The sequence below is a fragment of the Sulfitobacter sp. D7 genome (assembly GCF_003611275.1).
GTDB classification, from domain to species: Bacteria; Pseudomonadota; Alphaproteobacteria; order Rhodobacterales; family Rhodobacteraceae; genus Sulfitobacter; species Sulfitobacter profundi.
Genome location: NZ_CP020694.1, coordinates 3,070,001 through 3,289,360, shown reverse-complemented (window position 1 = coordinate 3,289,360; position 219,360 = coordinate 3,070,001). Strand labels below are relative to the sequence as shown.

At 63.0% G+C, this 219,360-nt stretch carries 230 protein-coding genes, 2 tRNA genes and 1 other RNA gene (2 of these 233 only partly in view); 123 read left to right on the top strand and 110 right to left on the bottom strand.

Annotated features, from left to right (window positions below):
* The 5 genes in view from cobN to cobJ are tightly spaced (at most 2 nt apart) and all read left to right on the top strand, a layout consistent with a single transcriptional unit that may run on beyond the window.
* On the top strand, nucleotides 1-2,766 hold the 3' portion of the coding sequence (gene cobN / locus B5M07_RS16150) for a cobaltochelatase subunit CobN (protein ID WP_120352041.1). It extends 477 nt beyond the left edge of the window; only the last 2,766 of its 3,243 coding nucleotides appear in the window; the start codon falls outside the window, past its left edge; it ends in the stop codon at nucleotides 2,764-2,766.
* Nucleotides 2,763-3,911, top strand: a complete 1,149-nt coding sequence (gene cobG / locus B5M07_RS16145) for a precorrin-3B synthase (protein WP_254693938.1) — start codon at nucleotides 2,763-2,765, stop codon at nucleotides 3,909-3,911. Before cobN ends, cobG begins: the two co-directional genes overlap by 4 nt.
* A complete protein-coding gene (locus B5M07_RS16140; protein WP_120352039.1) occupies nucleotides 3,901-4,530 on the top strand; it encodes a precorrin-8X methylmutase in 630 nt (209 codons plus the stop codon). The genes cobG and B5M07_RS16140 overlap by 11 nt, the downstream gene beginning before the upstream one ends.
* 2 nt (nucleotides 4,531-4,532) lie before the next feature.
* Nucleotides 4,533-5,264 carry a precorrin-2 C(20)-methyltransferase gene (locus tag B5M07_RS16135; RefSeq protein ID WP_120352303.1) on the top strand — a complete coding sequence of 244 codons (732 nt, stop codon included), beginning with the start codon at nucleotides 4,533-4,535 and terminating at the stop codon, nucleotides 5,262-5,264.
* Complete coding sequence (gene cobJ / locus B5M07_RS16130; protein WP_120352038.1) at nucleotides 5,261-5,995, top strand: precorrin-3B C(17)-methyltransferase; 735 nt, start codon at nucleotides 5,261-5,263, stop codon at nucleotides 5,993-5,995. Before B5M07_RS16135 ends, cobJ begins: the two co-directional genes overlap by 4 nt.
* Here the strand turns inward: cobJ and B5M07_RS16125 are convergent.
* Nucleotides 5,971-6,720 (bottom strand): cobalt-precorrin-6A reductase, encoded by a 750-nt coding sequence (locus B5M07_RS16125; RefSeq protein WP_120352302.1) that lies wholly within the window; start codon nucleotides 6,718-6,720, stop codon nucleotides 5,971-5,973. The two genes, cobJ and B5M07_RS16125, sit on opposite strands and share 25 nt — an antisense overlap.
* Here B5M07_RS16125 and cbiT point away from each other — a divergent pair.
* Genes cbiT through cobF form a run of 7 tightly spaced genes read left to right on the top strand, consistent with a single transcriptional unit; the run spans nucleotide 6,719 to nucleotide 12,145 of the window.
* Entirely contained in the window at nucleotides 6,719-7,900 is a 1,182-nt protein-coding gene (gene cbiT, locus B5M07_RS16120) for a precorrin-6Y C5,15-methyltransferase (decarboxylating) subunit CbiT (RefSeq protein ID WP_120352037.1), read from the top strand. The genes B5M07_RS16125 and cbiT overlap by 2 nt on opposite strands.
* Complete coding sequence (locus B5M07_RS16115; protein ID WP_067940166.1) at nucleotides 7,897-8,274, top strand: cobalamin biosynthesis protein; 378 nt, start codon at nucleotides 7,897-7,899, stop codon at nucleotides 8,272-8,274. Before cbiT ends, B5M07_RS16115 begins: the two co-directional genes overlap by 4 nt.
* Nucleotides 8,271-9,056 (top strand): precorrin-4 C(11)-methyltransferase, encoded by a 786-nt coding sequence (gene cobM, locus B5M07_RS16110; RefSeq protein ID WP_120352036.1) that lies wholly within the window; start codon nucleotides 8,271-8,273, stop codon nucleotides 9,054-9,056. The genes B5M07_RS16115 and cobM overlap by 4 nt, the downstream gene beginning before the upstream one ends.
* The gene (locus tag B5M07_RS16105) at nucleotides 9,053-10,375 is read left to right on the top strand and encodes a cobyrinate a,c-diamide synthase (RefSeq protein WP_120352035.1); all 1,323 of its coding nucleotides are present in this window, start codon (nucleotides 9,053-9,055) and stop codon (nucleotides 10,373-10,375) included. Before cobM ends, B5M07_RS16105 begins: the two co-directional genes overlap by 4 nt.
* On the top strand, nucleotides 10,375-11,100 hold the full coding sequence (gene cobA / locus B5M07_RS16100) for a uroporphyrinogen-III C-methyltransferase (RefSeq protein WP_120352034.1): 726 nt from the start codon (nucleotides 10,375-10,377) through the stop codon (nucleotides 11,098-11,100). The genes B5M07_RS16105 and cobA overlap by 1 nt, the downstream gene beginning before the upstream one ends.
* The gene (locus B5M07_RS16095) at nucleotides 11,097-11,399 is read left to right on the top strand and encodes a DUF1636 domain-containing protein (RefSeq protein ID WP_120352033.1); all 303 of its coding nucleotides are present in this window, start codon (nucleotides 11,097-11,099) and stop codon (nucleotides 11,397-11,399) included. Before cobA ends, B5M07_RS16095 begins: the two co-directional genes overlap by 4 nt.
* On the top strand, nucleotides 11,396-12,145 hold the full coding sequence (cobF, locus tag B5M07_RS16090; protein WP_120352032.1) for a precorrin-6A synthase (deacetylating): 750 nt from the start codon (nucleotides 11,396-11,398) through the stop codon (nucleotides 12,143-12,145). Before B5M07_RS16095 ends, cobF begins: the two co-directional genes overlap by 4 nt.
* 3 nt (nucleotides 12,146-12,148) lie before the next feature.
* Here the strand turns inward: cobF and arfB are convergent, their stop codons facing one another.
* The 6 genes from arfB to B5M07_RS16060 all read right to left on the bottom strand — a co-directional run bounded on the left by arfB (nucleotide 12,149) and on the right by B5M07_RS16060 (nucleotide 17,474).
* Nucleotides 12,149-12,571, bottom strand: coding sequence for an alternative ribosome rescue aminoacyl-tRNA hydrolase ArfB (gene arfB, locus B5M07_RS16085; RefSeq protein WP_120352031.1), 423 nt, complete (start codon nucleotides 12,569-12,571; stop codon nucleotides 12,149-12,151).
* Between the two features lie 333 nt (nucleotides 12,572-12,904).
* Complete coding sequence (locus B5M07_RS16080) at nucleotides 12,905-13,525, bottom strand: queuosine precursor transporter (RefSeq protein ID WP_120352030.1); 621 nt, start codon at nucleotides 13,523-13,525, stop codon at nucleotides 12,905-12,907.
* A 64-nt stretch (nucleotides 13,526-13,589) separates the two neighbouring features.
* The gene (locus tag B5M07_RS16075; protein WP_120352029.1) at nucleotides 13,590-14,504 is read right to left on the bottom strand and encodes an esterase-like activity of phytase family protein; all 915 of its coding nucleotides are present in this window, start codon (nucleotides 14,502-14,504) and stop codon (nucleotides 13,590-13,592) included.
* Nucleotides 14,477-15,421 (bottom strand): penicillin-insensitive murein endopeptidase, encoded by a 945-nt coding sequence (mepA, locus tag B5M07_RS16070; RefSeq protein ID WP_120352028.1) that lies wholly within the window; start codon nucleotides 15,419-15,421, stop codon nucleotides 14,477-14,479. Before mepA ends, B5M07_RS16075 begins: the two co-directional genes overlap by 28 nt.
* Nucleotides 15,418-16,791, bottom strand: coding sequence for an MFS transporter (locus tag B5M07_RS16065; RefSeq protein ID WP_120352027.1), 1,374 nt, complete (start codon nucleotides 16,789-16,791; stop codon nucleotides 15,418-15,420). The genes mepA and B5M07_RS16065 overlap by 4 nt, the downstream gene beginning before the upstream one ends.
* Nucleotides 16,792-16,895: 104 nt before the next feature.
* Nucleotides 16,896-17,474 carry an acyl-CoA thioesterase gene (locus B5M07_RS16060; protein ID WP_120352301.1) on the bottom strand — a complete coding sequence of 193 codons (579 nt, stop codon included), beginning with the start codon at nucleotides 17,472-17,474 and terminating at the stop codon, nucleotides 16,896-16,898.
* Between the two features lie 132 nt (nucleotides 17,475-17,606).
* On the opposite strand from B5M07_RS16060, the gene B5M07_RS16055 reads away from it, so the two are divergent.
* The 5 genes from B5M07_RS16055 (at nucleotide 17,607) to B5M07_RS16035 (ending at nucleotide 22,466) form a co-directional block, all read left to right on the top strand.
* Entirely contained in the window at nucleotides 17,607-17,894 is a 288-nt protein-coding gene (locus B5M07_RS16055) for a YggT family protein (RefSeq protein ID WP_067622549.1), read from the top strand.
* A gap of 109 nt (nucleotides 17,895-18,003) precedes the next feature.
* Nucleotides 18,004-20,049 (top strand): DNA helicase RecQ, encoded by a 2,046-nt coding sequence (gene recQ / locus B5M07_RS16050; protein WP_120352026.1) that lies wholly within the window; start codon nucleotides 18,004-18,006, stop codon nucleotides 20,047-20,049.
* 30 nt (nucleotides 20,050-20,079) lie between these two features.
* The gene (yaaA, locus tag B5M07_RS16045) at nucleotides 20,080-20,859 is read left to right on the top strand and encodes a peroxide stress protein YaaA (RefSeq protein ID WP_120352025.1); all 780 of its coding nucleotides are present in this window, start codon (nucleotides 20,080-20,082) and stop codon (nucleotides 20,857-20,859) included.
* A 90-nt stretch (nucleotides 20,860-20,949) separates the two neighbouring features.
* Nucleotides 20,950-21,600 carry a DUF1007 family protein gene (locus B5M07_RS16040; RefSeq protein WP_120352024.1) on the top strand — a complete coding sequence of 217 codons (651 nt, stop codon included), beginning with the start codon at nucleotides 20,950-20,952 and terminating at the stop codon, nucleotides 21,598-21,600.
* Complete coding sequence (locus B5M07_RS16035; protein WP_120352023.1) at nucleotides 21,585-22,466, top strand: nickel/cobalt transporter; 882 nt, start codon at nucleotides 21,585-21,587, stop codon at nucleotides 22,464-22,466. The genes B5M07_RS16040 and B5M07_RS16035 overlap by 16 nt, the downstream gene beginning before the upstream one ends.
* Here the strand turns inward: B5M07_RS16035 and B5M07_RS16030 are convergent.
* Genes B5M07_RS16030 through B5M07_RS16015 form a run of 4 tightly spaced genes read right to left on the bottom strand, consistent with a single transcriptional unit; the run spans nucleotide 22,463 to nucleotide 29,155 of the window.
* Complete coding sequence (locus B5M07_RS16030; protein ID WP_120352022.1) at nucleotides 22,463-24,505, bottom strand: hypothetical protein; 2,043 nt, start codon at nucleotides 24,503-24,505, stop codon at nucleotides 22,463-22,465. The genes B5M07_RS16035 and B5M07_RS16030 overlap by 4 nt on opposite strands.
* A complete protein-coding gene (locus tag B5M07_RS16025) occupies nucleotides 24,502-27,267 on the bottom strand; it encodes a DUF4159 domain-containing protein (RefSeq protein WP_120352021.1) in 2,766 nt (921 codons plus the stop codon). The genes B5M07_RS16030 and B5M07_RS16025 overlap by 4 nt, the downstream gene beginning before the upstream one ends.
* A complete protein-coding gene (locus B5M07_RS16020; protein ID WP_120352020.1) occupies nucleotides 27,264-28,151 on the bottom strand; it encodes a DUF58 domain-containing protein in 888 nt (295 codons plus the stop codon). Before B5M07_RS16020 ends, B5M07_RS16025 begins: the two co-directional genes overlap by 4 nt.
* The gene (locus tag B5M07_RS16015) at nucleotides 28,148-29,155 is read right to left on the bottom strand and encodes an AAA family ATPase (protein WP_120352019.1); all 1,008 of its coding nucleotides are present in this window, start codon (nucleotides 29,153-29,155) and stop codon (nucleotides 28,148-28,150) included. Before B5M07_RS16015 ends, B5M07_RS16020 begins: the two co-directional genes overlap by 4 nt.
* A 70-nt stretch (nucleotides 29,156-29,225) precedes the next feature.
* Here B5M07_RS16015 and B5M07_RS16010 point away from each other — a divergent pair, with 70 nt between their 5' ends.
* Together B5M07_RS16010 and B5M07_RS16005 are read left to right on the top strand one after the other, a co-directional pair.
* A complete protein-coding gene (locus tag B5M07_RS16010) occupies nucleotides 29,226-29,801 on the top strand; it encodes a DUF1285 domain-containing protein (protein ID WP_120352018.1) in 576 nt (191 codons plus the stop codon).
* Nucleotides 29,802-29,819: 18 nt separating this feature from the next.
* Complete coding sequence (locus tag B5M07_RS16005; protein ID WP_205570878.1) at nucleotides 29,820-30,584, top strand: hydroxypyruvate isomerase family protein; 765 nt, start codon at nucleotides 29,820-29,822, stop codon at nucleotides 30,582-30,584.
* On the opposite strand, the gene B5M07_RS16000 is transcribed toward B5M07_RS16005, so the two are convergent.
* From B5M07_RS16000 to B5M07_RS15985, 4 genes are all read right to left on the bottom strand, one after another.
* A complete protein-coding gene (locus B5M07_RS16000) occupies nucleotides 30,573-31,190 on the bottom strand; it encodes a glutathione S-transferase (protein ID WP_120352017.1) in 618 nt (205 codons plus the stop codon). The genes B5M07_RS16005 and B5M07_RS16000 overlap by 12 nt on opposite strands.
* Nucleotides 31,191-31,402: 212 nt before the next feature.
* The gene (locus B5M07_RS15995; protein WP_120352016.1) at nucleotides 31,403-31,609 is read right to left on the bottom strand and encodes a YdeI/OmpD-associated family protein; all 207 of its coding nucleotides are present in this window, start codon (nucleotides 31,607-31,609) and stop codon (nucleotides 31,403-31,405) included.
* Nucleotides 31,609-34,407 (bottom strand): DNA polymerase I, encoded by a 2,799-nt coding sequence (polA, locus tag B5M07_RS15990; protein WP_205570877.1) that lies wholly within the window; start codon nucleotides 34,405-34,407, stop codon nucleotides 31,609-31,611. The genes B5M07_RS15995 and polA overlap by 1 nt, the downstream gene beginning before the upstream one ends.
* Nucleotides 34,408-34,529: 122 nt before the next feature.
* The gene (locus B5M07_RS15985) at nucleotides 34,530-34,709 is read right to left on the bottom strand and encodes a zinc-finger domain-containing protein (protein ID WP_120352015.1); all 180 of its coding nucleotides are present in this window, start codon (nucleotides 34,707-34,709) and stop codon (nucleotides 34,530-34,532) included.
* A gap of 168 nt (nucleotides 34,710-34,877) precedes the next feature.
* Here B5M07_RS15985 and gpmI point away from each other — a divergent pair, with 168 nt between their 5' ends.
* The 3 genes from gpmI to B5M07_RS15970 are packed head-to-tail and all read left to right on the top strand — an operon-like array spanning nucleotide 34,878 to nucleotide 38,869.
* Nucleotides 34,878-36,395, top strand: coding sequence for a 2,3-bisphosphoglycerate-independent phosphoglycerate mutase (gene gpmI / locus B5M07_RS15980; protein WP_120352014.1), 1,518 nt, complete (start codon nucleotides 34,878-34,880; stop codon nucleotides 36,393-36,395).
* A complete protein-coding gene (locus B5M07_RS15975) occupies nucleotides 36,392-37,528 on the top strand; it encodes a murein hydrolase activator EnvC family protein (protein ID WP_120352013.1) in 1,137 nt (378 codons plus the stop codon). The genes gpmI and B5M07_RS15975 overlap by 4 nt, the downstream gene beginning before the upstream one ends.
* Nucleotides 37,529-37,531: 3 nt before the next feature.
* Nucleotides 37,532-38,869 (top strand): S41 family peptidase, encoded by a 1,338-nt coding sequence (locus tag B5M07_RS15970; protein ID WP_067629308.1) that lies wholly within the window; start codon nucleotides 37,532-37,534, stop codon nucleotides 38,867-38,869.
* 140 nt (nucleotides 38,870-39,009) lie between these two features.
* Here B5M07_RS15970 and B5M07_RS15965 read toward each other — a convergent pair whose 3' ends face one another.
* The 4 genes from B5M07_RS15965 to ilvD all read right to left on the bottom strand — a co-directional run bounded on the left by B5M07_RS15965 (nucleotide 39,010) and on the right by ilvD (nucleotide 42,632).
* Nucleotides 39,010-39,384, bottom strand: coding sequence for a hypothetical protein (locus B5M07_RS15965; RefSeq protein WP_120352012.1), 375 nt, complete (start codon nucleotides 39,382-39,384; stop codon nucleotides 39,010-39,012).
* Between the two features lie 9 nt (nucleotides 39,385-39,393).
* Nucleotides 39,394-40,167 carry a DUF6478 family protein gene (locus tag B5M07_RS15960; RefSeq protein ID WP_120352011.1) on the bottom strand — a complete coding sequence of 258 codons (774 nt, stop codon included), beginning with the start codon at nucleotides 40,165-40,167 and terminating at the stop codon, nucleotides 39,394-39,396.
* A gap of 118 nt (nucleotides 40,168-40,285) precedes the next feature.
* Nucleotides 40,286-40,843: a hypothetical protein gene (locus B5M07_RS15955; RefSeq protein WP_120352010.1), complete on the bottom strand. Its 558-nt coding sequence runs from the start codon at nucleotides 40,841-40,843 to the stop codon at nucleotides 40,286-40,288.
* Nucleotides 40,844-40,865: 22 nt separating this feature from the next.
* Complete coding sequence (ilvD, locus tag B5M07_RS15950; protein WP_120352009.1) at nucleotides 40,866-42,632, bottom strand: dihydroxy-acid dehydratase; 1,767 nt, start codon at nucleotides 42,630-42,632, stop codon at nucleotides 40,866-40,868.
* Between the two features lie 210 nt (nucleotides 42,633-42,842).
* On the opposite strand from ilvD, the gene B5M07_RS15945 reads away from it, so the two are divergent.
* The 4 genes from B5M07_RS15945 to B5M07_RS15930 all read left to right on the top strand — a co-directional run bounded on the left by B5M07_RS15945 (nucleotide 42,843) and on the right by B5M07_RS15930 (nucleotide 46,308).
* Entirely contained in the window at nucleotides 42,843-43,742 is a 900-nt protein-coding gene (locus B5M07_RS15945; protein WP_120352008.1) for a CPBP family intramembrane glutamic endopeptidase, read from the top strand.
* A gap of 56 nt (nucleotides 43,743-43,798) precedes the next feature.
* Nucleotides 43,799-44,758, top strand: a complete 960-nt coding sequence (gene accD, locus B5M07_RS15940) for an acetyl-CoA carboxylase, carboxyltransferase subunit beta (RefSeq protein WP_067941664.1) — start codon at nucleotides 43,799-43,801, stop codon at nucleotides 44,756-44,758.
* Nucleotides 44,755-46,026, top strand: a complete 1,272-nt coding sequence (locus tag B5M07_RS15935) for a bifunctional folylpolyglutamate synthase/dihydrofolate synthase (RefSeq protein WP_120352007.1) — start codon at nucleotides 44,755-44,757, stop codon at nucleotides 46,024-46,026. The genes accD and B5M07_RS15935 overlap by 4 nt, the downstream gene beginning before the upstream one ends.
* 96 nt (nucleotides 46,027-46,122) lie before the next feature.
* Nucleotides 46,123-46,308, top strand: coding sequence for a hypothetical protein (locus B5M07_RS15930; protein ID WP_067629297.1), 186 nt, complete (start codon nucleotides 46,123-46,125; stop codon nucleotides 46,306-46,308).
* An 18-nt stretch (nucleotides 46,309-46,326) separates the two neighbouring features.
* On the opposite strand, the gene zapE is transcribed toward B5M07_RS15930, so the two are convergent.
* From zapE to B5M07_RS15910, 4 genes are all read right to left on the bottom strand, one after another.
* On the bottom strand, nucleotides 46,327-47,385 hold the full coding sequence (gene zapE / locus B5M07_RS15925; RefSeq protein WP_067629296.1) for a cell division protein ZapE: 1,059 nt from the start codon (nucleotides 47,383-47,385) through the stop codon (nucleotides 46,327-46,329).
* 239 nt (nucleotides 47,386-47,624) lie between these two features.
* Nucleotides 47,625-48,530, bottom strand: coding sequence for a LysR family transcriptional regulator (locus B5M07_RS15920; RefSeq protein ID WP_067629295.1), 906 nt, complete (start codon nucleotides 48,528-48,530; stop codon nucleotides 47,625-47,627).
* A 144-nt stretch (nucleotides 48,531-48,674) separates the two neighbouring features.
* Entirely contained in the window at nucleotides 48,675-49,616 is a 942-nt protein-coding gene (locus tag B5M07_RS15915; RefSeq protein WP_120352006.1) for a zinc transporter ZntB, read from the bottom strand.
* A gap of 82 nt (nucleotides 49,617-49,698) precedes the next feature.
* Entirely contained in the window at nucleotides 49,699-51,726 is a 2,028-nt protein-coding gene (locus tag B5M07_RS15910) for an NADPH-dependent 2,4-dienoyl-CoA reductase (protein WP_120352005.1), read from the bottom strand.
* Nucleotides 51,727-51,897: 171 nt separating this feature from the next.
* Here B5M07_RS15910 and B5M07_RS15905 point away from each other — a divergent pair, with 171 nt between their 5' ends.
* The 3 genes from B5M07_RS15905 to B5M07_RS15895 are packed head-to-tail and all read left to right on the top strand — an operon-like array spanning nucleotide 51,898 to nucleotide 53,011.
* Complete coding sequence (locus B5M07_RS15905; RefSeq protein ID WP_162931885.1) at nucleotides 51,898-52,053, top strand: hypothetical protein; 156 nt, start codon at nucleotides 51,898-51,900, stop codon at nucleotides 52,051-52,053.
* A complete protein-coding gene (locus B5M07_RS15900) occupies nucleotides 52,050-52,532 on the top strand; it encodes an RNA pyrophosphohydrolase (protein WP_120352003.1) in 483 nt (160 codons plus the stop codon). The genes B5M07_RS15905 and B5M07_RS15900 overlap by 4 nt, the downstream gene beginning before the upstream one ends.
* On the top strand, nucleotides 52,529-53,011 hold the full coding sequence (locus tag B5M07_RS15895; protein ID WP_067629283.1) for a hypothetical protein: 483 nt from the start codon (nucleotides 52,529-52,531) through the stop codon (nucleotides 53,009-53,011). Before B5M07_RS15900 ends, B5M07_RS15895 begins: the two co-directional genes overlap by 4 nt.
* A 36-nt stretch (nucleotides 53,012-53,047) precedes the next feature.
* On the opposite strand, the gene B5M07_RS15890 is transcribed toward B5M07_RS15895, so the two are convergent.
* The 3 genes from B5M07_RS15890 to nth are packed head-to-tail and all read right to left on the bottom strand — an operon-like array spanning nucleotide 53,048 to nucleotide 55,271.
* Nucleotides 53,048-53,641: a GNAT family N-acetyltransferase gene (locus B5M07_RS15890; RefSeq protein WP_120352002.1), complete on the bottom strand. Its 594-nt coding sequence runs from the start codon at nucleotides 53,639-53,641 to the stop codon at nucleotides 53,048-53,050.
* Nucleotides 53,641-54,630, bottom strand: a complete 990-nt coding sequence (locus B5M07_RS15885; protein WP_120352001.1) for an adenosine kinase — start codon at nucleotides 54,628-54,630, stop codon at nucleotides 53,641-53,643. Before B5M07_RS15885 ends, B5M07_RS15890 begins: the two co-directional genes overlap by 1 nt.
* Complete coding sequence (gene nth / locus B5M07_RS15880; RefSeq protein WP_120352000.1) at nucleotides 54,627-55,271, bottom strand: endonuclease III; 645 nt, start codon at nucleotides 55,269-55,271, stop codon at nucleotides 54,627-54,629. Before nth ends, B5M07_RS15885 begins: the two co-directional genes overlap by 4 nt.
* A gap of 109 nt (nucleotides 55,272-55,380) precedes the next feature.
* Here nth and B5M07_RS15875 point away from each other — a divergent pair, with 109 nt between their 5' ends.
* Together B5M07_RS15875 and B5M07_RS15870 are read left to right on the top strand one after the other, a co-directional pair.
* The gene (locus B5M07_RS15875; protein WP_067629274.1) at nucleotides 55,381-56,283 is read left to right on the top strand and encodes a methylated-DNA--[protein]-cysteine S-methyltransferase; all 903 of its coding nucleotides are present in this window, start codon (nucleotides 55,381-55,383) and stop codon (nucleotides 56,281-56,283) included.
* Nucleotides 56,284-56,382: 99 nt separating this feature from the next.
* Entirely contained in the window at nucleotides 56,383-57,039 is a 657-nt protein-coding gene (locus B5M07_RS15870) for an OmpA family protein (protein ID WP_067629273.1), read from the top strand.
* Nucleotides 57,040-57,098: 59 nt separating this feature from the next.
* On the opposite strand, the gene B5M07_RS15865 is transcribed toward B5M07_RS15870, so the two are convergent.
* Complete coding sequence (locus B5M07_RS15865; RefSeq protein WP_120352298.1) at nucleotides 57,099-58,130, bottom strand: NAD(P)/FAD-dependent oxidoreductase; 1,032 nt, start codon at nucleotides 58,128-58,130, stop codon at nucleotides 57,099-57,101.
* A gap of 64 nt (nucleotides 58,131-58,194) precedes the next feature.
* On the opposite strand from B5M07_RS15865, the gene mnmD reads away from it, so the two are divergent.
* Both mnmD and B5M07_RS15855 read left to right on the top strand, forming a co-directional pair.
* Entirely contained in the window at nucleotides 58,195-58,869 is a 675-nt protein-coding gene (gene mnmD / locus B5M07_RS15860; RefSeq protein WP_120351999.1) for a tRNA (5-methylaminomethyl-2-thiouridine)(34)-methyltransferase MnmD, read from the top strand.
* A complete protein-coding gene (locus B5M07_RS15855; protein WP_120351998.1) occupies nucleotides 58,866-59,759 on the top strand; it encodes a DMT family transporter in 894 nt (297 codons plus the stop codon). Before mnmD ends, B5M07_RS15855 begins: the two co-directional genes overlap by 4 nt.
* On the opposite strand, the gene B5M07_RS15850 is transcribed toward B5M07_RS15855, so the two are convergent.
* Complete coding sequence (locus B5M07_RS15850; protein WP_205570876.1) at nucleotides 59,724-61,688, bottom strand: transglycosylase SLT domain-containing protein; 1,965 nt, start codon at nucleotides 61,686-61,688, stop codon at nucleotides 59,724-59,726. The genes B5M07_RS15855 and B5M07_RS15850 overlap by 36 nt on opposite strands.
* A gap of 124 nt (nucleotides 61,689-61,812) precedes the next feature.
* Here B5M07_RS15850 and dapA point away from each other — a divergent pair, with 124 nt between their 5' ends.
* Entirely contained in the window at nucleotides 61,813-62,688 is an 876-nt protein-coding gene (dapA, locus tag B5M07_RS15845; protein ID WP_067941085.1) for a 4-hydroxy-tetrahydrodipicolinate synthase, read from the top strand.
* A gap of 62 nt (nucleotides 62,689-62,750) precedes the next feature.
* On the opposite strand, the gene B5M07_RS15840 is transcribed toward dapA, so the two are convergent.
* The 6 genes from B5M07_RS15840 to pdxR form a co-directional block, all read right to left on the bottom strand.
* Nucleotides 62,751-63,626 carry a dimethyl sulfoxide reductase anchor subunit family protein gene (locus tag B5M07_RS15840; protein ID WP_120351997.1) on the bottom strand — a complete coding sequence of 292 codons (876 nt, stop codon included), beginning with the start codon at nucleotides 63,624-63,626 and terminating at the stop codon, nucleotides 62,751-62,753.
* Complete coding sequence (locus tag B5M07_RS15835; protein WP_120351996.1) at nucleotides 63,626-64,390, bottom strand: 4Fe-4S dicluster domain-containing protein; 765 nt, start codon at nucleotides 64,388-64,390, stop codon at nucleotides 63,626-63,628. Before B5M07_RS15835 ends, B5M07_RS15840 begins: the two co-directional genes overlap by 1 nt.
* 49 nt (nucleotides 64,391-64,439) lie before the next feature.
* Nucleotides 64,440-67,256: a molybdopterin oxidoreductase family protein gene (locus tag B5M07_RS15830; protein ID WP_120351995.1), complete on the bottom strand. Its 2,817-nt coding sequence runs from the start codon at nucleotides 67,254-67,256 to the stop codon at nucleotides 64,440-64,442.
* Nucleotides 67,253-68,353, bottom strand: coding sequence for an acetate/propionate family kinase (locus B5M07_RS15825; RefSeq protein ID WP_120351994.1), 1,101 nt, complete (start codon nucleotides 68,351-68,353; stop codon nucleotides 67,253-67,255). Before B5M07_RS15825 ends, B5M07_RS15830 begins: the two co-directional genes overlap by 4 nt.
* Nucleotides 68,354-68,356: 3 nt before the next feature.
* Nucleotides 68,357-70,132, bottom strand: a complete 1,776-nt coding sequence (xsc, locus tag B5M07_RS15820; RefSeq protein WP_120351993.1) for a sulfoacetaldehyde acetyltransferase — start codon at nucleotides 70,130-70,132, stop codon at nucleotides 68,357-68,359.
* A gap of 96 nt (nucleotides 70,133-70,228) precedes the next feature.
* The gene (pdxR, locus tag B5M07_RS15815) at nucleotides 70,229-71,692 is read right to left on the bottom strand and encodes a MocR-like pyridoxine biosynthesis transcription factor PdxR (protein WP_120351992.1); all 1,464 of its coding nucleotides are present in this window, start codon (nucleotides 71,690-71,692) and stop codon (nucleotides 70,229-70,231) included.
* Nucleotides 71,693-71,809: 117 nt separating this feature from the next.
* Here pdxR and B5M07_RS15810 point away from each other — a divergent pair, with 117 nt between their 5' ends.
* Together B5M07_RS15810 and nagA are read left to right on the top strand one after the other, a co-directional pair.
* Nucleotides 71,810-72,700: a BadF/BadG/BcrA/BcrD ATPase family protein gene (locus B5M07_RS15810; RefSeq protein ID WP_120351991.1), complete on the top strand. Its 891-nt coding sequence runs from the start codon at nucleotides 71,810-71,812 to the stop codon at nucleotides 72,698-72,700.
* Nucleotides 72,697-73,827 (top strand): N-acetylglucosamine-6-phosphate deacetylase, encoded by a 1,131-nt coding sequence (gene nagA, locus B5M07_RS15805; protein WP_120351990.1) that lies wholly within the window; start codon nucleotides 72,697-72,699, stop codon nucleotides 73,825-73,827. Before B5M07_RS15810 ends, nagA begins: the two co-directional genes overlap by 4 nt.
* Here nagA and B5M07_RS15800 read toward each other — a convergent pair.
* The 4 genes from B5M07_RS15800 to B5M07_RS15785 form a co-directional block, all read right to left on the bottom strand.
* Nucleotides 73,824-74,585: a sulfite exporter TauE/SafE family protein gene (locus B5M07_RS15800; protein ID WP_120351989.1), complete on the bottom strand. Its 762-nt coding sequence runs from the start codon at nucleotides 74,583-74,585 to the stop codon at nucleotides 73,824-73,826. The genes nagA and B5M07_RS15800 overlap by 4 nt on opposite strands.
* A 140-nt stretch (nucleotides 74,586-74,725) precedes the next feature.
* Entirely contained in the window at nucleotides 74,726-74,989 is a 264-nt protein-coding gene (locus B5M07_RS15795) for a glycine zipper 2TM domain-containing protein (RefSeq protein ID WP_067631066.1), read from the bottom strand.
* A gap of 206 nt (nucleotides 74,990-75,195) precedes the next feature.
* Complete coding sequence (locus B5M07_RS15790; RefSeq protein ID WP_120351988.1) at nucleotides 75,196-76,593, bottom strand: aminotransferase family protein; 1,398 nt, start codon at nucleotides 76,591-76,593, stop codon at nucleotides 75,196-75,198.
* A 230-nt stretch (nucleotides 76,594-76,823) separates the two neighbouring features.
* Nucleotides 76,824-78,917: a DEAD/DEAH box helicase gene (locus B5M07_RS15785; protein ID WP_120351987.1), complete on the bottom strand. Its 2,094-nt coding sequence runs from the start codon at nucleotides 78,915-78,917 to the stop codon at nucleotides 76,824-76,826.
* Nucleotides 78,918-79,207: 290 nt separating this feature from the next.
* Here B5M07_RS15785 and selD point away from each other — a divergent pair, with 290 nt between their 5' ends.
* Nucleotides 79,208-81,379, top strand: a complete 2,172-nt coding sequence (gene selD, locus B5M07_RS15780) for a selenide, water dikinase SelD (RefSeq protein ID WP_441351396.1) — start codon at nucleotides 79,208-79,210, stop codon at nucleotides 81,377-81,379.
* Here the strand turns inward: selD and mnmH are convergent.
* From mnmH to B5M07_RS15745, 7 genes are all read right to left on the bottom strand, one after another.
* Nucleotides 81,363-82,418, bottom strand: a complete 1,056-nt coding sequence (mnmH, locus tag B5M07_RS15775) for a tRNA 2-selenouridine(34) synthase MnmH (RefSeq protein ID WP_120351985.1) — start codon at nucleotides 82,416-82,418, stop codon at nucleotides 81,363-81,365. The two genes, selD and mnmH, sit on opposite strands and share 17 nt — an antisense overlap.
* A 53-nt stretch (nucleotides 82,419-82,471) precedes the next feature.
* Entirely contained in the window at nucleotides 82,472-82,822 is a 351-nt protein-coding gene (locus tag B5M07_RS15770; protein ID WP_067627636.1) for a RidA family protein, read from the bottom strand.
* Between the two features lie 71 nt (nucleotides 82,823-82,893).
* On the bottom strand, nucleotides 82,894-83,310 hold the full coding sequence (locus B5M07_RS15765) for a rhodanese-like domain-containing protein (protein WP_120351984.1): 417 nt from the start codon (nucleotides 83,308-83,310) through the stop codon (nucleotides 82,894-82,896).
* Between the two features lie 13 nt (nucleotides 83,311-83,323).
* Nucleotides 83,324-84,502 carry a lytic murein transglycosylase gene (locus B5M07_RS15760; protein WP_120351983.1) on the bottom strand — a complete coding sequence of 393 codons (1,179 nt, stop codon included), beginning with the start codon at nucleotides 84,500-84,502 and terminating at the stop codon, nucleotides 83,324-83,326.
* A gap of 14 nt (nucleotides 84,503-84,516) precedes the next feature.
* Complete coding sequence (gene cbiB, locus B5M07_RS15755; protein ID WP_120351982.1) at nucleotides 84,517-85,425, bottom strand: adenosylcobinamide-phosphate synthase CbiB; 909 nt, start codon at nucleotides 85,423-85,425, stop codon at nucleotides 84,517-84,519.
* Nucleotides 85,422-86,372: a threonine-phosphate decarboxylase CobD gene (cobD, locus tag B5M07_RS15750; RefSeq protein ID WP_441351395.1), complete on the bottom strand. Its 951-nt coding sequence runs from the start codon at nucleotides 86,370-86,372 to the stop codon at nucleotides 85,422-85,424. The genes cbiB and cobD overlap by 4 nt, the downstream gene beginning before the upstream one ends.
* Before the next feature lie 87 nt (nucleotides 86,373-86,459).
* On the bottom strand, nucleotides 86,460-87,434 hold the full coding sequence (locus B5M07_RS15745; protein ID WP_120351981.1) for a glutathione S-transferase family protein: 975 nt from the start codon (nucleotides 87,432-87,434) through the stop codon (nucleotides 86,460-86,462).
* 173 nt (nucleotides 87,435-87,607) lie between these two features.
* On the opposite strand from B5M07_RS15745, the gene B5M07_RS15740 reads away from it, so the two are divergent.
* On the top strand, nucleotides 87,608-87,964 hold the full coding sequence (locus tag B5M07_RS15740) for a hypothetical protein (protein WP_120352295.1): 357 nt from the start codon (nucleotides 87,608-87,610) through the stop codon (nucleotides 87,962-87,964).
* A 42-nt stretch (nucleotides 87,965-88,006) separates the two neighbouring features.
* Here the strand turns inward: B5M07_RS15740 and B5M07_RS15735 are convergent, their stop codons facing one another.
* Nucleotides 88,007-89,176: a MalY/PatB family protein gene (locus B5M07_RS15735; protein WP_120351980.1), complete on the bottom strand. Its 1,170-nt coding sequence runs from the start codon at nucleotides 89,174-89,176 to the stop codon at nucleotides 88,007-88,009.
* 96 nt (nucleotides 89,177-89,272) lie between these two features.
* On the opposite strand from B5M07_RS15735, the gene def (B5M07_RS15730) reads away from it, so the two are divergent.
* Genes def (B5M07_RS15730) through fmt form a run of 4 tightly spaced genes read left to right on the top strand, consistent with a single transcriptional unit; the run spans nucleotide 89,273 to nucleotide 91,730 of the window.
* Nucleotides 89,273-89,791, top strand: a complete 519-nt coding sequence (def, locus tag B5M07_RS15730) for a peptide deformylase (RefSeq protein ID WP_205570875.1) — start codon at nucleotides 89,273-89,275, stop codon at nucleotides 89,789-89,791.
* Complete coding sequence (def, locus tag B5M07_RS15725; protein ID WP_120351978.1) at nucleotides 89,788-90,285, top strand: peptide deformylase; 498 nt, start codon at nucleotides 89,788-89,790, stop codon at nucleotides 90,283-90,285. Before def (B5M07_RS15730) ends, def (B5M07_RS15725) begins: the two co-directional genes overlap by 4 nt.
* Nucleotides 90,282-90,779, top strand: a complete 498-nt coding sequence (def, locus tag B5M07_RS15720) for a peptide deformylase (protein WP_120351977.1) — start codon at nucleotides 90,282-90,284, stop codon at nucleotides 90,777-90,779. Before def (B5M07_RS15725) ends, def (B5M07_RS15720) begins: the two co-directional genes overlap by 4 nt.
* Nucleotides 90,780-90,815: 36 nt before the next feature.
* On the top strand, nucleotides 90,816-91,730 hold the full coding sequence (gene fmt, locus B5M07_RS15715; protein ID WP_120351976.1) for a methionyl-tRNA formyltransferase: 915 nt from the start codon (nucleotides 90,816-90,818) through the stop codon (nucleotides 91,728-91,730).
* Between the two features lie 4 nt (nucleotides 91,731-91,734).
* Here fmt and B5M07_RS15710 read toward each other — a convergent pair whose 3' ends face one another.
* The 5 genes from B5M07_RS15710 to B5M07_RS15690 form a co-directional block, all read right to left on the bottom strand.
* The gene (locus B5M07_RS15710; protein WP_120351975.1) at nucleotides 91,735-92,358 is read right to left on the bottom strand and encodes a trimeric intracellular cation channel family protein; all 624 of its coding nucleotides are present in this window, start codon (nucleotides 92,356-92,358) and stop codon (nucleotides 91,735-91,737) included.
* Nucleotides 92,355-92,819, bottom strand: coding sequence for a ribonuclease HI (rnhA, locus tag B5M07_RS15705; protein ID WP_120351974.1), 465 nt, complete (start codon nucleotides 92,817-92,819; stop codon nucleotides 92,355-92,357). Before rnhA ends, B5M07_RS15710 begins: the two co-directional genes overlap by 4 nt.
* Before the next feature lie 55 nt (nucleotides 92,820-92,874).
* Nucleotides 92,875-93,825, bottom strand: a complete 951-nt coding sequence (ispH, locus tag B5M07_RS15700) for a 4-hydroxy-3-methylbut-2-enyl diphosphate reductase (protein ID WP_120351973.1) — start codon at nucleotides 93,823-93,825, stop codon at nucleotides 92,875-92,877.
* 60 nt (nucleotides 93,826-93,885) lie between these two features.
* Complete coding sequence (locus tag B5M07_RS15695; RefSeq protein ID WP_120351972.1) at nucleotides 93,886-94,623, bottom strand: helix-turn-helix transcriptional regulator; 738 nt, start codon at nucleotides 94,621-94,623, stop codon at nucleotides 93,886-93,888.
* A gap of 253 nt (nucleotides 94,624-94,876) precedes the next feature.
* Nucleotides 94,877-95,431, bottom strand: a complete 555-nt coding sequence (locus B5M07_RS15690; protein ID WP_067627693.1) for a LabA-like NYN domain-containing protein — start codon at nucleotides 95,429-95,431, stop codon at nucleotides 94,877-94,879.
* Between the two features lie 123 nt (nucleotides 95,432-95,554).
* Here B5M07_RS15690 and folK point away from each other — a divergent pair, with 123 nt between their 5' ends.
* From folK to recO, 12 genes are all read left to right on the top strand, one after another.
* Nucleotides 95,555-96,163 (top strand): 2-amino-4-hydroxy-6-hydroxymethyldihydropteridine diphosphokinase, encoded by a 609-nt coding sequence (gene folK, locus B5M07_RS15685; protein ID WP_254693937.1) that lies wholly within the window; start codon nucleotides 95,555-95,557, stop codon nucleotides 96,161-96,163.
* Nucleotides 96,164-96,236: 73 nt separating this feature from the next.
* Complete coding sequence (gene rpoZ / locus B5M07_RS15680; RefSeq protein WP_120351971.1) at nucleotides 96,237-96,590, top strand: DNA-directed RNA polymerase subunit omega; 354 nt, start codon at nucleotides 96,237-96,239, stop codon at nucleotides 96,588-96,590.
* 36 nt (nucleotides 96,591-96,626) lie between these two features.
* Nucleotides 96,627-98,777, top strand: coding sequence for a RelA/SpoT family protein (locus B5M07_RS15675; protein WP_067627699.1), 2,151 nt, complete (start codon nucleotides 96,627-96,629; stop codon nucleotides 98,775-98,777).
* 37 nt (nucleotides 98,778-98,814) lie between these two features.
* Nucleotides 98,815-99,471 (top strand): DUF2062 domain-containing protein, encoded by a 657-nt coding sequence (locus B5M07_RS15670; protein WP_067627702.1) that lies wholly within the window; start codon nucleotides 98,815-98,817, stop codon nucleotides 99,469-99,471.
* A 99-nt stretch (nucleotides 99,472-99,570) separates the two neighbouring features.
* Nucleotides 99,571-100,323: a pyridoxine 5'-phosphate synthase gene (locus tag B5M07_RS15665; RefSeq protein WP_120351970.1), complete on the top strand. Its 753-nt coding sequence runs from the start codon at nucleotides 99,571-99,573 to the stop codon at nucleotides 100,321-100,323.
* Between the two features lie 113 nt (nucleotides 100,324-100,436).
* Nucleotides 100,437-100,880 (top strand): PA2169 family four-helix-bundle protein, encoded by a 444-nt coding sequence (locus tag B5M07_RS15660; protein WP_120351969.1) that lies wholly within the window; start codon nucleotides 100,437-100,439, stop codon nucleotides 100,878-100,880.
* 145 nt (nucleotides 100,881-101,025) lie between these two features.
* Nucleotides 101,026-101,430, top strand: coding sequence for a holo-ACP synthase (gene acpS, locus B5M07_RS15655; RefSeq protein WP_120351968.1), 405 nt, complete (start codon nucleotides 101,026-101,028; stop codon nucleotides 101,428-101,430).
* A 132-nt stretch (nucleotides 101,431-101,562) separates the two neighbouring features.
* Nucleotides 101,563-102,399, top strand: a complete 837-nt coding sequence (gene lepB / locus B5M07_RS15650; protein ID WP_120351967.1) for a signal peptidase I — start codon at nucleotides 101,563-101,565, stop codon at nucleotides 102,397-102,399.
* Nucleotides 102,396-103,082: a ribonuclease III gene (rnc, locus tag B5M07_RS15645; RefSeq protein ID WP_120351966.1), complete on the top strand. Its 687-nt coding sequence runs from the start codon at nucleotides 102,396-102,398 to the stop codon at nucleotides 103,080-103,082. The genes lepB and rnc overlap by 4 nt, the downstream gene beginning before the upstream one ends.
* Nucleotides 103,079-103,987 (top strand): GTPase Era, encoded by a 909-nt coding sequence (era, locus tag B5M07_RS15640; protein ID WP_120351965.1) that lies wholly within the window; start codon nucleotides 103,079-103,081, stop codon nucleotides 103,985-103,987. The genes rnc and era overlap by 4 nt, the downstream gene beginning before the upstream one ends.
* 15 nt (nucleotides 103,988-104,002) lie before the next feature.
* A complete protein-coding gene (locus tag B5M07_RS15635; protein ID WP_120351964.1) occupies nucleotides 104,003-104,332 on the top strand; it encodes a DUF1491 family protein in 330 nt (109 codons plus the stop codon).
* Nucleotides 104,332-105,054, top strand: a complete 723-nt coding sequence (gene recO, locus B5M07_RS15630; protein ID WP_120351963.1) for a DNA repair protein RecO — start codon at nucleotides 104,332-104,334, stop codon at nucleotides 105,052-105,054. The genes B5M07_RS15635 and recO overlap by 1 nt, the downstream gene beginning before the upstream one ends.
* Here the strand turns inward: recO and B5M07_RS15625 are convergent.
* Together B5M07_RS15625 and B5M07_RS15620 are read right to left on the bottom strand one after the other, a co-directional pair.
* Complete coding sequence (locus tag B5M07_RS15625) at nucleotides 105,038-105,430, bottom strand: META domain-containing protein (protein ID WP_120351962.1); 393 nt, start codon at nucleotides 105,428-105,430, stop codon at nucleotides 105,038-105,040. The genes recO and B5M07_RS15625 overlap by 17 nt on opposite strands.
* 67 nt (nucleotides 105,431-105,497) lie before the next feature.
* A complete protein-coding gene (locus B5M07_RS15620) occupies nucleotides 105,498-107,180 on the bottom strand; it encodes an acyl-CoA dehydrogenase family protein (RefSeq protein ID WP_067935577.1) in 1,683 nt (560 codons plus the stop codon).
* 142 nt (nucleotides 107,181-107,322) lie between these two features.
* Here B5M07_RS15620 and B5M07_RS15615 point away from each other — a divergent pair, with 142 nt between their 5' ends.
* Nucleotides 107,323-108,087, top strand: a complete 765-nt coding sequence (locus tag B5M07_RS15615) for a sulfite exporter TauE/SafE family protein (protein ID WP_120351961.1) — start codon at nucleotides 107,323-107,325, stop codon at nucleotides 108,085-108,087.
* Nucleotides 108,088-108,381: 294 nt separating this feature from the next.
* Here B5M07_RS15615 and B5M07_RS15610 read toward each other — a convergent pair.
* Nucleotides 108,382-108,457, bottom strand: a tRNA-Ala gene (locus tag B5M07_RS15610).
* A 93-nt stretch (nucleotides 108,458-108,550) separates the two neighbouring features.
* Entirely contained in the window at nucleotides 108,551-108,880 is a 330-nt protein-coding gene (locus B5M07_RS15605; protein ID WP_120351960.1) for a TIGR02300 family protein, read from the bottom strand.
* A gap of 111 nt (nucleotides 108,881-108,991) precedes the next feature.
* On the opposite strand from B5M07_RS15605, the gene B5M07_RS15600 reads away from it, so the two are divergent.
* Entirely contained in the window at nucleotides 108,992-109,693 is a 702-nt protein-coding gene (locus B5M07_RS15600; RefSeq protein WP_120351959.1) for a M48 family metallopeptidase, read from the top strand.
* On the opposite strand, the gene B5M07_RS15595 is transcribed toward B5M07_RS15600, so the two are convergent.
* Nucleotides 109,690-110,811: an aminodeoxychorismate synthase component I gene (locus B5M07_RS15595; protein ID WP_120351958.1), complete on the bottom strand. Its 1,122-nt coding sequence runs from the start codon at nucleotides 110,809-110,811 to the stop codon at nucleotides 109,690-109,692. The genes B5M07_RS15600 and B5M07_RS15595 overlap by 4 nt on opposite strands.
* 8 nt (nucleotides 110,812-110,819) lie before the next feature.
* Nucleotides 110,820-111,113: a Dabb family protein gene (locus B5M07_RS15590; RefSeq protein WP_120351957.1), complete on the bottom strand. Its 294-nt coding sequence runs from the start codon at nucleotides 111,111-111,113 to the stop codon at nucleotides 110,820-110,822.
* 126 nt (nucleotides 111,114-111,239) lie between these two features.
* Here B5M07_RS15590 and B5M07_RS15585 point away from each other — a divergent pair, with 126 nt between their 5' ends.
* Nucleotides 111,240-111,890: a GntR family transcriptional regulator gene (locus B5M07_RS15585; protein WP_067624773.1), complete on the top strand. Its 651-nt coding sequence runs from the start codon at nucleotides 111,240-111,242 to the stop codon at nucleotides 111,888-111,890.
* 14 nt (nucleotides 111,891-111,904) lie between these two features.
* On the opposite strand, the gene B5M07_RS15580 is transcribed toward B5M07_RS15585, so the two are convergent.
* Complete coding sequence (locus B5M07_RS15580) at nucleotides 111,905-112,216, bottom strand: hypothetical protein (protein WP_120351956.1); 312 nt, start codon at nucleotides 112,214-112,216, stop codon at nucleotides 111,905-111,907.
* 293 nt (nucleotides 112,217-112,509) lie between these two features.
* Between B5M07_RS15580 and B5M07_RS15575 the strand changes: the two genes are divergently transcribed.
* Complete coding sequence (locus tag B5M07_RS15575) at nucleotides 112,510-112,956, top strand: GNAT family N-acetyltransferase (protein ID WP_162931884.1); 447 nt, start codon at nucleotides 112,510-112,512, stop codon at nucleotides 112,954-112,956.
* On the opposite strand, the gene B5M07_RS15570 is transcribed toward B5M07_RS15575, so the two are convergent.
* Complete coding sequence (locus B5M07_RS15570; RefSeq protein ID WP_120351954.1) at nucleotides 112,953-113,915, bottom strand: acetyl-CoA carboxylase carboxyltransferase subunit alpha; 963 nt, start codon at nucleotides 113,913-113,915, stop codon at nucleotides 112,953-112,955. The genes B5M07_RS15575 and B5M07_RS15570 overlap by 4 nt on opposite strands.
* Before the next feature lie 158 nt (nucleotides 113,916-114,073).
* Nucleotides 114,074-115,033 (bottom strand): L-malyl-CoA/beta-methylmalyl-CoA lyase, encoded by a 960-nt coding sequence (locus B5M07_RS15565; protein WP_120351953.1) that lies wholly within the window; start codon nucleotides 115,031-115,033, stop codon nucleotides 114,074-114,076.
* A 256-nt stretch (nucleotides 115,034-115,289) separates the two neighbouring features.
* On the opposite strand from B5M07_RS15565, the gene dgcN reads away from it, so the two are divergent.
* The 3 genes from dgcN to B5M07_RS15550 are packed head-to-tail and all read left to right on the top strand — an operon-like array spanning nucleotide 115,290 to nucleotide 118,122.
* Nucleotides 115,290-116,291 carry an N-acetyltransferase DgcN gene (dgcN, locus tag B5M07_RS15560; RefSeq protein ID WP_120351952.1) on the top strand — a complete coding sequence of 334 codons (1,002 nt, stop codon included), beginning with the start codon at nucleotides 115,290-115,292 and terminating at the stop codon, nucleotides 116,289-116,291.
* Between the two features lie 2 nt (nucleotides 116,292-116,293).
* The gene (gene dgcA, locus B5M07_RS15555; protein ID WP_120352293.1) at nucleotides 116,294-117,259 is read left to right on the top strand and encodes an N-acetyl-D-Glu racemase DgcA; all 966 of its coding nucleotides are present in this window, start codon (nucleotides 116,294-116,296) and stop codon (nucleotides 117,257-117,259) included.
* Between the two features lie 2 nt (nucleotides 117,260-117,261).
* Nucleotides 117,262-118,122, top strand: a complete 861-nt coding sequence (locus B5M07_RS15550; RefSeq protein WP_120351951.1) for a D-amino-acid transaminase — start codon at nucleotides 117,262-117,264, stop codon at nucleotides 118,120-118,122.
* Between the two features lie 3 nt (nucleotides 118,123-118,125).
* Here the strand turns inward: B5M07_RS15550 and B5M07_RS15545 are convergent, their stop codons facing one another.
* Nucleotides 118,126-118,569 (bottom strand): DMT family transporter, encoded by a 444-nt coding sequence (locus B5M07_RS15545; protein WP_120352292.1) that lies wholly within the window; start codon nucleotides 118,567-118,569, stop codon nucleotides 118,126-118,128.
* Between B5M07_RS15545 and B5M07_RS15540 the strand changes: the two genes are divergently transcribed.
* Nucleotides 118,568-119,137: a MaoC family dehydratase gene (locus tag B5M07_RS15540; RefSeq protein ID WP_368073831.1), complete on the top strand. Its 570-nt coding sequence runs from the start codon at nucleotides 118,568-118,570 to the stop codon at nucleotides 119,135-119,137. The two genes, B5M07_RS15545 and B5M07_RS15540, sit on opposite strands and share 2 nt — an antisense overlap.
* A gap of 194 nt (nucleotides 119,138-119,331) precedes the next feature.
* On the opposite strand, the gene B5M07_RS15535 is transcribed toward B5M07_RS15540, so the two are convergent.
* The gene (locus B5M07_RS15535) at nucleotides 119,332-119,643 is read right to left on the bottom strand and encodes a DUF1244 domain-containing protein (protein ID WP_120351950.1); all 312 of its coding nucleotides are present in this window, start codon (nucleotides 119,641-119,643) and stop codon (nucleotides 119,332-119,334) included.
* 152 nt (nucleotides 119,644-119,795) lie between these two features.
* Between B5M07_RS15535 and pyk the strand changes: the two genes are divergently transcribed.
* The 6 genes from pyk to B5M07_RS15505 all read left to right on the top strand — a co-directional run bounded on the left by pyk (nucleotide 119,796) and on the right by B5M07_RS15505 (nucleotide 124,838).
* The gene (pyk, locus tag B5M07_RS15530) at nucleotides 119,796-121,241 is read left to right on the top strand and encodes a pyruvate kinase (protein ID WP_067624802.1); all 1,446 of its coding nucleotides are present in this window, start codon (nucleotides 119,796-119,798) and stop codon (nucleotides 121,239-121,241) included.
* A 27-nt stretch (nucleotides 121,242-121,268) separates the two neighbouring features.
* Nucleotides 121,269-121,493, top strand: coding sequence for a hypothetical protein (locus B5M07_RS15525; RefSeq protein WP_067624919.1), 225 nt, complete (start codon nucleotides 121,269-121,271; stop codon nucleotides 121,491-121,493).
* A gap of 136 nt (nucleotides 121,494-121,629) precedes the next feature.
* A complete protein-coding gene (rpmI, locus tag B5M07_RS15520) occupies nucleotides 121,630-121,830 on the top strand; it encodes a 50S ribosomal protein L35 (protein WP_007118125.1) in 201 nt (66 codons plus the stop codon).
* 15 nt (nucleotides 121,831-121,845) lie between these two features.
* Nucleotides 121,846-122,211 carry a 50S ribosomal protein L20 gene (rplT, locus tag B5M07_RS15515; protein WP_007118124.1) on the top strand — a complete coding sequence of 122 codons (366 nt, stop codon included), beginning with the start codon at nucleotides 121,846-121,848 and terminating at the stop codon, nucleotides 122,209-122,211.
* A gap of 163 nt (nucleotides 122,212-122,374) precedes the next feature.
* Complete coding sequence (locus B5M07_RS15510; protein WP_120351949.1) at nucleotides 122,375-123,418, top strand: alpha/beta hydrolase; 1,044 nt, start codon at nucleotides 122,375-122,377, stop codon at nucleotides 123,416-123,418.
* Between the two features lie 223 nt (nucleotides 123,419-123,641).
* A complete protein-coding gene (locus B5M07_RS15505; RefSeq protein WP_162931883.1) occupies nucleotides 123,642-124,838 on the top strand; it encodes a Hint domain-containing protein in 1,197 nt (398 codons plus the stop codon).
* On the opposite strand, the gene B5M07_RS15500 is transcribed toward B5M07_RS15505, so the two are convergent.
* Together B5M07_RS15500 and B5M07_RS15495 are read right to left on the bottom strand one after the other, a co-directional pair.
* Nucleotides 124,827-125,039 carry a hypothetical protein gene (locus tag B5M07_RS15500; RefSeq protein WP_120351947.1) on the bottom strand — a complete coding sequence of 71 codons (213 nt, stop codon included), beginning with the start codon at nucleotides 125,037-125,039 and terminating at the stop codon, nucleotides 124,827-124,829. The genes B5M07_RS15505 and B5M07_RS15500 overlap by 12 nt on opposite strands.
* A 91-nt stretch (nucleotides 125,040-125,130) precedes the next feature.
* The gene (locus B5M07_RS15495; protein ID WP_120351946.1) at nucleotides 125,131-125,805 is read right to left on the bottom strand and encodes a type 1 glutamine amidotransferase domain-containing protein; all 675 of its coding nucleotides are present in this window, start codon (nucleotides 125,803-125,805) and stop codon (nucleotides 125,131-125,133) included.
* A gap of 173 nt (nucleotides 125,806-125,978) precedes the next feature.
* On the opposite strand from B5M07_RS15495, the gene pheS reads away from it, so the two are divergent.
* The 6 genes from pheS to mscL all read left to right on the top strand — a co-directional run bounded on the left by pheS (nucleotide 125,979) and on the right by mscL (nucleotide 132,364).
* On the top strand, nucleotides 125,979-127,052 hold the full coding sequence (pheS, locus tag B5M07_RS15490; RefSeq protein WP_120351945.1) for a phenylalanine--tRNA ligase subunit alpha: 1,074 nt from the start codon (nucleotides 125,979-125,981) through the stop codon (nucleotides 127,050-127,052).
* The gene (locus tag B5M07_RS15485; protein WP_162931882.1) at nucleotides 127,049-127,648 is read left to right on the top strand and encodes a hypothetical protein; all 600 of its coding nucleotides are present in this window, start codon (nucleotides 127,049-127,051) and stop codon (nucleotides 127,646-127,648) included. The genes pheS and B5M07_RS15485 overlap by 4 nt, the downstream gene beginning before the upstream one ends.
* Nucleotides 127,645-130,041 (top strand): phenylalanine--tRNA ligase subunit beta, encoded by a 2,397-nt coding sequence (pheT, locus tag B5M07_RS15480; RefSeq protein WP_120351943.1) that lies wholly within the window; start codon nucleotides 127,645-127,647, stop codon nucleotides 130,039-130,041. The genes B5M07_RS15485 and pheT overlap by 4 nt, the downstream gene beginning before the upstream one ends.
* 15 nt (nucleotides 130,042-130,056) lie before the next feature.
* Complete coding sequence (locus B5M07_RS15475) at nucleotides 130,057-130,500, top strand: YtoQ family protein (RefSeq protein ID WP_120351942.1); 444 nt, start codon at nucleotides 130,057-130,059, stop codon at nucleotides 130,498-130,500.
* Nucleotides 130,501-130,621: 121 nt separating this feature from the next.
* On the top strand, nucleotides 130,622-131,809 hold the full coding sequence (locus B5M07_RS15470; protein ID WP_317391035.1) for a histidine kinase dimerization/phosphoacceptor domain -containing protein: 1,188 nt from the start codon (nucleotides 130,622-130,624) through the stop codon (nucleotides 131,807-131,809).
* A gap of 123 nt (nucleotides 131,810-131,932) precedes the next feature.
* Nucleotides 131,933-132,364 (top strand): large conductance mechanosensitive channel protein MscL, encoded by a 432-nt coding sequence (mscL, locus tag B5M07_RS15465; RefSeq protein WP_067937956.1) that lies wholly within the window; start codon nucleotides 131,933-131,935, stop codon nucleotides 132,362-132,364.
* Between the two features lie 64 nt (nucleotides 132,365-132,428).
* On the opposite strand, the gene ald is transcribed toward mscL, so the two are convergent.
* Complete coding sequence (ald, locus tag B5M07_RS15460; RefSeq protein ID WP_067937958.1) at nucleotides 132,429-133,547, bottom strand: alanine dehydrogenase; 1,119 nt, start codon at nucleotides 133,545-133,547, stop codon at nucleotides 132,429-132,431.
* 138 nt (nucleotides 133,548-133,685) lie between these two features.
* On the opposite strand from ald, the gene B5M07_RS15455 reads away from it, so the two are divergent.
* Nucleotides 133,686-134,144: an Lrp/AsnC family transcriptional regulator gene (locus B5M07_RS15455; RefSeq protein WP_120351940.1), complete on the top strand. Its 459-nt coding sequence runs from the start codon at nucleotides 133,686-133,688 to the stop codon at nucleotides 134,142-134,144.
* Between the two features lie 283 nt (nucleotides 134,145-134,427).
* Here B5M07_RS15455 and rpsU read toward each other — a convergent pair whose 3' ends face one another.
* Nucleotides 134,428-134,634 (bottom strand): 30S ribosomal protein S21, encoded by a 207-nt coding sequence (gene rpsU, locus B5M07_RS15450; protein ID WP_007118112.1) that lies wholly within the window; start codon nucleotides 134,632-134,634, stop codon nucleotides 134,428-134,430.
* A 110-nt stretch (nucleotides 134,635-134,744) separates the two neighbouring features.
* Here rpsU and B5M07_RS15445 point away from each other — a divergent pair, with 110 nt between their 5' ends.
* From B5M07_RS15445 to B5M07_RS15430, 4 genes are all read left to right on the top strand, one after another.
* Nucleotides 134,745-135,437, top strand: a complete 693-nt coding sequence (locus B5M07_RS15445) for a COQ9 family protein (protein WP_120351939.1) — start codon at nucleotides 134,745-134,747, stop codon at nucleotides 135,435-135,437.
* An 82-nt stretch (nucleotides 135,438-135,519) separates the two neighbouring features.
* Complete coding sequence (locus tag B5M07_RS15440; protein ID WP_120351938.1) at nucleotides 135,520-136,254, top strand: energy-coupling factor ABC transporter ATP-binding protein; 735 nt, start codon at nucleotides 135,520-135,522, stop codon at nucleotides 136,252-136,254.
* Nucleotides 136,229-136,825 carry an energy-coupling factor transporter transmembrane component T gene (locus B5M07_RS15435; protein ID WP_120351937.1) on the top strand — a complete coding sequence of 199 codons (597 nt, stop codon included), beginning with the start codon at nucleotides 136,229-136,231 and terminating at the stop codon, nucleotides 136,823-136,825. Before B5M07_RS15440 ends, B5M07_RS15435 begins: the two co-directional genes overlap by 26 nt.
* A 62-nt stretch (nucleotides 136,826-136,887) precedes the next feature.
* A complete protein-coding gene (locus B5M07_RS15430; RefSeq protein ID WP_120351936.1) occupies nucleotides 136,888-137,433 on the top strand; it encodes a biotin transporter BioY in 546 nt (181 codons plus the stop codon).
* Nucleotides 137,434-137,469: 36 nt separating this feature from the next.
* On the opposite strand, the gene B5M07_RS15425 is transcribed toward B5M07_RS15430, so the two are convergent.
* Nucleotides 137,470-138,576 carry a thiolase family protein gene (locus B5M07_RS15425; protein ID WP_120351935.1) on the bottom strand — a complete coding sequence of 369 codons (1,107 nt, stop codon included), beginning with the start codon at nucleotides 138,574-138,576 and terminating at the stop codon, nucleotides 137,470-137,472.
* On the bottom strand, nucleotides 138,573-139,802 hold the full coding sequence (locus B5M07_RS15420; protein ID WP_120351934.1) for an AMP-binding protein: 1,230 nt from the start codon (nucleotides 139,800-139,802) through the stop codon (nucleotides 138,573-138,575). Before B5M07_RS15420 ends, B5M07_RS15425 begins: the two co-directional genes overlap by 4 nt.
* A 98-nt stretch (nucleotides 139,803-139,900) precedes the next feature.
* On the opposite strand from B5M07_RS15420, the gene B5M07_RS15415 reads away from it, so the two are divergent.
* Nucleotides 139,901-140,911, top strand: coding sequence for an NAD(P)H-quinone oxidoreductase (locus B5M07_RS15415; protein WP_067624857.1), 1,011 nt, complete (start codon nucleotides 139,901-139,903; stop codon nucleotides 140,909-140,911).
* A 162-nt stretch (nucleotides 140,912-141,073) separates the two neighbouring features.
* Here B5M07_RS15415 and B5M07_RS15410 read toward each other — a convergent pair whose 3' ends face one another.
* A complete protein-coding gene (locus tag B5M07_RS15410; RefSeq protein WP_120351933.1) occupies nucleotides 141,074-141,718 on the bottom strand; it encodes a ribonuclease T2 family protein in 645 nt (214 codons plus the stop codon).
* Between the two features lie 123 nt (nucleotides 141,719-141,841).
* On the opposite strand from B5M07_RS15410, the gene B5M07_RS15405 reads away from it, so the two are divergent.
* From B5M07_RS15405 to B5M07_RS15395, 3 genes are all read left to right on the top strand, one after another.
* On the top strand, nucleotides 141,842-142,621 hold the full coding sequence (locus tag B5M07_RS15405; protein WP_120351932.1) for a DUF1013 domain-containing protein: 780 nt from the start codon (nucleotides 141,842-141,844) through the stop codon (nucleotides 142,619-142,621).
* A gap of 121 nt (nucleotides 142,622-142,742) precedes the next feature.
* Nucleotides 142,743-143,864 carry an endonuclease/exonuclease/phosphatase family protein gene (locus tag B5M07_RS15400; protein ID WP_120351931.1) on the top strand — a complete coding sequence of 374 codons (1,122 nt, stop codon included), beginning with the start codon at nucleotides 142,743-142,745 and terminating at the stop codon, nucleotides 143,862-143,864.
* Between the two features lie 186 nt (nucleotides 143,865-144,050).
* Entirely contained in the window at nucleotides 144,051-145,229 is a 1,179-nt protein-coding gene (locus B5M07_RS15395; protein WP_120351930.1) for a type III PLP-dependent enzyme, read from the top strand.
* A 115-nt stretch (nucleotides 145,230-145,344) separates the two neighbouring features.
* Here the strand turns inward: B5M07_RS15395 and recR are convergent, their stop codons facing one another.
* From recR to B5M07_RS15375, 4 genes are all read right to left on the bottom strand, one after another.
* Nucleotides 145,345-145,938, bottom strand: a complete 594-nt coding sequence (recR, locus tag B5M07_RS15390; RefSeq protein WP_120351929.1) for a recombination mediator RecR — start codon at nucleotides 145,936-145,938, stop codon at nucleotides 145,345-145,347.
* 53 nt (nucleotides 145,939-145,991) lie between these two features.
* Nucleotides 145,992-146,336, bottom strand: a complete 345-nt coding sequence (locus B5M07_RS15385) for a YbaB/EbfC family nucleoid-associated protein (RefSeq protein WP_007118099.1) — start codon at nucleotides 146,334-146,336, stop codon at nucleotides 145,992-145,994.
* A 52-nt stretch (nucleotides 146,337-146,388) separates the two neighbouring features.
* Entirely contained in the window at nucleotides 146,389-148,152 is a 1,764-nt protein-coding gene (locus tag B5M07_RS15380) for a DNA polymerase III subunit gamma/tau (RefSeq protein ID WP_120351928.1), read from the bottom strand.
* A gap of 76 nt (nucleotides 148,153-148,228) precedes the next feature.
* On the bottom strand, nucleotides 148,229-148,591 hold the full coding sequence (locus B5M07_RS15375; protein WP_120351927.1) for a YidH family protein: 363 nt from the start codon (nucleotides 148,589-148,591) through the stop codon (nucleotides 148,229-148,231).
* Nucleotides 148,592-148,655: 64 nt separating this feature from the next.
* On the opposite strand from B5M07_RS15375, the gene ypfJ reads away from it, so the two are divergent.
* Complete coding sequence (gene ypfJ / locus B5M07_RS15370) at nucleotides 148,656-149,489, top strand: KPN_02809 family neutral zinc metallopeptidase (protein WP_067624885.1); 834 nt, start codon at nucleotides 148,656-148,658, stop codon at nucleotides 149,487-149,489.
* A gap of 171 nt (nucleotides 149,490-149,660) precedes the next feature.
* On the opposite strand, the gene ffs is transcribed toward ypfJ, so the two are convergent.
* An RNA gene (ffs, locus tag B5M07_RS15365) (signal recognition particle sRNA small type) lies at nucleotides 149,661-149,758 on the bottom strand.
* A gap of 37 nt (nucleotides 149,759-149,795) precedes the next feature.
* On the bottom strand, nucleotides 149,796-151,640 hold the full coding sequence (locus B5M07_RS15360; protein WP_302649193.1) for a 5'-nucleotidase C-terminal domain-containing protein: 1,845 nt from the start codon (nucleotides 151,638-151,640) through the stop codon (nucleotides 149,796-149,798).
* Nucleotides 151,641-151,806: 166 nt separating this feature from the next.
* Here B5M07_RS15360 and nudC point away from each other — a divergent pair, with 166 nt between their 5' ends.
* Entirely contained in the window at nucleotides 151,807-152,775 is a 969-nt protein-coding gene (nudC, locus tag B5M07_RS15355; RefSeq protein ID WP_120351925.1) for an NAD(+) diphosphatase, read from the top strand.
* A 72-nt stretch (nucleotides 152,776-152,847) separates the two neighbouring features.
* Nucleotides 152,848-153,321, top strand: a complete 474-nt coding sequence (locus B5M07_RS15350; RefSeq protein WP_067624890.1) for an SRPBCC family protein — start codon at nucleotides 152,848-152,850, stop codon at nucleotides 153,319-153,321.
* A gap of 15 nt (nucleotides 153,322-153,336) precedes the next feature.
* Here B5M07_RS15350 and B5M07_RS15345 read toward each other — a convergent pair whose 3' ends face one another.
* Complete coding sequence (locus B5M07_RS15345) at nucleotides 153,337-154,194, bottom strand: prephenate dehydratase (RefSeq protein ID WP_120351924.1); 858 nt, start codon at nucleotides 154,192-154,194, stop codon at nucleotides 153,337-153,339.
* A gap of 154 nt (nucleotides 154,195-154,348) precedes the next feature.
* On the opposite strand from B5M07_RS15345, the gene B5M07_RS15340 reads away from it, so the two are divergent.
* The gene (locus B5M07_RS15340) at nucleotides 154,349-154,849 is read left to right on the top strand and encodes a c-type cytochrome (protein ID WP_067624897.1); all 501 of its coding nucleotides are present in this window, start codon (nucleotides 154,349-154,351) and stop codon (nucleotides 154,847-154,849) included.
* 124 nt (nucleotides 154,850-154,973) lie between these two features.
* Nucleotides 154,974-155,795: an alpha/beta fold hydrolase gene (locus tag B5M07_RS15335; RefSeq protein ID WP_120351923.1), complete on the top strand. Its 822-nt coding sequence runs from the start codon at nucleotides 154,974-154,976 to the stop codon at nucleotides 155,793-155,795.
* 44 nt (nucleotides 155,796-155,839) lie between these two features.
* Here the strand turns inward: B5M07_RS15335 and B5M07_RS15330 are convergent, their stop codons facing one another.
* Nucleotides 155,840-157,093 (bottom strand): GAF domain-containing sensor histidine kinase, encoded by a 1,254-nt coding sequence (locus tag B5M07_RS15330; RefSeq protein ID WP_120351922.1) that lies wholly within the window; start codon nucleotides 157,091-157,093, stop codon nucleotides 155,840-155,842.
* Nucleotides 157,094-157,358: 265 nt separating this feature from the next.
* On the opposite strand from B5M07_RS15330, the gene B5M07_RS15325 reads away from it, so the two are divergent.
* The 4 genes from B5M07_RS15325 to B5M07_RS15310 are packed head-to-tail and all read left to right on the top strand — an operon-like array spanning nucleotide 157,359 to nucleotide 163,071.
* Nucleotides 157,359-159,287, top strand: a complete 1,929-nt coding sequence (locus B5M07_RS15325; protein ID WP_120351921.1) for an extracellular solute-binding protein — start codon at nucleotides 157,359-157,361, stop codon at nucleotides 159,285-159,287.
* Nucleotides 159,288-159,296: 9 nt separating this feature from the next.
* A complete protein-coding gene (locus tag B5M07_RS15320; RefSeq protein ID WP_067624906.1) occupies nucleotides 159,297-160,388 on the top strand; it encodes a microcin C ABC transporter permease YejB in 1,092 nt (363 codons plus the stop codon).
* A complete protein-coding gene (locus B5M07_RS15315; protein ID WP_067624908.1) occupies nucleotides 160,388-161,494 on the top strand; it encodes an ABC transporter permease in 1,107 nt (368 codons plus the stop codon). Before B5M07_RS15320 ends, B5M07_RS15315 begins: the two co-directional genes overlap by 1 nt.
* Nucleotides 161,491-163,071, top strand: a complete 1,581-nt coding sequence (locus tag B5M07_RS15310; RefSeq protein WP_120351920.1) for an ABC transporter ATP-binding protein — start codon at nucleotides 161,491-161,493, stop codon at nucleotides 163,069-163,071. Before B5M07_RS15315 ends, B5M07_RS15310 begins: the two co-directional genes overlap by 4 nt.
* Before the next feature lie 134 nt (nucleotides 163,072-163,205).
* Here the strand turns inward: B5M07_RS15310 and B5M07_RS15305 are convergent, their stop codons facing one another.
* Both B5M07_RS15305 and B5M07_RS15300 read right to left on the bottom strand, forming a co-directional pair.
* The gene (locus tag B5M07_RS15305; RefSeq protein WP_120351919.1) at nucleotides 163,206-164,678 is read right to left on the bottom strand and encodes a D-alanyl-D-alanine carboxypeptidase family protein; all 1,473 of its coding nucleotides are present in this window, start codon (nucleotides 164,676-164,678) and stop codon (nucleotides 163,206-163,208) included.
* Nucleotides 164,679-164,942: 264 nt separating this feature from the next.
* Nucleotides 164,943-165,650, bottom strand: coding sequence for an HAD family hydrolase (locus B5M07_RS15300; protein WP_120351918.1), 708 nt, complete (start codon nucleotides 165,648-165,650; stop codon nucleotides 164,943-164,945).
* Nucleotides 165,651-165,806: 156 nt separating this feature from the next.
* Here B5M07_RS15300 and clpS point away from each other — a divergent pair, with 156 nt between their 5' ends.
* The 7 genes from clpS to B5M07_RS15265 all read left to right on the top strand — a co-directional run bounded on the left by clpS (nucleotide 165,807) and on the right by B5M07_RS15265 (nucleotide 170,682).
* Nucleotides 165,807-166,130, top strand: coding sequence for an ATP-dependent Clp protease adapter ClpS (gene clpS, locus B5M07_RS15295; RefSeq protein WP_120352290.1), 324 nt, complete (start codon nucleotides 165,807-165,809; stop codon nucleotides 166,128-166,130).
* Between the two features lie 3 nt (nucleotides 166,131-166,133).
* Complete coding sequence (locus tag B5M07_RS15290) at nucleotides 166,134-167,126, top strand: class I SAM-dependent methyltransferase (RefSeq protein ID WP_120351917.1); 993 nt, start codon at nucleotides 166,134-166,136, stop codon at nucleotides 167,124-167,126.
* 19 nt (nucleotides 167,127-167,145) lie between these two features.
* Nucleotides 167,146-167,946, top strand: coding sequence for an SDR family NAD(P)-dependent oxidoreductase (locus B5M07_RS15285; RefSeq protein ID WP_067939675.1), 801 nt, complete (start codon nucleotides 167,146-167,148; stop codon nucleotides 167,944-167,946).
* Nucleotides 167,947-168,063: 117 nt separating this feature from the next.
* Nucleotides 168,064-168,140, top strand: a tRNA-Met gene (locus B5M07_RS15280).
* A gap of 134 nt (nucleotides 168,141-168,274) precedes the next feature.
* Nucleotides 168,275-168,706, top strand: coding sequence for an acyl-CoA thioesterase (locus tag B5M07_RS15275; RefSeq protein ID WP_120351916.1), 432 nt, complete (start codon nucleotides 168,275-168,277; stop codon nucleotides 168,704-168,706).
* A 75-nt stretch (nucleotides 168,707-168,781) separates the two neighbouring features.
* Entirely contained in the window at nucleotides 168,782-169,750 is a 969-nt protein-coding gene (locus B5M07_RS15270; protein WP_120351915.1) for a Gfo/Idh/MocA family protein, read from the top strand.
* On the top strand, nucleotides 169,747-170,682 hold the full coding sequence (locus B5M07_RS15265; RefSeq protein ID WP_120351914.1) for an acetamidase/formamidase family protein: 936 nt from the start codon (nucleotides 169,747-169,749) through the stop codon (nucleotides 170,680-170,682). The genes B5M07_RS15270 and B5M07_RS15265 overlap by 4 nt, the downstream gene beginning before the upstream one ends.
* 68 nt (nucleotides 170,683-170,750) lie before the next feature.
* Here B5M07_RS15265 and B5M07_RS15260 read toward each other — a convergent pair whose 3' ends face one another.
* The 7 genes from B5M07_RS15260 to hmgA all read right to left on the bottom strand — a co-directional run bounded on the left by B5M07_RS15260 (nucleotide 170,751) and on the right by hmgA (nucleotide 178,392).
* Nucleotides 170,751-172,430, bottom strand: a complete 1,680-nt coding sequence (locus B5M07_RS15260; RefSeq protein ID WP_120351913.1) for an ABC transporter substrate-binding protein — start codon at nucleotides 172,428-172,430, stop codon at nucleotides 170,751-170,753.
* A 236-nt stretch (nucleotides 172,431-172,666) separates the two neighbouring features.
* Complete coding sequence (locus B5M07_RS15255) at nucleotides 172,667-172,855, bottom strand: DUF2783 domain-containing protein (RefSeq protein ID WP_067623468.1); 189 nt, start codon at nucleotides 172,853-172,855, stop codon at nucleotides 172,667-172,669.
* Nucleotides 172,852-174,483 carry an FAD-dependent oxidoreductase gene (locus tag B5M07_RS15250; RefSeq protein ID WP_120351912.1) on the bottom strand — a complete coding sequence of 544 codons (1,632 nt, stop codon included), beginning with the start codon at nucleotides 174,481-174,483 and terminating at the stop codon, nucleotides 172,852-172,854. Before B5M07_RS15250 ends, B5M07_RS15255 begins: the two co-directional genes overlap by 4 nt.
* Nucleotides 174,484-174,493: 10 nt before the next feature.
* A complete protein-coding gene (locus B5M07_RS15245) occupies nucleotides 174,494-174,748 on the bottom strand; it encodes a hypothetical protein (protein ID WP_067627169.1) in 255 nt (84 codons plus the stop codon).
* On the bottom strand, nucleotides 174,748-175,698 hold the full coding sequence (locus B5M07_RS15240; RefSeq protein WP_120351911.1) for an MBL fold metallo-hydrolase: 951 nt from the start codon (nucleotides 175,696-175,698) through the stop codon (nucleotides 174,748-174,750). The genes B5M07_RS15245 and B5M07_RS15240 overlap by 1 nt, the downstream gene beginning before the upstream one ends.
* 51 nt (nucleotides 175,699-175,749) lie before the next feature.
* Complete coding sequence (gene fahA, locus B5M07_RS15235; protein WP_120351910.1) at nucleotides 175,750-177,003, bottom strand: fumarylacetoacetase; 1,254 nt, start codon at nucleotides 177,001-177,003, stop codon at nucleotides 175,750-175,752.
* A 27-nt stretch (nucleotides 177,004-177,030) separates the two neighbouring features.
* Complete coding sequence (gene hmgA / locus B5M07_RS15230; protein ID WP_120351909.1) at nucleotides 177,031-178,392, bottom strand: homogentisate 1,2-dioxygenase; 1,362 nt, start codon at nucleotides 178,390-178,392, stop codon at nucleotides 177,031-177,033.
* A 66-nt stretch (nucleotides 178,393-178,458) separates the two neighbouring features.
* Here hmgA and B5M07_RS15225 point away from each other — a divergent pair, with 66 nt between their 5' ends.
* Both B5M07_RS15225 and B5M07_RS15220 read left to right on the top strand, forming a co-directional pair.
* A complete protein-coding gene (locus tag B5M07_RS15225) occupies nucleotides 178,459-178,908 on the top strand; it encodes a MarR family winged helix-turn-helix transcriptional regulator (RefSeq protein ID WP_120351908.1) in 450 nt (149 codons plus the stop codon).
* Between the two features lie 26 nt (nucleotides 178,909-178,934).
* Nucleotides 178,935-179,819: a DMT family transporter gene (locus tag B5M07_RS15220; protein WP_120351907.1), complete on the top strand. Its 885-nt coding sequence runs from the start codon at nucleotides 178,935-178,937 to the stop codon at nucleotides 179,817-179,819.
* Between the two features lie 2 nt (nucleotides 179,820-179,821).
* Here the strand turns inward: B5M07_RS15220 and B5M07_RS15215 are convergent, their stop codons facing one another.
* A complete protein-coding gene (locus B5M07_RS15215) occupies nucleotides 179,822-180,631 on the bottom strand; it encodes a division plane positioning ATPase MipZ (RefSeq protein ID WP_067627180.1) in 810 nt (269 codons plus the stop codon).
* A gap of 234 nt (nucleotides 180,632-180,865) precedes the next feature.
* On the opposite strand from B5M07_RS15215, the gene B5M07_RS15210 reads away from it, so the two are divergent.
* The gene (locus B5M07_RS15210) at nucleotides 180,866-181,549 is read left to right on the top strand and encodes a hypothetical protein (protein WP_120351906.1); all 684 of its coding nucleotides are present in this window, start codon (nucleotides 180,866-180,868) and stop codon (nucleotides 181,547-181,549) included.
* A gap of 177 nt (nucleotides 181,550-181,726) precedes the next feature.
* On the opposite strand, the gene rpmE is transcribed toward B5M07_RS15210, so the two are convergent.
* The 12 genes from rpmE to B5M07_RS15155 form a co-directional block, all read right to left on the bottom strand.
* A complete protein-coding gene (rpmE, locus tag B5M07_RS15205; RefSeq protein WP_067262252.1) occupies nucleotides 181,727-181,948 on the bottom strand; it encodes a 50S ribosomal protein L31 in 222 nt (73 codons plus the stop codon).
* Between the two features lie 11 nt (nucleotides 181,949-181,959).
* Entirely contained in the window at nucleotides 181,960-182,337 is a 378-nt protein-coding gene (gene rplS, locus B5M07_RS15200) for a 50S ribosomal protein L19 (protein ID WP_067627182.1), read from the bottom strand.
* A gap of 266 nt (nucleotides 182,338-182,603) precedes the next feature.
* Nucleotides 182,604-182,765, bottom strand: a complete 162-nt coding sequence (locus tag B5M07_RS15195) for a DUF1328 family protein (RefSeq protein WP_082849512.1) — start codon at nucleotides 182,763-182,765, stop codon at nucleotides 182,604-182,606.
* A 68-nt stretch (nucleotides 182,766-182,833) separates the two neighbouring features.
* Entirely contained in the window at nucleotides 182,834-183,622 is a 789-nt protein-coding gene (trmD, locus tag B5M07_RS15190; RefSeq protein ID WP_120351905.1) for a tRNA (guanosine(37)-N1)-methyltransferase TrmD, read from the bottom strand.
* Entirely contained in the window at nucleotides 183,619-184,410 is a 792-nt protein-coding gene (locus B5M07_RS15185) for a hypothetical protein (RefSeq protein WP_120352289.1), read from the bottom strand. Before B5M07_RS15185 ends, trmD begins: the two co-directional genes overlap by 4 nt.
* 15 nt (nucleotides 184,411-184,425) lie before the next feature.
* Nucleotides 184,426-184,953: a ribosome maturation factor RimM gene (gene rimM / locus B5M07_RS15180; RefSeq protein WP_120351904.1), complete on the bottom strand. Its 528-nt coding sequence runs from the start codon at nucleotides 184,951-184,953 to the stop codon at nucleotides 184,426-184,428.
* Nucleotides 184,950-185,099, bottom strand: coding sequence for a hypothetical protein (locus tag B5M07_RS19510; protein ID WP_162931880.1), 150 nt, complete (start codon nucleotides 185,097-185,099; stop codon nucleotides 184,950-184,952). The genes rimM and B5M07_RS19510 overlap by 4 nt, the downstream gene beginning before the upstream one ends.
* A complete protein-coding gene (bluB, locus tag B5M07_RS15175; protein ID WP_120351903.1) occupies nucleotides 185,099-185,728 on the bottom strand; it encodes a 5,6-dimethylbenzimidazole synthase in 630 nt (209 codons plus the stop codon). The genes B5M07_RS19510 and bluB overlap by 1 nt, the downstream gene beginning before the upstream one ends.
* Before the next feature lie 16 nt (nucleotides 185,729-185,744).
* A complete protein-coding gene (rpsP, locus tag B5M07_RS15170) occupies nucleotides 185,745-186,131 on the bottom strand; it encodes a 30S ribosomal protein S16 (protein WP_007118056.1) in 387 nt (128 codons plus the stop codon).
* A gap of 48 nt (nucleotides 186,132-186,179) precedes the next feature.
* A complete protein-coding gene (locus B5M07_RS15165) occupies nucleotides 186,180-186,488 on the bottom strand; it encodes a chorismate mutase (protein WP_120351902.1) in 309 nt (102 codons plus the stop codon).
* Nucleotides 186,485-187,996, bottom strand: a complete 1,512-nt coding sequence (gene ffh, locus B5M07_RS15160; protein WP_120351901.1) for a signal recognition particle protein — start codon at nucleotides 187,994-187,996, stop codon at nucleotides 186,485-186,487. The genes B5M07_RS15165 and ffh overlap by 4 nt, the downstream gene beginning before the upstream one ends.
* Before the next feature lie 265 nt (nucleotides 187,997-188,261).
* Complete coding sequence (locus B5M07_RS15155; RefSeq protein WP_120351900.1) at nucleotides 188,262-188,846, bottom strand: FMN-dependent NADH-azoreductase; 585 nt, start codon at nucleotides 188,844-188,846, stop codon at nucleotides 188,262-188,264.
* 126 nt (nucleotides 188,847-188,972) lie between these two features.
* Here B5M07_RS15155 and B5M07_RS15150 point away from each other — a divergent pair, with 126 nt between their 5' ends.
* Complete coding sequence (locus tag B5M07_RS15150) at nucleotides 188,973-189,860, top strand: LysR family transcriptional regulator (protein WP_067627196.1); 888 nt, start codon at nucleotides 188,973-188,975, stop codon at nucleotides 189,858-189,860.
* Entirely contained in the window at nucleotides 189,848-190,774 is a 927-nt protein-coding gene (locus B5M07_RS15145) for a DMT family transporter (RefSeq protein WP_205570874.1), read from the top strand. The genes B5M07_RS15150 and B5M07_RS15145 overlap by 13 nt, the downstream gene beginning before the upstream one ends.
* Before the next feature lie 196 nt (nucleotides 190,775-190,970).
* On the opposite strand, the gene B5M07_RS15140 is transcribed toward B5M07_RS15145, so the two are convergent.
* A complete protein-coding gene (locus B5M07_RS15140; RefSeq protein WP_067627198.1) occupies nucleotides 190,971-191,327 on the bottom strand; it encodes an ArsR/SmtB family transcription factor in 357 nt (118 codons plus the stop codon).
* A 240-nt stretch (nucleotides 191,328-191,567) separates the two neighbouring features.
* Here B5M07_RS15140 and B5M07_RS15135 point away from each other — a divergent pair, with 240 nt between their 5' ends.
* From B5M07_RS15135 to smc, 7 genes are all read left to right on the top strand, one after another.
* Nucleotides 191,568-191,918, top strand: coding sequence for an AtpZ/AtpI family protein (locus B5M07_RS15135; protein WP_120351899.1), 351 nt, complete (start codon nucleotides 191,568-191,570; stop codon nucleotides 191,916-191,918).
* A gap of 1 nt (nucleotide 191,919) precedes the next feature.
* Nucleotides 191,920-192,681, top strand: a complete 762-nt coding sequence (locus B5M07_RS15130) for a F0F1 ATP synthase subunit A (RefSeq protein ID WP_067937983.1) — start codon at nucleotides 191,920-191,922, stop codon at nucleotides 192,679-192,681.
* A 64-nt stretch (nucleotides 192,682-192,745) separates the two neighbouring features.
* Nucleotides 192,746-192,970: a F0F1 ATP synthase subunit C gene (locus B5M07_RS15125; RefSeq protein ID WP_007118046.1), complete on the top strand. Its 225-nt coding sequence runs from the start codon at nucleotides 192,746-192,748 to the stop codon at nucleotides 192,968-192,970.
* Between the two features lie 90 nt (nucleotides 192,971-193,060).
* Nucleotides 193,061-193,618 (top strand): F0F1 ATP synthase subunit B', encoded by a 558-nt coding sequence (locus B5M07_RS15120; RefSeq protein ID WP_120351898.1) that lies wholly within the window; start codon nucleotides 193,061-193,063, stop codon nucleotides 193,616-193,618.
* 15 nt (nucleotides 193,619-193,633) lie between these two features.
* Nucleotides 193,634-194,194: a F0F1 ATP synthase subunit B gene (locus B5M07_RS15115; RefSeq protein ID WP_120352287.1), complete on the top strand. Its 561-nt coding sequence runs from the start codon at nucleotides 193,634-193,636 to the stop codon at nucleotides 194,192-194,194.
* Nucleotides 194,195-194,289: 95 nt separating this feature from the next.
* Nucleotides 194,290-194,580, top strand: coding sequence for a hypothetical protein (locus tag B5M07_RS15110; protein WP_120351897.1), 291 nt, complete (start codon nucleotides 194,290-194,292; stop codon nucleotides 194,578-194,580).
* Between the two features lie 238 nt (nucleotides 194,581-194,818).
* Nucleotides 194,819-198,274 carry a chromosome segregation protein SMC gene (smc, locus tag B5M07_RS15105; RefSeq protein WP_120351896.1) on the top strand — a complete coding sequence of 1,152 codons (3,456 nt, stop codon included), beginning with the start codon at nucleotides 194,819-194,821 and terminating at the stop codon, nucleotides 198,272-198,274.
* Nucleotides 198,275-198,409: 135 nt separating this feature from the next.
* Here smc and B5M07_RS15100 read toward each other — a convergent pair whose 3' ends face one another.
* Nucleotides 198,410-198,766 carry a helix-turn-helix domain-containing protein gene (locus B5M07_RS15100; protein ID WP_120351895.1) on the bottom strand — a complete coding sequence of 119 codons (357 nt, stop codon included), beginning with the start codon at nucleotides 198,764-198,766 and terminating at the stop codon, nucleotides 198,410-198,412.
* Nucleotides 198,767-198,930: 164 nt separating this feature from the next.
* On the opposite strand from B5M07_RS15100, the gene B5M07_RS15095 reads away from it, so the two are divergent.
* Entirely contained in the window at nucleotides 198,931-199,839 is a 909-nt protein-coding gene (locus B5M07_RS15095) for a LysR family transcriptional regulator (protein ID WP_240791549.1), read from the top strand.
* A 76-nt stretch (nucleotides 199,840-199,915) separates the two neighbouring features.
* Here B5M07_RS15095 and B5M07_RS15090 read toward each other — a convergent pair whose 3' ends face one another.
* Entirely contained in the window at nucleotides 199,916-201,514 is a 1,599-nt protein-coding gene (locus tag B5M07_RS15090) for a phosphoenolpyruvate carboxykinase (RefSeq protein WP_120351893.1), read from the bottom strand.
* A gap of 379 nt (nucleotides 201,515-201,893) precedes the next feature.
* On the opposite strand from B5M07_RS15090, the gene B5M07_RS15085 reads away from it, so the two are divergent.
* From B5M07_RS15085 to B5M07_RS15055, 7 genes are read left to right on the top strand one after another with little or no spacing between them, the layout of a single operon-like run.
* Entirely contained in the window at nucleotides 201,894-202,595 is a 702-nt protein-coding gene (locus tag B5M07_RS15085) for a response regulator transcription factor (RefSeq protein ID WP_067260621.1), read from the top strand.
* Nucleotides 202,596-202,637: 42 nt separating this feature from the next.
* Nucleotides 202,638-204,326, top strand: a complete 1,689-nt coding sequence (locus B5M07_RS15080; RefSeq protein WP_120351892.1) for a sensor histidine kinase — start codon at nucleotides 202,638-202,640, stop codon at nucleotides 204,324-204,326.
* A 21-nt stretch (nucleotides 204,327-204,347) separates the two neighbouring features.
* Nucleotides 204,348-204,776, top strand: a complete 429-nt coding sequence (locus B5M07_RS15075; protein WP_120351891.1) for an HPr kinase/phosphorylase — start codon at nucleotides 204,348-204,350, stop codon at nucleotides 204,774-204,776.
* Nucleotides 204,773-205,678 (top strand): RNase adapter RapZ, encoded by a 906-nt coding sequence (rapZ, locus tag B5M07_RS15070; protein WP_120351890.1) that lies wholly within the window; start codon nucleotides 204,773-204,775, stop codon nucleotides 205,676-205,678. The genes B5M07_RS15075 and rapZ overlap by 4 nt, the downstream gene beginning before the upstream one ends.
* Nucleotides 205,675-206,067, top strand: coding sequence for a PTS sugar transporter subunit IIA (locus B5M07_RS15065; protein ID WP_120351889.1), 393 nt, complete (start codon nucleotides 205,675-205,677; stop codon nucleotides 206,065-206,067). Before rapZ ends, B5M07_RS15065 begins: the two co-directional genes overlap by 4 nt.
* A 16-nt stretch (nucleotides 206,068-206,083) precedes the next feature.
* Nucleotides 206,084-206,353: an HPr family phosphocarrier protein gene (locus B5M07_RS15060; RefSeq protein WP_067623964.1), complete on the top strand. Its 270-nt coding sequence runs from the start codon at nucleotides 206,084-206,086 to the stop codon at nucleotides 206,351-206,353.
* A 34-nt stretch (nucleotides 206,354-206,387) separates the two neighbouring features.
* Entirely contained in the window at nucleotides 206,388-207,272 is an 885-nt protein-coding gene (locus B5M07_RS15055) for a lysophospholipid acyltransferase family protein (RefSeq protein WP_120351888.1), read from the top strand.
* Nucleotides 207,273-207,351: 79 nt separating this feature from the next.
* On the opposite strand, the gene B5M07_RS15050 is transcribed toward B5M07_RS15055, so the two are convergent.
* Nucleotides 207,352-208,227: a 3-hydroxybutyryl-CoA dehydrogenase gene (locus B5M07_RS15050; RefSeq protein ID WP_120351887.1), complete on the bottom strand. Its 876-nt coding sequence runs from the start codon at nucleotides 208,225-208,227 to the stop codon at nucleotides 207,352-207,354.
* A gap of 157 nt (nucleotides 208,228-208,384) precedes the next feature.
* Between B5M07_RS15050 and B5M07_RS15045 the strand changes: the two genes are divergently transcribed.
* Nucleotides 208,385-209,218, top strand: coding sequence for a DUF6473 family protein (locus B5M07_RS15045; RefSeq protein ID WP_120351886.1), 834 nt, complete (start codon nucleotides 208,385-208,387; stop codon nucleotides 209,216-209,218).
* Between the two features lie 76 nt (nucleotides 209,219-209,294).
* Here B5M07_RS15045 and B5M07_RS15040 read toward each other — a convergent pair whose 3' ends face one another.
* The 6 genes from B5M07_RS15040 to B5M07_RS15015 form a co-directional block, all read right to left on the bottom strand.
* The gene (locus B5M07_RS15040) at nucleotides 209,295-210,221 is read right to left on the bottom strand and encodes an electron transfer flavoprotein subunit alpha/FixB family protein (RefSeq protein ID WP_120351885.1); all 927 of its coding nucleotides are present in this window, start codon (nucleotides 210,219-210,221) and stop codon (nucleotides 209,295-209,297) included.
* The gene (locus tag B5M07_RS15035; RefSeq protein WP_067623952.1) at nucleotides 210,221-210,979 is read right to left on the bottom strand and encodes an electron transfer flavoprotein subunit beta/FixA family protein; all 759 of its coding nucleotides are present in this window, start codon (nucleotides 210,977-210,979) and stop codon (nucleotides 210,221-210,223) included. The genes B5M07_RS15040 and B5M07_RS15035 overlap by 1 nt, the downstream gene beginning before the upstream one ends.
* A gap of 161 nt (nucleotides 210,980-211,140) precedes the next feature.
* Nucleotides 211,141-211,716 (bottom strand): cob(I)yrinic acid a,c-diamide adenosyltransferase, encoded by a 576-nt coding sequence (locus tag B5M07_RS15030; RefSeq protein WP_120351884.1) that lies wholly within the window; start codon nucleotides 211,714-211,716, stop codon nucleotides 211,141-211,143.
* Nucleotides 211,716-211,922, bottom strand: coding sequence for a twin transmembrane helix small protein (locus tag B5M07_RS15025; RefSeq protein ID WP_067623948.1), 207 nt, complete (start codon nucleotides 211,920-211,922; stop codon nucleotides 211,716-211,718). Before B5M07_RS15025 ends, B5M07_RS15030 begins: the two co-directional genes overlap by 1 nt.
* Before the next feature lie 57 nt (nucleotides 211,923-211,979).
* Nucleotides 211,980-212,813 carry an SDR family NAD(P)-dependent oxidoreductase gene (locus B5M07_RS15020; protein WP_120351883.1) on the bottom strand — a complete coding sequence of 278 codons (834 nt, stop codon included), beginning with the start codon at nucleotides 212,811-212,813 and terminating at the stop codon, nucleotides 211,980-211,982.
* 57 nt (nucleotides 212,814-212,870) lie between these two features.
* The gene (locus tag B5M07_RS15015) at nucleotides 212,871-213,566 is read right to left on the bottom strand and encodes an SH3 domain-containing protein (RefSeq protein WP_120351882.1); all 696 of its coding nucleotides are present in this window, start codon (nucleotides 213,564-213,566) and stop codon (nucleotides 212,871-212,873) included.
* 224 nt (nucleotides 213,567-213,790) lie between these two features.
* Here B5M07_RS15015 and B5M07_RS15010 point away from each other — a divergent pair, with 224 nt between their 5' ends.
* The gene (locus B5M07_RS15010) at nucleotides 213,791-216,232 is read left to right on the top strand and encodes a DNA topoisomerase IV subunit A (RefSeq protein ID WP_120351881.1); all 2,442 of its coding nucleotides are present in this window, start codon (nucleotides 213,791-213,793) and stop codon (nucleotides 216,230-216,232) included.
* Nucleotides 216,233-216,257: 25 nt separating this feature from the next.
* On the opposite strand, the gene B5M07_RS15005 is transcribed toward B5M07_RS15010, so the two are convergent.
* Entirely contained in the window at nucleotides 216,258-217,616 is a 1,359-nt protein-coding gene (locus B5M07_RS15005; protein ID WP_205570873.1) for a cytochrome P450, read from the bottom strand.
* A gap of 126 nt (nucleotides 217,617-217,742) precedes the next feature.
* On the opposite strand from B5M07_RS15005, the gene B5M07_RS15000 reads away from it, so the two are divergent.
* The gene (locus tag B5M07_RS15000; protein ID WP_120351879.1) at nucleotides 217,743-218,321 is read left to right on the top strand and encodes a hypothetical protein; all 579 of its coding nucleotides are present in this window, start codon (nucleotides 217,743-217,745) and stop codon (nucleotides 218,319-218,321) included.
* A gap of 161 nt (nucleotides 218,322-218,482) precedes the next feature.
* Nucleotides 218,483-219,360: the 5' portion of an elongation factor Tu gene (tuf, locus tag B5M07_RS14995; RefSeq protein ID WP_067622157.1), read on the top strand. Its footprint extends 298 nt past the window's final position; the window shows 878 of its 1,176 coding nt (coding positions 1-878); the start codon lies at nucleotides 218,483-218,485; its stop codon lies beyond the right edge, outside the window.

Below are 219,360 nucleotides of genomic sequence, written 5' to 3'. Positions count from 1 at the left end.
ATGGCACTGGCGGCGGGCTTCTATGCCGGGCCGGTCATGGGCACGAAAACGGTGCCTGACTGCGGTTATTACGACCCTGATCAAGGCGTCGTGCCTTTTGCCGATGCGGCGGGCGATACTGTCGCTGTCACATTTTACCGCAGCTACCTTCTGGCCGCCGATACCGCGCCCGTCGATGCACTGATCCGCGCCTTGCGGGCGGCGGAGCTGAATGCCATCGGGCTGTTTGTCCCCTCGCTGAAATCCGATCCCGCGCGGAGCTTTTTGGACGATGCATTGGCCGCGATGGAGCCGGTTTCAATCATCAACGCCACCGCTTTTTCGGGCCGTGGGGATGACGGCAGCTCCCCGCTCGACGTGCCGGGCTGCCCGGTGTTCCAAGTGGCACTTTCAACCGCGCGGCGGCGTGATTGGGACGAGAGCGAGCGCGGCCTTTCGCCCGCCGATCTGGCCATGCATGTGGTCCTGCCCGAGGTGGATGGCCGTATTTTCACCGGCGTCGTCAGTTTCAAAAGCCCCGAAAAACGCGACCCCGATCTGCAATATTCCCGCTTTGCCCACCGGGCCGAGGATGCCCGCATCGCCGCCGTCGTGGCGCGTGTGCTGGGCTGGCATCGTCTGGCGCAGACCCCTGCGGACGCGCGCAAACTGGCACTGGTGCTCTCGACCTATCCGGGGCGGGACGATCAACTTGCCCACGCGGTCGGGCTTGATGCGCTGGCCAGTGTCGAAGATATGCTGATGCGGCTGGCGGGCGAGGGCTATAGCGTCACGCCGCAGATCGGTTTTGGCCGCAGCCTCACCGAACAGCGCATCTCTTGGCCGCTTGCCGACTACCACGCCGCCTTGGCCAGCCTGCCACAGACGCTGCGCGATGACCTTCGCGACGCATGGGGCGCGGTTGAGGATGATCCGCTGGTTCAAGATGGCGCGTTCCACTTCGCCGCGCAAACCTGCGGCAACGCGCTGGTCGCGCTGCAACCGGAACGCGGCGATCTGCAAGACCGCGAAGACAGCTATCACGACCTCGCCCGCACCCCGCGCCATTCCTATGTGGCCTTCTACCTCTGGCTGCGCGCGCAGGGGCATCACGCGCTGGTGCATATCGGCGCGCATGGCACGCTGGAGTGGCTGCCGGGCAAGGCTGTGGCTCTGTCGGACGACTGCTGGCCCGAGGCGCTGACCGGCGATCTGCCGGTGATCTATCCGTTCATCGTCAATGATCCGGGCGAAGCGGCACAGGCCAAGCGGCGCATCGGGGCGGTGACGCTGGGCCATCTGCCCCCGCCGCTGAAAGACAGCGAAACGCCCGAGGGGCTGTTGCGGCTGGAACGGCTGCTGGATGAATATTCTACCGCCGATGGGCTCGACCCCGCGCGCCGCGACCGTCTGGTCGACACGATCCGCGCCGAGGCGCAGGCGGCGGGGGTCGAAGATGACCTTGGCCTTGATGCTGCCAGTTCCGCCGCCGAGGCGTTGACCCGGATCGACCGTTTCGTCTGTGACATAAAGGAGAGCCAATACGGCGATGGCCTCCATATTTTTGGCGCGGGAGAGGGCGAATGGGATGGGCTGCTGACCGCGCTTGCGGGGCGGCGCGTCACTGCTGGTCCTTCCGGCTCCCCCTATCGCGGGCGCTCGGATGTGTTGCCTACGGGGCGCAACCTCTATGCCGTCGATCCGCGCGGCGTACCCAGCCGGGCCGCCCATGCGCAGGGGGTGAAACTCGCCGAAGAATTGCTCAGGCGGCATCTGCAAGACAACGGCGACTGGCCGCGCGGGTTGGTGATTGACCTTTGGGGCTCCGCCACCATGCGCACGGCGGGCGAAGAAGTCGCTATGGCCATGCATCTCGCGGGGCTTGCGCCAAAATGGGATGACGGCAGTGAGCGGGTGTCGGGCTTTGAGGTACTGCCGCTGACCTTGCTGGACCGTCCGCGCATTGACGTGACGCTGCGCATCTCAGGCCTGTTCCGCGATGTGTTTCCGGGGCTGGGGCAGATTTTTGAAGCAGGTTCAGCCGCGCTGGCCGAGCGTGAAGAAGCGCCCGATATGAACCCCTACCTCACCCGCACGCCGCGCGTCTTTGGCCCCAAGCCCGGCCTTTACGGCGTGAACATGGAAGCGGCTCTGCAAGACTACTCGGACGCAGGTCGCGCCGCGGCGGGGGAGGCGTGGCTGAGCGGATCAGAGTGGGCGATCAACGCCCAAGGCGAGGCGCATAAGGACCGCGCCGCGCTGGAGGCGCAGTTGCACCGCGCCGATGGTTTTGCCCATGTGCAGGACTTGGCCGAAAGCGATATCCTGCTCGCGTCGGACTATGCCAGCCACGAAGGCGGTTTTGCCGCCGCGATGGCGCATCTGGGTGCGCAGAAGCCCGCGATGTACCACCTTGACCACACCCGCGCAGGCAGCCCCCGCGCGCGGTCGATGCCCGAAGAAATCGCCCGCGTCGTGCGCGCCCGTGCCGCCAACCCCGGCTGGGCCAGCGGCATGATGCGCCACGGTTTTCGCGGCGCGGCAGAGGTGGCGGCGACGCTCGACAACCTCGCCGCCTTTGCGCATTTGACGCGCGAAGTGCCTGCGCATCTCTTTGATCTCTATTTCGACGCCACGCTGGGCCGCGACGATCTGGTGGCCTTTATGGAGGCCGAGAACCCCGCCGCTTTGCAGGCCATGCGCGACCGTTTCGCAGCCCTTCGAGACGCAGGGCTTTGGATGACGCGCCGCAATTCGATTTCGGCCACCTTGGACGGGGTGGAGTGAGCGTTGCACCCGTCATCAAGGGCTGGTGCCCCGGCGCGCTGCGGCCAATGCTGTCGGGTGATGGGCTGGTGGTCCGCCTCCGGGTGCCGCAGGGGCGGTTGACCCCAGCCCAAGCACGTGGCGTCGCAGAGCTGGCGCTGCGTTATGGCAACGGGATGCTCGACCTGTCGAACCGGGGCAATCTGCAACTGCGCGGGATTGATCCCGAGCGGCGTGAGGGGCTGATCGACGCGCTTCGTGCGCTAGCATTGATTGATGTGAATGAGGGGGCTGAACGGCGGCGCAACCTCATGGTGATGCCCTTCTGGCAAGCGGGCGATGATACGGATCATCTGACCCAGCAGTTGACCGCCGCTGCGCAGAGCCACGCGCTGCCCGCTGTCTCCAGCAAATTCGGCTATGCGGTCGATGCCGGGGCGCAGCCGGTGTTGCAGGCAGACCCCGCCGACATTCGATTTGAGCGGGCGGCGGACGGGCGGCTTTTGCTCTGCGCTGAGGGGGCGGAGATGGGAAAGCCCATCTCCCGCGATACCGCCGTGACCGAGGCCATCGCTTTGGCCGCATGGGTTCGCGCGCAGGGTGCCACCCGTGCCGCCCGCGCATTAGAGGCGGGGGCGACCTTACCAACGGGTTTCGACCATCCCCGGCAAAGCGGCCCCGCCACTCCGACGCTCGGTCTCTATCCAGCGGGAGCGCTCGTCGCCAGCGCTTTCGGTCAGATGGACGCGGAAACGCTCACTGTCCTTGCTGACCTTGGCCCGCTGCGCCTGACCCCGTGGCGGATGGTGCTGATTGAAGGTGCCACGGCCCTGCCTGACCTGCCGGGCCTCATCACCGATGCCGCCGACCCGCTCCTGCGCGTCGTCGCCTGTATCGGCGCACCCGGTTGTGCTCAGGCACGCGGCGAGACGCGCGGACTGGCACGAGACCTTGCCGTTTCGGTGCCGCCGGGCCAACGCCTGCATATCTCAGGCTGCGCCAAGGGCTGTGCTGCACCGCGTGCCACAGACCTCACCCTGACCGCCACCGCGCCGGGCCAATATGACCTTATCCGCAATGCCCGCGCCGATGCGGCTCCTGATCTGCGCGGGCTAACCCCCGCCGCCATCGCCTCTCACTTTAGAAAGTCCGCCGATGCCCCATAGCTATATCACCGACGGTGCCGAGATTTACCGCCAGTCCTTTGCCACCATCCGTGCCGAGGCGGCGCTAGCGCGTTTCACCCCCGAAGAAGAGATCGTCGCCGTGCGCATGGTCCACGCCGCGGGCATGGTCGGGCTGGAGGAACACATCCGCTTTTCCGAAGGCATGGCCGTGGCCGCGCGGGCGGCGCTGGAGGACGGCGCGCCGATCCTCTGCGACGCCTACATGGTCAGCGAAGGCATCACCCGCAAACGTCTGCCGCGCGAGAATGAGGTGATCTGCACCCTGCGCGACCCCTCAGTGCCGGATTTGGCCGCCGAGATGAGCAACACCCGCTCCGCCGCCGCGCTGGAACTGTGGCGGCCGCATCTGAAAGGCGCGGTGGTGGCCATCGGCAATGCGCCGACGGCGCTGTTTCACCTGCTCAACATGCTCGAAGACCCCGACTGCCCGCGCCCGGCGGCGATCATCGGCTGCCCGGTGGGCTTCATCGGCGCGGCGGAATCGAAAGATGCGTTGATGCAAGATTTGCCAGTGCCTTCGATGATTGTGCAGGGGCGTTTGGGCGGCTCGGCGATCACCGTGGCGGCGGTGAACGCGCTGGCAAGCAGGGTGGAATGAAGATGGGCAAGGTTATCTGCGCGGGCCTCGGCCCCGGCGACCCGGAACTGATGAGCGTGAAATCCGACCGCGCCATTCGCGGCGCGCGGCATTTGGCGTATTTCCGCAAGAAAGGCCGCGCGGGCCAGGCGCGTCGGATCGTCGAAGGGATGCTCCGCGACGATGTGGTGGAATATGCGATGGAATATCCCGTGACCACGGAGCTGCGGTTTGATTCGCCCGAGTACCGCGCCCAGATGGTCGCCTTTTACGAGGAATGGGCCGACCGGCTGGCGGAATTGTCCAAAGATCACGAGGTGGTCGTGCTGTGTGAAGGCGACCCCTTTTTCTACGGCTCCTTCATGCATCTGCACACCCGGCTTCAAGGCCGCGCCGAAGTTGAGGTGCTGCCCGCGATCCCCGGCATGGTGGGCTGCTGGAACGCGCTGGATACGCCCTTCACTTGGGGCGATGATGTGATGACCGTGCTGATGGGCACACTGCCCGAGGCCGAATTGACTGAGCATATGAAACGCGGCGATGCGCTGGTGGTGATGAAGACGGGCCGCAACCTGCCAACTGTGCGCCGAGCACTCGCGGCGGCGGGCAAGCTGGACGACGCATGGCTGGTGGAGCGTGGCACCATGCCCGATCAGCGGGTGGCGAAACTCTCCGAAGTGGCCGACGACGATTGCCCCTATTTCGCGATCGTCTTGGTCCATGGCCAAGGCCGCAGGCCGGAGGCGGAGGCATGAGCGGCATTCTTCATATCGCGGGGCTTGGCCCCGGTGACGACGCGCTTGTGACCCCCGAGGTGACCGAGGCGCTAGCGCAGGCCACCGATGTCATCGGCTATATCCCTTACGTCGCCCGCGTCGCCCCGCGCGACGGGCTGACGTTGCACCCCACTGACAACCGGGTGGAGCTGGACCGCGCGACCCATGCGCTGCAATTGGCGCAAGCAGGCGCGCGGGTGGTGGTGGTGTCTTCGGGTGATCCGGGCGTCTTTGCCATGGCCTCGGCGGTGTTCGAGGCGGTGGAGCGTGACCCGGCGTTCGAGAGCGTCGACATTCGCGTGCTGCCCGGTATCACGGCGATGCTGGCGGCGGCAGCGCGGCTCGGTGCGCCCTTGGGTCATGATTTCTGTGCGATCAACCTCAGCGACAATCTTAAGCCTTGGACGATGGTCGAGCACCGTCTGCGCATGGCCGCGCGGGCGGATTTCGCCATGGCCTTCTACAACCCACGCAGCAAGTCGCGGCCCCATCAGTTTGCCGAAGCGCTGGACATTCTGCGCGCCGAATGCGGGCCGGATCGGCTGATCACCTTTGCTCGCGCCGTTACCACACCCGACGAGGCGTTCAACACCGTCACATTGGGCGAGGCCACACCGGAAATGGCTGATATGCGCACCGTGGTAATCGTCGGCAATTCCGCGACGCGCCGGGTCGGACGCTATGTCTATACGCCGCGCAGCGCGGTATGATGTAGCCAATGCATCACCTCGGTCACATCATTGGCGGCCACCTCGCCCGGCAGGTCGGGCCGGTCGGCCAAGATCACCGGCAGGCCAAGCGCGCGGGCGGCATCCAGCTTGGCCCGCGCGCCGGAGCCACCGGCGTTCTTGGCGACCACATGGGTGATCGCATGGGTCTGCATCAATGCGGTATCCCCCGCCACGTCGAACGGCCCGCGGGCCAGCACGACCGTCGCCCGGGGCAGCGGCAGCGGATCTTGCGGCGGATCGACGAGGCGCAGCAGGTAGCGGTGCTGCGGTTTCGCGGCAAAAAGCGCCAGTTGCTGCTTGCCGATGGCCAGAAACACCCGCGCTGGGCTGTCGGGCAGGGCGGCGGGCAGATCGGTGATATCGGGTACAAAGGTCCAATCGTCGCCCTCCTGCGGCTCCCACGGGGGGCGCTCGAACCGCACCAGCGGCAGGTCTTGTCGGGCGCAGGCGACAAAGGCATTGTTGCTCATCCCTGCAGCAAAGGGATGGGTGGCGTCGACAACATGGGTGATCGCCTCGGCATTAAGGTACGCCACCAGCCCGGCCACGCCGCCAAACCCGCCGACGCGGGTGGGCAGGGGCTGGGCCACCGGACTGTCGGTGCGTCCGGCATAGGAAAACACCGCGTCGATCTCGGCTTTGACCAAGGCGCGAGCAAGGGCGCTGGCTTCGGTGGTGCCACCCAAAAGAAGGACGCGCATAATGGGTGATCCTTGGCTCAGCATCATCGGAATGCCCGACGATAGCGCGGATGCCTTGCCCCCGGCAAGCCGCGCGGCGCTGGCTGGGGCCGAGGTGATCTTTGGCGGGCCGCGTCACTTAGAACGGGCAGCGGCGGGCATGCGCGGGCGCGCTTGGCCGGTGCCTTTCTCAGTCGAGCCGGTGCTGGCCGAGCGGGGCCGGCGTGTTGCGATGCTGGTCTCGGGCGATCCCTTTTGGTTCGGCGCGGGCGGCAGCATCGTCGGTGCGCTGGACCCGAGCGAATGGCGCAGCCTGCCCGCGCCCTCGACATTCTCGCTGGTGGCCAATGCGCTTGGCTGGCGGCTTGAGGAGGTCACTTGCCACGGGCTACACGCGGCACCGCTGGCGCAATTGCGCGGTGTGTTGCGTCCCAAGGGGCGGATGATCTGCCTGCTGCGTGATGGAGATGCGCCTGCAGCGCTGGCGCAGTTTCTCTGCGAACAGGGCGCGGGTACGGCGAGGTTGCATGTGGCCGAACGGCTTGGCGGTCCTGACGCGCGGCTGCGCGCGGTACAGGCTGATGAGTTTGATTTGACGGATGTGCAAGCCCCCGTGGCAGTTGGCGTGGACCTGCCCGACGGCATCGGCCTGCCGCGCGCCCCCGGTCTGCCGGATGATTGCTTTGCGAGCGATGGTCAAATCACCAAAGCGCCAGTGCGGGCGCTGACGCTGTCGGCCCTCGCCCCCCGGCCCGGAGACCTGCTGTGGGACATCGGCGCGGGCAGCGGCTCGGTCTCGGTCGAGTTCTGTCTTGCGGGCGGTCACGCCATCGCCTTTGAACAGCACGCAGCTCGGGTGGAGAATATCAGCCGCAACATCGCGGACTTTGGTCTAAGTGCGCGTATGCAGGCCATCCATGGCCGCGCGCCAGAGGTCTGGGCGGGGCACCCTCTGCCTGACGTTGTTTTCGTCGGCGGCGGTGGCAACGCGGCGCTTTACGATGCCCTGCTGCCTGCGTTACCAGCGGGCACGCGGCTGGTCGCCAATGGGGTGACGCTGGAAACCGAAGCGCTTTTGGCGCAGCTTCACGCGGCGCATGGGGGCAGTCTTTTGCGGATCGAACTGGCGCAGGCCGCACCCTTGGGCCGGATGCGCGGCTGGCAGCCGCTGCGGCCCGTCGTACAATGGAGCGTGATACTATGAGGATGGCCGGGATTGGATTTCGGGGCGCGGCAAGCGTGGCGTCTTTGCGCGATGCGCTGGCACGGGCAAACCCCGAGGGCCTCAAGATCGACGCGCTGGTGACCGAGGCGGCCAAGGCCCGTGCGACCGTGTTCCGCGACTTTGCCCAAGAGTTGGGCGTGCCGGGGCTGGGCATCACCACCGAGGATTTGGGCCGCATGATCACACCCACCCAATCAGCGCGGATCGAAGACCGCTTTGGCACAGGATCGCTTTCCGAAGCCGCCGCACTGGCCGCTGCCGGGCCGGGGGCCGTATTGGTTGCCGAGCGCGTCGTTTCAGGCGATGCCATGGCAACTGCGGCGATTGCCGAGACGAAAGGAAAAACACCGTGACTGTACATTTTATCGGAGCGGGCCCGGGGGCGGCGGATCTCATTACCCTGCGCGGGCGTGACCTGATCGCGGCCAGCCCCGTCTGCCTCTATGCCGGATCGCTGGTGCCCGAAGCACTGCTGAGCCACTGCCCCGAGGGCGCGCGCATCGTCAACACCGCGCGTCTGTCGCTGGATGACATCATGGAAGAGATCGCCGCCGCCGATGCCGCAGGGCATGATGTGGCGCGGCTGCATTCGGGTGATCTGTCGGTCTGGTCGGCGATGGGCGAACAGCTGCGCCGGTTGCGCGAGATGGGCATCGCCTATGATGTCACGCCGGGGGTGCCGTCCTTTGCCGCTGCGGCGGCTGAGTTGGGGGCCGAATTGACCCTGCCGGGCGTGGCGCAATCGGTCATCCTCACCCGCACCTCGGGCCGCGCCACCGCGATGCCGGAAGGGGAGACACTCGCCAATTTCGCCCGCACCGGGGCGACGCTGGCCATCCATCTGTCGGTCCATGTGCTGGATAAAGTCGTCGAAGACCTGACCCCGCATTACGGCGCCGACTGCCCTGTTGCCGTGGTCTGGCGCGCAAGCTGGCCCGATCAACGCATCGTCAAGGCGACGCTTTCAACCCTGCGCACCGAAGTGGGCGAGGAGATGGCCCGCACGGCGCTGATCCTCGTGGGCCATGCCCTTGGCGCTGAGGATTTCGGCGAAAGCCGTCTTTACGCCGCCGACTATGACCGTCGCTTCCGCCCCGTCGGGGCCGAGCCGCGCTTTCCGGAGACCTCTTCATGATCCCCCCCGGCCTGCTGATCTCTGCCCCCGCTTCCGGCACCGGCAAGACGACCTTGATGCTCGGCCTGCTGGCCGCGCTGCGTGCCGAAGGTGTCGCGGTGCAGCCGTTCAAGAGCGGACCGGACTACATCGATCCGGCCTTTCACACGGCGGCCTCGGGTCGGGCGTCTTTCAACCTCGACAGTTGGTCGATGGACCGCGCCCGGATCGAAGGGCTGGTCGGCAATGCTGATGGGGCTGAATTGATCCTTGGCGAAGGGTCGATGGGGCTGTTTGACGGTGTGGCCAAACCAGGTGCCTGTGGCAATGGCGCCAGCGCCGATGTCGCGGCGCTAATGGGCTGGCCGGTGGTGCTGGTGCTCGACGTGTCGGGCGCGGCGCAATCGGTGGCGGCCACGGCGCTCGGCTTTCGCGAAATGCGGCCCGATGTGAAACTGGCAGGCGTGGTGCTGAACCGCGTCGCCTCCCCCCGGCATGAAACCTTGGTCCGCGCGGGGATGGAGGCTGTGGGCATTGAGGTTTTCGGCGCGCTCCCACGCCGGGTCGAGATCGAAATGCCAGAGCGTCACCTCGGGCTGGTGCAGGCCGGAGAGCAGGAGAACCTGCCCGATCTGTTGGGGCAGGCAGCGGCTTTCGTCGCTGCGCATGTCGATATCCCCGCGCTTCGGGCCGCCGCGCGGGGCACCTTGCAGAACCCGCCTGCGCCCACAAAGATCACCCCGCCCGGACAGCGCATTGCGCTGGCGCAGGACAACGCTTTTGCCTTTGTCTATCCGCATTTGCTGGCGGGATGGCGCGCAGCGGGGGCGGAGGTTTTGCCCTTCTCCCCACTTGCTGATGAAGCCCCGGACGACAGTGCCGATTGTTGCTGGCTCCCCGGCGGCTACCCTGAACTCCACGCGGGCAAGCTTGCCGCTGCCGCGCATTTCCGCAAAGGGCTGCGTGATTTTGCCGAAACCCGCCCCGTGCATGGCGAATGCGGGGGCTATATGGCGATGGGCGCAGGCATCATCGACAAAGAAGGGGCGCGGCACGAGATGGCAGGGCTTCTGGGGTTGGAGACCTCTTTCGCCAAGCGCAAGATGCATCTGGGTTACCGTCAGGCCGATCTTAACGCGCCGATCCCCGGCCATTCCGCGCGGGCCGAATTGCGCGGTCATGAGTTTCACTATGCCACCATCCTTGCCGAGCCCGACGCGCCGTTGGCCCGCATCACCGACGCCAACGACCTTGAGGTGCCCGAAACCGGCTCGGTACGCGAGTTCGCGGGCGGCGGGCGTGCCACGGGCACCTTCTTTCACATGATTGCGGCGCTGTGATGGGGGGCTTCGTTTCCTTCGTTTCCTCCGGTCCGGGCGATCCGGACCTGCTGACCGTCAAGGCCGTGGCGCGGTTGCAGGCGGCTGATGTGGTGCTGTTTGATGATTTGAGCGCAGGCCCGATCTTGGAGCACGCGCGGCCCGATGCGGACTTGATCGGCGTCGGCAAACGGGCCGGACGTGCTTCGCCCAAGCAAGACCATGTGAGCCGGGTCTTGGTCGATCATGCTCAGGCCGGGTTGAACGTTGTACGGTTGAAGTCCGGCGACAGCGGCATGTTTGGGCGGCTGGAAGAAGAAATTATCGCGCTGCGGGCAGCGGATATTCCTTTCGAGATCGTACCGGGTGTCACCGCTGCCTCTGCCGCCGCCGCGACGGCAGGTATCCCGCTGACCCGACGTATGACCGCGCGGCGGGTCCAGTTCATCACCGGCGCAGATGTGACGGGTGAGCTGCCGAGCGACGTAAACATGGCCGCTCTGGCCGATCCGATGGCGACCACGGTTGTCTATATGGGCAAACGTACCTTTGCGGGCCTCGCTGCGCGATTGATTGAGCACGGGCTGCCCGGCACCACGCCCGCGCTTTTGGCGGAGGCTGTTTCGACCCCGGCGGAAAAGGTGCAGCGGTTCACCATTGAGACCTTGGCGCGCCATCTGGAGAGTGCCAGCAGCACCACGCCCGCGCTGATCTTTTACGGGCCATTGGCCGAGTTCGAGGCGTGAAGGCTTTCGTCTGCACCTCCTGCACCGCCGATGGCGGCTTTCTGGACGTTGTCCGCGCCGGATTGTCTGACGTGGCGGTCGAGGGCATCGACTGTATGTCAGGCTGCACACGAGCGCAGACGGTTGCGTTCCGCGCGCCGGGCAAGGTGGCCTATCTGTTCGGAGAGATCACCGAAGGGGACATGGATGATCTGCGCCGTTTCGTAACGCTCTATGCCGCCTCTTCTGATGGGAAATTCCCCGATGCGCGGGTGCTTGGCGGGCTGCGTTTAAAGGCAATCGCGAGGATACCGGGATGACTGATCTGGAACTGACATTGATCGGCATCGGCACCGGCAACCCTGAGCATCTGACGCTACAGGCGATCCGGGCGATGAACGCGCAAGACCTGATCTTGATCCCGCAAAAGGGCGCGGGCAAGGATGATCTGGCGGGTCTGCGGCGCAGCATCTGCGACGAGCTGCTGACCAATGAAGCAGTGCAGATCGTCGGCTTCGATCTGCCCGTGCGCGACCCCGCGATCGAAGATTACCGCGCCCGCGTCGACCATTGGCATGATGCGATTGCAGATGCATGGCGCGCGGCAATGGCACAGCACCCAACGGCGCGGCGGGTGGCGCTGCTGGTTTGGGGGGATCCGTCGCTCTATGACAGCACCCTGCGGATTGCCGCGCGGCTAGAGCCTGCACCCCGTATGACGGTGATCCCCGGCATCACCTCGCTGCAAGGGCTGACAGCGTCGCATGCGATCCCGCTGAATGAAATCGGTGCGCCCTTCTTGGTGACCACCGGGCGGCAGCTGCGCGACCACGGCTGGCCCGAGGGGGTCGATACGTTGGTGATCATGCTTGATGGGGATTGCGCTTTTCAGACGCTGGACCCTGCGGGCGTGTCGATCTGGTGGGGCGCCTATGTCGGCATGGCCGAAGAGATCATCCGTCATGGCCCGCTGGCTGACGTCACCGAAGACATTATCGCCACACGCGCAGCGGCGCGGGCGGCGCATGGCTGGATCATGGACATCTATCTGCTGCGCCGGAATTAAGGCTCAGGTATTCGGATCAACCTTGCCGCGCATCGCCTTGACCTCGCCGCGTACCTTCTTGGCCTTAAGACGGCGTTTCTTCGATCCCAGCGTCGGGCGGGTCGCGATGCGGCGTTTTGGCGGGGTCAGGGCGGTGCGGATCAGCTCGGCCAGCCGCTCGCGCACCAACTCGCGGTTGCGCGCCTGACTGCGGGTTTCATCACATTGCAATACCAGCGCGCCTTCGGTGGTCCAGCGCCGCCCGGCCAGACGGCGCAGGCGGTTCTTGACCGGCTGCGGCAGCGATGGCGAGGTGGCGGCCTCGAACCGCAATTCCACCGCCGAGGAGACCTTGTTCACATTCTGCCCACCGGGGCCGGAGGCGCGCATGAAGCTCTCGGTCAACTCCCAGTCTTGGATAGCGATGTTATCGTTAATGTGCAGCATAGGCTCTCCTTAACCCGCAACATGCCAGTCTGCGCCTTGGGGGTGAAGGGGGAATGCGAAATGGGCCGCCCCTTGCGGAACGGCCCAATCGAATGGTTTCAGGAGGGGGATCTCGGTTAGACCGATGTCCACCAGGTGGTTGCAGTGCTAGGGGCTGCCCTAGCAAGAAACCCCGCTGGCTGTTCCGACACCTCGCTCCAATACCTTTCTTGACACTGGATCACCTCCTTTACATTTGTTGAACTCACCCTGAGCGTTGCACAGGTTTTGAAATTCGCAAAGCGTTTTTTTGGACGGTGCGGCGGCAAGGGGGCGGGCCCCCCTGCGCCGGTATCAAGCGCGGGCGTTCAGCCGTGCGGTCAGCAGCCGGAAGGGGATCAGCGCAACCAGTGCGATGGCCAGTTTCACCGACCAATCCGCCACGGCGAGCGAGACCCAAAGCGGCGCAACGGGGCCTGCGCCCAACAGCGGCAAAGCCTCGGTCGCCCAAGCGACATCGGTCGCGGGGTGGATGAACGACAGGCTGGCCGAGAACGCGATGGAGAAAAACAGCGCCGTGTCGATCGCGCTGCTGATCAGCGTGCTGATCAAAGGCGCGCGCCACCATGCGCCATCGCGAAAACGGTTAAAGATCGTCACGTCCAACAGCTGCGCCACGAGGAAGGCCGAGCCCGAGGCGATCGCGATGCGGACCGTCACTAGCGGGCCGAATTCGCCCATGATCTGTGTCCCAATGAGCGAGCAGATCAACCCGACGACAAACCCCACCAACACGACCCGGCGCGCGGCAGAGGCACCGTAAAGGCGGTTCATCACATCGGTAACGAGGAACGCCAGCGGATAGGTGAAAGCGCCCCAAGTCAGCCATTGGCCGAATAGAAACTGAACAAGGATATTCGAGGCCACGACGATGGCGGCCATGGCAAGAATGCCGGGGAGATAGGTGCGTGTCATATGTGGACCGTTTTGTGCAAGGGTGCGGCGACTTGGCCTGCGGGGATCGCAGACGGAACGGTCTTTAGCCCTCAACACCCGGTTTGGCAAGGATCAGCTCGACGACCTCGTTGCGCTGCATGACGAAGAAGTTGTCGTCCGACAGCAGAGTCAGCCGGGTTTGCCCCGCCGCGTCCTGCCATGTGCTGAGCGCTTCGAGGTTGTCATATTGACCGGGGCCGGAGGTCAGCAATGTTACCTCCCCAAGTCCCGGCGCGGTCAGGTCAAAACTGCGGATGCGGCTGCGAAAGCCCAATGGCGTGATCGTCCGCTCTAGCAGATAGAGCGTGCCATCCTCGGCAAAGTCCGCGTCTACCGGCAAGAACGGCCCTTGGCGCGGGATCTTCGCGGCGATTGTCCATGCGGTGCCATCAAAGGCATAAAGCGGGATGGGGCCCGATGTGGGGCCGCCGCCTTCGGGGGCGGCAAAGAGCCGTCCATCGGGATGAGCGGCCAATGTCTCCATCCCCGCGTTCGGCGCGAAGCCAGCGAAGTCGTCATGTCTGGGCAGAGGGGTGGTGACACCGCTTTCAGGCGCAAGCCGAGCGACGTGGTGATCGTGTTCGAACGAGATGTAGAGTTGCCCAGTGTCGTCAAGCGCCAGCGCTTCGGCATCGCGCATCTGGCCGCGCAGGGCTTTGCCATCGGCTCCTTTGAGCGGGGCGTTTTCCTCAAGCTCAAGCGCCACCAGACGGCCCGCTTCGCGGACCATGCGCGCCTGCACGACGCGGCCCCGGTCCGAGACCGCCGTCAGGCGGGTGCCATCGGCGTTGACCTCGACCCCCGAAAAGCCGCCGAACCACGGGGCCGGGTGGCGCCATGTCAGCACGCTGTCCACCTGCACCACCGGCTCTGTCTGCGCGGCGGGGGCCACGCAGGCAATGAGCAGGAAGAACGGGAGGCAGGCGCGGATCAGTTTGCGTTCAAAACGGCGTTGCATTGGGCAGGCAGGTCCGCAAGCAGGATGTCGCGCTTGGGCTTGGGTTTCGTTTTGGGGGCTGTCGGATCGGGCTTTGGTGGGTTCAGGATATTGGCCTGCCACTGCCGCGCATCGGCGCAGCCGTCACCCGGCGGGGGCGGGGCCTGATCCACACAGCCGCGCGCGCCTGTTGGGCAGGCGATGCGGACGTGGAAATGATAGTGATGCCCGTACCAAGGCCGGATTTTGCGCAGATAGCTGCGGTCGCCCTTTTCATCGGCACACATCTGTACCTTCGCGCCGGGGAAGACGAAGATGCGGGCGGTGCGGGGGTCTTGGGCAGCGGCCTTGACCACCTCGTGATGCGCGGGCGTCCAAGAGGAATTGACATAGGCCCCACTCGCCCGGCGCATGGAGATCGACGAGATGTTCTCGCGCTGCGCCCGGCTGAGGTTGAGGGATTTGGGCGGCAGCATCCAGATATCGGCATCCAGCCCGATCTGGTGGCTGGCGTGACCGGTCAGCATCGGCCCCCCGCGCGGCTGGCTCATATCGCCCACATAGATGCCTTCCCAGCCCGGCTGCTGCGCGGCCTTGCGGCTGAGTTTTTTGACCATGTCGACCATCTCAGGATGGGCCCAGTTGCGGTTGCGCGACAGGCGCATTGCCTGCCAAGTCGGACCCGTCTCGGGCAATTGCTCGGCCCCGGAGAGGCACCCTTTGGAGTAGCTGCCGAAAGCCGCCGAGGATTGCGTGGAGGCAAAGCTTTTGGCGCCAAAGAGCCGCTTGGCGGCGACCGTGCTTAAGGCGCCGCCCGAAGAACCGATGGTCGGCAGGGCGACTTTCTCACCGCTGATGTCGGTTTCGGTCCGGTCGCCCCCGCAAGACGCCAGCGCAAAGGCCAGTGCCACGGAGGTCAGGGTGCGAAGCAGCGTCATGTGGCGAAATCTCCCTTGGGTTTGACCCACGCTAACAGGATCAAACCGACGATGAAAAGCCCCACGACGGGCGTGATGCCCAGCCGCTGGCTGCCGGTGAGGTCACTGGCCAAGGCAATCAGCGCCGGGGCGAGGAACGAGGTCGCCTTGCCCGACAGCGCGTAAAGGCCAAAAGCCTCGGTCATACGCTCGGGGTTTCCTTGTCGTGTCAGCATGTTACGCGAGGATGCCTGTAGCGCACCGCCCGCCGCCCCGATAGAGGCACCAGCGACGTAGAAGAGGATATCCGGCAGGGCAGACCCCTCAGGCAAAGAAACGCCCATGACAGAATTCGGCCCCAACGAGATGATCAAACAGGCAGTCGCCACAAGGATGATGCAGCAGGCCACGATCACCGGCATCGGCCCGATGCGCCGGTCGATCCGCCCGCCCAGCACGCAGAACACCGCGCCCGAGATAGCGGCAAGGATGCCAAAGATGCCGATCTCTTGGATCGACCAATCCAGCACGCCAAGCGCATAGACCCCGCCGAAGGTATACATGCCATTCAGCGCGTCACGGTAGAACATCGAAGAGCCGAGATAGGCCAGCAGCGAGGGATGCTTTGGCAGGCCCCGTAGGGTGCGCGCCAGATCCGACAGACCCGCACCCACGCGGTAGCGTTGCGCTCCGGGTTTCGGCGTGTCGCGCACATAGAGGAAGAAGGGGATCATGAAAACGGCGTACCAGATCGCCGCAAGCGGCCCGACAATGCGGGTGTCGGCCTTGGTCGCCGGGTCCAGCCCGAACAGCGGCGTCAGCCCCGCCATGGTGCGCCCGTTCGCGCCACTTTGAAACAGGGCGATCATCGCGATCAGCGCCAGCACCCCGCCCGCATAGCCAAAGGCCCAGCCATCGCCAGAGATGCGCCCGCGTTCACCCGGGTCGGGGTGCAACTCGGGCAGATAGGCATTGGTAAAGATCGTGGCGAATTCCATCCCGACCAAGCCGATGCCGAAAAAGAACAATGCCCAAAGCAGAGAGAAATCCGCCGGGGCTGTCCACCACAGGGCGGCTGCGCCGATCACATACATCGCCGAAAACAGCCAGATCCATGGCATCCGACGGCCCGAGGAATCTGCCACCGCGCCCAAGATCGGCGCCAGTATGGCAATCGCGATCCCGGCCAGCGCCAGACCATAGCCCCAATAGGCCTGCGCTTGGGCTTTCGCGGCGGAAAGCTCCATCCCGCCGTCGACCAGCGCGTTGGTCGCGGTTTGGGCGAAATAGGGGCCAAAGATAAAGGTCAGCAGCAGGGTGTTGTAAGGCTGGCTGGCCCAGTCGAAAAAGTACCATCCCCAGATGCGCTTGCGCCCGCCTGTCTGTGCCATGTTGCGCCCCTTCGCGGCCTGCTCTTTTCCAAGTTAGAGCAGGGCGCGGCGCAAGGCGCAAGCGCCAGTCGTGGCGGGGTTGAAACGTTGGGCTGCCGGTCGGGTCAGGCGGAAAGGTGCGGTGCAGCTTCGGGCACGGGCGCGCCGTCTTGCATCGGCGGCCACGGGCGGTGGCTGTCGGCACGGATCCATTCGGCCACCCAGCCGGGCACCTCGGGCGAAGGTTGCTGCCGCCCCATGGCGCGCAGCACCTTTTCCGGCGGGATCAACCCGTTACGATCGGTCACGGCAGAGCGGTAGAGCACATGGCTCGCGCATTCGCCGTTCTTCTTCCACATGGATTGTTCCAGATAGATGAACTTGTCATCCCAGCACAGAGTTCGGCTGCGCATCTCGAACTTCTCAAACATGCGGATGCGGCGGCGGAACCGGGTGCTGGAGCCTGCGATTGTGATTGCCCATTTGTTTTGGCGAAGCAGCGCAATCAACCCGGCACGCTGCGCCATGGCGGTGCGGCCCAGATCATACAGCGACAGCGCCCGCCCGTTGTTCAGCTCCATCCAGATATCGAGGTCATGCGGCCAGCAGATGTGGTGGCTGACATGGGTGTCGGTCAGGTTTTCCAGCGGCGCCTGCCGCGCGGCGACGATGACGTCTTTGGCCATGCGGATGATCGGGAACATGGGGCTTTCCTTTGTCGTGACGGTGCCGATCTGCGGCGGAAGCGCTGCGCGGTCAAGCATATACGTCGCGGCACTCTTGCCCTTTGTGGACGGGGCGCTTAACTGTCCTTCGTCAAACCAAGGGGATATTCCATGACGTCACTGTTCCAAATCCTGATGCTGCTTTTGAACATCGTTTGGTTCATCGTCATCGCCCATGTCATCATGTCTTGGTTGATCAATTTTCAGGTGCTGAACCTGCGCCAGCCCTTGGTTGCGCAAATCTGGGACGGGCTGAACCGGATTCTAGAGCCGGTGTATAGCCGCGTGCGCAATGTGATCCCGCCGATGGGTGGTTTGGATCTGGCACCATTGATCGTGCTGATCGTCGTGGCCATCGCGCGGATCGTGCTGACAAACAACGCCGCGGCCTTCTACTGAACCGTGCCAAGCCCGGTCCGCGCGCCCATGTCGCGTGCATCTGGCCTTGTTCACGGTTTGTTAGTGTGGGAGTCTGCATAAAAAGAGCAGACAATCTTACAGGTTCTCCATGACAGGCGCTGCCACGCTTCTTCGTGATGTATTCGGTTTCGACGGGTTCCGCCCCGGCCAGCAAGAGATTGTGGAGGCCGTGACCGAGGGCGAGAACGTGCTTGCCATCATGCCCACGGGCGGCGGCAAGTCCTTATGTTTCCAACTCCCTGCGCTGATGCGCGAGGGGGTGACGGTGGTCATCAGCCCGCTCATCGCCCTGATGCGCGATCAGGTGCGCAGCCTGCAAGAAGCGGGCGTCGCGGCGGGCGCGCTGACCTCGGGCAACACGTCTGAGGAGACCGACGCGGTTTGGGAGGCGTTGGAGGCAGGCACCCTCAAACTGCTCTATATGGCGCCGGAGCGGCTGGCCGCAGGCTCGGCCATGGGCATGTTGCGGCGCGTTGGCGTCAATCTCATCGCCGTAGACGAGGCGCATTGCGTCAGCCAGTGGGGTCATGATTTCCGCCCCGATTACCTGCGCATCGGTGAATTGCGCCGCACGTTGAATGTGCCCTTGGCCGCCTTCACCGCCACGGCGGACGCCGAAACGCAGGTTGAGATCGTCGAGAAACTTTTCGACGGCACGCCCCCGCGTGCCTTTCTGCGCGGCTTTGACCGGCCCAACATCCACCTCGCCTTTGCCGCCAAGAATAAACCACGCGATCAAATCTTGAACTTCGCCGCCGCGCGCAAGGGCCAGTCCGGCATCGTCTATTGCGGCACGCGGGCCAAGACCGAAGGGCTGGCCAAGGCGCTGCGCGATCAGGGGCAAATGGCGCTCCATTACCATGGCGGGATGGAGGCCGAAGACCGCCGCATCGCCGAGCGTCGGTTCCAACAAGAGGACGGGTTGATCGTCTGCGCCACGGTGGCTTTTGGCATGGGGGTCGACAAACCGGACATCCGTTGGGTCGCCCATGCGGACCTGCCGAAATCGATCGAGGCCTATTATCAGGAGATTGGCCGCGCCGGGCGTGACGGGGCCCCGGCTGAAACCCTGACCCTCTTTGGCCCCGATGACATCCGCCTGCGCCGCAGTCAGATCGACGAGGGGCTGGCCCCGCCCGAACGCCGCGCCGCCGATCACGGGCGGCTCAACGCTCTGCTCGGTTTGGCCGAGGCGCTGGAGTGTCGTCGCCAGACCTTGCTGGGCTATTTTGACGAGACCGAAATCACCTGCGGACGCTGCGACCTCTGTGATACGCCCGCGGATGTGTTCGATGGCACCACGGCAGTGCGCAAGGCGCTCTCGGCCATGTTGCGCACTGATGAATGGTTCGGCGCGGGGCATCTGATCGACATCCTTTTGGGCAACGAGACCGACAAGGTCCGCCAGCGCGGCCATCAGTCCCTGCCCACTTACGGCGTCGGCGGCGAATACAGCCGCAATGAATGGCAGGCGGTGTTCCGTCAGATGATGGGCCATGACCTTGTGCGCCCTGATGCCGAACGCCACGGCGCGCTGCGCATGACTGATGCCGCCCTGCCGATCCTGCGCGGTGAGGCGTCGATCAACCTGCGGCGGGATACGATCAAGGCTGCAGGGGCCAATCGCCGACCCGCGGTCAAGGCGATGGTCAGCGATGAAGACGCGCCGCTGCTATCGGCGCTCAAGGCCAAGCGCCGCGCATTGGCCGAGGCGGCGCGCGTGCCTGCCTATATCATCTTCACCGACCGCACCCTGATCGAGATGGCCGAGGCGCGCCCGCAAAACCTAGATGCCATGGCCCGGATCGGCGGCGTGGGCGCGAAAAAGCTGGAAAACTACGGCGCCGCTTTCCTTGAGGTCATCAACGGCGAAGCGCAGCCGATGCATAAGGCCCGGCGCAAACTGGCGGGCCGCGAGGCGGGCAATGTCTATGACCAGTTGTTGCAGGTGCAGGCCGATCTGGCGCGCGGCGAGCAGGGCACCGACAAGCCGCTGAGCTGCTCTGCTGCAATGCTGGCCAAGGTGGCGCAGCTGCGCAGCGCCGACAGCTCCGCGATTGAACGCTTGCTCGGCGACAAACGCGCCGAACGCTTTGGCCCCGCTTTTCTGGACGTTCTTCGCGACGCGGGCTAAATCACCCCGACACGCCCCAAGGAGACTGCCATGCTCGTCGTTATTTCCCCCGCCAAACGCCTCGATTGGGCCGAACGCGATGTCGCGGTTACCCAGCCTGATTTTCAGGAAGACGCTGTGCGGCTCGCGACCACGGCGCGTAATCTCACCTTGGGCAACCTCAAAGACCTGATGGGGCTGAGCGACGACCTGGCGCGGCTCAACCGCGACCGGTTTCAGGCGTTCGAAGCCGAGCCCAGTGCCGACACCACCCGCCCCGCCGCGCTGGCATTTGCCGGTGACACCTATCAGGGGTTGGAGGCCACGAGCCTTGATGCCGATGAGATGACCTATGCCCAAGAGCACCTGCGCATCTTGTCGGGGCTTTACGGCGTGCTGCGCCCGCTCGACGCGATCCAAGCCTACCGGTTGGAGATGGGCAGCAAGCTGAAAACCCGGCGCGGTGGTAACCTCTATGACTATTGGCGCGACAGCCTGTCAAAGGCGCTGAACGCGCAGGCCGAGGCCACCGGCAGCGATGTTCTGGTGAACTGCGCCAGCCAAGAATACTTTGGCGCAGTCGACCTCAAAGCGCTGAAATTGCGCGTGATCACCCCGCAGTTCATGGAAGACAAGGGCGACGGTAAAGGGCCAAAAATCGTTAGCTTTTTTGCCAAGAAAGCGCGCGGCGCCATGGCGCGGTATATCGTGCAGCACCGGGTGAATGATCCCGAAGGGCTGCGGGATTTCGACAGCGGCGGCTATGCCTACCAGCCCGATGCCTCGACGCCCGAGCGTCCGGTCTTTGTCCGGCCCTATCCGTCGAGCTGATCTGGGGGCGGGGGGCAATGCGCGCGATCCCGCCATATGCCACCCGCCGGGCAATTGCCGCGCATGGCGAAGGGGGGTAGACCTAGCGCCATGAAATACCCGCTTGTTACCGCCGCCCTACTTGCCTGCGCCACACCGCTTGGCGCGCATCCGCATATCTTTGTCGATACCGGTTTTGAGGTGATCCTCGATGCCGAGGGGCGCTTGACCCATCTGCGGATCACATGGGCCTATGACGAATTCTATTCTCTGTTGGTGACCGAGGATCGCGGCCTCGACCCCGATTACGATAGCGTGCTGACCGAGGCGGAAGTCGCCTCTCTCAACGGGTTCGACATGCGTTGGGTTGAAGGGTTCAACGGCGATACGGTCTTGCTGAACGGCGGTGAAGAGATCGCGCTCTCCAGTCCGCAAGAGGTGGCGACGACCTTTTCCGAGGGCCGGATCATCACCAGCCATCTGCGGGCGGTCGAGGGCGATGCGCCTGACGCGAATGGGCTAGTCATTAAACCCTATGACCCGACCTATTACACTGCCTATGAGGTGACTCAGAAGGTGACCGTGCAAGGCGATGACGCCTGTCGCGCGCGGGTCAAGATGCCAGAGATGAACGCCGATCTGCGCGAACTTCAGCAGGATCTGAGCGCCTTGGACGCGAATACCGATCCGAACGATGTCGGCCTGCCTGAAATTGGCGAAGCCTTGGCCAATGAGGTGGTGATCACATGCGACGCATCATAGCGCTGGCCGCATTGGCGACCCTGCTGGCGCTGGCGGCGCTGTGGTGGACGGGGGGCTTTAACGCCCTTGCCCATTGGGCGGCAGGGCAGCAACGCGGGTTTCAAAACAGCATCGCCAGCGGGCTGCGCGCCACGCGGGGGGGCGATACCGCGGCGTTCTGGACGGTGCTGCTGGCGTCTTTTGCCTACGGCGTGGTGCATGCTGCAGGGCCGGGGCATGGCAAGATCGTGATTGGCGGCTATGGGCTGGCGCGCTCTGTGCCGATGCTGCGGCTGTCGCTAATCGCTCTGGCCGCCTCGCTTGGCCAAGCGGTGACGGCGGTGGTCTTGGTCTATGCGGGGATCCTGCTTTTGGGCCTTGGCCGTGAGGCTCTGGTGGGCGTGACCGAAGACATCATGGCCCCGGCAAGCTACGGCGCAATTGCCCTTATCGGGCTTTGGCTGATCTGGCGCGGGCTGCGTCATGCGCGGCAAAAGGAGGCGGCGCATAGCGAAGAAGTTTGCGGCCATTGCGGTCATGCCCATGGGCCAAGCTTGGCGCAGGTCCAGCAGGCGGGCAGCCTGCGCGATGCGCTGCTTTTGATTGCTGGGATCGCCATCCGTCCCTGCACCGGGGCGCTTTTTGTGCTGGTGATCACTTGGCATATGGGCATTGGCGGTGTCGGTGTTTTGGGCGCTTTTGCCATGGCCCTTGGCACCGGGTTGATCACCATCGCCACCGGGCTTGCCGCCACGGGGTTGCGGGCGGGGGTGCTTGGTGGGCTCGCCGGATCGCCGCGCTTGGCACAGGCCGCGGCGGTGGCAGAGCTGACGGCAGGGCTTATCGTCGTCACGCTTGCGGGCGGGCTGCTGCTTCGCGCGCTTTAACGGCGGCCTTCGCGCAGCCAAGCGGCAATGATGAACAGGGCCGAAAGCAACAGCACCAGCCAGCCCGGCAGCAGCGGTGTTTGCCGCACATCGCGGGTCTCATAAGCGCCACGTGGGGTCAGCCCCAGCCAGCCGCGTCCGGCAGCCGGACGGCCAAGGCGCACGTCGCGCAGGCGCGGCAGCCCGTCTTCCACCCGTGCCACGCCACCGCGCAGGGTGTCGATGGCTGGGCGCAGTGCTGCGTCACTGGCAATCGTCTCAATAAACTCGCGCGGGGCAGCAGGGCCTAGGCCGATGACAGTCACCTCCTCCCCGTTTTCCAATCGGTAGAGGCCCATCTCTTCGCCCGTGAATTCAGCCTCAAAACGGCCCGGACCAGCGGGGGCGAGGGGCATTTCGGTGGTGCTGCCATCAGGGGCGGTGATGGTGACGGGGGGCACGGTTTCATCCAAGGTGCGCCGGGTGATGCGCATGGTGCGGCCTTGGGCGGTGGCGGTCAGCGCCTCTTCCTCAAGCTCGGGTTCTTTCATCATCCAATGCGCCAAACGGCGCAACAGTTCCAACTGCGGGCCACCGCCCTCATAGCCCCGGTTCCACAGCCACGCATGGTCTGAGGCCAGCAGCGCCACGCGGCCTTCGTCGACGCGGTCAAGCACCAGCAGTGGGCGGTCGTCTGCGCCGCTCATCACCACATCGCCACGCTCAGCTGTCACGTCGATCTGGCGCAGCCAGCGGCCCCAGTCGCCTTTGCCCGGCAGTTCGGCGGTCACGGGATGGCGCTGACCGATGTCGGTCACGACGGGGGGGAAGGCTTCGTCCAAAACCCGCGCGGTGGGGGTGGCAGGCAGCACCGTGCCAAGCGGCGACCGGTAGAGGCTGTCGGCACTGGCGAAATCCGGCCCCGCCGCGACCAGCACCGCGCCGCCCTTGCGCACATATTGCGCCACATTATCGAGGTAGAGCGCAGGTAGGATGCCACGCCGCTGGTAGCGGTCAAAGATGATCAGGTCAAAGTCGTCAATCTTGTCCATGAACAATTCGCGCGTCGGAAAGGCGATCAGCGACAACTCGTTCACCGGCACGCCGTCCTGCTTGTCGGGCGGGCGCAGAATCGTGAAATGCACCAGATCGACCGCGCTGTCGGACTTCAGCAGGTTGCGCCACGTGCGCCCCCCGGGATGCGGCTCGCCCGAGACGAGCAGCACGCTCAGCCGGTCGCGCACCCCGTTCATCTGGATCAGCGCGGCATTGTTGCGGTCGGTCAATTCCCCCGGCGCTTCGGGCAGGGAGAAACGGATCACATTGCGCCCCCCGTGGGGCAGGGCGACGGGCAGTTCGAGGTCTTGGCCAATGGGAACGTCAAAGCTTTGCGGGTCTTCACCATCGACAGAGATATCAAGCCGGGTCAGCCCCCCGTCCTCGGGCGCGGCGCCCAGATCGTCGATGCGCAGGGTCAGGGTCACCGGCTCCCCGATGATGGCAAAAGCAGGGGCATTGCGCACGGTCAGGCGGCGGTCCCAATCTGCGGCCCGACCGGTTTGCAGCAGGTGCAGCGGCGCGGGCAGGTCAAGCGGCAGGTCCGCGTCATGCACCCGGCCATCGCTAACCGCCAGAATGCCCGCAATCCGCGCGCGCGGCTCTTCGGCCAGCGCGTCGGCCAGCGTGGTCATCAACCGTGTGCCCGCGTCCTCGGCCCCGTCGGGCACGGTGATGCGGCGCAGTTCCGTATTCGGGCGCGCGGTGATCCGGTCGGCCATCGCCTCGGCGGCGGTATCGGACTGGTCGGCGCGGTCCGCCAGCCGCTGGCTGGCGCTTTCGTCTTCCAACAGCAGCACGATGTCACTCAGCGGGGCACGGTCCTCGGTTTGATAGGATGGGCCAGCCAATGCGCCGAGCACCACCACGGCGGCCAGCCCCCGCAGTGCCCAGCCCGACAGGCCACGCCACACCGCCAGCAGAACGCCAATCGCGGCAAGCACCGCCAGCCCAATCAACAGCGGCAGCGGGATCAGCGGGTCGAAAAGCACGGTTCCGGTCATTGGCCCAACCTATCCAGCAGCGCAGGCACATGGACCTGATCAGATTTGTAGTTGCCCGTCAGCACATGCATCACAAGGTTCACACCAAAGCGGTAGGCCAATTCGCGCTGCCGTTCTCCGGCATAGCCGCGCCCGATGGGCAGCAAGGGCGCGCCATCGCGGCGCACGGCCCAAGCGGCGGCCCAATCGTTGCCGCCGATCACCACCGGGGTGACACCGTCATTGAGGTTGCGGAAAGGCATGCCTTCGATCCGCTCGGCGTCGGGCGGCGCGGCCTCAACCCAGACATCGCGGCTGGTGTAGCGGCCCGGGTAGTCCTGCAGCAGATAGAAGGTGCGGGTCAGCACATGGTCGCCGGGCAGCGGCTCAAGCGGTGGGATGTCGAGCGGGGCGGCCAATTCCTGCAGCTTGCGCCCGTTCGGGCTGGCGGCGCCATAGCTTGCGATATCCGCGTCGCGTGTATCAAACAGGATCAACCCGCCCGACCGGAGATAGTCGTTCAGCTTGCCATAAGCCTCGGTTGAAGGCTGTGGTTGATCGGGGGTGACGGGCCAATAGAGGATCGGGAAAAAGGCGAGTTCGTCCTGCTCCAAATCGACACCTGTGGGCAGGGCAGGCTCTACCGTGGTGCGAAAATAAAGCGTGTCCGACAGGCCGGTCAGCCCGGCGCGGGCGACCTCGTCAACGTCGCTATTGCCGGTCAGCACATGAGCCAGCGTGACCTCGGAGGCGGAGCGCACGGCAAAGCTTTCGGGGTCAGTCTCTTGCGCGTCCCCCATTTGTGGCAAGCCCAGCCCCAAGATCAGCGCCAGAGTACCAGCCGAGCGGCGCAGCAGCAGCCCCGAAAGGGCAAGAGAGGCCAGCACATCGGCAACCAGCAACAGGATCGCGAGGCTCAGAAGTGCTCCGGCCAGCGGCTGTTCCGGCGGCAGCGCAAGACCACGCAGCGGCACATCCGAGGGCCATGTGGCGGGGGTGAGCGTGGTCTCAGCAGTCAGCACATTGCGCGCCAGCCGTCGGTCTTCTGAGCCGTAGATGCCGGGGGGTAGCGCAGGGCCAGCGGGGGCCGAAATCAAGTCAGGCCCCGCGACACCGGGCAGGTTGCCCGCGTCCGACAGGGTGCCGAAACCATCCATCACCCGCAGCGGGGTCCATGTGGTGCCCTCAAGGCTACCGGCCTCGGGCGTGCTGGCGCCAGAGGACACAGCCAGCCGCTCCATCATCTGCACGAAAAGGCCTGACAGCGGCAGGGTCGACCATTCCGCCGTGGCGGTGACGTGGAAAAGCACGATCTGCCCCTGACCGACGGCCTTGCGCGTGACCAGCGGCGTGCCGTCACTCAGCGACGCAATCACCCGGTCGGCCAGTGTCGGGTCCGGTTGCGCCACGACCTGCGCGGAAACGGTCACGTCCTCCGGCACCGGCAGGCCAAAGAAGGGCGAACCGTTGCGGAAAGGGGCCAGCGCCTTCGGCTCACCCCAAGACATTGCCCCGCCCACGCTGCGCCCCCCGGCGCGCAGGCGCACGGGCATCAGCGGGTCTTCGTCGATGCGGCTGACATCACTGGCGGCAATGCGTGGCCCGGCGAAGCGGATCAGCATGCCACCCGCATCAATCCACTCTTGCAGAGGCTCTGCTTCGGCGGGGCTGAGGGTGGCCACATCGGCCAGCACGATCACATCGGGGTTGGCGGGCAGCACGTCGGACAGGGTGCCGTCGATCAGGTCAGCACTCGGGGCCAACGCCTGTTCGATATAGTGCAGCGGCGAGAGCAGTTGCAGCCCCTCCTGCGCCCCGCGCCCGCTGATCAGCGCGACCTCACGGCGGCGCAGCCCGTCGTCGACCAATGTGCGCGCCCCGGCAGAGCGTTGGCCCGCGATATCGAAATAGGTCAGCCGCGCGCGCATCTCGGCAGGCAGCGAGAGGGAAGTGCTGGCCTCGGTCGCACCCGCCTCGAAACCTGCGTTGGCGGTGGCCAGCACGCGGGCGTTGCCTGCCGGGTCGCGGCCATGCGCCTGCACTACGGCGTCGCGTTCCGGGCCGGGGGCGGCGCGGCGCAGGGTCAGGTCGATTGCACCGTCTTGATAGACCGCGGGCGCGATGCCGATGACGTTGTTGGCCGACTGATGCACCTCAACCGCGCCTTTGGTCTGCAACGCGGCGAGAAGATCATCCCGGCCCGGATAGTCCAAGCCATCGCTGAACCACATCGTGTCAAAGGCGGGCAGGTCTGCCATGATCTCAGTCGCGCGGGTGATCTGTTCCGGGGCAGGTTGCCACGGCGCGGGTGTGAGCCCGGCAAGGCGACTGCGCCATGCGTTGGCGGATTGGAAGGTTGGCACCTGCGGGTCGGTAAGGGTCAGGATGCCCACCGTCCGCTCGGCCCGCCCGGCGCGGGTCAGTTGCGTGTCGACGGCGGCCAACTGTTGGTCCCAGCGGCTGGCCCCGGCCCATGATGTATCCAGCACCATCAACAGCGGGCCGCTGCCCTGTTCCGCCTCGGCCTGCGGGTTCAGGACCGGCCCGGCAAGGCCAACAATGATCGCAGCCACGGCCAGCATCCGCAGTAGCAGCAGCCACCACGGGGTGCGGTCCGTCGTGCTTTCGTCGTCCGCCAGACCCAAGAGCAGCGCCACACCGGGAAAGCGACGGCGGATCGGGGCGGGAGGCACGGCACGCAGGATCAGCCAGAGGATCGGCAGCGCCATCAGGGCCAGCAGTAGCCAAGGCGCGGTGAAACCGATGCCGCCGAAAACGCTCATGCAGCACTCCCTTGCCGCGCGTCCAACGCGCCATAGAGCCACAGCAGCGCCGATTGCGCCGAGGCATCCGTGTGGTGCAGCCCATAGCGCCAGCCGGTGCGGACGCAGAGTTGTTGCAATTCATCTTTGCGCGCCGCGAGCCGGTCGAGATAGCGGTCGCGCAGGTCGTTCGCCTTCAGCGTCTCATGGCGCAGCGTGCCGCCGACGCTTTCGAAAATGGTACGGCCCGCAAAAGGGAAGGCTTCCTCTGCCGGGTCGAGCAGGTGATACAGCACGCCGCGCACGCCGCGATCGGCGGCTTTGGTCAGCGCGGTGCGGACGGGCTCGAGGTCGCCCATGAAATCCGAGATAAAGATCGCCCGAGCATGGGGGATCATGCCGCGGTGTTCGGGCGGGGCATATTCGCGGGTGTCTTCTTGGCAGAGCAATTCGGCAAGACGCAGCACCTGCGGGTTGCCGCGCCGGGGCGGCAGGGCGGTGCCGGTAAGGCCCACCCGTTCACCGCCGCGCAGCAGCAGGATCGACATCGCGAGGCCCAACAGCCGCGCGCGATCAGCTTTATCGGGCAGCCCTTTGTCAGAGGCAAAGCGCATCGACGCGCCCTGATCGACCCAAAGCATGACCGACTGGGCAATCTGCCATTCCCGCTCTCGCACGAACTCCTGATCGCCCCGCGCCGAGCGGCGGTGATCGACCATGCGTCGGCTGTCGCCCATTTGCGCCGGGCGGTATTGCCAAAAATCATCCCCAGACCCGGATCGGCGGCGGCCATGGGCACCGGGCAACACGGCGCCTGCCAGTTGCTCGGCCCGCGCCAGAAGGGCGGGAAGCCGGGCCGCCTCGCCCTCGGCGTCGGCCCTGAGGGTTAGGGGGGAATGGGTCACGCGGCGGCCTTTTTCCCGATCAGTTGACCGGCGGTGGCGTCGATCAGCCCTTGCAGGCTTTCGCCGCGTGCGCGGGCGGCAAAGTTCAGCGCCATCCGGTGGCTCAGCACCGGGCGGGCCATCGCCAGCACGTCTTCGGCAGAGGGGGCCAACCGCCCCTCCAGCAGCGCACGGGCGCGGACCGTCAGCATCAGCGCCTGCGCGGCACGGGGGCCGGGGCCCCAAGCAACACTCTCGCGCACGGGCTGGGTGGCTTCGGGTTCATCGGGGCGGAAGGCGCGGACAAGGTCAAGGATCAGCTCCACCACGCTGTCGCCCACGGGCATCCGGCGCAGCAGGTTTTGCGCGGCCAGCAGGTCTTCGGTAGAGAAGACAGGGCGCACCGCGCCATCCTCGACGCCGGTGGTGGCGATCAGGATGTCCCGCTCGGTCGCGCGGTCGGGGTAGGCCACGTCGATCTGCACGAGGAAACGGTCAAGCTGTGCTTCGGGCAGCGGGTAGGTGCCTTCTTGCTCGATCGGGTTTTGCGTGGCGAGCACGTGGAAGGGCTGGCCCAATGCGCGGTCTTGGCCAGCCACCGTGACGGTTTTTTCCTGCATCGCCTGCAAAAGCGCAGACTGCGTGCGCGGGCTGGCGCGGTTGATCTCATCCGCCATCAGAAGCTGGCAAAAGATCGGCCCTTCGATAAAGCGAAAGGCCCGGCTGCCGTCGGGCGCGGTATCAAGCACTTCGGAGCCCAGAATATCGGCGGGCATCAGATCGGGGGTGAATTGCACGCGGTTGCCGTGCAGGCCCATGACGGTGCTCAAGGTCTCGACCAGTCGTGTCTTGCCCAAGCCTGGCAGACCAATCAGCAGCCCGTGCCCGCCGCAAAGCAGCGCGGTGAGCGCGAGGTCGACAACCTGTTCTTGCCCGACGAACCGCCCGGTGATCGACTGCTTGGCCTTGCCTAGCTTTTCGGTCAGCGCTTCGATTCGCGCGATCAGATCATCCGCTTCGGCCATGACATTTCTTTCCCCGGAGTTATATCTTTCAGGTGTAAGTGTATCGCGACCAAAGGGAATGGCAAAACCAATGAGCGGACAAAATACCGTGACACCCAGTGCAGACAGCCTGATCGAAGCCGCCAAGGCCGCAAAAACGCGCGGAACCCCGCCGCTTGAGAAGTGGAACCCGGAATTCTGCGGCGATCTGGACATGCAAATCAAACGCGACGGGACGTGGTTTTACCAAGGCACGCCGATCGGGCGGATTGAATTGGTCAAATTGTTCGCTTCGATTCTCTGGCGCGAGGGGGATGACTATTTCCTCAAGTCCCCGGTCGAGAAGGTGGGCATCACGGTCGAAGATGCGCCCTTTGTCGCCGTGGATTTCGAGGCCGAAGGCGAGGGCGAGGCGCAGCAGTTGCGGTTTCTCACCAACCTAGGCGATGTGGCCGAGGCGGGGCCGGAGCATCCGATCCGCGTGGTCCGTGATGAGGAGACGGGCGAGCCTTCGCCCTATGTGCTGCTGCGCCGGAACCTTGAGGCGCTGATCGACCGCAAGAGCTTTTACCGCTTGGTCGATCTGGGCGAGCACCGCGATGGCTGGTTTGGTGTCTGGTCGGGTGGGGAATTCTTTGGCATCATCCCGTCGGAAGACCTGCCGTAAAGCCATCGAAAGCCCGAAATGCCGCTGATACCTGCCGCCAACCTGTCGCTGCTCTGGTCGGGACTGCCCTATCTGGATCGGTTCGACGCGGCGGCAGAAGCGGGGTTTGGCGCGGTCGAAGTGTTGTTTCCCTATGACATCCCCGCGAAAGAGACGCAGCGCGCCTTGCTGCGCAACGGGTTAACCCTTGCCCTGATCAATGCCCCACCGCCGAATTATACCGGCGGCCAGGCAGGTTTCGCGGCCATTCCGGGCGGGGAGGCACGCTTTGCCCATGATATGTGTCGTGTCTGGCGCTATGTCGACGCGCTGCGGCCCAGAATGGTCCATGTCATGGCCGGGGAGGCCGAAGGGCCAGCGGCGGCAGAGGCATTCGTGGCGAACCTCCGTCATGCCGCCGCCGAGGCGCCGCCGGAGGTCACTTTGATGATCGAGCCGCTCTGCCCTGAGGCCAGACCGGGGTATTTCTTGAACGATTACGCTCAGGCGGCGGATCTTCTCGCGGCAGTGAATGCGCCGAATGTGGGGCTGCAGTTCGACAGTTTTCACGCGCAGATGATCCATGGCGATGCCGTGGCGGTATTCGAGGAATATCGCCCCCTAATCCGCCATGTGCAGCTTGGTGACGCGCCGGGGCGTGGGGCGCCGGGCAGCGGTGATGTCGATTTCGACGGGCTCTTTGCCGCGCTGCGGGCGGGTTATGACGGTTTTGTCAGCGGGGAGTATGCGGCGGGCGTGGCGACGGAGCAGACACTCGGATGGGTGGCCGCCTTAGGGGAATGACACCGGCGTATCGCCGGGCTGCCACTGGGGGTATTTGTCCATCACACTTTCGAACCGGGGCGAGGCGAGGAAGCGGTCGAGCCAGCCGCGCAGGGCGGGCCAATCCTGCGCGTCGAACCAAGCGCGGTCGATGAAGGCGAACTGCCGCACGAAGGGCAGGATCGCGTAATCTGCCAGCGTGGGACGGTCGAAAATCCAATCGTCCAGTTGCGCGTCGAGGTCTTGGAGAAAGGCGGCGGCCTTGGCGCGTTGTTCTTGGGGGTCCACATCGGGATAGCGGGTGGCGTATTTGGTGCGGTCGAGCGCGTCTTTGAACGGGCCATCGGCGCGGGTGATCCAATCGTGCCCCTCGGGCGGCATGTCGAGCCAGCCTTCGGGATCGCTTTGGGCCAGCGCCCATTTCATGATGTCGAGGCTTTCGTCGATGGGGCCGGTTTCGGTGACGAGGCAAGGGACGGTGGCGGTGGGGGATGCGTCGAGGAAGGCTTGCGGTTTGTCCCGCAGGACGACTTCGCGCAGGTGGACGGGCGTTTGCGCGGCGGCGATGGCAAGCCGCGCGCGCATGGCGTAGGGGCAGCGGCGGAAGGAGTAGAGGATTGAGGTCATGGGGAGTATTTAGGTGACATGGGCAAGATGTACAAAGGGCCATGGCCTGACCGCGGGTCGGCGACCGGGCAGAGGTTTCTGCCACTTTATGGCTCATCCGTGATGTGTGCTCGAAAGGGTATGCCCAGCCTCACCAAATCGCCTACCCGAGGGGCGGGCAGGCGATGGCCCGGCGCCTGCGGCTTGATTCCGGGCCGGTGCTTCATTTCACCCTACTGAAACGGTGTCGGCGGAAGTCCCTTACCGGCAAAGCGCGCCACATCATCCACCCGCTTCGACCGTGCCGTCGTGGTCCGCGCCGCGTCGATCCATGCCAGCGCATCGGCGCGCAACTCATCGCTGTATCCGTCCCAGCCCGCCTGTGCGCCGGTCTCTTCCAGCGCTTGGGCGAGGTCTTCGGGGAGGTCTATATGCTCCATCAATGCGCCTCCGCCCAGTTGGCACCGACGCCGGCATCGACGATCAGCTTTACATCAAGCTTCACCACCGGATCATTGGCGTTCTCCATCACCTCGCGCGCGGCGGCGATCAGCGCGTCTTCGGCCCCTTTTTCAACTTCGAACAGCAGTTCATCGTGCACCTGCAACAGCATCGTCGCGGGCAGATCGGCGATGGCCTCGGGCATCCGCACCATGGCGCGGCGGATCACGTCGGCGGCGGTGCCTTGGATCGGCGCGTTGATCGCGGCGCGGGCGGCGAAACCGGCTTGCGGCCCCTTGGCGCCGATGTTGGGCGTGTTGATCTTACGCCCGAACAGCGTCTGCACAAACCCGTGCTCTTTGGCGAAGGCCTTGGTGTCGTCCATATAGGTGCGGATGCCGGGGAAGCGTTCGAAGTAACGGTCGATAAAGCCCTGCGCCTCGGCCCGTGGAATGCGCAGGTTGCGCGCGAGGCCGAAGCCGGAGATGCCGTAGATCACACCGAAGTTGATCGCCTTGGCGTTGCGGCGAATTTCCGGGGTCATCTGATCCATCGGCACGTCAAACATCTCGGACGCTGTCATGGCGTGGATGTCGTCGCCGCGTTGGAAAGCTTCCTTCAAGGCATCAATCTGAGCGATATGCGCCAAGATGCGCAGCTCAATCTGGCTGTAGTCCAGCGCCACCAGCACCTTGCCCTCGGGCGCGACAAAAGCCTCACGAATGCGGCGGCCCTCTTCGGAGCGGATCGGGATGTTTTGTAGGTTCGGATCGGTGGAGGCCAGACGCCCCGTCGCCGCGCCCGCGATGGAATAGCAGGTGTGCACCCGGCCCGTGTCGGCGTTCACATGGTCTTGCAGCGCGTCGGTATAGGTCGACTTCAGTTTGGACAGTTGCCGCCAGTCCAGCACCCGACGGGCGAGGTCATGTTCGGTGGCCAGATCCTCCAGCACATCCGCGCCGGTGGAATATTTGCCGGTCTTGCCCTTTTTGCCGCCCTCAAGCCCCATCTTGCCAAACAGGATTTCACCCAGCTGCGCGGGGGAGCCGACGTTGAACGTCTCTCCGGCCAGCTCGTGAATATCAGCCTCTAGCCCCGCCATTTTCTGGGCGAAAGCATTGGACATCCGGCTGAGCGTGTCGCGGTCGACGAGTATCCCCGAACGTTCCATCTGGGCCAACACGGGCACCAACGGGCGCTCAAGCGTTTCGTAGACTTTGGTCACTTCGGCGCGGTGCAGCTGCGGCTTGAAGAGTTTCCACAGGCGCAGGGTGACATCGGCGTCTTCGGCGGCATAGGGCACCGCGTCTTCCATCGGCACCTTGTCAAAAGTCACGGCAGATTTGCCGCTGCCCAATAGCGGTTTAATCGGCAGGGGCGTGTGGCCGAGGTAACGTTCCGAGAGCGTGTCCATCCCATGCCCGTGCAGGCCTGCGTGCATCGCGTAGGACATCAGCATAGTGTCGTCGGTGGGTGCTACGGTGATGCCGAGTTGGGCAAAGATTTTGCCGTCGTATTTCATATTCTGCCCGATTTTCAGGATCGCAGGATCCTCCAGCATCGGGGTCAGCAGTTGCAGCGCTTCCTCAATCGGCATCTGGCCGGGCGCGAGGTCATCGGAGCCGAACAGATCATCACTGCGGCTGGCCTTGTGGGTCAGCGGGATATAGCAGGCCTGCCCGGCCTCAACCGACAGCGACACGCCGACCAGTTCGGCGGTCATCTCGTTCAGGCCGGTGGTTTCGGTATCGACCGCGACATAGCCGACCTCATAAATCCGGTCGAGCCAAACGCGCAGCGCCTCGGCGTCGCTGACCTGCTCATATTTGCTGTGGTCGAAGGGCACATCCGCGACCTGCGGTGCGTCGGCCACGGCAGGCGCTGGCGCGTCGGGGATGGCGGGGGCTTCGCGGCCCAGCACTTCGGCCACGCGTTTTGACAGGGTGCGGAATTCCATCTCAGACAGGAAGCCGAGCAGGCGGTCGGCATCGGGGTCGCGCACTTCGAGGTCGTCGATGGTGAAGTCGATGGGCGTGTTTTCATCGAGCAGCACGAGGCTGCGGCTCAGGCGGATTTGCTCGGCATGGTCGATCAGGGTCTGGCGGCGTTTGGGCTGTTTGATCTCGCTCGCGCGTTCCAGCAGCGCATCCAGATCGCCGTATTCGTTGATCAGCAGCGCCGCTGTCTTGATGCCGATGCCGGGCGCGCCGGGCACGTTGTCGACCGAATCGCCCGCCAGCGCCTGCACATCCACCACGCGGTCAGGGTAGACACCGAACTTCTCGAAGACGCCATCGCGGTCGATGGTCTTGTTCTTCATCGCGTCCAGCATTTCCACGCCGTCGCCGACAAGCTGCATCAGGTCTTTGTCAGAGCTGATGATCGTGCAACGCCCCCCGGCGGCGCGGGCCTGTACGGCGAGGGTGGCGATGATGTCATCCGCCTCATAGCCCTCAAGCTCTTTGCAAGCGATGTTGAACGCCTCGGTCGCGGTACGGGTCAGCGGGATCTGCGGGCGCAGGTCTTCGGGCATGGCCTCGCGGTTGGCCTTGTACTGGTCGTACATGTCATTGCGGAAAGTGTGGCTGCCCTTGTCGAAGATCACGGCAACATGCGTGGGCGCATTGGGGCCGGTGTTGCCTTCAACATAGCGGTGCAGCATGTTGCAGAAGCCCGCTACGGCGCCGATGGGCATGCCGTCGGATTTGCGCGTCAGCGGTGGCAGGGCGTGATAGGCGCGAAAGATGAAGGCCGAGCCGTCGATCAGATGCAGGTGGTGGCCTTTGCCGAATGTCATAGGAATGCTCCGCTGGGTTGGCGACCCTTTTGCCACGAAGCATGGCCCACGGCCAGACGCCAATGCGCCGCGCGGGCAGGTTCGTGCCGTCGGTTCAGATGTTCAGAGGGGGCCGGAAAGGCTCAGACTTTGCCTTCGAAATCCGCACGGACGAATTTGCAATCGCAGTAGCCGCATTCGACCCAGCCGCGGTCTTGGGGGATTTGCAGCCAGACGCGCGGATGGCCAAGCGCGCCTTCGCTGCCGTCGCAGGCCACGCGCCAAGTGTTCACGATGCGGGTTTCGGGCGCTTGCAGGGTCATGGAGTTGGTCCTCGGCTCAGGCGAAAGTTGCCACTCGTTATGACCAAAGCAGGCGCGCGGGGCAAGGGCTCTGCGCGGGAATGGGAGGCTTGTGCACAAAGTGGTTCAAGTGCCAGCCCACAAGGGGTAAAAGGCGCTGAACAGCCACCAAGCCGGAGCAACAGTCTGATGAGCGCCCCCAAACCTGTCGTATTGTGCATCCTTGACGGTTGGGGCCTCAGCGAGGTGCCGGAGGGCAACGCCCCCCTGCTGGCCAAGACGCCGAATTTTGACCGGATCATGCAAGCGGGACCAAAGGCGCAGCTGATCACCCATGGCCCCGACGTGGGCCTGCCGCGCGGGCAGATGGGCAATTCCGAGGTTGGCCACACCAATATCGGCGCGGGCCGGGTGGTGGCGATGGATCTGGGGCAGATTGATCTGGCGATCGAAGAAGGCAGCTTTGCCGAGAATGCGCGGCTGCGGGGTTTTATCGCCAAGCTCAAGGAAACCGGCGGCACGGCGCATCTGATGGGCGTCGTCTCGGACGGGGGGGTGCATGGGCATCTGAGCCATATGATCGCCGCCGCCCGCGCACTGGTTGCGGCGGGACTGCCGGTGGTGATCCATGCGGTGACCGATGGGCGCGACGTGGCACCGTCTTCAGCGCTTGGCTATTTCGAGACGCTGGAGGCGGCGCTGCCCGAAGGCGTCAGGATCGTCACCGTGACAGGGCGCTATTTCGCGATGGACCGCGACAACCGTTGGGACCGGGTGGGCAAGGCTTCGGCGGCAATTCTGCGCGGCGAAGGGCAGGCATTTCCCGATGCCCGCGCAGCGGTGCAGGCGGCCTACGGGCGGGGCGAGACGGATGAGTTCTTTGCCGCCAGTGTGATCGACGGCTATGCGGGGGCGGCGACGGGCGACGGGCTCTTCTGCCTTAACTTCCGCGCCGACCGCGCGCGCGAGATCATGGCGGCCTTGGGCGATCCGGGGTTCGACGCCTATGACATCGGTCCGCGCCCCGATTGGGCGGCGCTGATGGGCATGGCGGAATATTCCAAAGACCACGCCGCCTATATGACCACGATGTATCCCAAGCCGGACATCAAAAACACGCTGGGGGATTGGGTGGCGCAACAGGGGCTGCGGCAGTTCCGTTTGGCCGAGACCGAGAAATATCCCCATGTGACCTTTTTCCTCAACGGGGGTGTCGAAACCCCGGCGGCGGGCGAAGACCGCAACATGCCCAAGTCGCCCGATGTCGCGACCTATGACATGCAGCCCGAGATGTCCTGCGCCGAGGTGACGGATCAGTTCGTGCAGGCGATCGAGGCGGGCTATGACCTGATCGTGGTGAATTACGCCAACCCCGATATGGTCGGCCATACCGGTGATCTTGAGGCAGCGATTGCGGCTTGCGAGGCGGTGGACGCGGGGCTGGGCCGGGTGCTCAAGGCGCTGGAAAAGGCGGGCGGCGCGATGATCGTTACGGCGGATCACGGCAATTGCGAGATGATGATCGACCCTGAGACCGGTGGCGCGCATACGGCGCATACGCTTAACCCTGTGCCGGTGGTGGCGGTGGGCGCGCCCGAAGGGACCGCCCTGCGCGACGGGCGTCTGGCCGATCTGGCACCGACGGTGCTGGAGTTGATGGGCCTGCCGCAGCCCGAAGAAATGACCGGGAAAAGCCTGCTGACATGAAGCATTTCGCCGCGGCTGTTGTTTTTGCCTGCCTGCCCCTGATGGCACAGGCGCAGGCCGATGAGGCCGCCGCGGAGGCACGCGCGGCCGCGACCGCGTTGGAGGCGGCAGGGGCGCGGCTCGATCAAGCCGATGGCGCGCGCGACCGGGTGCAGGCGCTGACCGAAACGATTCAGGCGTTTGAGGCGGGGCTTGCCGCGATGCGGGCAGGGCTGCGTCAGGCGGCGATCAACGAGGCACAGCTTAGCCGCAAGCTACAGGCGCGCGAGGGCGAGGTGGCGCAGTTCTTGGGCGTTTTGCAAAGCATCGGTGGTGATCCCTCGCCCGTGGTGCTGTTGCACCCCGATGGCCCGATGGGCACTGCGCGTGCCGGGATGTTGCTGGCGGAATTGACGCCCGCGCTCAACGCCCGCGCCGATGCACTGCGCCAAGACTACGAAGACATCAAAACCCTGCGTGCCTTGCAGACCGATGCGGCACAGCGGTTGCAAGAGGGGCTGACCGAAGTGCAGCGCGCCCGCACCGCGCTCAATCAGGCGATGGCCAACCGTACCGATCTGCCCACGCGCTTTACCGAAGACCCGGTGCGCACCGCGATCCTGATTGCCTCGACCGAGACATTGGATGGCTTTGCCAGTGGCCTGTCCGAGATCACCACCGGCGCGGAAGAACCCGCCCCGGTGAACCTTGACGGTCAGGTGGGCGAGCTGCCCTTGCCCGCCCAAGGCTTGGTGCTGCGCAAGGCGGGAGAGACGGATTCGGCTGGGGTCACACGGCCCGGCATGATCCTTGCCACCCGGCCCCGCGCCATCGTCACCAGCCCGGCGGCATCAACGATCCGATACGTCGGTCCGTTGCTGGATCTGGGCAATGTCGTGATCCTTGAGCCGCAGGTCGATACGCTTTTTGTGCTGGCGGGGCTGGATATCGTTTACGGCCAAGCCGGGCAGGTGATTGCCGGTGGCACGCCCATCGGGTTGATGGGCGGGCCGGAAAGCGGCACAAGTTCCCAGATGTCACCAAATGGTGAAGGCACTGGCACTGACCGGACGGAAACGCTCTATATAGAAGTCAGGCAAGACAACACACCTCAGGACCCGGCAGACTGGTTCCGCACCGACAAGGATGGATAGCAGATGAAGAAATTCGTGATGGCAGCCGTTGCAGGCACGGTCGCGGGGGTGGTCGCAACCACTCAGATCGCCGGACCGCTGCTGGCGCAAGAGGCCGAGAAGACGACAAATGTTTACGAACAGCTTGATCTTTTCGGAGATATTTTCGAACGCATCCGCGCGCAATATGTCGAAGATGTCGACCCCGGTGACCTGATCGAAGCCGCCATCAACGGTATGCTGACCTCGCTTGATCCGCATTCGTCCTACCTGTCGCCCAAGGACGCCGAAAAGATGCGCGAACAAACGCGCGGCGAATTCGGGGGTTTGGGCATCGAGGTCACCCAAGAAGAGGGTTTCGTCAAAGTCGTCTCGCCCATCGATGGCACCCCTGCTGCTGAGGCCGGGATTGAGGCGGGGGATTTCATCACCCATGTCGATGGCGAAAGCCTGTTGGGTCTTGGCCTCGACGACGCGGTCGAGATGATGCGCGGGCCGGTGGGGTCAGAGATCCTCATCACCGTAGTGCGCGAAGGGGAGCCAGAGCCCTTCGACGTTTCCATCGTGCGCGACACAATCCAGCTGACCGCCGTGCGCGCCCGGACCGTGGGCAACACCGCCGTGCTGCGTCTGACAACGTTCAACGAACAGACCTATCCCAAGATGAAAGAGGGTCTGGAGCAGCAGATCGAAGACGCGGGTGGCATGGAGAATATCAACGGCATCGTCATTGATATGCGCAACAACCCCGGCGGTTTGCTCAATCAGGCGATTGCCGTGTCGGATGCCTTCCTCGAAGAAGGGGAAATCGTCAGCACCCGTGGCCGCGACATCGAAGATGGTGACCGGGTGAATGCCACGCCGGGTGATCTGGCGATGGGCAAACCGATTGTGGTGCTGATCAACGGCGGCTCTGCCTCGGCCTCGGAAATCGTCGCGGGGGCCTTGCAGGACCACCGCCGCGCCATCGTCATCGGCACCAAGAGCTTTGGCAAAGGGTCGGTTCAGACCGTCATGCCACTGCGCGGCGACGGGGCCATGCGCCTGACCACGGCGCGCTACTACACGCCTTCGGGCCGGTCGATCCAAGCGCTTGGCGTATCGCCTGACATCGTTGTAGCCCAGCCCCCAGCCGCACCGGAGACCGAGGAAGACGAAGCATTGTCGGCACGCCCCCTCCGCTCCGAAGCCGATCTGCGCGGACGGTTGAACAATGACAGCCTGACCGACGATCAGATCAAACAGATCGAGGACGACCGCGAAAAGGCCCGCAAGGCGGCTGAGCTGCGTGAAGAGGATTACCAACTGGCCTATGCCATCGACATCCTCAAGGGTCTGTCTGCTTTGGGCCCGAACGAGTAAAATATCGCAGATAAGATGCACAAAGCCCCGCTGGAGACAGCGGGGCTTTTTGTTTGGGGCCGGTCCGTTGGCGGTGGGGCGGGGCGCGACCTAGAGCGCGCGGCGCCGCGTTCCGAATGCAGTGCGGGGCGGTGCCCGCCTTACCCCGTTTCGCGGCAATGCCGCCGAAAGGCGCGTTTGAGCATGTCGAGTTCGGCGCGCAGCAGGTCCATCTGGGCCCGAATGTCATCTCCAAGCGCTTCATCCGCGATCAGGGTCACATAACCCAAGAGCGCCCCGCTGGTCTTTTCGGTGATAACGAGGGTCTGCACCCCATCGGCAATCGCCTCGGGTGGGAGGGCGAAGGAGAGGTGCCAGTGGCCCTCGGTCCCTTCGGCTTCCAGTGTCACCTCTGCCACCTCTTTGCCTTCATGCGTTACGCTGATCTGCGGGGCGTCGGTGACGTCCTGGGCGGTCAGCACGCCGTGCCAGATGCCTTGGCGCAATACAGTCTTGGTCAGGTCAAAGTGGCTCATGACGGGGTCCTAGATCTGGGCGCGGGGGCGGCGCGAGAAAGTGAGGTCGCGCAGCACGACTTGGTTCATGTCCGGCCCCTCAAAGATTAGGTCGATCCATGCCGCCTCGATCCGCTTTTCGTTGAGATTGCTATAGGCCAGATCAAATTCGACGCTGATGTTTTCCTGTCCGACGGGCAATTCGCGGACGATCTGTTCGGTGTTCGGACCATGGCGGATGTTGAGCCGGGCAAAGATCTCAAGCGGGTGTTCCAGTTGCACGATCGTATCCATGCGGATCAGGTGGCGGCGTTTCAATCCGGTGATGGCGCCGGTGGGCAGGTTAATCACCAGCGACAGGAAAGACCCATCAAATTTGAAGACATCGAGTTGCAGCCCATAGGGGGCCAAATCGGCCTCGCGCAGGTTGCGCAACTGGCGCAGGGTCAGTTCCGATTGCGCGCAATCGTGGAATAGGGTCACTTCCTCGCCCAGTGTCGATTTGGTTTCGACCGACGACATCCCCGGCGTGGCAAGCGGGCCGCGCCAAAGCTCGGGCCGCCATGCCCAATCGGCGTTATGCGGTTTCGGAAAGCCGCTGGCGCCAATCGCGGGCAGGGCGAGGCGGTCTTCTGCGCGGTGAATCAGACGATCCAGTTGGGCGCGCAGCAGCCGGGCGCGGCTGCGTTGGCGGCGCAGGGTGGCAAGATCGACCGTGGCGGCCTTGCGAGCCGCATCGGCCCAACGTTGCAGCGCGCGGGCATAGAGCTTGCTCTCCAGATAGCCGCTGGGGAAGTTGACCATGAACCTGCGCCTCTCGTTTTGTCGCAGTCTATGCAAGGCGGGCATTTCGTTCAAATGAATAGCCCTGCGATTGTTTTCGGGGGCGGGCAGTGTTGCCAATTTGGAAACAACGGGCGGGTCAGCTGCCCGCGGCGGCAGCCTTCGCGCTTTTGCTGCGGCTTTGTCGGATCAGGTCTGCGACCAGTGCGCGGCCCTCTTCGGAAATGGCGCGGCTTTGCGGTGCGCCGTACAGGGTGACGCTGGCGACATGGCCGCCGATCCGTGCCATGCCGCGCCAGTGGCGGGGCGACATGCCCTCGGCGGGCACCGGCCCTTGGGCCACAAAAATCGTTGCGCCTTCAATGTTGCCGGCTTCTTGCAGCTGGCTCAGGCCAGTGGCCTCGGCGACCTGTTGCGGGGTGGGCAGAGGGGCTTCTGCCTCGGCCTTGATCAGCGCCAGCGTTAGGATGCCACGCGGCGCGGCAGTGACCACATCCGGCAGGCCAAGCGCATCGCAGCGCGCCATCAGGGCAAAGCGGCGTTTGAGGCTTTTGGGGTCGATGCAATAGCCCTGTGGGGGCACCACCTGCACCGCGCCCCCGGCAAGCGCCGTTTGCCGCAGGGGTTTGTCGGGCACGCCGGTGCCGCCGCCAAAGGAAAAACCCTGACCGCCTTCGCAGGCGGACAGGGTGAGCATAGCAAGTGCCGCAAGAGGGCGTTTAGAGGTCCATGTAATCATGGGTCTCGGCCTGAGCGCCCGGATGTGTCACGGCTCCAAGGTAGGTGGGGCCGACAAGCTTGGCATATTTCCACAGCGCGCCGCTTTGGTAGTTCGTCGCACGGGGGCCAGCCCAGCCCTTGCGGCGCTCGGCTAGTTCATCCTCGCTCAGATCGACGCTGATGCTGCCGGTGATGGCATCAAGGGTGATCATGTCGCCGTTTTTCAGCAGCGCAATCGGCCCGCCGTGCGCGGCTTCTGGCCCAACGTGACCCACGCAGAAACCACGTGTCGCGCCCGAGAAGCGGCCATCGGTGATCAGCGCCACTTTCTTGCCCATGCCCTGACCGGACAGCGCCGCCGTGGTCGCCAGCATCTCGCGCATGCCGGGGCCGCCTGCGGGGCCTTCGTTGCGGATGACGAAAACGTCGCCTTCGGAATAGGCGCGGTTCTGCACGGCTTCAAAGGCGTCCTGCTCGCATTCAAACACCAGCGCGGGGCCGGTGAAAACGATGTCTTCTTCCGACATGCCCGCGATTTTCACGATGGCGCCTTCGGGGGCGAGGTTGCCTTTGAGGCCCACGACACCGCCGGTCTTGCTGATCGGATTGGCGACCGAGTGGATTACCTTGCCGTCAGCTTCGCGGGTAACCTGATCGAGCACTTCGCCCATGGAGTATCCGGTGGCGGTCATGCAGTCTTCGTGAATAAGGCCCGCTTTGCGCAACTCATTCATCACCACCGGCACGCCGCCCGCATCGTAAAGATCTTTGGCCACATAAGCGCCGCCCGGTTTCATATCGACGAAATAGGGTGTGTCGCGGAAGATTTCGCAAACGTCTTCGAGGTAGAACTCGATCCCGGCTTCATGCGCCATGGCGGGCAAGTGCAGGCCCGCGTTAGTCGAGCCGCCGGTGCAGGCCACGATGCGCGCTGCGTTTTCAAAGGCTTCGCGGGTGCAGATGTCACGCGCGCGGATGTTCTTTTCGATCAAGTTCATGACCGCCGCCCCCGAGGCTTCGGCATAGGCGTCGCGGCTCTCATAGGGCGCGGGCATGCCCGAAGAGTTCGGCAGCGCGAGGCCGATGGCCTCCGACACGCAGGCCATGGTGTTTGCGGTGAACTGGCCGCCGCAAGCACCCGCCGATGGGCAAGCGACGCGTTCGAGCACGTCCAGGGCTGCTTGCGACATGGTGCCGTTCTGGAACCGGCCCACAGCTTCGAACATGTCCTGTACAGTCAGATCGCGGCTGGCGAAATCTTCTGGCACATCGGCCCCGGCAGGCGCTTTTCCCGGCAGGATCGACCCGCCATAGAGGAAGACCGACGGCACGTTCAGCCGCAGCATTGCCATCATCATTCCCGGCAGCGATTTGTCACAGCCCGCCAGACCCACGATGGCGTCATAGCAGTGGCCGCGCATGGTCAGCTCTACCGTGTCGGCAATTGCTTCGCGCGACGCGAGCGAAGAGCGCATGCCCTCATGGCCCATCGCGATGCCATCGGTGACGGTGATCGTGGTGAATTCGCGCGGGGTGCCCTGTTCGGAATGCACGCCCACTTTTACAGCCTGCGCCTGACGGTTCAGGGCGATGTTACAGGGGGCTGCTTCGTTCCAGCAGGTGGCGACGCCCACCAGCGGCTGGTGAATCTCTTCTTCGGTCATGCCCATGGCATAGTAGTAAGACCGGTGCGGCGCGCGGGCCGGGCCTTCGGTCACGTGGCGGCTGGGCAGCCGGGATTTGTCGAAGCGGGGCGTGGTGGACATCGGTGGGCTCCTTGAAACGTCTTGAATGGAATAGAGGGGCGGCGGCTATGCTGCAAGGCTTTGGCGCGTATGAGGCGGGGGAACTGTTGTATCGCAGCGTGTTAGGGCATAGGTTCTGACCTTCTGGCGCGGTCGGTTGGAGCCGCCCGCAAGCGTGAAGGTCCGGCATATGCTCTGCAACAACCACCCCCGATCTGCCCCGCGCCTCTCATGAATTGGCGGCCCGATTACAGCGCCCATGCGGCCTTCGTCGCGCCCGCGCGCGCCTCATCGGCGCTTTGGCGGTTTTTCTTGGGGTTGTTCGTGGCGGTGGTGGCCTATGTCGCGCTGAACGAGCTTTATTTTCAGACGGTCTATGCGCTGGCAGGCACGGCGGCGGCATCGCTGCATGGCAACCTGCTTGAAGGGGCCACGCCGCAGGCCATGTATCTGCTGCTGTTCAGTTTTGGGACCATGGCGATGGCGGTCGGTGTGACTGTGCGGGTCGTACACCGGCGCAGCGCGGGCAGCTTGCTGGGCGTGCCGGGGCGGCTTTGGCCGAGTTTTCGCGCGGTGTCCCTTGCTATGCTGGCCCTTGGGGCGGTGCTGCTGGTCCTGCCGCCGTGGGACATGGGCGGCGAACTGACGCCGAACCTGCCGCTTGGCCGCTGGCTGCTGCTTTTGCCACTGTCGCTGCTGGCGGTGTTGGTGCAGGTCAGCGCCGAAGAGATCGTCTTTCGCGGCTATGTACAGCAGCAACTGGCGGCACGGTTTCGCTCGCCGCTGATCTGGATGGTCCTGCCCTCGGCGCTTTTCGCGCTTGGTCACTACCTGCCTGCCGAGGCGGGGGAGAATGCGCTGATGGTGGCGCTCTGGGCTGGGGTCTTCGGCATCCTGATGGCTGACCTTACTGCGCGCTCCGGCTCGCTTGGGCCCGCCATCGCGGTGCATCTGTGGAACAATGTCTCGGCCATTCTCATTATCTCTCTGCCGGATGATCTTTCGGGGCTGGCGCTTTATCTGACGCCGTTTTCGATGGATGACGCAGCGGCGTTGCGGACTTGGTTGCCGGTGGATTTCGCGTTGATGTTGGTGTCGTGGCTCGCGGCAAGGCTGGCGATACGCCGCTGATTGCAATTTCCCCATGCGGGGATTATCTGGAACGGAACCACAGCAGAGGCCTGCCAATGAACTGGATCACAAACTACGTCCGTCCGCGTATCAACTCGATCTTCTCGCGCCGCGAGACGCCGGACAACCTGTGGACCAAGTGTAACGAATGCGGCACCATGCTGTTTCACCGCGAGTTGGCGGACAATCTAAACGTCTGCACCAACTGCGGCCATCACATGCACATCAGCCCGCGCGAGCGGTTCAAGGCGCTGTTCGACGGTGGCATCTTTACCGAGGTGAAGGTTCCTGCGCCCACGCCAGACCCGCTGCATTTCAAGGATCAGAAGCGCTATCCCGACCGGATGAAGGCCGCGCAAAAGCAGACGGGCGAGCATGAAGCCATGCTCGTGGTCACGGGTGAGATTGGCCGCACGCCGATTGTATCTTGCGCGCAGGACTTCTCGTTCATGGGCGGCTCCATGGGCATGTATGTGGGCAATGCGATCATTGCCGCCGCCGAGGAAGCGGTGAAGCTGAAGCGCCCTCTGGTGCTGTTCTCCGCCGCCGGTGGCGCGCGGATGCAAGAAGGTATCCTCAGCCTGATGCAGATGCCGCGCACCACGGTCGCCGTGCAGATGCTGAAAGAGGCGGGCCTGCCCTATATCGTTGTGCTGACCCACCCCACCACCGGCGGCGTCACCGCGTCCTATGCGATGTTGGGCGACGTGCAGATTGCCGAGCCGAACGCGCTGATCTGCTTTGCCGGGCCGCGTGTGATCGAACAGACCATCCGTGAAAAACTGCCCGAGGGCTTTCAGCGGGCGGAATATCTGCTCGACCATGGCATGCTCGACCGGGTGACCAAGCGGACTGAGATGCGTGATGAATTGATCACCATTACCCGCATGCTGATGGGCCTGCCGCCCGCCGTGCGCGGTGACCTGCCCGCGCCCGAAGAAGTGGAGGTGGCCGAGGCCGCCGCCGCCGTTCAGGCCGCAGCGGAGTTGCCCGCCGATACGCCTAAGAAGAAATGAGCACGCCTTCATCGGACGTCATCCTTGAACGGATGATGGCGCTGCACCCCAAGATCATCGATCTGACACTCGACCGGATGTGGCGGCTGCTGGAGGCTTTGGGCAATCCGCAGAACGACCTGCCGCCGGTGATCCACATCGCGGGCACCAATGGCAAAGGGTCGACCCAAGCGATGATTCGCGCGGGGCTAGAGGCGGCGGGCAAGACCGTGCACGCCTATACCTCACCCCATCTGGCGCGGTTTCATGAGCGTATTCGCGTTGCAGGGCAGTTGATCTCAGAGCCCGATCTGGCGGCCGTGTTGGATGAATGCCACGCCGCCAACGGTGGCGAAGAGATCACCTATTTCGAGATCACCACCTGCGCCGCCATCCTCGCTTTTTCGCGCAGCAGAGCCGATTACACGCTGCTGGAGGTGGGGCTAGGCGGGCGCTTGGATGCGACAAATGTGATCGACCCGGCGCTGACCGTGATCACCCCGGTGTCGGTCGATCATCAGCAGTATTTGGGCGAAACGCTGGCCGAAATCGCGGGCGAGAAGGCTGGCATTATCAAGCGTCTTGTGCCCTGTGTGGTCGGCCCGCAGCAAGACCCCGCGCTTGAGGTGATCGAAGACCGCGCCGCGAAACTGGGCGCGCCGCTTTTGGCCTATGGCCAGCAATGGCATGTCGCGCCCGAAGCAGGGCGCATGGTCTATCAAGATGAGCGCGGCTTGCTTGATCTGCCGCGCCCCAATCTGCCCGGCGACCATCAGATCATGAACGCGGGGGCCGCGCTGGCGGCGCTGCGCCAGCTTGGGATCGATGCAGAGGCTTGCGAGGCTGCAGTGACGCAGGCGCAGTGGCCCGCGCGGATGCAGCGGCTGTCAGAGGGGCCGCTGGCCCGCATGGCACCCGAGGGTGAGCTTTGGCTGGACGGCGGGCACAACCCCGCCGCAGGCGTGGCGCTGGCCGCGACGCTGGCCGCTTTGCCGAAACGCCCGACGCATCTAATCTGCGGCATGTTGAACACCAAGGATATCGCCGGATACTTGCGCCCCTTGGCGGCAGAGGCGGCAAGTCTGACCGCCGTGTCGATCCCCGGCGAGGCGGCGACCCTACCTGCCGAGGCGACGGCCAAAGTGGCGCGTGATGTCGGGTTCGAGACCGCCGAGGCCGAGAATGTCACCGCGGCGCTCAAGGCGATCATCGCCCGCGAACCCCATGCGCGTGTGCTGATCTGCGGCTCACTCTACCTTGCCGGTAGCGTGTTGCGTGAAAACGTCTAGTTAACCATATTTGGGTGTACCGCTGCTGCGAAGTGCAGATGTGGTGTATCTTGGTCTTAGGAAGTCTCCCCTTTCGAATTTGACCGAGGTGTCCCCATGCGCAATTTCAGCCAGTCCGCGCGTCACGATCAGGACGATGCACGGAAATATCAATTTATCTTCATGGCCATAGGTGTCGCCATCATCGCAGGCGGCCTGTGGTGGCTTTATGAAGTCGAGCGGCCTTATCACCCGATTTTGCAGGGCAATGACCTGCATATGCAGCCGGTAAGTGATTCCTGATTTGGCGGCAGGGGGCGGTCAGCGCCCCCAGTCTTCCCCCTGCATTTCGCGCAGTCTGGAGGCTGTGCGCTCGAACTCAAAGGTGCCTTCGCCTTCGAGATAGAGCATTTCCGGCGCGGCGGCGGCAGAGCAGATCAGCCGCACCTTCGCCTCATAAAGCGCGTCGATGAGCGTGACAAAGCGCTTGGCCTCGTTAAAGTTCGAGCGGCCGAGGGTGGGGATGTTGTCCAGCAGTAGCACCCGCACGGCCTGCGCCAGCGCGAGGTAATCCGCGGCCCCCAAGGGCTGCCCGCAAAGCGCGTGGAAACCGGCGCGGGCCATGCCGTTGTGAAAGGCCGGGATCACCACTTCGCGGCCCTTGACGTGGAGGGTCAGCGGCTCGCCCTTTGTGCCTGCCAGATCGTCCCAAACCGCATCCATCGCGGCGCGGCTCTCGGCGTTGACGGGGGTGAAATAGACCTGCGACCCGGCCAGCCGATCTTGGCGGTAGTCGGTCGGGCTGGCAAGTTCATGCACCACCATGCGCTCTTTGATGAGGTCGATGAAAGGGACAAACACCTCGCGGTTGATGCCGTTTTTATACAGGTCATCGGGCAGGCGGTTGGAGGTGGTGACGACCACGACCCCGGCGGCAAAAAGCGCCTCGAACAGGCGGCCCACGATCATCGCGTCGGTGATGTCGGTGATCTGCATCTCGTCGAAAGCGAGCAGGCGCACGCTGTCGGCCACATCGCGGGCAACGGGCGCGATGGCGTCATCCACGCCGGTCTTGCGGACCTCATGCATGGCGTTGTGGATTTCCTGCATGAAGGCGTGGAAATGCACCCGGCGCGCGGGCACGTCGGGCAGATGCGCCACGAACATGTCCATCAGCATCGACTTGCCGCGCCCCACGCCACCCCAGAGGTACAGCCCCTTGGGCGGTTCGGGCGCCTTGCGAAAGAAGCTTTTCTTCGGCGGGTTGGCCAGCGCATCGCGGATGCGGTCAAACTCCGCCATGACGGTTTCTTGGGCCGGGTCGGCCTGTAGCTTGCCCTCGGCGACAAGCCGGGCATAGGTTTCGCGCATATTGCTCATGGCGGGAGAGATAGCGTGCTGGTGGGGGAGAGGAAAGGTGGTCTTGTGTGGCAGAGTGCGAAGCAACTGAGGGACATCGGCTGCCCGCGGGTCGGCGATCCGCGGCAGGTCGCTGCCACTTTATGGCTCAGCCATGATGTGCGTTTGCCAAGTCCCACCCAGCCGTACTAAATCGCCTACCCGTCCGGGCGGGCAGGCGATGGCCCGGCGCCTGCGGCTTGATTCCGGGCCGAGTGTGTTTACCAGTCCGTCGGCCCCTTCTCGGCAAATTCATGCACGAGGAAGTCGATGAACGCCCGCACCTTGGGCTGGGTGAACCGGCCCGGAGGATAGACGGCGTAGATGCCCTGCGTCTCCAGCGGCAGTTCGGGGATGGCATCCTCGACCAACCCTTTCTCCATCGCATCGGCGTAAAGAAAGCTCGGCAGATAGGCGATCCCCAGTCCCGAAATCGCGGCGTTCAAAAGGCTCTGCCCGTCATTGACCGACAGCCAGCCCGCCGTGCGGACCTGCCGCTTTTCACCCGAAGGTGCGGTCAGTTTCCACACATTGCCAGACGACTGGTTCGAGTAATGCAGCAGCTTGTGATTGTTCAGATCATCGATCTTTTCCGGCCGCCCGTACTGCTCGAAATACTTCGGGCTGGCGATCATGCGTTTGGTCGTCTCGGTCAGCTTGCGCGCGCGCAGGGTGCTGTCCTCCAACTCTCCGATGCGCACGGCCATGTCGAACCCTTCCGAGATCAGCTCAACGTAACGGTTGTTCAGCACCATGTTCACCGTGATGTCGGGAAAGTCCTGCAAGAACTCCGACAAAGCGGGCGACAGGTGATTGACGCCGAAATCCGTCGCCACCGAAATCCGCAACAGCCCCGAGGGCGCGGATTGCATCGAGGTGACCAGCGCATCGGCCTCGCCTGCGTCGTTCAGCACGCGGCGGGCGCGGTCGTAATAGGCCAGCCCGATCTCCGTGGGCGACACGCGGCGGGTGGTACGGTTAAGCAACCGCGCCCCCAAGCGGGCCTCAAGTGAGGATACATGCTTTGAGACGGCGGATTTCGAGATCCCCATCTTCTTGGCAGCATCTGTAAAGCCGCCTTGATCCACCACTGTGGCAAACGCTTCCATTTCCGTAAGGCGGTCCATTGCCTGTCCCTTCGCATTGATCTTGTTGTCCTCAGGTATGGGCGGCAATTCAGGCAGGATCGGGGCAGAGGCAAGACAGTCCCGTGGTCTTTGCAGGGATCGTTCATGGCATGGAAACGGCAGAACAATCCGTTTCCGAGGGGCTTACAGCCAGCGCAGCCATTTCAGAACCGCCAGCATGAGCGCGGCGAGGCCCACCATGGCAAGGCAAAGGACGGCAAAGGCGCGCGGATCGTCCACGCCGGGCATCCCGCCGACGTTCACGCCGAAAAGCCCGGTCAGAAACCCCAGCGGCAGGAACACGGCGGCGGCGATCGACAGCACATAGCCATGGCGCGCTTGGCGTTGGGCGACTTGGTTGTCGTGTTCGTCCTGTACCGTGACAATGCGCTCTTGCAGGGCGTCCAGTTCCTCCACCACGATGGCGGTGCGGTTGGCCAACTCGCGCAGCTTCATCGAATCGACATTCGGGATCAGCGGCAGGTCTAGGTCCGCCAACCGTTCCAACGCGCTGCGCTGCGGGGCGAGGTAGCGTTCGAGTTTGATCGTGCTGCGGCGGGTGACGGGCAGGTCTTTGGGCGGCGGGGTGCTGAGGTCTTCGAGGTCGGTTTCGTAGAAAGCCGTGCGGTCCGCCAGCCGGGCAACCTCGGTCTGGACCCGTGCGGTCAACCTTGAGACCAGCGCTTCGAGGAAGGCCGAAGGCCGGGGCGGGGCGTTGCTCTGGGCGGCCAGCGCGCGCAATTCGTCGATGGCAAAGACCCGGCGCATCCGCACAGTAATCACCACCGCATCCGTCACCCACATCCGGACCGAGACCATCTGGTCGGCCTGCTGCCCTTCGTTCAGGTTGATGCCGCGCAGATTGAGGATCAGACCGTCCTCATATTCATCGCAGCGCGGGCGCGTTTCGGGTTGCAGCAATGCACCCGCCGGGATCTCGGGCAGGTGTTCGGCCAGCCATGGTGCCAGCGCGGGATCGGCCATGTCGAAATGCCACCAACGGTAGCGCGCAGGCCCGGTCAGTTGGGTGTCTTCGGGCACCGTGGTGGTGCCGTCATCAGATATGTCAAAGACGCAGAGGGGCATGGTCACCTATTGGCTGGCAAAAGCGGTCAGGCGATTTAGCGGGTTGCGCGCGCCGGGTGCAAGGGCGCGCGCAGTGCGGGTGCTAAAGGGCAGCAGCCAGACGTGTGCCCTGATTGATCGCGCGTTTCGCGTCGAGCTCTGCGGCCACGTCGGCACCGCCGATCACATGACAGGGGGTGCCGCTGGCCTCTAGGGTGTCGGCAAGACTGCGGTCAGAAAGTTGTCCGGCGCAGAGCACGATGGTGTCGGCCTCGATCAGCGTGGGGTTCTCGCGCGCCTCGCCGAAGGTAATGTGCAGGCCGGACCCGTCGATACTTTCGTAGTTCACGCCCGCGATCATCTTCACGTCGCGCATGGTGAGAGAGGCGCGGTGAATCCAGCCCGTGGTCTTGCCCAAACCTTTGCCGGGTTTGCTGGTCTTGCGTTGCAGCATGGTGATCTGCCGCGCAGGTGCCGGGGGTTGCGGGCCTTCGGGGGCCAGCCCGCTGCGGTGCGTGCCCGGATCGCTGACGCCCCATTCGCGCATCCATTCGGGGAGGTTCAGCGTGCTGCTCTCGCCGTCGTGCACCAGATGTTCCGACACGTCGAAGCCAATCCCGCCCGCGCCAATCACGGCGACACGCTGGCCGACCTTTGCCGTGCCGTTCAGCACGTCGATGTAGCTGACCACGTTGTCGCCGTCTTGGCCGGGGATTTGTGGGTCACGCGGCACAACGCCGGTGGCGATGATGACCTCGTCGAAGCCGCGAAGCGCGTCCGCCGTGGCCTCGGTCTCAAGCTGCACGGTCACGTCGTGGACCTTGAGCATGGTGCGGTACCAATCGACCAAGCCCCAGAATTCCTCTTTTCCCGCCACTTGCTTGGCGAGGTTGAGTTGCCCGCCGATCTCGCTCGCGCGGTCTATCAAGGTGACCTTATGGCCGCGCTCGGCAGCAGTAATCGCGGCGGACAAGCCCGCAGGGCCAGCACCGACCACGGCCACGGATTTCGCCACCGCTACCGGTTCGATTCGCAATTCCGTCTCATAGCAGGCGCGCGGGTTTACAAGGCAGGTGGAGATCTTGCCGCCGAAAGTATGGTCGAGGCAGGCTTGGTTGCAGGCGATACAGGGGGCGATCCGCTCAGCCTGACCGGCCTTGGCCTTGGCAAGGAAATCGGCATCGGCCAGCATCGGCCGCGCGAGGCTGACCATATCGGCGCAGCCCTCCGCCAGCACCTCTTCGGCGACCTCGGGCGTGTTGATCCGGTTCGAGGTGATCAGCGGGATGCCCACCTTGCCCATCAGCTTTTTCGTGACCCAAGCAAAGGCCGCGCGCGGCACCGAAGTGGCGATGGTGGGGATGCGCGCCTCGTGCCAGCCGATGCCGGTGTTGATGATATTGGCGCCCGCCTTCTCGACCTCTTGGGCCAGTTGCACGACCTCCTCAAAGGTCGATCCGTTGGGGATGAGGTCGATCATCGACAGCCGGTAGATCAGGATGAAATCTTCGCCCACCGTTTCGCGCACCCGGCGCACCACCTCCAGCGGCAGGCGCATGCGGTTCTCATAAGACCCGCCCCAGCGGTCCTCGCGCTTGTTGGTATGGTTGACGAGGAACTGGTTCAGAAAGTAGCCCTCCGAGCCCATGATCTCTACCCCATCATAGCCCGCCTCTCGCGCGCGCAGGGCGCAGGCGGCGATGTCGGCGATCTGTTTCTCGATGCCTTCCTCGTCGAGCTCCTTGGGCGCGAACATGGAGATGGGGGATTTGATCGCGCTTGGGGCCACGCATTCGGGGGTAAAGGCATAGCGGCCCGCGTGGAGAATCTGCATGGCGATCTTGCCGCCCGCTTCATGCACCCGCTGGGTGATGATGCTGTGGTTGTCCACGTCCTTCTGGCTGACCATCATTGCCGCCCCATGAGCCACGGCACCTTCGCGGTTCGGCCCGATGCCGCCGGTGACCATCAGCCCCACATCGCCCCGCGCCCGCGCGGCATAGAACTCGGCCACGCGGTTCCAGTCGCCGGTTTCCTCCAGCCCGGTATGCATCGAGCCCATCAGCAACCGGTTCTTCAGCGTGGTAAAACCAAGGTCGAGCGGGGCAAGCAGGTGGGGGTAATCGGACATGGCTTTACCTTTCTGGGTGGGCTGGGTCACTGTGACACCATCGGAAACGGCAGGGCAAGTCACGCGAAACGCCGCGTCATCCGCGCGGCTCACGGCGGGTCAAGACAGAGGTGTTGGATGGGGCTGGGAGGGGTAGCGCTGCGCTCTATGACTGGGTCGAGCAGGCAGCGATTGCCGAAGGGCGAGGCCCGGCTGTCGACCCATGCCAGCCTCCTGATGGCGCGCCCTGCCTTTGAGGCTATGGGCTTTCGTGTTATCGCAGCAGAGCGCATCGCACGGTCAGGTGAATATCTGGACCGCTTTGAAATGGAGAAGATACTGACATGACCCCCGAAGAGATTGCCAAACTGCCCTACCGTGCTTGCGTCGGCGTGATGCTGGTGAATGCTGAGGGCGAGGTCTTTGTCGGCCAGCGGCGCGACCGGGATCAGGACGCTTGGCAGATGCCCCAAGGCGGGGTGGACAAGGGCGAGGCCGCGCCCGACGCAGCCCTGCGCGAGTTGGAGGAAGAGACCGGCATCCCCCGCGATCTGGTGCGGATCGAGGCCGAGACTTCCCGTTGGCTGCCCTATGATCTGCCGCATGAACTGGTGCCCAACATCTGGAAAGGGCGCTACCGGGGGCAGGAACAAAAATGGTTCCTCATGCGTTTTCTGGGGCAGGACGATCAGGTCAATATCCAGACGGCCGAACCTGAATTCTCGGAATGGCGTTGGATGCCCGCAGATCAACTGGTCGCGAAAATCGTGCCGTTCAAACGCGCGGTATACACGGCAGTTCTTGAAGAGTTTGAGGAGAAGTTATGACACGGATCATCGCCTGCGCCCTCGCCACCTTGGCCCCGCTGCCCGCGCTTGCGCTCAGTTGTCTGCCCCATTCGGTTGAGGCGACCTATCAGCGCGCGGCCAAGGCCGAAGAGAGCTATGTCGTGGTGCAGGGGCGTCTGACCTTTGACGCCGCCGCATTGCCAAAGACCGGCAAAGTCGGGAGCAACCCGCCCGAAGAGACGCCGCTCCGGGCGCAAATCAGCGGCAAGGCGTTGTCGGAAGGGGGCTTTGACGTGCCCTTTGACCAGCCGTTGATGCTCAACGTCCTGTGTTTCGGCCCGTGGTGCGGCTCTGCCGAGGAAGGGGACGTTCTGGCCTTTCTCGAACGCAAACCGGATGGGGCCTATGCACTGGAAAGCAACCCCTGCGGCGGCGACCTCTTTGGTTCGCCGAAGCCTGCAATGGTCGACAAGGTGATCGCTTGTTTCCAAGGGGCAGAGTGCACGCCGGTTCGGTGATCCGGCGGCAGTTTTACCCTTCGCCCTTCGCCGTTCCTACCCTTCGATAAGCGGCACTTGCGGCGCCGCATCGCGCGGCAGCAGGCCGGTTAGGCGCGGATCATCGTCGATCTCGACCTGACGGCGAACGGGGGTGAAGCCTGAGCGCACATAGAACCCAAGCGCCTGCGGGCTGTCGTTAGTGCAGGTGTGCAGGTGCAGCCGGGTGATCGGCTGTTCCCAGGCCAGGGCGATTGCTTGGTTCATCAGATACCGCCCCGATCCGCTGCCAATCAGCGCCGAGGTCAGCCCGAAATAGGCCAGTTCGCAGGTGCCATCTTCGGGAAAGTTCAGTTCTAGCAGCGCCTCGTCCTTGCCATTGCGTGTCAGTGTATAGAAGGCCCGTGCCGGGTCTTGCAGCACCGCGGAGAGGCCCGCGTCATCCAGCTTGAGCCGCCCGTACCACAGCCAATCCATCCCAACCCGGCGGAAAATGTCGCGAAACCAGTCGAGTGTCGGTGTGACCTTTTGAAAGGTCACACCTTCGGGCGGCAGCACGTCCCGCAAGCTGGGTTTGGCGTCCATCTCCAGATGGGTCACCACCACCGCAAGTTTGCCGGGCGGGACATCGTGAAAGCCGCTTTCCATCATCAGACCAGCCCTTCGGCCTTGAACAGGGCCATGATGTCGGTCTGGGGGCGGGGGCCGATGTGGCGGATCACCTCGCCTGCGCAGATGTTGCCCATGCGGCCGCAGGTCTCAAGATCGCGACCAGTGGCAAGACCATAGAGGAAGCCCGCCGCGAATTGGTCGCCCGCGCCCGTGGCATCCACCGGCACGACCTTTTCGACCGGCACGTCGACACGTTCCTCGCCCCGCACCAAGGTGACCCCGTCGCCTGACCGGGTGCAGACCACCAGCGGGCAAATCTCGGCGGTTTTGGCCAGCGCGGCTTCAGTGTCGTCGGTCTCCCAAAGGGCGCGAATCTCGGCTTCGTTCCCGATGACATAGCCCAGATCGTTTTCGATCAGCGCGAGGAAATCATCGCGGTGACGCTCCACACAGAAGGGGTCGGAGATGGCGATGCCTGCCATGCCGCCCCCCGCCGTCGCCGCGCGCGCGGCCTCACGAAAGGCGGTTTTGCCCGCGTCATGGTCGAAGAGGTAGCCCTCAAGGAACATCAGCTTGGCCTTCTCCGTCACCGCCTGCGGCACGTCAGCCGAGGTCAGCCCGGTCGAGATGCCCAAGTATGTGTTCAGCGACCGCTCCCCATCTGGCGTAACGAAGATCATGCAGCGCGAGGTTGGGTTCTCCCCCTCGGTCACCGGGGCGTTGACGAAATCGATGCCGATGTCGGTCATCGCCTTGGCATAAAACTGGCCCAACTCATCATCGCGCACCCGCCCGATGAAGGCGGTCTTGAGGCCCAGCGCGCCCGCGCCTGCGACGGTATTGGCGACCGAGCCGCCCGGCGTCTGCACCCGGTCTTGCATCGCGGTATAGAGGTCTTCGGCGCGGTCACGTTCGATCAACTGCATGATGCCTTTTTCGATGCCATTGTCGGCAAGAAAAGCGTCATCGGCATGGGAGATCACGTCGACGACGGCGTTGCCGATGCCAACCACTTCGTATTGGGTCATTCTGTCTTGTCCTCGTATTGGCACAGGTCACGGATGATACAGGTGCGGCACAGCGGTTTGCGTGCCTTGCAATGATAGCGGCCATGCAGGATCAGCCAGTGATGGGCATGGCGCTGGAAATCAGCGGGGATGTTGTCTTCGATGGCGCGCTCGACTGTGTCGACGGTTTTGCCCGGCGCGATGCCGGTGCGGTTGCCAACGCGGAAGATATGCGTGTCCACCGCCTGCGCGGGCTGGCCCCACCACATATTGAGCACCACATTCGCCGTTTTGCGCCCCACCCCCGGCAGCGATTGCAGCGCCGCGCGGGAGTTCGGCACTTCGCCGTCGTAATCGTCGACAAGGATTTGGCTCAGTTTGATGACGTTCTTGGCTTTTTGGCGGTAGAGGCCGATGGTTTTGATATGGTCGATCAACCCCTCAACCCCCAGATCCAGCATCTTCTGCGGGGTGTCGGCGATTTTGAACAATTCGCGCGTGGCTTTGTTGACTCCCGCATCGGTGGATTGCGCGCTCAGCGCCACGGCCACAACCAGCGTATAGACGTTCACATGTTCCAACTCGCCCTCGGGCTCAGGCTCTGCCTGCTGGAAGCGTGCGAAGATCTCGCGGATGGTATGATAATCAAGTTGGCGGGCCATGGCTCTGGGTATGCGATGAATGACGCGGCAGGGCAAGCGGGGGCAGGCTGCGATACATTGGCGCAAGAAACGGGTCGCGCGGGGGCAGGGGCGTGGCTAATCTAGGAGCATGACACAGATCGCACAGATATCCCCCGCGCCCGAAGATCAGGGCTACCACTATCAGGTGATGCGCCGCGCCATCGCCCTGATCGACGAGGCCGAAGACCCCAAGCAACTGGACTGGATCGCCGGGGAAATGGGCATGTCCGCCGCGCATTTCCAACGGCTGTTCTCGCGCTGGGTCGGGGTCTCGCCCAAACGCTACCAGCAATATCTGATGCTGGATCAGGCCAAGGTCATGCTGCGCGATCACTTCACCACACTGGCGGCGGCACATGAACTGGGGCTATCAGGCAGCGGGCGGTTGCATGACCTGTTCCTGCGCTGGGAGGCGATGAGCCCCGGTGAGTTCGCCCGCAAAGGCGCAGGGCTGACGATCTATTGGGGATGGTTTGACAGCCCCTTTGGCCCGACGCTGGTGATGGGCACCGACAAAGGCATCTGCGGCTTGGCCCTTTCGTCCGAAGTGGGAGAGGACGCAGCGATGGAGGACCTTTGCAGCCGGTGGCCGCTGGCTGAGTTCGTCGAAGCACCCGACCGGCTGCGCCCATGGGTCGACACCGCGTTTGGGATGCAGAAAGACCCCGAAGCGAAGGCACCGCTCTATCTCATCGGTGCGCCGTTTCAGATCAAGGTTTGGGAGGCGCTATTGAGCATCCCGTCGGGGCAGGTGACCACCTATTCCGAAATTGCGCAGACCGTCGGCAGCCCCCGTGCTGTGCGCGCCGTAGGCACGGCGGTGGGGCGCAATCCGGTGAGTTGGCTGATCCCCTGTCACCGCGCGCTGCGCAAAAGCGGCGGCTTGGGCGGCTATCACTGGGGCCTACCGGTGAAACGGGCGATGCTGGCCTTTGAATCCGCGCGGGCAGAAGCGCAAACTCCCCCATCTGGGCGGGTTTCTGCCGAATAAAGGTTATATGTAATGTTCGCGGGAACATTGAGTGCCTATATTGCGTTCACGTCAAGATGCCCCGCCCGAACGGGGCCCGCAAACATGAAGGCAGTAGACATGATTTCTTCGAAGATGACTTTGGCCGCCGCTCTGGCCGGCGCGATGACACTGGGTGCGTGTACGCAGCCACTGCAGCCCGGCAATGGCGATCCCAACCAGCGGACCAAGAATGGCGCTTTGATCGGTGCGGGCGTCGGGGCCCTTGCCGGTGCGATTTCCGAAGGTGACGGCAAAGGCGCCCTGAAAGGCGCTTTGATCGGCGGCACGATCGGCGCGGGCGTGGGTTACTCGCTTGATAAGCAAGAGGCCGAGTTGCGCGCCGCGATGGACAGCCGTGTGGTCATTACCAACACCGGCGACCGTCTGATCGTGACCCTGCCGCAGGATATCCTGTTCGCGACCGACAGCACCAACGTATCGCCCGCCCTGCGTGACGATCTGGCCGCGCTGGCGCAGAACGTGAACGTTTATCAGAACTCCACCCTGCAGGTCGTCGGCCACACCGACAGCGATGGCGAAGCGGCGTATAACCAGCAGCTTTCCGAGCGTCGCGCACAGGCTGTTGGCAACATCCTGCTGTCCAACGGCGTGCCGCAGCAGCGTTTGCAGACCTTTGGCCGCGGCGAAAGCCAGCCAGTGGCGAGCAACCTGAGTGCCGCAGGCAAGGCGCAGAACCGCCGGGTCGAGATCGTGATCCTGCCCAACGCGCGCTAAGCCGCGACCCGTTGGGAACGGTATTGAACCCCGGCCACTGGCCGGGGTTTTTCTTTGGCCTAGAGGTTATCGCCAACCCTAAAGCCCTCGGGGATGGCATCGCGCCCTTCGAGCAGCAGATCGGCCATCACCTCTGCCACTTTGGGGGCCATACCAAAGCCAATTTTGAACCCGCCATTGGCAATATACTGCCCCGGCCTGCCGGGCCATGCGCCCAACATTGGCGCGCGGCTGCGGCTGCGGGGGCGCAGCCCGGCCCAGCGTTCGATCACCGGCGCGTCTTGCAAGGCGGGCACCGCCGCGCGGGCCTTGGCGATCACCGCGTCAAGCTGTGCATCGGTGCAGTCGGGGCTGTCATATTCGCGTTCTGTCGTGCCGCCGACTGCCACCGTGCCGTCGAGATGCGGGATCACATGCACCCCATCGGCAAAGAGCTGCGCCGCGCCGCCTTGGTCAAGCTGCAAGAGCGCGGCTTGACCCTTGATCCCTGCGCCAACCAGACGCGGGTGGCCCGCGTTCAGCGTCTCCAACCCCGCGACGCCAGTGGCCCAGAGGGTCTGGCCCGCCTCGGGGGCCTCGGCCACAATCTCAACGCCTCTCACCGCCAAGGCCGCCACCAGCGCCGCGCAGGCTTGGCGCGGGTGGACGAGGGCGCTGAGCGTGTCGTGGATCAGCCAGCCGGTGGGGCTGTGCGGGGCCCAATCTTGATCCTCGGCGCGGATCAATGCCCAGCGGGCACGGCCCTGCCATAGCTCGGCTGCTGTGTCTTGCCGTTGTCGCGCCAGCGCGAGCGCCGCGTCATCCGCCACCGGTTGCAGACGCCCGCTGCGGATATAACCCGGGGCGTGACCGCCCACGGCCTCCACCTCGGCCCAGAAACCCTCGGCGCTGAGCAGGCTTTCAAGCTGAAAGGCTTTCTTGGCGTTCCAATTCTCCGGCACATGCGGCGCCAGCGCGCCCACGATCCCACCCGAGGCGCCTGCTGCCGGTCCTGCCGGGTCAACCACCCGCACCGATGCGCCGCGCAGGGCGCAGGCCCAAGCCACCGACAGGCCGAAAATCCCGGCCCCTCTTACGGTTACATCCACCATTGCCATTCCCCGCCAGCTTGCGCAGTGTTTGCGCGACTTCGCTCCCCCTCTAGCAGGACGTACCGTGCCAGACCAGAATGCCCAGATCACGTGGCGCGAGGGCCAAGTGCCCGTCTCGACCCAGTTCGATGATCCCTACTTCAGCCTAGAGGACGGCGCGGCGGAAACGGCCTATGTCTTTCTGGCGGGCAATGACCTGCCAGAGCGGTTTCGCCCCGGTTTTCACATCGCCGAACTGGGCTTTGGCACCGGGCTGAACCTGCTGCTGGCGTGGGACGCATGGATGCGCGCGGGCCACGAAGGGCCGCTGCATTTCACCAGTTTCGAAGCCTACCCGATGCGGCCTGAGGATATGGCGCAGGCCCATGCGGCCTTTCCCGCGCTTGACGGGCGGCGTGATGCGCTGACAGCGGCGTGGGATGGCACCGGCGGCGTGTTGGAACTGCCCGGCCTGCGCGCCGAGATCATCATCGGCGATGCGCGGCAGGCCCTCCCCGCGTGGCAGGGGCAGGCCGATGCTTGGTTCCTCGACGGGTTTTCGCCCGCCAAGAACCCTGAGTTGTGGGGCGATGACCTGATGGCCGAGGTCGCCCGCCACACCGCACCGGGCGGCACCGCCGCGACCTATACCGCCGCAGGCTTCGTCCGCCGCGCGCTTGGCGCAGGCGGATTCGAGGTCACCCGCATCCCCGGCTATGGCCGCAAACGCCACATGACCCGCGCGCAGATGCCGCTATGAGCCAGTCTAGCGTGCCTCAATCCAACAACATCCCGCTTGGCATCATGCTGATGATCGCCACGACAATGGTCTTTGCCGTCCAAGACGGGCTGTCGCGCCATCTGGCCGAGAACTACAATGTGCTGATGGTGGTAATGATCCGCTATTGGTTCTTTGCTGCCTTCGTCATCGCGCTGGCTCTGCGCAAGGCAGGCGGTATCCGCAAGGCCGCCGCGACCACGCAGCCTGCGGTGCAGATCCTGCGTGGCGTGCTGCTGTCGGCGCAGATATGTACGATGGTGCTTGGCTTTACGATCCTTGGGTTGGTGGAAAGCCATGCTGTCTTCACCTGTTATCCACTGCTGGTGGCGGCGCTCTCGGGGCCGATATTGGGTGAAAAGGTCGGCTGGCGGCGGTGGGCGGCGATTGGTGTGGGGTTCATCGGGGTGCTGGTGATCCTGCAACCGGGGCTGCGGGTGGTGGACCCTGCCGCCGCGATCCCGCTGGCGGGGGCGGCGATGTTCGCGGTCTACGGGCTGCTCACCCGCTATGTTGCGCGGCGCGACAATACGGCGACGAGTTTCTTCTGGACCGGCGTGACCGGGGCGGCGGTGATGACCGCCGTGGGCGTCTGGTTTTGGGAGCCGATGACACCGGGCAACTGGCTGTTGATGGGCACGCTCTGCATCACCGGGGTGACGGGCCACTGGCTGCTGATCCGCTGTTATGAGGTTGCCGAGGCGAGCGCCGTGCAGCCCTTCGCCTATACGCAGCTGATCTTTACCGTGATCATCGGCCTGTCGGTCTTTAACGAAGTGCTGCGCCCGAGCGTGGTGCTGGGTGCAGGCATGATCGTGGCGGCGGGGCTGTTCACCCTATGGCGCGAACGCCTTCAGCGTCGACCCGGTTAACTCTTCGCTAAAGGGGATCGGCAGCGGGTCTTTCCCCAGACGGGCACGGTAGACGGGCAGGCTTTCGGTCACCCGCATCACGTAGTTCTGCGTCTCGCGGAAGGGGATCATCTCAATCCAATCGACAATGTCGATTTCACCTTTGCGCGGGTCGCCATAGGTCGACATCCAGCGGCGCGGGCGGCGGGGGCCCGCGTTATAGGCGGCTGACATCATGGACACGTTGCCGTCAAACTGCCCGGCCATTTGCGACAGGTAAGTCGCCCCAAGCCGTGCGTTGTAATCTGGATCGGCGGTCAGGCGGTCGGTGGTGTGCTGGCTAGAGATGCCCAGATCGCGTGCCACGTCTTTCGCCGTGGCGGGCATGATCTGCATCAAGCCCCGCGCGCCGACGCCGCTTTGGACGTTCGGGTCAAACTCGCTTTCGCGGCGCGCGATGGCGAGGGTCATTTCGGTGGCCATTGGCAGGTCTTTCTCGACCAGACTGTGCAGCGCGTAATAGGGGGCGGGCACTTCCAACCCGCGCTGCGCCGCGCGTTTGCCGATCATCACCGCGAGATGCGGCTGGCCTGCGTCAATTGCCGCCTGCCCCAGCAGGGCGATGTCTTCGGGCACCAGTTGCTCTGCCAGATGGGTCCAGAACCGCTCTGCGGTGGACAGCTCACCCGAGGCTTGCAACAGCAACCCGGCTTCGAACAACGGCGCCCGGGCGAGCGGGGATGTTCGCCAGTCTTGGGCAGGGGCCGCGCCCGTTAGCTTTTCGTCGAAGGGAATGCCGCCCCGCTCAGCGGCCAGCAGCCCATAGAAGGATGTCTGATACTTCGCCCCCATGGCATAGGCCTTGGCAGCCCCTTCGGCATCGCCCATCGCCTCCAGCGCGCGGCCTTGCCAATAGCCGGCGCGGCCTTGGCTGATCGGGGATTCCACGGCGTTATCGTGGTTTTGAAAGTGGCCCAACGCAGTCGTTGGGTCGTTCAGAAAGCGCAGCGCGATATAGCCCGAAAGCCACTCAAGGTCCGCGTAGTTCGAGCCGTCGGTCAGGAAATGCTGCGAGGCCAGCCGGTAGGCGGTTTTGGCGTCGCCATTGCGCATCTCGTCCCGCGCCAAGGCGCGGCGGCGGTTGGCCCAAGCGGGGGGCTGGCCCAGCCCCGCAGCCGAGGTCGACTTTGCCAGCATCAATGCCTTGGCGTCATCGCGCAGCCCTTTGCGCATCCGCCACTCAAAGCGGTCATGCGCCAGCCCCGGTGCGTCAGCCTTGGAGGCGGGCAGGGCGTCGATCTTGGTGTTCACATCGCTTTCCAGCTTTTGCAGGGCGATGCGCGTCTCGGCCAGTGCCTTGTCGGCGCTGGAAACCAGATCGAACATCTGCCGCGCTTCGGAATGCTCGCGCTGCCAGAGCATCTCTTCGAGCCGCGCCGAGTGATGCGGGGCCAGAAGGCTGCCGTGTGCGTCGACGAACAATTCCTGACTGGTGGCGTTCATCGGCATGGTGCGCCACGCCAGAACGAGGTTCGCCTCGGCCTCGCCGCGCTGGCCGCTGTCGATCAGTGCCTTGGCATGGGCCAGCACCCCGCGCGGGGTCTGCGGGGCCATGGCCGAAAAGAAATCCAGTATGTCGTCTTGGGACTGCTTGATCACCGCCTCTTCGGTCTGCCGACGCAGATATGCCTCACCGGGCCAATCGGGCCTGCGGTTCAGAAAATCACGCGCTTCGGCATAAGTGCCCCGCCCGGCGCGCAGGCGGTGCCATTCGATCACATCGACGGCGGCCTGCCCATCGCGGGCGGCCAAGGCCGCAGCCGCGTCCCAATTGCCGCTGCGCATCGCGTCCATCGCCCAGCCCAAAGGGCGCGGGCGCTGCGCTTCCGCAGGCACGGTCAGGACAAAAACACTCATGAGAATCGCCATCAGGCGCGTCATCGCTTGCATTTCCTACGTCTCCGAGGCTAGAGCCTTGCAACATATGGCTCGGGCGACGTTTATCAAACATTAGTCCCCGCAAAAGTCTTCATCCAGTCCGGTTTCCGCCGGCCAGCACTTAAGGAGCGTGCACATGTTCAAAGGCTCTCTGCCTGCCCTCGTCACGCCGTTTCGCAACGGCGCGCTGGATCTGGATACGCTCAAGAAACTTATCGAATGGCACATCGGCGAAGGGTCGAGCGGACTTGTCCCCGTCGGCACCACCGGCGAATCCCCGACGCTGAGCCATGCCGAGCATGAGACCGTCGTCGAAGAGGTGGTCAAAGCCGTCGCTGGGCGCATCCCGGTGATTGCCGGTGCCGGGTCGAACAACACGGTCGAAAGCATCCGTCTTGCCCGCCACGCCGAAAAGGTCGGCGCCGACGCGCTGCTGGTGGTGACGCCCTATTACAACAAACCCACGCAACGCGGGTTGGTGGCGCATTTCACCGCCGTGCACGACTGCTGTGAACTGCCGATCATCATCTATAACATCCCCGGTCGTTCGGTCGTGGATATGCTGCCCGAGACGATGGGCGAGTTGGCCCAACTGCCGCGCATCGTTGGCGTGAAAGACGCCACCGGCGATCTGGCGCGCGTTAGCGATCAGCGCATCACCTGCGGCCCGGATTTCTGCCAGCTGTCCGGCGAAGACGCCACCGCGCATGGGTTCAACGCCCAAGGCGGCGTTGGCTGTATCTCGGTCACCGCCAATGTCGCACCGCGTCTTTCCGCGCAGATGCAGGCGGCCTGCCTTGAGGGCGATTACGCCAAGGCGTTGGAATTGCAGGACCGTCTGATGCCGCTGCACAAGGCGATCTTTACCGAGCCGGGGCTGGTTGGCGTGAAATACGCCATGTCGCGGCTGGATCTCTGTTCCGACGAGGTACGTCTGCCGCTGACAGAGCTGACGGACCCGACCAAGGAACTAGTCGATGCGGGTCTGCGTCATGCGGGTTTGATGAACTGAGACTGCTTTTTAAGCTGTGAATTTGAATGCAAGAGGGGGTGGAGACACCCCCTCTTTTGCGTTCAGCGTTTGCCGTAGTAGATGCCGACCACATGTTCCGCCTGCGCAAAGAACAGCCAGCGGGAGGTCAGCACCCCCGCCGCGTGGCTGAGCACCGCGAGGGCAGCGGCAAGGTGGTGGAACACGGGCGAGAGCAAAAGCAGCAATGGCAGCAGCACCATCAGCGTGATCGCGATCACCCGCAGCTTCAGCGCGTGTTTGCGCCCAATCTGATAAACGAACTCTCGCAGCAGGTAGTTGCTGCCAGTATGCGGCGGCTCAAAGGCGCGGACGCTGCCGATATTGCCGAGCCGCGTCGCTGTCGCGATATCGGTGCCCGAGGCCGCCAGCGCCTGATCCCCGCGCCACCATGTGGCGATCTGCACCACGCCCGCCAGCGCAAGAAGCAGCATCGCCGCGGTCACTTGCCCGGCCAGCAACGCGCCTCCTGCAATGCTGAGCGACAAGAAGTTCAGCGGCGTCATCACGCTGTGCCAGCGCGGCACGGTTTTCATCTGGGTATAGATCATCGCCGTGGTCAGCACCGTCAGCAGCGACAGCGCCGCGCCAAGCAACCCCAGCGGCCAAAGCCGCGTGTCATAGAACACCAGCCCCGCGCCATAAACCGCCATGGTGAGCAGGGCCGTTACCGAGGCCCAAGCCTCACGGCTAAGCCAACTGCTGCGCCACTGGGTGAAAGCCTTGAGCGCGCGTTCGGGATGGCCAAGGTGGAAGGTCGAAGCGATCAACCCGCCCACCGCCAGCAGATAGGCCAGCGCGAAAAAGACGAAGGCTACCCAGCCGGTCACAGTGGGCAGGCCGATGCCAAGCCACGCCAGCAGGCCAAACCCCATGCCCGACAGGCTGCTAAACAGAATAACAGAGGGTGCCGGATGCATCAGAGCTTCTCCAAAGTGCGATCAAGCCAGCCGAGGAAACCTTTTGGGCCGCTGTCGATCGGGGCGAGGAAGGGGGCCAACACGTCGATATCGCCGCTGTCCTCTGGGGCTTGCAACTGATCGCGCGGGCGGGGCGGCAGGTATTTATTGACCGGCTTGGTGCCCTGCTCGGGCATCAGGTCCACACCGCCACGCTCGGCCACCAGTTGGCTCACAGCACTTTCGGGGTCGCCCAGATCACCAAAGTGCCGCGCGCCAGCGGGGCAGGTGCGCACGCAGGCGGGCTGGCGGTCTTCTTCGGGCAAGTTCTCGTTATAGATACGGTCGACGCAGAGGGTGCATTTCTTCATCACGCCCGCGGCCTGATCCATCTCGCGCGCGCCGTAGGGACAGGCCCATGCGCAGAGGCCACAGCCGATACAGTCGCTCTCGTTGACCAGCACGATGCCGTCCTCGACGCGCTTGTAGCTCGCCCCCGTGGGGCAAACGGTGACGCAGGGCGCGTCATCGCAGTGCAGGCAGGATTTCGGAAAATGCACGAGTTGCGCGGCACCCGCTTCGGGCTGAACCTCATAGCTGTGCACGCGGTTGAGAAAGGTGCCCGACGGGTCCGCGCCATAGGCGTCTTGGTCTGACAGTGGCGCGCCGTAGTTCTCGGTGTTCCAGCCTTTGCAGGAGATCACGCAGGCATGACAACCGACACAGGTATCAAGGTCGATCACAAGGCCGAGTTTGCGGTCGGTCTGTTGTGGGAGCGTGGTCATGGCTGGCGGTCCTGAGGGGTCTTGAGCGGTGCGGCGCGGAGGGAGGCGGTCATTTGCCCACCTTCCACGCGATGTCGCGCGGCGCGGGCGGGACTGGGGAGCGTTGCGGCGGAATTTCCGGCTGCGCCTCGGCAGGGGCGTCGGTCTTTTCGATATGCACTTTAAGGTCGAACCACGCGGCCTGTCCGGTGATCGGGTCGGAGTTCGACCACCGCAAACCGTCGCCTTTGGGTGGCAGCAATTCGTGAATCAGGTGGTTTAGCAAGAAGCCCTTGGTCGCCTCGGGCGCGTCGCGGTCCAGCGCCCATGCGCCTTTGCGTTTGCCGATGGCGTTCCATGTCCAGACCGTTTTGGGGTTCAGGGCCGCCATCTCCATCACCGGCACCGTGATCCCTCCGTGCGGGGAGGTCACGTGCGCCCAATCGCCGTCTTGCAGCCCCTTGGCACGCATGATCGCCGTGGGCAGGTAGAGCGGATTGTGCCCGTGCAACTGGCGCAGCCAAGCGTTCTGACTGCCCCATGAATGGTACATCGCCATGGGCCGTTGGGTGAGGGCGTGGACATCATAGCCCTGCGTGCCTTCAGGGTCGCTTTCATACCAGATTGGCAGGGGCGACATGGTCTGCTTAATCCGGTCGCGCAGATGGTCAGGGGGCTGGCGGTCGCCGTGGCCTTCGGCGGCAAGCTGAAAGCGGCGCAGCGGCTCGACATAGAGCGAAAACAGATAGGGCTGCGGCGCGTCATAGATGCCCATGCCGACGGCCCAATCTTGATAGGCGGCGTTCCACGGCTTGTAGTAACTCGCCCCCTCGGGGATGTGATTGACGAAGAAACCGCCGTTTTCGATATAGCGGTCGATCTGCTCGGCGTTCGGCGCCCCGCGCCCCGCGTCTTTGCCATCCTCACCGCGGAACCCGGCCAGCGGGCCAATGCCCGGACGGCGTTCGTGGCTGGTGATGTAGTCGGCATAGTCTTTGTATTTCTGGGTGCCATCCTCGTTCACGAACCCCGGCAGGCCAAGTTTTGTCCCCAGATCACAAAGCGCCGACTGAAAGCCGCGCACATCGCGGTTGGGCTCTACTACGGGCCAACGGATCGCATCGGCGGCGGCGTCGGCCTCGCTGATCGGGCGGTCGAGCAGTGAGATACAGTCGTGCCGTTCAAGGTACGTCGTGTCGGGCAGGATCAGATCGGCATAGGCGACCATTTCCGAAGAATAGGCATCGGAGTAGATGATGCGCGGGATCACATAGTCACCGTTATCATCAGTGTCGGTCAGCATCTCCATCACCCCGCCGGGGTTCATCGAAGAGTTCCACGACATATTAGCCATATAGAGAAACAGCGTGTCGATCTTATAGGGATCGCCCGCGTGGGCGTTAGAGATCACCATATGCATCAGCCCATGGGCCGACATCGGGTTTTCCCATGTGAACGCCTTGTCGATCCGCGCGGGGCTGCCATCAGCGCGTAGCGCCAGATCGTCGGGGCCTTGAACGAAACCCAGATGCGGCCCGTCGAGCGGCGCATCGGGGGTGGCTTTGCAATGCGGTTTGGGATGCGCGGTGGCAGGCTTGGGGTAGGGCGGTTTAAAGCGGAAACCGCCCGGCACTTCGACGGTGCCAAGGATGATCTGCAGCACATGCAGCGCCCGGCAGGTTTGAAACCCATTGGCATGGGCCGAGATGCCGCGCATGGCGTGGAAGGAGACCGGGCGGCCCGTCATCGTCTTGTGATGCTCGCCCCGGAAGTCGGTCCATGCGTGGTCAAGCTCGAAGGCTTCGTCAAAGGCGACGCGGGCCAGTTCGGCGGCGATGGCGCGGATGCGCGGGGCGGGGATGCCACAGCGCTCGGCTACGGCTTCGGGGGTATATTCTTCACCAAGGTATTGCTCGGCCATCTGGTGAAAGACCGGGCGGTGCGTAATGCCCGCCGTGCGGTAGGTGGCGGCAAGGTCGGGGCGCACACCGGGCTGATCGAAGGGGGTCAGCTTGCCGGTCTTGCGGTCGACCACCAGCGCCTTACCGTCCTCGTCTCGCAGTTGCAGGCCATACTCCGGCGATTTCGGATCGCTGTTCAGCAGCACCGGCGCGTCGGTGTAGCGCGCGAGGTAGTCGAGATCGATGCGCCCGGCCTTCATCAGGCAGTGGATCAGCGACAGGATGAACAGCCCATCGGTGCCGGGCGTGATGCCGACCCAATCGTCGGCAATGGCGTTATATCCGGTGCGGATCGGGTTCACCCCGATGACCCGCGCGCCGCGTTTCTTCAGCTTGCCCAGACCCATCTTGATCGGGTTGCTGTCATGGTCCTCGGCCACACCAAACAGCATGAACAGCTTGGTGTGGTCCCAATCTGGCTGGCCAAACTCCCAGAACGCGCCGCCCATCGTATAGATGCCCGCCGTGGCCATATTGACCGAGCAGAAACCGCCATGGGCCGCGTAGTTCGGCGTGCCAAAGGACTGCGCCCAAAGGGAGGTAAAGCTCTGCGACTGGTCGCGCCCGGTGAAGAACGCCAGTTTCTCCGGCGCTTCGCGGCGCAGCGGCTCCAGCCAGTCGGTGGCAATCTGCAGCGCCTCGTTCCAACTGATGCTCTCAAACTCGCCGGAACCGCGCGGGCCGACCCGTTTCATCGGGTTGCGCAGGCGCGCGGGAGAGTTGTGCTGCATGATCCCGGCAGAGCCTTTGGCGCAGAGCACACCTTGGTTCACCGGATGGTCGCGGTTGCCCTCGATATAGGCGACCTTGCCCTTCTTCATATGCACGTTGATGCCGCAGCGACAGGCGCACATGTAGCAGGTGGTCTTGCGAACCTCGTCCGAGACCTTGGGCGACAGATCAAGCGGCGGCTGGGAGTGCGTCATGAGAGGGCGGGGTCTTTCAGCAGGGCGCGCGTTTGGCGCGCGATATGTTTCTCTTCGGCGGCGGGGATGACCCAAGAGGGAATATTTCCCGCCCAGCGAAGGTTTGCAAGAACCTTTTCCCTCACCCCGGAATCGTTTTCGCCGATGCCCCCGGTGAAAGCGATGCCGTCGATCCCGCCCATGGCAGCGATCATCGACCCTGCTTGCCGGGTGATCCAGTAGCAAAAATGGTCACGGGCGAAGCGGGCGGCGTCGCTGTCTGTTTCCGCCAATTGCCGCATGTCGGCAGTGAGGCCCGAAAGCCCCAGCAATCCGCTTTCGTGATGCAGCAGTGTCTGCGCTTCTTCCAACCCCATGTCGCGCACCAGATGCACCACCGCACCCGCGTCAATCTCGCCCGCGCGGGTGCCCATGGTCAGCCCGCTGAGGGGCGAAAACCCCATGGTGGTGGCGACCGATTGCCCCTCGTGGATGGCGCAGAGCGACGCGCCATTGCCCAGATGCAGCGCCAGCAAACGGCGGGGGAGGCCTGTGCCAGTGGTCTCGCGAAAGTTCGCGACGAGGCTTTCATAGCTGATGCCGTGAAACCCATAGCGGCGCAGGGCAGCCGTTTCGGCCCGTTCGGGCAGGGCATAGCGGCGGGCGACATCGGGGTTGGTCCGGTGAAAGCCGGTATCAAAGGCGGCGACCTGCGGCAGGTCGGGCATGAGGCTGGCCAGCGCGTCGATGGCCCCGAGGTGGTGCGGATTGTGCAACGGCGCAAGCGGCGCGGCGGCGGCGATGGCGGCCCGCACTTTCGGGCTGATCACACAGGTCTCGGCCAAATCCGGCCCGCCATGCACGATACGGTGCGCGGCGGCGGTGAGATCACCAGTATCGATACCTTCCCCGCGCAGCGCCTCTAGCAGCGCGCGGAAGGCCGTCTGGTGATCCGGCAAGGCGCGCGGCTGCGCTGGTGCAGAGTTGACCCGAAGCGCGCCGGTCTGGCCGATGCCCTGCGCCTCGATCCGCAAAACCTCGGTCAACCCGCCGTCAAAGACCGCCGCCTTGATAGACGACGATCCCGCGTTGACGACAAGCACCAGCGCTTGGGTCACGCCTCAGACCTGTTGCGGGCGCATGTCATCCCGGCTGATCCCGGCGACGGAAACGGGTTTCTTCATCGCGTCGCGGCGGAAGGGCTCGCCCAGCTCTTGGTTCAGCAACACCTCGATGAAGGTCGTCTTGCCCTCGTCCATCTGCGCCTTGACCGCGCGGTCCAGCGCGTCGGTCAGCTCATCCATCGACGACACTTGTACGCCCTCGACGCCACAAGCCTTGGCCACCGCGGCATAGCTCACGTCCTGCGCCAGTTCGGTACCGACGAAATTGTCGTCGAACCACAGCGTCGTGTTCCGTTTCTCCGCGCCCCACTGGTAGTTGCGAAAGATCACCATGGTCACGGCGGGCCAGTCGTCGCGGCTGACGCTGACCATCTCGTTCATCGAAATACCAAAAGCGCCATCCCCGGCAAAGCCCACCACAGGCACATCCGGGCAGGCAATCTTGGCCCCGCAGATCGCCGGGAAACCATAGCCGCAGGGGCCGAAAAGGCCGGGGGCGAGGTATTTGCGGCCTGCCTCAAATGTCGGATAAGCGTTGCCGATGGCGCAGTTGTTGCCGATGTCGGAGCTGATGATCGCCTCTTTCGGCAGCGTTTTCTGGATTGCGCGCCATGCCATGCGGGGGGACATCTTTTCCGGCTCGCGGTCGCGGGCGCGCTCGTTCCATGTGGTGCCAGGATCGTCGTCCTCGTGATCCATTGAGGTGAGTTCTTGCGCCCATGCCGATTTGGTCTGGGCGATCAGGTTGCGCCGTTCCTCGCGGCTCGCGTCGCCCGCGCTGTCGCTCAGCCCATTAAGGATCGTGCGAGCCACCTTGCCCGCGTCGCCGACGATGCCGACGCTGACCTTCTTAGTCAGGCCGATGCGGTCGGGGTTGATATCGACCTGAATGATTTTGGCGTCTTTGGGCCAATAGTCGATGCCGTAGCCCGGCAGGGTTGAAAAGGGGTTAAGCCGCGTGCCAAGCGCCAGTACCACATCGGCCTTGGCGATCAGTTCCATCGCCGCTTTCGAGCCGTTGTAGCCCAGCGGCCCGACCGACAGCGGGTGCGAGCCGGGGAAGGCGTCATTGTGCTGGTAGCCGCAACAGACAGGCGCATCGAGCCGTTCGGCCAGTTTGCGCGCGTCGTCGATCGCGCCGCCGATGACCACACCCGCGCCATTCAGGATCACCGGGAATTTCGCGTTTGAAAGCAGTTCTGCCGCCTCGGCGATGGCGGTCTCTCCGCCGGAGGGGCGCTCGAACTCGACGATGGCGGGCAGTTCGATGTCGATCACTTGGGTCCAGAAATCGCGGGGGATGTTGATCTGCGCAGGGGCGGAGTGGCGTTTGGCTTGCAGGATCACGCGGTTCAGTGTCTCGGCGATGCGGGTCGGGTCGCGCACTTCTTCTTGATAGGCGACCATGTCGCGGAAGAGCGCCATCTGCTCGACCTCCTGAAAACCGCCCTGACCGATGGTCTTGTTCGCCGCCTGCGGGGTCACCAGCAGCAGCGGCGTGTGGTTCCAATAGGCGGTTTTCACCGGCGTCACGAAGTTGGTGATCCCCGGCCCGTTTTGCGCCACCATCATCGACATCCGCCCCGACGCGCGGGTGAACCCATCGGCCATCATGCCAGAGTTACACTCATGCGCGCCGTCGTAAAAGGTGATCCCGGCGGCGGGGAACAGATCGGAGATCGGCATCATGGCCGAGCCGATAATGCCAAAGGCCGTGTCGATCCCATGCATCTGAAGGGTTTTGACGAAGGCTTCTTCGGTGGTCATTTTCATGGGGCGATCCTTTGGGCGTGGGGCAAAGCTTGGGGCAAATTACGGGTAGCCGCGGGCGGGGGTTAGGGCCAGAACTGGCCTAGCCCTAGGGCCAGATCAGCGCAGGCGGTCGATCTCTTCGGCGATCAGGCCAACCCCTTCGCCGATCCGTGCCGCGGGGATGGAGGAATAGGCCAGCCGGTAGTAATTCGTGGCCCTCTCTTCGCCCGCGAAAAAGGCGTGGCCGGGTTCAACCAGAACGTCCCGCGCGCGCAGGTTTTCGGCCAGTTGCGCGGTATCGACGCTTTCGGGCGCGCGCATCCAGAAGGACGATCCGCCGTAAGCGCCCCGGCCGGAGACGCGCAGGCCGTGCGTCTCAAGCGCCTCTTCCATGACGCGGCGACGCTCATGCAAGGCCAGCCCCATGCGACGGATCTGGGCGTCGTAATGGCCCAGAGACAGGAAATAAGCGGCAGTGCGCTGAATATGCCCCGGCGGGTGGCGCAGGACCGAGGCGCGCAGCGCGCGGGCCTCACGGATGAATGGCTCAGACCCCACCAGATACCCCAGCCGCAGCCCCGGAAAGAGCGACTTGGAGAAGCTGCCGACATAGATCACCCGCCCCTCATCATCGAGCGACTTGAGCGCGGGCGAGGCGGGTTTGAGGAAGGACATCTCAAACTCATAGTCATCCTCGACGATCAGCGCCTCAAGCGCGCGGGCGCGGGCCAAGAGCGCACGGCGGCGGTCCATCGGCATGGTCGCATTGGTCGGGCATTGGTGGCTGGGCGTGGTGAAAATCACATCCGTGTTGGGGGGGATCGCCTCAGGCGGGAGGCCGTCTTGATCCACGCGCACCGGGGTGATGTGGCAGCGGGACTGGCTCAGGATACCGCTGAGCGCCGGATAACATGGGTCTTCCAAAACGGCGCGGCGGCGTTGGGTCAGCAGTACTTGGGCGGTCAGCCAAAGCGCGTTCTGCGCGCCAAGCGTAATGAGGATTTGCTCGGGCCGCGCCGAGACGCCGCGCCGGGGCAGGATGTGGCGGGCGATGAATTCGATCAGTTGCGGGTCGTCTTGGTCGTAGTAATCGGTCGTCATCGAGGTGAAGTCGCGTTGGCCCAAGGCTTGCAGCGCGCAGAGCCGCCAGTTGGCGTGGTCGAACAGCGTCGGGTCGGCTTGGCCGTAGATGAAAGGGTAGCGGTAGCTGGCCCAGTCCTGCGGTTTGGCGGCCAGCCCATTGGCGCTGAACCGTTGACCGATGGCGCGAGTCCAATCGATGGCATCATCGGCTTCGGCTTTGGGGGCAAAGGCTGGGGGCGCGGGGGCGTTTTCGGAAACGAAATACCCCGACCGCCCGCGCGAGGTGAGGTAGTCGTTGGCCAAAAGTTCAGTATAAGCGATGGTGACCGTGATCCGGCTGACCCCAAGATGCGCCGCGAGCTTGCGGGTGGAGGGCAGTTTCTCACCCCGCTGGAACCGACCCGAGAGGATGCCTTGGGCGATCATCTGTTGGATCTGCTGTTGCAGGGTGCCTTGCGCATCGGGGCGCAGGAAAAAGGTTTCGACGGGCAGGGCCATGGGGCGAAGGTTAGGCTGGCCTTAGGGGGAGTTCAATCTGGCATTACCGCCTGTCGAATTTACTTCGGCGCGTTGCCCGCACTTCCGTTCACCCGGCACCTCGCCTAAAAGTGTCGCATGAGCATCTCCGCCCCCCTTTTGATCGCCGTGGACGGCGGTGGCACCGGTTGCCGCGCCGCCATTGGCACGCGCCGCGATGGCATTCTTGGCCGTGCATCCGGGGGGCGTGCGAATATCGGTAATGACCCGGACAGAGCGCTCGCAAACCTGCGCGGCGCGGTAGAAGCGGCAGCGGCCGAGGCGGGGCTGCCCCTCACGGCACTTAAGGACGCCACGGCGTTCATCGGGCTCGCGGGAATGAACGTCGCGCGGGACGAAGCGCGGCTGCGCGCGGCGCTGCCCTATGCCCGGATCCACGCCGACGATGACCGCCCCGCCTGCGTGGTCGGCGCGCTTGGCGAAGGCGTGGCGGGCTGGCTGCTGGCCATCGGCACGGGTACGATTGTGGCCGCGACCGACGGCACGGCGTATCGCTATGTCGGTAGCTGGGGGTTTCATCTGGCCGACCAAGGATCAGGCGCATGGCTGGGGCGGGGCGCGTTGGATTTTGCGTTGCAATGCCATGACCGTGTGCTGCCGCATAGCGACCTGACCCGCGCTCTGTTGGCGGATTTCGGCGATGATCCTGAGGCTCTCGTTTCCTTCAGCCTGACGGCGCAGCCCGGAGACTATGCGGCATTCGCGCCCAAGGTCATCGCGGCTGCCGAGGCTGGGGACCGCCACGCGCAGGCACTGATGCAAGAGGGGGCGGCCTACTACCTCCGCGCGTTGAAGGCGCTGGATTTCGCGCCCGGCGACCCGCTCTGCCTGCTGGGCGGGATCGGCCCGCATTACGCGCGTTACCTGCCAGAAGACCATCTGTCGGGGCTGATCGCGGCGCGCGGCACGGCGCTTGATGGGGCGTTTCATCTGGTCTGCAAGGCCGCAGCGGAAGAGGTTTTGCCATGAGCGAGATCGCGAGGGTTTTCACCGGGGCGGATATTCACGATGGAAAGCATCTGCACCACGGCAAGGTGCTGGCGCAGATGCAAGACGGCAGCCGCCGCATCCTTGCCTTTGAAGATGTGCCGCAGGGCGTGCCGACAGAGCGGCTGCAAGCGGGGTTGCTCTGCCCCGGTTTCGTCGATCTTCAGGTCAATGGCGGCGGCGGGGTGATGTTCAACGACAGCCCCGATGTGGCCACCCTGCGGCGCATGGCCAAGGCGCACCGCAGCACGGGTGTCGCGGCGCTTTTGCCCACCTTGATCACCGACACGCCCGATAAAACCGATGCGGCGATTGAGGCTGTCGCGGCTGCTATCGCCGAGGGGGTGCCGGGCATTATCGGGCTGCATCTGGAAGGCCCGCATCTGGCGCTATCGCGTAAGGGCGCGCATGACGGGGCGTTGATCCGCCCGATGGAGGCGGCGGATCTTGCCCTGATCCTGCGCGCCGCCGCGCTGCTGCCGAACCTTATGGTGACGGTCGCGCCGGAAAACACCAGCGCCGCGCAGATCGCCGCGATGGCCGAGGCCGGGGTCATCGTTTCGCTTGGCCATAGCGACGCGGATTACGAGACCTCTATGGCTGCTTTTGATGCGGGCGCGCGCTGCGTCACGCATCTGTTCAACGCGATGAGCCAGATGGGCAACCGCGCGCCGGGATTGGTCGGGGCGGCGCTGGCGCGAGACGGGGTTCACGCGGGGCTGATTGCCGATGGCATCCATGTGCATCCCGCCAGCATGCGCAACGCGCTGGCGGCCAAGGGCGAGGGGATTTTCCTCGTCAGTGATGCCATGGCGACGGCGGGCTCTGATATCGCGGGCTTCACGCTCAACGGGCGCGAGGTTTATCGCGCGGACGGGCGGTTGGCCTTGGCGGATGGTACCCTGGCGGGGGCGCACCTAGCGTTGGGCCGCGCGGTCCGCACGCTGACCCATGCGGTGGGAGAGCCGTTGGAGACCGCTTTGGCGCGGGCGATTTCGGGGCCGCTGGCACTGTTGCGCGATGACATGGGTCTGGGCCGGATCGAAAGCGCGGGCCAACCTTTGCTGCTGTTCGACCCCGAAAGCGGTGCGGTGGACCTGCTCGCCTAGCCTGCGACAAGCCGCCAGAAGAACACCGCGCTCATCCCAAAACCGATGGCGGCGATCAGCCCGCGCACGGTCTGTTTCGGCAAGGCCCGCGCCAGCGGCGCCCCGGCATAGCCCCCCGCCGTGGCGGCCAGCATCATCAGCAACGCCTGCGGCCATGCGACCAGCCCGGCCAAGGCAAAGACCGCCACGGAAATCGATGAGAGCACGAAGCTCAGCCCGTTCTTGAGCCCGTTCATCCCGTGCAGGTCGGTCATCCCCCAAAGCGCGAAGAGGGCCAGCAAAACGATGCCCAAGCCCCCATTGAAATAGCCGCCATAGACGCTGACCGCGAACAGGCCGAGCGCGCCTTCGGGTGTGACGGCGCGGGCATGGGACGCGGCAAAAGCGCGAATGCGGTCGCCCAGCAGGAAGGCCAGCGTCGCCGCGAGGAGCAAGAAGGGCACGACAACCGAAAAGGCCGCGTTGGACGAGACCAGCAGCAGGCCCGAGCCAACCACACCGCCCGCCAGCGTGATGAGGCTAAGCCGCAGCAACCGCTTGCGGTCAAAACCGCCCAATTCATCGCGAAAGCCGAAAGCCCCGGCAAGGTAGCCGGGAAACACCGCCACGGCACTGGTGGCATTGGCCGCCACAGGCGGCATCCCGGTAAAGACCAGCGCCGGAAAGGTCAGAAAGGTGCCGCCCCCGGCGATGGTGTTCAACACGCCCGCGCCAAAGGCCGCGATCAGCAAGATCGCGATATCGCTTAATGTGGTCATTGTCCCTCCCCACGCCATGCGGCGCTTGGAACCCTGTTAGGATCAAATCACGGCGATGCCAAGATGGGGGGGAGGCACGAAAAAGGGCTCCGACCGATGGTCGAAGCCCCAATAGCGCGAAATCGCGCGATGTCAGCCGTTTATGGGCAAGCTGCGACGTAGCGCTGGCCGTTGGAGTTCTGGTACACACATTTGCCGGACTGAGTCTGGCCGATGTAGTTGCCAGCCGCCGCACCAGCGAGACCGCCGATGATTGCGCCTTGAACCTTGTCGTCACCGCCTGAAACAGCAGCACCTGTGGCTGCGCCGAGGGCTGCACCTGTCAGGGCGCCTTGGCTGGGCGTGGTGCCGTTACAGGCGGCAAGAGTGGCGACCAGCGGAACGGCGATAAGGAATTTCTTCATGTCTTTCTCCCAAGTTACTCATTTGCCAACGCGGGGGGGTTGGAAGAGGTTCCCGCGAAAGCGATGGATGTTAAGAAAAATTTTCAACGCGGGTGTGCGCGGCAATTTTCCATCTGTTGTCATGTTCGGGCAAGACAGAGGTTTAGATAGACGAAGGCGGCACCGGGTCAACCGATGCCGCCTGTCGCAGGCTTGAAAGCGCGGTTTTACGCCGAAGCGAAAACTCGGCCCAATGCGCCATCCACCGCGGTGATGATCTCATCAATATCATCGCGTGAGGCGATCAGGGCGGGCGAGAAACACAGCGTGTTGTTCTTGCCGGGCAGGGAGCGGTTGGTGGCCCCGATGATCACCCCTTGGGCCATGCAGTCCCCGACGACGGCCTGAATACGCTTTTCCTCGACGGGGTCGCGGCTGTCGCGGTCAGTGACCAGTTCGGCGCCCAAGAACAGCCCCTTGCCGCGCACATCGCCGATCACCTTATGTTTGTCGGCCAGCGCATGAAGCTGCTCCAGCATGTAGTGGCCCATGTTGGTGGTATTCTCCAACAGGTTCTCGCGTTCGATGATGTTCATATTCTCGATGCCCGCGGTCGGCCCCGCGGTGCAGCCACCAAAGGTCGAGATGTCGCGGAAGTAGTTCAGCGGATCGCTGGCATCGTCCTTGAACATGTCAAACACGGCATCGGTCGTGACCAGACAGGCGATGGCGGCATAGCCTGAGGCGACGCCCTTGGCCATGGTCACCATGTCTGGCTGGATGCCGTAGTGCTGATAGCCGAACCAAGTCCCGGTGCGGCCCACGCCGCAGACGACCTCATCGATATGCAGCAGGATGTCGTATTTGCGGCAAATCTCTTGCACCCGCTCCCAGTAGCCCTCGGGCGGGCAGATCACGCCGCCGCCTGCTGTCACCGGTTCGAGGCAAAGCGCGCCGACGGTTTCGGGGCCTTCGGCGAGGATCACCTTTTCGATCTGGTCCGCCGCCCAGGTGCCGTAGTTTTCCTGCGGCGCACCGTCCTGTTCGAAGCTGCGATATTCCAGACAATGCGGCACGCGCACGAAACCCGGCGCGAAGGGGCCGTATTGTGCGTTGCGCTCGTCCTGCCCACCCGCCGAGAGGCAGCCGAGGGTGGTGCCGTGGTAATCGCGGTCGCGGTAGAGTATCTTGTGCTTCTTGCCGCCATAGCGTTTGTGCGCAATCTGGCGCACCATTTTGAAGGCTTTCTCATTCGCCTCGGAGCCAGAGTTGCAATAGTAGACGCGGTCTAGTCCCGGCATCTTGTCCAGCAGTTTCTCGGCGAAATGAGAACCGGGGATCGAGCCTGCGGAACCGGCGAAATAGTTCAGCTTGATCAGCTGGTCGCGCACGGCATTGGCGATGCTTTCACGGCCATAGCCGACGTTGACCGTCCAGACACCACCCGACACGGCATCAAGGTGCTCTTTGCCCTTTTGGTCCCAGACCCGCATGCCCTTGCCTTCGACAATGATGCGCGGGTCGGTCGTTTCATAGGGTTTGTGCTGGCTCAGGTGGTGCCAGATATGCGCGCGGTCGGCTTCGACAACGCGGGATATGTCGTTCTCGTTGAAATTGCCGTCCATGAGGCAAACCTTTCTGTGCGAGTGGGCGAACCCACGAATGAAGCCCGCGCAGAGGCGGGGAATGTGCCTATCACATCACCGCGAAAGTTGCGCCACAAGTAGTGCCAGTTAGGTTTGTTCCTTAAGGCCAGCCGCCGGCGCAGATTTCTTTTAAAGAAATCGGGGCGGACTTTTTTAAAATGTCCGGGGCCTTAAACGAAAACGCCGGGGTGGTGCCCCGGCGTTCAAGTTTACTTCGATTTCGGGCCGCCCTTGCCGCCCTGCTTGCCGATCTTATTCGGCGGGGTGAAGCGTTTGGACGGGTCGGACGCCCGTTTGTAGGACTTCTCACCGCCCGGCGTGGTGGCCGAGGTTGTCGGCTTGCCCTTGCCTTTGCGCGGTGCATCGCCTGCGGGCTTTTCCTTTTTCCAAACGGCTTTCGCCTTGGGCTTGCCGGTTGTTTCGCCGCCAGACTTAGGCTTGGGCGTCGCACCGGGTTTCATCGGACTGCGCTCGGTCTTGTGCGACTTTGGCGGGCGTTCGCCCTTGGGCGCGCGCGGTTTGTCGAACTTGGCCTTGTCGTATTTCGGCTTGTCGAACGACGCCGCACCGGGGCCATCCGCCGCTTTGGCGCGGGGTTTGCGCGGGGCGGGGGCGGCATCGGGATCGTAGTTATCACGCGGCGGGCGCGGGCCACGGTCGCGATCACCCTTGTAGCCGCCACCCGGCTTGGGGCCACGGTTGCCGCCGGGTTTCGGACCACGGGCCAAATCGGGGGCTTTGTCGAGCTGCGTCAGCACCGCGCCTTCTTCCAGCTTCATGTCGCCGCCAAGTGCGCTCAGCAGACCGGGAACCGAGGTTTCCAGCACTTCGACAAAGCTGTGGCTGCCCTGCACACGGATCGCGCCGATGTCGTCTTTGGTCAGATCACCGCGACGGCAAAGCATCGGCAGCAGCGTGCGCGGCTCGGCCCCGTCGTTGCGGCCGGTCGAGATCGAGAACCAGACCGATTTGCCAAAGGCCGGGCGCGGTTTGTCGTCGCCGGGCGCACCGGGTTCTGCCAGTTCTTCCGGCGCGGATTGGCGCGCGCGGTAGAGGTTGACGAAAGCGGTGGCCAGTTGCTCGGCCGAGAATTGCTCGACCAGATTGGCGACAAACCCTTCGGCATCTTCCGGGATCGGGTCGGACCATGCAGGATCGGCCAGCAGGCGGGCTTCGTCGGCGGCATTCACTTCGGTGGCAGAGGGCGGTGCCGCCCATTCCACTTTTAGCTTCGCGCCGCCGATCAGACGGTTTGCTTTGCTGCGCAGTTTCGCAGGCACGATCAGGGCGGAAACGCCCTTGCGCCCGGCGCGGCCAGTACGGCCCGAGCGGTGCAGCAGCGTGTCGGAGTTGCTGGGCAGATCGGCGTGGATCACCAGTTCAAGGTTTGGCAGGTCGATGCCGCGTGCGGCCACGTCCGTCGCAATACAAACGCGGGCCCGCCCGTCGCGCAGCGCTTGCAGCGCGTTGGTCCGCTCAGACTGCGTCAACTCACCCGACAGCGCCACGACCGAGAAACCCCGGTTGGTGAACCGTGTGGTCAGGCGCGCCACGGCGGCGCGGGTGTTGCAGAACACGATGGCGTTCTTGGCTTCATAGAAGCGCAGCACGTTGATGATCGCGTTTTCAGTGTCACGCGGGTGCACATTCAGCGCGCGGTATTCGATATCGCTGTGCTGTTTGGCTTCGCTCACCGTGGTGATGCGCTGCGCGTCGCGCTGGTAGGATTTCGCCAGTTTGGCAATCGCCGCAGGCACGGTGGCCGAGAACAGCAGCGTGCGGCGCTCTTCGGGGGATTCGGAGAGGATGAACTCAAGGTCTTCGCGGAAGCCGAGGTCGAGCATCTCATCCGCTTCGTCGAGCACCACGGCGCGGATCGCGTCGAGGTTGATGTTGTTGCGTTTGATGTGGTCACACAGACGGCCCGGCGTGGCGACGACGATATGTGCGCCCCGGTCCAGCGCGCGGCGCTCGGTCCGGGTGTCCATGCCGCCGACACAGGTGGTGACCACCGCGCCCGCTTTGCCATAAAGCCACGTCAGTTCGCGGCTGACCTGCATCGCCAATTCGCGTGTGGGCGCGATAATTAGCGCTAGCGGTGCGCCTGCTTGGCCGAAATGGCTGTCGTCGCCCAAGAGTGTCGGCGCGATGGCGAGGCCAAAGCCCACCGTCTTGCCCGACCCGGTTTGGGCGGAAACCAGAAGGTCTTGATCGTTCAGCGCTGGGTCTGTGACGGCCTCCTGTACGGCGGTAAGTGTTTCATAACCCTGTTGGGCAAGGGCATCGGCAATAGTCTGGATCACGAAGGCTGTCCTGTCTTGAACGTTTGTGCGGGGGGCGGGCACGTGGGGTGCTACCAGCCACGGCAAAGGAATCCGACCGTCGGTAGAGGGTCGGGGATGGAATGTACATGGGGGTTTTTGGGCGAATTGTCACCCTTTTTACCTGTTTGGCGGGTTTGGAGGCCCGAATGGGCGGGGAAGTGCCATTTTAGCGCTGGTCCGATCCGCTCACATCTCGGTCAGGCCAATGGCGCGGCCGGGCGGCTTCGGTTAGCTATAACCAAAGCTGAAAGAGAGAGTGAGGCAATCTGGTGCAAAGCGATCTGCCCCTGACGCGAGATCTGGTGCTGGTTGGCGGCGGGCACGCCCATGCGCTGGTGCTGCGCAAATGGGGGATGGACCCGCTGCCCGGCGCGCGGCTGACGGTCATCAACCCCGGCCCCACCGCGCCCTATACCGGCATGCTGCCCGGTCATATCGCCGGGCACTACGGGCGGGATGAATTGGAGATCGACCTGATGCGCCTGTGCCGCCACGCCGGGGCGCGGCTGATCCTTGGGGCGGCGACGGGGATTGACCGCGCGGCCCGCGCGTTCACGGTCGAAGGGCACGGGGCCGTGGCCTATGACGTGGCCTCGATCGACATAGGGATCACGGCCAAGATGGACCTGCCGGGGTTTGCGCAATACGCGGTCGGGGCCAAGCCGCTTGATGTCTATGCCGCGCGCTGGCGTGATTTTCTGGCGGCGGTCAAGGCAGGAGAACAACCGCCCGAAGTGGCGGTGATCGGTGGCGGTGTGGCGGGCTGTGAGCTTGCCATGGCGATGGCCTTTGCTCTGCGTCAGGCGGGTGTGCAGCCTGCCGTGACGGTGGTGGAACATGGGCCAGACCTCTCTGGCATGGCGCCCCGGACCGCGGCGATGCTGCGGCGGCAGATGGCGAATTTGGGGGTGGCCCTTGCGCTTGATGCCAAGGTCACGCGCATCACCGATCGGCAGGTGATCCTGGCGGGTGGCCCGCCGATTTCGGCTGCGCTTTGTGTGGGCGCTGCGGGGGCGGTGCCGCATGGATGGCTCGGGCAAACCGATTTGCCGCTGCACGCCGGGTTTATCCGTGTCGGCGCGGATCTGGGGGTTGTGGATGATGCGGCACTCTTTGCCGTGGGCGATTGCGCGCATATGGAGGCCACGCCGCGCCCAAAGGCCGGGGTTTTTGCCGTGCGGGCAGCGCCGGTGCTGCATGACAACCTGCGCGCGGCGCTAGGCGGCGGGGCTCGGCGGGTGTTCAGGCCGCAGAAACATTACCTCAAGCTGGTCTCGCTCGGGGGGAAATCCGCCGTGGCCGAGCGGAACGGGCTGGCCCTTGGCGGGGCGCTGCTTTGGCAGTGGAAGGACCGCATTGATCGCAAGTTCATGGATCAGCTTGATGACCTGCCCGAAATGAAGGGCAATGCGCTGTCGGTTCCGACGGCCTCGGGCGTGGAGGAGGCGCTGGCGGGCAAGCCGCTTTGTGGCGGTTGCGGCGCCAAGGTGGGCGGCGCGGTGCTGGGCGATCTTTTGGCAAAGGTGCAGGGGCCAATCTCCGGCGATGTCGTTACCGGGGCGGGGGATGATGCGGCGGTGCTGCGCCAACCGGGCGGTGGTTTTCAGGTGATGAGCACGGATCACCTGCGCGGCTTCATCGAAGACCCGGCGTTGATGACGCGGATCGCAGCGGTCCACGCCTTGGGCGATGTCTGGGCCATGGGGGCCAAGCCGCAGGTGGCGCTGAGTTCGATCATCATGCCGCGCATGTCGCCCGCATTGCAGGCCCGCACGTTGCGAGAGATCGCGGCGGCCGCGCAAGATGTAATGGCGGCGGCAGGGGCGCAGATTGTCGGCGGCCACACGACCATGGGCGCGGAACTGACCATCGGGTTTACGGTCACCGGCACGCGGGAGGACATGCCCATCGGTGTCGGCGGCGCGCAGCCGGGGGATGTGTTGATGCTGACCCGGCCCATCGGGTCTGGCGTGATCCTTGCCGGGCATATGGCAGGCAGTGCGCCGGGGCGGGTGGTGGCCAAAGCGCTCGGGCTCATGGCGACACCGCAGGCGCGGGAGGCGTCGATTTTGGGTGGTGCCCATGCGATGACGGATGTGACGGGCTTTGGCTTGGCGGGCCATGTGCAGGCGATTTGCCGCGCCTCGGGGCTGGCGGCAGAACTTTGGGGCGCGGCGGTGCCGCTCTATCCCGGCGCGCAGGCGCTGTCGGATCAGGGGGTGGCATCATCGCTGTTGTCGGTCAATCAGGCCGATGCTCCGATAGAGGCCGCAGGCCCGGTGAACCCGCTTTTCCACGACCCCCAGACTGCCGGGGGGCTGCTGGCGGCCTTGCCAAAGGCAGCGGCGGAAGCGGCGCAGGCACGGCTAGAGGCTGCGGGTCTGACGGGCCATATCATCGGACGGCTGGAGGCCGGTGCCCCCTCTATGCGCCTGACGTAAACCGGGTGTTCAGCGCGGCGGCGGTCTCGGCCAAGGAGGTATCGTCGAGTCTGTCGAGCGTCAGCCGCTCTATCGGCGCGGGATTGCGGCTGGCGGCTTTGGCATAGCGCGGGTCGTAGTGTTGGCCGATCAGCCCTTCGGCAAGCATGGCCCAATCGCCCGCGCGGGCTTGGGTTTGCCATGCCGCGATGGTCTCTGCGCTGTGATAGGGGCGCAGCCTGTCGATGCGGTCATCCAGCAAAGCAGGGTCCGTCGTCAGGTCGTCATAGGCCCGACAGAGAAAATCCGCCCGCGCGGCGAGCGGGGCGGCGATCTCAACCCGCGGAGCTGCGCGCATCGCGGCCCAGAGGGCGGGGGGCAGGGTGATGTTACCGATCTTGCTGCTTTCCGCTTCGACCCAGGTTACCTGCGCCGGGTCGAGCGGCGTGAGGGCTTGGGCCAGACGGGATTCAAACATTTTCTGATGCGGTTGGCCGCCGTCCACCGCGCCAAACAGCGACCCGCGATGTTGTGCCAGCCCTTCGAGGTCAAGCACCTGCGCGCCTGCCTTTGCCAGATGGTGCAGTAGCCGCGTCTTGGCCGTGCCGGTGCCGCCTTCGATCAACATCAGCCGGTGCGGCATGGGCGTGTCGTAGAGCGCCGCGACCACCAACCGCCGATAGCTGCGATAGCCACCGCGCAGCAGTTGCACGCGCCAGCCGACCTGATCAAGGATCGTAGAAAATGCGCCCGACCGCTGCCCGCCGCGCCAGCAATAGACCAGCGGCTGCCAACTGCCGCCTTTGTCTGCCAGTGCCGTTTGCAAATGGTGGCCCGTGTTCTGCGCCACCAGCGCCCCACCGATCTTGCGGGCGTCAAAAGGGCTGACTTGTTTGTAGATGGTGCCGACCTCGGCCCGCTGGGCATCCGACAGCACGGGCAGATTGATCGCGCCGGGCAGATGATCCTCGGCAAACTCCATTGGGGCGCGCACGTCGATGATGGTATCAACGTCGAGCGTGGCGAGGTCCGACAGGGCGGTGAGGGTGCAGGGGGTCATCTGAGGTGTCCGGCAAAGACCCCACGCCCTATGGCAGGGCGCGGGGCGATGGCTCAGGCTTTGGCCGCGATCACCAGCACTTCGACCAGATATTCTGGCGTGGCGAGTTTGGATTCGCCACAGGCGCGGGCGGGGGCGTTGCCTTCGGGCACCCAAGCATCCCAAACGGCGTTCATCGCCGCGAAATCGGCCATGTCGGCCAGCCAGATGGTCGATTGCAGGATGCGGGTCTTGTCGCTGCCGACCTCGGCCAGCAGGGCGTCGACCTTATCAAGGCAATCTTGGGTTTGCTGGGCCACATCCGCACCTGCCGTGCCGACCTGACCGGCAAGGTAGATCACTTCGCCATGCTCGACAATTTGGCTCATGCGGGTGTTGGTGTGATGGCGTTTGATCTCGGTCATTCTGTCTCTCCTTTGACGTTGCAAAACTTGTGGCAGCTTTGCGTGAGAGAGGCCAGATCAAAGCCTGCGGGTCAGGCCTTCTCAGCCTTTCCGCCTGCTTCTGGGCCGCCCTCTTTTGGGCCGCCTGCTTTTTCCCAACCGCCAAAACCGTCCTTTAGGTGCGCCGCGTCAAAGCCCATGTCTTGCAGTGTCGCGACCGAGATGGCCGAGCGCCAGCCCGAGGCGCAGTGAAAGACGAATTTCTTGTCTTGGGCAAAGACCTCTTTGAAGTAGGGGCTGTCGGGGTCGACCCAAAACTCCAACATCCCGCGTGGGCAGTGGAACGCACCGGGGATAAACCCGGTACGCTCGCGTTCGCGGGGATCGCGCAGGTCGACGAATTGCACGTTTTCGTCGTCCAGCATGGCGATGGCCTCAATGCTGTCGATCTCTTCGATCCGGGCACGGGCCTCAGAGACCATTTGGGCGGCGGTTTTCTTGAGGGCCATCGGGGTCTTCTCCTTACAGTTGGTTCAGCAGATCAGGCGTGGGCCAGCCATCGACGGGCATGCCTAGTCGTTTCTGTTCGGCGCGCACGGCGGCGCGGGTGCCAGAGCCGAGGATGCCATCCACATCGCCCACGTCATAGCCCATGGATTGCAATTTGCGCTGAAGTGTCTTCATCGCGTCGCCGCTAAGCCCCGGTTGCGGATTGCCTGCATCGAAAACCTGTGCGCCTTCCAGCCGTGTGGCAAAATAGGCGGCGGTCATGACGTAGGTAAAGCTCTGGTTCCATTCGAAATAGACCCTAAAATTCGGGTAGGCGATGAAGGCTGGCCCGCCGCGCCCTTGTGGCAGCAGGACCGAGGCGGTCAGCCCCTCGGCCAGCGGCCCGTTGCGGGGGGACACGCCCATCGCTTGCCATTCGCTAACGGATTTGGTGGTCTCCAGCCCGCTTTGCGACCAGTCGAAGTCTTGCGGTAGGGTGACTTCGGCCAGCCAAGGCTCACCCGCCCGCCAGCCGAGGCTTTGTAGCATTTTGGCGCCCGACAGCAGCGCATCAGGGGCAGAGGTTTTCAGCGAGACTTCGCCGTCGCCGTCGCCATCCACACCGTTTTCGATGATGTCGCGGGGCAGCATTTGTACCATGCCGATTTCGCCCGCCCATGCGCCGGTGGTGGTGGCAGGGTCGAATTCTCCGCGCTCGAAAAGCTCCAACGCCGCGAAAAGCTGTGGGCGGAACAATTCAGGACGGCGGCAGTCATGGGCTAGCGTGGCCAGCGCGTTGGCGGTGTTAAAGTCGCCTTGGATCGCGCCGTAATCCGTCTCAAACGCCCAGAAGGCCAGCAGCACGCCACGGCTGACGCCATACTCGGCTTCAACCCGGTCAAAGACCGCGTCGTATTTCTCGGCCATGGCGCGGCCCCGGTTGATCCGGTTTTCCGAGATCAAGTGGCGCGAAAATTCGATGAAGGGCTTTTGAAACACCCCCTGCGCCTGATCGGCGCGCAGCACGGCGGGGTCTTGGCGCAGACCTGCAAAAAACTGATCGGCAGTGGCGGGGTCGGCGCCATTCGCCACGGCTTCGGCTTTGGCATCGGCGATGAAGCTGGAGAAATCACCGCCACAGGCCGTTTGCGCAAAGGCGGTGGCGGGAAGGGTGAGGGCCGCAAGGGTGGCGGCTAGAAAAGTGGGGCGCATGGATATCCTCATAGTCACAGACAGGCCAGAACTAGGGCGATTGCCCACATCACCAACCATGCCTGCCAGAGGCGGGTGATGGCCGCATCGATCTCCTGAGGTCCGATGACGCGCGCCCCCGCGCCGTGCACCCAAGGAAACTGCTGCACCTTCCCATCATAGCTGCGCGGACCGGCGAGGGCCACACCTATGGCCCGCGCCATGGCGGCTTCCGGCCAACCGGCGTTGGGCGAACGGTGCAGCGCCGCATCTGCCCGAATGTTGCGCCAGTGGTGCAAAACCCCGCCGGGGAGCGCGATGAGCAGCGCGGTCAGCCGTGCGGGGGCGAGGTTCAGCAGGTCATCCATCCGCGCCGCAGCCCAGCCGAAATCCGCATAGCGCGGGGTGCGGTAGCCGATCATACTGTCGGCGGTGTTGACGATTTTATAGACCAGCAGCCCCGGCAGTCCGCCCAGCAGAAACCAAAAGGCAGGCGCGATGATGCCATCGCTGAGGTTTTCCGCGCCGCTTTCGATGGCCGAGCGTGCCACGGCGTCTGGGGGCATCTCGCCAGTGTCGCGGCTGACGATCATCGCCACCGCGCGGCGGCCTGTGGGCAGCGATTGGCGCAGTCCGTCCGCCACCGCGCGCAGGTGCTCAACGAGGGAGCGTTGCGCCAGCAGGATCGCGGCGATGATGATCTCGGCCGGTGGGCCAAGAAGGCTCAGCACCCAGCCAAGGCACGCCATCCCGATCATCAGCGCCAGCAGCAGCGCCACGCCCTTGGCACGCCGCGAATGGCCGTGGTTCAACCGACGATCCCCAGAGCCGATCAGCCGCCCCATCAGCACCGCCGGATGCGCCAAGCGCCGCCAGAGCCATTCCGGTTCTCCAAGGGCCGCGTCGAGCAGCATGGCCAGCGCAAGGACCGCCGCCGTGCTCATGCCAGCACCCGCTCCAACCGCGACCAACCCTCGGCGGGGGGCAGGCCGAGGCGCAGCCAGCGTGGGTTATAGGGGAAGACGCGGGTCCAGATGTGATGCTGGGCGAGGCGTTCCTGCCAAGCTTGCGCGTCATCGACCTCATAAAGCCGGAAAAGCGGAGTGCCGCCGACGGTTTGCGCCCCCGCTTCGGTCATCAATGTGTCGAGACGGGTGGCGTCAGTCGCCAGCCGGACCCGCGTGGCCTCGGCCCAAGCGCCATCCCGCAAGGCCGCCGCGCCAATATGCAATGCCGGTCCGCTTACCGGCCAAGGGCCGAGCATCTGGCCAAGCCGTGCCACCAAGGCCGGATCGCCGATGACAAAGCCCAGCCGCAGCCCGGCCAGCCCCCAGAACTTGCCAAAGCTTTTGAGGATCAGCGTGCCGGGTGTCGTGGCCTGCGCCATGAGGGTGGCATCAGGCGTGATGTCGCAAAAGCTCTCGTCGATGATGCTGAGGGGGGCGGTGACCTCTGCCGCATCCCAAAGCCGCCCGTCGGGGTTGTTGGGGTGCACATGGACGGCGGCGTGAGTGTCACCCTCTTCGACCACCTGCCAGCCGTTCTCGGCAAAGCTTGCGGCATGTTCATTGTAGGTCGGGCCGGGGATGCGCACGCGGCCCTTCGGTGCCAGCGCCGGGATGCGCGCAATGGCCGAGGATGCACCCGGCACGGCCAGCAGCGCAGCATCCGCTGGCACCTTCCAAAAGGCACGGGCGGCATCCACAAGCGCGGTTTGCGCTGCGGCATCGGGAAGCGCGTTCCACGCTTCAGCAGGCAGGGCGGGGATCGGGTAGGGCTGCGGATTGATCCCGGTCGACAGGTCGATCCACTCCGCCCGCTGCCCGCCGAAACGCGCCGCTGCCGCATCGACACCGCCGCCGTGGTCGCGCTGATCTGGCTGTTGCATCATCGTCCCCCTGCCGTTCTTGCTGCGGTGAAAGCGCAAAAGCGCTGCGCGATCAAGCGCCTTCCGCAAGGCAGGCAGGGAGAGAAGGGATCAGCCGCGCCCGTGCGGCGCGTCGAAATCCAGCACCGGGTTGATCGGGATGATCCGATGCGGGTTAATCGTGTCGTGGCTGTAGTGGTAGTGCCGCACGATATGGTCGAAGTTCACCGTCTCGGCCACGCCCGGCACCTGATAGAGTTCGCGCGTATAGGCCCAGATGTTCTGGTAATCGACGATCCGTTTGCGGTTACACTTGAAGTGCAGGTGATAGACCTTGTCGAAGCGCACCAGCGTGGTGAAGAGCCGCCAGTCGGCCTCGGTCATCTTGTCGCCTGCAAGGTAGCGGTTTTGCGATAGGATGTCTTCGATCCAATCCAATGTGTCGAAGAGCGGATGCACGGCGGCGTCATAGGCCTCCTGCGTGGTGGCGAAACCGGATTTGTAGACGCCATTGTTCAGCGTGTCATAGACGCGGGCGTTCACCTCTTTGATGCGGTCGTGCAGCGCGGCGGGGTGGTAGTCATCGCTGTTGCCGGTCAGCTCATCAAAGGCGCTGTTGAACATGCGGATGATCTCGGCGCTCTCGTTGCTCACGATGGTCTCGCGCTCTTTGTCCCAGAGGATCGGCACGGTGACGCGGCCCGTGAAATTGGGATCGGCACGGGTATAGATGTCGCGGGCATAGGGCAGGCCAAAGAGGGTATCGCCAGTGGCGCCGGGGAAGTCACCATCAAAGGTCCAGCCTTCGCCCAGCATATCGGGGTGTACGACCGACACGCCGATGTGATCCTCCAGCCCCTTCAATTGGCGGAAGATCAGCGCGCGATGCGCCCAAGGGCAGGCATAGCTGACATAGAGGTGATAGCGGCCCGATTCTGCTTTGAACCCGCCGTCGCCGCTGGGGCCGGCGCTGCCATCGGCGGTTACCCAGTTGCGAAACTTCGCTGCGGCGCGCTCAAACTTGCCGCCTGAGGATTTGGTATCATACCATTTGTCTTGCCATTTTCCGTCAACCAATAGGCCCATCTTGTTCTCCTTTGCATATTTGAGGATATATCTAGGGCAGCGCATGCGACCTGCACATCTTCATGCGCGCGCAGCCGCCCTGCGCTGGCGCAGACTGCCCAAACGTCATCAAATCTTAACTTGAATTTTCTACGTTTTAGCCCAGCTTAGAAGGCATTAGCGGGGGGATGATCATGGAAGAATTTCTGTCGAAAGAGATACAGGCGGGGCTTGATGCTGCGCGTATGGCAAGCCTGCGCAAAGGCGCGCGCCTGCGGCTTGAGGTGGGCGGTGATGTCTACCGGGTGCTGCGTATGTGGAAGACCGGTTTTTCCGTCGATGCGGCAGATGCGCCCAAGCTGCGCGGGCTGGTCGATCTTTATGATGGCAGCCTGCATCTGTTCCAATGTCTCATCGTGGCGAGCGAGGAAGAAGCGGGCGAAATGCGTTATGAGTTCAAACGCGCGACCGCCGTGGCAGACCGTCCGCCGCTTGATTTCGAGCGTCCCGCCGATGCGCCACTGGGGCTGATCGAAGACGGCCGCGCCTGAAAGGGCGACACGGCGGGCCAGTCCCGCCGCGCCATTTTCCGATTATTGTAGATCGCTGAAAGCTTTGACGAGCCGGTCGCAAGCTTCCTCGACCCGCGCGCGTGGCGTGGCGAGGTTGAAGCGCAGGAAGCTTTCGCCCCCGGTGCCGAAGGTGGCGCCGTGGTTGGCTGCGATGGCGGCGCTTTTCTCGACACGTTTCTGAAACTCCGCCGGGTCCATCCCTGTGCCCGAAAAGTCCACCCAAGCCAGATAGGTCGATTCCAGCGGCATCGAACCTAGCCCCGGAATCGCGTTCACCGCGTCATCGAAGATCTGCCGGTTTCCGTCCAGATAGGCGGTCAGTTCATCCACCCACGCTGCACCCTCGGGGGAATAGGCCGCCGTTGCCATGATCAGCCCGAAGGAGTTCGCCGAGACGCCCAAAGCCGCCATGCGCTGGGCGAAGCGTTGGCGCAGCTTGGGGTCGTGAATGATGACGTTCCCGGTATGGCCGCCGGCGATGTTGAAAGTCTTGGTCGTGGCGGTCATCATCACCAGACGGTCTTCGATTCCGCCGATATGCGCCATGGGGATGTGCTTGTGCCCCGGCATCACCAGATCGTGGTGGATTTCATCCGAGACCAGCACCAGATCGTGCCGCTTGGCGAAATCGGCCACGCCTTGCAGTTCTTCGCGGCTCCAGACACGCCCGCCGGGGTTATGCGGCGAGCAGAGGATCACCATTTTCTCATCCCCGGTCATCAGGGCGTCATAGGCGTCGAAATCCATCTCGTAGCGGCCCGAGGCATTGGTCAGCGGGCATTCTACCACGCGCCGCTCGGCGGCGTTAATCACGCGGGCGAAGGCGTGATAGACCGGGGTGAACAGCACGACGCCATCGCCGGGCTGCGTGAACGCATCAACGCACATCGCGGTGCCGTTCACCAGACCGTGGGTGGTAAAGATCGCATCGGCGTCGACCTTCCAGCCGTGACGGTTTTCCATCCACCATTGGATCGCGGCAAGGTATTCGCTGTCGTCGCCGAAATACCCGTGCACCCCGTGGTCGATCTGGGCCTGAAGCGCGTCCTGCACCACCTGCGGGGGGCGGAAATCCATGTCGGCCACCCACATGGCGATGCCGCTGTCCGCGGGCACGCCATAGATCGCTTCCATCTTGTCCCATTTCGCACAATGGGTGCCGCGCCGGTCGATGATGTCGTCAAAGCTCATGCTGGTCTCTCCTGATATTGCGGCCAAGCTAACGGCTGCCGCAGGCGCTGCAAGCCCCCGGTTGCGCGATGCCCGGGCATGGCCTAAATGAGCGGGATGAAACGCCCGATCCTTTTGCACCCCGACCCACGGCTCAAGAAAGCCGCAGCCCCCGTCACTGATCTCAGCGACGAGTTGCGCGTGCTGGGCGATGATATGTTGACCACCATGTATGACGCGCCGGGCATCGGCCTTGCCGCGCCGCAGATCGGCGTGCTGAGCCGTGTCATCGTGCTCGATTGCGTCAAAGAAGAGGGCGAAGCGCCGCGCCCGCTGTTGATGTTCAACCCTGAGATCGTGGCTTCTTCGGATGACCTCAGCACCTATGAGGAAGGCTGCCTGAGCATTCCTGAGCAATACGCCGATGTGACCCGCCCGGCTGAGGTTGAGGTCCGCTGGCTCGACCGCGACGGCAAAGAGCAGCAGGAGGCGTTTGACGGCCTCTGGGCAACCTGTGTGCAGCATGAGATTGACCACCTCGATGGAAAGCTGTTCATTGACTACCTCAAGCCCCTGAGGCGCCAGATGATCACCCGCAAGATGGTCAAGCTCAAGCGTGAGCTGGCGCGCGAATGAGTGTGCTAGAGGTTCTCCGCTGGCCCGACCCACGTCTGGCCGAGATCTGCGCGCCGATTGAAGAAATCACGCCTGAGATCGAGCAGCTTGCTGCCGATAAGTTGGAAACGATGTATGCCACCCCGGGGCGCGGCTTGGCCGGGCCGCAAGTCGGCGCGATGCTGCGCCTGTTTGTGATGGATGCGGGCTGGAAAGAGAATAAATCGGACCCACTGGTTTGCATCAACCCGATGTTTCAAGAGATCGGCGAAGAGCGTGTGACCAATACCGAAGGCTGCCTGAGCATCCCCGGCATCAGCACCGACATTTCCCGTCCGTCGCAGGTGCAGATGGTTTGGACCGGGCTGAATGGGGGCCGCTATGTGCAGAGCTTTGAGGGCGCTGCCGCGTTGATCGCGCAGCATGAGATGGACCACCTTGATGGCGTGGTGACATTCGATCATCTGGATGCGGAAACCCGCGCTGCCAAGATTGCGGAGTTTGAAGCCCAATGACCCTACGCCGCTACGTTGCATGGCCCGACAAACGCCTACGCAGCCCCGCCGAACCCATTGAGGCGGTGACGGATGAAATTCGCACCCTTTGGGACGATATGATCGAGACGATGGACGCCATGCCCGGCGTCGGCCTTGCCGCGCCGCAGATTGGGGTGATGTTGCAGGTCGCGGTGGTCGATGCCTCCGAGGCACGCAACAAGCGCATCCGTTTGGCAAACCCGGTGATTATAGACGCCTCTGCCGTGCTGCACCCTTATGAGGAAGCCAGCCCGAACCTGCCCGGTTTCAGCGCCGTGATCCGCCGCCCTCGCGGCGTGAAGGTGCGGTTCCTTGATGAGACGGGGGCAGAGGTCGAACGCGATTTCGTCGGGCTGGAGGCGGTCAGTGTCCAACACCAGATCGACCATCTGGCGGGCAAGATGTATTTCGATAACCTCAGCAAAACCAAGCGCGACATGCTGTTGCGCAAGGCGCGCAAACTGGGCGGCTGACGGCCTCGGGGCTGCCCGTCCTTCAGGAGTGAACAGATGCGACTGATCTTTATGGGCACGCCCGATTTTTCGGTGCCGATACTCGATGCGCTGGTGCAGGCGGGGCATGACATCTGCGCCGTCTATTGCCAGCCACCACGCCCTGCGGGCCGGGGCAAGAAACCCCGCCCCAGCCCGGTGCAGCAACGCGCCGAAGAGATTGGCCTGCTGGTGCGGCATCCGGTGTCGCTTAAACACCCCGAACCGCAGGAAGAATTCGCCGAGCTTGACGCAGATGCGGCGGTGGTCGTGGCCTACGGTCTGATCTTGCCGCAGGTCATTCTGGACGCGCCGAAACGGGGCTGCCTGAACATCCACGCAAGCCTGCTGCCGCGCTGGCGCGGGGCGGCGCCCATTCACCGTGCGATCATGGCGGGGGATGAAAAGACCGGCGTTTGCATCATGCAGATGGAAGCGGGGTTGGACACTGGGCCCGTGCTGCTCTGCGAAGAGACCGAGATCGGCGCGGCCGAGACCACGGCCGAATTGCACGACCGGCTGAGCGCCATAGGCGCGGTGGCGATCAACAAGGCGCTGTCGCGGTTGTCGGACCTGCCCCCCCAGCCTCAGCCCGACGAGGGCGTGACCTATGCCGCCAAGATCGACAAGGCCGAGGCGCGCATCGACTGGGCCCGCCCGGCGGTTGAGGTAGACCGGCTGATCCGGGGCCTGTCGCCCTTTCCCGGCGCGTGGTTCGAAATCGACGGCCAGCGGGTGAAGGTGCTGGGATCGGTGCTGGACGAAGGCACCGGCGCGGCGGGCGAGGTGCTGTCAGATGACCTGCGCATCGCTTGCGGCGACGGTGCGGTGCGGCTCACGCGGTTGCAGCGCGCGGGCAAGGGCGTGCAGGAGGCGGATGTGTTTCAGCGCGGCGCGCAGATCCCGGTCGGCACTAACCTGAGCGCCGCTTAAGCGCTCAGCTTTTCGGCGGGGTGCTTTTGTAGACCGGCAGGTGCCAGCCGAAATAAAGCGATCCGGCGCGCAGCACCCAAGTGGTGGCGGCGCAGGCCAATAGCGGGTAGAGCGTCCCGTCGAAATAAGGCGCCAGCAGCACGGCCACAGCGGCACCGGAGAGCGCCGCAGTGGCGTAGAGTTCGCCTTGCGTCAGCACCAGTGGCAATTGGCCCACCACCACATCGCGCATCAACCCGCCCATGCAGCCGGTGATCATACCCATGACAATGATAATGGCGGCTGACTGTTCTTGAGACATTGCCACGCCGACCCCCGCCGCAACAGCGACTGCAAGCGCCAGACTGTCGAGCCAGATCAACGTGCGAAAGCGGCTTTCCAGAAGATGCGCGGTGAAAAACACCACCAGCGCCGCCACGATGGCCACGCCGAGCATACTGGGCGTTTCTATCCAAAAGATCGGGTTGCGGTCGAGCAGGAGGTCGCGGATCGTGCCGCCGCCCACGGCGGTCAGGCAGGCGATAAAGGCAAAGCCCACGATATCAAGCTGCGCGCGGCTGGCCACTAGCGCGCCGGTGATGGCAAAGACCAGCACGGCGGCGTAGTCGAGCAGGGCCAGCAGGCTCACTTTTTGCCGCCCGGTTTGAAGGGGGCCATGCCGGCGCGGGCCAGTTCATCGGCGCGTTCGTTTTCGGGGTGGCCGGCGTGACCTTTGACCCATTTCCACGTCACATTGTGCCGCGCGTTCGCCGCGTCCAGCCGTTGCCAAAGCTCCGCGTTTTTCACGGGTTTTTTGGCGGCGTTCTTCCAGCCGTTTTTCTTCCAGCCAAAGATCCAACCGGTGATGCCGTTTTTGACGTAGTTGCTGTCGGTCACGATGGTGATCTCAGTGGCGCGGCTGAGCGATTCCAGCGCCGAGATCGCGGCCATCAGTTCCATGCGGTTGTTGGTGGTTTGCGCCTCGCCGCCCTTCAACTCGCGTTCCTTGACGATCTTGTCGCCGTCCATGGCGCGCATCAACACGCCCCAGCCACCGGGGCCGGGATTGCCTGAGCAGGCTCCGTCTGTGTAGGCGTAAAGGTCTGGCATGTCGGCTCCCGTCGCGGTTTCAACGCGGTTTAGGCGGCTGGCGCGCGGCGGTCAATCAGGCGGGTTGGCGCAAGACGCGGGGCACCTTGAACTCGACGTTTTCCTGCGCGGTTTCGACCAGTTCGGTGGTCACGTCATAGCGCGCTTTGAAGGCGTCGATCACTTCGTTGATCAGCACTTCGGGGGCCGATGCGCCCGCCGTGATGCCGATGCTGCCGATCCCATCAAGCGCGCGCCAATCAATGTCGTCCGCACGTTGCACCAGTTGCGCATAGGCGCAGCCCGCACGGGCACCGACTTCGACCAGACGTTTGGAGTTCGATGAATTCGGCGCGCCGACCACCAGCATCGCGTCGCATTTGGGCGCCATGGCTTTGACGGCTTCCTGACGGTTGGTGGTGGCGTAGCAGATGTCTTCTTTATGCGGGCCGATGATGGATGGGAACCGCGCCTGAAGGGCTGCGACGATATCGGCGGTGTCATCGACGCTGAGCGTGGTCTGGGTGACATAGGCCAGCTGCGCCTCATCACGCACGGCGACCCCGGCCACATCGTCGGGGGTTTCAACAAGCAACACATCGCCGTCGGGCAGTTGGCCCATGGTGCCGACCGTCTCAGGGTGGCCCGCGTGGCCGATCATAATGATCTGCAGCCCTGCATCGGCATGGCGCTGTGCTTCGATATGGACCTTGGAGACCAGTGGGCAGGTGGCATCGACATAGATCATATTGCGCGCCTGCGCCGCCGAGGGCACGGATTTCGGCACGCCATGGGCGGAAAAGATCACCGGACGGTCGTCGGGGCATTCGGAGAGTTCCTCGACAAAGACCGCGCCCTTGTCGCGCAGCCCGTCGACGACGAATTTGTTGTGCACGATCTCATGGCGCACATAGACTGGGGCGCCCCATTTCTCGAGCGCCATTTCGACGATCTTGATCGCCCGGTCCACGCCCGCGCAGAATCCGCGCGGCGCGGCGAGGTAGAGGGTCAGGGGCGTGTTGGTCATGCGAAGTCTCCGAACGGCTTGGCGCAGAGGTAAGGGCTTGGGCGCTCTTCGTCCAGCCCGTCAGCCTTTCTTGGGCGCAGCCTCGCCCGCGGTGCCGTGAACGAGGGCGGCGGCCTGCGCCCGGTTGCGGATGCCCAATTTGCGGTAGCCCGATTTCGCATAGTCCGAGACGGTGTGGATCGAGAGGTTGCAACGATGCGCGGTTTGCTGGCGGGTGTAGCCATGGGCCAGCAGGTTCACCACTTCGGCTTCGCGCGGGCTGAGTTTGCCAAAGGCCGATGGGGTCTCGGGCAGGGGTAACGGGGCGGTGCCGGTCAGGTCTTCGATGCGGCGGTGCATCAGCAGGCAAAAGAGGCGAAGATCCTCGGCCACGTCGCTAAAGCTCCGTTCAAACTCATCGGCCTCCATCCAATTGCCGATGATGAAGCCACCGAAACGTTCTGATCCTTTCAGCCGCATGGGCACCGCAAAGGCGGCGTGCAAACCTTCCCGTCCTGCGCGTGCGATCAGCGAATGCTCAGAGGGGGTAACATCGGGGTAAAGGTGCACGAAGGCCTGACCGATTGTCAGGACTTCATAGCTGGTGCACGAATGGTGGAGAAAGGGGTCATCCTCGGGGGGGAGATCATCGTAAAGGTCGGGGATGGTGGATAAAAACTGGGCATCTTTGAAATCTGCCCCGACGCTGATGTGAATGGCGTGGGTGAAACCAATCTGTCGCAGCGCCTCTACAATGCCGTCCCAGAGCTTGCCTACATCCTGTAGCTTCTCCAGCCGCACCGCATCATCGAAAAGCATCGTCCCTCACTTTAACCCCCCTTTTTCGGGGGGTCGTCTACTTCTACGGGAACGGGTACTGTGGGATCAAGGGGAACGCATGGGTTCATGTGCTGTATTGTATCTTCCCTGGGGTATTTTAGAAATTTCACAGGCCAGTGACGCCATTGTCACTGGTCTGTTATTCGTCTGCCTGCCCCCTTGATGCCGGGCACAAGAAAGCCACTGCTGCGGCTAGCAACATGGTTTTGGGCGGAAATAAGGCGGTTTGCGCTTAGTCTTGCGAGGTCGAGATCGGATCGCGCGGCGGACGGCCAATGACATCACGCAGATCGTCAAGCTCGATAAAGTTGTCGGCTTGGCGACGCAGATCGTCAGAGATCATCGGCGGCTGGCTGCGAATCGTCGACACGACAGAAACGCGCACGCCTTGGCGTTGCAGGCTTTCGACCAGCGGACGGAAGTCGCCGTCGCCGGAAAAGATCACGATATGGTCGACACGCGGTGCCAGTTCCATCGCATCAACGGCCAGTTCGATGTCCATGTCGCCTTTGACTTTGCGGCGGCCCATGCTGTCGGTGTATTCCTTGGCCGGTTTGGTGACCATGGAAAAGCCGTTGTAGTTCAGCCAGTCAACAAGCGGGCGGATCGGCGAATACTCATCGTTTTCCAGCAATGCGGTATAGTAGAAGGCGCGCAGCAGCTTGCCGCGGCGCATGAACTCTTGCCGCAGCAACTTATAGTCGATGTCGAAGCCAAGCGTCTTTGCTGCGGCGTAGAGGTTGGAGCCGTCTATGAAAAGCGCCAAACGCTCATCTTTGTAGAACATTAATCTATCCTTTCGGCAGGCTTCGCCGTATTCCCGGTTTGAGTTGTAATCGTCGCAGATTAATAAATCTGTGACGGCTGGCGATGCCCCCACATCAGGGTGCATAACTAAGGCTTTTTAACGATGTCGCAAGACCCCGTGGGTATGGAATTAAGCAGTAGAGAGCCTATACGAAAGTATAGTCTCCTGATTGCGCTTGGTGGGAACCTCGGCTCTTCTGTCGGTGCGCCGCAGGAAACCCTGAAGTCGGCTTTGAAGCTGTTGCAAACCTCCGGCGGGGTGATTCGCGCGACCAGTGCATTCTATCATACTCCGGCTTTTCCCGCAGGAGCGGGGCCCGATTATGTGAACGCCGCAACGCGTTTGGAAGCGCCGTGGGATCCGGCCAAAGCGCTTGGCGTCTTGCATCGGATCGAGGCGCAGTTGGGTCGGGAGCGGGTGCAGCGTTGGGGCCAGCGCACTTTGGATTTGGATTTGCTGGCCTGTGATGATATCGTGTTGCCAGACCGTAACACCCACAAGATGTGGCGTGATTTGCCGCTTGAGGCTCAGATTGGCCGCACGCCAGAGCAGTTGATCCTGCCGCATCCTCGCCTGCAAGACCGCGCTTTTGTGCTGGTGCCGCTGGCCGACGTGGCTCCCGATTGGGTGCACCCGCTGCTGGGAAAACCGGTGCGCACCTTGCTTGAGGCTCTGCCTGAGCGGGATCGTGCCGAGGTGCGGCGCCTGTAATAACGGCTTGTAAATCTGCCCGAGGCGGCCTAAATACCGCACTTCTGGCAGCAAATGAGATATTGGAGGCTTCATGGCCCGCGTCACCGTCGAAGATTGTGTGGATAAGGTTCCGAACCGTTTCGAGCTCGTCATGCTGGCCGCGCACCGCGCCCGTGAGATTGCTGCCGGATCGCCGCTGACCGTCGACCGCGACAACGACAAGAACCCGGTCGTGTCCCTGCGTGAGATTGCGGACGAAACGCAGTCGGCTGATGATCTGCGCGAGCGTCTGATCGAAAGCAATCAGAACCAGATCGAAGTCGACGAACCCGAAGAAGACGCCATGGCGCTTTTGATGGGTGGCGAAGAGGACAAGCCCGAAGAAGACAGCATGTCCGAAGAAATGTTGCTGCGCCAGTTGATGGCCGCACAGGGGCAGGGCTAACCCCCGCGCCCCGGCCGGGGCAATGAGGCAGATGGCATGAACAGCGCCGACATTACTGCCGATGACCTGATCGCTCTTGTTCAAGGCTACAATCCGCGTACCAACGAACCCCTGATCCGCGCCGCTTTCGACTACGGGGCGCGGATGCATGAGGGGCAGTTTCGCCATTCCGGTGAGCCCTATTTCACCCACCCCGTCGCTGTCGCTGCGATCCTCACGGAACAACAGCTTGACGATGCGACGATCATCACCGCCCTTTTGCACGATACGATCGAAGACACCAAAGCGTCTTATGCCGAGGTGCAGAGTCTCTTTGGCGGCGAAGTGGCGGAATTGGTCGATGGTGTCACCAAGCTGACCAATCTTCAGCTCAACTCGACCGAGACCAAACAGGCCGAGAATTTCCGCAAGCTCTTTATGGCGATGTCCAAGGACTTGCGCGTCATCCTCGTCAAGCTCGCCGACCGTCTGCACAACATGCGCACGATCAAATCCATGCGCCCGGACAAGCAGGTCAAAAAGGCGCGGGAGACGATGGATATCTACGCGCCACTGGCGGGGCGCATGGGCATGCAGTGGATGCGCGAAGAGTTGGAAGACCTTGCGTTTCGCGTGCTCAACCCCGAGGCGCGCGCCTCGATCATTCGCCGCTTTATCACCCTGCAACGCGACACCGGCGACGTGATCCAGCGGATCACCGGCGACATGCGGGTGGAGTTGGAAAAAGCGGATATCGACGCCGAGGTTTTTGGCCGTGCCAAGAAACCCTATTCGATCTGGCGCAAGATGGAGGAGAAGGAGCAAAGCTTCTCCCGTCTGTCCGACATTTACGGCTTTCGCGTTATCACCGCCTCTGACGAGGATTGCTACCGCACACTCGGCGCGATCCATCGCCGCTGGCGCGCGGTGCCGGGGCGGTTCAAGGATTACATCAGCCAGCCCAAGACCAACGGCTATCGCTCGATCCATACCACCGTCTCGGGCCGCGATGGCAAGCGGGTGGAAGTGCAGATCCGCACCCGGCAGATGCATGACGTGGCCGAGACCGGCGTCGCCGCGCATTGGTCCTACCGCGACGGTGTGCGCAGCCGAAACCCCTTTGCCGTCGATCCCGCCAAATGGATCAGCCAGCTGACCGAGCAGTTCGACGCCGAGACCGACCACGAGGATTTCCTCGAAGCGGTGAAGCTTGAGATGTACGCGGATCAGGTCTTCTGCTTCACGCCCAAAGGCGATGTGGTGAAACTGCCGCGCGGGGCGACGCCGATTGATTTCGCCTATGCGATCCACACCCGGATCGGCAACGCTTGCGTTGGGGCCAAAGTCGACGGGATGCGTGTGCCGCTCTGGACGCGGATCAAAAACGGCCAGTCGATTGAGATCACCACCGCGCAGGGGCAAACACCGCAGGTCACATGGCTTGATATCGCCACCACCGGCAAGGCCAAGTCGGCAATCCGGCGGTCCCTGCGCGAGGTCGACCGCGAGCGCTTTATCAAACTGGGCCGCGAATTGGCGCGCTCGGCCTTCGCGCAGGTCGGCAAGAAGGCCACCGATAAGGTGCTGCATACCGTCGCCAAGAACATGCGGCTCAACGGCCCCGATGAGGTGCTCGCCCGGCTTGGCAGTTCCGAACTCACAGGCCGCGAAGTGGTGGAATGCGTCTATCCTGACCTTGCCCCGCAAAAGGGCGAGCAGATCGACGTGCGCCGCGCCGTCGTGGGGCTGGAGCCGGGCCAGAGCTTTGACCGCGCGCCCTGCTGCACGCCGCTGCCCGGTGAGCGGATCGTCGGCATCACCTTCCGTGGCAAGGGCGTGACCGTCCACTCAATCGACTGCGACCGCCTGTCGGAATACGAAGACCAGCCCGAGCGTTGGCTGGATCTGCGCTGGCACGATGGCAGCCACCCGGCGGTCTATACCTGCGCGTTGGACATCACCATCGGCAACGGCGCGGGCGTACTGGGGCGGGTCTGCACCTTGATCGGCGAAGCCTCGGCCAATATCTCTGATTTGGAGTTTGTGGAGCGCAAGCCTGACTTTTACCGGTTGGTGGTCTATGTGGATCTCAGAGACGTAAGTCATCTGCATTCGTTGATGTCCACGATCGAAGCCGAAAGTGAAGTCGCCGATGTCAGCAGGCACCGCAATATGAGCATGGGAAAGACTGTCGAAAAGACCGACTGACCCCGCGCAGACGAAACGCCGATACTGGACCTGAGACTTGATTTTCAAACGCCGCGATCCGAAACCGACCCTGCGCGCGCTGGCCGAGTTTCTGTGGCCGCGGGGTGGTTGGACACGTGCGTTTCACTACGTCAAACACCGGATGCGGCGGCTGCCCGACAGCCCCGAGCGCATTGCGCGCGGCATCTGGGCCGGGGTCTTTACCACCTTCACGCCCTTCTATGGTCTGCACTTCATTGTGGCGGCACTAATCGGGCGGGTGATGCGGGCCAATATCCTCGCCGCCCTTATGGCGACCTTCTTTGGCAACCCGCTGACCTATGTGCCCATCGGCATCGCGGCCCTGCAGACCGGGCATTGGATCCTTGGCGCGCCCGTGGCCCCGAAAGAGCATCGCTCCTTCGGGGGGAAGTTTCTGGATGCGGGCCGCGATCTGCAAGAGAACTTTGTCGCGATTTTTACCGATAGCCAGATGGATTGGACGGGGCTGACCGCCTTTTTCCATCAGGTCTTCTACCCCTATCTGATCGGGGGCATCCTGCCGGGAATGATCTGCGCCTCTATCGCCTATTATATCTCGGTACCGGTGCTGCGGGCTTACCAAAAGCGGCGGCGCGGGATGATCAAGGCCAAGTTCGAGGCGCTCAAGCATAAGGCGGCGCAAAAGGCCGAGGCCAAGCGCCACGCGGACTGAGGCTTTCAGGGCATCAATTTTCCGGAAAAACCGCTTCCCCCTATGGGGTTGGCGAAATTTCCGACCTATGGTCGGGCAAGTGATGCAAGGGGAATCGAGATGGCGGATCAACCAAAGCTGAGATTGGGCGTGAACATTGACCATGTGGCGACCGTGCGCAACGCGCGGGGCGGCGCCTATCCTGACCCGCTGCGCGCGGCCAAGATCGCGGAAAAGGCTGGCGCCGATGGCATCACCGCGCATCTGCGCGAGGACCGGCGGCATATCTCTGATGCCGATATCGAAGGGTTGATGGAGGTGCTTTCCGTCCCGCTGAACTTTGAGATGGCCGCCACCGACGAGATGCAAAAGATTGCCCTGCGCCACAGGCCCCATGCCGTCTGCATCGTGCCCGAAAAGCGCGAAGAGCGCACCACCGAAGGCGGGCTGGAAGTCGCCCGCGAGGAGAATAAGCTGGCCCATTTCATCGCGCCCCTGCGTGAGGCGGGCAGCCGGGTGTCGATCTTCATCGCCGCCGAGCCTGCGCAGATCGAAGCCGCCAATCGCATTGGGGCAGAGGTGATCGAACTGCACACCGGCGCCTATTGCGATGCCTTTGCCGAAGGCCGCTGGGATGAGGCGGACGTTGAGCTTAAAAAGCTGCGCGAGATGTCTAGTTTCGCAGCTTCCCTCGGGCTTGAGGTTCATGCCGGACACGGGCTGACCTATGACACGGTGACCCCCATCGCGGCCTTTCCAGAGGTGCGCGAACTCAACATCGGGCACTTCCTGATCGGAGAGGCAATATTCCTCGGGCTGGAACCCGCCATAGCCGAGATGCGCCGCCTGATGGATGAGGCCCGCGAGGGCTAAGCCCGCCGGTCTTCGGTGGCGAAAATCCACTCAATGGATGCCTCCTTCTGGACCTAAAACGGCTTTGACCGCGTTGGGTCGCCAGACTGGTTAACAAACCTAAGGAGGCACCAATGAGCGACCATATCGACACACTGAAGAAACTCCACACCCGCCTGATCGACAGCCGCGACGGCTATCGTGAATCCCGCAAGCAGGTCTCGGATGAGGCCGCCTTCGTCGGCTTCTTCGACCAGCGCATCGCTGAGCGCGAGAAGTTCCACACCGAATTGCACCGCCAGTTGGGCGTCGACGGCGTGGATGTCTCCGAAGAAGGCTCCGCCGCTGCATCGGCCCACCGTGGTTGGCTGAAACTGCGCGACGCGGTGACCGGCGATGACGAAGCCGTCTATGACGAGATCGTCAACGGCGAATCCGCATTGGTCGAAAACTACGACGATGCGATCAAAGCCACCGCTGGCCGCCCCGGTTATGAGTTCCTGACCGAGCAGCGCGCCTCTGTGCAGCGCGCCATTGATGAGGCGAAAGCCGAAAAAGCGCGCCACGCCACGGCCTAAGCTGCGCGACATCCCGAGTTTAACGCCGTTCCGTTCCGCGGGGCGGCGTTTTCGCGTCGTATTGCTGCTTTTCCTCGGCAACGGCGCATGATCTATTGTCGGTAAAGGGCGCATCGGCCCCGTCACGCGACAAGAATGGCACTCAATGATCCTCGGCATCGGCACTGATTTGGCAAATATCGAGCGTATCCAAGGCACGCTCGACCGCTTTGGCGACCGTTTCCGCAATCGCGTTTTTACGGAAGTCGAACAGCGCAAGGCCGAGCGTCGCCGCGATGTCGCGGGAACTTACGCCAAACGCTGGGCCGCGAAGGAGGCATGTTCAAAGGCGCTTGGCACCGGGCTGCGCATGGGCATTGCATGGCGCGACATGGCGGTCAGCAATCTGCACACCGGCCAACCCGTGATGGAAGTGACCGGTTGGGCCGCCGACCGTCTGGCCGCGATGACCCCGCCGGGGCATGAGGCGATCATCCATGTCACCCTGACCGATGACCACCCCTGGGCGCAGGCCTTTGTCGTGATCGAAGCGCGCCCCCTTGCCGATTGAGACCCCTCAGGCTGGCGCGCCCCGCCGTTTCGCGTCATATGCACGCGGGGCAGGCCGATCCGGCCCCGCGTCACTTGACTTGGCCCGCACGGCCCCGCATGTAACCCCAAACCGATATGTCAGGAGCGCCGCATGGCCGCTAAGGAAAAAACCGGCAACGCCTTTGTCGAAACCATCAAGACAATCTTCTGGGCGCTGCTGATCGCGGGTGTCTTTCGGACCCTGTTCTTCCAGCCCTTCTGGATCCCCTCCGGCTCCATGAAAGAGACGCTGCTGATCGGCGATTTCCTTTTCGTGAATAAGATGGCTTACGGCTATTCCTATGCGTCTTGCCCCAGTCTGATGCTCCCTGGTGTCGGGATCGAGATCGACGCCAAGGATGTCTGCGGAGTGTTCGACGGCGACAACGATCGGCTTTTCGGGTCCGAGCCTGAGCGCGGCGATGTGGTGGTCTTCCGTCATCCCGTATCGGGCCGCGACTACATCAAACGTCTGATCGGTCTGCCGGGGGACAAGGTGCAGATCCAAAACGGCGTCATCAGCCTGAACGGCACCCCGGTCAAAGTCGAAGATGCAGGCACCTTTGAAGAGGTCATGGCCCCGCAAGGCCCACAACAACTGCGCCCGCGTTGCGAAAACGGCCCCGTCGGGCAAGGCGGCAGCTGCGTCAAAAGCCGCCAGATCGAAACGCTGCCCAATGGCGTCTCGCATCCGATCTTGAACATCACCAACCAGCAGTCGGACAACACGGGCGTCTATACCGTGCCTGAGGGGCATTACTTCTTCATGGGCGACAACCGCGACAATTCTGCCGATAGCCGGTTGGCGCAGCGCGCCGGTGGCGTGGGTTTCGTGCCGTTTGAGAACCTGATTGGCCGCGCGGATCGCATCATGTTCAGTTCTGCCGGGCGTTCGATGCTGTTCTTCTGGACATGGCGCAGCGACCGTTTCTTCGAAGCTGTAAGATGAAGCTGAGCGGAGACCTCAAAGCCTTTGAGGCGCGGATCGGCCACCACTTTGCCACGCCGGACCTGCTGGTGCGCGCCGTGACCCATGCCTCCATGTCCTCGGCCAACCGTGATGACAACCAGCGGTTGGAGTTTCTGGGCGACCGGGTGCTGGGCCTCGTCATGGCCGAGGCGCTGCTGGCGCTGGATCCCGGTGCGACCGAGGGGCAGTTGGCCCCGCGGTTCAACGCATTGGTGCGCAAGGAAACCTGCGCCGATGTGGCGCGCGAGATCGATCTGGGCAAGGTGCTGAAATTGGGCCGGTCTGAGATGATTTCGGGCGGGCGGCGCAAACAGGCGCTTTTGGGCGATGCGATCGAAGCGGTCATCGCTGCCGTCTATCTGGATGGCGGATTTGACGCGGCCAAGGCGCTGGTGCTGCGCCTCTGGGGCGACCGGCTCAAAACGGTTAAAGAAGACGCCCGCGACGCCAAAACCGCGTTGCAGGAATGGGCACAGGCGCGCGGGCTGACCCCGCCGCGCTATGTACAGACTGACCGCAGCGGCCCCGACCATGCGCCGGTCTTTACCATTACCGCGCGGTTGGACAACGGCGCCGAAGCCGCCGCCACCGCGCCCTCAAAACGCGCCGCCGAACAGGCCGCCGCCACCACGCTGTTGCGGCAATTGGAGAAGAACTCATGACCACCCGTGCCGGATTCGTCGCCCTGATCGGAGAGCCCAACGCGGGCAAATCCACGCTGCTGAACCGCATGGTGGGGGCCAAAGTCTCGATCGTGACCCATAAGGTCCAGACCACCCGCGCCCGCATCCGCGGCGTGGCGATGGAGGGCGACGCGCAGCTGGTTTTCGTCGACACCCCCGGCCTGTTCCAGCCGCGCCGCCGGCTTGACCGTGCCATGGTGGCTGCCGCTTGGGGCGGGGCTGCCGATGCGGATGTGATCGTGCTTTTGATCGAAGCGCACCGTGGCATGACCGAAGGTGTGGAGCGTATCCTTGAGGAGCTTGGCAACATCGCCAAGGGCCGCCGCGTGGCACTGGCGATCAACAAGATCGACCGCGTTGAGGCACCTGTGTTGCTGGGTCTGACCGAAAAGATGAACGCAGCTTTCGATTTCACCGAGACTTTCATGATCTCCGCCGAGCGTGGCCACGGTATCGACACGCTGCGCCAGTGGCTGGCCGGCGAGGTGCCGGAAGGCCCGTGGCTCTATCCCGAAGACCAGATCGCCGACCTGCCGATGCGCAACATCGCGGCCGAGATCACCCGCGAAAAACTGACCCTGCGGCTGCATCAGGAACTGCCCTATCAGCTCACGGTCGAGACCGAGAATTGGGAAGAGCGCAAGGACGGCTCGGCCCGGATCGATCAGTTGGTCTATGTCGTGCGCGACGGTCACAAGGGCATCGTGCTGGGCAACAAGGGTGAGACGATCAAGGCCGTGGGCAAGGCGTCGCGCGAAGAGCTTGAAGAGTTCTTGGGCCGCAAGGTGCATCTGTTCTTGCAGGTCAAGGTCCGCGCCAATTGGCTGGAAGAGGCCGAGCGCTATTCCGAGATGGGCTTGGATTTCAAAGATGGCAACGACTGAGCGTAAAGGCCAGCCATGCCGCGTCTGACCGCGCGTTTCTGGGTCGACGCCTATCTCACCCGGCTGCGTTTGCAGGATATCCCGGCCTTTGTTGTGGCTCATGGCGATGACACGGGCGGCGCTGTGCTGGTGAAACTGGCGACGCTGGACGGCAAAGCAGTGCTGTTTCAACGCTCTTTTGATTTGATGACCGGCGACCGGAAGTGGATTGAGCTGGCTTCGGGTGACGAGGCCGAGGTTGACGCCACCGTCAGCCGCCAGCGCAGCTTTGACCCGGACCTCTGGGTGATCGAAGTCGAAGACCGGCAGGGCCGCCACCTGTTGGACGAACCGGGGCTCACCTGATGGAATGGCGCGATCAGGGCATCCTGCTGAGCGCGCGGCGACATGGCGAGACTTCGGCGATCATTGAGGTTTTTACCCCCGAACAAGGCCGCCATGCCGGGATCGTGCGCGGCGGCACCAGCCGCAAGATCGCCCCCAGCCTGCAGCCCGGCGCGCAGCTTGATCTGGCATGGCGCGCGCGGTTGGAGGACCATATCGGTGCCTTCACGGTCGAGCCTTTGCGCAGCCGTGCCGCGGTGGCCATGCAGGACCGTTTGGCGCTGGCGGGGTTGAACGCGGTGACCGCGCTTTTGTCCTTTTGTCTGCCCGAACGCGAGCCGCATCCGGCGCTCTACCGCCGCACCGAAGCGCTGCTTGATCTTCTGGGGCAGGGGGAGGTCTGGCCGCTGGCCTATCTGAAGTGGGAACTGCGTCTGTTGGAAGAGATGGGCTATGCGCTTGATCTTGAGGCCTGCGCGGTGACCGGGGTGACAGAGGGGCTGGCCTATGTCTCGCCCAAGTCGGGCCGTGCGGTCTCGGCCAAGGGCGCGGGGGAGTGGGCGGATCGTTTGCTGCCGCTGCCGGCTGTCCTGCGGGGCGGCACCGGGAGCGATGCGGAGATTGCGCAGGGGCTTGTTACAACGGGCCATTTCCTTGCCGCGCATCTGGCGCGCGATCTGGGCGGCAAGCCTCTGCCCGAAGCCCGTGCGCGTTTTGTCGATGCCTTCAGTCGGCGGCTTTGAAGACCAGCCGCGCGCCGCTGTCGTCCGACAGGATCAGCGTGTCGCCCAGCACATCCGAGATGGTCACCTCTCCTAAAGCGTTCAGAAACGCCGTCTCGGCTGCGATATCCGGGCAGGCGCGGCGGGTGGCCGCGATATGGCCCGCGTCGAACCACGGGTAGGGCACCGTCATCGCGGCGCTATAGGCGTTGCAGGGGGCCTCTCCTGCGATCTTGCCGGTCTCTGGGAAGGTCAGCGTGGCGCGGGCGTCGAAGGGGGTGCCGTCCAACTCCACCAAGGTCCATGTCTTGTCGCCCGCCCCGTAGGCACGGACGGTTTCATCCCCTTGGCATTGCGGCAGGGCACTGAGGGCGGCGAGGATCAAAAAGCTGCGCATGGGCTGTCCTTTGGGTTGAAACGCCGCCTATGTCCTCGACATCGGCGGCGCTTGCAACCCCGGCGCGTTAGCCCAGAAGCCGCCGCGCGATAACCTGCGCCTGAATTTCCGCCGCACCCTCAAAGATGTTCAGGATACGCGCATCGCATAGCACCCGGCTGATCTTGTACTCCAGCGCGAACCCGTTGCCGCCGTGGATCTGCAGGCCGTTGTCAGCCGCGGCCCAAGCAACCCGCGCGCCGAGCAGTTTCGCCATGCCAGCCTCGACATCACAGCGCCGCCCGGCGTCTTTTTCAAAGGCGCTGTAATAGGTCAACTGCCGGGCGATCATCAGTTCCACCGCCATCATCGCCAGCTTGCCCGACACGCGGGGGAAGTTGATCAGCGCCTTGCCGAATTGCTTGCGGTCTTGGGCGTATTGCATCGAGATATCGAGCGCGGATTGCGCCACGCCGATGGCGCGGGCGGCGGTCTGGATGCGGGCGGATTCAAACGTCTCCATCAGTTGTTTGAAGCCGCGGCCCTCTTCGCCGCCGAGCAGGTTCTCGCCCTTCACTTCGAAACCGTCGAAGCCAAGTTCGTATTCTTTCATGCCGCGGTAGCCGAGCACCTCAATCTCTCCGCCGGTCATGCCGGGGGTGGGGAAGGGGTTGGCATCGTCGCCGGGGGTCTTTTCGGCCAAGAACATCGACAGGCCGCGATGGTCTGTCGTCTCAGAGTCGGTCCGCGCCAACAGTGTCATCACATGGGTGCGCGCGGCATGGGTGATCCATGTCTTGTTGCCGGTGACCTTATAGTCGTCCCCGTCCTTGACCGCGCGGGTGCGCAGGCTGCCGAGGTCCGATCCGGTGTTCGGCTCAGTGAAAACGGCCGTGGGCAAAGTCTCGGCGCTGGCGATGCGGGGCAGCCATTTCTCTTTCTGCGCGTCGGTGCCGCCGCAGAGGATCAGTTCCGCCGCGATTTCCGACCGGGTGCCGAGCGAGCCGACACCGATATAACCGCGCGACAGTTCTTCGCTGACCACACACATCGACGCTTTGGTCAGGCCCAGACCGCCGTATTCTTCGGGAATGGTCAGGCCGAAAACACCCATTTCGGCCAGTTCTTCGATCACCTCAATGGGGATCAATTCGTCTTTCAGGTGCCAGTCATGGGCGAAGGGCTCGACCTTTTCGACCGCGTAGCGGCGGAACTGGTCGCGGATCATTTCAAGCTCTTCATCAAGCCCGCTGACGCCAAAGGTCACATCGGCGCTGCGCTCCTGCATCAGCTCCACCAGACGGCTGCGCGCGGCTTGGGTGTTGCCGCCGCGGGTCAGGGTGGTGATCGACGGCGCGTCGAGCGTGGCCTCATCCTCAGCGCTCAGCCCCAAATCTTGCAGGCGCAGTATCTCGCCTTGGTTCATCTGGATGCCGCCGCGCATCTGGCAAAGGTATTCGCCAAAGCCGATCTGGTGCAGCAGTTGCTCAACCTCGCCAAAGCGCCCGTCATCCTGCAGCCGTTCGGCCCAAAGCTGCATCTGTCGCAGCGCTTGGACATAGGTGGCGAGCCATGCGAGCCCGTGAGCGGCGGTCTGGTTGGCCTCGATCAGCTTGGCTGAGACGCGATCCCCCTCGCTCACCTGCGCGCGGACGGCGGCGGTGGCGGTTTCCAGCAGCCGATCCAACGGCGGCAGCGTCGCCCCGGTGAGCCCGATCAGATCGTCGAGAATTACGCTATGCATCGTCATATCCTGACCATCATGTGCCATGAGCTGTCCTTTCTTGCTTGGGGAAGACATAGACCTTTCGCAGTCGCAGCACAACAAAGATACGTTTTACTGCAGCATTTTGTTTTAATCTTGCGCGCTCATTTTTGACGTGCGGCTGCCCGAGGGGGTGCTATGTAGCGGTATGGACAGTATTTTCCCCTTTCTCACTCCGTTCGAATTCTATGCTGCACTTGCAATCGGCCTCTGTGGCGGGTTCGTGAAGGGCGTTGTTGGTTTTGCTCTGCCGCTCGTGCTGATTTCTGGTCTCACGACCTTTATGGCGCCCGAATTGGCGCTGGCGGGGCTGATTCTGCCGACGGTGCTGGCCAATGCGTTCCAAGCGCTGCGGCAGGGGCCGCAGGCGGCGCTGCGTTCGATCCGGCTGTTCTGGGTTTTCTTGGTTTGCGGCGGCGTGATGCTGGTGCTCTCCGCGCAGATGGTGCGGCTGGTGCCCGCCACCGTGATGCTCTTGATGATCGGGGTGCCGGTGGTGCTGTTCGCGCTGCTGCAACTGTCCAAGCATAAATTCCACCTGCCGCAGCGCTCGGCCAAGGTTGAGGCGCTGGTGGGCGGTTTTGCCGGGGCCGTCGGAGGGATTTCGGGCATTTGGGGGCCGCCCACGGTGGCCTATCTCACCGCGCTCGGAACCGAGAAACATGACCAGATGCGAATCCAAGGTGTGATCTACGGGCTGGGCGCTGTGGCGCTATTGGCGGCGCATATCGGGTCAGGAGTGCTGAATGCGCAGACATGGCCGTTTTCCGCGCTGTTGATCCTGCCGGTGATGCTGGGCGTCTGGCTGGGCAGCAAGTTGATGGACCGGGTGGACCCGGTGCTGTTCCGCAAGATGACGTTGCTGGTGCTGATGGTGGCGGGGTTGAACCTGATCCGACGGGCGATCTCTTAAGCGGGTCCAGAAATAAGCGTGCAGCACGACCAGCTATCATCAGCCTATCCCAATGGGTTGGCGATTTGGCAAGGTTTGGCCTTCGCTAGGCAGTGCACATCATGGGCGCGGCATAGTGGCAAGAGGCGAGACAGATCAGCGACCAGTAGGCAGGGGGTGGTCTAAAGATTTTGATCGCAAAGCATCGTTTGCCATGGTCAGATAGAGGGTATCGGTTGTAGGGGTTGTTGCGCTGCGCTCTCATCGCTTCTTCGAAGCGACTGCCGCGCGACGCCTTTTGCTTTGCAAAAGGCTTGGTGGAGCCTAGCGGGATCGAACCGCTGACCTCCTGCATGCCATGCAGGCGCTCTCCCAGCTGAGCTAAGGCCCCATCGTGGATCATTTGATCCGGGTCGTTCTGTGCCGCTAATTAGGCGCTGGCGGAGGCGGGATCAAGCGGAAAATTGACCCCGCCGCCGATTAATTAGTCCTCGTCGTCCGAGGCCACATCGGCCAGATCGTCGAGCGGAACTGTATCGTCATCATCGTCTTCGTCATCAAGGATGTCGTCGTCCAGATCCACGTCGACCGAGTCATCGTCATCGACCAGCGATTCGTCGTTCGCCTTGTCGCCCTTCTTGGCTTTGGCTGTGACCGCATCCTCGGCATCCGCCGCGATCATGCGCGACTTGGAGTTATCGACCTCGACCTCTTCGCCCGTGTAGGGGCTGATGATCGGATTCTTATTGAGGTCATAGAAGCGCTTGCCCGTAGTGGGGCACAGGCGCTTGGTTCCCCATTCTTCGTTGGGCATGAAACACCCCTTTATAATATTGCTGTTGCGTGTAGATGATTCCGGCCAAGTGCCATATGAGGGGGGCACTGTCAAAGGCTTTGGCCTCTATCTAGGGACGTTGCTCCGGTAATGAAAGACCCTGTGCTGCCCGGCAACCCGCCGATTCCGCTGATCCTGCGCCGTTCGGCGCGCGCGCGACGCATCTCATTGCGGATCTCGCAGCTGGACGGGCGGGTCACCCTGACCATGCCCAAACGTCTGGCCGAGCGTGAGGCTTTGGCCTTTGCCGAGACCAAACAGGACTGGATTCGCCAACATCTCGCCGCGCGGGGCGAGGATGTGATCGTGGCGCCGGGGGCTGAGGTGCCGGTGGGCGGCAAGGTGCTGCGGGTGCGCGGCGGGCAGGGGCGTGAGATGCAAGGGAGGGGCGTGCGGATCGGCCCCGAAGAAATCTTCGTGCCCGGCCCGGAGGAGAGCATCGGCAAACGTCTTGCGGCGCATCTGCGCGAAGTGGCCCGCGACCGCCTCGCCGGGGCCTGTGACGACTATGCCGCCCTGCTGGGCAGGCCCTATGCCCGGATCACCCTGCGCGACACGCGCTCACGCTGGGGGTCTTGTACCAGTGATGGCGGACTGATGTTCTCGTGGCGGCTGATCATGACCCCGCCCGAGGTGCTGGACTATGTCGCCGCCCATGAGGTCGCGCATCTGGCGCAGATGAACCACTCGCCCGCCTTCTGGGCCGAGGTCACGCGGATATACGGTGATTATCAGGCCCCCCGCCAATGGCTGCGCGACCATGGCGGCGGGCTGCATCGGTACCGGTTCTAGGCAAGGGTCGCAAAGCGCGCTTTCAGCAGCGCTTCGGCATATTCATCCTCGGCCGTGCTGTCATGCACCACGCCACCACCGACATTCAGCCGCAACCGCCCATCCGCGTGGCAGGTCGCCGTGCGGATCGCCACGTTGAACTGCATGGCCCCCGTGGGGGCGATCCAGCCCACCGCCCCGCAATAGGCATCGCGCGGCGCGGGCTCTAGCGCGCGCAGGATCTGCATGGCGCGAATTTTCGGCGCGCCGGTGATAGAGCCACAGGGGAAAAGCGCGTGGAAGATCTCGGCCAGCCGCTTGCCCGGCAAGACCTGCGCCGTGATCCGCGAGGTCATCTGGTGCAGGGTCTCATAGGTTTCGATCTCGAACAGTTTCGGCACGTCGACACTGCCCACTTCGGCAATCCGGCTGATGTCATTGCGCAGCAGGTCCACGATCATCAGGTTCTCGGCCATGTTCTTTTCCGAGGCGGCAAGATCGGCGCGCAGCTTGGCGTCTTCATGGGCGTCCCGCCCCCGCCGCGCGGTGCCCTTCATCGGGCGCGCGGTCAGGTGTCCGTCCGCGGTCAGCGCAAAGAACAACTCGGGCGAGCGTGACAGCAGGACCGGGCCGCCAAGATCGACGAAGGCCCCATGTTCCACCCTCTGACGCTGCCGCAGCCGGGCATAGAGGGCGGCAGGCGTGCCGCTATAACGCCCCTCCATCCCAAAGGTCAGGTTGGCCTGATAGATATCCCCGGCTGTGATGAAGTCCTGCACCTGCGCAAACGCGGCCTCATACTCGGCAAAGTCCCAATCCGGCGTTAGGGCAGACAGGCTCGCATCCCCAGTTGCGTCGTCGAAACGGTGCGGTTGAGGCGCATCAAACACCCCGAAACGCAGCAGGGGCAGCCCGCGCTCCGCAGGCATCAGATCGCGCAGCTTACCAGAGCCGAGGTAGCCCAGCTCGTAACTCGCATAGCCAGCAAGCCATGCGCCTCCCGCCTGTGCCGCCTCAAGGGCTGCATAGGCTGCGAGCACCTCCGCGGGGGTCTGGGCACTGATGATCCGCCGGGGCGCATGAAAACCCGTGCCGCTTCCCAGCGGGCCAGTATCAAAGAGGACGCAAGGGCCAGCCATGCTGCGCCTTAAAAGTCCGCAGGCACGCGCATGTCGCGCAGCGGGCGGACGATATCGATGGATTCTTGGTAGATCGGGTGCGCCTTATAGGCGGCAAGTGCCTCCGCATCGGGGAATTCGGCATAGACGACCACATCCACATCGCCCGAAAGCGCATCGACACGGGTGTTTTCGCAGATCTCGAAGGTTGTCGAATGCGGGATGTCGGCCAATTTCCAAAGCCCCGCCACGATCGTAGGAATGTACTTGGGGTCTTTGGCCGAGAAAAAGACCACATGACGGATGAAGTTTCGTTTGGTCAAGGCGCGTCTCCTTTGGCGGTTTTATCCCCGATAAATCGCCGCAGGGTCCGGGACAACGGGTGATCGTGCTCAGCGCCGCAAAATGCTGCGCTTGACGGGTGGCTCGTTTGTGATCACAACCGCATCATGAACCTCAGCCCCCGCCCTGTCGAGGCCACACCGCTGGCCCATGATCGTGTCTACCGCCGCCTGCGCGCGCGGATCATGCACGGCGATCTGCCGCCCGGTCACGCGCTGACCCTGCGCGGCATCGGCAAGGAATATGAGGTCTCCATGACACCCGCGCGCGAAGCGGTGCGGCGTTTGGCGGCAGAAGGTGCGCTGACGATGTCGGCCTCTGGGCGCATCTCCACGCCCGAACTCAGCAATGAACGGATTGAGGAATTGGCCGCCCTCCGCGCGCTTTTGGAGGTCGAACTCGCGTCACGCGCCTTGCCGCGGGCGCATATGGCGCTGATCGAGCGGATGCAGACCATCAACACCAATATCGCCGAGGCCGTGGCCCACCGTGATGCGGTCAGCTACATCCGCACCAACCTCGAATTCCACCGAACGCTTTATCTGCGCGCCCAAGCACCCGCCATGCTCGCCATGGCGGAAACAGTTTGGCTGCAACTCGGCCCCACCATGCGCGCGCTCTATGGCCGCCTGCGCCGGACCGAGCCGCCGCATTTCCACCGGCTGATCATCGCCGCCCTGCGCGCCGGGGATGAGCCGGGGCTGCGGCTGGCGGTGCGCTCAGATGTGACTCAAGGCCTACGGATGCTGGCCAGCTGACTGCCGACCCATGCTCAGCTCGCCGCGCCCTTTTTCGGCGGCACGACAGGCTCGACCATCCAATGCGTACCGGTCGATAGAATGCAACTTATGCCATCGGGCCGGCTTATCAGCATAGTAAAGCTGCCACTCTTCTGAGAGGCAAAGACCTCGAGCAACGCGTCCGGATTTTGAAGCCCCCGCGCTGAGAGGATCTCGCCATAGTCGGTTTCCAATTGCGCGGCGAGCGCCGCGCGCGGGGCGCAGGCCAGAGCCTGAGCCCAAGCCGGTGGCCCGGTGCAGGCCATGCCAAAGAGCAGGGCGGCGGTGAGAATACGTTTATACATGACAGGCTCCCTTTTGATGTGATCAACAAGGGCATCCGGCGGCACAGGGGTGTCGCAGACGCCCTGTAGTATAAATATCGGCTGCGTTGAGGCCGTTTGCAACTCACACCGGGTCACATATGCGGCGCTTGACAGGTGCGCGGCAGAGGCGCATCTACGCTTCATGGAACAGACCTGCTTCACAACAGTCTATTATCCCCGCTCCTAACCGGCGCGGCACCTATTCCCATATCCACAAGCCGCCACAGCGCGGCTTTGCTTGTCTCCCTGTGGCGATCACAGAAAGAGACGACATGCCCCCCATTCGACCCGCCCAAAAATCCGACCTCCCAATGGTCCTCGATCTGGCCCACGCGCTGGCCGCCTACCACGGCGACACCGCCACACTCACGCTTGCGGCGCTGGAACGGGACTGCCTTGGCCCCACGCCTTGGCTGACACTCTTGGTCGCCGAAGGCGCGACCGGCCTGCATGGCTATGCGGCGCTCTGCCCGCAGATGCAGTTGCAATTCGGCGCAAGGGGGATGGACCTTCACCACCTCTTTGTCTGCGACACCGCGCGCGGGCGCGGCATCGGCAAAGCACTGGTCGACGCCGCGCTGGACCATGCAAAGGCGCAGGGATGCAGCTATGTGACGGTGGGAACAGATACAAAAAACCGGCGCGCGCAGGGGTTCTACCGCGCCGCCGGTTTCGATCAAATCACGCCTGATCCGCGTTTTCGGCGGCGGCTGGCCTAGGCCGCCAGCCCTTTACGGCCCATCTCAAGGAACTTGGTCCGGCGCTCTTTGACCAAAGTCTTGCCGTCCTTGCCGTTGAGTTCCTTGAGCATGGCTTCGATCGACTTGCCCACTGCGTTGATCGACTCTTCGGCATGACGATGCGCGCCGCCCATCGGTTCGGGAATGATCCGGTCAATGACACCAAGGGTCTTAAGCTCATTCGCCGTCAAACGCATCTGCTCAGCCGCTTCGCGCATCTTCTCGCTGTCTTTCCACAGGATCGACGCACAGCCTTCGGGCGTGATCACCGAATAAACCGAATGCTCCAGCATCGCGACACTGTTCGCCGTGGCAAAAGCCACCGCCCCGCCAGAGCCGCCTTCGCCGACGATCACGCTGATCAGGGGCACACCAATCTGCAGGCATTTTTCCGTCGAGCGGGCAATCGCCTCAGACTGGCCACGCTCCTCAGCGCCCTTGCCGGGATAGGCACCGGGCGTATCGACGATGGTCACAACCGGCAGATTAAATTTATCCGCCAATTCCATCAGCCGGACCGCTTTGCGATAGCCCTCAGGTCGCGCCATGCCGAAATTGCGCTCGATCCGGCTCTTGGTGTCATTGCCTTTCTCATGGCCAATCACCACCACCGGCGTATCGTTAAACCGCGCCAGCCCGCCCATGACGGCCAGATCATCGGCAAAATTGCGGTCGCCTGCCAGCGGTGTGAATTCCGTGAAAAGCGCTTCGATATAGTCTTTGCAATGGGGCCGCTCTGGATGACGCGCCACCTGACATTTGCGCCATGGCGTCAATGAGCCATAAAGGTCTTCGAGCATCCCCGCCGCTTTTTTGTCCAGCGCGCGGGCCTCATCGGTGATGTCCATCTCTTCGTTGGACCGGGCCAATGCCCGCAGCTCTTCCGCCTTGCCTTCGATCTCGGCCAGCGGTTTTTCGAAATCCAAATATTGGGTCATTGCATGCTCCGGCTTGTTGCCCTGTTATATGGAGCGCAACGCGCCGGTTTGCAACGCGGGTTTGACAGGCAGGCAGGCGCAGACCCTAACCTCTTCATCCTTTTTCAAATACCCGCGGGGGTCCGGGGGCAGCGCCCCCGGCGGTCTGCCACAGGCGCTCAGCCCCCGGCGATCATCTCGGACTGGCGCACAATCACCTCGGCCTGTTTGATGCTGGCGATATCCACCAGACGCCCCTTATAGACCGTCGCCCCTTCGCCCTTCGCCTTGGCTTCTTCCATCGCCGCGAGAATCTCCCGCGCCTCGGCCACGGCCTCCTCGGAGGGCGTGAAAACCTCGTTGCTCAGCGCGACCTGTTTGGGGTGGATCGCCCATTTGCCCACCATCCCCAATGTCGCCGACCGCCGCGCCTGCGCGCGGAAACCCTCGTCATCCGAAAAATCGCCAAAGGGCCCGTCGACAGGCAGCACGCCATGGGTGCGGCAGGCGGCGACGATGGCGGCCTGCGCCCAGTGCCATGGGTCGGACCAATGCTTTTGCTCACCGCGCTGCATATAGTAGTTTTCCTGCGTGCCACCGATGCCGGTGGTCTGCATCCCCATTGAGGCCGCGAAATCGGCAGCCCCCAGCGACATCGCTTGCAGGCGAGGCGAAGCGGCAGCGATCTCTTCCACATGGGCGATGCCCGCCGCGGATTCGATGATCACCTCAAAGCTAATTTTCTTCTCGCGGCCCATGGCGGTCTCGACAGCGGTCGCGAGCGCGTCAACAGCATAGACATCCGCCGCGCAGCCAACTTTGGGGATCATGATCTGATCGAGACGCGGCCCCGCCTGTTCCAGCAGATCGACGACGTCGCGATACCAATAGGGCGTGTCCAACCCGTTGATCCGGACCGAAAGCGTCTTTTTACCCCAGTCGATCTCCGAAATCGCCTTGATGATATTTTCGCGGGCGCTGTCTTTGTCCGACGGCGCGACGCTGTCCTCAAGGTCGAGGTTAATCACATCCGCATCTGAGGCTGCCATTTTCTCAAAGATCGCCGGGCGGGAACCGGGGCCAAACAACTGGCAGCGGTTCGGACGGGCAGGGGCGGCAGGCTGAATGCGAAAGCTCATGGGGCACCTATGGGTAATAATGTTTCATTAGGGTTCGCCATTCTGGTATGAAATTGCGCCGCCAATCGCAAGGAGATTTCGCACTCGCAGCATTTCGTCCGTTTTGCAGCCGGTAAAGCGTGACGCACGATTTTTGCGCGGTGAACGGTAATTTGCCGGAATTACAGCGCAAATTTGCGCTATCACGTCGACAACGCCACGCACTTGCGTATTCTCGCGCGCAATATGCGGACAAAATCAATGCCGGAGACTTGCCATGATCAAAACCCCTTATCTGCTGTTTTTGGGCGACGCGCCTGACTCTCTGTCCGCCAAGGTCGCCCAAGGCATCAAAGACTGGCGGCCCGACAACGCTGTGGGCCAATTCCGCATGGAAGGCTGCAAGGCCGATCTCGGCCTGCAAGACATGACGCTGGCCGAAGCGCGCGAGGCAGGGGCCGAGACTTTGGTCATCGGCGTCGCCAACCGTGGCGGTAAAATCAGCGCGGCTTGGAAAGAAGTGCTGATCGAGGCGCTGAACATGGGTTTCGACATCGCCTCGGGCCTGCATAATTTGCTGCGCAACGAAGCCGATCTGGTCGCCGCCGCCAAGGCGAGCGGCACCACATTGCATGACGTGCGCGTGCCCAGCGTCGAATATCCCATTGCAGACGGCAAGAAACGCAGCGGCAAGCGGGTCTTGGCCGTGGGCACCGATTGCTCGGTCGGAAAGATGTACACGGCTTTGGCGCTGGACGAGGCCATGCGCGAAAAGGGCATGAAAAGCACCTTCCGCGCCACCGGCCAGACCGGCATCCTGATCACTGGCGAAGGCGTGCCGCTGGATGCCGTGATCGCCGATTTCATGGCCGGGTCGGTGGAATATCTCACGCCCGACAATGATGACGACCATTGGGATATCATCGAAGGGCAGGGCAGCCTGTTCCATGTCTCCTACTCAGGCGTGACCATGGCGCTGATCCACGGCGGCCAACCCGATGCGCTGATCCTCTGCCATGAGCCAACCCGGACCCATATGCGCGGCCTGCCGGAATACAGCTTGCCCAGCATGGAAGCGGTCCGCGACGTGGCGCTGACACTGGCCCATGTGGCGAACTCCGCCTGCAAGGTCGTCGGCATTTCGGTCAACACCTACCACATGTCCGAAGCCGAGGCGGATGCCTATCTGGCCGAAGTCGAAGAGCGTCTTGGCCTGCCTGCGGTCGATCCCTTCCGCCAAGGGGCGGCGCGACTGGCCGATGCGCTGGCGGCGCTATGACCATGCAGATCGACGTTACCGCTGATACGTTCAAACTGGCGCAGGTCTTTACCATCAGCCGTGGTTCGCGGACCGAGGCCAAGGTTCTGACCGTGCGCATCACCGATGGTGGCGTGACCGGCTGGGGCGAATGCGTGCCCTACGCGCGCTACGACGAAACGCTCGAATCGGTCACGGCTGAGATCAACGGCCTGCCCGGCGATATCACCCGTGCCGCACTTTATGATCTGCTGCCCGCCGGGGCGGCCCGCAACGCTGTCGACTGCGCGCTGTGGGATCTGGAAGCCAAACGCGCGGGCAAGCGCGTTTGGGAACTGGCCGGGCTGACGGCCCCGGGGCCGGAAGTCACGGCCTATACCTTGTCACTGGACGCGCCCGAGGCGATGCGCGCGCAGGCCGCGAAACACAGCCATCGGCCCCTGCTCAAGATCAAGCTCGGCACGCCTGATGACATGCCCCGGCTCGAAGCCGTGCGCGCAGGTGCGCCCGATGCCACCATCATCATCGACGCCAATGAGGGCTGGTCGGCAGAGGTCTACGCCGACCTTGCGCCCCATCTGGTGCGCCTTGGCGTGGCATTGGTCGAACAACCCTTGCCCGCGGGCGAAGACGACGCGCTTTTGGGCATGGACCGCCCGGTGCCCGTCTGCGCGGATGAGAGCTGCCATGACCGCGCCAGCCTGCCTGGCCTCAAGGGCAAATACGATGTGGTGAACATCAAGCTCGACAAGACCGGTGGCCTGACCGAAGCGCTGGCGCTGCGCGATGCGGCGCGGGCCGAAGGGTTCGACGTGATGGTCGGCTGCATGGTCGGATCGTCGCTGGCGATGGCTCCGGCGACGCTGGTGGCCCAAGGCGCGAAGGTGGTGGATCTTGACGGCCCGCTGCTTCTGGCCGAAGACCGCGACAATGCTTTGAAATTCGACGGCGCGGGCGTGCATCCCCCCGTGGCCGCGCTCTGGGGGTGACCATGCGAACTGTCTATGTAAACGGCGAATACCTGCCCGAGGATCAGGCCAAGGTCTCGATCTTTGATCGGGGGTTTCTGATGGCCGATGGGGTCTATGAGGTGACGAGCGTGTTGGATGGCAAGCTGATCGCTTTTGATGGCCATGCCGAACGGTTGACCCGCTCGATGAACGAGCTCGACATGCGCGCGCCTGCCACCACCGAAGAACTGTTGGAAATTCACCGCGAATTGGTGCGCCTGAACGACATCAAAGACGGACTGATTTACCTTCAGGTGACGCGCGGCTCTGACGGCGACCGTGATTTCGCTTTCCCTGATCCAGAAACCACCGCGCCCTCGCTGGTGCTGTTCACCCAGTCAAAATCGGGTCTTGCCGACAATCCAGCCGCGCGTGACGGCATCCGCGTGATCAGCATCGAAGACATCCGCTGGGGCCGTCGTGACATTAAAACGGTGCAACTGCTCTACCCGTCGATGGGCAAGATGATGGCCAAGAAGGCGGGTGTCGAAGACGCTTGGATGGTCGAAGACGGTTTCGTCACCGAGGGCACATCGAACAACGCCTATATCGTGAAAGACGGCAAGATCGTCACGCGCGAGACCTCTAGCGATATCTTGCACGGCATCACCCGCAAGGCGGTGCTGGAACTGGCCCGTGAAGCGCAGATGCAGGTGGAAGAGCGTAACTTTACCATCGAAGAGGCGCAGCAGGCGGATGAGGCGTTTGTGACCTCGGCCAGTGCTTTCGTGACCCCCGTGGTTGAGATTGACGGCGCCAAGATCGGCAGCGGCACGCCGGGCAAATTGGCGCCCCGTCTGCGGGAAATCTATCTCGAAGAGATGCGCAAAACCGCGATCTGACGCTCAGAACCGCGATAAAACCAGCCCCGCCGCCACCAGCGCGGCGGCGGCGATGCGGGTGGGGGTGATGGCCTGTACCGTTAGGCCCAAAAGCCCCGTGGCATCAATCACCAGCGCCGCGCTCAACTGGCCGAGGATCAGCGCCGAGATCACCGTCAGCGCGCCCAGCGTCGGGATCGCCCAAAGCACCGACCAGACGTAGAACGCCCCCAGCACACCACCCAGCAGCAAGACCGGCGAAGCCGAAGCCGCGCGGGGCAGGGCGCCCAACTCTCCGCGCAGCAGCAGCACCGCCAGCAGGATTGCGAAACCCACGCCAAAAGATACCGCCGCCGCAGCGACTCCGCTGCCGATGTTGCGGCCCAAGGCGGCGTTGATCGGGGTCTGCAGGGCGACAGCCGCGCCCGCGACGGCCACGATGATAAGGGCGAGGATTGGGGTGTTCATGATGCCTCCGGCTTTGGCTTGGCCCAGCATGGGACTTGCCCGGTCGGACGCAAGGGCTTTCGCAGGTCTGACCATCGCGGATAGTGTGGCGCAAAGTGAGGAGGCCATGATGCGCAACGAGATTGACCGGGCAGAGATGGAAGCCGCCGTGGGGTGCGAATTGGGCGTCTCGCCGTGGTTCATGATGGATCAGGCGCGGATCGACGCCTTTGCCGATGTGACCGAAGATCACCAGTTCATCCATGTTGATCCAGTGCGCGCGGCGGAAACGGATTTCGGCGGCACCGTGGCGCATGGGATGCTGACGCTGTCGATGATGTCGGGCATGGCTTATGGCGCGCTGCCGGTGATGACGGGGGCGAAGGCCTCGATCAACTACGGGTTCGACAGCGTGCGTTTTGTCGCAGCAGTGCATTCGGGCAAGCGTATCCGGGGGCGGTTTACTCTGGCAGAGGCGCAGACGCGGGGGCGGGGCAATCTGATGACCCGCTTCGCCGCGACGGTTGAGATTGAGGGGGCAGAGCGCCCGGCGGTGAAGGCCGATTGGCTGGTGCTCTACATGTTTTGAGCGGCCCCCTTCGGGGCGGTGGGGGCCGAAGCTCAGCGATGCAGGCGAAAAGGGCAGGCATGGGGGCACCGAAAAGAAAGCCCCGAATACCTGCCCCATTGGCGGTTTCACTCACGCCGCGCCGGTGGTGAGTGTTTCGCGATCATGGTCAATGCTATCATTTGACGGTGTATTTTTTCGGCTCGACGGGTTGTTCAGCCTTTGCCGACATTCTCTTCAAACGCCGCCTTGAACGCCTCTTTCTGGCTGTCTTTCGCTTCGGTCTGATAGTTGGCTTTCCATGCGTCCATGGTCATCCCGTAGAAAAGCTCGCGCGCCTCGTCCTTGCCCATGTCGATGCCGCGCTCGTTAGCGGCCTCCTGATACCAACGCGACAGGCAGTTGCGGCAAAATCCGGCGAGGTTCATCATGTCGATGTTCTGCACATCGGTCCGGTCTTCCATCAGGTGTTTCTGCAACCGGCGAAAGGCGGCGGCTTGAAGTTCGATCTCTTGTTGGCTGGGCATGACAGCTTCCTTCTCATATCACTGGACGGAACCGCGAGGGGCCGTCATTCTGATGAAACCTTTGACAGGCACTCATGGGGGCGCTAGGCCACCGGATAGGCGATGTTATCGTTAACATTCGCTTTGGGGACATAGGATATGAAGGAACAGATATGAGACGTTTGCGCAATGTAAAGATCGTGGCCACACTCGGGCCAGCCTCCGAAACCCGAGAGGTGATCGCGGCATTGCACAACGCCGGTGCAGATGTTTTCCGGCTCAACATGAGCCACGGCAGCCATGAAGAGATCCGCGAAAAGCACCGTATCATCCGCGAGATCGAGAAAGAGACCGGCGGCGCGATCGGCATTTTGGCTGACCTTCAGGGGCCGAAGCTGCGCGTGGGCGTTTTCGAGGGCGACGGGCCGACCTTGGAAGAAGGGGCATCCTTCCGGCTTGATCTTGATGAGGCGCCGGGCGATGCGGCCCGTGTTTGCCTGCCCCATCCCGAAATTTTCGCAGCCCTTGAGCCGGGCGCGAGCTTGTTGGTCAATGACGGTAAAATCCGTCTGAAGGTGCGCGACTGTGGCCCTGATTTTGCCGATTGCGAAGTCGTGACGGGCGGTGTGATCTCGAACCGCAAGGGCGTGAACGTGCCCGACGTGCTGCTGCCCTTGGCCGCCCTGTCTGAGAAGGACCGCGCTGATCTGGAGTTCGTCTGCGAGTTGGGTGTCGACTGGCTCGCCCTCAGCTTTGTCCAGCGGCCCGAGGATGTGACCGAGGCGCGCGATCTGGTCAAAGGCCGGGCGGCGATCCTGTCGAAAATCGAAAAGCCCGCGGCGGTGGAGCGTTTCGAGGCGATCTTGGATGTCAGCGATGGCATCATGGTGGCGCGCGGCGATCTGGGCGTGGAACTGCCCGTGCAGAACGTGCCGCCGATCCAGAAGCGTCTGGTGCGCAAATGCCGGGCGGCGGCCAAGCCGGTGATCGTGGCGACTCAGATGCTCGAATCGATGATCGAAAGCCCGATGCCGACCCGCGCCGAAGTGTCGGACGTGGCCACGGCGATCTATGAAGGCGCGGATGCGGTGATGCTGAGTGCGGAATCAGCCGCCGGGGATTACCCGCTGGAGGCCGTGGCGACGATGGATAACGTCGCCCAAGAGGTCGAGGCCGATCCGACCTATACGCAGATCATCGAATCTTCGCGCACGGCGGACCGTACCACCGTGGCCGACGGGATCGTCGCCGCCGCGCGTGAGATTGCCGAGACGACGGACATCAAGGCGATCTGCTGTTTCACCCAATCGGGCACCACCGCGCTGCTGACCGCGCGCGAACGCCCCCGCGTGCCGATCATCGCGCTGTCGCCACTGGTCAATACCGCGCGCCGTCTGGCGCTGAGCTGGGGCACGAATTGCATCATCACCGATGGGCATGACCGGTTCAAACTGGCCGTCCTCAGCGCCGCGCGGGCGGCATTGTCAGAGGGCTACGCCGGGCCGGAGGATCATATCGTGGTGACGGCCGGTGTGCCTTTCAACGTGCCGGGCAGCACCAATATTCTGCGCGTGGCGCCCTGTGACGAACGTTTGATTTACGCCTCCGATCCGGAGTAGCATTCCTCAACAAGGGGGATGTTGCGTGTGAACTCTGACTTGGCAATGGTGGTCGGCATCGTTCTGGCGGTGCTGTCGATCCCTTCGATCCTCTCTGCGGTGACCGACCGTCGGTCGCCGCGCGCCTCGGCCATCACGATCTTAATTGCTGCCGGGCTGATCGTCTTTGCCCTGCAGAAAAATCCGGGGCGCTATTCCTTCGAGACGCTGCCGGATGTCTTCGTTTCCGTGGCGGCGGACCTGTTGCCTTAAGCGCGTCCACAGCGCTGCTCAAAACCTCTTGCATCCTGGCCCGAGCGCGCCTATACGTCGCATCTTAGCCTGCACGACCGGCCTCAAGTGGCATGCCGAGTCGTGTTTATACCGAACTCAAAAGACGGAGACGGAAATGCCCAAGATGAAGACGAAATCGAGCGCCAAAAAGCGCTTTAAGGTCTCGGCGACTGGTAAGGTCATCGGCAGCCAAGCTGGCAAACAGCACGGTATGATCAAGCGGACCAACAAGTTCATCCGTAACGCACGCGGCACGACAACACTGTCCGAGCCCGATGCAAAGATCATCAAGGGCTTCATGCCCTACGCCCGCTGATATAGGAGTACCGAGATGTCCCGAGTTAAAGGTGGTACAGTCACCCACGCGCGTCACAAGAAGATCATCAAAGCCGCAAAAGGCTATTATGGTCGGCGCAAGAACGTCTTCAAGGTCGCCACACAGGCGGTCGACAAGGCCAACCAATATGCAACCCGTGACCGCAAGAACCGCAAGCGCAACTTCCGCGCGCTGTGGATCCAGCGGATCAACGCCGCCGTGCGCAGCCACGACGAAGCGCTGACATACAGCCGCTTCATCAACGGTCTGTCGCTGGCCGGTATCGAAGTGGACCGTAAGGTTCTGGCCGATCTGGCCGTGCATGAGCCCGAGGCCTTTGGCGCGATCGTCAAACAGGCGCAGGACGCACTGGCAGCCTAAGCTGGCGTTGCATTGAGTTTTAGAAAGCCCCGCCCCACGGCGGGGCTTTTTGCGTTTGGGCAGACGCAGAAGGACCGAAGGGGATCCTCAAGAAAATGTCATTGAACTGCCCCAAGAGCCATCTGTTGTGCCAGCAGGACACATTCAGGAAGGAAGACATTCAATGACACTTTCCCTACGCCAACTGCTAACCGGTGCCGCGATTGGCGCGCTGGTGCCCGCGACCGCCTTTGCCGAGGCGCATGCCGATAAAGACAAAGTCGTGCTACAGGCGCAGACGCAGGAGTTTATCGACAGCCTTGAAGGCTCGACCCCCATCAACGAGCTATCGCCGGAAGAGGCGCGGCAGGTCTTGATCGACACGCAGACAAAGGCAGATGTCGAGATGCCCGATGCCTCGGTCGAGAAAATGACACTGGAAATCGGCCCCACCGGACAGACGGATGTGGTCGTGGTAAAGCCCGCGGATGCCGGTGATGAGGCATTGCCGGGCGTGCTTTACTTCCACGGTGGCGGCTGGATCCTGGGCAATTTCACGACCCATGAACGCATGATCCGTGAGCTGGCAAACCAGACAGGCGCGGCCTATGTCTTTGTCGACTACGTCCCGGCGCCCGAGCAGAAGCACCCCGTGCAGCTTGAGCAGGATTTCGCGGTGCTGAAACATGTTGCAGAGAATGCCGCTGATTTCGGTATTGATGCCAACCAATTGGCTTTGGCGGGCGATTCTGTCGGTGGCCAGATGGTCGCGGTCGTGGCGCAGATGGCCAAAGAACAGGGCGGCCCGGACCTCGACGCGCTGGCCATGATCTACCCGGTCACCACCGCTGATCTGACCAGCGGCTCTTACGAGGAATTCGCTGATGGCCCGTGGTTGACCAAAGCCTCGATGGAGTGGTTCTGGAACGCCTATCTGCCTGAGGACGCCGATCCGATGGATCCGATGATCTCTCCGTTGAACTATGACACCGAAGCGTTGGCCGATCTGCCGCCTTCGCTCGTGATTACAGGCGCAAACGATGTGTTGCGCGACGAAGGGGAAGCCTTTGGGGCCAAGCTGGTCAAAGCGGGCGTGGAGACCGAGGGCACGCGCTATGATTTCTCGATCCACGACTTTGCCATGCTCAACCCCATTGCGGGCACCCCCGCGCCCGAAGCGGCGATTGAGCAGGTGTCTGGCTTCTTGAAAGACCACTTTTCGAAGTAAATCACCTCAAGGCCAAGCGAAAGCCCCGCCTATTCGGCGGGGCTTTTTGCGTATCGGGTAGCTGCTTAATGTTGCCTTAATAAACCCTCGCCATGGCCATGCTCCTACCCCACCTTATGGACAATGTGGCTTAACGATAGGCCATTGTGCAGGGATTCCGCGCGGGTGGCGCGGCAATTTATGCTGTTTGTCGGCAGGTTATTTAAAAAAGGTGGGGATGTTTATGCCCGGAATTGTAATCAACAGGTTGGACGAAGACCCCCATGAAACGGTCCACGGCATCCGCGACGATACCAGTTCGCGCGGTGTCGATTTGGATGGGGCGCGGATCACGCTGACCTATGCGGACGGCACGACCGAGACACTGACTTGGCACGCGACAGACCCCTATACGAATGGCGCGGCGGTTGGCGAGAACACGCAGATGTCCTTTGGCTATGACTGGCATCATCTGGAAACGACCAAACCGCTGGCCACTATGGAGATCGACCTCCAGCCCGCCAGTTCGGTTTTCGATACCACCACAGCCCCGGATGACGATCCGAATGGCGGCTCTACACCCACGTCGCTAGAGGGATTTCCCTTCCAGGTGAATGCAGATTCGCGGGATTTGGCCAGTGATCTTGAGGTGACCTACACTGGCATCGTCAATCTGGCGGGCAGCCCGCCTGCGGGGGATCTTTTCACCACCATGACTGTTGATTTCTCCGCTCTCCCGGAGGGTGGGCTTGTGGGAAGTCTGGATTGGAAGACCGACATCGACACGATGCGCGAGGAGGGGGATCTCGTCTCGACCGGTGTGGCCTGTTTCACGCGCGGCACCTTGATCACCACCGATAAGGGCGATCTGCCGGTCGAAACCTTGGCCCCCGGCGCGCGCGTGCTGACCCAAGGCAATGGCTATCAAGAGCTTGTCGCCGCACTGCGCCGCTCTGTCGGGGCGTCGGAACTGGCGAGGAACCCCAAGCTGTATCCCATTCGGATCTCTGCTGGGGCATTGGGCGCGGGCCTGCCCAAACGCGATCTCATGGTCTCGCGGCAGCACCGCATGGTTGCGCGCTCGGGAATCGTGAAGCGGGTTTGCGGGGCCATGGCGGTGCTCGTCGCCGCCATCCGGCTGACCGAACTGCCGGGGGTGCATATCGACGATCGTGTGGCGCAGGTGGAATATTTCCACCTGATCTTTAAACAGCACGAGGTCGTCTATGCCGAGGGCGCGCCGAGCGAGAGCTTCCTACTGAACGCCGAGACGATCGGCACCCTAAGTCATGCGCAGCGCGAAGAATTTGCCACACTCTTTCCCACCTTGGTCGCGGGCGACGGTTTTGGCGCATCCGCGCATCCGATCCCACCCGGGGCGGTGCAAAAACGGCTGATCGAAAAGCATAAGAAGAACGGGCGCGCGTTGCTATCGGTCTAACGTGTCGGGGTCATAGGGGTTCAGGCTGGCGGGGGGCAGGCTGATGCCGTCCTGCGCGGCCCGATGGGCGATCGCCTCTTCGCTGCGGCCCAGTTGTACGGCGATCACGGAGGGCGCTGTGCCCTCTGCCGCCAGAATGCGAAGCTGCTCAAGGTCTGCGGCGCTCCATGGGGCGCCGGTGCTGCGGTCATAATCTGCCATGTCGGAGGCTCCTTTCAGAGGTAAAACACGCCGCGACCACCGGCGGTTCCTCCGGGCGGGGAAGGGGGCGCGGCTGCGCCCCCTCATGCCGTTACTTCAACAGTGCCAGCATCTCTTTCGCCGCTTCTTCCGAAGAGGCGGGGTTCTGGCCGGTGACCAGCTTGCCGTCGACCAGCACGTAAGACGCCCAATCGTCACCCTTGCTGTAGTCGCCGCCGTTTTTCTTCAGCATATCTTCGACCAAGAAGGGCACCACATCGGTGAGGCCAACGCCCTCTTCCTCGGTGTTGGTGAAGCCGGTGACGCGCTTGCCAGAGACCAGCGGCTTGCCGTCGGCTTGGGTGTCCTTGAACACCGCAGGCGCGTGGCAAACGGCGCCAACGGGGCGGTCGGAGGCCCAGAAGGTCTCGATCAGGCGCTTGCTGTCAGCGTCATTGGCCAGATCCCACAGCGGGCCGTGGCCACCGGGGTAGAAGATCGCGTCGAAGCCATCCGCATCCACATCGCCCAGCACCTTGGTCGAGGCCAGCGCTTTTTGCGCGGCGTCGTCGTCTTTGAAGCGGCGGGTGGCCTCAGTCTGCGCGTCTTCGCTGTCGCTGTTGGGATCAAGCGGCGGCTGGCCGCCCTTGGGCGAGGCGAGGGTCACATCAGCGCCCGCGTCTTTGAAGACGTAATAGGGCGCGGCGAATTCTTCGAGCCAGAAGCCGGTTTTGTTGCCGGTGTCGCCCAGTTCGTCATGCGATGTCAGAACCATCAGGATTTTCATAGGTCTCTCCTTTCGGGGGAGTTTGGGCGCGCCGCTGCCATGAGGGCGCGCCGGAGGGATGCGGCCTAACGCTTGGCAGAGGTGGTGGTTCCCCCATGCCGCTACAACCCCTACGGCTTGCATTCGAGGGGCGAGAGGGCTAGCAGGACGGGGTATTATTCCAAGGGCCTGTCATGGACGATCTGAAGCAAAAGTACCTGAGCCAAATCGCCGATGCTGGCGACGAATCCGCGCTGGAAGACATCCGGCTGGCCGCCGTGGGCAAAAAGGGCGAAGTGGCCCTGAAAATGCGCGAGCTGGGCAAGATGACCCCCGAAGAGCGGCAGGTCGCTGGCCCCGCGCTGAACGCGCTGAAGGATGAGATCAACTCGGCGCTGTCCGCCAAGAAGGCAGCACTTGGCGATGCCGCGTTGGATGAGCGTCTGCGCAGCGAATGGCTCGACGTGACCCTGCCCACGCGGCACCAGCGTCAGGGCAGCATCCATCCGGTCAGCCAAGTGACCGAAGAGCTGACCGCGATCTTTGCCGAGATGGGTTTTTCGGTCGCCGAAGGCCCGCGTATCGACACCGATTGGTACAACTTCGACGCGCTGAACATCCCCGGCCACCACCCCGCGCGGGCTGAGATGGACACGTTTTACATGGCCCGTGCCGAGGGCGACGACCGCGCCCCCCACGTGCTGCGCACCCACACCTCGCCGGTGCAGATCCGCACGATGGAGGCCGAAGGCGCGCCCCTGCGCATCATCTGCCCCGGCGGGGTCTACCGTGCGGACTACGACCAGACCCACACGCCGATGTTCCATCAGGTCGAGGGGCTGGCGATCGACAAGGACATCTCGATGGCGAACCTCAAGTGGACGCTTGAGGAGTTTTTCGCCGCGTTTTTCGAGATCGACGGCATCAAGACCCGCTTTCGCGCGTCGCATTTTCCGTTCACCGAGCCTTCGGCCGAGGTCGACATCCAATGTTCTTGGGTCGACGGCCAACTGCGTATTGGCGAGGGCGACGGCTGGATGGAAGTGTTGGGCTCCGGCATGGTGCACCCCAAGGTGTTGCAGGCGGGCGGGATTGACCCGAACGAATGGCAGGGCTTTGCCTTTGGCATGGGGATCGACCGCATCGCGATGCTGAAATATGGGATTCCGGATTTGCGGGCGTTCTTTGATTCAGACCTGCGCTGGCTGCGGCATTATGGGTTCGCGAGCTTGGATCAGCCGAATTTGCATGGTGGGTTGAGTAGGTGACTTACCATTTCTTAATGGTTAATCGAGGGCGATACTTTTGTGTTGAGCATGGGAGTTTTTGCGACAGTTCGGATAATTTTGCTCATAGCTGTCCATTGTGCACAAATGAAGACGTTTGCGAATGGCAGCCCAACAAAGTTGATCGAGCATTGCAAATTGTCAAGAATATCCAGAATCGATCTCAGCGGGCAGTTACAATGGTCACCGGCTTAATCGGTCTGTTAGGCGCTGTGAGCATCTTTGGTCCTGATGCGATTGGGCAAGATTTGCTGAAGCTAGATTCTATGACAGTCGCTATGCTTCTTTTCGCTCTCATTCTATCGCTGCTCTCGACGGCTTTCTACTTGCTTTCCATGTCGCACATGGGGGTAGTCTCCAGTCAAGGGGGACTACGTTCTGTCGCGGTATTTGGGCTTAAAGACTTAGCTGAATGGGAAAAAATCGTTGCGGGCTTCCTGCGCCGTATTGAACGTTTCCACTCTGTAGGTAACTGGCTGTTCGTATTGGCTATTGTCTTACTCATGTTCGCTTTTGTTTGGCATGAGTTTATCAGCGAATGCTTGTCCGCCTGGCAATATAAGAGAATGACATCATGAAATTCACCCTCTCCTGGCTCAAGGACCATCTCGACACCACGGCGTCGATTGATGAGATCACCTATGCCCTGACCGACCTCGGCCTCGAAGTCGAAGGCGTCGAAAATCCGGCGGCGAAGCTGGCTGACTTTACCCTCGGCTATGTGCAATCCGCCGAGAAACACCCCGATGCCGACCGGCTGAACGTCTGTCAGGTGGAAACCGACGAAGGCGTCATGCAGATCATCTGCGGCGCGCCGAATGCCCGCGCGGGCATCACCGTCGTCGTGGCCAAGCCGGGCGTCTATGTGCCGGGGATCGATACCACCATCGGCGTCGGCAAAATTCGCGGCGTCGAGAGCTTTGGCATGATGGCCTCCGAGCGCGAGATGGAGCTGAGCGAGGAGCACGACGGCATCATCGAGCTGCCCTCGGGCAAGGTCGGGGACCGTTTCATCGATTGGCTGGCAGAGAATGACCCCGCCAAGGTCGACCCGGTGATCGAGATCGCCATCACCCCCAACCGCCCCGATGCGCTCGGCGTGCGCGGCATTGCGCGTGACCTCGCGGCGCGGGGCTTGGGCAAGCTGAAGCCGCGTGATTGCGATGCGGTTGAAGGCAGCTTTGCCGCGCCGATCAGCGTCAGCATCGACGATGATACGCTCGACGGTTGCCCGGTGTTCTATGGCCGCGTGATTAAGGGCGTGAAGAACGGCCCCAGCCCGGCGTGGCTACAAGATTGCCTGCGCGCGATTGGGCTGCGTCCGATCTCTTTCCTCGTGGATGTGACCAACTTCTTCACCTTCGACCGCAACCGTCCGCTGCACGTCTTTGACGCCGATAAGGTCAAAGGCAACCTGCGCGTTCACCGCGCCAAGGGCGGCGAAGAGATCGTGGCGCTGGATGAAAAGACCTATACCCTGCAGGCGGGCCAGGTGGTCATCTCCGACGACAGCGGCGTGGAAAGCATCGCGGGCATCATGGGCGGTGAGGCCACAGGCGTGACCGAAGACACGGTGAACGTCTTTGTCGAAAGCGCCTATTGGGACCCGGTGCAGATCGCCTATGCGGGCCGCGCGCTCAAGATCAACTCGGACGCGCGCTACCGTTTTGAGCGCGGTGTGGACCCGGCATGGACGCCCTATGGTATCGAACATGCCACGCGGATGATCCTGGATCACGCGGGCGGCGAGGCGTCTGAGGTTGTGGTCGCGGGCCAAGTGCCTGACACCAGCCGCGCCTACAAGCTGGACGCCGAGAAGGTGCAGTCGCTCGTGGGCATGACGATCCCTGAAAGCGACCAACGCCAGACACTGACCGCCCTTGGCTTCCAGCTCGACGGTGACATGGCGCAGGTGCCAAGCTGGCGGCCCGATGTGCAGGGCGAGGCCGATCTGGTGGAGGAGGTCGCGCGGATTGCGTCGCTCACCAAACTCGAAGGCAAGCCGCTGCCGCGTCTGACAACGGGCGTGCCGCGCCCCGTACTCTCGCCCATGCAGCGCCGCGTGGTTACCGCCCGGCGCACGGCGGCGGCGCTCGGCTACAACGAATGTGTGTCTTACAGCTTCGTCGACCAAGCCTCTGCCGCGCTGTTCGGCGGCGGTACGGATGAGACACGGCTGGAAAACCCGATCTCGTCGGACATGAGCCACATGCGCCCCGATCTGCTGCCCGGTCTGCTGCAAGCAGCCGCCCGCAATCAGGCGCGCGGCTTTGCCGACATGGCACTGTTTGAGGTCGGCCCCGCGTTCTCGGGCGGTGAGCCGGGCGAAGAGCAGATCATGGTCAGCGGCCTGCTGGTGGGCCGCACCGGTCCGCGTGACGTGCATGGCGCGGCGCGGGCGGTGGATGTCTATGACGTCAAAGCCGATGCCGAAGCTGTGCTGGCGGCCATCGGCGCGCCCGCCAAGGTGCAGGTCCTGCGCGGCGCGGCGGATTGGTGGCATCCGGGCCGTCACGGCAAGGTCTGCCTTGGCCCGAAAAAAGTGCTCGGCATCTTTGGCGAAGTGCATCCCCGCGTGCTGGCCGCGATGGACGTCAAAGGCCCCGCGATGGCCTTCACCATTTATCCCGCCGAAGTGCCGCTGCCGCGCAAATCCGGTGCCACGCGCCCGGCCTTGCAGATCAGTGACCTGCAAGCGGTCGAGCGTGACTTTGCCTTTGTCGTCGATGCGGATGTCGAGGCGCTGACGCTGGTGAATGCGGCCAAGGGGGCCGATAAGAACCTGATCGAAGACGTGCGCGTTTTTGACGAGTTCATCGGCGGCAGCCTTGGCGAGGGCAAGAAATCCCTTGCGATCACTGTGCGGTTGCAGCCCAGCGACAAGACGCTGAAGGATGCAGACATCGAAGCCGTGGGTGCTAAGGTTGTCGAGAAAGTGACCAAAGCAACGGGCGGCGTGCTGCGCGGCTGAACGAAAGGACGAGCAATGAAAGTCTATCTCTCCGGTGAAATCCACACCGATTGGCGCGAACAGATCATCGAAGGGGCGCGCAGCCTTGAGGTGACCTTCACCGCGCCGGTCACCGACCACGCCGCCAGCGACGATTGCGGCGTGGCGATCCTTGGGGAAGAGGCCGACAAGTTCTGGCATGACCGCAAGGGCGCGCAGATCAACGCGATTCGCACCCGCAAGGCGATTGCCGAAGCGGATGTGGTCGTGGTGCGCTTTGGCGAGCAATACAAGCAGTGGAATGCGGCCTTTGACGCAGGCTATGCCGCCGCTTTGGGCAAATCGCTGATCATCCTGCACGGCCCCGACCATGCCCATGCGCTAAAGGAAGTCGATGCCGCGGCGCTGGCCGTGGCCTCCGAACCGGCTCAGGTGGTCGAGATTCTGCGCTATGTGCTCACCGGTACCCTGCCGGGGTGACGCGGCAGCAGGGCTAGCCGCCTTAAAATTTAACATCTATCAAGGGCTTAAGTGCGAATCGATTCGGCAGCGTAGTGGACGCCGCTGCCTTGCGGGCTAAACCTTCACTAGCTGGAGGTTCATCAGCCTTGATCTGCCCCCCGAAAGGCAGGCCAAATCCGACCCCCGCTGCCGTGCCAAAGTTGCGTGGCGGGTTAACTTTGGAAGGAGAGGGTCCATTTTAGCCGACACGCCCGCAGAGCAGGATGCGCGTCTTGAGACGCTCTATTCCTATGATATTCTTGATACCGAAGCCGAAGCGGATTTCGACGATATCGTCGAGCTTGCGTCCAAGATCTGCGAAACGCCCGTCTCTCTAATCAGTCTGGTTGACGAAAAGCGTCAATGGTTCAAGGCCCGTGTGGGGTTTGAGCCGCAGGAGACCGGTTTGGATCAATCGGTCTGCTCTCACGCTATCCTTGATGGGGGCTATACCGAGATCTCGGATATGGGGGCCGATTCGCGCACCGTGGACAACCCGCTCTATGTGGGCGACCCGCGGGTGAAATTCTATGCCGGGGCGAACCTTGTCGCGCCGAACGGCCAACCGATCGGCACGCTTTGCGTGCTGGATACCAAGCCGCGCACCCTGAACGACTTCCAACGCCAAGCGCTGCAAACCCTGTCGCGTCACGTGATGATGCAGTTGGAACTGCGCAAGAAAATCCGCATCGAGGCCGCCCTACGCGCCGAGATGGACCACCGGGTGAAAAACTCGTTCCAGACCATCGCGTCCCTGCTGCGGATGGCGACGCGCAAGGTGCAAGACCCCGACGCAAAGGATGTACTCGCCCTTGTAGAGCGGCGTTTCGGGGCAGTGGCATCGCTGCACAGCGAATTGATGGGGCAGGGCGGCAAAGGCAAGGTGCAAACCTCTTCCTACCTTGAGCAGTTGAACAAACTTCTCGCCGCCAGCGCGCCGGATCACGTCACCATCTTTTGCGAGGCCGAGCCGGGCGAGTTGCAGGCCGTGCAAGCCTCGGCGCTTGGCATGATCGTGAGCGAGTTCGTGGCCAATTCGATCAAACACGCCTTTGTCGGGGATCGGGCAGGAGAGATCAGGATTTCTCTGCGTCGGCAGGAGGGGGGCGAGAGCTGGCTTTTGGAGTGTCGGGACAATGGTCGCGGGCATAACGGTGCCGTTTCGGGTGCCGATAGCACCGGCCTTGGGCGGTTGTTGATGGCGACGGCGGCTGAACAGCTAAGCGGGCGGCTGAGCACCGATTTCAGCGCCAATGGCGCGCTTTTGCGGGTCTGTTTTCGGCAATAGGCCTGCCCGAAGCCGCAAATCGGGCGGTTCACCTGAAAACTTTATTGACCCCAATGTGCCGCAGTCCCCACTATCGGGTATGACGGCGAGGGTATCGGCGCGACGTGGAATAGGGACAGAACTGTGATTCAAGAATTCAAGGATTTCATCGCCAAGGGCAATGTTATGGACATGGCCGTAGGTATCATCGTCGGCGCGGCCTTTACGGCGATCGTGTCGTCGTTGGTGGCCGACCTGATCAACCCGATCGTCGGGCTTTTCACCGGTGGGGTGGATTTCACCAACAACTACGCGGTGCTTTCCGGGGATGTGCCTGCGAATGCCTCGTTAGAGCAGGCCCGAGAGGCGGGCGCGTCGGTCTTTGCTTACGGCTCGTTCCTGATGGCCGTGATCAACTTTTTCATCATCGCCTTCGTCGTCTTCATCTTGGTGAAGATGGTGAACCGCGTGAAATCGGCTGCGGAAAAGCCTGATGAGGTGGCGCCAGAGGTCAAGACCGGTCCATCGCAGCTTGATGTATTGTTGGAAATTCGGGATGCTTTGAAAACGCGCTAAGCGGCGCTATCGCATGAGAAAGGCCCGCCAGATTGGCGGGCCTTTCGTGTCTCACCGGTGGCGTTTAACCCGCGATGGCTTGATCTGCGGTGATGCTGTCGATCCCAAGCGCGTCGCCCACGGCGGCATAGGTCAGCTTACCCGCGTGCACGTTGAGCCCGGCCTTGAGGTGGGGGTCATCCGCGCAGGCCTGTTTCCAGCCCTTATCTGCCAGTGCCAGCATGAAAGGCATGGTGGCATTGCCAAGCGCGATGGTCGAGGTGCGCGCCACGGCGCCGGGCATGTTGGCCACGCAGTAGTGCATGACGCCGTCGACCTCATAAACCGGGTCTTGGTGGGTGGTCGCCTTGGAGGTCTCGAAACAGCCGCCTTGGTCAATGGCCACGTCGACCAGCGCCGCGCCGGGTTTGAGTTCGGACAGTTGCGCGCGGCTGATCAGCTTGGGCGCTGCGGCACCGGGGATCAGCACCGCGCCGATGATCATATCGGCTTGGCGCGCCAATTCGATGGTGTTGCCCGCGCTGGCATAGGCGGTTTTGAAGGTGCCGCCATAGATGTCATCAAGATAGCGCATCCGGGGCAGCGAACGATCCAACACGGTCACATCCGCGCCCATGCCTGCGGCAATCCGTGCCGCATGGGTGCCGACGACGCCGCCGCCGATGACCATAACCTTGGCCGGGCCAACACCGGGCACCCCGCCCATCAACACGCCGCGTCCGCCATTGGCCTTTTGCAGTGTCCAAGCACCGACCTGCGGTGCCAGACGCCCCGCGACTTCGGACATCGGTGCCAAGAGGGGCAGCCCGCCATTCCGGTCGGTCACGGTTTCATAGGCAATCGCGGTACAGCCCGAGGCCAGCAGATCATGCGTCTGATCCGGGTCGGGCGCGAGGTGCAGATAGGTAAAGAGCAATTGCCCTTCGCGCAGCATTTTGCGTTCGCCCGCCTGTGGCTCCTTCACCTTGACGATCATATCGGCGCTGGCAAAGATTTCCTTGGCCGTGTCGATGATGGTGGCACCTGCGGCGGTATAATCCGCATCTTCAAAACCCGCGCCGACGCCCGCCCCTGCCTGCACGATGACCTCATGTCCGTGGGCGATGGCTTCTTGTGCGGCATTGGGCGTCAGGCCGACGCGGAATTCCTGCGGTTTGATTTCTGTCGGGCATCCGATTTTCATGGGGGTCACTCCTCCTCCGTAGTGGGACAGGATTATCACAGCCGCCGTGCATATCGCTGCGAATTTGGGGTCGCCATGGGGCTCATTCTTCGAATATAATCGCGTCTGAACGCATTGTTACGCGAAAGTATTGCGCATATGGCCTTGGATGAGATTGATCGGCGTGTTCTGCGCGCTTTGCAGCGCAACGGGCGGATGTCCAATGCCGAATTGTCGGAAGTGGTGCATCTGTCGCCCTCGGCCTGTCATCGCCGTGTGCAGCGGTTGGAGAAAGAGGGCTATATCCGCGATTATGTCGCCCTGCTTGACCCGCGCAAGCTGGATATGCCGACCACGGTGTTTGTTGAGATCACCCTGCAGGCGCAGGCCGAAGAGGTGTTGGAAGCCTTTGAGAAGTCGGTCTCGCGCATTCCCGATGTGTTGGAATGTCATCTGATGGCGGGAACGGCGGATTACCTGTTGAAGATCGTGGCGGAGAACACCGAGGATTTTGCCCGAATCCATCGCCAGCATTTGGCGCGGCTGCCGGGGGTGGCGCAGATGCAGTCGAGTTTCGCGTTGCGGACGGTGTGCAAGACGACGGCGCTGCCGGTGTAGTTGGACGGTGCGGCGGAGGTTCCAAGCGGAGCAGCCCGGAATCAAGGCCGAAGGCCGCCGGGCAGCGCCAGACCGCCCGGACGGGCTGGCGCTTTTGCTGAGGTTCGTGCCGTCCTGAGGTGCTTCCTAAGCCCAGCCACCATAAATTGCCTGATTGCTGAAGTTCCGGGCACCACCCCGCGGTCTGGCGCTGCCCGGCTCTGCACCCAGTACCCCACAAAACAAAACCCCCGCTGCCATCGGCACCGGGGGTTCTATATCTGTTGCGTGTCGCGGGAATGATTTACATCATACCTTCGCGTTGCGCTTTTTTCCGTGCCAGTTTACGGGCACGACGGATCGCTTCAGCTTTCTCGCGCGCTTTTTTCTCGGACGGTTTCTCGAAATGTTGCTTGAGCTTCATTTCACGGAAAACGCCTTCGCGCTGTAGCTTTTTCTTCAGAGCCCGAAGGGCCTGATCGACGTTGTTGTCGCGAACACTAACCTGCATGTGGTTGTCACCACCTTTCTAGGATAAAGTTGCAAGGAATTGCAGGAAATGGGCCTATAACAGCCTATATCTCCTTTGTCCACCCCATCACGCCCCGATAGGAGCCCGCCATGACCCCGCCCAAGGCCGACCCACAGGACCAAATGCTTGATGCCGCATTGATGCATGTGCCGTTTGACGGCTGGTCGCCCGCGACGTTCAATGCCGCGATCAAGGACAGCGGTCTGGACCCGGCGCTGGCGCGCGCGGTTTGCCCCCGAGGGGCGGTCGATCTGGCCGTGGCCTATCACCGACGCGGCGATGCGAAGATGTTGGAAGGTTTGGCGCAGGCCGATCTGTCGGAACTCCGGTTCAGGGACCGTATCGCCAAGGCCGTGCGCCTACGGCTCGAAGCAGGCGACCGTGAGGCGATCCGCCGGGGCAGCACGCTTTTCGCCCTGCCGCATCACGCGCCCGAAGGGGCGGGCCTGATCTGGGAGACCAGCGATAAAATCTGGACCGCGCTTGGCGATACGTCGGATGATGTAAACTGGTACAGCAAACGCGCGACGCTGTCGGGGGTGTATTCTGCCACGTTGCTCTATTGGCTCGGGGACGCCAGCGAGGGGCATCAGGCGACGTGGTCATTTCTGGACCGGCGGATCGACGACGTGATGCAGATCGAAAAGCTCAAGGCCCAAGTGCGCGAAAGCCCGACGCTCAGCCGTCTGATGGCCGGGCCTAACTGGCTTTTGAGCCACATCAAAGCGCCACGGGGGCAGCAGGACCCTGATCTGCCCGGCCGCTGGACGCCGCCGAGCTGACGCAACCTGCGGGCGAACTGCGGGCTTCCCCGCCCGCCCGGCAGGTGGTAGGTCGGGGCACCCGGTTTTATACAGGCCCCCAATGACCAGCCAGACGCTCCCGCTCATTGATATTGAAAAGGTGTGCTACACCCCCGCAGGCACGCCGGTGCTGCGCGACGTGAGCCTCAGGTCAGATGCCTCGCGGATCGGCATCGTGGGGCGCAACGGGTCGGGCAAGACCTCTTTCGCGCGGGTTCTCTCGGGCTTGGTGGCCGCAGATGAGGGGCAGGTGCGGATCGGCGGGATCGACGTGGCCCGCGACCGCCGCCGGGCGATTGGTGCTGTCGGCATCCTGTTTCAAAACCCCGACCATCAGATCATCTTTCCCACCGTGGAGGAGGAAATCGCCTTTGGCCTGCTGCAAATGGGTCAATCCAAGGCCGAAGCGGCGCGGGGCGTGGCCTCAATCCTTGGTCAGTTTGACAAGCGTCATTGGGCACAGGTGTCGATCCATCAGCTCTCACAGGGGCAGCGGCAGTTGGTTTGCCTGATGGCGGTTCTGGCGATGCAACCACGGGTGCTGGTGCTCGACGAACCCTTTGCCGGGCTCGATATTCCGACACGCCTGCATCTTGAACGGGTCTTGGCCGGGCTCGACTTGACGCTGGTGCACATCACCCACGATCCGGCAGCGGTGGCGGGCTACGATCACATCCTCTGGCTAGAGGGTGGCGAAGTCGCCCAGCAAGGCAGCGCGCGTCCGGTGCTGCGCGCCTTTGAGACACGGATGAAGGAACTGGGGGCGAGCGATGATCTCTCTGACCTCGCCGGTTGAGACCCGCGCCCACGGCTGGCCCGCGGGGGCCAAGCTGGGGGCGCTTTGTGCGGCGACACTGTTGCTATTCGGGGTCGAGGATCTGGTCTGGCAAATCGCCTTTTGTGCCGGGATGTTGCTGCTTTACGCCCTGCCGGGGCGGGCTTTTCTAAAGGGCGGCTTGGGGCGGTTGCGGATGCTCTGGCCCTTTGTGGCGTTGATCCTGCTGTGGCATATACTGACCAGCGATGCAGAGGCCGGCCTTGTCATCGTGCTGCGCATGGTCACGGCGGTGGGGCTGGCCAATCTTGTGACCATGACCACGAAACTCAGCGATATGATGGCGGTGGTGCGCTGGCTTGCCACGCCGCTGCGCCGCTTTGGGGTCCGAACCCGCAGTCTGGAGTTGGCCGTGGCGCTGGTGGTGCGTTTCACGCCGGTGCTGGCGGCCAAAGGGCAGATGCTATCGCTGGCGTGGCGCGCGCGGTCGCGCAGGCGGGCGGGCTGGCGGATCGTGATGCCCTTTACCGTGCTGGCCATCGATGACGCCGAACATGTGGCAGAGGCGCTGCGCGCGCGTGGCGGGCTGTGATTGCTTGACCGGGGCAGAGGGCTGGCCTAGGCATTGGAAACTTTAATTCAAGGACCCTCTCAATGGAACGCAATCTGACAATGATCGCCCTCTTCGCCGCGCTGATTGCGGCATTGGGCCTGATCCCGAAATTCACGCTCGGCTTTGGCGTGCCGATCACGGCGCAGTCGCTGGGCGTCATGCTCTGTGGCACGGTGCTGGGCGCATGGCGCGGCGGTCTTGCCGCACTGCTGTTCGTGGCACTGGTGGCGCTTGGTCTGCCGCTTTTGGCCGGAGGCCGTGGCGGTCTGGGCGTCTTTGCCTCGCCGACCGTGGGTTTCCTCGTTGGCTTCCCGATCGGTGCCTTTGTGACTGGCTTTATCATGGACCAGTGGCGCAGCGCGCCTGTGGGTCTGGCCGCCGGGGTTTCGGCCGTCTTGGGCGGCATCCTTGTGGTCTATGCCTTTGGCATCTTCGGCATGATGATGACGCTGAACAAGACGCTGCTTGAGGCGACCCTGCTGGTCCAAGCCTTCATCCCCGGTGACCTGATCAAAGCCGTGCTGGCGGGTTTCATCACCTCCGGTCTGGCCAAGGCGCGTCCCGCAAGCGTGCTGTCGCGCAGCTAAAACGATTGGCCCGCTCCCCCAAAAGGGGGCGGGCCGCTACAGCCGCATCAGCGCGGCAGAGCCGATCCCCCCGGCTGCGGCAATCGCCGCCAATCCGGTGCCCGACCCCCGCGCCACCAATCCATGCCAGAGCCGCACTGCGTTGATCGCACCCGATGCACCAATCGGATGCCCGCGTGCCAAGGCACCCCCGCCGATGTTGACGATCTGCGGCGCGACCCCCGCGCCGGTGGCGCAGGCGATGGCCTGCACGGCATAGGCCTCCATGATCTCGGCGAGGGTCAGGTCGCTGGCGGTTAATCCCGTTTGGCGAAAGACTTCGCCAATCGCCACCAGTGGTGCCAGTCCCGGCTCTTCGGGTTTGCTGCCCTTGGTTGCGGTGGCGATAAGTTCGATCTTTGGCACGGTGAGCTCAGCCGCCATTCGGTCTGAGACAACGACGCAAAAGGCCGCGGCATCGGCGGCGACGGCGGCATTGGCGGCAGTGATCTCACCGGAAAGCACCTTGGCCCGGCGGCAAAGCGCGGGGGTGAGGCGGCGGGTGAATGTATCGGCTTCGATGTTTGCGAGCGGTACGAGTTCCGCCTTGGGCGCTAGCTGCGCGCGGGCCTTTGCGTGGCTTTCCACCGCCCAGTCATCCTGCGCTTCGCGGGTGATACCCTGCGACCGGGCAAGCGCAGCGGCGGCTTGCGCCATGTCGGGGTCACGCGCGGGCCATGGGGTAAAGGGCGCTTGGGTATAGGGCTCAGGCGGGCGGCCATCGGCGAAGGTGCGGTAGCGCAACGGTTGGCGCGAGTAGCTTTCCGCCCCGCCCGCCACAACGATATCCGCAGCCCCCGCAAGGATCATTTGGCGCGCCAGCGCGAGCGCGTCCAAGCCCCCCGCGCACTGCCGGTCAATGCTCAGGCCCGCGACATGTTCGGGCAGCGCCGCCGCCAAGGCGATGCTGCGCGCGGGGTTGCCGCCGGGGCCAAGGGCGGTGCTGCAGATCACTTCGTCGACCTGCGCAGGGGCCAACCCCGCGCGGGCAAGGGCGGCGGAAAGAACCGGCGCGGCAAGATCGGGCAAAGTCAGATGCGCCAAGGCGCCGCCGCGCGGGGCGACCGGGCTACGGCAGGCAGAAACGATGTAGGCACGGGTCATGCTTGGCCCTCCAACCCGTCGGCGAGGGCGCGAAGGTCGACCTTGCCCGAAGGCAGCAGCGGCAATTCGGAGCGGAAATAGACGCGACGGGGGGCGGCCAGTGGGCCGAGTGCTGCGCGACAATTGGCGATGATTTCCTCAGGGCGCGCCGCCTCTGCGGTGCCTTCGACAACTGCAATCAGATGTTGCCCCCGCAGCGCATCGTCACGGGGCAGAACCGCGCAGGGCAGACCAGTATGCGCGGCGATCACGGTCTCCACCGCTTCGGGGAAAACCAGTTGATCGGCAATCTGCACCATGCGCTGCCGCCGCCCTCTGATCCACAGCTGTCCTTTGTCATCCAGTTCGCCCATCTCGCCCACGGTCACGAAACCATCCTGCCTGCGGGTCTCGGTGCTGCAGCCCAGAGCGTAGCCATCGAAAAGGTACGGGCTGCGCACCCAGATTTCACCCACGTCTGAAGTGGGTTGCCCCGCCGCATCCAAAAGCCGCAGTTCGACGCCGGGATAAGGGCGGCCAACCGATCCTTCGGGCGTGGCGGCATCGGCCAGCGTGATAAAGCTCGTTTCTGCCGCGCCGTAAAACACATGCACCGCCGCATGGGGGCAAAGCCGCCCGGTCGCCGCCCGCGTCGCCGCATCAAGCGCGCCGCCGCCACAAAGCACCAGCCGCAGCGAGGGCAGCGGGGCGGCGGCCCCACGGGCCAGCAGCCGTAATTGCGTCGGCGTGGCATAGAGGATCGTCGCCCCCGATGTGGCAATCTGCGACGCTTGCTGGCGGGGGGGCTGATCGGCCAGAATATGCGCGTCGAGGCCAAGGTGCAGCGCCTCCAACACCGCATAGAGCGACAGGGAATGGCTGAGCTGCCCCAACACGGCAACGCTGTCGTGGCGGGTTAGAGCAAAGCGATCGGCGTTCACGTCAAAGCTAGCGATCCAAGAGGCTTGGCTGCGGCGCACGGCCTTGGGTTGGCCCGACGCGCCCCCGGTGAGGGTGAGGAACGCGCCGGGCGGGCAGGCGATGTCATCGGGCAGGGGGCGGTCGCCGAGGCAAAAGGGGGCCTGCTGGCTGATCGCTGTGGTAAGGGCCGTCAGCGCGTCGAAGGTCGGGGTTGCGGGCAGGGCGCGGAAGCTGTCGCGCTGGCCTTCGGGCGCGCGGGGCACTTCCGATTGTCCCGCGAAAAGCCGCGCGTCCTGATGCCATCTGAAATTGCCTTGCGCGCGCATCCGCCTTCTCCCACTTCCGTCGGGCTTCAAATTCCGGGTGCACGCCCCGGGGCCGCCAGTTAGGCTGCGGCAAAACCAGACCCGAGGATACTTCAGACATGACAGAGACCATGCGTGCAATCGAAATCACCGAACCCGGCGGTCCGGACGTTCTTCAGGGCACCACCCGCCCGCGGCCCCAACCGAAACATGGGCAGGTCATCATCAAGGTCGCCTATGCCGGGGTGAATCGCCCCGATGCCCTGCAACGCGCGGGCAAATATGCACCGCCGCCCACCGCCAGTGATCTGCCGGGGCTGGAGGCCTCGGGCGAGGTGGTCGAGGTCGGCCCCGGCGTGACGACACTGGCACCGGGGGATCTGGTTTGCGCCCTGCTGCCCGGCGGTGGCTATGCCGAATATGTGGCCACCCCCGCCGCGCATTGCCTGCCGATCCCCGAAGGCATGGGGCTGAAAGAAGCGGCCTGCCTTCCCGAGACGTTCTTTACCGTCTGGTCCAACCTCTTCATGCGGGGCGGGCTTAAGGCTGGGGAGAAAGTGCTGATCCACGGTGGCTCTTCCGGCATCGGCACGACGGCGATCCAGCTGGCCCGTATCTTGGGCGCGCGGGTGTTTGTGACCGCGGGGACGGATAGCAAATGCACGGCCTGCATGAAGCTGGGTGCCGAAGTGGCGATCAACTACCGGGATACGGATTTCGTTGACGTGCTGCAGGCCGAGGGCGGCGCGGATGTGATCCTTGATATGGTTGGGGGCAGCTATATCAACCGCAACCTGAAGGCTTTGGCCGAAGATGGCAGGCTGGTGCAGATCGCTTTCCTGCAGGGCGCCAAGCAGGAGGTGAACTTTGTCACCCTGATGACCCGCCGCCTGACCATGACCGGATCGACCCTGCGCCCGCAAAGCGATCTGGCCAAGGCGCGGATTGCAGAGGAGCTTTTGCAGAACGTCTGGCCCCTGTTGGAGCAGGGCCGCGTCGCCCCGGTGATGGACAGCACCTATGACCTGTCCGAGGCGAATGACGCGCACCGTCGGATGGAGGCCAGCGGCCATATCGGCAAGATCGTTCTAAAGGTCGGTGGCGCGCTGGACGCCGAGGCAGACCAATAAAATTTGAATCAGTAACGAATTGTTAACCATTAATTCGTTTACTGATAGCACGGGTGGCCGGGACGCTAGCCACCCGTGTTGGAGAGAGAGCCGAAAGGCATTGAATGCGGGGGAGGAAATTACGCCTCTCCCGTTTTCGCCCAGTTACCCGCCCCGATGGGTTTAGCGCAAAGGGGTGAACAGGGCGTTATCAAGCGTACAGTCCCGCCGAACGTCCGGCCCGCAGGGGATGAACTCAAGACTGCGAGACAGACAGATGCGCGCCTCTTGGATGTGGCCTTGCTTGCAGGTGATGGTGACCCCCTGTGCGGTCAGGTCGGGGTTCGCTTTGAGGAATGCCTCCTCTACCACGGAGGCGGGCAGGGAAACGGCGCGGTCGAGCTTGCGAAAGACCTCGGGGCGGTTGATGCGGGCGTAGGCCTCTCGCGAGAGGGCGAAATAATCCGCGGAGTCCAGCCCGCTGCAAGAGCCGTGTTTCTTCCATTGATGCCATGCCAAGCCCCCGGTGCCCATGATATCGGCCATCGCCCCGGTCTGTGCGCGGCTGGGCGGGCGCTGGCCGCTTTGGCAATAGGACGGATACCCGCGCGTGAATTGTGGCCAAAGCCCATGTAGGGTCCAGCCGTGGTCCTTATCCGCATCGCATTGCGCAGACTGCCGCGCGTCGCCCGTCAATTCGCACCAGTTGGGCGACCATGACAGGGACATGACGTAGTAGTCGAATTCGCCCGAACTCTCCCCCTCGGCCAGCGTAACGGTGGGGGCAAGCAGCCCGAGGATCAGCAGGCAGGCGCGCAGTGGCCGCATTGGGTCTTCCCTTATGATGTTTGAGACAGTATACAGCCGCCAACTTCCCCGACAATGAAGACCGTTCTGCCAAGCAGGACAGCCTTTCAGGCGACGGGAAAATTGCGTTTTTAGGAGAGTGACATGGCAAAACCGATTATGGCCAAAGCCACCGCCGTCTGGCTCGTGGACAACACCACCATCAGCTTCAAGCAGATCGCTGATTTCGTCGGCATGCATGAATTGGAAGTGCAGGGCATCGCCGATGGCGACGTGGCGCAGGGCGTGAAGGGTTTTGATCCGGTTGCCAACAACCAGCTTACTCAAGAAGAGATCGACGCGGCGCAGGACAATCCGCTGCATAAGCTGAAGCTCAAGTTCAACGCCGCCGCCGAGGGCGAAGAGAAACGTCGCGGCCCGCGCTATACCCCGCTCAGCAAACGTCAGGACCGTCCGGCGTCGATCCTGTGGCTGGTCAAGTTCCACCCCGAACTTTCCGACGGTCAGGTCAGCAAACTGGTGGGCACCACCAAGCCGACGATCCAAGCGATTCGCGAGCGCACGCATTGGAACATCGCCAACATCCAGCCGATCGACCCGGTTGCCCTTGGCCTGTGCAAACAGTCCGAGCTTGACGCCGCCGTGCAAAAGGCCGCCGCGAAAAAGGCCGCTGCGGGCGAAGTGATGAACGACGACGAGCGCCGCAAGCTGGTGTCGACCGAGCAGAGCCTCGGCATGGACAACGAGCCCAAAATCCCCACGGCCATCGAAGGTCTGGAGACCTTCACCCTCTCCGGCAACAGCACGGACGACGAAGAGGAAGATGATCATTCCAAGGGCGATTACTCCGACGCCGACAGCTTCTTCTCGCTGCCAGAGAGCACCGATGAAGACGACGAGGATGAAGACAAGGCCAAGGGCTAAGCCCCTTCAGGGCGGTGTGGCGGAAGGAACTTTCGCCACAAGGATGTGTTAAAGTGACAGGGCGTCGGATTCTTCGGCGCCCTGTTTTTCTTTGTTAAAAAAAGGCGCTTTGCGCCGGGGGATGGATTTGGAAACGGCATTGGACTGGATGATCTGGGGGCTGGCAGGGCTGCTGATACTGTGCAGCCTACTGCCGCTGAGTAAGCTGCCTTTTGGGGCGATCCGGGGGCTGGCCTTTCCACGTGAGCAATTCCTTGGTCTGGCGCTGCTGCTGGCCGCCGCCTTCGCGCTGGTGCAAGGGCCAACGACGACTTACGGCATGATTGGCATCGCACTCATGCTGGGCGTGGCAGCGCTTCAGGCGATTTATATCACCAAGTTCACCCCAATTTGGCGCAAGCAATCTCTCGCCGCCTCGCCCGAGCTGCGCCGCGAGACGGACCGCCATTTCAGTCTGCTGGCGGCTAACGTCAAGAAATCCAACCGGGACTATGGCAAGCTTATCGCCCTTGTTGAGGCGCGGGTGCCGGATATCTTCATGGCCATCGAAGTGGATCAGGATTGGATTGATGCGCTGGATGCCGGGCTGGGTAAGAACTACGAGCACCGCATCGACGTGCCGCTCGACAATGGCTACGGGCTTTGCGTGATGTCGAAACTGTCGCTGTCGGAGGTTGAGGTGCGGGAGTTGGTGACGCGCGACGTGCCGTCGATCCGCGCCCGGGTGCATTTGCCGATGGGGGAGGATTTCCGCCTCTATGTCGTGCACCCCGAACCGCCTGTGGTCGAACATGATACCAAGGGGCGCGACAGCGAGATTGCGATGGTCGGTATCGAGGCCGAGAAAGATCCGCTGCCCGCCGTTGTTACCGGTGATCTGAACGATGTAGCTTGGTCCACGACGACGCGGCGCTTCCAACGGCTCTCTGCCCTGCTGGACCCGCGCGTGGGGCGCGGCATGTATAACACCTTTAGCGCGACGATGCCGTGGATGCGCTGGCCGCTCGATCACCTGTTCCACGACCCGCAGTTCCGCCTGCTTGAGATGGACCGACTTGATAAGATCGGCTCGGATCACTTCCCCATGTGGTTTGTCTTGGCGTTGGCCCGGACCGAAGCCGCCGAAAGTGACCCCGAAGAAACCGATCCAGGAGAGGAGCAGGAAACCAAAGATATGATCAAAGAAGAACGCAAAAGAGACCGCGACCCCATCGGTAGTGACTGGGAAGATGAGGAAGCCTAACAATCTGCATCTCGGCTAATTTTACCCCTTGTACGAATCCTAAAACGGCGTATGTGGCGCATTACAGACGCCAACGCACGCGCCTCTGGCCGGTCAGTTCCTACTCTGACTGACCCGCGTTTATGTAGCGACGGTAACGTCTCTTGAAACGACACGCGGGGAACCAGCCCCACCTGCTCTTTGGAGATGACCATGAACGCTACAGTACCCGGTGCACTGCGCACCGCATCCAATTCATTTGCCGATCCGGCCGCTGCCTATATTGCCGCCAACAGCTTTGACAAGCCGACGCTTGTCATCAGCCGCGAGCGTGTGGCCGCGCAATATGATGCGCTGCATAGCGGTCTGGGCGATGCACATATCCATTACGCAGTGAAAGCGAACCCGGCGGCGGAAATCATTCGTCTTCTGGTCAAAAAAGGCTCTGGCTTTGACGCGGCATCGCGGGCTGAGATTGAGCTTTGCCTCAGCCAAGGTGCGAAGCCGGAAAACATCTCTTTCGGTAACACCATCAAACGCGCCTCCGACATCGCTTTCGCGCATTCCGCTGGCGTGACCCTGTTCGCGGCCGACAGCGAAGCCGAACTCGACAAAATCGCCGCCCATGCGCCGGGCGCGCGGGTCTATCTGCGCTTGATCGTTGAAAACTCCATGGCAGACTGGCCGCTTAGCCGCAAATTCGGCTGTGCCGGTTCCGCGCTGCCTGCGCTGTTGAACCACGCGGTTGCCGTGGGCCTCGTGCCCTTCGGTCTGTCCTTCCACGTCGGCTCGCAGACCCGCAAGGCGGAGTTCTGGAACCCGGTGTTGGATCAGGTCGCGCCGCTGTGGCATGCTGCCCGTGCGGATGGCCATGACCTGCAACTGCTGAACCTCGGCGGTGGCTTCCCAGCCTTTTACGGCGAAAGCATCGAAGCGCCCCGCGCCTATGCTGCCGCTGTGATGCGCGCCGTCAAAGCCCGCTTTGGCGACGTGCCGCAAGTGATGGCAGAGCCGGGCCGTGGTCTGGTGGCCGAGGCCGGTCACATCGCTGCCGAAGTCATGCTGGTGAGCCGTAAATCCGCGGACGATCTGCACCGCTGGGTCTATCTGGATATCGGGCGCTTCTCGGGGCTGGCCGAAACTGAAGGCGAAGCGATTCGCTATCAAATCGTCACCTCGCATGACGGCGAAGAGACCGGACCCTGCGTTCTGGCTGGCCCGTCTTGCGATTCGGCGGACATCCTTTACGAAAAACGACCAATTCATCTGCCTTTATCTCTCCGCGATGGCGATAAAGTGATGATTCGCGCTTGCGGAGCCTACACAAGTTCCTACAGTTCGGTTGGGTTCAATGGATTTCCGCCGCTTGATGTGATCGTGCTCTGAAAGCACGATCTGCGTCGCCACGGAAAAGGGCCGTCTGCTTTGGGAGGAGCGGGCGGCCCGCTTTGATTTTGATCTTTAATTCTGGGCTTTGAGGCGGTTTTGATTCCGGTGAGACCTAAAGCGCCTTACGCGCCTGCATCGCGGCGGTGATCGTCCCGTCGTCGAGGTAATCAAGTTCCCCGCCAATCGGCACCCCTTGGGCGAGGGAGGTGAGCCGCACCCGGCCCTCCAACTGATCCGCGATGTAATGAGCCGTGGTCTGCCCGTCGATCGTGGCGTTGAGCGCGAGGATCACTTCGGTCACGCTTTCAGTATCGATCCGGTCCACCAGCCGCGGAATGCGCAATTCCTGCGGGCCGATGGCATCCAGCGCCGAGAGCGTCCCGCCCAGCACATGATAGCGGCCCTTGAACACGCCGGACCGTTCCATCGCCCAAAGGTCGGCCACATCCTCGACCACGCAAAGCTCACCATTGGCGCGTTTTTCAGAGGTGCAGATGTCGCAGACATCAGCGGTGCCCACGTTGCCGCAGTTCAGGCATTCGCGCGCCGTGGCGGCGACGGTCTGCATCAGGTCGGACAGGGGGGTGAGCAACAGCGCGCGTTTGCGGATCAGGTGCAGCACCGCGCGCCGGGCCGAGCGGGGGCCAAGGCCGGGCAATTTCGCCATCAGCTCAATCAGGGCGTCAATATCGCGGGTAGAGCTCAAGAATGGCACCTTTGGGGGAAAAGGGAGGGGAGGGGCGTCACCGCCCCAACCGTTTAGAAGGGCAGTTTCATGCCCGCGGGCAGGCCCATGCCTTCGGTCAGCTTGCTCATTTCAGCCTGTGCACGCTCGGAAGCTTTGCTCTGGGCGTCTTTGATGGCGGCGAGGATCAGGTCTTCGACGACTTCTTTTTCGTCTTTGTTAAAGATCGACGGGTCGATATCGAGGCCCTTCAACTCACCCTTGGCGCTACAGGTCGCTTTAACGAGGCCCGCACCGGATTCACCCTCAACGGTGATGTTGTGCATCTCCTCTTGCAGTTCGGCCATCTTGCCCTGCATTTCCTGAGCTTTCTTCATCATCCCGGCCATATCGCCGAGGCCGCCTAATCCCTTGAGCATCTGGGGTCTCCTTGTTGTGTTGTCGTTTATATGTGGCGTGAGGTGGGGGGTATCAACCGTCCTCGAACGGATCCCATTCGTCTTCGACCTCTGGCAGCGCCTCTGCCGTGGCGGCGGCGGCGATGTCTTCGGGGGTGCGGATCGCGGTGATGCGGGCCTTGGGGAACTGTGCCAACACGGCCTGCATCATCGGATGTTCTTGGGCCTGTTTCTTGAGCGCCAGTTCGCGCGCATCACGGATTTGCGCGATGGTTTCGGCACCGCCCTCGTTGACCAGCGACACCGCCCAGCGATTGCCGGTCCAGAGTTGCAGCTTTTGCCCCAGCCGTTGCGCCAGATCGCGCGGGGCGTCGTCGGTGGGGACGAATTCGATGCGGCCGGGCTGATAGGCGGCCAGTTGCAGGCAGGTTTCGACCTCGACCAGCAGTTTCACATCGCGGTTCACGCGGATCAGCTCAACCACATGTTCGAATGTCGGGAAGCGGGCCAGCGCGGCGTTCAGGTCTTGCGCCAAGGCGGTGCTCTGCCCCTGCGGGCCGGGGTTCGACGCCATGCGCTGCTGGGCGTGTTGCACGGCCTGCGCGCCGGTGCTGCCTTGGGGCGCGCCATTGCCGCCGCCACCGCCACTACCGACGGGGCCGGGGGCCGGGGGTGGCGTGCTGTTTTGCAGCTTGCGCACCAGTTCTTCGGGCGAGGGCAGATCGGCCACATGGGTCAGGCGGATCACGGCCATTTCGGCGGCCATCATCGCGTTGGGGGCGGCGGCGACTTCATCCAGCGCTTTCAGCAGCATTTGCCACAGCCGCGTGAGCACGCGCATCGGCAGGGTCTCGGCCATTTGCTGGCCACGGGTGCGTTCTTCGGGGGCGATTGTGGGGTCTTCGGCGGCATCAGGCGTGATCTTCACGACCGACACCCAATGGGTGATCTCGGCCAGATCGCGCAGCACCGCCATCGGGTCTGCCCCATCGGCGTATTGGCCGCTGAGTTCCGTCAGCGCCGCTGCTGCATCGCCGCGCAGCACCATGTCGAAAAGGTCCAGCACCCGGCCTCGGTCCGCCAGGCCCAGCATTGCGCGCACCTGTTCGGCGCCGGTTTCGCCCGCGCCGTGGCTAATGGCCTGATCCAACAGCGAGGTCGCGTCGCGGGCGGAGCCTTCGGCAGCGCGGGTGATCAGCGCCAGCGCGTCGTCGGTGATCTCGGCAGTTTCTGCCGTCGCTATCTTGCGAAGCAGGGCGATCATCACTTCGGGCTCAATCCGGCGCAGATCAAAGCGTTGGCAGCGCGACAGCACCGTCACCGGCACCTTGCGGATCTCGGTGGTGGCAAAGATGAATTTGACGTGTTCGGGCGGCTCTTCCAGCGTCTTCAGCAGCGCGTTGAACGCGCCGGTCGAGAGCATGTGCACTTCGTCGATGATGTAGACTTTGTAGCGGGCCGAGGCGGCGCGGTAATGCACCGAATCAATGATCTCGCGGATGTTGGCAACGCCGGTGTTCGACGCGGCGTCCATCTCCATCACATCAACGTGGCGGCCTTCCATGATCGCGGTGCAGTGTTCGCAGACGCCGCAAGGATCAGTCGTCGGCCCGCCGTTGCCGTCTGGCCCGATGCAGTTCATCCCCTTGGCGATGATCCGCGCGGTGGTCGTCTTGCCGGTGCCGCGGATGCCTGTCATCACAAAGGCCTGCGCGATCCTGTCGGCGGCAAAAGCGTTCTTGAGCGTACGCACCATGGCGTCTTGGCCGACAAGATCGGCAAAGGTCTCGGGCCGGTATTTGCGGGCCAGAACGCGGTAGGCGGATGTATCTGTCATGGTGCCCCAGATCGGATTCGGTCAAGGCCGTAAACTAGGCGCTCCGCGCCGTGGCGTCCACCGTGCTTGCGGGGGCTCAGAGCATCCAGAGAATCGCGCCGACCCCACTTGAGGCAAAGGCGAGGATTGCGGCCAAGATTTTCATGCGACTGTTGGGCTGGGCATTGGCATGATGGTCGCTTAGCCGTTTTTGCGTCTTGGCGGCTGACGCCTGCGCCGCCCAATAGACATAAAGGGCAGCAAGGATGAAAACCGAGGCAACCGCCTTGGCGACCCACGTCGGCTCAAACTCTCCGAAAACGGCACGCAGACCAATCGCCACCGCCACACAGGCCATGCCGGTTCGCATCCAACCCGCAAAGGTGCGTTCATTGGCAAGGATGGTGCGGTCCTCGGCCCAATCCGTGCGGTTCTCGGCAAGATCGTTTTTATCACTCATTGAACCAATCTGCTCTTTACGCGTTCATGTGGCAATAAACTTTGACATAGCGGGGGACGGTCGGATGCGTTTGCGGGGAATTGGGCGGAGCAAGAATGTCATTCGCCGTAGCGGAGGGGCCGGTAAGGCGGGCGGACTTGGTCTGGTGGGCGTTCTGGCGGTTATGGCCATTGGATATTTCACCGGCATCGACGTGACCCCGCTATTGACCGGCCAAGGCGGCGGTCAGGTCCAGCAGTCCCGCCCGCTGAGCGACAGCGAAGACCCGCAAGTCGATTTCGCCGCCCGCGTGCTGACCACGACAGAACAGGTCTGGAGCCGTATTTTCCAAGAGCAACTGGGGGAAACCTATACGCCGCCCAAGCTTGTCGTATTCGAAAACGTCACCCAAAGCGCCTGTGGCGGTGCCTCCGGCGCAACCGGCCCCTTTTACTGCCCGGCGGACAACATGGCCTATCTCGACACCGCCTTTTTCCGCACGCTGGACCAGCGTCTTGGGGCCGAGGGCGATTTCGCGGCAGCCTATGTGATCGCGCATGAGGTCGCCCACCATGTGCAGAATGAGATCGGCGTCTTGCCGCAGGTGGCCCGGATGCGGCAGCAGTCCTCTCAGGTAGAGGCGAATGCCCTGACCGTGCGGCTTGAGCTGATGGCTGATTGTTTTTCAGGGATCTGGGCGTCGAACGTCGAAGGGTTGATGGAGAAAGGCGACCTTCAGGAAGCTCTGAATGCGGCGCGGATGATCGGGGATGACCATTTGCAACGGCAGGCCGGTCAGGTGCCACAACCGCATACCTTTACCCATGGCACGTCAGAGCAACGCGCGCGTTGGTTCGAACGGGGCTTTGAGAGCGGCGAGATCGCGGCCTGTGATACATTTGAGGCGGATCGGCTGTAAGATGATGTGGGCGGCGCCCTCCCTAGGGGGCGATGCCCGTGGTGCCCGCAGGCGGGGCATGTCGGCGGGCCTGTTATCTCTCAACCGCGACAATTTCTTTGGAGAATCTACCCCTTTCATCGTTCCTGCGGAGCGACTGCCGGGGCGTCGCATTGCTGCACAATGCGACGGTGGTGAGAGGCTGATAACGACCCAAGCGGGGCTCGTTACGGCTGCTTCCTTCCGGATCTGACCGGGTTGGCGAGGCGCTTGCCCGCACCAACCTCTCAAGGCCCATATAGGAGGGGGAGGATCGAAGTGCAAGCCTCACAAGCGGATCCAGATCTGGGCAAAGCCCGATGCCGTTATTCCGCGGGGATCGGGCGACAGATGCGCGATATCATTAAGAAAGGGCAGCGCGCCCGGTGAGGTATAGTGGACCGCTTGCGCTCCGGTCGCATCGAAGTGCCATGGGTGAGCGCTGGACCATGGGTGGTCTGGGCTCGGCGCGAGGGCGGCGATCAGCGCCTCGGTCAGGGGCAGGGGGCTGCGCAGGGCGACATTTGCGATGGGTGCACGGTCAAATCCGCCGCCGCCCGCTGCGCGAAACTGGTTGGTTGCCAATAGAAACCGTTGGTCCGGCTCGACAGGACCCCCCTGCCACGACAGCGCCGTGATGCGCGCCCCACGGGGGCGGTGGGGGTCGATTGCATAGGTCACGCCGTAGATCGTATCGCAGTGAAAAGGCGGGCGGCAGGGATCGAGAAGCGGACCTGTCGCACTGCCAAGCGGGGCGAAAACCTCGGCCGCTTTTTCCAGCCGTCGCCGGAGGTCAGCCCCCGTGATACGCAGCGCCCAGACCGCGTTTTGATAAGGAACCAGCCCGGCGATATGGCGGCGCTGCACCGCACCGGGGGGGATGTGCAAAAAATGCTCGGGCCCGCCACGCCCGCCCGCCGTATGTGCCGCCGTGGCCGCGAGGATGGGCAATGCGCTGTCCGCCGTGCCCGCCACGCCTATGCGTATCACCTCGGCCTGCGCACGGGCGGTCAGCGCGTCGATGGGGGTGGGCATGGCAAGGGCAAAGTAGTTGTGCAGCGCCGTCCCGGTGTGGCCGACCACCTCTTCCAGATGCTTGCGGGTGCCAATGTGGCTGATCCGCGCGGCACTGAGCACCACGGGGTCGGCCAGCGTTTGCGCGCTGTTGTCGCGCAGGTGGCTGTGATGCTGCGACACCCGCCAGCCCCCCCGTGCGTCCCGTTCAAGGGCCAAATCCAGCACCGCCAAATCGGACCCGCCAAACCCCGGCATTGCCGCCGGTCGGTTGGACAGGGTGCCTGCCTGCGTGTCGACCCCCTTGCGCGGGCCGTGGTCCGCGCCGGGAAACCGAAGGTGGGTGTGGCCGGTGATTACGGCGTCGATCCCTTCGATCTGAGCCAAGGCGCAGATGTCTTCTTCGGCGGCGATCTCTCCTTTTTGGGGGATGCCCATATGGGCCAGCAGCACGGTCAGGTCGGCCCCCTCTGCCCGCAGCCTCAGGGCGGCGCTGCGCAGGCTTTCGAGGGGGCTGACGATCTCAGCCGCGTCTTCCAAGACCTCGCGGTTCCAAATCGCCGTGCGGCCCGGCAGAACGGAAAGCAGGCCAACCTGCAGCGTAGAGGAGGGATGCCCCCCAACAGCGGGCAGCAGGCATGACACAACGGCCCAGCGGCGCAGGGGGCCGGGATCGGTCAGATGCAGATTGGTTGAGATCAGCGGCATATCAATCGCGCCCGCCACGGCGCGCAGATAGGGCAGACCATGATCAAGGTCGTGATTGCCCAAGCCCAAGCCATCATATCGCAGATCGTTTACACAGGCGACAAGCGGATGCGTGGGGGTGACCGGCATCTGGGCGAGTTGGTCGCCCAAGGCATTGCCCTGCAACAGATCACCATTGTCGAGCAAGAGACAGGCCGCGCCCTGTTCAGCGGCCTCTTGCCGGGCGGCGCGGATCAGCGTGGCAACCCCGGCCAGCCCATGGTGCCCCACCGAACGGTCGCCCACATAATCATGGCCCACGATCTGCATGTGCAAATCAGTCGTGGCCAATATGCGCAGACGTGCCCCGACCGGGGTGCCCCCCTCGGGGGGAACGACACCGGCCGTGACATATGTGCTGCGCTTGTTCACCGTAAAGGGAATTACTCGTTAAAATTACACAACCTAAAGCTGTTTTTATATGACCAGATTTCAACCGCTCTGGCAAGGGGGCTTGGGATTGCCAATATCGCCTGCGCCGTGGCATGGCTGGGCGAAACGCACAAAGCCTGTATCGGGCCGGTATCGGGAGAGCACCATGCGTCACGCGGAGACGGTAACCTTTGGAGGCTCGGCCCTTGATCGGGCGGGAGAGATACGCGGCAACCCGGAAGCGTTGGCGCAGCTTCGCGCCGACCCTGCGGCGCGCGCCATCGTCTTTTGGCGTGGCAAACCCCTGATCGCGCCTGAACGCCCTGCCGGTTTGGTCCGATTGGCGATGGATCACCCGGCGCTGCAAGAGGCCGCTGCCGCGCCGATCTTGCTGGGCCGTGAGGACGGGGCCGCGCGCTTTGCCGTCGATATTTCAGGCTGGCAGCCTGCCGATCTGGACCAATCGCAACTGGGGGCGTTCCTTGACCCCAGCGAGCAGCGGCACCCACTGCTGGGCGATGACATGGCATTCGCCGAGTTGCGGCGGGTGATGACATGGCTTGACCCGCGCGATGCCGAACTGGCTGCCAGCGGCAAGGCGATCCTCGGTTGGCACGAAACGCACCGCCATTGCGCGCGCTGCGGCGCTGCGACCGATCCGGCCCAAGGCGGGTGGCAGCGCGTCTGCCCCGATTGCGGAGGGGCGCATTTTCCGCGCACCGATCCGGTGGTTATCATGTTGATTACCCATGGCAATTCCGTTCTCATGGGCCGCTCCCCCGGCTGGCCCGAGGGGATGTATTCCCTGCTGGCAGGCTTTGTCGAACCGGGAGAGACGGTAGAGGCCGCCGTGCGGCGGGAGGTTTTTGAAGAAGCAGGGGTGCAGGTCGGCGCGGTGAGCTACCTCTCCAGCCAGCCATGGCCCTTTCCGGCCTCGCTGATGTTGGGCTGCGCTGGCGAAGCGCTGAGCCGCGACCTGACCATTGACCCGGTTGAGATCGAAGACGCGCTTTGGGTCACCCGCGAAGAGATGATGGATGTCTTTGCCGGAAGTCACCCGCGTCTGCTGCCCGCCCGTCGCGGGGCCATCGCGCATTTCTTGCTGGAAAACTGGCTTGCGGATACACTGACCTGATACACCGACCTAACAGGCCCGGTCAAAGCGGCAGGGGTGGCAAATGCGAGCAGAAGAATTGGAACGGACGGAATGAAATTCTCGACCAAAGAAGACGTCGAAGCCCCGATCGAAGCGGTCTTTGACATGTTGTGCGATTTTGAGAGCTTTGAGCGGGCGGCCATGCGGCGCGGTGCCGAGGTGCAGCGCGCCGATACGATGCATCAGCCCGGTGTGGGAATGACTTGGAACGCGGTCTTCCCCCTGCGCGGCAAGCGGCGCGAGCTGACGCTTGAGATGGTGACCTTCGACCGGCCCAACGAGATGGTGATCGACAGCATGTCACAGGGGTTGGCGGGGCAAATGTCGTTTGAATTGATGCCCCTGTCGCGCAACAGCACGCGCGTGTTGGTAGCGCTTGAGATCAAGCCGCTGACCCTTTCCGCGCGGCTCTGGGTGCAATCGCTCAAGCTGGCCAAGACGACCCTAACCAAGAAATACAAGGACCGCGTGGCGGAATATGCCCGCGGTATGGAAGAGCGTCACGCCCGCGGCGTCAAAGTCTGAGCCTGCGCGCCTAGCCTACATCCCGCTCGGCGCGCCCCGGCCGGGATGGGCGGGGTAGGCGCCGAGAATTTCCAGCTTATTGGTGAAATACCCCAATTCATCCAGCGCGCGTTTCACCGCCGGGTCTTCGGGATGGCCCTCGATATCGGCGTAGAACTGTGTCGCGGTGAAGGACCCGCCGACCATATAGCTTTCGAGCTTGGTCATGTTCACCCCATTGGTCGCAAAGCCCCCCATCGCCTTGTAAAGCGCGGCGGGGATGTTGCGCACTTCAAAGACGAAGGTGGTCAGCATCCGCTCGGCCCGGGGGGACAGGTCGATCTCAGGCGCCATCAGCAGAAAGCGGGTGGTGTTGTGGTCCATATCCTCAATATCGCGGGCCAGCACGGTCAGGCCGTTGATCTCTGCCGCGACCTCTCCGGCGAGAACACCATCGGTGCAGCCCTCGGTGGCGGCCAGTTCGGCGGCGGCACCGGCGGAATCGGCGGCGGGTTCAGAGGTGATCCCATGTTGCTGCAAGAAACTGCGCGCCTGCGGCAGCAGCACCAGATGCGCGCGGACGTGTTTGATGTCTTTTAATGCCACGCCGGGGCGGGCCATCAGAGCGATGCGCACCCGAACGAAAGCTTCGCCGATGATATGCAGTCCGCTTTCCGGCAGCAGGCGGTGGATATCGGCCACACGGCCATAGGTCGTGTTCTCCACCGGCAGCATCGCCAATTCGGCGCGCCCTTCATTTACGGCGCGGATCACCCCTTCGAACGACTGGCAGGGCACCGGTTCCATGTCGGGGCAAGCTTGAAGGCAGGCCTCGTGACTATAGGCGCCAAGGGCCCCTTGGAAGGCGATGCGCGGCGTGGTCTGGGCGGTCATGGATCGTATCCTGCTGCAAAAGGCGCGGAGAAGGGCAATTGGTCGCGGTAACTACACCTTGCCTGCGCCAAGGGAAAGCAATAGATACGCGGGCAACGATGCCAAGAACCATGGCCCGCCCATGGTGCCAATACCAAGTGATGGACCCTGACGCATGTTCGATACAATGACCCTGACCAAAATCGCAGCCGGCGTATTCGGCGCCTGGTTGGTACTTCTGCTGGGCAAATGGGCGGGGGAAGAGATTTACCACGCCGATGCACATGGGGAAGCGTCCTATGTGATCGAAGTGGCCGATGCCGGTGGTGACGAAGGCGGCGAAGAGATCGACTTTACCGCCGTGATGGCCGAAGGCGATGCCGACAGCGGCTCTAAAGTGTTCCGCAAATGCGCCGCGTGCCACAAGGTCGACGGCTCCAACGCCGTTGGTCCGCACCTTGACGGTGTGGTCGACCGCGATATCGCCTCGGTTGACGGTTTCGGGTATTCCGGCGCTCTGACCTCGCTCGAAGGTGCATGGACCCCGGAAGAGCTGAGCGCCTTCCTCACGAGCCCCAAAGGCTATGCCCCCGGCACCACCATGGGTTTCGCCGGTCTGCGTAAAGTCGAAGACCGCGCTGACGTGATCGCTTACCTACAAAGCGTTTCCAACTAATTCCACGCTGCATTGCGTGAGTGAAAGCCGCCCTCTGGGGCGGCTTTTGCGTTTGGGCGCGGCGGAACGTCTTCTTCATGCGGGTGTTGGGCCATGAAACGTCCACACCGAAAGGAGACGCGACATGCAAAGTCATACAACCACGGTCAATGGGATCGAAATGCGTTGGGAAGAGACGGGGGCGGGTGATCCTGTCATCCTACTTCACGGTATTCCCACATGCCCCGCGCTTTGGCGGGATGTCGCCCCGAAGGTCGCCGGGCGCCGGGTGCTCGCTTGGGAAATGCCGGGGTATGGTGCCTCGATCCCGCAGGGCGAAGGGCGTGATATTTCGGTCTCGGCCCAAGCGGACTATCTGGTCGCTTGGATGCGCGATCAGGGCATCTCGCGTGCGATCCTTGCCGCACATGACCTTGGCGGCGGTGTCGCGCAAATTGCGGCGGTGCGTCATCCTGAAATGGTCAGCGGGCTGCTTTTGACGAATGCGATCAGCTATGATTCATGGCCCGTGCCGCTGGTCAGCGCCGTGGCCAAGACTGGCGGCGTGGCGAAACATGCGCCCGATGGGTCGTTCCACCAGTTGCTGAAGATGATGTTTTCAAAGGGGCATGAGACCGACGCCGCCGCCGAGGCTGCCTTTGATGCCCATGCCCCGCATTACGCCCAACATGGAGAGGCCGAAGCCTTTGTCCGGCAGGCGCAGTCGCTGGATGTGGAAGACACCCAGGCCATCGCGGATAAGCTGCCCACGCTCAACATCCCCGCTCGGATCGTTTGGGGCGCGGCCGATGAGTTTCAAAAGCTCGAATATGGGGAGCGGCTTGCGAAAGATCTGAATGCACCGCTGCGGCGGATTGAAGGGGGCAAACACTTCACGCCTGAGGATCACCCGGACCTATTGGCGGAAGAGATCAACGCATTGATCCGCACGGTCGACGGAGCCTGAGCAAAGAGCGGGGCGCGGCATAGTGCGCGCCCCGCGCTTCAAAATTACTGAGCCGCGATCACCGGGGCGGCGACGTTTGCCGCGGCGATCCCGCCGATGTCGCAGCGCCACGCGGGCAGGCGGATCACGGCGCGGCTGCGGCCCGCCTCTACATGCACCTCGAAATCCCCGCCGTGCATTTCGATCAGCTTGCGGGTCAGCGGCAGGCCAAGGCCCAGCCCGCCCTTGGTGCTGCGATGGTCCATCATGCCGCCGACGACAAAGGGTTTGTAAAGCTCGGCAAGGTCGACGTGATCGTCAAAAGAGCCATTGTCGGTGATCGAAATCTCGATATTGCCCTCGGCGTCTTTGAACGTCCCTAGCGCGATCTCACTGCCCCCGTGCAGCACCGAGTTCAGCACCAAGGCCGTCACCGCCAATTCGATCTGGTCGCCATCTATGTGCATTTCCTCAAGCGGCAGGCTGTCGCGCAGAGTGATGGTTTTTGTGGTCGCGTCCGTGGTGGCGAAATGCAGGGCCGAAACCGATTGCAAAAGATCGTTCAGATTGCATTCTCGCTCGTTCAGGCGCAGCTCTCCGGTGCTGACATTGCTATAGGATATGATCGTCTCGATCAACGCGCTGAGGTGGTCGACAGACCGCCGGGCAGAGCGAATCAGCAGCGGATTAATCCCTTGTTCGGCTTTGGCCTCCAACATGCGCAGGCTGCCGAAGAGAACCGTCAGCGGTGTTCGCAGTTCGTGACCCACCAGCGTTAAAAATGTGGATTCGGCGCTGGTGTCGGCCTTTAGCTCAGGGGCGTTCGGCTGGCTGCGCTCAAGCGCCGCGACGACCATACGGCCAAGGTCTTCCAACAGGGCGATCTGTTTCTCGGAGGGCTGTTCGTGCGGTTGCAGGTCCAGCGCGCAGAGGCTGCCAAAGCGGTGGCCCGAGGACAGGATCAGCGGCACGCCGCAGTAATAGCGCGCCTCGGGTCCGCCCTTGGCAACCATGGGGTGGCGCTCAAATCGGGGGTCTTTGCTGAGGTCGGGCACCACCAGTGGCACGTCTGACATGATCGTATGGCTGCAAAACCCGGTGTCCTTCGGCATCGGTTCCAGCGGGTAGCCGACCACGGATTTGTACCATTGGGTATCGGCCTCCACGACGCTGATATGTGCAATCGGACAGTCAAGCAGACGGCGGGTGGCCTCGCAGATAGTGTCGAACAAAGCTTCGTTCTCGGCCGTGAGGCCGGGCACATCAAAAACGGCGCGCAAGCGGGCTTCTTCGTTAAAGGGAATCGGGTAGGTTCTCATTGTCTGCTCCAGTTTACGCATCGTTAATTTGAGTGAAGAATCTGTTAATATTGGGGCGAGAAATCGGCTGGCCTGCGAAGTTCCCGGGCGTCGGGCTACACATTCTCGCGAGCGGAAGCGGGGGAAATCGCCCTTCGATGGGGCAACCTCCGCGGCGGACCGCCCGTGCAGGGCAACCTTACATATTCGCAACTTGTATCTTGGCATCTCACAGCGTTAGCCTAGATGACGCCTACCCGGACTATGCCACGCCAAGGAGTGACCTATGCCCCGTGCCCAGACCCGCGCCGCGACCCGCCCTTCGGTCTTTGATGACCTGCCGCTATGGCTCGCGACGCTGACGCTGATGGTGGCGGCCCTCTTGGCCGGTGCCGCCGCGGCGCAGGAGCAGGAGGTCATCAAAAGCCATGGCTATTCATTTTATGGCGATCTGACCTACCCGGCGGATTTCGAGCATTTTAACTATGTGAACCCCGATGCACCCAAGGGCGGGGAAATCTCGATCCCCTTCGTGGGCACGCTGGATTCGATGAACCCCTATTCCGGCAAGGGCCGCGCGCATCTGTTCTCGATCTTTGGGTTTGAAAGCCTGCTGGGCGAGGCCCCATCGGGTGAGCCGCTGCCGGCGGATGTCTATGGCGAAAGCTACTGCCTGCTGTGCGAAAGTCTTGAGTACCCCGAGGACAAGTCTTGGGTGACCTTCCACATGCGCCCCGAGGCGACGTTTTCGGACGGCTCGCCGGTGACCGCGCATGACATCGTGTTCTCGCACAACCTGCTCTTGGACGAGGGCCTGAAATCCTATGCAGACGCGGTGCGCAAGCGCATCCCCAAGGTTGAAGCGCTGGACGATCATACGGTGAAATTCCACTTTGCCGACGGTATCTCCCGCCGCAGCCTGATCGAGACGGTAGGCGGCGTGCCCGCATGGCCGAAACATTGGTTCGAGGAAACCGGCAACACCCTTAAAGACAGCTGGATGGACCCGCCCCCCGGATCGGGCGCCTATATGGTCGAAAGCGTCGATCTGACCAAGCGCATCGTGCTGAAACGCAACCCCGACTACTGGGGCAAGGACTTGCCGATCAACCGTGGCCGCATGAATTTCGACCGCATCCGGCTGGAGATTTTCAGCGACGACACTTCGGCCTTTGAGGCGTTCAAGGCGGGCGAATATACCTTCCGCGCCGAGGGGGACTCCAAAAAGTGGGCTACGGGCTACGACTTCTCCAAGGTGAGTGACGGCGACATCGTCAAGGCCGAGCTGCCCGACGGCTCGCCTCCCACGCCATCGGGGATCATCTTTAACCTCGGTCGCGAGACGCTGCAGGACCGCCGTGTGCGCGAGGCCGTGGCACTGATGTTCAACTTTGAATGGACCAACGAGTCGCTGCAATACGGGCTCTTCAGCCACCGCGCCTCGTTCACGCAAGACACGCCGCTGATGGCCGGGGCCGCGCCCGAGGGGGCGGAACTGGCGCTTCTGGAAAGCCTTGGCGATCTGGTGCCGGGGGAGCTGTTGAGCGCGCCTGCCGTGGTGCCGCATTCCTCAGACCCCAGCCGCCTGTTGGACCGCCGCAACGCGCGGCAGGCTTCCAAGCTGTTGGAGGAAGCGGGTTGGACCGTGCAGAACGGCATGCGTGTCAATGAGGCGGGCGAACCCCTGCGGCTGAACTTCCTGATGAACTCCGCCGGGTCGCCGACGATTTCGGCAGTGATCGAAAATTTCGTGGGCAACCTGCAATCCATCGGCATCGACGCGCGGCTGGAGAAGGTGGACAGTTCGCAATACACCGCCCGTGAGCGGGACCGCGACTATGACATGATCTATGACGCCTATGCCGCCTTCCTTGGCACCGGCACCGGTCTGTCGCAGCGCTACGGGTCCGAGGCGGCGGAATTTTCGCTGTTCAACCCCGCAGGGCTTGCTAGCCCGCTGGTCGACGCGATCATCGAAGCCTCGCTCGATGCCGAAACGGCAGAGGACGAAGATGCGGCTCTGATGGCGCTGGATCGGGCGCTGCGGCATGAATTCTTTATGATCCCCACATGGTACAACGACAGCTATTGGGTTGCCTATTACGACCAATACGACCACCCCGAGATTCCGTCCTATGCTTTGGGCTACCTCGATTTCTGGTGGTATGACGAAGACCGCGCGCAGCAATTGCGCGCCTCCGGCGCCTTGCGGTAAAGCGACCACATGGGTGCTTATATTCTCAGACGGCTGTTGCTGGTGATCCCGACCTTGTTCGGCATCATGCTGGTCAACTTTGCCTTGGTGCAATTCGTCCCCGGTGGCCCGGTAGAGCAGGCCATCGCGCGGATTCAGGGTGGCGGCGATGTCTTTGGCGGCTTTGCCGGAGGCAACAACGACGCCGGGGTCGACACGATGGCACGCGGGTCTGACAGTACCTATGTCGGCGCGCGCGGGTTGCCGCCTGAGTTAATCGAGGAGTTGGAGAAGGAATTCGGCTTCGACAAACCCCCCGTGGAGCGGTTCTTTCACATGCTGTGGAACTACATGCGGCTTGATTTCGGCGAGAGTTACTTCCGTGCCATCAGTGTGATCGAACTGATCAAGGAAAAGCTGCCGGTCTCGATCACGCTGGGGCTTTGGTCAACGCTGATCGCGCATCTGGTGTCGATCCCCTTGGGCATCCGCAAGGCGGTGCGCGACGGCAGCCGGTTCGATACCTGGACCTCGGGCGCGATCATTGCGGCCTATGCGATCCCCGGTTTCCTCTTTGCCATCCTGCTGCTGGTGCTCTTTGCCGGTGGGTCTTACTGGCAGATCTTCCCGCTGCGTGGCCTGACCTCGGATAATTTCGACAGCCTCAGCCCCTTGGGCAAGGTGGCCGATTATTTCTGGCACATCACGCTGCCGGTGCTGGCCTCGACGATCTCGGCCTTTGCCACGCTGACGCTGCTGACCAAGAACAGCTTTCTGGACGAGATCAAAAAGCAATATGTCATCACCGCCCGCGCCAAAGGCCTGTCAGAGCGCAAGGTGCTTTACGGGCATGTCTTCCGCAACGCGATGCTGATCGTGATCGCCAGTTTTCCGGCGGTCTTCATCTCGGTCTTTTTCGGCGGGTCGATCATTATCGAGACGATCTTTAGCCTTGATGGGTTGGGGCGTCTGGGTTTTGAGGCGGCGGTGGCACGCGACTATCCGATTGTCTTCGGGACGCTCTTCATCTTTGGCCTCATCGGCCTTGTCGTCGGCATCTTGTCGGACATGATGTATGTGCTCGTCGACCCGCGCATCGACTTTGAGAAGAGGGAAGGCTGATGGCGCTGTCCCCCCTGAACCAGCGCCGCTGGCGCAATTTCACCGCGAACCGCCGCGCCTATTGGTCGCTGTGGATTTTCGCGATCCTTTTTGGCATTTCGCTGCTGGCCGAGTTCGTGGCCAACGACAAGCCGATCCTCGTGAGCTACCGCGGCGAGTATTACGCGCCGATTTTCAACTTCTACCCTGAGACCGCTTTTGGCGGCGATTTCCAGACCGAAGCCGCCTACCGCGACCCTGAGGTGCAATGCCTCATCGCCACCGGTGGGCTGGATGCCTGTTTCGACGACCCTGAGGGCTATATTATCGACGCCGCGGATGGCGAGGTCGAAGGCGAAGCGATCGACAAGGGCTGGGCGCTTTGGCCCGTCATTCCCTATTCCTTCGACACCGCCGTGGACCGCCCCGGTGCCGCACCGCTGCCGCCCAACGGGCAGAACTGGCTCGGGACCGACGGCACCAAACGCGATGTGATGGCGCGGGTCATCCATGGCTTCCGGCTTTCGGTGGTGTTCACCCTGATCGTCACCGGGGCGGCGTCGATCATCGGCATTCTGGCGGGCGCGGTGCAGGGCTTCTTTGGCGGCTGGCTCGACCTGATCTTTCAGCGCATCATCGAGATTTGGTCCTCAACCCCGTCGCTCTACGTGATCATCATTATGTTCGCCATTCTGGGGCGAAGTTTCTGGCTCTTAGTGATCCTCTTGGTGCTGTTCTCATGGACCGCGCTAGTGGGCGTGGTGCGGGCCGAATTCCTGCGCGCGCGTAACCTTGAATACGTCCGCGCCGCCCGTGCGCTTGGGGTCGGCAACGGCACCATCATGCTGCGCCATATGCTGCCCAACGCGATGGTGGCCACGCTGACCATGCTGCCGTTTATCATCACGGGCACGATTTCCACTCTGGCGACGCTCGACTTCTTGGGCTTCGGCCTGCCGTCCTCGGCGCCGTCGCTGGGGGAATTGACGCTGCAAGCTAAGCAGAACCTGCAAGCGCCTTGGCTGGCCTTCTCGGCCTTCTTTACCTTTGCCATCATGTTGTCTCTGCTGGTCTTCATCTTTGAAGGCATCCGCGACGCATTCGATCCCAGAAAGACCTTCTCGTGACTGCTTTGTTGGACGTCAAAGACCTGCAGGTTTCCTTTCGGCAGGACGGGCAGTTGATCCCGGCGGTGCGCGGGGTCAGCTTTGCCGTGAACCGGGGAGAGACGGTGGCTCTGGTGGGCGAAAGCGGCTCGGGCAAGTCGGTCTCGGCGCTCTCGACGGTGTCGCTCTTGGGCGATAGCGCGCGGGTCAGCGGCTCGGTCACCTATGACGGGCAAGAGATGATCGGCGCGGATGACAAGCTGCTGCATAAGGTGCGCGGCAACGACATCTCGTTCATTTTTCAAGAGCCGATGACCTCGCTCAACCCGCTGCACACGATCGAAAAGCAACTGGCGGAGTCGCTGGCGCTGCATCAGGGATTGCAGGGGGCCGAGGCGCGGGCGCGGGTGTTGAGCCTCTTGGAACAGGTCGGCATCAATGACGCGGAGAGCCGCATGGGCGCCTATCCGCACCAGCTTTCCGGCGGGCAGCGGCAGCGCGTAATGATCGCGATGGCGCTGGCCAACAAGCCCGACATCTTGATCGCGGATGAGCCAACCACGGCGCTCGACGTGACCATTCAGGCGCAGATTCTCGACCTGTTGAAAGACCTGAAGGATGAGATGGGGATGGGGCTTTTGTTCATTACCCATGACCTCGGGATCGTCCGGCGCATCGCCGACCGGGTCTTTGTCATGCAAAAGGGGCTGGTCGTCGAAGAGGGGCCGACCGCTGAGATTTTCGACAATCCGCAACACCCCTATACACGCAAACTGCTCGGCGCCGAGCCCACCGGCGCGCCGGCCCCTGTGGCTGCGGATGCGCCCGAAGTGCTGCGGACCGACAACCTCAAGGTTTGGTTCCCGATCCAGAAGGGCCTGCTGCGCCGCACCGTGGGCCATGTGAAGGCCGTCAACGACACGAGCCTGTCGATCCGCGCGGGCGAAACGCTTGGCATCGTCGGCGAAAGCGGCTCGGGCAAGACCACCGCGGCGCTGGCGATCATGCGGCTCATCGGCTCGGAAGGGGAGGTGACTTTTCGTGGCGAGGACCTGCGCAAATGGTCCACCAAAAAGCTGCGCCGCCTACGCGCCGATATGCAGATCGTCTTTCAAGATCCTTTCGGCTCGCTCAGCCCGCGGATGACCTGTTTCCAGATCATCTCGGAGGGGCTGGCGATCCACAAGATCGACAAGGCGCGCGACAGACGTGAACTGGTGGCGGAGGTGATGACGGAAGTGGGGCTCGACCCCGCGACGATGGACCGCTACCCGCATGAGTTCTCCGGCGGGCAGCGCCAGCGGATCGCCATCGCCCGCGCCATGGTGCTGCGGCCGAAGCTGCTGGTTCTCGACGAGCCAACCTCGGCCTTGGACATGACGGTGCAGGTGCAGATCGTTGATTTGCTGCGGGAGTTGCAGGCGAAATACGGGTTGGCCTATCTGTTCATCAGTCACGATCTGAAGGTCGTGCGGGCGATGTCGCACAAGGTGATGGTGATGAAGCGCGGCGATGTGGTGGAATACGGCGACGTTGATGCGCTTTATGACAATCCGCAGACCGACTATACGCGCAAGCTGTTGCAGGCGGCTGGTTAAGCAGACGTCGTAAGTGCGGAGAGGGAGAGGGGGGGCGCTGCCCCCATCGCGCCGGGGGGCGCGATTCCCCCGCGGGTATTTTTAAAAGGATGAAGATTGGGGGGCGTCGCCTGAGGGGCGGCGGTCTTTGGGCTTTAGCCTTCGCTTGGGCCGATCATGAAGCAGCTGACGTTGCGCGCGGCCAGACGGCGGCAGGCGAGGTCGGCGCTTTCGCGTGACAGGCCGAGGAAGTTCGCGTCATAGCCCTGCGGACGCTGCACCACTTTGCGCAATGTGCCATCAAGCGTCGACATTTCGGCCAGTGCGGTTTTCAGCAGGACCTTCTCGGCGGCGTAGCGGCTGGGGAAGCGGCCCACGTTGACCCCCCAGTGGCGACCGCCCGAGGTGGAGACGCGGGTCACGATTTCTTGCTCTACCGCCTGCTGTACGGCCAGCGTTACGTCTTTGGGCCGCGGTTCGGGGCGGGGGGAGGCCTGCGCGGTGGCGATGACGACTTCGGCGTCTTTGATCTCTGGTGTGGGCGCGGCGGCGGGCGGGGTTGGCGCGGTTTGCACCGCTTCGCGTAGGGCTGCCGTGATGTCGCTGTTGGAGACCGTGCTGGTTGCTTCGGGGGCGGCTGCGGTGGCCACGACCACGACTTCGCTGCGAGGGCGGAGTTGCGGGCGTTTGGAGGTGGTGACGGCACCGACAAGTCGGATCGTTTTGCCTGCGGCACCGGGGGCCGCGGGCGTGTCTTCGACATCGGCGTAGACCGGGGGCACTGGTTTGCGCAGGGGGGCCGAAGAGGGGGCGCGGCGGAAGCCAAGGTCCATCAACTCGGCCACTTTGGCGTTGCGCGAGGCGGTGGATTTGCCCCCGAAGACGGTCACGATGATCCGTTCGTTGCCACGCTCGGCCGAGGCCGTCAGGTTGAAGCCCGCGGCGCGGGTATAGCCGGTTTTGATGCCATCGGCGCCTTTGTAAGATCCCAGAAACCGGCGGTTTGTGTGGGAGACCTTGCGCACGCCCGCATCGGCGGTGATGCGCGAGAACAGGTTGTAGTACTGCGGGTAATCATAGAGCAGGTGGCGGCCCAGAGCCGTCATATCGCGCGCGGTGGAGAGGTGGCCGCTTTCGGTCAGCCCGTGCATATTCTTGAAGGTGGTGCGCGTCATGCCAAGCTGTTTGGCGGTGCGGTTCATTCGGCGGGCAAAGGCGGCCTCGGACCCTTCGATGGCTTCGCCGATCGCGGTGGCGGCATCATTGGCGGATTTCACGGCGGCGGCGCGGATCAGGTAGCGCAGGGCGATTTTTTGGCCCGGACGCATGCCCAGTTTGCTGGGCGGCTCTGAGGCGGCGTTCTTGGAGATCGTTACTTGGGTATCGAGTGAGAGTTCCCCGCGTTCGACCGCTTGGAAAGCGATGTAGAGGGTCATCATCTTGGTCAGGGAGGCGGGGTGCAGGCGCGTGTCGGCGTTCTCTGCGTGGATTTCTTTGCCGGTGCGGGCATCGATGACATAGGCGGCATAGGGGGCTGCCATGGCGCTGAGGGGTAGGATGACCAGAACCCAGAGTGCTGCGAATAGAAATAGCCCGTAACGGGCCGGCTGAATGCGCCGAGCCTTCATATTTGCCTGCCTTTTACTGCCTCAAGTCGCCGATTTTCGGCTGACCATTTATTGATTGGTTCAAGGCTAGCATAGGACGGCGCATCGCGGAAGCCGTCGAATCCGATGGACAGGGTAAAAAAGGACGGATCTCTCCTCCAATATGTAGAGGCTTGCGCACATTGACCCACTATAAGCGCGAATAAGGCAAGAATTGGGCGTAAATTGGCCCGCAGTGGGGCGTTTTTAGTTGGGGCGCAGAGGCGACTCACCGGCGCGGGCGAGTCACCCCGAAACGATCTTTTTCACCGTCTCTGGGAGGCCGGAAAGATCGTTAATTTCAACAAAACGTGGTGAATTGGTTGGCGGTTCGGCGTGTTCCATCGCCCATGTGAGGTCGTGGGGCACGTGGACGCCCCAGCCGCCGGCCTCGATCATCGGGCGTACATCGGAGGCCAGTGAGTTGCCGACCATCAGCCCCTGCGCGGCGCCTTGCCCATGCTGCTTAAAAATGTGGCGATAGGCGGCTTCGGTCTTGTGAGAGACGATTTCGACCGCATCGAACCTCTCTCGCAGGCCTGATTGCGCCAGTTTGCGCTCTTGATCCAGCAGGTCGCCTTTGGTCACCACGATCAGCCGGTAGTCACCGCGCAGGGTTTCCAGCACGTCTTCGACATGGGGCAGCAGTTCAATCGGATGGTCCAGCATCTCGCGCCCGGCGGCGAGCAGGTCACTGATCACCTCGGCGGGGACTTTGCCCTCTGTCACCTCGATTGCGGTCTCGATCATCGACAGGGTGAAACCTTTGATCCCGTAGCCGTAATGCGGCAGATTGCGCCGTTCGGCTTCCAAAAGCCGTGCCATCAGATGGTCGCGTTCACTATGTTCGGCCAGAAGGGCTGCAAAACGGTCGTGAGAGAGTGCAAAGTAGCGTTCATTATGCCACAATGTGTCATCCGCATCGAAACCGATGGTGGTGAGTGCCCCGCCCATATGTGCTGCCTCTTTCCTAAATTGGTTCAGGGGTTATATAGACGGCTGCACGACGAACAAGCTCTACCCCCAGCCGCAGGAGCAGCAATGCACCGTGACGACGCGAAAGCAGATTGGACGATCCAAGTAGCAGACCGGCCCGCGATGGGTTGGCAGATGATGGCGGACGGTCCCAAGGATGACGACGACACCGAGTTGTTGACCAAAACCCGCCCCAAGACCAAACGCCCGCCGCTTTACAAGGTTATGCTGCTGAACGACGATTTCACCCCGATGGAATTCGTGGTGCATGTGCTGGAGCGGTTCTTTGGCCTGAACCATGCGCAGGCGTTTGAGATCATGCTGACGGTTCACAAAAAGGGGCTGGCCGTGGTTGGCGTCTTTAGCCACGAGATCGCGGAGACGAAAGTGGCGCAGGTGATGGATTTCGCCCGGCGTCATCAACATCCGCTGCAATGCACTATGGAAAAAGAAGAATAACACGTGATTGATCCGCGACTGGAACTGGCCCTGAACGGCGGTGGGCTGGACTTGCCCGAAACTGGGGTGATCGCCATCTTTCAGCCCCCCGTAGACGCTGATCTGGCCGGTTTGCCGCCCGAGCGCTGCAAGATCATTCACGATTTCAAGCCCGCCTATGACGCTTGGACCGCGCGGGGCTATGAGGCCGCGCATTCGGTCGAAGGGCGCTATGCCGCCGCCATAGTCTGCCTGCCGCGCGCCAAACATGAGGCCCGCGCCTTGGTCGCGCAAGCCTGTGCCGTAAGCGACGGGCCGGTGGTGGTTGATGGGCAAAAGACCGATGGCGCGGATTCGATCCTGCGCGAGATGCGTGCGCGGGTGACGGTGCAGGGGCCGATCTCCAAGGCGCACGGCAAGCTCTATTGGATCGACGCGGGCTCAAGCGATTTCTTCACCGATTGGGAAGCTGGCCCCGCCCAGACGGAGGGCGGCTTTTGGACCGCGCCGGGGGTTTTCTCTGCAGATGGGGTCGATCTGGCCTCGGCGCTATTGGTGGATGCGCTGCCCGATAACCTTGGGGCCGAGGTGGCCGATCTCGGCGCAGGTTGGGGCTTCCTCTCGGCGCATATCCTGACGCGGCCCAAGGTGAAGACCGTGCATTTGGTCGAGGCCGGGCATTTGGCGCTGGAATGCGCGCGTCATAACGTGACCGATGATCGCGCCGTGTTCCATTGGGAGGACGCCACCGAATGGCAGCCGCCGCACCGGATGGACGCGGTGGTGATGAACCCGCCTTTCCACACCGGCCGCGCCGCTGAGCCACAGATTGGTCAAGCCTTTGTCGCCGCCGCCGCGCGTATGCTGTCGGGGCAGGGCGACCTGTGGATGGTGGCCAACCGGCATCTGCCCTATGAGGCGGAACTGAAGAAACGCTTTGCACAGGTGGCCGAGCTTGGAGGCGATGCGCGGTTCAAACTGTTCCACGCCACACGCCCGCTGACCCGGCGCCGCTAAGCCTTAAGGGGGTATCCCGATGTCATTCTCGATCTCAGGCAAAACAGCCATCATCACAGGTGCCGCAGACGGCATTGGCCTTGCCATCGCGCGGCATCTGGCCGACCGGGGCGCCAATGTGATGTGCGCCGATTCCAACGAGAAAAAGCTGATGGAAGAGTTGGGCGACACGCCGGACGACGGGAATGTCCGCGTTTTCGCCGGCGATCTACGCCAGCGGCTGACCATCGCCAACCTCGTCTCGGCCACGATCGACGCCTACGATCAGGTAGATATCCTTGTGAATGCCTCGCGGCAGGTGTTGCCCACCGATCCGCTGGATGTGGAAGACGGATCGGTTGATACGCTGTTGCAGCAGAACCTGATGACGGCGCTGCAACTGTCGCAGCAGGTGGCGCGGCGGATGATAAAACAGGCCGAGGGCCAGACCGAGGGGCAGGTGGGGTCGATCATCAACCTCAGTTCCATTGCGGCACAACGTCACCAGCCGGATATGATGGGCTATGCCATCGCCTCGGCGGCGGTGCAGCAGATGACCCGCTCTCTGGCGCTGGTGCTGGCTCAGCACCGGATACGGGTGAATGCGATCTCTTTCGGGTCGGTGATGAGCGCGTCGCTGCGCGCCGCCGTGGCCGAAAACCGCGACTGGCGCGAGGATATTCGCGCGCATACGCCGCTTGGCCGTATCGCCGGGCCGAATGAACTTTGCGAGGCGGTGCAATTCCTCGCCGCCGAAAGCTCGGGCTTTATGACCGGTGAGATCATGACCATTGATGGTGGGCGTACCCTGCTTGATGTGGTCTCGGCCCCCGCGCATTAAAACCCGCGCATTGAGACCCGCGCATTAAGACGGGGCGGCAGTTTTCTTCGGCAAAAGTGAATTCATCCATCTTTCGCCCTTGACCCCAATGCCAAGCTGCCTTATCCGACGCGCCACGGCGTTATAGCTCAGTTGGTTAGAGCGAACGACTCATAATCGTTAGGTCCCTGGTTCAAATCCAGGTAACGCCACCATCCTCACCCTTTTTCGTATGACGATATGCCTGCTGGGCTGGCACTGGCCACCTGCGCTTGGGTTGCACGCGGGGCTGGAAGGGATAGAAGATAGCCCATGCCCCGCGCGGGTTTGAGCAGATGAAAGCAGCCTTATGACCACGGAAAACTTCGTTCACGAGATCAACGTCACTTGGGGCGATTGTGACCCGGCGCAGATCGCCTATACCGCGCGGCTGCCCTATTTTGCGTTGGATGCGATCAACGCATGGTGGGAGGCGCATTTCGATGGCGATGGTTGGTTCCAACTGCAGATCGACCGCAACATCGGCACGCCTTTCGTGAACCTTTCGATGGATTTCCGCAGCCCGGTCACGCCACGGCACAAGCTGATGTGCGAAACCTATCCGACGCGGCTCGGCAACAAATCCATCACCTTCGGCATGAAAGCGCGGCAGAACGGGGTGCTGTGTTTCGAGGGGTCGTTCACCTGCGTCTTCACCATTGCGGATGTGTTCGAAAGCCAATCCGCCCCCGAAGAACTGGCCCGGGTGATCAAACCACTGGTCCGCACCGACCTCGCCTAGGCGCAATCGGTCTGAGGCGGTTGAAGTTCCCCTAATTGCAGCGTCTTATCGCGCTGCATATCGAGGGAGACAGAGATGACGATCAGGACTGCGGTAATCGGATTGGGAATCATGGGCCGGCGCATGGCCGAGAACATGGTGCTGCACCCCGGCTTCACGGTCACCACCATGTGGGATCCCGACCCAGCGGCCTGCGCCGCCGCGCAAAAGGTCGCGCCGGAGGCGGCAGTGTCGGCCACGGCGTCCGAGGCGATGGCCGATGTCGATCTCGTTTACCTCGCCTGCCCCCCGGTGCCGCGCAAAGCCTATGCGCTTGAGGCCGCGGCGGCGGGCAAGGCGATCTTCCTCGAAAAACCGCTAGGCGTGGACATCGCGGAAAGTCGTGCGTTGGTGGCGGAGTTGCAGGCTGCAGGCGTTCCGGCGGCGGTGAATTTCACCCAAGCGGCGGGGGCGGCGCTGACCGATCTAACGCGGTCGATCGGTGAGGGTGCGCTTGGCGATCTTTGCGGTATCGACATCATCGTGACCTATCCGGCCTGGCCCCGCGCGTGGCAGGTGGATGCGGATTGGCTGCGCTTTGCCGAAGAGGGCGGCATGACCCGCGAGGTAATCTCGCATTTCCTGTTTTTGAGCGAGCGGGTGCTGGGGCCGCTGACCCTGCAATGGGCCCATGCGGAATATCCCGACGCCGAACTTTGCGAGACCCATGTCGCGGCACGGCTGGTCAATGCCGAGGGCTTGCCGGTTTCGATCCTTGGCTCTGTTGGTGGTGTGCAGCCGGACCGGCAAGAGGTGACGGTGAAAGGGGCCAAGGCCAGCCGCCGCATCTCGGAGTTTGCCATCGACACCCTGTCGACCGGAGAGGCCTTCGCGCCGACCAACAGCAGCCCCACCGACACCCGCGCCACCAGCCTCAAAGCGCAGCTTGACGACATGGCGCTTCTGATGGACGGCGGCCCGAGCCGACTGGCCACACCAGAAGAGGCGCTGCGCGTGCAGGAGCTTATCGAAGGCATTTTGGCCAACGGAAGGACACAGTCATGACCGCCACCTTGCAGTCATCGCCCGAAACCTGCCACTGGGGCTACTTTGAGGCCAGCCGCCCGCCCGCGCTGACGATCCAAAGCGGCGACGAGGTGATCATCAACACCGTCTCTGGCGCGCCGAACTGCCTGCCGCCCGAAGGCTTCCATGTGCCGCCGGAACTTTACGACATCCACAAGGCAGGCCCGCCGCCGATGCCCGGCCATATCCTGACGGGCCCGGTGGCCGTCGAAGGCGCGACGCCCGGGGATGTGCTGAAGGTCGATATCCTTGATGTCGTGCTGCGGCAGGACTGGGGGTATAACTTCATCCGCCCCTTGGCAGGCACGCTGCCGCAGGATTTCACCGAGACCTATCACAGCAACATCCCGCTGGACGCAGAGCGGGGCATCGCCCGTCTGCCTTGGGGAATGGAACTGCCCTTGGCCCCGTTCTTTGGCGTCATGGCTGTGGCGCCGCCGCCCGAATGGGGCCGGATCGCCACCATTGAGCCGCGCAAGCATGGCGGCAATCTGGACAACAAGGAACTGGTGGCGGGCAGCACGCTTTACCTGCCGGTCTTCAACGAAGGGGCGCTGTTTTCCTGCGGGGATGGGCACGGTGCGCAGGGCGACGGCGAAGTCTGCGTCACGGCGATTGAGACGGCGCTACAGGGGCGCTTTCGTCTGACGGTGTTGAAGGATCGCGGGCTCAGCTATCCGCAGGCCGAAACGCCGACCCATGTGATCACCATGGGCATGGCCCCCGACCTTGACCACTGCGCGGAGATGGCCCTGCGGGAGATGATCGCGCTGGTGTCTGAGCGTGCGGGGATCAGCCGTGAGGATGCCTATGTGCTCTGTTCGCTGGCCGGGGATCTGCGCATCACCCAGACGGTGAACCGCGAAAAGGGCGTGCATATGATGATGGCGAAAAACCTGATCGGCGGTTAACGCCAGCGCCAACCAAAGAAAAAGGGCCGCATCGCTGCGGCCCTTTCGCGTTTCTACCTAGTGACGGATCACTCTTCTGCCCAAGCCATCCGCGCCGGGTGGTATTCAAACCCGATGTGGTGGGCGGCACCCACCAACCCCTCGCGGGTGTGGTTATAGAGCGAGCGCCAGTAAGGCTGGATCGTGACGCCATCGTCTTGCAGCATCTTCTCACCCTTCGCCATGATCTCGCGGCGCGCGTCGACATCGGCTGTGGCCAGCGCCTCGGAGAGCAGGGCGTCGAACTCTGGGTTGGCATAGCCAAACTCGTTCCACGCCTCGCCCGAGCGGTAGGCCAGCGCCCAGATTTGCACGCCCAGAGGCCGCGCGTTCCAGTTGGTGGAGGAGAAGGGGTATTTCACCCAGTCGTTCCAGAAGGTCGAGCCGGGCAGGATGGTCCGCTTGACCTTGATGCCCGCGTCACGCAGCTGCGCGGCCACGGCATCGGTCGTGTCCTTGCGCCACGCATCGTCGATCGAGAAGAGCTCATGCTCATAATCCGCCATCCCGGCTTCTTCCATCAGCGCGCGGGCGGCTTCGGGATCGGTCTTGGGCGGTTCGACCTCTGCATATTCGGGGTGCATCGGGCCGACGTGGTGGTTTTCGGCCACGATCCCACGACCGGCATAGCCCAGTTCCAGCAGCACGGCATTGTCGACCGCCAGTTGCAGCGCGTTGCGCACACGCTTGTCTTCGTAAGGCTTCATGCCGTCGATTTCGGCCAATTGGTTGGGGCGGATCACGATGGTCGCCGCTGTGGCGATCTCGTTCTCGACCCAACCGTCGAGCGTGCTCATCACGTCGATGTATTCGCCCTCCATGGAGTAGAAAGCGTCGACTTCTTCGGCCTCGGCAGCGGCGATCCATGCGGAAGGGTCGGTGCCGTAGTCGATGTATTCCAGACGGTCGATGTAGGGCCCGCCAAAGACTTCAGTGCCCCACCAAGTGTGGTCGGGGTTCTTCACCAGCACGCTTTTCACGCCCACTTCGAGCGATTCGGGCAGGTAGGGGCCGGTGCCCTTGGGGTTTTCCAACATGGTGTCGGGGTCGAAACCCTCGGGTGTGATCGCGGCGGGGTAGTCGGCCATGCCGGGGATCAGCGTGATGTCAGATTTGGGCAGCTTCAGCTTGACCGTGTGGTCATCGACCACCTCAATCGCACCTTCGATGGCCTTGCCGGTCTCTTCGTCCACCAGCGTGGCGAAACGGCCCGCCATGGAGTTGCCTTCGAGCGATTTATCGCACCAGCCTTCGATGTTGCGCGCCACGTCCTGCGCGGTGAAGGGGGTGCCGTCGTTCCATGTCACGCCCTTGCGGACGTTCAGCGTGTATTCGGTGGCGTCGTCGCTGATCTCCCAGCTTTCCAGCAGGCCGGGGGTGAAGGTGCCGTCGTTCTCCCAGATGGCGAGATACTCCAACCAGCCGCGGCTGAAGTTGGCGATTTGCGACCAGTCATAGGTGCGCGGGTCTTTTAGGGCACGCACCTCCATCTGCATCCGCACGGTGCCGCCTTCCTTGAGGTTGGCATGGGCCGCCGCACGCGCGGGCGCGGCCATGCCAAGCATCCCGTAGGCTGTGGCGGACGTGGCCCCGAAGGCGCTCGCAATCGCCAGAAACTCGCGTCTGCTGACGGGGTCTTTCTTGGCGTTCTCGGCTGATGTCAGCACGGATTGCGGCAGCGGTTTTCCGGTGCGTGTCAAAAATTCCATGATTTTCCTCTCTGTTGGTGCGTTGGCCGTGGCCATCGCGGATCCCCACTTTTAAGGGTGGGGCAGGTGATGCAGTTGACCTGCTTTTGTCGCCTCTTGAGGTGGGCGCGGGGTGTTTAGTCTGCCGATCAGGCGCGTTGCGTCAAGCCTGTCGCGGGAAGTTGAGGAGCAAGTTAGCGCAGGAAACCGTCCCGGCAAGCGGGGTGGCCGGGAAAAACCACTGGTAAAATGGCGGTTTAGGCCAGATCACGCGCCGCTTTGAAAAGCGTCTCAAGCCGGGCGGGGTCACCGACCTCATTGGCCAGCATCAGCACCAATCGCGCGTTCAGGGCGTGGCTTTCGGCCTCGCTCAGCCCTTCGTGGGCGGCCATGAGCGCGGCATAGACGGTGTCACCCTCGGTGCCGAGGTTGTCTTGAAGGATCATGCGGTGGCTCCTTTCGCGTAGTCTAAAGCGCCGTCAAAGGCACGGGCAAAGGCGCGGGAAATCGCGGCCCTGTCGGGCTGGTCGAAGACGGCGCAGACATGGCCATCGGGGCGCAGCAGATAGAGGAACCCGCTGCCATAGCGCCGCTGTGCATGGCCATCTTTGCCCTGAAAACAGGGGTAGGCATCCTGCGATTGGTCGATGCCGATACGCCTCAGGCCGGGGATATCCGGGGCCGTGATCCCGCCGACCGCGAGCAGGGTGAACTGGCCCTGAACCTCCCCCAGCAGCCAGCGATCCCCCGCAGGTCCGGCAAGCGGCGCGTCGATCAGCGCGCTGCCGGGGCGCAGGGGGGCGTCGCCTGCAGTTTGCAGCGGGCTGTGGGCCAGCGTGCAGGGTTGTGACAGGCGGCCTGAATTTATCAGCTTGCGGGCGAAAGGATGACGCGCGGCGAGGGTCAGCACCTCATTGCGAAACAGGGTTTCGATGGGCGATTTGGGGGTCATGAAATTGGTCGCGCGGGCGGAGTTGCGCATGTTCTCATCCGCGCCATGCCCGCGTTCGATGTCATAGCTCTCGATCAGGCTGGTGGGCGCGTCGCCCTGCACGACAGCGGCGAGTTTCCAGCCGAGGTTGTCGACATCCTGCACCCCGCCATTGCCGCCCCGTGCGCCAAACGGGCTGACCACATGGGCGCTGTCCCCGACAAAGACCACGCGGCCCTGCACGAACTTCTCCAACCGTGCGCAGCGGAACTTATAGACGCTCATCCAATCCAATCGGAAAGGCGCATCGCCCAGCATCTGCTTCAGGCGGGGCAGGACTTTTTCTTCGGTCGCCTCGGCCTTCGGGTCGGTCTCTGGCCCCAGTTGCAGATCGATGCGGTAGATATTGTCGGGCTGTTTATGCAACAGCGCGGATTGCCCGTTGTGAAAGGGTGGGGCGAACCAGAACCATCGCTCGGGCGTGTCATGGTCACCAAAGGGGGAGGTGTCCATCTCTACGTCGGCGATCAGGAAATGTTCGTCAAAGGTCTGGCCCTCGAAAGGCAGTCCCATGCGTTTGCGGGTGGCGGAGCCTGCGCCATCGCAGGCGATGTACCAGTCGGTTTCCAGTTGGTACGGGCCGTCCGGCGTCTCAACCGTCAGTTCAACGTGATCGGCGTGGCCTTTGTGATTGGTCACCTTGTTGAGAAACCGCAGGTCGATCAGGTCGGGGAAATCTTGTGCGCGTTCAACAAGGTACTCTTCGACATAGTATTGCTGGAGGTTCACGAAGGCCGGGTATTTATGCCCCGGTTCGGGCAGCAGATCGAAATTATAGACCTCCCTCTCGCCGTGAAACTGGCGGCCCACTTTCCATGTCACCCCCTTATCCAGCATCCGCTCGCCGATGCCCAGCCTGTCGAAAATCTCCAACGTTCGTTTCGCCCAGCAGATCGCGCGAGAGCCGAGCGAGACAACATTGTTGTCATCCAGCACGACCGATTTGACCCCGCGCAGGGCCAAGTCCACCGCCATCGACAGCCCGATGGGGCCGGCGCCCACGATCACCACCGGGTGCCGTGACTCGGGCGCGGTGAGGCCGGGCGGGGGGCTGTAGGGGAAGGGGGTGTAGGCATAGGCCATGGTGGTTTCCTCAGACAAGAGCGCGCAAAAGCAGCAGGACAAGCAGGGCCAGCGTGGTCAGCGTCACCCGTCGGCGCGACTTGCGGTGCTCTGGCGCGCGGAGCATCTTTGACCAAACCTGTGCCGTATCGCGCAGCCCGGCGTAGGGCTGCCCGCTCCGGCGCGCAGCTTGGCGGCGGTGATCCATCACCAGTGCAAAGACCAGATAGAACCAGAGCGCCAGCGCCAGTATGATCAGGCCGGTAAGGAGCGCGGGCAGGGGCATCAGTCCGACAGCGCCTCCCACATCTCTTTGTCGCGCTTAGCCGTCCAGATGCGCGGCGTGTCGATGTCGAGCGCTTCGTCATAGGCGCGGGCGACGTTGAAGGGCAGGCAGTGCTCATAGATTGCATAGTCGCCGAATTTGGGGTCGCATTCGGCGCGCACGGCGTCCCATGCCTCTTTCAAGGTGCCGCCGCGCAGGGCCACGCGGGCCGCCGGACGGTAGGTGGAGCGCACGAAGTCTGCGGTGCTGTCAATCGCGGCATTAACCATCTCGCGGCCCACCAGCGCGTCGCCGCGACCCGGCGCGATGGCGTCGAGGTCAAAGGCGCGGATGCGTTCCAGCGTGCCGGGCCAGTCGTGGAAATGCCCATCGCCGCAATAGCAGGCGGAGTGGTATTCGACGATGTCGCCGGTGAACATGACGTTTTGATCGGGCACATAGATCACCGCATCACCCGCCGTATGGGCGCGACCAAGCTGCATGATGTCGACCCGGCGTTTGCCGAGATAGACGCTCATCCGCCCGTTGAAAGTGGTGGTGGGATAGGTCAGGCCGGGGATGCTTTCATGGCCTTCAAACAGGCGCGGGAAACGCTCGAACTCGCTGTCCCAATCTTCTTGGCCACGCTCAGCAACCATGGCGCGGGCCTTTTCAGACATGATGATTTGCTGTGCACCAAAGGCCGAGGCCCCGAGCACGCGCACGGCATGATAGTGGGTCAGCACCACATGGCTGATCGGTTTGTCGGTGACCGAGCGGACGCATTCGATGACCTTGTTCGCCAGACGCGGTGTCGCCTGCGCTTCGATGATCATCACGCTGTCGTCGCCAATGATGACGCCAGAGTTCGGATCGCCCTCGGCGGTGAAGGCATAAAGCCCCTCTCCGACCTCGGTGAACGAGATTTCCTTTTCGGTCATGTCGCCTTGGGATGCGAATTGCTTGGCCATGTGATGTCCTTCTGTCTTGGTTTGCCTGGCGGTCAGGGCGCGTTCATGTGTTCAGGAAAAGTCGATTGCCGGGCGGATTTTGCCGGTGCAGCTGCCAAAACCCACGCGAAAGCCGTCGCCCTGCGCGTGACCGGTGAGGGTCAGCGTGTCGCCGTCTTCGACAAAGCTGCGGCTGCTGCCGTCTGCGAGGGTGATCGGCTCTTTGCCGCCCCATGACAGTTCCAGCAGTGACCCGCGTTGTGATTTTTCGGGGCCGGAGATGGTGCCGGAGCCCAGCAGATCGCCCGCGTTCATCGCGCAGCCCGAAGAGGCGTGATGGGTCAACTGCTGCGCGGCGGAGTAATACATTTCGCGGTAGTTGGTGCGGGCGATTTCTTCGGCTCCGCCCCCCTCGGGCTGGAGCAGCACCGACAGGTCAATGTCATAGAGGCCGGGTTTGGTTTCGCGCAGGTAGGGCAAGAGGTCCTTTTCGCGCTCAGGTGTCGAGGTGCGGAACGGCTCAAGCGCGTCGCGGGTCACGATCCAAGGAGAGATCGACGTGGCAAATGCCTTGGCCTGAAACGGGCCGAGGGGTTGGTATTCCCACGCCTGAATATCCCGCGCTGACCAGTCGTTGAGCAGCACATAGCCAAAGATCATCTCATCCGCCTCGTCGATGCTGACGGGCTGGCCCATCTCGGTCGAAGTGCCGACGATCGCGCCCATCTCAAGCTCGATGTCCAGTCGTTGGCAGGGGCCGAAATGCGGCGCATCGGCGTCTGGGGCTTTTAGCTGGCCATTGGGGCGGGTGATCTCGGTCCCCGAAACGACGACGGTAGAGGCGCGGCCATTGTAGCCGATGGGAATGTGCAGCCAGTTCGGCGGCAGGGCATTCTCGGCCCCGCGAAACATCGTGCCGACATTGGTCGCGTGATGCTTGCCCGCGTAGAAATCCGTGTATTCCGAGACCATCATCGGCATGTGCAGCCGCGCTTCGTCCATCCGTACCAGATGCGGCGCGACGGCGGCCTGATCCGGGGCATCCGCGCAGAGCAGTTCTACCAGCCGCGCCCGCAGGGAGGCCCATGCCGCTGGGCCAAGGTCCATCACATCGTTCCAATAGGGCACATCGAACACCGGCTCTTCGGCGAGGGTGATTAGCCCCTCTTCCTCCAAAGCGGCCATGTCGAGGATTTGATCGCCAATCGCCACGCCACAGCGCGCTTCCAGCCGATTGGTCGTGAAAACACCGTAGGGCAGATTGTTGAGGGGGAAATCGGTATCGGCGCTGTTGGCGCTTTCCACCCAAGAGGTCATCAGGGTCATGTCGGTCCTTTCAGGGGGCAGGCGGGCTTACTTCTTGCCAGGTGTGCCGTCGAATTTCTTCTCAAGGCTCTCCCAGCAGTCGATGTAATCGTCCTGCAGGGGTGCTTCTTTGGCGGCGAATTCGGTCAGATGCTGCGGGAAGCGGGTCTCGAACATGAAGGACATTGTGTTGTCGAGCTTATGCGGCGCAAGCTCGGCGTTTGACGCCCCTTCGAACGCATTCCGGTCCGGCCCATGCGGCAGCATCATGTTGTGCAGGGACATCCCGCCGGGGATGAACCCCTTGGGCTTGGCGTCATACTGACCGTGAATATTGCCCATCAGCTCAGACATGATGTTTTTATGATACCACGGCGGGCGGAAGGTATCTTCGGCCACCATCCAACGGTCGCGGAACAGCACGAAGTCGATGTTGGCGGTGCCTTCGACGCCCGAGGGCGCGGTCAGCACGGTAAAGATTGACGGGTCGGGATGGTCAAAGAGCACCGCGCCCACGGGGCAATAGGTGTTCAGGTCGTATTTCACCGGGGCGTAGTTGCCGTGCCAAGCCACCACGTCGAGCGGCGAATGCCCGATCTTGGTCTCATGGAACTGGCCGCACCATTTGATCGTCACGGTCGAGGGCGCCTCGCGGTCTTCAAAGGCGGCCACGGGCGTCTTGAAATCGCGCGGGTTCGCCATGCAGTTCGCGCCAATCGGGCCGCGTGCTGGCAGGTGGAACTTCTGGCCATAGTTCTCACAGACAAACCCCCGCGCCGGCCCCTCCAGCACTTCGACACGGTAGACCAGCCCACGCGGGATGATGGCGATCTCCTGGGGGGCGATGTCCATCACGCCCAACTCGGTGCAAAAGCGCAGCGTGCCTTCCTGCGGGACGATCAGCAGCTCGCTGTCGGCGGAATAATAATAGCTGTCCACCATGCTCTCGGTGACCAGATAGATATGGCTCGCCATGCCGATCTGCGTGTTCACATCCCCCGCCGTGGTCATGGTGCGCATGCCGGTAAGCCACGTCAGCGGCGCGTCGGAATGCGGCACCGGATCCCAGCGGTATTGGCCAAGGCTGGTCACATCCTGCGGCTGATGCGGGGCGGATTTCCAATAGGGCAGATCGATCCGCTCATACCGCGACGAGTGTTTGACCGAGGGCCGGATGCGGTAGCACCACGTGCGCTCGTTCTGATGAGACGGCGCGGTAAAAGCGGTGCCCGAAAGCTGTTCGCCATAGAGACCGTAGTTGCATTTCTGCGGGGAGTTCATGCCCTGCGGCAGCGCGCCGGGCAGGGCCTCCGTCTCAAAATCATTGCCAAAACCGGGCATGTAGCCCGGATGCGTGCCCGAAGTGTTGGCCGCGCTGGTCATCGTCGTTGGCTTTGAATGGCTGGTCATCTGTGCCCCCTTGCAGAATCTGTTGCGACTGTAATAGTTGGATTTGTAACTAACAAGCGGTGTAGCATGGCGGACGACGACTTTCAGCTTCAGTATTTTCTGCCCTACCTGTTGAGCCAAGCGGCAGAGGCCTCTTCGCTTGAGTTTCAGCAGATCTACAAAAGCCGCTATGGGATGCTGCGCACCGAATGGCGGGTGCTGTTCCACCTCGGGCTCTACGGGCAACTCACGGCGAGTGAGATCGGCCAGCGCGCGCGGATGCATAAGACCAAGATCAGCCGCGCCGTGCACCGCCTGACGGAACGGCGCTTTGTCACCCGTACCCGCGACGATGGGGATCGCCGGGTAGAGCATCTGTCGCTGACCCGGCAGGGCCAAGCGGCCTATGACGATCTGCGCGCGGTGGCGCAGCGCTATAATGCCGCGCTCATGGACACGCTCGACCCTGCCGAGGCGGCGGTGCTGCGGCGGGCGCTGCTCAAGCTTTCGGATGTGGCGCAGGGGGGCTTTACTTAGGCTGCGGAAATCGCCACCGATGGCGCATGACAGATCAGACCAAAGGCCTCCTGCTTACCTTTTTCGGGGTGATGTGCATCGTTCCCGAAGCGCTTTTCGTGCGCGTCATCGACGCGCCGATGCTGACGCTGGCGTTCTGGAAAGTGACCCTCGTTGGATTGGCGATTGGCACAGGGTTGCTGCTGGCCCAAGGCACCGCGCCTTTCCGCGCCCTGCGCGGCGCCGGTTGGGCCAGCGCGATTTACGTCGGCGGCGTGGCCTGCGCCGGGGTCGGCTTTGTGCTGGCGGTGCGCCTGACTTCGGTGGCGAATGTGGTCTTTATCCTCGCCTCTTTGCCCGTCTTCGCGGCGATCTACAGCAAGGTCTTTCTGGGTGAGCCGATCAGTCGACGCATGTTCTTTACCATCGCGGCGGTGCTGGCCGGGCTTGCCGTGATCGCCTTTGGCTCGGGCGAGACCGAAAATGCCTCTCGCGCGGGGGACCTGTTGGCGCTGTCGATCTCGGCGATCTTTGCCGGTGCGCTGACTGCGGCGCGCCACGCGCGCGCGGTGTCGATGGTGCCCGCGGTCGCGCTGGCCTATCTGCTGGCCGGAGCGGTGCTGCTGCCCGTGGCGCAGCCCCTGCAAATGCCCGCCGCAGAACTGCCGCAGATGCTGCTCTACGCGGTCTTTATGGCCGCCAGCGCGGGGCTCATCGCGCTCGGGCCGCGCTATATCTCAGGCGCCGAAGTCGGTCTGCTGGTCTTGTTGGAATCCGTGCTTGCCCCGCTGCTGGTCTGGGCGGTGCTGGGCGAAGATCCGGGCATCTACGGGCTGATCGGCGGCGGCATCGTCGTGGGCGCGCTGTTCCTGTCGAACCTCATTGCCCTGTCACGCCGCCGCCGTGTCGTGCCGCCGCTGCCTCATCACTAACTTCAAAAGTCGGGGGTGACGCCCGGCAGGTCCAACGCCTTGATCAATTCGCGCAGTTCCTGACGCGCAGCGATGTTGGAGATATTGAGCTGTTTCACCCCGATATCTTTGAGGTCCAGCAGCGTTAGGCCGCGCGGAAAAAGCTCCCGAAAGATCACCCGCTCATTGAACCCCGGTGCGGTGCGAAAGCCGATCCGCTTGCTGAGATTGCCAATCGCCCGCTCCATCTTTTCTTTGTTCACCATCCGCTGCGCACCCAGACGGTTGCGCACCACGACCCAGTCAATCGCCGAAAGCCCGGCCTGCGCGCGCAGCTGCCGCGCATTCCAAACCATCTCGGAATAGACCGATGGCCCGGTGATCTTTTCCCCATTGGCATCGATATGGGCCAGCAGGTCAAAGTCGATGAAACTGTCGTTAAGCGGGGTGATCAGCGTGTCCGCCAGCGAATGCGCGACCTGGCTCAACCGGGTATGAGAGCCGGGACAGTCGATCAGAATGAAATCATTGTCCGGCTCTAACTCCGCCACAGCCGCGCTGATACGGTGGTCATACATGTTCTCGCCGGGGCGCAGGCTGCTGGCCTCCACATCCGGCAATTCGCAAAGCGTCGGACTGGCAAGCGTCAGACCGGACTCGCGCATGAAATCGCGGCGGTTCTCGATGTAGCGGCCAAAGGTCCGCTGCCGCAAGTCGAGGTCCAGCCCGCTGACCTTATGGCCAAGGCGCGCCAAGGCCGTCGCCACATGCATGGAAACGGTCGATTTGCCCGCGCCGCCTTTTTCGTTACCGACGACGATTATATGCGCCATACTGCTGTCCCTTCGCGCCTGCCCTTCAAAGCAGGATATTGTTGAGCCGCACTATATGTAGGGTTCTCCGCTTTGGAAAGTGGCGAGGCGGCTTGTTCAGCCCGACCGTGGCAGCGCTGCCGCGTTTGCACAACAGAGGGATTTGCCCTATTTTCACCATCTAAGGCGCAGTGTAACACCGCGCCTTACCGCCCTGACTGGTGGTCCAAGTAACCGTTCAATCAAGGCCCCCTTATGGCAGATCACAACCCCGGCACATCCAGCAGTTCAAAACCGACGACCGCGCGCGGCGTGCTGCCCTCTTTGGGCGCAGTGATCGCGGAATTCGCGCTTGTCTGCCTGCTGGTGGCTCTGGTGCCGGTCACGGTTTACCTTGATACAGCCGTTCTGGGCGATGGCGTCTCCGAAGACTCGCTGACAGAACATCTGCACAATACTTTCCTCGCTATTGCGGCTGCCATCTTCATGCTGGGCGCTTACAAACATGTGGGCATGCGGGGGTATCTCACACTGGTGGCCACGCTCTTCGCCTGCATGTTCCTGCGCGAATATGACGCCGCGCTCGACCGTATCCAGCACGGGTTCTGGATTTACCCCGCCCTCGTGACACTGGCCGTGGGCAGCTTCATCGCATGGCGCAATCGCGGGACAACGCTCCTGCCGATGCTGCACCATCTGCAAACCCGCTCTGCCACCTTTGTCTATATCGGCGTGGTGCTGCTGCTCTTTTTCTCGCGGACCTTCGGCACCGGCGCTTTGTGGGAGGCCGTCATGGGCGCCGCCTATGACCCCCAAGTCAAAACCACCGTGCAAGAGGGCACCGAACTGCTCGCCTACCTGCTGATTGCCTACGGCGCGGTGCTCTCGCACCTGCACGGCTACGGCGCCCAAGCCGCCCTACAAGAGCGCCGCCTCTAACCCCGGCAGCCAATGCAGGCGCCGTTCTCCACCGACGCGCAGCCCTCCCTCCTTTCATCCTTTTAAAAATACCGCCGCACCGCCTGCCACATACGCCCGGTCCCGGCCCCATACCCCGAAACGCAAAAGGCGCGACCCATAGGAGCCGCGCCTTTGCATTCACAATGTAGGGTAGGCTTAGAAGCCCAGACCTGCATATTTGTTCTTGAACTTCGACACGCGGCCGCCGGTGTCCATGATGCGGCCAGTGCCGCCGGTCCACGCGGGGTGCACGGAAGGGTCGATGTCGAGCGACAGTTGGTCGCCTTCTTTGCCCCATGTCGATTTCATTTCCACAACAGTGCCGTCGGTCATCTTGACGTTGATGATGTGGTATTCGGGATGTGTATCGGTTTTCATCGACCAGTCCTTTATGCGTTCGCGCGGGGCTTGTAGTGGGCGTTTTCGACAATACGTGCGGATTTACCGCGACGGCTGCGCAGGTAGTACAGCTTGGCGCGACGCACGCGGCCACGGCGCACAACGGTGATGCTGTCGATGTTGGTCGAATGCAGCGGGAACACACGTTCCACGCCTTCGCCAAAGGAAATCTTGCGCACGGTGAAAGACCCGGCAATGCCGTGGCCGTTCTTGCGCGAAATGCAGACGCCTTCGTAGTTCTGCACACGGGTGCGGGTGCCTTCGGTGACTTTAAAGCCAACGCGAACGGTATCACCAGCACGGAAGTCGGGGATCTCTTTCCCCAGTTCGGCGACTTGTTCCGCCTCGATCTCTGCGATCAGGTTCATCTGACCTATCTCCTATGATGTTCGCGGTATTCCACGAAATTATGTCGCGACCCAGAGCTTCGGGTTCTATCGGGCAGCGCCGGGATCATTCTCGATCACAAGGGCCCCCGCCGGAGGTATCATCGTCATTGCTTTATTCGCTTGCGCCTAAACGCAAAGCACCGGAGCCGCCAAAGCGATTCCGGATGCGCGGGGTATAGGGGGCAATCGCTAAAGGATCAAGGGGGCTCTCGCCGCCTTGATCCCCAGTTTTGTAGCTCAGCGCGTCAGGCCAGCGCAATCACGCCCAAGACAACGAGCAGGAAAAGCACCAGCACGATGCCGATCAGCACTTTTGCCCCGGTCATCGCAGCCCCCGACACGCGACCAAAGCCCAAGAGAGCCGCCACAGCGGCGACGATCAGCAGAATGAGAATCAGTTCAAGCATTTGGTTTCTCCCTCCAATATGGGGGATCAACGCGCCGCGCGGGGGCGGGTTCCCTAGGGGCCGCTTGCTTAGTCTTTGCCCTCAAACGCGGCCCACATGTCGGGGCGGCGTTTGCGGGTCAGGTCTTCGGCCTGCGCTTGCCGCCATTTTGCGATCTCGCCATGGTTGCCCGACATCAGCACAGGGGGGATTTCGCGCCCCTCCCATGTGGTGGGGCGGGTGTATTGCGGGTGTTCCAGAAGTCCCGAGGCATGGCTTTCCTCTTCGATGCTGTCGGCATTGCCTAGTACGCCGGGCAGCAGGCGCACGGTGGCGTCGATCATCGCTTGGGCTGCCAGTTCGCCGCCCGTCATGACGAAATCGCCCAAGCTGACCTCGGTAATGCCGAAATGCTCAATCACCCGCTCATCGACCCCTTCAAACCGCCCGCAGAGCATCGTCACCCCTGCGCAGCTTGCCAAATCGCGCGCCATGGCCTGATCGAACCGCCGCCCGCGCGGCGACATGTAAAGGATCGGCCAGCGCCCATGAGCGTGGCTTTGCGCGCGGGCCAGAGCCGGGCCGACAACATCGGCGCGCATCACCATGCCCGCCCCGCCGCCCGCGGGGGTGTCGTCGACGTTGCGGTGTTTGCCGATGCCAAAATCGCGCAGGTCGTGGGTGTGCAGCTGCCAGCGGCCTTCGTGCAAGGCCTTGCCGGTCAGGCTGGCCCCCAGCACGCCGGGGAAGAGATCGGGAAACAGGGTCACGATCCGGGCTTGCCAGACATCGGCGTAATCGGGCGCGTCTTGCATCAATGCGCGGGGTTTCAGGCTGGGCCGTGCGCTTTGGCGTCCGTGAGAGCGGGTGGGTTTCATGCGGTTCCTGCCTGTGTCAGTAGGGCGGTCTTGGCGCGGCGGCGCGCCTGTGGGTCATCGGCGTGTTGGCGGTTGGCGTCAAGCAGAGCCTGCAAGAGTTCCGCAGGCAAGCGTCGGTTCTCGGGCGGTGGCAGCGTTAGCTCTGCCATCACCTCAGGCGGCAGCTCGCACAGATCAAGCAGCGGGGTTGCCGGGCCAAGCGGCAGGTCGCGGCACGCCTCCAGCCGCGCGTGATGCACCGGGCAGGGCAGGCGGCGGGTGATTGTCTCGACCACCGTGTCCAAGTCTGCCGCAGGGGCGTAGCGGGCGGTGAACTCGGCAAGGTCCAACGTCATCGACGAGGCTTTGACATGTTCCCAATAGGCCGAAGCGATCCACTCCACCGGGTCACGGGTCGAGAGGTAGACCATGATCTCTGCCCGAGGAAAGCGCTGGCGCAGGCTGCGGGTGAAGCTGTCCAACAACTCGGGCGCGGCGCTGTAATCGGCCAGATCGCCCCGGCCCGGCAAATGGCCCGCCAGTTCCTCAGCCGAGAGGATAAGCGTCCGGCGTGGCATCCGGGGCAGGGCGTCGAGCAAGGCGTCGAAGCGGTGTTCGGCCTTGAGCAGCGTAAGCGGATCGCGCCATGTGGAATAGCCGCGCGTGGCATGCAGCAGGTCTTTCATCTGCCAACGCAGGCGCAGCGCGACATGGGGTCTCAGCACGCTGCGGTTCGCGCGCAATGTGGCCTGAAGGGAACTGGTCCCGGTCTTGTGAAAGCCGGGATGCAGGATGATCCGGCGGGGCATCATCCGGCTCCGGTCTCAGCCATCCTTGCCATCCGGCAGCACGCCCAAGGGCGGGTCGGCGACGATCCGGCCCGTGGCAAGATCGACGGTCGGCACGGCGGCCTTGGTGAAGGGCAGGAAGGTGGTGGCCGAGGTGCCCGCCAATTGCAGTTCCAACAGATCGTCCGCCCCGTGGTTCTGCACCGTTTTCACGCGGCCCAGCAGCGCGCCGCCAGTGTCATAGACCTCAAGCCCGATGAGGTCGGCGTGGTAGAACTCATCATCCGGCAGACCGGGAAGTTGGTCGCGCGCGGCAAAGAGCGAGACACCGCGCATATCGTCGGCCTCTTCCTTGGTGGTGATCTCGGCGATGCGGGCGGCAAAGCCGTTCTTGACCGGGTGCAGCAGAGCAAGGGTGAAGGTCCGGCTGCCATCCTCGGTGCTCAGCGGGCGGTAGCCCTCGATGTCTGCGGGCACGGCGCAGTAGCTTTTCACGCGCACTTCGCCGCGCACGCCGTAGGCGCCCGCGATGGCACCGACACAGATCAGGTCTTGGTCACTCATTGCAACAACTCCGAATTCACGCAGATCGTCCCGGTCCATTCTCCGGCCCCGGCTTTGCATTCGTCCTGCATTAACTGCCGATCGTAGCGGATGCCAAGGACAAAGCCGAGCACGAGCACGGACAGAAGGAACAGTAGCTTTTTCATTAACGGGCCTCGACCTTCAGGTGCGGGGCGCGCACCTCCCACCCCTTGGTTTCCAGTTCCGGCGTCAGGCTGTTGTCCTCGGGCCAGCCCATACAAAGATAGGCCACCAGCGACCAGTCCTTTGGAACGGCAAGATCACGGTTCAGCCGCGCAGGGTCAAGCACGGAAACCCAGCCCAGCCCAAGGCCATGGGCGCGGGCGGTGAGCCACAAATAGTTGATCCCACCCACCACGGAATAGCGGCGCATCTCGGGCATTGTCCCGGCACCAAGGCCGCTGCCTTTGTCGGTGCTTTCATCACAGTAAACTGCCAATTGCTCAGGCGCGTCGCTCATGCCCGAAAGCTTGAGCCCGGCATAGAGCGCGGCCTTGTCACCGTCATATCCGGCAAGGGCGCGGGCATTGGCTGTTTCGAAATTCTCAAGCGCGGCTTGGCGCGCGGTGTCAGATTGCACGCGGATGATCCGCCATGGTTCCGACAGGCCCACAGAAGGGGCGAAAGTAAAGCTGTCGAGGCAGGTTTGCACCAGTGCCTCGTCCAGCGGGTCTGTGCGAAAGCGGCGCACATCGCGCCGCCACCGCATCAGGTCGTGCAGCCCGGCACGGAAGTCTTCAGAGAATTCATCCATGCCGGGCGCTCGCAGCTTATTCTGCGGAAGCTTCTTCGGCAGGTGCGTTGGCGGCTTCAGCAGCGGCAGCGGCTTTGTCAGCCTTCTCTTGAACGCGCTCTTGGGCTTTCTTGCCCGGTGTGCCCTTCTTGGGGTTGTTACGCTCGGTCTTTTCGCGGACGCCAGCGGCTTCCAGCATGCGTGTCACACGCTCGGTCGGCTGGGCACCTTTGGCGATCCATGCTTCGATCTTTTCAACGTCCATCTTTACGCGCTCTTCGCTGTCTTTCGGCAGCAGCGGGTTGTATGTGCCCAGCTTCTCGATGAAGCGGCCATCGCGTGGCATGCGGCTGTCGGCTGCAACGATACGGTAGAAGGGGCGCTTTTTGGAGCCGCCGCGGGCGAGACGAATTTTCATGGCCATGATGAGTAGTCCTTTGAGTTGGTAAGCAAGAAGGGGCTGCGCCCTGTCTTACGATTGGTGGCTTTTATGGTGCTGAATGACTTCAGCGATGATGAAGTTCAGGAACTTCTTGGCGAATTCGGGGTCGAGGTCGGCCTCTTTCGCCAAATCTTCGAGCCGTGCGATCTGGGCCGCTTCGCGGGCTGGATCGGACGGGGGAAGGTCGTGTGTGGCCTTGAGTTTCCCCACGGCCTGTGTGTGTTTGAACCGCTCGCCCAGTGTATAGACGAGGATCGCATCGAGCCGGTCGATTGAGGCGCGGTGCCCCTTCAACAGCTCGGCGGCGCGGCTGGCGGTATCTGTGGTGGTGTCGGTCATTTCTTTTTCCCGAAACCGCTGAGGCCGCCGGGCAGGCCCATGCCGCCGCCACCCATGCCGCCCAGACCGCCGGGCAGCTTGCCGCCCATCTGCTTGGCCGCCGCTTCGAGCGCCTTTGGGTCCATCTGGCTCGGGTCCATGCCGCCGGGCATACCGCCTTTGCCCATCATGCCCTTCATGGCTTGCTTGAGCATGCCGCCTTTGCCCATTTTGCCCATCTTCTTCATCATGTCGGACATCTGGCGGTGCATCTTCATCAGCTTGTTGAGGTCAGAGACCTCCATGCCGGCACCGCGCGCGATGCGCTTTTTGCGGCTGGCTTGCAGCAGGGCAGGGTTGGCGCGCTCTTTCTTGGTCATCGACTGAATGAGGGCGATCTGCTGCTTGAGGATCTTATCGTCGAAACCGGCGTCTTCGACCTGTTTCGCCATTTTCCCCATGCCGGGCATCATGCCCATCATGCCCTGCATGCCGCCCATCTTGATCATCTGTTCAAGCTGCATCTTGAGGTCGTTCATATTGAACTGACCCTTCGCCATGCGCTTCATCATCTTCTCGGCCTGTTCGGCCTCGATGGTTTCTTGGGCCTTCTCGACCAGCGCGACGATGTCGCCCATGCCGAGGATACGGCCCGCGATGCGCTCAGGCTCGAAAGTTTCGAGCGCGTCCATCTTTTCGCCCAGACCGACGAATTTGATCGGCTTGCCCGTCACGGCACGCATCGAGAGCGCCGCACCGCCACGGCCATCGCCGTCCATCCGGGTCAGCACGACACCGGTGATGCCGATACGCTCGTCGAAGTTCTCGGCGGTGTGCACGGCGTCTTGGCCGGTCAGGCCGTCGACCACGAGCAATGTTTCACGTGGATTGGCCACGTCGCGCACGGCTTTGACCTGCTGCATCAACTCTTCGTCGATGGACAGGCGGCCTGCGGTGTCGAGCATATAGACGTCATAGCCGCCCAAACCCGCCTGCGTTTTGGCGCGTTTTGCGATTTGCACGGGGCTTTCGCCTTTGACGATCGGCAGCGTGTCGACGCCGATCTGCGTGCCGAGGATGGCAAGCTGCTCCATCGCCGCGGGGCGGTTCACGTCGAGCGAGGCCATCAGCACGCGCTTGCCGTCACGCTCCTTCAAGCGTTTGGCGAGCTTCGCGGTGGAGGTGGTTTTACCGCCGCCCTGCAGACCGACCATCAGGATCGGGGCGGGCGGGCTGTCGATTTTCAGCGCGCCGGGCTCGCCTTCGCCTTTCAGCACGTCGATCAGCGCGTCATGGACGATCTTGACGACCTGCTGGCCGGGCGTGACCGATTTGGTCACCGCTTGGCCGGTCGCCTTGTCCTGTACCGCTTTGACAAAATCACGCGCCACGGGCAGCGAAACGTCAGCCTCCAGCAGGGCGACGCGCACTTCACGCAGGGCGGTTTTGACGTCTTCGTCGCTGAGCGCGCCTTGCTTGGTCAGGCGGTCAAAGACACCAGAGAGCCGTTCGCTGAGATTTTCAAACATGGGCACAGGGCCTTTCGGGTCGGTTGCACTTGCCCCCATTTAAGGACGCGCGCGAAAATGCACAAATGCCCCAGTGGGCGCAACGCGCTGACTGGGGGCGATCCCGACGCAATGCCGGGACCGGAAGGCAATGCTTCCGGAGATTGAGGGGCGTTTACGCGCTGGCGCGGCGCGAGTCAAGCCGGGCAGGGCGGGCGGCAAAGTACCGCCATGCAAAAGCCGCGCCCCGGTGACGGGATGCGGCTGTTTCTGAGCGCGAGGCTGCTTAGGCCGCGTCGCGCAGCGCGTCGATCTGGGCGTTGGCGCGGGCGATGGTGCCTTCGGCGTCAACGGCCAATTGGTCCGCCGCGACGAAGGTCACATCGGTGATGCCCAAGAAACCCAGCACGAAGCGCAGATAGCCGCTGGCGAAATCGGCGGCGGAATCGATGCCGGTGCCACCAGAGGCGAAGGCGACGATCACGCGCTTGTTTTCCAGCAAGCCGACGGGGCCTTCTGCCGTGTAGTTAAAGGTCACGCCGACGCGGGCGATCAGGTCAATCCACGCTTTTAAAGACGCGGGGATGGTGAAGTTGTAGATCGGGGCGCTGATGACGATTGTATCGGCGGCTTGGACTTCGGCAACCAATGTGTCGGAGAGGGCGAGGGCTTCTTGATCCAAGGTGCTGCGCTCTTCGACGGGTTTCACGCGGGCGCTGGCCCACGTGGAATCGATCAGCGGCAGGGGCTCGGTGGCGATGTCGCGGGTAACAACGTCACTGTCGCCGAGGGTGGAGATGATGCGGTCTGTCAGTTTGCGGGTGACAGAGTTTTCGCGGTTCACGGATGTTTCGATACGCAGGGTGGCCATTTGGCGGCTCCTTGTTCCAAGGGTCAATCTGATGACATGGAATTGGGCATTGTGCTCCCGAACGCAACTGCCAGAATGAACGTGACCATGTTCGTAAATGCACAAGTCAGGAAGGCAGGGTGAACCATGGACAATTGGGATGAGATCAGGACGGCCTATCAGGTCGCGCAACTTGGCACCGTCAGTGGCGCGGCAGAGGTGTTGGGCGTGCATCATGCCACCGTTATCCGCCATATCGATGCCTTGGAGGGGCGGCTTGGCGTGAAGTTGTTCCAGCGTCACGCGCGCGGATATACGGCGACCGAGGCGGGCGAGGATCTGCTGCGGGTGGCGCGGGCCACGGATGATCAGTTCAGCCAATTGGCCGGGCGGATCAAGGGGCGCGGCAGTGACGTGTCAGGCGAATTGGTGATCACGTCGCTTGATTTCCTTGCCCCGCAACTGGCGCCATTGCTAAGCGAATTTCAGCGCCAGAACCCTGAGTTGGTCGTGCGTTACCTAATCGGGGATCGCCTGTTCCGGCTGGAGTATGGTGAGGCGCATGTCGCCATCCGCGCCGGGGCCGCGCCGGACCAGCCCGACAATGTGGTGCAGCCCTACGCCCAACTGGCGGTCGGGGCCTATGCGAGCCGGGATTACGTGGCGCAATTCGGCATTCCGCAGGGGCCGGAGGACTACCACAAGCACCGCTTCATCGCAGCCGATAACCGGGACAGCCGCGCGCCCTATCACAAGTGGCTCTGGGCCACGGTGCCAGAGGAAAGCGTGACGTGGCGCAGCACCAGCGGCGCGGCGATGGAGGCGGCGCTGCGGGCCGGGGCAGGAATCGGTGGGCTGCCCGCCGCCATGGGGCGCAACGATCCGCAGTTGGTTGAGATTCATGCCCCGCGCCCGGATTGGAGCAGTGCTCTGTGGTTGGTCACCCATGTTGATCTGCACCGGACCAGTAAGGTGCAGGCGGTGCTGCGGTTCCTGAAGGAACATGCCGAGGATGCGGTCACATGTCCCGAATAAGCGCTTCGGCGCAGGGGCATCTGGCGATGCTCTGTTTCTCGGCGCTGGTGGCGGGGTCATTCTCGCTCGGGGCGCAGGTGGCGAATGAGATCACGCCCACGGCTCTCAATGCCGTTCGGTTCGCCTTGGCGGCGGTATTGGTCGGCGCGCTGGCGTGGGGGCGGGGCGATATCAAGCGGGCAGGCTTTGCAGCATCTTGGCGCTATTTCGTGTTGGCGGGGCTCTTTACGCTCTATTTCGTGTTGATGTTCGAAGCGCTGAAGACCGCGCCGCCGGTGGCTGCGGCGGCGGTCTTTACCCTTGTCCCGGTCATGGCGGCGGGCTTTGCATGGGCATTGGTGCGGCAGATCATGACGCCGCGCATGGCGCTGGCATTGGCGATCGGCGGGGCCGGGGCGCTGTGGGTGATCTTTCGCGGCGACCTCGCGGCGCTGTTGGCGTTCGACATCGGCCGGGGGGAGGCGATTTATTTCATCGGCTGCATCAGTCACGCGCTCTATACGCCCATGGTGCGGCGGCTGAACCGAGGCGAGAGCGCGGTGATGTTCACCTTTGGCACCTTGCTGGCGGGAACGGTGCTGTTGGGGCTGTACGGCTGGCAGGATATCCGCGCGACGGACTGGGGTGCGCTTCGGCCCTTGGTCTGGATCACTATCCTATACGTTGCGGTCTTTGCCACGGCGGCCACGGTGGTTCTGTTGCAATTCGCGGCGCTGCGGCTGCCCTCGGCGAAAGTGATGGCCTATACCTATCTTACGCCAAGCTGGGTGATCCTGTGGGAGTTGGGTTTTGGCAATGCCCTGCCGGGCGGGCTGATTTGGGGTGGCGTCCTACTGACCATTCTGGCGCTTTACCTGCTGCTCCGCGACGACAGCGCGGAAAAATCACAAAAATTCAAAAAGATGCAGATTTGATGGAACCGGACCGCGTGATCCCGCGTTGGGGCGTGAAATCAAAGTGAAGGACACAACCATGCGTAGTATTATTTACCTGATCGGGTTGATCGTAGTGGTATTGGCTATTTTGCGTTTTGCATTCGGCGTCATCTGACCGTCGATTGATCCTCCCCTTGTCTTATTTACCTCGTGGCAAGGGGGGATCACTCTCTCTCTACTCAGACCCTGAGCGCGTCACGCCTTCCGCAGTCTCAGGCAGTTCGATTTCCAAAAATCGCTCGAAGGCATCAAGGTTCACCGGCTCAAACTGCCCGAACCCCTGCATCCAGACCGACGCATTCCGCAAGGCATCCGGTTCCAGTTTGCACCACTTCACACGCCCCCGCTTTTCCTGACTGATCAGCCCCGCCGCCGTCAGCACGCCCAGATGTTTCGAGATCGCGGCCAGCGACATCTCGAACGGCTCGGCCACGTCGGTCACGGCCATATCATCCTCCAGCAGCATCGCGAGGATGGCGCGGCGGGTGGGGTCCGCAAGGGCGGCAAACACCTGATCTAGGTCTTGGGTCATGTGCCTGCATAGCGCGGGGCGCGGGGGTGGGAAAGCGGCCATTGCGGCTAACTTAACCACCGGGTTGAATAAGCATCCGGCGCGGTTTCACTGGGATTTGCTTGCGCTGTTTCAAGGGTGCCACCGTCTCGCTCCGGCTAACCTACTGTAAAGGCGCGAAAACCTGCTACGCCCAAGGTTGTTGACTCTAACCCGCCCTGACAGTAGCACCGCAGCAGATATTCCTAAGGGGATTTTGGTGTGACCAGCCCGGACCAACGGCAGCAGATGGAGCAGCTTGAGGCCAAACTGGCGGCTGCGAAACACCGCGGCGCACCCAAGCCCCGAGCGGATGAGCATTATTCTCAGGCCAATATGGCATGGCGGATGGTGATCGAACTTGTGGCCGGTCTTGGGATCGGTTTCGGCATCGGATACGGGCTTGATGTGCTTTTTGGCACGCTGCCCATTTTCATGGTGCTATTTGTAATGCTGGGCCTTGCGGCGGGGGTGAAGACGATGCTCCGCACCGCTGAGGAAATCCAGAGCAAACAACAGGCCGAACCGGCCGAACAGGATACGCCCCATTCGGGCAAGGACGAGGGAGCCTGAGATGGCAACAGAGATAGACGGTGCCGCAGCAGGCGGTCTGGAATTCCACCCGATGGACCAGTTCATCGTATCGCCGCTTTTCAGCGACGATGCTTCCGTTGCTTGGTACACCATCACCAACGCCACCTTCTGGATGGCGCTGGCGGTTCTGGCCACTTTCGCGATGCTCGTTCTGGGCAGTGCGCGCCGCTCGGTCGTTCCGGGCCGGATGCAATCGGTTGCAGAACTGGCTTACGGCTTCATCCACAAGATGGTCGAAGACATCTGCGGCAAAGAAGGGCTGAAGTTCTTCCCCTATATCATGACCCTGTTCATGTTCATCGTCATGGCGAACTTCCTTGGTCTGATCCCAACAGCCTTTACCCCCACCGCGCATTTCTCGGTGACCGTGGTGCTGGCGCTGGCCGTGTTCATCACCGTGACCGTCGTGGGCTTCGTCAAGAACGGCGCGGCTTTCCTGAGCCTCTTCTGGGTGTCCTCGGCCCCTCTGGCGCTGCGCCCGGTGCTGGCAATCATCGAATTGATCAGCTACTTCGTGCGCCCGGTTAGCCACTCCATTCGTCTGGCGGGTAACGTCATGGCGGGCCACGCGGTTATTAAAGTTTTCGCCGGTTTTGCTGCCATCGCAGTGATCTCTCCGGTGTCGGTACTCGCGATCACCGCGATGTACGGTCTCGAAGTGCTGGTGGCCTTTATCCAGGCCTATGTCTTTACCATCCTGACATGCGTGTACCTCAAGGACGCGCTGCACCCCGCACACTAACAACCCCAACAACGGCGGGGCTTCCCGTCAAAGTTTTAACTTCCAATCGTAAGGAGATACCCCCATGGAAGGTCAACTCGCACATATCGGCGCAGGCATCGCAGGTCTCGGCACAGGCATCGCAGCCCTGGGTGTCGGCAACGTTGCCGCCAACTTCCTGTCCGGCGCTCTGCGCAACCCGTCGGCAGCCGCAAGCCAGACAGCGACCCTGTTCATCGGCATCGCGTTTGCAGAAGCTCTGGGGATCTTCTCGTTCCTCGTCGCTCTGCTGCTGATGTTCGCTGTCTAAGCTCTCGGAACTGTAATCCTTACGAGCGGGCAGGCGCGCATCGCCGTGTCTGCCCGGCTGTAACGGCAAAGTTTCCAAGGAGAAGCCACGATGGCAACTGTAACAACCAGCGACGGGCTGGCCGACGCGACCGGCATTGCGACCCATGCTGCCGAAACGCCGGGCATGCCGCAGCTGAACTTCGATCACTGGGGCAACCAGATTTTCTGGCTGATCCTCGCGCTGATCGCCACCTACCTGATCCTGTCGCGCGTGGCTCTGCCTCGCATCGGTGCGGTTTTGGCTGAACGCCAAGGGACCATCACCAATGACATCGCGGCTGCCGAAGACCTTAAAGTCAAGGCACAGGAAGCCGAAGCCGCCTATGACAAGGCCCTGATCGACGCCCGTGCCGAGGCACAGCAGATCGTGGCCCAAGCCAAAGCGGACATGCAGGCTGATTTGGATGCCGAAATGGCCAAGGCCGATGCCGAGATTGCCGCGCAAGTGGCGGAATCGGAAAAAGCCATCGCCGAAATTCGCGCGGGCGCCATGGACAACGTACAAGCCGTTGCCAAGGACACCGCAGAAGCGCTCGTCGCCGCCCTTGGTGGCACGGCAGACGCTACAACCGTTGATGCCGCCGTCGATGCGCGGATGAAAGGATAAGCCATGACCAAATCCATGCGCCTGACACTTTCGACCCTGCTCGCCGGTCTTGCGGCTTCGCCAGCGCTTGCCGCCACGGGGCCTTTCTTTTCGCTGCGCAACACCGATTTCATCGTGTTGCTGGCGTTCCTGCTGTTCCTCGGGATCCTGATCTACTTCAAGGTTCCGACGCTGCTGATCGGCATGCTCGATAAACGTGCCGATGGCATCAAGACCGAGCTGGAAGAAGCCCGCGCCCTGCGTGAAGAAGCGCAAACTTTGCTCGCCTCCTATGAGCGCAAGCAGAAAGAGGTGCAGGATCAAGCGGACCGCATAGTGTCTTCCGCCAAGGAAGATGCCCGTCTTGCTGCCGAACAGGCACGGGCGGATATGGCCAAATCGCTTGACCGTCGCATGGCCGCCGCGAAGGACCAGATCAGCTCGGCCGAGGCCGCCGCTGTGAAGGAAGTCCGCGACCAAGCCGTGACGATCGCTGTGGCCGCTGCGCGCGATGTGATCGCTAAGCAGATGACCGCTGCACAGGGTAACAAGCTGATCGACGATGGCATCGCCCAAGTCGAAGCCAAGCTGCACTAAGCCAGCGCCCCATCGAATTTTGAAAGCCCCGGTTTCGCCGGGGCTTTTTCTTTTGCGTTAGGCTTTTATTAACCCAACCGCGACAGGCTCAAACCATGCGTTTGCTTCTTATCATTGCGGTGGTGATCGGCCTTGCGGCTTGTACCGCGCCTAGTCGGGACTTCAGGGGCCTTCCGGCCCAACGCATCACCGTGGAGGGTTCGGTGTTCGATGTGCGCATTCGGGGGGAGCGGGCGGAAGCGGTGCGGGTGAACACCCAATACGCGCCGCGCTTTGGCCCCATCCGCGGGCGGGCGGGGCGTGCGATGGCACAGGCGAGCGGTTGTGAGGTGAAAGAGGTCTTGGGCGATCAGGCGCAGGCCGTTGGCGTGTTGGATTGCGACTAGAGGGCGCTTGCTGTGGTTGAGGCGGAACACCGGGCTGTGACTTGGACGGCGTCAGAATGACGACACGCGCCGATCCGGCGGGGCTGGCGGAGGCCAGTCTCGGAAATGGCCGAGAGACGACAATATCTTGTGGATAACCGCCGACCGCCCCCTGTCCCTTGGGGCTTTTGATTGACTCGGACCCGTGCCAAACGGCAAGTTCGCCGCTCAGGCAAGAATCAATCACGGCAGGGCAAACTTGCGTTTTTCCAAACTCAGATTAACCGGCTTCAAAAGCTTCGTGGACCCGACGGACCTCGTCATTTCAGACGGGCTGACCGGGGTCGTGGGGCCGAACGGCTGTGGCAAATCCAACCTGCTCGAAGCCTTGCGGTGGGTCATGGGCGAAAACCGCCCGACCGCCATGCGGGGCGGCGGCATGGAAGACGTGATCTTTGCCGGGGCCGCCTCGCGCCCGGCGCGTAACTTTGCCGAAGTGGCGCTGCATCTCGACAACAGCGACCGGCTGGCGCCTGCGGGCTTTAACGAACAAGACGCGCTTGAGATCGTGCGCCGCATCACCCGCGATGTCGGCAGCGCCTACAAGGTGAACGGCAAGGATGTCCGGGCGCGGGATGTGCAGATGCTCTTCGCCGATGCCTCCACCGGGGCGCATAGCCCGGCGCTGGTCCGGCAAGGGCAGATTGCAGAGCTGATCAACGCCAAGCCGAAAAGTCGCCGCCGCATTCTGGAAGAGGCCGCTGGGATCTCGGGGCTCTACCAGCGCCGCCATGAGGCCGAATTGAAACTTAACGGGGCCGAACAGAACCTCGCCCGTGTTGATGATGTGGTTGAACAATTGGCCGCTCAATTGGCCACGCTGGCCCGGCAAGCGCGGCAGGCCGCGAAGTACCGCGAGATTGGCGAAGCACTGCGCCGCGCCGAGGGCTTGTTGCTCTACCGCCGCTGGCGCGAAGCAGACGAGGCGCGCGGCAAGGCCGAGGATGACCTGCGCGCCCGTGTTGCCGCAACGGCAGAGGCCGAAGCGCAGGTGCGGCGCGTGGCCAAAGGGCGGGAGGAGGCCGAGGCCGCCTTGCCCGCCTTACGCGAGGAAGAGGCGATTGCGACCGCGATTCTGCAACGTCTGACCACACAGCGCGACACGCTGGCCGATCAAGAAACCCGTGCCGCGTCATTGATCCACACCCTGACCAGCCGCATCACCCAGTTGACCCGCGATATCGAGCGGGAAGGCGGGCTGAACCGCGACGCGGAAGAAACGATCGAGCGCCTCGAAAGGGAAGCGTCCGAGCTTGCCACAGCCGATGAGGGGCACGACAGCGCCCTTGAGGCGGCGGCAGAGGCCGCGCGCGAGGCGGCGGAAGTCTTGCAGACCCGCGAGGCGGACCTTTCCCAGCAGACCGAAGATGTCGCCCGTCTGGCGGCGCGGCACAGCTCGGCCGAACGTCTGCTTCAGGACAGCCGCAAAACGCTGGAGAAGTCGGAAGCCGAAGCCCGCAAGGCCCGCGATGCAGTCGCTCAGAGCCAAGCGACCCTCGACAAAGCTGGTGTGGATTTCGCAGCGGCCCAGCAGGCCGAGGCGAGCGCAGTCACGGCCTCAGCCGCGGCAGATGCGGCTCTTTTGGCTGCGGAAGAAACCCGCGCCGACACGCAGTCGCGCGAAGCCGATGCCCGTGCAGAGCGGTCCGAGGCCGAGGGCGAGGCCAATGCGCTGCGCGCAGAGGTTGGCGCGCTGGCAAAGCTGGTCGAACGCGACACGGCGGAAGGCGGGCAGATCCTCGACCGGTTGCAGGTCGAACATGGGTTTGAAAAGGCGCTCGGCGCGGCTTTGGCCGATGACCTGCGCGCGCCGGAAGTTGCTACCGATCGACCCTCCGGCTGGTCGATCTTGCCGGGCTACCTAGAGGCGCAGCCGCTGCCCGAAGGGGCGCCGCCACTGACGCAGCATGTCACGGTTCCGAAGGTGCTGGAACGCCGCATGAGCCAGATTGGGCTGGTGGATCCTGAGGCGGGCGCGCGGCTTCAGGCGCAGTTGCTGCCCGGGCAACGGCTGGTCTCGGCAGAGGGTGATCTTTGGCGGTGGGACGGGTTCCGCGCCATGGCCGAGGATGCGCCATCGGCTGCGGCCCTGCGCCTGCAGCAGTTGAACCGGTTGGAAGTTCTGAAACAGGCGCTGGAACAGGTGAGCGAACGTGCCGATGCGGCACGGGCCGCGCATGAAACCCTGCAGCAGCAGTTGGCCGAGCAGGCCGAGGCCGACAAACGTGCCCGCGAAGCGCGGCGCGACGCGGATCGACAGGTGGCCGAAGCGGGGCGCGCCCTGAGCCGGGCGGAGGCGGATCGCAACCTTGTTCAAAGCCGTCTGGAATCCCTTGGCCTTGCCGTGAAGCGCCATGAGGAGGCCGCGATTACCGCGCGGGCCGAGGTGATGGACGCCGAACGTACCTTGGCGGGCTTGGACGATCTTGCCGCTGCCCGTGCGACCGTCGACGATATCCGCATGACGGTCGAAGCGTCTCGGATCACCATGATGTCGCGCCGCTCGGCCCATGACGAATTGCGCCGCGAAGGCGATGCCCGCAGACGCCGGGTGCAAGAGGTCTCGAAAGAGGTCAGCGGCTGGCGGCACCGGTTGGAGACAGCGGGCAAGCGCACCGCCGAATTGGTTGAACGCAAAGCCGCCTCTGAGGCGGAGTTGGCCGAGGCGGGTGCCGTGCCGGCGGAAATCGCGGCGAAGCGGGAAGAATTGTCAGGTGCGATCACTGCCGCCGAAACGCGACGCACCCATGCGACCGACACGCTGGCCGCCGCCGAAGCTGCGCTGAAGGCGGCGACGGATGCCGAACGCGACGCGGAACGGCAGGCCTCGGACGCGCGGGAAGCCCGCGCCCGGGCCGAGGCGCGCAGCGATGCCGCGCGTGAGACGGTGACCCATGCGGCGGACCGTATTCAGGACGAACGGCAAGTCACGCCCGAGGCCCTGCGCGATGCGCTGGACATCGAGGCGGATCAGACCCCGCCGGTGGACGCGCTGGAAGAGGACGTAAACCGTTACAAAAGGCAGCGGGATTCCTTGGGCGCGGTGAACCTGCGCGCCGAGGATGACGCCAAAGAGATACGCGAAGAGCACGGCGCGCTGCTGACCGAGAAGGCCGATTTGGAAGAGGCAATCAAGACCCTGCGCAGCGGGATCGCGGGCCTCAACCGCGAGGGGCGGGAGCGGCTGCTGACGGCCTTTGAACAGGTGAACGCGAACTTCTCTATGCTGTTTACCCACCTCTTTGGTGGCGGCGAGGCGAACCTCGTGATGGTCGAAAGCGATGATCCATTGGAGGCCGGGTTGGAGATCCTGTGCCAACCGCCGGGCAAGAAGCTGAGCACCCTGAGCCTGCTGTCGGGCGGGGAGCAGACCTTGACCGCGATGGCGCTGATCTTTGCCGTGTTCTTGGCCAATCCGGCGCCGATCTGTGTGCTGGACGAGGTCGACGCGCCGCTTGATGACGCAAATGTGACCAGGTTCTGCGATCTGTTGGATGAGATGTGCCGTCAGACCGATACGCGGTTCCTGATCATCACGCACCATGCGGTGACGATGGCTCGGATGGACCGGCTCTTTGGGGTGACCATGGCGGAGCAGGGGGTCAGCCAGTTGGTTTCTGTCGATCTTAAGAAAGCGGAAACCCTGGTCGCGTAAAGGTGGGAGACGCCGGTTGCGAGGACCGGCCCTTAAAGCGTGCGCGCATCAGGTTGCCGCGGGGTTGCGTGCTGCCGTGAAGCTGTTGCAAGCCGCGTGGCCGAGGCCGTAGTTAGCGTGGACAGAGAGCCGCGATCAGCTTTTGCGCGACACCGTGACGCCAGAGACGTCCTCAATAAACGTTAGAATTCGGGCCTTTACCGCATCGTCCTTGATGGAGCCGATGGCATTCACGATCTCAAGGTGGGGGTCATTGCTGTTCTCGGGGTGGTCGTCATCCAGCCCTTCAAAGAAATAGCCGGGGGTCACATTCAGTATCCGGGCAAGCTCATGCAGGCGGCTGGCGGCAATCCGGTTGGAGCCGATTTCATACTTCTGGATCTGCTGAAACGACAGCTTGAGTTCACGCGCCACATCGGTCTGGGATTGCCTTCGCAGGGTGCGGGCCTGCTTGAGTCGGCGACCGACGTGAACGTCTACAGGGTGGGACATAGTTCAATACCTCAGGTTGAGTACAATACATTCACTACCCGCAATGTGTTGAGGATCAATTGCCTAGATATGGCCCCTTTGGGTTAACCGATTTACCTTGGCTGGATAGATTATGTTGCGTTACCGGATGATTCATGTACCATCCATTGCCTATGAACCAACATATGTCCGATATTGAGCCGGTCGCACCCGTGCCCCCGACCCCGCAAAAGGACCCTGCGCCGGCCCTTTTGTTCGAGATGATACGCTCATTCGTGACCTTGGCGCAAACGCTGAACCTCAGCCATGCGGTCGCTCAACTGGCAAGCACGCGGCAAACGGTTCGGCGGCATATCCAGCAATTGGAAGAGGCGATGGGCGCGCCGCTGTTCACCATTGAGAACCGGCGCTATTCCCTGACTAAGGCTGGCGTGGAGGCCTTGCCCGAAGCGCGCGATATCATTGACCGGGGCAAGCTGTGGCTGGATGGCAAGACGCGCCACGCCGACGGGATGCTGCGCCTTTCGCACGAAGAGCCGAACGGATGGAGTTTTCACCAGCAGCAGCAGCCCTTGTCACTGATCTGGGATGGGGGCTCAGCGATGATGCAGGCCGCGCTTCAGGCGTGGTGCATGAGCCGGGGAGAGTTGGAGAGCGAAGCCTTTCGCGCCATGCGCCCCTATGTGCTGGTGTATCGCGACTCGCCCAATGGATGGATCTGTACCGAAGTGGGGGAGAAATCGTTCTACACGCAGTGGTGGGGCTGGACCAACGCGCGCAGCAGCATCGGACGGCCACTGAAGCTGTTTCCGGGCGGGCCCGAGTTTGAGAATATGCTGAACTTCCCCTTTCGAGAGGTGGAGGCGACCTGTGGCGTTCGGTTGGACGAGGTGGTTACCCAAATCCCACGCGAAGAGGGTGGCGAGCCGGTGCCCTTGGCCTACAAACGCCTGCTGATGGCCGGGCGGTATCCGGACAAAAGCTTTGCCCTGATCGCGGCGGTGGACCGGTCGACCTCAGTGAATATCGCCGGTGTTGATGACAGCTTCCTGCGCGAGATGCCTTTGGACGCAAAGGTAACATTCGCAGGCTGACGAACATTGAGGGCAAGATGCAAAAAGGGCCGCCCATCAAGGCGGCCCTTTCTGTTTTGGATGCTAACGCAAAGGCTTAGCTGATCGCTGCGGCTTTCACATCGTCGTCGATATAGGGCAGGTATTGTTCAAAGTTGTCCGAGAACATCTTGACCAGTTTGGCCGCCTGACGGTCATAGGATTCCGGATCGTCCCATGTGCGGCGCGGGTCGAGCAGGATGTCGGCGACGCCGTTGACCGAAACCGGAACGTCGAAGCCAAAGTTCGGGTCTTTGCGGTATTCAGCCTCTGCCAGACGCCCCTCAAGCGCGGCACTCAGCAGGGCGCGGGTGGCTTTGATCGGCATCCGCGAGCCGGTGCCGTAGGCGCCGCCGGTCCAGCCGGTGTTGACCAGCCAGCAGGTGGCACCATGCTGGGCGATCTTCTCGCGCAGGAGGTTGCCGTAGACCTCGGGGCGGCGCGGCATGAAGGGCGCGCCGAAACAGGTGGAGAATGTGGGCTCAGGCTCGGTCACGCCACGCTCGGTGCCCGCCACCTTGGAGGTGAAGCCCGACAGGAAGTGGTACATCGCCTGCGCCGGGCTGAGCCGCGCAATCGGAGGCAGCACACCGAAGGCATCGCAGGTCAGCATGATGATGTTCTTGGGGTGGCCCCCGACGGCCTTCTCGCTGGCGTTGGAGATATAGTGCAGCGGGTAGGCGGCGCGCATGTTGGCCGTGAGCGAGTCGTCGTCGAAGTCCAGTTCGAAGGTGTCTGGATCGAAGACCATATTCTCGATCACCGTGCCGAACTTGGAGGTCGTCGCGTAGATTTCCGGCTCTGCCTCGGGGTTGAGGTTGATGGTCTTGGCATAGCAGCCGCCTTCGAAGTTGAAGGTGCCGTTGTCGGACCAGCCGTGCTCATCATCGCCGATAAGCGTGCGTTCGGGATCGGCCGACAGGGTGGTCTTGCCGGTGCCGGAAAGGCCAAAGAAAACAGCCGTATCAACGGGGTTGCCGGTGGCGTGGTTGGCGGAGCAGTGCATCGGCATGATGCCCTTTTCCGGCAGCAGGTAGTTCAGCAGGGTGAAGACCGACTTCTTGTTTTCGCCCGCGTATTCGGTGCCGCCGATGAGGATCATCTTGCGGTCGAAGTTCATCGCGATCACGGTCTCGCTGCGGCAGTTGTGCTTGGCCGGATCGGCCTGGAAGCTGGGGCAGTTGATCACGGTGAAATCGGCGGTGAAGTCCTGCAGCGCTTCGGCATCGGGGCGGCGCAGCATGGTGCGGATAAAGAGGCCGTGCCATGCCAGTTCCGTCACCATCCGCACGTTGATCGCGTGCTTGGGGTCGGCCCCGCCAACGAGGTCTTGGACGAAGTAGTCATTGCCTTGCATGTGAGCGATCATGTCTTGATAGAGCGCGTCAAACCCTTCGGGCGACATCTCGGCGTTGTTTTCCCACCAGATGCTGTCGGCCACGCTGTCGGTTTTGACCACATGTTTATCTTTGGGCGACCGGCCTGTGAACTTGCCGGTGGTCACCAGAAAGGCACCGCCTTTGCCGAGGCTGCCTTCGCCCCGTTTCAATGCCGCCTCGACCAGCGCAGGCTCGGTCAGGTTGTAATAGACATCGCCGAGCCCGCTGATCTGTTGATCTTCGAGGCTGAACTGCGGGTTTACCCGTCCAAATGTCATATGATGTCTCCTGTGGTAGCGCGTGAGCAGCGCAGTACGTGTCCGAGCGGGCGCAATTGCCCTGGGCATCGGGGGCCTTGAGAGCCTCTTAACACGGGCGTTTTCAGGTTGAACAGGCAGCTTTGTCACAGTTAGCGCCATCATGTAAAACTTTGTTTCGAAGCGCTTAGAACCCGGCCCAAAGCGATGCGCACCGCCCTAGTCTTATCTTGGGTAAGAGTAATTAAAGTGCGGCAATTTAGCCATTCCTAACCAAATTATGACCGAATTGGTGCATCTCAAAGGCACGATTCGCACTTAAGGATTGATTCGATCTGTAATATTGGAGATCACTGACTCCAAAAATAAGAACGAATTGAGCAGCATAAGGAAGCAGGCAATGTCAAAGATTGCATTGGTAGACGATGACAGGAACATCCTGACATCTGTTTCGATGACTCTTGAAGCTGAAGGCTTCGAAGTGGAGACCTACAACGATGGCCAAGCCGCGTTGGACGCCTTCAACAAGAAACTGCCGGATATGGCAGTGCTGGACATCAAGATGCCCCGCATGGACGGCATGGATCTGCTGCAACGTTTGCGTCAGAAAACCGCGATGCCGGTGATCTTTTTGACCTCCAAGGATGATGAGATCGACGAGGTGCTGGGCCTGCGCATGGGGGCCGATGACTACGTCAAAAAGCCGTTCAGCCAGCGCCTGCTGGTCGAGCGTATTCGCGCCCTTCTGCGCCGCCAGGACGCGGTAGAGACGAATGAGGTGGGCGATACCGAAGAGACCAAAGTGATGGAACGTGGCGATCTGCGGATGGACCCGTTACGCCACGCGGTCAGCTGGAAGGGCAAGGACGTGTCCCTGACCGTGACCGAATTCCTGCTGTTGCAGGCTCTCGCACAGCGCCCCGGTTTCGTGAAGTCGCGCGACCAACTGATGGACGTGGCCTATGACGATCAGGTCTATGTGGATGACCGGACGATCGATAGCCACATCAAGCGCCTGCGCAAAAAGATGCGCAGCGCGGATGATGAATTCTCGGCGATCGAGACGCTTTACGGCATCGGCTATAGATATAACGAAGAGTAAACCCGGCGCTTAACGCGGGTCGAAAGGAAGCTTGTGCGGGACATGACTGCTGGCAGGGACGGTGATGTTGTACTGGGGGACGATTGGGTCACTCCTGACAGTGCCGCGCCGGATGAAATTCGGGTCAAGCGCGAACGGCGGGGGCTGTTCTCGCTCCGCTCCTCGCCGCTGACACGCAAGATCATTACCTTTAACCTCATCGCGCTCAGCGTTCTGGTGGCGGGGATCCTCTACCTCAATTCCTCGCGCGACAGTCTGGCGTTGCAACGCGCCGCGGCGCTGGTGTCCGAGACGGAGCTGATCGCCGATGTGATCGAAGCGCAGCTTCCCGCAGGCGCACCTGTGAACCTGACCACCGGCGACGGTGTCGACGTGGCCGCCACGCTTGAGGGGCTGGACCTGCGCGGCGGCATCGAAGTTTTCGTCTATGACCCGGCGGAAACGCTGGTGGCCCGCACCGCTGGCAGCCTCACCGTTGCCGAAGCCCTCGCCGCTTCCGAGGCGGGCGAGCGGACACTGTTGAACGACGGGTTGAACTGGCTTTGGGAGCGGGTCTCGGCCCCCTTCGGCACGGATGAGGTCACCGCCTCCCCGCCGCTCGAAGAACAGTTGCGCGGCATGGTCGGCACCAGCGTGACCGGCGGCACCCGGCTGGAAGGCACGCTTGCCATCGAAGGAGGCACGCTGTTCAGCGTTGTGACCCCCATCATGCAGGGCGACACCCCCGTCGGCGTGGTCGCCGTGGCCAGCGCGGCGGGAGAGATTGACCGTCTTGTGCGCAGCGAACGTGAGCGCGTTTTGCAGATGTTCGTCATCGCCACACTGGTCTCTATCGGGCTCAGCCTCGTGCTGGCCTCGACCATTGCCAACCCGCTGGCCGAACTGTCCACTGCCGCCGAACTTGGCCGCGACAAGGATGCGCGCAAGATGAACCCCGGCCGCATTCGCATCCCCGACCTGACCGCGCGCCCCGACGAGATCGGCCGCCTGTCAGGCGCACTGCGCGGGATGGTCTCGGCGCTTTACAACAGGATCGACGGTAACGAACAATTCGCCGCCGATGTGGCCCATGAGATCAAGAACCCGCTCGCCTCTCTGCGGTCTGCTGTCGGCACCCTGCGCATGGTCAAACGCGACGACCAACGCGAGAAGCTGCTGGATGTGATCGAGCATGACGTGCGCCGCCTCGACCGGCTGGTCAGCGACATCTCCAATGCCTCGCGGCTTGATTCCGAACTGGTCAAGGAAGAGGAAGAGCCCTTCGACCTGCTGCAAATGCTGGGCAATCTGGGCCAGTATCTGGGCGAGGATGCGAAATCCAAGGGCATTGACTTTATCACCGATCTGCCCGCCGCGCCGATCACCGTACATGGGCTTGAGGCCCGTTTGGCGCAGGTTTTTGTGAACCTCATCACCAACGCGATCTCCTTTTGCGAAGATGGCGATGCGATCCGGGTCTGGGCGCGCAAGCGTGCCAACCGCGTGCTGATCGTGGTCGAGGACACCGGCCCCGGCATTCCCGAACAGGCGCTTGGCAAGATTTTCAAACGCTTCTATTCGCAGCGCCCGGAAGAGCATTTCGGCAATAACTCCGGCCTCGGCCTCGCGATTTCGAAACAGATCGTCGAAGCCCACGGCGGCGTGATCTGGGCCGAGAATATTCGCCCAACCGAAGCCGACATCACCTCCGAACCGCTCGGCGCGCGTTTTGTCGTGGGGCTGCCTACATAAAGCACGGGCGCGGGGCCTGATATGACAGTCGAGCGCGAAAACCTCCACGCCAGCTGCGTGGCGATCAACGGGCGTGGGGTGCTGATCCTCGGCCCCTCCGGCGCGGGCAAATCGGCCCTTGCCTTGCAATTGATGGCCCTCGGCGCCACGCTGGTGGCAGATGACCGAACCGATGTCACCCGCCATGGCGAGCAGGTGATCGCCAGCGTTCCTGACACGATCCGCGGCCTGATCGAGGCGCGTTACGTGGGCATCTTGCGGGTCGAAGATCACGGCCCCGTGCCCTTGGGCCTTGTCGTCGATCTGGCCCATACCGAACACCAGCGCCTTCCTGAGCGCCACAGCCATCTGATACAGGGTGTCACGTTGCCCTGTTTTCACAAATGCGATAGCGCTCATTTTGCGGCAGCAATTCATCTGTATATAGCAGGTGTGAAAGAACCGAATTGATCAGTCAGACCTCATCAACAGACCCCGCCACTCGGCGGTTGGTCCTTGTCACCGGCCCTTCGGGCGCCGGACGCTCCTCTGCGCTTAACGTGCTGGAGGATGCGGGCTTTGAGGCGATCGACAATCTGCCGCTGCGTTTGCTGCCCGCGCTGCTTGACCGTCCCGGCGATGCGCAGTCGGTGGCCTTGGGCATCGACGCGCGCAACCGCGACTTCTCAACCGAAGGTGTGTTGGAACTGATGGGCCGCCTGTCGGCCGAGCAGGGGTGGAGCGCGGAACTACTCTATCTCGACTGTGCACCCGATGTGCTGTTGCAGCGATTTTCCGAAACCCGCCGCCGCCACCCGCTGGCCCCCGCCGACCGCCCCGTTGACGGCATCACCCGCGAGCAAGAGCTGCTACACCCGATCCGCGCCCGCGCCGATGTGTTGATCGACACGACCACGCTCAACGTCCACGAGCTGCGCGCCGAGGTGGAGCAGTGGTTCGCCCCCGGCGGCCAGCGCCACCTCACGGTCTCGGTGCAGAGCTTTTCCTACAAACGCGGCCTGCCGCGCGGCGTCGATGTGGTGCATGACTGCCGTTTCCTTAGAAACCCCTATTGGGTGCCCGAATTGCGCAGTGGCGACGGGCGGGATGCAGCTGTCGCGGCCCATGTGGCAGGCGATAAACGCTACACAGATTTCGCCGACAAGGTGCTCGACCTTAGCCTGCTTTTACTGCCCGCTTACCGCGAAGAGGGCAAATCGCATATCTCCATCGCATTTGGCTGCACGGGCGGGCAACACCGCTCCGTCGCCATGGCGGAAGATCACGCTTTGCGCCTTGCAGAGCAGGGCTGGCAGGTGTCAATTAGGCACCGTGAGCTGGACCGTCAGCATCGTGAGGAAAATAAGCCGTGATCGGGATCGTCATCGTCGCACATGGGGGGCTGGCGCAAGAGTATCTTGCCGCCATCGAACATGTCGTGGGATCCCAATTCGGCGTCCGCGCCATCGCGATCGAGGCCGACCACGACCGCGCCGATAAAGAACGCGAAATCTGCACCGCTGCCGATGCGGTGGACCAAGGCGCGGGTGTCGTGGTCGTCACCGATCTTTTCGGCGGATCACCCTCAAACCTCAGCCTCTTGGCGTGCCGCCCGGAAAACCGCCGGATCATCTACGGCGCGAACCTGCCAATGCTGATCAAACTCGCCAAATCGCGGCATATGGATGTGCCCGATGCCGTGCGTGCCGCACTCGAAGCTGGTAAGAAGTATATCGACAGCCAGAATGTCAGCGCAGGTTAGAAGGCCCCAGTACGTCATGCCCGAATTTTCTTTAAAGATCGTAAACGAAAAAGGCCTGCACGCGCGCGCCTCCGCCAAATTGGTAGAAGTGGTCGAGGCTTTCGATGCCCGCGCCGAAGTCAGCAAGGATGGCATGTCGGCCTCAGGCGACAGTATCATGGGGCTGTTGATGCTCGGCGCCTCCCGCGGCACCTCGATTGATGTCCAAACTTCCGGCCCCGATGCCGATGCCTTGGCCGACGCTTTGACCGCCCTCGTAGCGGATAAGTTCGGCGAAGGGTACTAAGCCCGCCGGGCGGGAAAAAGGATCCTCCGACTCCATGGATGACGCGCAAAAGCAGGCGGCCAAATCGGCCCAGACAGGTAACGGTACGGTGACCTTCACCAAATACGACCGCCGCAGCCTGTCTTATGCCTCGACCTTCGATGACCCATGGAAGGCGCGTGTGATCTCCGCGATGGAGCTTTTCACAGGCAAGCTCAAAATCCTGCGCCTGATCCGCAAGTTTGAGCAACGCGGCACCCCCTCGGGCCAAGCCTTCTGGCGCGCCGCACTCGACACGATGGGCATTGATCTCACCACCCCGCAAGAGCAGCTTGACCGCATCCCTAAAGAAGGGCCGGTCGTGGTCGTGGCGAACCACCCCCACGGCATGGTCGACGGCATGATTTTCGCCGATCTCATTGGCCGTGTGCGCCCCGACTACCGTATCCTCACCCGGTCGCTGCTCACGTCGATCGACGAAGTGGCCGGCAGCTACATGATCCCGGTGCCTTTCCCGCACGACCCGGATGCGCAGCGTAAAGGCGTTGAAATGCGCGCCAAGGCCATGGCCCACCTCAAAGACGGCGGCGTTGTGGCGCTTTTCCCCTCCGGCGTCGTTGCCGCGTCGGAAAGGTGGTGGGGCCCGGCGGTCGAGGCGGAATGGAACGTCTTCACCGCCAAGATGATCCGCCGCTCCGGTGCGCAGGTTGTCCCGATGCGTTTTCCCGGCCAGAATAGTCGCGCCTATCAGATTGCGAACAAGCTCAGCCCGATGCTGCGCCAAGGGTTGTTGCTGCATGAAATCGCCCACGCCTGCGACAAACCCCAAGGCCCCATCGTCGGCCATCCGCTTGCCCAAGAACAGGTCGACCGCTGGGCAGACGACCCGCGCGGCTTCATGGCCTGGCTCCGCGCCCACACTCTGGCGCTGACCAACTGATCTTCATCCTTTTAAAAATACCCGCGGGGGAATCGCGCCTTTGGCGCGAGGGGGGCAGGGCCCCCAACACCCTTACGGCTTAGCGCGTCGGAACCGGTTTCTCGCCCCGGTAGTCATAGAACCCGCGCTGCGTCTTGCGGCCCAGCCACCCGGCTTCGACATATTTGGTCAGCAGCGGGCAGGGGCGGTATTTCGTATCGGCCAGCCCATCATGCAGCACGTTCATGATCGCCAGACAGGTGTCCAGACCGATGAAATCCGCCAGTTCCAGAGGGCCCATCGGATGGTTGGCCCCCAGCTTCATCGAACTGTCGATCGACTCGACGTTGCCGACCCCTTCATAAAGCGTATAGACCGCCTCGTTGATCATCGGCATCAGGATGCGGTTCACGATAAAGGCTGGGAAATCCTCGGCCGAGGCGGCGGTCTTGCCCAAGCGGTCCACCACGGCTTTGCAGGCGTCATAGGTTTCCTTATCCGTGGCAATGCCGCGGATCAGTTCGACCAATTGCATCACCGGCACGGGGTTCATGAAATGAAAGCCCATGAATTTCTCGGGGCGGTCGGTGCGGCTGGCCAGACGGGTGATCGAGATCGAAGAGGTGTTCGAGGTCAGGATCGTCGTCGGTTTCAGATGCGGGATCAGATCTTCGAAAATCGCCTGTTTCACCGTTTCCCGTTCCGTGGCGGCTTCGATCACCAGATCGCTCTGGCCCAGATCGCTCAGCGTCTGGGTCGTGGTGATGCGCGCCATGGCGGCATCGCGCTCGGCGGCGGTGATCTTTTCGCGGCTGACTTGACGGTCCATATTGCCGGTCACGGTTTTCGTCGCTTTGGCCAGCGCATCGGCGCTGACATCGTTCAGCAGCACGTCGTAGCCCGCCAGCGCCATGACATGGGCGATCCCGTTGCCCATCTGCCCTGCTCCCACGATACCGATTTTCTGGATGTCCATGGCCTGTCCTTTGCTTGAGTTCGGCGCACAATAGGGCGCGTGGCGGGGGTGCCGCAAGGGCAGCTGTTTACGAAAACTCACGGCAAATTCGCCCGTTAACAGAATCGCAGCCCCTACCGTGCAATCTGGCTTTGGGTGAACAACAAAGGTGGGTTCAATGACCTATGACACAGTGGGGCCAGCGCCTCTGGACTATTTGCCATGCCGCTATGGTACCTCAAAGCTGATGTTTCGCGGCCCCCGCCGCAGGCTGGAGGCGCCCTATATCGCCTTTCTCGGCGGGACGGAGACCTATGGCAAATTCATTGAGGAGCCGTTTCCCGCGCGGGTCGAAGCCGAGATCGGCAAAACTTGTGTGAATTTCGGTTTTCCCAACGCGGGGATCGACGCCTTTGCGCATGATCCTTTCGTCGCGCAGGCCGCTTCGCAGGCGGATGTGACGGTGGTTCAGGTCATGGGCGCGCAGAACATGACCAACCGGTTCTATTCGGTCCACCGGCGCCGGAACGACCGGTTTGTCGGGGCTTCCGCGCTGTTGCAGACGATCTACCGCGAGGTCGATTTTTCCCAGTTCCACTTCAACCGCCACATGCTGACCCACCTCATGCAAGTCTCGCCCGAGCGGTTTGAGGCGGTGCGCGCAGAGCTGCAGCAAGCCTGGCTGGCGCGCATGCGTTTGATGCTGGGGCAGATACAGGGGCGCACGCTTTTGCTTTGGTTGGCCGACCGCCCGCCGGTCGCGGAGGCAGAGCAGCCGGTCGGGGAGTTGGGCCATGATCCGCTGTTCGTGACCCGCGAAATGTTGGACGCGGTGGCCCTACATGCCACGGCCAAGATCGAGGTCGTCTCTCCCAAAGACCCCTTTGCCGGGCCGACCGCTGGCATGGTGGTCAGCGAATTCGAGGCGCAGGCCGCGTCGGAAATGCTGGGCCCGATGGCCCATGCCAATGCCGCCGCCGCCCTGACCGATGCGCTGCAAAGCATGTCCTGACGCTCCCGGTACAGGCGCATGCAACGAAAAAGGCCCGCCGAGAACGGCGGGCCTTTGGTGTTTCACGTGAAGAGCTTTACAGCTTTTCGATAAGTTCCGGCACGGCGTCGAAAAGGTCCGCCACAAGGCCATAGTCGGCAACTTGGAAGATCGGCGATTCTTCGTCTTTGTTGATCGCGACGATGATCTTGGAGTCCTTCATCCCCGCAAGGTGCTGGATCGCACCGGAGATGCCGACCGCAATATAGAGGTCAGGAGCCACAACTTTACCAGTCTGACCAACCTGCCAATCGTTCGGGGCATAGCCCGAATCAACTGCCGCGCGCGAGGCGCCAACAGCCGCGCCAAGTTTGTCGGCCAGTTTTTCGATCAGGGCGAAGTCCTCTTCGGAGCCGACGCCACGACCACCGGAAACCACCACGCCTGCGCTTGTCAGCTCGGGGCGGTCCGATTCGGCGACCTTGTCTTCGACCCATGTGGACAGGCCGGGGTTGTCGGCAGCCGAGATGGTCTCGACCGAAGCAGAGCCGCCTTCACCCGCGGCATCGAAGGTCGATGTGCGGAAGGTGATGACTTTCTTGGCGTCGTTCGACTTCACGGTCTGCACCGCGTTGCCCGCATAGATCGGGCGCTCGAATGTGTCGGCGTCGACAACGCCCGAAGCATCCGAAATCACCATGACATCAAGCAGGGCCGCGACGCGGGGCATGATGTTCTTGGCATCCGTGGTGGCGGGCGCGACGATGTGGTCGTAGTCACCAGCCAGCGACACGATCAGTGCTGCGGTGGCTTCGGCCAGACGGTGGCCCAGCATCTCGTCTTCGGCGACCAGCACCTTGGAGACGCCATCGATCTTGGCCGCCGCTTCGCCTGCCGCCGCGGCAGAGCTGCCCGCCGCCAGAATGGTCACGTCGCCCAGTTTCTTGGCCGCTGATACCGCCTTGGCGGTTGCGTCCATCGACAGTTCGCCGTCGGAAATCTCTGCAATCAGAAGAACAGCCATTACACAGCCCCCGCTTCTTTGAGTTTCGCCACAAGCTCGTCAACCGAACCGACCTTGATGCCAGCGGCACGTTCGGCAGGCTCAACGGTTTTAACGATTTCCAAGCGGTTGGAGACATCGACGCCGTAGTCTTCGGCGGTCTTTTCATCCAGCGGCTTTTTCTTGGCCTTCATGATGTTCGGCAGCGAGGCATAGCGCGGCTCGTTCAGGCGCAGGTCCACGGTGACGACTGTGGGCATGGAGACTTCGATGGTCTGCAAGCCGCCGTCGACTTCGCGGGTGACTTTTGCCTTGTCGCCTTCGATGGCGATTTCCGAGGCGAATGTTGCCTGCGACCAGCCCATCAACGCCGAGAGCATCTGCCCGGTGGCGTTCATGTCATTGTCGATCGCCTGTTTGCCGCAGAGCACGAGGCCCGGCTGTTCTTCGTCAACAATCGCTTTCAAGATTTTGGCCACGGCCAGCGGCTCGATGTCCTTGTGTACATCGTCCGATGCGACCACGAGGATCGCGCGATCCGCACCCATGGCGAGCGCGGTACGCAGCGTTTCCTGCGCTTGCTTCACACCGATGGAGACAGCGACGACCTCTTCAGCCTGACCGGCTTCTTTCAGACGAATCGCTTGTTCAACGGCGATTTCGTCGAAGGGGTTCATCGACATTTTCACATTGGCAAGATCAACACCCGATCCGTCCGCTTTGACACGAACTTTCACGTTATAGTCGATCACGCGTTTGACAGGCACCAATACCTTCATGAGCGGTCTCTCTCCTCAGTTTGCGACGCGGGCTGGTGGCCCGGTCTCCCTAATTCTCCACACGGGTGTAACGAAGCGGATCGGATCAAAACAGGCCAAAATCGGCAGGTCGGCAGTTTTGAACGCGGCGTTTTCCCCGATTTTTGTCTGTTAGCGCTATTTTATGCGCGGTTCGCGCCCGGCACCCAGAGCACGTCTTCCTTGCCCGCGTTATTGGCCATACGCGCGGCGACGAAGAACCAGTCGCTGAGACGGTTCAGATAGGTGACACAGGCCGGGTTGATCGCCGTTTGCTCTGACAGCAGAACCGCCAGCCGTTCGGCGCGGCGCGCCACGGTGCGGCAAACATGCAGATGTGCGGCCAGCGCGCGGCCACCGGGCAGGATGAAGCTCCGTAGCGGCTCCAACTCGGAGTTCATCACGTCGATCTCGCGTTCAAGCCGGTCAACCTGTTCTTGCGTGACCCGCAGGGGCGGGTACTCTGCATCGCGGTCGGCCTCCATATCGGGACGGCAAAGGTCGGCGCCCAGATCAAAAAGGTCGTTCTGGATGCGGGCCAGTGCTTCGTCCGTGGCGCCGGTGGCTTCAAGCCGGGCAACGCCGACAAAGCAGTTCAACTCATCCGAGGTGCCATAGGCCTCGACCCGCGCGTCATGTTTGGCGACACGTTCGCCATTGCCAAGCGCGGTCGTGCCCTTGTCCCCGGTGCGGGTGTAAATCTTGTTCAGTACAACCATCAGATCGTGCCCCCTCGGAAATAGACATAGGCGAGGATCAGCAGCACGGCGATGAACTGCGCGATGATCCGCCAGCGCATCAGTTTGTTGGCGTTGCGTTTGTTGAATTTTCCCCCCGTGGCAAAGCCGCCCAGCCCCATCAGGAGCACAACGGCGACCGCCACGACGGAAAGCAGGACGATCACGAAAAACGGATCATTTGGCATGGGCTGTCCTTTCGTTGCCCCGAGATGTAGCGGCGCAGGGCAGTCGCGCAACCAAAATCAGCGGCTGGTGACCCAGTCCAGCGCCCGCGTCGGCAGGATACGCCGCAAAACACCGGCGATATGGGTTGGGGTTGTGACGAAATAGCGCGGGCGGGGCCGGGGGGATTCGACGGCATGGGCCAGTTTCTCGACCACCGCCTCGGGCGGGAGTTCGAAACGGTCCTTTTTGCCGCTGTCGTCATAGAGCCGGGGGCGCATGGTGGCCTCATACTCCGCCGCGCGGGGGCTGTTTTTCCAGTCGATCCAACGCTCGAAGCGCGGGATCGCCTTGGTCCGCAGCTTTGAGGTGACGGGGCCGGGTTCGATCAGGATCAACTCAACCCCCGTGCCGCGCATTTCAAGCCGCAGGGTGTCGGTCAGCCCCTCCAGCGCGAATTTCGTGGAGTTATACGCCCCGCGCCATGGCATCGCCACCATGCCAAGCACCGAAGAACATTGCACGATCCGCCCATGCCCTTGATTGCGCATCACCGGGATCACCGCGCGGGTCAGGCTGTGCCAGCCAAAGAAATTCGCCTCGAATATCTCGCGCAGCGCATCGGTGGGAAGGTCTTCGACCAGTCCGGGCGTCGCGTGGGCACCGTTGTTAAAGACAGCATCCAAGGTGCCGCCGGTTTGCTCTAGTACTTGGGCGAGGGCCGATTGGATGCTGGCCTCATCGGTATAATCGAGACGGGGCGCGTCGAACCCTTCGGCGCTCAGCCGGTCACAATCCGCTTGTTGGCGGCAGGCGGCAAAGACGCGCCAGCCGCGGGCGCGCATGCCATGGGCGGCGGCATAGCCGATGCCGCTGGAACAACCGGTGATGAGGATGGAACGGGTCGCAGTCATGCAAAGGGCCCTTCATTTGAAAGGCCCTTCATCGCGCGATGCTGTAAGATTGGCAAGTTAGCCGTTGTTGAGCAGGAAGTCGGCCATCCAACCGGATGCCGTGCCGTCGACGCTGCGAAAGCGCACCCAACCGGCACCGTTGTCTTCGACCACCTCTACGGCGTCACCTTTGCCCAGTTTCCCGACCACACCGAAATTGGTGCCCGGCCCACCGCGGACATTGACGCGGGTGCCATTCACTTTGCGAATGTCGGCCTGCGTAGTGCTGACATAGGTCGTGCCGTTGTCGGTGGCGTTGATCAGGCTTGGAATGACGACTGGCGCATTGGCGCTTGTGGTCGAATAGGCGGCCTTTTCCACTTTGGGGGTGCTGGTGCTGACAGCTTTGACGACTTTCGCGCCAGCGCGGTCCGCGGGGGTGGCCACGGCCTTTTGCACCATCGCGTCATTGGCCTGCGGCAAGTCGCTGAGTGTTGTAAGGTTCAGCGCCACGCGGGTCGCAGTCACATCCCGTGCCGGTGCGCGCTCGGCGAAGGGGGTGATGGGGCTTTCGGCCTTGCGGGCTGCATTTGCCGCGGCGGCGGTGACAAGCTTGGACGAGGATGTGCCGGCTTCTGCGCTGGCGATCAGCGCCGATGCTGCCGTCTCAGAGCTGGCCATCTGCGGGCCTGCTGGCACGAAATCCGCCCCGCCGCTCATCTCGTAGAATGCCCAGCCCATGAAACCAAATGTCAAAAAGATGAACCGTTTCATTTTGCTGTTCCTTGTCCCGTGTCAAAACCATGTTGCTGTTGAGAGACCAACGCGAAACTTCGCGAATGGTTCAATTCCGATTGGCAAGAATTCGCATATCCGGAAAGTATTGCTTTTTTCTCACTTGAAACCGTGTTGGCGACCTTTTTCCCGAGTCGACTGCGGGCAAAGGGCGGGCAATCTGTCGCTTGCCCGCTCTGCCGTGCTTGGCTAAAAGACCCGTCATGTCAGACATAAGCACACCCCCAGAACTCGACCCGAATGACCTGTCCGAGCCGCTGCGCCGCGCCTTGGGAGAGCGGTATCTGACCTATGCCTTGAGCACGATCATGCACCGGGCGCTGCCGGATGCGCGCGATGGGTTGAAACCGGTGCACCGCCGCATCCTTTATGCCATGCGCGAGTTGCGGCTGTCCTCGACGGGCGGCTTCCGTAAATCGGCGAAGATTTCGGGCGACGTGATGGGGAACTATCACCCGCATGGCGATGCCGCGATCTATGACGCGATGGCGCGTCTGGCGCAGGATTTCAACGTGCGCTATCCGCTGGTCGACGGGCAGGGCAACTTTGGCAACATCGACGGCGATAACCCTGCGGCCTCGCGCTATACCGAGGCGCGGATGACCGCCGTGGCCGAAGCCATGCTGGAAGGGCTGAACGAGAACGCGGTTGATTTCCGTGAGAATTACGATGGCACGCTGACCGAACCGGTGGTGCTGCCCGCGCAGTTTCCGAATCTGCTGGCCAATGGCTCTTCGGGCATCGCCGTGGGCATGGCCACGAACATTCCGCCGCATAACATTGCCGAGCTGTGTGACGCCTGTATTCACCTGATCAAGACGCCCGACGCCCGCGACGAGACGTTGTTGAACTACGTCCCCGGCCCGGATTTCCCCACCGGTGGCGTGATCGTCGAGCCGCCTGAGAATATCGCCAATGCCTACCGCACGGGCCGCGGCTCTTTCCGGCTGCGTTGTCGTTGGGAAGTTGAGGACCTTGGCCGGGGCGCTTGGCAGATTGTCGTTACCGAGATTCCCTATCAGGTTCAGAAATCCAAGCTGATCGAAAAGATCGCCGAACTGATCCAGACCAAGAAGATCCCGATTCTTGCCGATGTCCGCGACGAATCCGCCGAAGACATCCGCATGATTATCGAGCCGCGCTCGAAGAACGTCGATCCGAACGTGCTGATGGGGATGCTGTTCCGCAACTCGGACCTTGAGGTGCGCTTCTCGCTCAACATGAACGTGTTGATCGATGGCCAAACGCCCAAGGTCTGCTCGCTCAAGGAAGTGTTGCGCGCTTTCCTTGACCACCGGCGCGAGGTGCTGCAACGCCGCTCGCGGCACCGGATGGACAAGATCGACCACCGGCTTGAGGTGCTGCAGGGCCTGATCACGGCCTTTCTGAACCTTGACCGGGTGATCGAGATCATCCGCTACGACGACGACCCCAAAGCCGCCTTGATGTACGAGGATTGGAGCCGTGCGCATCAGGATACGCTGAGCCGCGCGATGGACGAATCCGCCTATGTCTCGCCCTTGGCGGGGGTCGATGTGTCGAAACTGGCGGTCATCGCGGATGCCGAGGCCGAAGCCACCGGCGTGCTGACTGAGAGCGGTGACACCCGCGCCATCCCGCACAGCTATGCAGGCCGCGAGAATGGCCTGTCGGATGTGCAGGCCGAGGCGATCCTCAACATGCGCCTGCGGTCCTTGCGGCGTTTGGAAGAAGACGCGCTGGTGAAAGAGCGTGACACGCTGATGACCGAACGCGCGGGTCTCGAAGACCTGCTGGAAAGCGACGACCTGCAATGGTCCACCATCGCTGACCAGCTGCGCGCGACGAAAAAGCAGTTCGGCAAGGACTGGGTGATCGACGGCATCAAGCGCGGCCAGCGCCTGACCGAATTCGACACCGCCGGAGAGGTTGAGGATGTCCCGATTGAGGCGATGATCGACCGTGAGCCGATCACCGTGGTCTGCAGCCAGATGGGCTGGATCCGCGCCATGACCGGCCATATCGATCTGAACCGCGAGTTGAAGTTCAAAGACGGCGACGGCCCGCGCTTTATCTTCCATGCCGAAACGACGGACCGGTTGCTGGTCTTCGGCTCGAACGGGCGTTTCTACACCGTCTCCGCCGCCAACCTGCCCGGCGGGCGCGGCATGGGCGAGCCTTTGCGTCTGATGGTTGATCTGCCTAACGAAGTGCAGATCGTGTCACTCTTTATCCACCAGCCGGGGCGCAAGCTGTTGGTTGCCTCAACGGCAGGCGACGGTTTCGTGGTGCCCGAGGATGACGTCGTGGCCCAGACCCGCAGCGGCAAACAGGTGCTCAACGTGCGTGGCGAAGGCGTCTCGGCGCTGGTCTGTCATCCGGTGTCGGGTGATAGCGTCGCCACCGTGGGCGAGAACCGCAAGGTGCTGGTCTTTGGCCTTGATGAATTGCCCGAGATGGGCCGGGGCAAGGGCGTGCGCCTGCAGAAGTACAAGGATGGCGGCCTGTCGGACGCCACGACCTTCACGCGGGAAGCGGGCCTCAGCTGGCAAGACCCGGCGGGCCGGACACGTACCGAGGCCGATCTGGCAGAATGGACCGGCAAGCGCGCAAGCTCGGGCCGGATGGCGCCGCGCGGCTTCCCGCGCGACAACAAGTTCACGTGAAACAGCCGCGCCTTTCGGGGCGCGGTCAGTCCAGCGGCTCGGCGGTCATCCAGACGCCGCCCTCGGGGCGCAGGGTCAGGATCATCACCGGCTCCGGGTCCTTGCCCGGCACAGGGGTGAACTTGAACCGCCCCAGCAGGGTGGCGAGGATGATTACAGCCTCCTGCAACGCAAAGCTCGCCCCGATGCAGATGCGCGGTCCGTCCCCGAAGGGCAGATAGGTATAGCGGTCGATCGCCTTGCGGTCGGCGAAACGTTCAGGCCGGAAAGCATCGGGATCGTCCCAAAGCAGTTCATTGCGGCCTAGCGCGTAGATCGGGATCATCACCGTGTCGCCGGGGCGGATTTCGCGGTCGCAGAGCCTGTCGTGCTTTTGCGCCGTGCGCGAAATGATCCCGGCGGCGGGGTAGAGCCGCAGCGCCTCGTCGATGATCATCCGCACCAAGGGCAGCTTGTCCACATCGTCGCCGGTGCAGGCACGGCCTTGCAGCACATCGCGCACCTCTGCGCTAGCGCGCGCCTGCATCTCGGGGTCGAACCCCATGAGGTACATCGACCAAGCTAGCGTCAGTGCCGTTGTCTCATGCCCCGCGACGATGAAGGTCAAGAGGTTATCGCGTAGCTCTCCGGTGTTCATCCGGCGCTTGGTCTTGGGGTCTTCGCCCTCCAACAGCAGGTCCAGCAGATCGGGCGTGCCGTCATGGCCGCGCGCCACCCGCGCTTCGATCGCCTGATCGGCCATCGCCTTCATCTGCTTCAGCGCCTGACCGGACATCATCCGCCCCGGACGCGGCAGCCAATCGGGCAGGCCGAGGATATCGAAGAGGCTGATCTTGCCCGCCTCGGCGATATAGTCGTCGATGGCGCCATGCACCTTGTCGCGGTCAAAGGTGCCATCGCCTGAGAAGGTCACGTCGCCGATCACCTCGAAAGTCGTCGTCACCATCTCATCGAGCATGTTGACCGCGCGCGGCCCAGCAGCGGCGATGCGCTTGGCCGAGCGGTCAGCGGCGGCGCTCATCACCGGGGCAAGGTTGCGCACGTTGCGCTGTGAGAAGACAGGGGCCGCCGCCCGGCGCTGCCAGCGCCAATGCGCCCCTTCTGCGATAAAGAGCGATTCCCCGATGGCCGGGCGCAGCAGGTTCTTGGTGACATCGGACTTCGGGTAGTCCTCCAGCCGGTCGAGCAGGATTTCCCGGATAGCACCCGGATCCATCACCATATGCCAGCGCTTGCCGGTCTTGCCCGAAACCATGGGCTGGGTGGTGGCGATCTTGGGGATGATGCTCAGCACGTTGCGCCGCGCCATCTGCAAACTGCCGAGCATTCCCACAGGCTCGGTCACCAGCGGTACGCGCACGGGCAGGGGGGATGGTTGGGTCATGATGCTGTCCTCACTCATATCCAAGATAGACCGGACCGGCAGGCGCGCAACTGCGGCAAATGATTGCGCCCCTCCCGGCCATCGGCTACCCCTTTTCGAAATCTTAACGCCCCCGAAGGATTGCCCATGTTCCGAGTTCTTGCCCTGTTGACCTTCGTCGCGACGCTGGCCGCCTGCAACGGGGCCTCCGACCTCGACAAAGCGCCGACCCCGCTGGGGGACTTCAACCTGCACCACAATATCGTCGTGGCGCCCAAAGCGCAGAAGGGGCCGCTGAGCCGCGAGGTCAGCAAAGAAGAATTGGCCGAGGCCGTGCGCGCCGCCACCGCCGAACGCTTCGACCGCTACGATGGGGAGCGTCTCTATCACTTCGGCATCAGCGTCGAAGGCTACGTGCTGGCACAGCCGGGCATCCCACTGGTCTTTGCCCCGAAGTCGATCCTGATTCTTAACCTCACGGTCTGGGATGACGCGAAGAACATGAAGCTGAACCCCGAGCCGCATCAGATCACTGTCTTCGAATCCCTCGATCAGGGCCCGGTTGTTGGCTCGGGCTATACCAAATCCGCCGAAGAGCAGCTCAAGAACCTCAGCCAGAACGCGGCCAAGTCGATCGAGACCTATCTGGTCAAGCAAAACCGCGAAGAGGGTTGGTTCAGCGGTGGTGTGGCACCGTCGCCTGCCGGGGAGCCGGAGGATAAATAACCCCCGTCGGGGCGCGCCGAACCGCTGCCGCATGGGCCCGATGGGCTTTAAGTGGCCCCAAGACGCAAGTCACGCTTGATTTTACCGCCCGAACCCAATACATCGCCCGCCAGATAGGGTTCGGGTCCCCGTTGGGGCCCCTCAATTAAAAGGGCGCCACCATGGCAAAGGCAAAGTTTGAACGTAACAAGCCACACGTCAACATCGGCACAATCGGCCACGTTGACCACGGTAAAACCACGCTGACCGCGGCGATCACCAAATACTTCGGTGACTTCCAAGCGTACGACCAGATCGACGGCGCGCCCGAAGAGAAGGCCCGCGGCATCACCATCTCGACCGCACACGTCGAGTATGAGACCGAAGCACGTCACTACGCCCACGTCGACTGCCCCGGCCACGCTGACTATGTGAAAAACATGATCACCGGTGCCGCTCAGATGGACGGCGCTATCTTGGTTGTGAACGCGGCCGACGGCCCGATGCCCCAGACCCGCGAGCACATCCTGCTCGGCCGTCAGGTTGGCATCCCCGCCATGGTCGTCTTCATGAACAAAGTTGACCAGGTCGACGACGAAGAGCTGCTTGAGCTGGTTGAGATGGAAATCCGCGAGCTGCTGTCTTCCTACGACTACCCCGGCGACGACATCCCCGTTGTGCCTGGTTCCGCTCTGGCGGCGATGGAAGGCCGTGACGAAAACATCGGCGAAAATGCAATCCGCAAGCTGATGGAAGAAGTCGACAACTACATCCCGACACCAGAGCGTGCTGTTGACCAGCCGTTCCTGATGCCCGTCGAAGACGTGTTCTCGATCTCTGGTCGTGGTACCGTTGTGACCGGCCGTGTTGAGCGTGGCGTGATCAACGTTGGCGACGAGATTGAAATCGTCGGCATCCGCGACACCAAGAAAACCACCTGCACCGGTGTGGAAATGTTCCGCAAGCTGCTGGACCGTGGTGAAGCTGGCGACAACATCGGCGCGCTGCTGCGTGGCGTTGAGCGTGACGGCGTTGAGCGCGGTCAGGTTCTCTGCAAGCC

Excerpts from the sequence above, each read along its gene's own strand:
- B5M07_RS15060 (WP_067623964.1), top strand. The coding sequence starts at position 206,084 with ATGCCCGAATTTTCTTTAAAGATCGTAAACGAAAAAGGCCTGCACGCG.
- B5M07_RS15540 (WP_368073831.1), top strand. The coding sequence starts at position 118,568 with ATGATGCCTCCGGCTTTGGCTTGGCCCAGCATGGGACTTGCCCGGTCG.
- B5M07_RS15145 (WP_205570874.1), top strand. The coding sequence starts at position 189,848 with ATGTCCCGAATAAGCGCTTCGGCGCAGGGGCATCTGGCGATGCTCTGT.
- B5M07_RS15575 (WP_162931884.1), top strand. The coding sequence starts at position 112,510 with ATGCCCCCCATTCGACCCGCCCAAAAATCCGACCTCCCAATGGTCCTC.
- B5M07_RS15830 (WP_120351995.1), bottom strand. The coding sequence starts at position 67,256 with ATGACGCACTCCCAGCCGCCGCTTGATCTGTCGCCCAAGGTCTCGGAC.
- B5M07_RS15380 (WP_120351928.1), bottom strand. The coding sequence starts at position 148,152 with ATGACAGATACATCCGCCTACCGCGTTCTGGCCCGCAAATACCGGCCC.
- dapA (WP_067941085.1), top strand. The coding sequence starts at position 61,813 with ATGTTCAAAGGCTCTCTGCCTGCCCTCGTCACGCCGTTTCGCAACGGC.
- hmgA (WP_120351909.1), bottom strand. The coding sequence starts at position 178,392 with ATGACCAGCCATTCAAAGCCAACGACGATGACCAGCGCGGCCAACACT.
- B5M07_RS16135 (WP_120352303.1), top strand. The coding sequence starts at position 4,533 with ATGGGCAAGGTTATCTGCGCGGGCCTCGGCCCCGGCGACCCGGAACTG.
- B5M07_RS15500 (WP_120351947.1), bottom strand. The coding sequence starts at position 125,039 with ATGGCAGATTATGACCGCAGCACCGGCGCCCCATGGAGCGCCGCAGAC.
- ispH (WP_120351973.1), bottom strand. The coding sequence starts at position 93,825 with ATGACCAACACGCCCCTGACCCTCTACCTCGCCGCGCCGCGCGGATTC.
- fahA (WP_120351910.1), bottom strand. The coding sequence starts at position 177,003 with ATGACCCTGATGACCTCTTGGGTGGAAAGCGCCAACAGCGCCGATACC.
- B5M07_RS15505 (WP_162931883.1), top strand. The coding sequence starts at position 123,642 with ATGCCCGGAATTGTAATCAACAGGTTGGACGAAGACCCCCATGAAACG.
- B5M07_RS15395 (WP_120351930.1), top strand. The coding sequence starts at position 144,051 with ATGACCATGAACGCTACAGTACCCGGTGCACTGCGCACCGCATCCAAT.
- B5M07_RS15125 (WP_007118046.1), top strand. The coding sequence starts at position 192,746 with ATGGAAGGTCAACTCGCACATATCGGCGCAGGCATCGCAGGTCTCGGC.
- B5M07_RS15435 (WP_120351937.1), top strand. The coding sequence starts at position 136,229 with ATGATCTCTCTGACCTCGCCGGTTGAGACCCGCGCCCACGGCTGGCCC.
- B5M07_RS15405 (WP_120351932.1), top strand. The coding sequence starts at position 141,842 with ATGGCAAAACCGATTATGGCCAAAGCCACCGCCGTCTGGCTCGTGGAC.
- B5M07_RS15910 (WP_120352005.1), bottom strand. The coding sequence starts at position 51,726 with ATGTCCGATTACCCCCACCTGCTTGCCCCGCTCGACCTTGGTTTTACC.
- B5M07_RS15675 (WP_067627699.1), top strand. The coding sequence starts at position 96,627 with ATGAACAGCGCCGACATTACTGCCGATGACCTGATCGCTCTTGTTCAA.
- B5M07_RS15275 (WP_120351916.1), top strand. The coding sequence starts at position 168,275 with ATGACCACGGAAAACTTCGTTCACGAGATCAACGTCACTTGGGGCGAT.
- B5M07_RS15635 (WP_120351964.1), top strand. The coding sequence starts at position 104,003 with ATGCCGCGTCTGACCGCGCGTTTCTGGGTCGACGCCTATCTCACCCGG.
- pyk (WP_067624802.1), top strand. The coding sequence starts at position 119,796 with ATGAGACGTTTGCGCAATGTAAAGATCGTGGCCACACTCGGGCCAGCC.
- B5M07_RS15210 (WP_120351906.1), top strand. The coding sequence starts at position 180,866 with ATGGCAGATCACAACCCCGGCACATCCAGCAGTTCAAAACCGACGACC.
- B5M07_RS15165 (WP_120351902.1), bottom strand. The coding sequence starts at position 186,488 with ATGACCGACACCACCACAGATACCGCCAGCCGCGCCGCCGAGCTGTTG.
- B5M07_RS15975 (WP_120352013.1), top strand. The coding sequence starts at position 36,392 with ATGAAGCATTTCGCCGCGGCTGTTGTTTTTGCCTGCCTGCCCCTGATG.
- trmD (WP_120351905.1), bottom strand. The coding sequence starts at position 183,622 with ATGAAACCCACCCGCTCTCACGGACGCCAAAGCGCACGGCCCAGCCTG.
- rnhA (WP_120351974.1), bottom strand. The coding sequence starts at position 92,819 with ATGCCAGACCTTTACGCCTACACAGACGGAGCCTGCTCAGGCAATCCC.
- B5M07_RS15255 (WP_067623468.1), bottom strand. The coding sequence starts at position 172,855 with ATGATCCTTCAAGACAACCTCGGCACCGAGGGTGACACCGTCTATGCC.
- B5M07_RS16060 (WP_120352301.1), bottom strand. The coding sequence starts at position 17,474 with ATGTTCCCGATCATCCGCATGGCCAAAGACGTCATCGTCGCCGCGCGG.
- B5M07_RS15095 (WP_240791549.1), top strand. The coding sequence starts at position 198,931 with ATGTCCGATATTGAGCCGGTCGCACCCGTGCCCCCGACCCCGCAAAAG.
- B5M07_RS15140 (WP_067627198.1), bottom strand. The coding sequence starts at position 191,327 with ATGACCCAAGACCTAGATCAGGTGTTTGCCGCCCTTGCGGACCCCACC.
- B5M07_RS15260 (WP_120351913.1), bottom strand. The coding sequence starts at position 172,430 with ATGGAATTTTTGACACGCACCGGAAAACCGCTGCCGCAATCCGTGCTG.
- B5M07_RS15100 (WP_120351895.1), bottom strand. The coding sequence starts at position 198,766 with ATGTCCCACCCTGTAGACGTTCACGTCGGTCGCCGACTCAAGCAGGCC.
- B5M07_RS15760 (WP_120351983.1), bottom strand. The coding sequence starts at position 84,502 with ATGCGCCCCACTTTTCTAGCCGCCACCCTTGCGGCCCTCACCCTTCCC.
- B5M07_RS15245 (WP_067627169.1), bottom strand. The coding sequence starts at position 174,748 with ATGCCCCTGCCCGCGCTCCTTACCGGCCTGATCATACTGGCGCTGGCG.
- B5M07_RS15030 (WP_120351884.1), bottom strand. The coding sequence starts at position 211,716 with ATGGTTGTACTGAACAAGATTTACACCCGCACCGGGGACAAGGGCACG.
- B5M07_RS15510 (WP_120351949.1), top strand. The coding sequence starts at position 122,375 with ATGACACTTTCCCTACGCCAACTGCTAACCGGTGCCGCGATTGGCGCG.
- gpmI (WP_120352014.1), top strand. The coding sequence starts at position 34,878 with ATGAGCGCCCCCAAACCTGTCGTATTGTGCATCCTTGACGGTTGGGGC.
- B5M07_RS15600 (WP_120351959.1), top strand. The coding sequence starts at position 108,992 with ATGAAAGACCCTGTGCTGCCCGGCAACCCGCCGATTCCGCTGATCCTG.
- B5M07_RS15895 (WP_067629283.1), top strand. The coding sequence starts at position 52,529 with ATGACACGGATCATCGCCTGCGCCCTCGCCACCTTGGCCCCGCTGCCC.
- xsc (WP_120351993.1), bottom strand. The coding sequence starts at position 70,132 with ATGAAAATGACCACCGAAGAAGCCTTCGTCAAAACCCTTCAGATGCAT.
- B5M07_RS15430 (WP_120351936.1), top strand. The coding sequence starts at position 136,888 with ATGGAACGCAATCTGACAATGATCGCCCTCTTCGCCGCGCTGATTGCG.
- nth (WP_120352000.1), bottom strand. The coding sequence starts at position 55,271 with ATGGCCCGCCAACTTGATTATCATACCATCCGCGAGATCTTCGCACGC.
- B5M07_RS15150 (WP_067627196.1), top strand. The coding sequence starts at position 188,973 with ATGGACAATTGGGATGAGATCAGGACGGCCTATCAGGTCGCGCAACTT.
- B5M07_RS15020 (WP_120351883.1), bottom strand. The coding sequence starts at position 212,813 with ATGACTGCGACCCGTTCCATCCTCATCACCGGTTGTTCCAGCGGCATC.
- B5M07_RS15695 (WP_120351972.1), bottom strand. The coding sequence starts at position 94,623 with ATGCTTTTCGATGATGCGGTGCGGCTGGAGAAGCTACAGGATGTAGGC.
- B5M07_RS15985 (WP_120352015.1), bottom strand. The coding sequence starts at position 34,709 with ATGACCCTGCAAGCGCCCGAAACCCGCATCGTGAACACTTGGCGCGTG.
- B5M07_RS15325 (WP_120351921.1), top strand. The coding sequence starts at position 157,359 with ATGCCCCGTGCCCAGACCCGCGCCGCGACCCGCCCTTCGGTCTTTGAT.
- B5M07_RS15045 (WP_120351886.1), top strand. The coding sequence starts at position 208,385 with ATGACCTATGACACAGTGGGGCCAGCGCCTCTGGACTATTTGCCATGC.
- B5M07_RS15375 (WP_120351927.1), bottom strand. The coding sequence starts at position 148,591 with ATGAGTGATAAAAACGATCTTGCCGAGAACCGCACGGATTGGGCCGAG.
- B5M07_RS15850 (WP_205570876.1), bottom strand. The coding sequence starts at position 61,688 with ATGCAAGCGATGACGCGCCTGATGGCGATTCTCATGAGTGTTTTTGTC.
- B5M07_RS15415 (WP_067624857.1), top strand. The coding sequence starts at position 139,901 with ATGACAGAGACCATGCGTGCAATCGAAATCACCGAACCCGGCGGTCCG.
- acpS (WP_120351968.1), top strand. The coding sequence starts at position 101,026 with ATGATCCTCGGCATCGGCACTGATTTGGCAAATATCGAGCGTATCCAA.
- B5M07_RS15090 (WP_120351893.1), bottom strand. The coding sequence starts at position 201,514 with ATGACATTTGGACGGGTAAACCCGCAGTTCAGCCTCGAAGATCAACAG.
- B5M07_RS15155 (WP_120351900.1), bottom strand. The coding sequence starts at position 188,846 with ATGGCCACCCTGCGTATCGAAACATCCGTGAACCGCGAAAACTCTGTC.
- B5M07_RS15440 (WP_120351938.1), top strand. The coding sequence starts at position 135,520 with ATGACCAGCCAGACGCTCCCGCTCATTGATATTGAAAAGGTGTGCTAC.
- B5M07_RS15400 (WP_120351931.1), top strand. The coding sequence starts at position 142,743 with ATGGATTTGGAAACGGCATTGGACTGGATGATCTGGGGGCTGGCAGGG.
- B5M07_RS15885 (WP_120352001.1), bottom strand. The coding sequence starts at position 54,630 with ATGACCCAATACGAAGTGGTTGGCATCGGCAACGCCGTCGTCGACGTG.
- B5M07_RS15185 (WP_120352289.1), bottom strand. The coding sequence starts at position 184,410 with ATGCCCCGCCGGATCATCCTGCATCCCGGCTTTCACAAGACCGGGACC.
- B5M07_RS16015 (WP_120352019.1), bottom strand. The coding sequence starts at position 29,155 with ATGGCCGAAGCGGATGATCTGATCGCGCGAATCGAAGCGCTGACCGAA.
- B5M07_RS15115 (WP_120352287.1), top strand. The coding sequence starts at position 193,634 with ATGCGCCTGACACTTTCGACCCTGCTCGCCGGTCTTGCGGCTTCGCCA.
- B5M07_RS16140 (WP_120352039.1), top strand. The coding sequence starts at position 3,901 with ATGCCCCATAGCTATATCACCGACGGTGCCGAGATTTACCGCCAGTCC.
- B5M07_RS15595 (WP_120351958.1), bottom strand. The coding sequence starts at position 110,811 with ATGGCTGGCCCTTGCGTCCTCTTTGATACTGGCCCGCTGGGAAGCGGC.
- B5M07_RS15120 (WP_120351898.1), top strand. The coding sequence starts at position 193,061 with ATGGCAACTGTAACAACCAGCGACGGGCTGGCCGACGCGACCGGCATT.
- accD (WP_067941664.1), top strand. The coding sequence starts at position 43,799 with ATGAACTGGATCACAAACTACGTCCGTCCGCGTATCAACTCGATCTTC.
- B5M07_RS16030 (WP_120352022.1), bottom strand. The coding sequence starts at position 24,505 with ATGACCGGAACCGTGCTTTTCGACCCGCTGATCCCGCTGCCGCTGTTG.
- B5M07_RS15745 (WP_120351981.1), bottom strand. The coding sequence starts at position 87,434 with ATGGGCCTATTGGTTGACGGAAAATGGCAAGACAAATGGTATGATACC.
- B5M07_RS15130 (WP_067937983.1), top strand. The coding sequence starts at position 191,920 with ATGGCAACAGAGATAGACGGTGCCGCAGCAGGCGGTCTGGAATTCCAC.
- B5M07_RS16035 (WP_120352023.1), top strand. The coding sequence starts at position 21,585 with ATGCGACGCATCATAGCGCTGGCCGCATTGGCGACCCTGCTGGCGCTG.
- B5M07_RS15000 (WP_120351879.1), top strand. The coding sequence starts at position 217,743 with ATGTTCCGAGTTCTTGCCCTGTTGACCTTCGTCGCGACGCTGGCCGCC.
- B5M07_RS15915 (WP_120352006.1), bottom strand. The coding sequence starts at position 49,616 with ATGCCCCTCTGCGTCTTTGACATATCTGATGACGGCACCACCACGGTG.
- B5M07_RS16055 (WP_067622549.1), top strand. The coding sequence starts at position 17,607 with ATGACGTCACTGTTCCAAATCCTGATGCTGCTTTTGAACATCGTTTGG.
- B5M07_RS15495 (WP_120351946.1), bottom strand. The coding sequence starts at position 125,805 with ATGAAAATCCTGATGGTTCTGACATCGCATGACGAACTGGGCGACACC.
- cbiB (WP_120351982.1), bottom strand. The coding sequence starts at position 85,425 with ATGAGCACGGCGGCGGTCCTTGCGCTGGCCATGCTGCTCGACGCGGCC.
- B5M07_RS15080 (WP_120351892.1), top strand. The coding sequence starts at position 202,638 with ATGACTGCTGGCAGGGACGGTGATGTTGTACTGGGGGACGATTGGGTC.
- ilvD (WP_120352009.1), bottom strand. The coding sequence starts at position 42,632 with ATGTCCACCACGCCCCGCTTCGACAAATCCCGGCTGCCCAGCCGCCAC.
- B5M07_RS15735 (WP_120351980.1), bottom strand. The coding sequence starts at position 89,176 with ATGAGCTTTGACGACATCATCGACCGGCGCGGCACCCATTGTGCGAAA.
- B5M07_RS16080 (WP_120352030.1), bottom strand. The coding sequence starts at position 13,525 with ATGACACGCACCTATCTCCCCGGCATTCTTGCCATGGCCGCCATCGTC.
- B5M07_RS16025 (WP_120352021.1), bottom strand. The coding sequence starts at position 27,267 with ATGAGCGTTTTCGGCGGCATCGGTTTCACCGCGCCTTGGCTACTGCTG.
- B5M07_RS15795 (WP_067631066.1), bottom strand. The coding sequence starts at position 74,989 with ATGAAGAAATTCCTTATCGCCGTTCCGCTGGTCGCCACTCTTGCCGCC.
- B5M07_RS15220 (WP_120351907.1), top strand. The coding sequence starts at position 178,935 with ATGACAGATCAGACCAAAGGCCTCCTGCTTACCTTTTTCGGGGTGATG.
- B5M07_RS15690 (WP_067627693.1), bottom strand. The coding sequence starts at position 95,431 with ATGTTCTACAAAGATGAGCGTTTGGCGCTTTTCATAGACGGCTCCAAC.
- ffh (WP_120351901.1), bottom strand. The coding sequence starts at position 187,996 with ATGTTTGAAAATCTCAGCGAACGGCTCTCTGGTGTCTTTGACCGCCTG.
- B5M07_RS15890 (WP_120352002.1), bottom strand. The coding sequence starts at position 53,641 with ATGATGGAAAGCGGCTTTCACGATGTCCCGCCCGGCAAACTTGCGGTG.
- yaaA (WP_120352025.1), top strand. The coding sequence starts at position 20,080 with ATGCTCGTCGTTATTTCCCCCGCCAAACGCCTCGATTGGGCCGAACGC.
- mnmH (WP_120351985.1), bottom strand. The coding sequence starts at position 82,418 with ATGACCCCCTGCACCCTCACCGCCCTGTCGGACCTCGCCACGCTCGAC.
- fmt (WP_120351976.1), top strand. The coding sequence starts at position 90,816 with ATGCGACTGATCTTTATGGGCACGCCCGATTTTTCGGTGCCGATACTC.
- B5M07_RS15445 (WP_120351939.1), top strand. The coding sequence starts at position 134,745 with ATGACCCCGCCCAAGGCCGACCCACAGGACCAAATGCTTGATGCCGCA.
- B5M07_RS15425 (WP_120351935.1), bottom strand. The coding sequence starts at position 138,576 with ATGACCCGTGCCTACATCGTTTCTGCCTGCCGTAGCCCGGTCGCCCCG.
- B5M07_RS15960 (WP_120352011.1), bottom strand. The coding sequence starts at position 40,167 with ATGGTCAACTTCCCCAGCGGCTATCTGGAGAGCAAGCTCTATGCCCGC.
- B5M07_RS15770 (WP_067627636.1), bottom strand. The coding sequence starts at position 82,822 with ATGACCGAGATCAAACGCCATCACACCAACACCCGCATGAGCCAAATT.
- B5M07_RS15970 (WP_067629308.1), top strand. The coding sequence starts at position 37,532 with ATGAAGAAATTCGTGATGGCAGCCGTTGCAGGCACGGTCGCGGGGGTG.
- dgcA (WP_120352293.1), top strand. The coding sequence starts at position 116,294 with ATGCAGATCGACGTTACCGCTGATACGTTCAAACTGGCGCAGGTCTTT.
- rpsP (WP_007118056.1), bottom strand. The coding sequence starts at position 186,131 with ATGGCCATGAAAATTCGTCTCGCCCGCGGCGGCTCCAAAAAGCGCCCC.
- B5M07_RS15605 (WP_120351960.1), bottom strand. The coding sequence starts at position 108,880 with ATGCCCAACGAAGAATGGGGAACCAAGCGCCTGTGCCCCACTACGGGC.
- B5M07_RS15340 (WP_067624897.1), top strand. The coding sequence starts at position 154,349 with ATGTTCGATACAATGACCCTGACCAAAATCGCAGCCGGCGTATTCGGC.
- B5M07_RS15025 (WP_067623948.1), bottom strand. The coding sequence starts at position 211,922 with ATGCCAAATGATCCGTTTTTCGTGATCGTCCTGCTTTCCGTCGTGGCG.
- cobJ (WP_120352038.1), top strand. The coding sequence starts at position 5,261 with ATGAGCGGCATTCTTCATATCGCGGGGCTTGGCCCCGGTGACGACGCG.
- B5M07_RS16075 (WP_120352029.1), bottom strand. The coding sequence starts at position 14,504 with ATGCAACGCCGTTTTGAACGCAAACTGATCCGCGCCTGCCTCCCGTTC.
- B5M07_RS15345 (WP_120351924.1), bottom strand. The coding sequence starts at position 154,194 with ATGACCGCCCAGACCACGCCGCGCATCGCCTTCCAAGGGGCCCTTGGC.
- B5M07_RS15195 (WP_082849512.1), bottom strand. The coding sequence starts at position 182,765 with ATGCTTGAACTGATTCTCATTCTGCTGATCGTCGCCGCTGTGGCGGCT.
- B5M07_RS15075 (WP_120351891.1), top strand. The coding sequence starts at position 204,348 with ATGACAGTCGAGCGCGAAAACCTCCACGCCAGCTGCGTGGCGATCAAC.
- nudC (WP_120351925.1), top strand. The coding sequence starts at position 151,807 with ATGCGTCACGCGGAGACGGTAACCTTTGGAGGCTCGGCCCTTGATCGG.
- rpmI (WP_007118125.1), top strand. The coding sequence starts at position 121,630 with ATGCCCAAGATGAAGACGAAATCGAGCGCCAAAAAGCGCTTTAAGGTC.
- mepA (WP_120352028.1), bottom strand. The coding sequence starts at position 15,421 with ATGACGCTGCTTCGCACCCTGACCTCCGTGGCACTGGCCTTTGCGCTG.
- B5M07_RS16105 (WP_120352035.1), top strand. The coding sequence starts at position 9,053 with ATGATCCCCCCCGGCCTGCTGATCTCTGCCCCCGCTTCCGGCACCGGC.
- folK (WP_254693937.1), top strand. The coding sequence starts at position 95,555 with ATGTCGCAAGACCCCGTGGGTATGGAATTAAGCAGTAGAGAGCCTATA.
- lepB (WP_120351967.1), top strand. The coding sequence starts at position 101,563 with ATGGCCGCTAAGGAAAAAACCGGCAACGCCTTTGTCGAAACCATCAAG.
- cobA (WP_120352034.1), top strand. The coding sequence starts at position 10,375 with ATGGGGGGCTTCGTTTCCTTCGTTTCCTCCGGTCCGGGCGATCCGGAC.
- pheT (WP_120351943.1), top strand. The coding sequence starts at position 127,645 with ATGAAATTCACCCTCTCCTGGCTCAAGGACCATCTCGACACCACGGCG.
- B5M07_RS15875 (WP_067629274.1), top strand. The coding sequence starts at position 55,381 with ATGACACAGATCGCACAGATATCCCCCGCGCCCGAAGATCAGGGCTAC.
- B5M07_RS15035 (WP_067623952.1), bottom strand. The coding sequence starts at position 210,979 with ATGAAGGTATTGGTGCCTGTCAAACGCGTGATCGACTATAACGTGAAA.
- rimM (WP_120351904.1), bottom strand. The coding sequence starts at position 184,953 with ATGAGTGACCAAGACCTGATCTGTGTCGGTGCCATCGCGGGCGCCTAC.
- B5M07_RS15305 (WP_120351919.1), bottom strand. The coding sequence starts at position 164,678 with ATGAAGGCTCGGCGCATTCAGCCGGCCCGTTACGGGCTATTTCTATTC.
- rnc (WP_120351966.1), top strand. The coding sequence starts at position 102,396 with ATGAAGCTGAGCGGAGACCTCAAAGCCTTTGAGGCGCGGATCGGCCAC.
- B5M07_RS15385 (WP_007118099.1), bottom strand. The coding sequence starts at position 146,336 with ATGCTCAAGGGATTAGGCGGCCTCGGCGATATGGCCGGGATGATGAAG.
- B5M07_RS15050 (WP_120351887.1), bottom strand. The coding sequence starts at position 208,227 with ATGGACATCCAGAAAATCGGTATCGTGGGAGCAGGGCAGATGGGCAAC.
- B5M07_RS15580 (WP_120351956.1), bottom strand. The coding sequence starts at position 112,216 with ATGTATAAACGTATTCTCACCGCCGCCCTGCTCTTTGGCATGGCCTGC.
- B5M07_RS15300 (WP_120351918.1), bottom strand. The coding sequence starts at position 165,650 with ATGGGCGGGGCACTCACCACCATCGGTTTCGATGCGGATGACACATTG.
- B5M07_RS15920 (WP_067629295.1), bottom strand. The coding sequence starts at position 48,530 with ATGGACCGCCTTACGGAAATGGAAGCGTTTGCCACAGTGGTGGATCAA.
- rplT (WP_007118124.1), top strand. The coding sequence starts at position 121,846 with ATGTCCCGAGTTAAAGGTGGTACAGTCACCCACGCGCGTCACAAGAAG.
- bluB (WP_120351903.1), bottom strand. The coding sequence starts at position 185,728 with ATGGATGAATTCTCTGAAGACTTCCGTGCCGGGCTGCACGACCTGATG.
- recQ (WP_120352026.1), top strand. The coding sequence starts at position 18,004 with ATGACAGGCGCTGCCACGCTTCTTCGTGATGTATTCGGTTTCGACGGG.
- B5M07_RS15535 (WP_120351950.1), bottom strand. The coding sequence starts at position 119,643 with ATGCCCAGCCAACAAGAGATCGAACTTCAAGCCGCCGCCTTTCGCCGG.
- B5M07_RS15410 (WP_120351933.1), bottom strand. The coding sequence starts at position 141,718 with ATGCGGCCACTGCGCGCCTGCCTGCTGATCCTCGGGCTGCTTGCCCCC.
- pdxR (WP_120351992.1), bottom strand. The coding sequence starts at position 71,692 with ATGGCCCTGCCCGTCGAAACCTTTTTCCTGCGCCCCGATGCGCAAGGC.
- def (WP_205570875.1), top strand. The coding sequence starts at position 89,273 with ATGAAACGCCCGATCCTTTTGCACCCCGACCCACGGCTCAAGAAAGCC.
- B5M07_RS15665 (WP_120351970.1), top strand. The coding sequence starts at position 99,571 with ATGGCGGATCAACCAAAGCTGAGATTGGGCGTGAACATTGACCATGTG.
- cobF (WP_120352032.1), top strand. The coding sequence starts at position 11,396 with ATGACTGATCTGGAACTGACATTGATCGGCATCGGCACCGGCAACCCT.
- B5M07_RS15040 (WP_120351885.1), bottom strand. The coding sequence starts at position 210,221 with ATGGCTGTTCTTCTGATTGCAGAGATTTCCGACGGCGAACTGTCGATG.
- recO (WP_120351963.1), top strand. The coding sequence starts at position 104,332 with ATGGAATGGCGCGATCAGGGCATCCTGCTGAGCGCGCGGCGACATGGC.
- B5M07_RS15215 (WP_067627180.1), bottom strand. The coding sequence starts at position 180,631 with ATGGCGCATATAATCGTCGTCGGTAACGAAAAAGGCGGCGCGGGCAAA.
- B5M07_RS15250 (WP_120351912.1), bottom strand. The coding sequence starts at position 174,483 with ATGGCCTATGCCTACACCCCCTTCCCCTACAGCCCCCCGCCCGGCCTC.
- rplS (WP_067627182.1), bottom strand. The coding sequence starts at position 182,337 with ATGAACCTGATCGCAGAGATCGAGGCGGAACAAGTCGCCGAACTGGGG.
- B5M07_RS15570 (WP_120351954.1), bottom strand. The coding sequence starts at position 113,915 with ATGACCCAATATTTGGATTTCGAAAAACCGCTGGCCGAGATCGAAGGC.
- B5M07_RS15740 (WP_120352295.1), top strand. The coding sequence starts at position 87,608 with ATGGAAGAATTTCTGTCGAAAGAGATACAGGCGGGGCTTGATGCTGCG.
- B5M07_RS15800 (WP_120351989.1), bottom strand. The coding sequence starts at position 74,585 with ATGACCACATTAAGCGATATCGCGATCTTGCTGATCGCGGCCTTTGGC.
- rpsU (WP_007118112.1), bottom strand. The coding sequence starts at position 134,634 with ATGCAGGTTAGTGTTCGCGACAACAACGTCGATCAGGCCCTTCGGGCT.
- arfB (WP_120352031.1), bottom strand. The coding sequence starts at position 12,571 with ATGCTGCACATTAACGATAACATCGCTATCCAAGACTGGGAGTTGACC.
- B5M07_RS15320 (WP_067624906.1), top strand. The coding sequence starts at position 159,297 with ATGGGTGCTTATATTCTCAGACGGCTGTTGCTGGTGATCCCGACCTTG.
- B5M07_RS15110 (WP_120351897.1), top strand. The coding sequence starts at position 194,290 with ATGCGTTTGCTTCTTATCATTGCGGTGGTGATCGGCCTTGCGGCTTGT.
- B5M07_RS15660 (WP_120351969.1), top strand. The coding sequence starts at position 100,437 with ATGAGCGACCATATCGACACACTGAAGAAACTCCACACCCGCCTGATC.
- B5M07_RS16065 (WP_120352027.1), bottom strand. The coding sequence starts at position 16,791 with ATGGCACAGACAGGCGGGCGCAAGCGCATCTGGGGATGGTACTTTTTC.
- B5M07_RS15840 (WP_120351997.1), bottom strand. The coding sequence starts at position 63,626 with ATGCATCCGGCACCCTCTGTTATTCTGTTTAGCAGCCTGTCGGGCATG.
- def (WP_120351978.1), top strand. The coding sequence starts at position 89,788 with ATGAGTGTGCTAGAGGTTCTCCGCTGGCCCGACCCACGTCTGGCCGAG.
- B5M07_RS15995 (WP_120352016.1), bottom strand. The coding sequence starts at position 31,609 with ATGGAGCATATAGACCTCCCCGAAGACCTCGCCCAAGCGCTGGAAGAG.
- B5M07_RS15585 (WP_067624773.1), top strand. The coding sequence starts at position 111,240 with ATGAACCTCAGCCCCCGCCCTGTCGAGGCCACACCGCTGGCCCATGAT.
- B5M07_RS16040 (WP_120352024.1), top strand. The coding sequence starts at position 20,950 with ATGAAATACCCGCTTGTTACCGCCGCCCTACTTGCCTGCGCCACACCG.
- B5M07_RS15870 (WP_067629273.1), top strand. The coding sequence starts at position 56,383 with ATGATTTCTTCGAAGATGACTTTGGCCGCCGCTCTGGCCGGCGCGATG.
- pheS (WP_120351945.1), top strand. The coding sequence starts at position 125,979 with ATGGACGATCTGAAGCAAAAGTACCTGAGCCAAATCGCCGATGCTGGC.
- clpS (WP_120352290.1), top strand. The coding sequence starts at position 165,807 with ATGATGGCGGACGGTCCCAAGGATGACGACGACACCGAGTTGTTGACC.
- ald (WP_067937958.1), bottom strand. The coding sequence starts at position 133,547 with ATGAAAATCGGATGCCCGACAGAAATCAAACCGCAGGAATTCCGCGTC.
- B5M07_RS15625 (WP_120351962.1), bottom strand. The coding sequence starts at position 105,430 with ATGCGCAGCTTTTTGATCCTCGCCGCCCTCAGTGCCCTGCCGCAATGC.
- B5M07_RS15935 (WP_120352007.1), top strand. The coding sequence starts at position 44,755 with ATGAGCACGCCTTCATCGGACGTCATCCTTGAACGGATGATGGCGCTG.
- B5M07_RS15790 (WP_120351988.1), bottom strand. The coding sequence starts at position 76,593 with ATGGACGGCAATTTCAACGAGAACGACATATCCCGCGTTGTCGAAGCC.
- B5M07_RS15265 (WP_120351914.1), top strand. The coding sequence starts at position 169,747 with ATGACCGCCACCTTGCAGTCATCGCCCGAAACCTGCCACTGGGGCTAC.
- B5M07_RS15335 (WP_120351923.1), top strand. The coding sequence starts at position 154,974 with ATGCAAAGTCATACAACCACGGTCAATGGGATCGAAATGCGTTGGGAA.
- B5M07_RS16000 (WP_120352017.1), bottom strand. The coding sequence starts at position 31,190 with ATGACCTCAATCCTCTACTCCTTCCGCCGCTGCCCCTACGCCATGCGC.
- zapE (WP_067629296.1), bottom strand. The coding sequence starts at position 47,385 with ATGAGCAATATGCGCGAAACCTATGCCCGGCTTGTCGCCGAGGGCAAG.
- B5M07_RS15055 (WP_120351888.1), top strand. The coding sequence starts at position 206,388 with ATGGATGACGCGCAAAAGCAGGCGGCCAAATCGGCCCAGACAGGTAAC.
- B5M07_RS15330 (WP_120351922.1), bottom strand. The coding sequence starts at position 157,093 with ATGAGAACCTACCCGATTCCCTTTAACGAAGAAGCCCGCTTGCGCGCC.
- nagA (WP_120351990.1), top strand. The coding sequence starts at position 72,697 with ATGAGCGAGATCGCGAGGGTTTTCACCGGGGCGGATATTCACGATGGA.
- B5M07_RS15285 (WP_067939675.1), top strand. The coding sequence starts at position 167,146 with ATGTCATTCTCGATCTCAGGCAAAACAGCCATCATCACAGGTGCCGCA.
- B5M07_RS15475 (WP_120351942.1), top strand. The coding sequence starts at position 130,057 with ATGAAAGTCTATCTCTCCGGTGAAATCCACACCGATTGGCGCGAACAG.
- B5M07_RS15010 (WP_120351881.1), top strand. The coding sequence starts at position 213,791 with ATGTCAGACATAAGCACACCCCCAGAACTCGACCCGAATGACCTGTCC.
- B5M07_RS15835 (WP_120351996.1), bottom strand. The coding sequence starts at position 64,390 with ATGACCACGCTCCCACAACAGACCGACCGCAAACTCGGCCTTGTGATC.
- B5M07_RS15455 (WP_120351940.1), top strand. The coding sequence starts at position 133,686 with ATGGCCTTGGATGAGATTGATCGGCGTGTTCTGCGCGCTTTGCAGCGC.
- B5M07_RS15420 (WP_120351934.1), bottom strand. The coding sequence starts at position 139,802 with ATGCGCGCGCAAGGCAATTTCAGATGGCATCAGGACGCGCGGCTTTTC.
- B5M07_RS15550 (WP_120351951.1), top strand. The coding sequence starts at position 117,262 with ATGCGAACTGTCTATGTAAACGGCGAATACCTGCCCGAGGATCAGGCC.
- B5M07_RS15855 (WP_120351998.1), top strand. The coding sequence starts at position 58,866 with ATGAGCCAGTCTAGCGTGCCTCAATCCAACAACATCCCGCTTGGCATC.
- B5M07_RS15315 (WP_067624908.1), top strand. The coding sequence starts at position 160,388 with ATGGCGCTGTCCCCCCTGAACCAGCGCCGCTGGCGCAATTTCACCGCG.
- cbiT (WP_120352037.1), top strand. The coding sequence starts at position 6,719 with ATGGGTGATCCTTGGCTCAGCATCATCGGAATGCCCGACGATAGCGCG.
- B5M07_RS15350 (WP_067624890.1), top strand. The coding sequence starts at position 152,848 with ATGAAATTCTCGACCAAAGAAGACGTCGAAGCCCCGATCGAAGCGGTC.
- def (WP_120351977.1), top strand. The coding sequence starts at position 90,282 with ATGACCCTACGCCGCTACGTTGCATGGCCCGACAAACGCCTACGCAGC.
- dgcN (WP_120351952.1), top strand. The coding sequence starts at position 115,290 with ATGATCAAAACCCCTTATCTGCTGTTTTTGGGCGACGCGCCTGACTCT.
- B5M07_RS16115 (WP_067940166.1), top strand. The coding sequence starts at position 7,897 with ATGAGGATGGCCGGGATTGGATTTCGGGGCGCGGCAAGCGTGGCGTCT.
- era (WP_120351965.1), top strand. The coding sequence starts at position 103,079 with ATGACCACCCGTGCCGGATTCGTCGCCCTGATCGGAGAGCCCAACGCG.
- B5M07_RS15270 (WP_120351915.1), top strand. The coding sequence starts at position 168,782 with ATGACGATCAGGACTGCGGTAATCGGATTGGGAATCATGGGCCGGCGC.
- cobD (WP_441351395.1), bottom strand. The coding sequence starts at position 86,372 with ATGATGCAACAGCCAGATCAGCGCGACCACGGCGGCGGTGTCGATGCG.
- B5M07_RS15810 (WP_120351991.1), top strand. The coding sequence starts at position 71,810 with ATGAGCATCTCCGCCCCCCTTTTGATCGCCGTGGACGGCGGTGGCACC.
- B5M07_RS19510 (WP_162931880.1), bottom strand. The coding sequence starts at position 185,099 with ATGAAAAAGCTACTGTTCCTTCTGTCCGTGCTCGTGCTCGGCTTTGTC.
- B5M07_RS15865 (WP_120352298.1), bottom strand. The coding sequence starts at position 58,130 with ATGGTGGATGTAACCGTAAGAGGGGCCGGGATTTTCGGCCTGTCGGTG.
- B5M07_RS15240 (WP_120351911.1), bottom strand. The coding sequence starts at position 175,698 with ATGGCCAAGCAATTCGCATCCCAAGGCGACATGACCGAAAAGGAAATC.
- B5M07_RS15565 (WP_120351953.1), bottom strand. The coding sequence starts at position 115,033 with ATGAGCTTTCGCATTCAGCCTGCCGCCCCTGCCCGTCCGAACCGCTGC.
- B5M07_RS15085 (WP_067260621.1), top strand. The coding sequence starts at position 201,894 with ATGTCAAAGATTGCATTGGTAGACGATGACAGGAACATCCTGACATCT.
- rpoZ (WP_120351971.1), top strand. The coding sequence starts at position 96,237 with ATGGCCCGCGTCACCGTCGAAGATTGTGTGGATAAGGTTCCGAACCGT.
- B5M07_RS15225 (WP_120351908.1), top strand. The coding sequence starts at position 178,459 with ATGGCGGACGACGACTTTCAGCTTCAGTATTTTCTGCCCTACCTGTTG.
- B5M07_RS15945 (WP_120352008.1), top strand. The coding sequence starts at position 42,843 with ATGAATTGGCGGCCCGATTACAGCGCCCATGCGGCCTTCGTCGCGCCC.
- B5M07_RS15015 (WP_120351882.1), bottom strand. The coding sequence starts at position 213,566 with ATGAAACGGTTCATCTTTTTGACATTTGGTTTCATGGGCTGGGCATTC.
- B5M07_RS16005 (WP_205570878.1), top strand. The coding sequence starts at position 29,820 with ATGCCGCTGATACCTGCCGCCAACCTGTCGCTGCTCTGGTCGGGACTG.
- B5M07_RS15900 (WP_120352003.1), top strand. The coding sequence starts at position 52,050 with ATGACCCCCGAAGAGATTGCCAAACTGCCCTACCGTGCTTGCGTCGGC.
- polA (WP_205570877.1), bottom strand. The coding sequence starts at position 34,407 with ATGACATTCGGCAAAGGCCACCACCTGCATCTGATCGACGGCTCGGCC.
- B5M07_RS15965 (WP_120352012.1), bottom strand. The coding sequence starts at position 39,384 with ATGAGCCACTTTGACCTGACCAAGACTGTATTGCGCCAAGGCATCTGG.
- B5M07_RS15615 (WP_120351961.1), top strand. The coding sequence starts at position 107,323 with ATGGACAGTATTTTCCCCTTTCTCACTCCGTTCGAATTCTATGCTGCA.
- B5M07_RS15620 (WP_067935577.1), bottom strand. The coding sequence starts at position 107,180 with ATGGCACATGATGGTCAGGATATGACGATGCATAGCGTAATTCTCGAC.
- B5M07_RS15765 (WP_120351984.1), bottom strand. The coding sequence starts at position 83,310 with ATGGCCCTCAAGAAAACCGCCGCCCAAATGGTCTCTGAGGCCCGTGCC.
- rpmE (WP_067262252.1), bottom strand. The coding sequence starts at position 181,948 with ATGAAAACCGATACACATCCCGAATACCACATCATCAACGTCAAGATG.
- B5M07_RS16010 (WP_120352018.1), top strand. The coding sequence starts at position 29,226 with ATGAGCGGACAAAATACCGTGACACCCAGTGCAGACAGCCTGATCGAA.
- B5M07_RS15930 (WP_067629297.1), top strand. The coding sequence starts at position 46,123 with ATGCGCAATTTCAGCCAGTCCGCGCGTCACGATCAGGACGATGCACGG.
- B5M07_RS15545 (WP_120352292.1), bottom strand. The coding sequence starts at position 118,569 with ATGAACACCCCAATCCTCGCCCTTATCATCGTGGCCGTCGCGGGCGCG.
- B5M07_RS15955 (WP_120352010.1), bottom strand. The coding sequence starts at position 40,843 with ATGCTCACCCTGTCCGCCTGCGAAGGCGGTCAGGGTTTTTCCTTTGGC.
- B5M07_RS15005 (WP_205570873.1), bottom strand. The coding sequence starts at position 217,616 with ATGACCCAACCATCCCCCCTGCCCGTGCGCGTACCGCTGGTGACCGAG.
- ypfJ (WP_067624885.1), top strand. The coding sequence starts at position 148,656 with ATGCGTTTGCGGGGAATTGGGCGGAGCAAGAATGTCATTCGCCGTAGC.